The organism is Acinetobacter sp. Ac_3412, from assembly GCF_013072675.1.
Classification (GTDB): domain Bacteria; phylum Pseudomonadota; class Gammaproteobacteria; order Pseudomonadales; family Moraxellaceae; genus Acinetobacter; species Acinetobacter higginsii.
In genome coordinates, this window is record NZ_LXUJ01000007.1 from 173015 (window position 1) to 403700 (window position 230686).

At 40.2% G+C, this 230686-nt stretch carries 230 protein-coding genes, 1 tRNA gene, 1 pseudogene, 1 CRISPR repeat array and 1 riboswitch (2 of these 234 cut by a window edge); of the genes and pseudogenes, 138 read left to right on the forward strand and 94 right to left on the reverse strand.

Annotated features, from left to right (window positions below; translation table 11 throughout):
- Positions 1–305, forward strand: the 3' portion of a protein-coding gene (locus A7P54_RS04220) for an alkane 1-monooxygenase (RefSeq protein WP_004806367.1). It extends 889 nt beyond the left edge of the window; 305 of the gene's 1194 nt are visible here — the last part of the coding sequence; the start codon falls outside the window, past its left edge; the stop codon is at positions 303–305.
- Positions 306–358: 53 nt separating this feature from the next.
- Here the strand turns inward: A7P54_RS04220 and A7P54_RS04225 are convergent, their stop codons facing one another.
- Both A7P54_RS04225 and ahpC read right to left on the reverse strand, forming a co-directional pair.
- Positions 359–568: a KTSC domain-containing protein gene (locus A7P54_RS04225; protein ID WP_003652651.1), complete on the reverse strand. Its 210-nt coding sequence runs from the start codon at positions 566–568 to the stop codon at positions 359–361.
- 253 nt (positions 569–821) lie between these two features.
- Positions 822–1385 (reverse strand): alkyl hydroperoxide reductase subunit C, encoded by a 564-nt coding sequence (ahpC, locus tag A7P54_RS04230; protein ID WP_004654049.1) that lies wholly within the window; start codon positions 1383–1385, stop codon positions 822–824.
- A 480-nt stretch (positions 1386–1865) separates the two neighbouring features.
- Here ahpC and A7P54_RS04235 point away from each other — a divergent pair, with 480 nt between their 5' ends.
- The 3 genes from A7P54_RS04235 (at position 1866) to A7P54_RS04245 (ending at position 7321) form a co-directional block, all read left to right on the forward strand.
- Entirely contained in the window at positions 1866–2177 is a 312-nt protein-coding gene (locus A7P54_RS04235; protein ID WP_171548758.1) for a hypothetical protein, read from the forward strand.
- A 137-nt stretch (positions 2178–2314) separates the two neighbouring features.
- Positions 2315–6169, forward strand: coding sequence for an ATP-dependent RNA helicase HrpA (hrpA, locus tag A7P54_RS04240; protein WP_171548759.1), 3855 nt, complete (start codon positions 2315–2317; stop codon positions 6167–6169).
- A gap of 45 nt (positions 6170–6214) precedes the next feature.
- Positions 6215–7321 carry a beta-ketoacyl-ACP synthase III gene (locus A7P54_RS04245; RefSeq protein ID WP_171548760.1) on the forward strand — a complete coding sequence of 369 codons (1107 nt, stop codon included), beginning with the start codon at positions 6215–6217 and terminating at the stop codon, positions 7319–7321.
- Positions 7322–7377: 56 nt separating this feature from the next.
- Here A7P54_RS04245 and A7P54_RS04250 read toward each other — a convergent pair whose 3' ends face one another.
- Both A7P54_RS04250 and lipA read right to left on the reverse strand, forming a co-directional pair.
- A complete protein-coding gene (locus A7P54_RS04250) occupies positions 7378–9081 on the reverse strand; it encodes a DUF4394 domain-containing protein (RefSeq protein ID WP_171548761.1) in 1704 nt (567 codons plus the stop codon).
- 373 nt (positions 9082–9454) lie between these two features.
- Positions 9455–10468, reverse strand: a complete 1014-nt coding sequence (gene lipA / locus A7P54_RS04255) for a lipoyl synthase (protein WP_016539771.1) — start codon at positions 10466–10468, stop codon at positions 9455–9457.
- Between the two features lie 189 nt (positions 10469–10657).
- On the opposite strand from lipA, the gene sthA reads away from it, so the two are divergent.
- Entirely contained in the window at positions 10658–12073 is a 1416-nt protein-coding gene (gene sthA, locus A7P54_RS04260) for a Si-specific NAD(P)(+) transhydrogenase (RefSeq protein WP_004806376.1), read from the forward strand.
- A gap of 79 nt (positions 12074–12152) precedes the next feature.
- Positions 12153–12620, forward strand: coding sequence for a DUF3465 domain-containing protein (locus tag A7P54_RS04265; protein WP_171548762.1), 468 nt, complete (start codon positions 12153–12155; stop codon positions 12618–12620).
- A gap of 40 nt (positions 12621–12660) precedes the next feature.
- On the opposite strand, the gene A7P54_RS04270 is transcribed toward A7P54_RS04265, so the two are convergent.
- The 8 genes from A7P54_RS04270 to A7P54_RS04305 form a co-directional block, all read right to left on the reverse strand.
- Entirely contained in the window at positions 12661–13113 is a 453-nt protein-coding gene (locus tag A7P54_RS04270) for an Mpo1-like protein (RefSeq protein ID WP_004654035.1), read from the reverse strand.
- Positions 13114–13248: 135 nt separating this feature from the next.
- Positions 13249–13860 carry a septal ring lytic transglycosylase RlpA family protein gene (locus tag A7P54_RS04275; protein WP_004806381.1) on the reverse strand — a complete coding sequence of 204 codons (612 nt, stop codon included), beginning with the start codon at positions 13858–13860 and terminating at the stop codon, positions 13249–13251.
- A gap of 289 nt (positions 13861–14149) precedes the next feature.
- Positions 14150–15151 (reverse strand): lytic murein transglycosylase B, encoded by a 1002-nt coding sequence (mltB, locus tag A7P54_RS04280; RefSeq protein ID WP_005204399.1) that lies wholly within the window; start codon positions 15149–15151, stop codon positions 14150–14152.
- A 19-nt stretch (positions 15152–15170) separates the two neighbouring features.
- A complete protein-coding gene (rodA, locus tag A7P54_RS04285; RefSeq protein ID WP_004806385.1) occupies positions 15171–16313 on the reverse strand; it encodes a rod shape-determining protein RodA in 1143 nt (380 codons plus the stop codon).
- 154 nt (positions 16314–16467) lie between these two features.
- Positions 16468–17127, reverse strand: a complete 660-nt coding sequence (locus A7P54_RS04290) for a hypothetical protein (protein ID WP_005204398.1) — start codon at positions 17125–17127, stop codon at positions 16468–16470.
- 33 nt (positions 17128–17160) lie between these two features.
- The gene (gene queF / locus A7P54_RS04295; RefSeq protein WP_171548763.1) at positions 17161–17976 is read right to left on the reverse strand and encodes an NADPH-dependent 7-cyano-7-deazaguanine reductase QueF; all 816 of its coding nucleotides are present in this window, start codon (positions 17974–17976) and stop codon (positions 17161–17163) included.
- Positions 17973–18746, reverse strand: coding sequence for an ABC transporter permease (locus tag A7P54_RS04300; protein ID WP_171548764.1), 774 nt, complete (start codon positions 18744–18746; stop codon positions 17973–17975). The genes queF and A7P54_RS04300 overlap by 4 nt, the downstream gene beginning before the upstream one ends.
- Complete coding sequence (locus A7P54_RS04305) at positions 18743–19678, reverse strand: ABC transporter ATP-binding protein (RefSeq protein WP_004654024.1); 936 nt, start codon at positions 19676–19678, stop codon at positions 18743–18745. The genes A7P54_RS04300 and A7P54_RS04305 overlap by 4 nt, the downstream gene beginning before the upstream one ends.
- Before the next feature lie 273 nt (positions 19679–19951).
- Between A7P54_RS04305 and A7P54_RS04310 the strand changes: the two genes are divergently transcribed.
- Together A7P54_RS04310 and A7P54_RS04315 are read left to right on the forward strand one after the other, a co-directional pair.
- A tRNA-Arg gene (locus tag A7P54_RS04310) sits at positions 19952–20027 on the forward strand.
- A gap of 173 nt (positions 20028–20200) precedes the next feature.
- Entirely contained in the window at positions 20201–20743 is a 543-nt protein-coding gene (locus A7P54_RS04315) for a hypothetical protein (protein ID WP_171548765.1), read from the forward strand.
- A 30-nt stretch (positions 20744–20773) separates the two neighbouring features.
- On the opposite strand, the gene A7P54_RS04320 is transcribed toward A7P54_RS04315, so the two are convergent.
- Positions 20774–21361, reverse strand: a complete 588-nt coding sequence (locus A7P54_RS04320) for a hypothetical protein (protein WP_171548766.1) — start codon at positions 21359–21361, stop codon at positions 20774–20776.
- Between the two features lie 159 nt (positions 21362–21520).
- Positions 21521–22204: a DUF3820 family protein gene (locus tag A7P54_RS04325; RefSeq protein ID WP_171548767.1), complete on the reverse strand. Its 684-nt coding sequence runs from the start codon at positions 22202–22204 to the stop codon at positions 21521–21523.
- Positions 22205–22446: 242 nt separating this feature from the next.
- On the opposite strand from A7P54_RS04325, the gene A7P54_RS04330 reads away from it, so the two are divergent.
- Positions 22447–23694, forward strand: coding sequence for an alpha/beta fold hydrolase (locus A7P54_RS04330; RefSeq protein WP_171548768.1), 1248 nt, complete (start codon positions 22447–22449; stop codon positions 23692–23694).
- Positions 23695–23745: 51 nt separating this feature from the next.
- Here A7P54_RS04330 and A7P54_RS04335 read toward each other — a convergent pair whose 3' ends face one another.
- Positions 23746–24573, reverse strand: a complete 828-nt coding sequence (locus A7P54_RS04335) for a DUF695 domain-containing protein (RefSeq protein ID WP_171548769.1) — start codon at positions 24571–24573, stop codon at positions 23746–23748.
- Positions 24574–24736: 163 nt separating this feature from the next.
- On the opposite strand from A7P54_RS04335, the gene glyA reads away from it, so the two are divergent.
- The 7 genes from glyA (at position 24737) to A7P54_RS04370 (ending at position 33212) form a co-directional block, all read left to right on the forward strand.
- Positions 24737–25990 (forward strand): serine hydroxymethyltransferase, encoded by a 1254-nt coding sequence (gene glyA, locus A7P54_RS04340; protein WP_005313196.1) that lies wholly within the window; start codon positions 24737–24739, stop codon positions 25988–25990.
- A 38-nt stretch (positions 25991–26028) separates the two neighbouring features.
- Positions 26029–26211 carry a hypothetical protein gene (locus tag A7P54_RS04345; protein ID WP_171548770.1) on the forward strand — a complete coding sequence of 61 codons (183 nt, stop codon included), beginning with the start codon at positions 26029–26031 and terminating at the stop codon, positions 26209–26211.
- A riboswitch (guanidine-I (ykkC/yxkD leader) is annotated at positions 26197–26298 on the forward strand. Its footprint overlaps the gene before it by 15 nt.
- 46 nt (positions 26299–26344) lie before the next feature.
- Positions 26345–27082 (forward strand): urea amidolyase associated protein UAAP1, encoded by a 738-nt coding sequence (locus tag A7P54_RS04350; protein ID WP_171548771.1) that lies wholly within the window; start codon positions 26345–26347, stop codon positions 27080–27082.
- Positions 27083–27098: 16 nt separating this feature from the next.
- Positions 27099–27743, forward strand: coding sequence for an urea amidolyase associated protein UAAP2 (locus A7P54_RS04355; RefSeq protein WP_171548772.1), 645 nt, complete (start codon positions 27099–27101; stop codon positions 27741–27743).
- Positions 27744–27752: 9 nt separating this feature from the next.
- Positions 27753–31358, forward strand: a complete 3606-nt coding sequence (gene uca, locus A7P54_RS04360) for an urea carboxylase (protein WP_171548773.1) — start codon at positions 27753–27755, stop codon at positions 31356–31358.
- A 302-nt stretch (positions 31359–31660) separates the two neighbouring features.
- A complete protein-coding gene (locus A7P54_RS04365; protein ID WP_004654007.1) occupies positions 31661–32098 on the forward strand; it encodes a ribbon-helix-helix protein, CopG family in 438 nt (145 codons plus the stop codon).
- A 79-nt stretch (positions 32099–32177) separates the two neighbouring features.
- On the forward strand, positions 32178–33212 hold the full coding sequence (locus tag A7P54_RS04370; RefSeq protein WP_171549196.1) for an ABC transporter substrate-binding protein: 1035 nt from the start codon (positions 32178–32180) through the stop codon (positions 33210–33212).
- 123 nt (positions 33213–33335) lie between these two features.
- On the opposite strand, the gene A7P54_RS04375 is transcribed toward A7P54_RS04370, so the two are convergent.
- From A7P54_RS04375 to yiaA, 8 genes are all read right to left on the reverse strand, one after another.
- Complete coding sequence (locus A7P54_RS04375) at positions 33336–34211, reverse strand: hypothetical protein (protein WP_171548774.1); 876 nt, start codon at positions 34209–34211, stop codon at positions 33336–33338.
- Positions 34208–35224: an isopenicillin N synthase family oxygenase gene (locus A7P54_RS04380; protein ID WP_171548775.1), complete on the reverse strand. Its 1017-nt coding sequence runs from the start codon at positions 35222–35224 to the stop codon at positions 34208–34210. The genes A7P54_RS04375 and A7P54_RS04380 overlap by 4 nt, the downstream gene beginning before the upstream one ends.
- A gap of 53 nt (positions 35225–35277) precedes the next feature.
- Positions 35278–36156 (reverse strand): ABC transporter ATP-binding protein, encoded by an 879-nt coding sequence (locus tag A7P54_RS04385; RefSeq protein ID WP_171548776.1) that lies wholly within the window; start codon positions 36154–36156, stop codon positions 35278–35280.
- A 2-nt stretch (positions 36157–36158) separates the two neighbouring features.
- On the reverse strand, positions 36159–37094 hold the full coding sequence (locus A7P54_RS04390; RefSeq protein WP_171548777.1) for an ABC transporter permease: 936 nt from the start codon (positions 37092–37094) through the stop codon (positions 36159–36161).
- 170 nt (positions 37095–37264) lie between these two features.
- A complete protein-coding gene (locus A7P54_RS04395; RefSeq protein ID WP_101236426.1) occupies positions 37265–37519 on the reverse strand; it encodes a YfhL family 4Fe-4S dicluster ferredoxin in 255 nt (84 codons plus the stop codon).
- 1 nt (position 37520) lies between these two features.
- Positions 37521–38888, reverse strand: coding sequence for a tRNA 5-hydroxyuridine modification protein YegQ (gene yegQ / locus A7P54_RS04400; protein ID WP_171548778.1), 1368 nt, complete (start codon positions 38886–38888; stop codon positions 37521–37523).
- A gap of 145 nt (positions 38889–39033) precedes the next feature.
- Positions 39034–39462 carry a hypothetical protein gene (locus A7P54_RS04405; RefSeq protein WP_004806422.1) on the reverse strand — a complete coding sequence of 143 codons (429 nt, stop codon included), beginning with the start codon at positions 39460–39462 and terminating at the stop codon, positions 39034–39036.
- 236 nt (positions 39463–39698) lie between these two features.
- Positions 39699–40166, reverse strand: a complete 468-nt coding sequence (gene yiaA, locus A7P54_RS04410; protein WP_171548779.1) for an inner membrane protein YiaA — start codon at positions 40164–40166, stop codon at positions 39699–39701.
- A 238-nt stretch (positions 40167–40404) separates the two neighbouring features.
- On the opposite strand from yiaA, the gene prfA reads away from it, so the two are divergent.
- Positions 40405–41493: a peptide chain release factor 1 gene (gene prfA / locus A7P54_RS04415; protein WP_171548780.1), complete on the forward strand. Its 1089-nt coding sequence runs from the start codon at positions 40405–40407 to the stop codon at positions 41491–41493.
- Complete coding sequence (gene prmC / locus A7P54_RS04420; protein WP_171548781.1) at positions 41493–42308, forward strand: peptide chain release factor N(5)-glutamine methyltransferase; 816 nt, start codon at positions 41493–41495, stop codon at positions 42306–42308. Before prfA ends, prmC begins: the two co-directional genes overlap by 1 nt.
- Here prmC and A7P54_RS04425 read toward each other — a convergent pair.
- The 4 genes from A7P54_RS04425 to A7P54_RS04440 form a co-directional block, all read right to left on the reverse strand.
- Complete coding sequence (locus A7P54_RS04425; RefSeq protein ID WP_171548782.1) at positions 42305–43150, reverse strand: ABC transporter permease; 846 nt, start codon at positions 43148–43150, stop codon at positions 42305–42307. The two genes, prmC and A7P54_RS04425, sit on opposite strands and share 4 nt — an antisense overlap.
- 3 nt (positions 43151–43153) lie before the next feature.
- Positions 43154–44128, reverse strand: a complete 975-nt coding sequence (locus A7P54_RS04430) for an aliphatic sulfonate ABC transporter substrate-binding protein (protein ID WP_171548783.1) — start codon at positions 44126–44128, stop codon at positions 43154–43156.
- Between the two features lie 194 nt (positions 44129–44322).
- Positions 44323–44955: an FMN-binding negative transcriptional regulator gene (locus A7P54_RS04435; RefSeq protein ID WP_171548784.1), complete on the reverse strand. Its 633-nt coding sequence runs from the start codon at positions 44953–44955 to the stop codon at positions 44323–44325.
- A 15-nt stretch (positions 44956–44970) separates the two neighbouring features.
- A complete protein-coding gene (locus A7P54_RS04440; protein ID WP_171548785.1) occupies positions 44971–46029 on the reverse strand; it encodes an AraC family transcriptional regulator in 1059 nt (352 codons plus the stop codon).
- Between the two features lie 143 nt (positions 46030–46172).
- Between A7P54_RS04440 and A7P54_RS04445 the strand changes: the two genes are divergently transcribed.
- Both A7P54_RS04445 and A7P54_RS04450 read left to right on the forward strand, forming a co-directional pair.
- The gene (locus tag A7P54_RS04445) at positions 46173–46943 is read left to right on the forward strand and encodes a 3-hydroxyacyl-CoA dehydrogenase (protein ID WP_004806439.1); all 771 of its coding nucleotides are present in this window, start codon (positions 46173–46175) and stop codon (positions 46941–46943) included.
- Positions 46944–47110: 167 nt separating this feature from the next.
- Positions 47111–47683 carry a hypothetical protein gene (locus A7P54_RS04450; RefSeq protein ID WP_171548786.1) on the forward strand — a complete coding sequence of 191 codons (573 nt, stop codon included), beginning with the start codon at positions 47111–47113 and terminating at the stop codon, positions 47681–47683.
- Between the two features lie 39 nt (positions 47684–47722).
- On the opposite strand, the gene A7P54_RS04455 is transcribed toward A7P54_RS04450, so the two are convergent.
- Positions 47723–48298 (reverse strand): flavin reductase family protein, encoded by a 576-nt coding sequence (locus A7P54_RS04455; RefSeq protein WP_171548787.1) that lies wholly within the window; start codon positions 48296–48298, stop codon positions 47723–47725.
- A gap of 56 nt (positions 48299–48354) precedes the next feature.
- Positions 48355–49374: an AraC family transcriptional regulator gene (locus A7P54_RS04460; RefSeq protein WP_171548788.1), complete on the reverse strand. Its 1020-nt coding sequence runs from the start codon at positions 49372–49374 to the stop codon at positions 48355–48357.
- Between the two features lie 278 nt (positions 49375–49652).
- Here A7P54_RS04460 and A7P54_RS04465 point away from each other — a divergent pair, with 278 nt between their 5' ends.
- From A7P54_RS04465 to A7P54_RS04500, 8 genes are all read left to right on the forward strand, one after another.
- Positions 49653–50669, forward strand: coding sequence for an alpha/beta fold hydrolase (locus A7P54_RS04465; RefSeq protein WP_171548789.1), 1017 nt, complete (start codon positions 49653–49655; stop codon positions 50667–50669).
- An 83-nt stretch (positions 50670–50752) separates the two neighbouring features.
- The gene (locus tag A7P54_RS04470; protein ID WP_171549197.1) at positions 50753–51784 is read left to right on the forward strand and encodes a lipase secretion chaperone; all 1032 of its coding nucleotides are present in this window, start codon (positions 50753–50755) and stop codon (positions 51782–51784) included.
- A gap of 499 nt (positions 51785–52283) precedes the next feature.
- Positions 52284–52851: a CRISPR direct-repeat array (repeat unit 28 nt; unit sequence TTTCTAAATGACGTATGCCGTCATGAAC).
- A gap of 246 nt (positions 52852–53097) precedes the next feature.
- Positions 53098–53871 (forward strand): ThiF family adenylyltransferase, encoded by a 774-nt coding sequence (locus tag A7P54_RS04475; RefSeq protein WP_171549198.1) that lies wholly within the window; start codon positions 53098–53100, stop codon positions 53869–53871.
- A 56-nt stretch (positions 53872–53927) separates the two neighbouring features.
- Positions 53928–55226, forward strand: coding sequence for an AarF/UbiB family protein (locus tag A7P54_RS04480; protein ID WP_004806458.1), 1299 nt, complete (start codon positions 53928–53930; stop codon positions 55224–55226).
- 26 nt (positions 55227–55252) lie between these two features.
- Complete coding sequence (gene folB / locus A7P54_RS04485; RefSeq protein WP_171548790.1) at positions 55253–55633, forward strand: dihydroneopterin aldolase; 381 nt, start codon at positions 55253–55255, stop codon at positions 55631–55633.
- Positions 55590–56024, forward strand: a complete 435-nt coding sequence (locus A7P54_RS04490) for a 2-amino-4-hydroxy-6-hydroxymethyldihydropteridine diphosphokinase (RefSeq protein ID WP_171548791.1) — start codon at positions 55590–55592, stop codon at positions 56022–56024. Before folB ends, A7P54_RS04490 begins: the two co-directional genes overlap by 44 nt.
- Positions 56025–56064: 40 nt before the next feature.
- Positions 56065–56616, forward strand: a complete 552-nt coding sequence (locus A7P54_RS04495; RefSeq protein ID WP_171548792.1) for a DUF2799 domain-containing protein — start codon at positions 56065–56067, stop codon at positions 56614–56616.
- A 143-nt stretch (positions 56617–56759) separates the two neighbouring features.
- The gene (locus tag A7P54_RS04500; RefSeq protein WP_171548793.1) at positions 56760–57224 is read left to right on the forward strand and encodes a hypothetical protein; all 465 of its coding nucleotides are present in this window, start codon (positions 56760–56762) and stop codon (positions 57222–57224) included.
- 59 nt (positions 57225–57283) lie between these two features.
- On the opposite strand, the gene coq7 is transcribed toward A7P54_RS04500, so the two are convergent.
- Together coq7 and A7P54_RS04510 are read right to left on the reverse strand one after the other, a co-directional pair.
- A complete protein-coding gene (gene coq7, locus A7P54_RS04505) occupies positions 57284–57919 on the reverse strand; it encodes a 2-polyprenyl-3-methyl-6-methoxy-1,4-benzoquinone monooxygenase (protein ID WP_159883275.1) in 636 nt (211 codons plus the stop codon).
- 3 nt (positions 57920–57922) lie between these two features.
- Positions 57923–59242, reverse strand: a complete 1320-nt coding sequence (locus tag A7P54_RS04510) for an MFS transporter (protein ID WP_171548794.1) — start codon at positions 59240–59242, stop codon at positions 57923–57925.
- 162 nt (positions 59243–59404) lie between these two features.
- Here A7P54_RS04510 and A7P54_RS04515 point away from each other — a divergent pair, with 162 nt between their 5' ends.
- The 7 genes from A7P54_RS04515 (at position 59405) to A7P54_RS04545 (ending at position 71892) form a co-directional block, all read left to right on the forward strand.
- Positions 59405–62122 (forward strand): autotransporter assembly complex family protein, encoded by a 2718-nt coding sequence (locus A7P54_RS04515; protein ID WP_171548795.1) that lies wholly within the window; start codon positions 59405–59407, stop codon positions 62120–62122.
- A 48-nt stretch (positions 62123–62170) separates the two neighbouring features.
- The gene (locus A7P54_RS04520) at positions 62171–66676 is read left to right on the forward strand and encodes a translocation/assembly module TamB domain-containing protein (RefSeq protein WP_171548796.1); all 4506 of its coding nucleotides are present in this window, start codon (positions 62171–62173) and stop codon (positions 66674–66676) included.
- Positions 66677–66934: 258 nt separating this feature from the next.
- A complete protein-coding gene (locus A7P54_RS04525; RefSeq protein ID WP_171548797.1) occupies positions 66935–67417 on the forward strand; it encodes a DUF4124 domain-containing protein in 483 nt (160 codons plus the stop codon).
- Between the two features lie 102 nt (positions 67418–67519).
- On the forward strand, positions 67520–67879 hold the full coding sequence (locus tag A7P54_RS04530) for a hypothetical protein (protein WP_171549199.1): 360 nt from the start codon (positions 67520–67522) through the stop codon (positions 67877–67879).
- A 259-nt stretch (positions 67880–68138) separates the two neighbouring features.
- Positions 68139–70778 (forward strand): bifunctional aconitate hydratase 2/2-methylisocitrate dehydratase, encoded by a 2640-nt coding sequence (locus A7P54_RS04535; protein ID WP_005187778.1) that lies wholly within the window; start codon positions 68139–68141, stop codon positions 70776–70778.
- 50 nt (positions 70779–70828) lie between these two features.
- Positions 70829–71542 (forward strand): ImmA/IrrE family metallo-endopeptidase, encoded by a 714-nt coding sequence (locus tag A7P54_RS04540; RefSeq protein WP_171548798.1) that lies wholly within the window; start codon positions 70829–70831, stop codon positions 71540–71542.
- A gap of 128 nt (positions 71543–71670) precedes the next feature.
- Positions 71671–71892 carry a hypothetical protein gene (locus tag A7P54_RS04545; protein ID WP_004806481.1) on the forward strand — a complete coding sequence of 74 codons (222 nt, stop codon included), beginning with the start codon at positions 71671–71673 and terminating at the stop codon, positions 71890–71892.
- Between the two features lie 109 nt (positions 71893–72001).
- Here the strand turns inward: A7P54_RS04545 and A7P54_RS04550 are convergent, their stop codons facing one another.
- On the reverse strand, positions 72002–73459 hold the full coding sequence (locus tag A7P54_RS04550) for a DASS family sodium-coupled anion symporter (protein ID WP_171548799.1): 1458 nt from the start codon (positions 73457–73459) through the stop codon (positions 72002–72004).
- A 269-nt stretch (positions 73460–73728) separates the two neighbouring features.
- Between A7P54_RS04550 and A7P54_RS04555 the strand changes: the two genes are divergently transcribed.
- From A7P54_RS04555 to A7P54_RS04580, 6 genes are all read left to right on the forward strand, one after another.
- Positions 73729–74712 carry an ion transporter gene (locus A7P54_RS04555; protein ID WP_004806485.1) on the forward strand — a complete coding sequence of 328 codons (984 nt, stop codon included), beginning with the start codon at positions 73729–73731 and terminating at the stop codon, positions 74710–74712.
- Positions 74713–75004: 292 nt separating this feature from the next.
- Positions 75005–75961 (forward strand): iron chelate uptake ABC transporter family permease subunit, encoded by a 957-nt coding sequence (locus A7P54_RS04560; RefSeq protein WP_171548800.1) that lies wholly within the window; start codon positions 75005–75007, stop codon positions 75959–75961.
- Complete coding sequence (locus A7P54_RS04565; RefSeq protein ID WP_171548801.1) at positions 75951–76907, forward strand: iron chelate uptake ABC transporter family permease subunit; 957 nt, start codon at positions 75951–75953, stop codon at positions 76905–76907. The genes A7P54_RS04560 and A7P54_RS04565 overlap by 11 nt, the downstream gene beginning before the upstream one ends.
- Positions 76898–77662: an ATP-binding cassette domain-containing protein gene (locus tag A7P54_RS04570; RefSeq protein ID WP_171548802.1), complete on the forward strand. Its 765-nt coding sequence runs from the start codon at positions 76898–76900 to the stop codon at positions 77660–77662. Before A7P54_RS04565 ends, A7P54_RS04570 begins: the two co-directional genes overlap by 10 nt.
- 9 nt (positions 77663–77671) lie before the next feature.
- Positions 77672–78625, forward strand: coding sequence for an ABC transporter substrate-binding protein (locus tag A7P54_RS04575; RefSeq protein ID WP_171548803.1), 954 nt, complete (start codon positions 77672–77674; stop codon positions 78623–78625).
- 95 nt (positions 78626–78720) lie between these two features.
- On the forward strand, positions 78721–79326 hold the full coding sequence (locus A7P54_RS04580) for a DUF2238 domain-containing protein (protein WP_171548804.1): 606 nt from the start codon (positions 78721–78723) through the stop codon (positions 79324–79326).
- A 26-nt stretch (positions 79327–79352) separates the two neighbouring features.
- On the opposite strand, the gene A7P54_RS04585 is transcribed toward A7P54_RS04580, so the two are convergent.
- Positions 79353–80573 (reverse strand): MFS transporter, encoded by a 1221-nt coding sequence (locus A7P54_RS04585; protein ID WP_171548805.1) that lies wholly within the window; start codon positions 80571–80573, stop codon positions 79353–79355.
- Positions 80574–80770: 197 nt separating this feature from the next.
- Between A7P54_RS04585 and A7P54_RS04590 the strand changes: the two genes are divergently transcribed.
- The gene (locus A7P54_RS04590; protein ID WP_171548806.1) at positions 80771–81562 is read left to right on the forward strand and encodes a DUF4198 domain-containing protein; all 792 of its coding nucleotides are present in this window, start codon (positions 80771–80773) and stop codon (positions 81560–81562) included.
- A 51-nt stretch (positions 81563–81613) separates the two neighbouring features.
- On the opposite strand, the gene A7P54_RS04595 is transcribed toward A7P54_RS04590, so the two are convergent.
- Positions 81614–82309 carry an epoxyqueuosine reductase QueH gene (locus A7P54_RS04595; protein WP_005204312.1) on the reverse strand — a complete coding sequence of 232 codons (696 nt, stop codon included), beginning with the start codon at positions 82307–82309 and terminating at the stop codon, positions 81614–81616.
- Between the two features lie 242 nt (positions 82310–82551).
- On the opposite strand from A7P54_RS04595, the gene A7P54_RS04600 reads away from it, so the two are divergent.
- Positions 82552–83472 carry a LysR family transcriptional regulator gene (locus tag A7P54_RS04600; RefSeq protein WP_167539922.1) on the forward strand — a complete coding sequence of 307 codons (921 nt, stop codon included), beginning with the start codon at positions 82552–82554 and terminating at the stop codon, positions 83470–83472.
- Between the two features lie 87 nt (positions 83473–83559).
- Here A7P54_RS04600 and A7P54_RS04605 read toward each other — a convergent pair whose 3' ends face one another.
- The gene (locus A7P54_RS04605) at positions 83560–84015 is read right to left on the reverse strand and encodes a DUF441 domain-containing protein (RefSeq protein ID WP_004653942.1); all 456 of its coding nucleotides are present in this window, start codon (positions 84013–84015) and stop codon (positions 83560–83562) included.
- A gap of 182 nt (positions 84016–84197) precedes the next feature.
- A complete protein-coding gene (locus tag A7P54_RS04610; RefSeq protein WP_171548807.1) occupies positions 84198–85052 on the reverse strand; it encodes a hypothetical protein in 855 nt (284 codons plus the stop codon).
- Between the two features lie 449 nt (positions 85053–85501).
- Between A7P54_RS04610 and A7P54_RS04615 the strand changes: the two genes are divergently transcribed.
- Positions 85502–86062, forward strand: coding sequence for a TetR/AcrR family transcriptional regulator (locus A7P54_RS04615; RefSeq protein ID WP_004806520.1), 561 nt, complete (start codon positions 85502–85504; stop codon positions 86060–86062).
- Between the two features lie 44 nt (positions 86063–86106).
- Here the strand turns inward: A7P54_RS04615 and A7P54_RS04620 are convergent, their stop codons facing one another.
- Complete coding sequence (locus A7P54_RS04620) at positions 86107–87030, reverse strand: hypothetical protein (protein ID WP_171548808.1); 924 nt, start codon at positions 87028–87030, stop codon at positions 86107–86109.
- 64 nt (positions 87031–87094) lie between these two features.
- Positions 87095–87874 carry a ferredoxin--NADP reductase gene (locus tag A7P54_RS04625; protein ID WP_004806522.1) on the reverse strand — a complete coding sequence of 260 codons (780 nt, stop codon included), beginning with the start codon at positions 87872–87874 and terminating at the stop codon, positions 87095–87097.
- Positions 87875–87992: 118 nt separating this feature from the next.
- On the opposite strand from A7P54_RS04625, the gene tsaA reads away from it, so the two are divergent.
- The 5 genes from tsaA (at position 87993) to A7P54_RS04650 (ending at position 93086) form a co-directional block, all read left to right on the forward strand.
- Entirely contained in the window at positions 87993–88706 is a 714-nt protein-coding gene (gene tsaA, locus A7P54_RS04630; RefSeq protein ID WP_171549200.1) for a tRNA (N6-threonylcarbamoyladenosine(37)-N6)-methyltransferase TrmO, read from the forward strand.
- Positions 88707–88754: 48 nt separating this feature from the next.
- Entirely contained in the window at positions 88755–90533 is a 1779-nt protein-coding gene (locus A7P54_RS04635; RefSeq protein ID WP_171549201.1) for an ATPase, T2SS/T4P/T4SS family, read from the forward strand.
- Between the two features lie 88 nt (positions 90534–90621).
- Complete coding sequence (locus A7P54_RS04640; RefSeq protein WP_171548809.1) at positions 90622–90987, forward strand: NirD/YgiW/YdeI family stress tolerance protein; 366 nt, start codon at positions 90622–90624, stop codon at positions 90985–90987.
- 100 nt (positions 90988–91087) lie between these two features.
- A complete protein-coding gene (locus tag A7P54_RS04645; RefSeq protein ID WP_005313334.1) occupies positions 91088–91747 on the forward strand; it encodes a response regulator transcription factor in 660 nt (219 codons plus the stop codon).
- Between the two features lie 4 nt (positions 91748–91751).
- Positions 91752–93086, forward strand: a complete 1335-nt coding sequence (locus A7P54_RS04650) for a HAMP domain-containing sensor histidine kinase (protein WP_171548810.1) — start codon at positions 91752–91754, stop codon at positions 93084–93086.
- A 95-nt stretch (positions 93087–93181) separates the two neighbouring features.
- Here A7P54_RS04650 and A7P54_RS04655 read toward each other — a convergent pair whose 3' ends face one another.
- On the reverse strand, positions 93182–93352 hold the full coding sequence (locus tag A7P54_RS04655) for a hemin uptake protein HemP (protein ID WP_004653932.1): 171 nt from the start codon (positions 93350–93352) through the stop codon (positions 93182–93184).
- Between the two features lie 177 nt (positions 93353–93529).
- Between A7P54_RS04655 and A7P54_RS04660 the strand changes: the two genes are divergently transcribed.
- Positions 93530–94441, forward strand: coding sequence for a thiamine phosphate synthase (locus A7P54_RS04660; RefSeq protein WP_171548811.1), 912 nt, complete (start codon positions 93530–93532; stop codon positions 94439–94441).
- 2 nt (positions 94442–94443) lie between these two features.
- On the opposite strand, the gene A7P54_RS04665 is transcribed toward A7P54_RS04660, so the two are convergent.
- Positions 94444–95001: a tetratricopeptide repeat protein gene (locus A7P54_RS04665; protein WP_171548812.1), complete on the reverse strand. Its 558-nt coding sequence runs from the start codon at positions 94999–95001 to the stop codon at positions 94444–94446.
- Between the two features lie 20 nt (positions 95002–95021).
- Positions 95022–97433 carry a penicillin-binding protein 1B gene (gene mrcB, locus A7P54_RS04670; RefSeq protein WP_171548813.1) on the reverse strand — a complete coding sequence of 804 codons (2412 nt, stop codon included), beginning with the start codon at positions 97431–97433 and terminating at the stop codon, positions 95022–95024.
- Between the two features lie 233 nt (positions 97434–97666).
- Here mrcB and A7P54_RS04675 point away from each other — a divergent pair, with 233 nt between their 5' ends.
- From A7P54_RS04675 to A7P54_RS04685, 3 genes are all read left to right on the forward strand, one after another.
- Complete coding sequence (locus tag A7P54_RS04675; protein ID WP_032858932.1) at positions 97667–98575, forward strand: NAD(+) kinase; 909 nt, start codon at positions 97667–97669, stop codon at positions 98573–98575.
- On the forward strand, positions 98572–98844 hold the full coding sequence (locus A7P54_RS04680) for a DUF1315 family protein (RefSeq protein ID WP_005187866.1): 273 nt from the start codon (positions 98572–98574) through the stop codon (positions 98842–98844). The genes A7P54_RS04675 and A7P54_RS04680 overlap by 4 nt, the downstream gene beginning before the upstream one ends.
- 61 nt (positions 98845–98905) lie before the next feature.
- On the forward strand, positions 98906–99313 hold the full coding sequence (locus A7P54_RS04685) for a hypothetical protein (protein WP_171548814.1): 408 nt from the start codon (positions 98906–98908) through the stop codon (positions 99311–99313).
- 39 nt (positions 99314–99352) lie between these two features.
- Here the strand turns inward: A7P54_RS04685 and A7P54_RS04690 are convergent, their stop codons facing one another.
- Positions 99353–100348: a glycosyl transferase family protein gene (locus A7P54_RS04690; RefSeq protein ID WP_171548815.1), complete on the reverse strand. Its 996-nt coding sequence runs from the start codon at positions 100346–100348 to the stop codon at positions 99353–99355.
- Between the two features lie 247 nt (positions 100349–100595).
- On the opposite strand from A7P54_RS04690, the gene A7P54_RS04695 reads away from it, so the two are divergent.
- The gene (locus tag A7P54_RS04695; RefSeq protein WP_171548816.1) at positions 100596–101741 is read left to right on the forward strand and encodes an acyl-CoA dehydrogenase family protein; all 1146 of its coding nucleotides are present in this window, start codon (positions 100596–100598) and stop codon (positions 101739–101741) included.
- 53 nt (positions 101742–101794) lie between these two features.
- On the opposite strand, the gene A7P54_RS04700 is transcribed toward A7P54_RS04695, so the two are convergent.
- Positions 101795–102415, reverse strand: a complete 621-nt coding sequence (locus A7P54_RS04700) for a hypothetical protein (RefSeq protein WP_171548817.1) — start codon at positions 102413–102415, stop codon at positions 101795–101797.
- A gap of 105 nt (positions 102416–102520) precedes the next feature.
- The gene (locus A7P54_RS04705) at positions 102521–103468 is read right to left on the reverse strand and encodes an alpha/beta hydrolase-fold protein (protein ID WP_171548818.1); all 948 of its coding nucleotides are present in this window, start codon (positions 103466–103468) and stop codon (positions 102521–102523) included.
- A 191-nt stretch (positions 103469–103659) separates the two neighbouring features.
- Between A7P54_RS04705 and pheA the strand changes: the two genes are divergently transcribed.
- The 4 genes from pheA to A7P54_RS04725 all read left to right on the forward strand — a co-directional run bounded on the left by pheA (position 103660) and on the right by A7P54_RS04725 (position 109333).
- The gene (gene pheA / locus A7P54_RS04710) at positions 103660–104769 is read left to right on the forward strand and encodes a prephenate dehydratase (RefSeq protein WP_004653917.1); all 1110 of its coding nucleotides are present in this window, start codon (positions 103660–103662) and stop codon (positions 104767–104769) included.
- Between the two features lie 75 nt (positions 104770–104844).
- Entirely contained in the window at positions 104845–107094 is a 2250-nt protein-coding gene (locus A7P54_RS04715; protein ID WP_171548819.1) for a bifunctional prephenate dehydrogenase/3-phosphoshikimate 1-carboxyvinyltransferase, read from the forward strand.
- 291 nt (positions 107095–107385) lie between these two features.
- Positions 107386–107769: a hypothetical protein gene (locus A7P54_RS04720; protein ID WP_004653914.1), complete on the forward strand. Its 384-nt coding sequence runs from the start codon at positions 107386–107388 to the stop codon at positions 107767–107769.
- A 103-nt stretch (positions 107770–107872) separates the two neighbouring features.
- Complete coding sequence (locus A7P54_RS04725; protein WP_171548820.1) at positions 107873–109333, forward strand: aminoacyl-histidine dipeptidase; 1461 nt, start codon at positions 107873–107875, stop codon at positions 109331–109333.
- 18 nt (positions 109334–109351) lie between these two features.
- Here A7P54_RS04725 and rtcA read toward each other — a convergent pair whose 3' ends face one another.
- The 5 genes from rtcA to A7P54_RS04750 all read right to left on the reverse strand — a co-directional run bounded on the left by rtcA (position 109352) and on the right by A7P54_RS04750 (position 114448).
- The gene (gene rtcA, locus A7P54_RS04730) at positions 109352–110413 is read right to left on the reverse strand and encodes an RNA 3'-terminal phosphate cyclase (RefSeq protein ID WP_171548821.1); all 1062 of its coding nucleotides are present in this window, start codon (positions 110411–110413) and stop codon (positions 109352–109354) included.
- 258 nt (positions 110414–110671) lie between these two features.
- A complete protein-coding gene (locus tag A7P54_RS04735; protein ID WP_004639341.1) occupies positions 110672–111130 on the reverse strand; it encodes a DIP1984 family protein in 459 nt (152 codons plus the stop codon).
- 28 nt (positions 111131–111158) lie between these two features.
- Positions 111159–111890, reverse strand: a complete 732-nt coding sequence (locus tag A7P54_RS04740; protein ID WP_252728591.1) for a hypothetical protein — start codon at positions 111888–111890, stop codon at positions 111159–111161.
- A gap of 29 nt (positions 111891–111919) precedes the next feature.
- A complete protein-coding gene (locus A7P54_RS04745; RefSeq protein ID WP_171548823.1) occupies positions 111920–113188 on the reverse strand; it encodes an RtcB family protein in 1269 nt (422 codons plus the stop codon).
- 297 nt (positions 113189–113485) lie between these two features.
- Entirely contained in the window at positions 113486–114448 is a 963-nt protein-coding gene (locus A7P54_RS04750; protein ID WP_171549202.1) for a ribonuclease Z, read from the reverse strand.
- A 67-nt stretch (positions 114449–114515) separates the two neighbouring features.
- Between A7P54_RS04750 and rtcR the strand changes: the two genes are divergently transcribed.
- Entirely contained in the window at positions 114516–116117 is a 1602-nt protein-coding gene (gene rtcR / locus A7P54_RS04755) for an RNA repair transcriptional activator RtcR (RefSeq protein WP_171548824.1), read from the forward strand.
- Here the strand turns inward: rtcR and A7P54_RS04760 are convergent, their stop codons facing one another.
- A complete protein-coding gene (locus tag A7P54_RS04760) occupies positions 116118–117188 on the reverse strand; it encodes a DUF2157 domain-containing protein (protein ID WP_171548825.1) in 1071 nt (356 codons plus the stop codon).
- Between the two features lie 92 nt (positions 117189–117280).
- A complete protein-coding gene (locus tag A7P54_RS04765) occupies positions 117281–117910 on the reverse strand; it encodes a hydrolase (RefSeq protein ID WP_151715239.1) in 630 nt (209 codons plus the stop codon).
- 124 nt (positions 117911–118034) lie between these two features.
- On the opposite strand from A7P54_RS04765, the gene yaaA reads away from it, so the two are divergent.
- Genes yaaA through A7P54_RS04785 form a run of 4 tightly spaced genes read left to right on the forward strand, consistent with a single transcriptional unit; the run spans position 118035 to position 120438 of the window.
- Positions 118035–118817 carry a peroxide stress protein YaaA gene (gene yaaA / locus A7P54_RS04770; RefSeq protein WP_171548826.1) on the forward strand — a complete coding sequence of 261 codons (783 nt, stop codon included), beginning with the start codon at positions 118035–118037 and terminating at the stop codon, positions 118815–118817.
- Positions 118818–118838: 21 nt separating this feature from the next.
- Positions 118839–119102, forward strand: coding sequence for a hypothetical protein (locus A7P54_RS04775; RefSeq protein WP_005313397.1), 264 nt, complete (start codon positions 118839–118841; stop codon positions 119100–119102).
- 9 nt (positions 119103–119111) lie between these two features.
- Positions 119112–119732, forward strand: coding sequence for a metal-dependent hydrolase (locus tag A7P54_RS04780; protein WP_171548827.1), 621 nt, complete (start codon positions 119112–119114; stop codon positions 119730–119732).
- A 13-nt stretch (positions 119733–119745) separates the two neighbouring features.
- Complete coding sequence (locus tag A7P54_RS04785; protein ID WP_171548828.1) at positions 119746–120438, forward strand: hypothetical protein; 693 nt, start codon at positions 119746–119748, stop codon at positions 120436–120438.
- Between the two features lie 63 nt (positions 120439–120501).
- Here A7P54_RS04785 and A7P54_RS04790 read toward each other — a convergent pair whose 3' ends face one another.
- The 5 genes from A7P54_RS04790 to A7P54_RS04810 all read right to left on the reverse strand — a co-directional run bounded on the left by A7P54_RS04790 (position 120502) and on the right by A7P54_RS04810 (position 123231).
- Complete coding sequence (locus A7P54_RS04790) at positions 120502–121287, reverse strand: thiazole synthase (RefSeq protein ID WP_004639328.1); 786 nt, start codon at positions 121285–121287, stop codon at positions 120502–120504.
- Between the two features lie 23 nt (positions 121288–121310).
- Positions 121311–121508 carry a sulfur carrier protein ThiS gene (gene thiS, locus A7P54_RS04795; protein WP_005204241.1) on the reverse strand — a complete coding sequence of 66 codons (198 nt, stop codon included), beginning with the start codon at positions 121506–121508 and terminating at the stop codon, positions 121311–121313.
- A 9-nt stretch (positions 121509–121517) separates the two neighbouring features.
- Positions 121518–121883 carry a DUF423 domain-containing protein gene (locus A7P54_RS04800; RefSeq protein WP_004806592.1) on the reverse strand — a complete coding sequence of 122 codons (366 nt, stop codon included), beginning with the start codon at positions 121881–121883 and terminating at the stop codon, positions 121518–121520.
- Positions 121884–121990: 107 nt separating this feature from the next.
- Positions 121991–122860 (reverse strand): RNA polymerase sigma factor RpoH, encoded by an 870-nt coding sequence (rpoH, locus tag A7P54_RS04805; RefSeq protein ID WP_004653896.1) that lies wholly within the window; start codon positions 122858–122860, stop codon positions 121991–121993.
- 131 nt (positions 122861–122991) lie between these two features.
- On the reverse strand, positions 122992–123231 hold the full coding sequence (locus tag A7P54_RS04810) for a sulfurtransferase TusA family protein (RefSeq protein WP_004806594.1): 240 nt from the start codon (positions 123229–123231) through the stop codon (positions 122992–122994).
- A 357-nt stretch (positions 123232–123588) separates the two neighbouring features.
- Between A7P54_RS04810 and A7P54_RS04815 the strand changes: the two genes are divergently transcribed.
- The 3 genes from A7P54_RS04815 to fba all read left to right on the forward strand — a co-directional run bounded on the left by A7P54_RS04815 (position 123589) and on the right by fba (position 126310).
- Complete coding sequence (locus tag A7P54_RS04815; protein WP_004653893.1) at positions 123589–123801, forward strand: cold-shock protein; 213 nt, start codon at positions 123589–123591, stop codon at positions 123799–123801.
- A gap of 109 nt (positions 123802–123910) precedes the next feature.
- Positions 123911–125062 carry an ATP-dependent RNA helicase RhlB gene (gene rhlB / locus A7P54_RS04820; RefSeq protein ID WP_004806597.1) on the forward strand — a complete coding sequence of 384 codons (1152 nt, stop codon included), beginning with the start codon at positions 123911–123913 and terminating at the stop codon, positions 125060–125062.
- A 210-nt stretch (positions 125063–125272) separates the two neighbouring features.
- Positions 125273–126310 carry a class II fructose-bisphosphate aldolase gene (gene fba / locus A7P54_RS04825; protein ID WP_004653891.1) on the forward strand — a complete coding sequence of 346 codons (1038 nt, stop codon included), beginning with the start codon at positions 125273–125275 and terminating at the stop codon, positions 126308–126310.
- A 104-nt stretch (positions 126311–126414) separates the two neighbouring features.
- On the opposite strand, the gene A7P54_RS04830 is transcribed toward fba, so the two are convergent.
- Together A7P54_RS04830 and lptD are read right to left on the reverse strand one after the other, a co-directional pair.
- Entirely contained in the window at positions 126415–127728 is a 1314-nt protein-coding gene (locus A7P54_RS04830; RefSeq protein WP_171548829.1) for a peptidylprolyl isomerase, read from the reverse strand.
- Positions 127728–130202: an LPS assembly protein LptD gene (gene lptD / locus A7P54_RS04835; RefSeq protein ID WP_033132925.1), complete on the reverse strand. Its 2475-nt coding sequence runs from the start codon at positions 130200–130202 to the stop codon at positions 127728–127730. The genes A7P54_RS04830 and lptD overlap by 1 nt, the downstream gene beginning before the upstream one ends.
- A gap of 118 nt (positions 130203–130320) precedes the next feature.
- Here lptD and A7P54_RS04840 point away from each other — a divergent pair, with 118 nt between their 5' ends.
- The 13 genes from A7P54_RS04840 to A7P54_RS04900 all read left to right on the forward strand — a co-directional run bounded on the left by A7P54_RS04840 (position 130321) and on the right by A7P54_RS04900 (position 141336).
- Positions 130321–131334 carry a phosphotransferase gene (locus A7P54_RS04840; RefSeq protein WP_171548830.1) on the forward strand — a complete coding sequence of 338 codons (1014 nt, stop codon included), beginning with the start codon at positions 130321–130323 and terminating at the stop codon, positions 131332–131334.
- Positions 131334–132023, forward strand: a complete 690-nt coding sequence (gene murU, locus A7P54_RS04845) for an N-acetylmuramate alpha-1-phosphate uridylyltransferase MurU (RefSeq protein WP_005204230.1) — start codon at positions 131334–131336, stop codon at positions 132021–132023. The genes A7P54_RS04840 and murU overlap by 1 nt, the downstream gene beginning before the upstream one ends.
- Positions 132024–132197: 174 nt before the next feature.
- The gene (rsmG, locus tag A7P54_RS04850) at positions 132198–132833 is read left to right on the forward strand and encodes a 16S rRNA (guanine(527)-N(7))-methyltransferase RsmG (RefSeq protein WP_004806608.1); all 636 of its coding nucleotides are present in this window, start codon (positions 132198–132200) and stop codon (positions 132831–132833) included.
- Between the two features lie 18 nt (positions 132834–132851).
- On the forward strand, positions 132852–133634 hold the full coding sequence (locus A7P54_RS04855) for a ParA family protein (RefSeq protein WP_005204229.1): 783 nt from the start codon (positions 132852–132854) through the stop codon (positions 133632–133634).
- Positions 133631–134518, forward strand: coding sequence for a ParB/RepB/Spo0J family partition protein (locus A7P54_RS04860; RefSeq protein ID WP_033132922.1), 888 nt, complete (start codon positions 133631–133633; stop codon positions 134516–134518). Before A7P54_RS04855 ends, A7P54_RS04860 begins: the two co-directional genes overlap by 4 nt.
- Positions 134519–134614: 96 nt before the next feature.
- Entirely contained in the window at positions 134615–135244 is a 630-nt protein-coding gene (locus tag A7P54_RS04865; protein WP_004806614.1) for a MotA/TolQ/ExbB proton channel family protein, read from the forward strand.
- Between the two features lie 14 nt (positions 135245–135258).
- A complete protein-coding gene (locus A7P54_RS04870; RefSeq protein WP_004806616.1) occupies positions 135259–135687 on the forward strand; it encodes a biopolymer transporter ExbD in 429 nt (142 codons plus the stop codon).
- On the forward strand, positions 135684–137411 hold the full coding sequence (gene msbA, locus A7P54_RS04875) for a lipid A export permease/ATP-binding protein MsbA (RefSeq protein ID WP_004806618.1): 1728 nt from the start codon (positions 135684–135686) through the stop codon (positions 137409–137411). Before A7P54_RS04870 ends, msbA begins: the two co-directional genes overlap by 4 nt.
- 2 nt (positions 137412–137413) lie before the next feature.
- Positions 137414–138421, forward strand: a complete 1008-nt coding sequence (lpxK, locus tag A7P54_RS04880; RefSeq protein WP_171548831.1) for a tetraacyldisaccharide 4'-kinase — start codon at positions 137414–137416, stop codon at positions 138419–138421.
- Positions 138422–138430: 9 nt separating this feature from the next.
- Positions 138431–139192, forward strand: a complete 762-nt coding sequence (gene kdsB / locus A7P54_RS04885; RefSeq protein WP_004806621.1) for a 3-deoxy-manno-octulosonate cytidylyltransferase — start codon at positions 138431–138433, stop codon at positions 139190–139192.
- A gap of 2 nt (positions 139193–139194) precedes the next feature.
- On the forward strand, positions 139195–140178 hold the full coding sequence (locus A7P54_RS04890; protein WP_171548832.1) for a DNA polymerase III subunit delta': 984 nt from the start codon (positions 139195–139197) through the stop codon (positions 140176–140178).
- A 184-nt stretch (positions 140179–140362) separates the two neighbouring features.
- Positions 140363–140668, forward strand: a complete 306-nt coding sequence (locus A7P54_RS04895; RefSeq protein WP_171548833.1) for a hypothetical protein — start codon at positions 140363–140365, stop codon at positions 140666–140668.
- A gap of 158 nt (positions 140669–140826) precedes the next feature.
- The gene (locus A7P54_RS04900; protein WP_032811637.1) at positions 140827–141336 is read left to right on the forward strand and encodes a lipoprotein; all 510 of its coding nucleotides are present in this window, start codon (positions 140827–140829) and stop codon (positions 141334–141336) included.
- A gap of 54 nt (positions 141337–141390) precedes the next feature.
- Here A7P54_RS04900 and A7P54_RS04905 read toward each other — a convergent pair whose 3' ends face one another.
- Positions 141391–141894: a hypothetical protein gene (locus A7P54_RS04905; RefSeq protein WP_171548834.1), complete on the reverse strand. Its 504-nt coding sequence runs from the start codon at positions 141892–141894 to the stop codon at positions 141391–141393.
- A gap of 336 nt (positions 141895–142230) precedes the next feature.
- Here A7P54_RS04905 and A7P54_RS04910 point away from each other — a divergent pair, with 336 nt between their 5' ends.
- From A7P54_RS04910 to A7P54_RS04985, 16 genes are all read left to right on the forward strand, one after another.
- Positions 142231–142575 (forward strand): PilZ domain-containing protein, encoded by a 345-nt coding sequence (locus A7P54_RS04910; protein ID WP_004806631.1) that lies wholly within the window; start codon positions 142231–142233, stop codon positions 142573–142575.
- A 24-nt stretch (positions 142576–142599) separates the two neighbouring features.
- Positions 142600–143373 (forward strand): TatD family hydrolase, encoded by a 774-nt coding sequence (locus tag A7P54_RS04915; RefSeq protein ID WP_005204211.1) that lies wholly within the window; start codon positions 142600–142602, stop codon positions 143371–143373.
- 41 nt (positions 143374–143414) lie between these two features.
- The gene (locus A7P54_RS04920; protein WP_017401929.1) at positions 143415–144023 is read left to right on the forward strand and encodes a TetR/AcrR family transcriptional regulator; all 609 of its coding nucleotides are present in this window, start codon (positions 143415–143417) and stop codon (positions 144021–144023) included.
- Positions 144024–144034: 11 nt separating this feature from the next.
- A complete protein-coding gene (locus A7P54_RS04925) occupies positions 144035–144583 on the forward strand; it encodes a type II secretion system protein (RefSeq protein WP_171548835.1) in 549 nt (182 codons plus the stop codon).
- The gene (gene gspI, locus A7P54_RS19020) at positions 144573–145166 is read left to right on the forward strand and encodes a type II secretion system minor pseudopilin GspI (protein ID WP_171548836.1); all 594 of its coding nucleotides are present in this window, start codon (positions 144573–144575) and stop codon (positions 145164–145166) included. The genes A7P54_RS04925 and gspI overlap by 11 nt, the downstream gene beginning before the upstream one ends.
- Positions 145163–145894, forward strand: a complete 732-nt coding sequence (gene gspJ / locus A7P54_RS04935) for a type II secretion system minor pseudopilin GspJ (RefSeq protein WP_171548837.1) — start codon at positions 145163–145165, stop codon at positions 145892–145894. The genes gspI and gspJ overlap by 4 nt, the downstream gene beginning before the upstream one ends.
- Positions 145851–146885, forward strand: a complete 1035-nt coding sequence (gene gspK, locus A7P54_RS04940; RefSeq protein WP_171548838.1) for a type II secretion system minor pseudopilin GspK — start codon at positions 145851–145853, stop codon at positions 146883–146885. Before gspJ ends, gspK begins: the two co-directional genes overlap by 44 nt.
- A gap of 108 nt (positions 146886–146993) precedes the next feature.
- A complete protein-coding gene (locus tag A7P54_RS04945) occupies positions 146994–147590 on the forward strand; it encodes a 6-carboxytetrahydropterin synthase (RefSeq protein WP_005313447.1) in 597 nt (198 codons plus the stop codon).
- A gap of 44 nt (positions 147591–147634) precedes the next feature.
- Positions 147635–148348 (forward strand): uracil-DNA glycosylase, encoded by a 714-nt coding sequence (ung, locus tag A7P54_RS04950; RefSeq protein ID WP_004806648.1) that lies wholly within the window; start codon positions 147635–147637, stop codon positions 148346–148348.
- Complete coding sequence (locus A7P54_RS04955; RefSeq protein ID WP_171061051.1) at positions 148345–149469, forward strand: enoyl-CoA hydratase/isomerase family protein; 1125 nt, start codon at positions 148345–148347, stop codon at positions 149467–149469. The genes ung and A7P54_RS04955 overlap by 4 nt, the downstream gene beginning before the upstream one ends.
- A 5-nt stretch (positions 149470–149474) precedes the next feature.
- Positions 149475–149984: a tRNA adenosine(34) deaminase TadA gene (gene tadA / locus A7P54_RS04960; protein WP_171548839.1), complete on the forward strand. Its 510-nt coding sequence runs from the start codon at positions 149475–149477 to the stop codon at positions 149982–149984.
- Positions 149985–150050: 66 nt separating this feature from the next.
- Complete coding sequence (locus A7P54_RS04965) at positions 150051–150491, forward strand: SRPBCC family protein (protein ID WP_005204193.1); 441 nt, start codon at positions 150051–150053, stop codon at positions 150489–150491.
- Between the two features lie 9 nt (positions 150492–150500).
- Positions 150501–151181, forward strand: a complete 681-nt coding sequence (gene cmk, locus A7P54_RS04970; RefSeq protein WP_171548840.1) for a (d)CMP kinase — start codon at positions 150501–150503, stop codon at positions 151179–151181.
- 114 nt (positions 151182–151295) lie between these two features.
- Positions 151296–152978 carry a 30S ribosomal protein S1 gene (gene rpsA / locus A7P54_RS04975; RefSeq protein ID WP_004806660.1) on the forward strand — a complete coding sequence of 561 codons (1683 nt, stop codon included), beginning with the start codon at positions 151296–151298 and terminating at the stop codon, positions 152976–152978.
- 157 nt (positions 152979–153135) lie between these two features.
- Positions 153136–153438 (forward strand): integration host factor subunit beta, encoded by a 303-nt coding sequence (locus A7P54_RS04980; protein WP_004806663.1) that lies wholly within the window; start codon positions 153136–153138, stop codon positions 153436–153438.
- 14 nt (positions 153439–153452) lie between these two features.
- Positions 153453–153818 (forward strand): lipopolysaccharide assembly protein LapA domain-containing protein, encoded by a 366-nt coding sequence (locus A7P54_RS04985; protein ID WP_171548841.1) that lies wholly within the window; start codon positions 153453–153455, stop codon positions 153816–153818.
- 83 nt (positions 153819–153901) lie between these two features.
- On the opposite strand, the gene A7P54_RS04990 is transcribed toward A7P54_RS04985, so the two are convergent.
- Both A7P54_RS04990 and A7P54_RS04995 read right to left on the reverse strand, forming a co-directional pair.
- Positions 153902–154228: an AzlD domain-containing protein gene (locus A7P54_RS04990; protein WP_005188015.1), complete on the reverse strand. Its 327-nt coding sequence runs from the start codon at positions 154226–154228 to the stop codon at positions 153902–153904.
- Positions 154225–154881: an AzlC family ABC transporter permease gene (locus tag A7P54_RS04995; protein WP_171548842.1), complete on the reverse strand. Its 657-nt coding sequence runs from the start codon at positions 154879–154881 to the stop codon at positions 154225–154227. The genes A7P54_RS04990 and A7P54_RS04995 overlap by 4 nt, the downstream gene beginning before the upstream one ends.
- Before the next feature lie 89 nt (positions 154882–154970).
- Here A7P54_RS04995 and A7P54_RS05000 point away from each other — a divergent pair, with 89 nt between their 5' ends.
- Together A7P54_RS05000 and pyrF are read left to right on the forward strand one after the other, a co-directional pair.
- Positions 154971–155519, forward strand: a complete 549-nt coding sequence (locus A7P54_RS05000; RefSeq protein ID WP_005188020.1) for an XRE family transcriptional regulator — start codon at positions 154971–154973, stop codon at positions 155517–155519.
- A gap of 113 nt (positions 155520–155632) precedes the next feature.
- Positions 155633–156313, forward strand: coding sequence for an orotidine-5'-phosphate decarboxylase (pyrF, locus tag A7P54_RS05005; protein ID WP_005313462.1), 681 nt, complete (start codon positions 155633–155635; stop codon positions 156311–156313).
- 12 nt (positions 156314–156325) lie between these two features.
- Here the strand turns inward: pyrF and A7P54_RS05010 are convergent, their stop codons facing one another.
- A complete protein-coding gene (locus A7P54_RS05010) occupies positions 156326–157243 on the reverse strand; it encodes a lysine exporter LysO family protein (protein ID WP_171548843.1) in 918 nt (305 codons plus the stop codon).
- Between the two features lie 240 nt (positions 157244–157483).
- Between A7P54_RS05010 and A7P54_RS05015 the strand changes: the two genes are divergently transcribed.
- Positions 157484–158053: a TetR/AcrR family transcriptional regulator gene (locus A7P54_RS05015; protein WP_004806677.1), complete on the forward strand. Its 570-nt coding sequence runs from the start codon at positions 157484–157486 to the stop codon at positions 158051–158053.
- 28 nt (positions 158054–158081) lie between these two features.
- Here A7P54_RS05015 and A7P54_RS05020 read toward each other — a convergent pair whose 3' ends face one another.
- Positions 158082–159308 carry a multidrug effflux MFS transporter gene (locus A7P54_RS05020; RefSeq protein ID WP_171548844.1) on the reverse strand — a complete coding sequence of 409 codons (1227 nt, stop codon included), beginning with the start codon at positions 159306–159308 and terminating at the stop codon, positions 158082–158084.
- Positions 159309–159507: 199 nt separating this feature from the next.
- Positions 159508–161022, reverse strand: a complete 1515-nt coding sequence (locus A7P54_RS05025; protein ID WP_171548845.1) for an NAD(P)/FAD-dependent oxidoreductase — start codon at positions 161020–161022, stop codon at positions 159508–159510.
- 155 nt (positions 161023–161177) lie between these two features.
- On the opposite strand from A7P54_RS05025, the gene A7P54_RS05030 reads away from it, so the two are divergent.
- From A7P54_RS05030 to A7P54_RS05050, 5 genes are all read left to right on the forward strand, one after another.
- Entirely contained in the window at positions 161178–162197 is a 1020-nt protein-coding gene (locus A7P54_RS05030) for an AraC family transcriptional regulator (protein ID WP_171548846.1), read from the forward strand.
- A 118-nt stretch (positions 162198–162315) separates the two neighbouring features.
- Positions 162316–163461 carry a cell division protein ZapE gene (gene zapE, locus A7P54_RS05035; RefSeq protein ID WP_171548847.1) on the forward strand — a complete coding sequence of 382 codons (1146 nt, stop codon included), beginning with the start codon at positions 162316–162318 and terminating at the stop codon, positions 163459–163461.
- 288 nt (positions 163462–163749) lie between these two features.
- Positions 163750–165912 (forward strand): malate synthase G, encoded by a 2163-nt coding sequence (locus A7P54_RS05040; RefSeq protein WP_171548848.1) that lies wholly within the window; start codon positions 163750–163752, stop codon positions 165910–165912.
- 184 nt (positions 165913–166096) lie between these two features.
- Entirely contained in the window at positions 166097–166717 is a 621-nt protein-coding gene (locus A7P54_RS05045; protein ID WP_005313478.1) for a 2OG-Fe(II) oxygenase, read from the forward strand.
- Positions 166718–166793: 76 nt separating this feature from the next.
- Positions 166794–167456 carry an SOS response-associated peptidase family protein gene (locus A7P54_RS05050; RefSeq protein ID WP_005188056.1) on the forward strand — a complete coding sequence of 221 codons (663 nt, stop codon included), beginning with the start codon at positions 166794–166796 and terminating at the stop codon, positions 167454–167456.
- A 66-nt stretch (positions 167457–167522) separates the two neighbouring features.
- Here the strand turns inward: A7P54_RS05050 and A7P54_RS05055 are convergent, their stop codons facing one another.
- The gene (locus A7P54_RS05055; protein ID WP_004653790.1) at positions 167523–167987 is read right to left on the reverse strand and encodes a MarR family winged helix-turn-helix transcriptional regulator; all 465 of its coding nucleotides are present in this window, start codon (positions 167985–167987) and stop codon (positions 167523–167525) included.
- Positions 167988–168689: 702 nt separating this feature from the next.
- A complete protein-coding gene (locus tag A7P54_RS05060; RefSeq protein ID WP_171548849.1) occupies positions 168690–169547 on the reverse strand; it encodes an alpha/beta fold hydrolase in 858 nt (285 codons plus the stop codon).
- A 135-nt stretch (positions 169548–169682) separates the two neighbouring features.
- On the opposite strand from A7P54_RS05060, the gene A7P54_RS05065 reads away from it, so the two are divergent.
- The gene (locus A7P54_RS05065) at positions 169683–170138 is read left to right on the forward strand and encodes a hypothetical protein (protein ID WP_171548850.1); all 456 of its coding nucleotides are present in this window, start codon (positions 169683–169685) and stop codon (positions 170136–170138) included.
- Positions 170139–170149: 11 nt separating this feature from the next.
- On the opposite strand, the gene A7P54_RS05070 is transcribed toward A7P54_RS05065, so the two are convergent.
- Positions 170150–170410, reverse strand: coding sequence for a hypothetical protein (locus A7P54_RS05070; protein WP_005204103.1), 261 nt, complete (start codon positions 170408–170410; stop codon positions 170150–170152).
- Between the two features lie 413 nt (positions 170411–170823).
- Positions 170824–172125 carry a branched-chain amino acid transport system II carrier protein gene (brnQ, locus tag A7P54_RS05075; protein WP_005204102.1) on the reverse strand — a complete coding sequence of 434 codons (1302 nt, stop codon included), beginning with the start codon at positions 172123–172125 and terminating at the stop codon, positions 170824–170826.
- Between the two features lie 359 nt (positions 172126–172484).
- On the opposite strand from brnQ, the gene map reads away from it, so the two are divergent.
- Entirely contained in the window at positions 172485–173279 is a 795-nt protein-coding gene (gene map, locus A7P54_RS05080) for a type I methionyl aminopeptidase (protein ID WP_005313487.1), read from the forward strand.
- Positions 173280–173306: 27 nt separating this feature from the next.
- Here map and A7P54_RS05085 read toward each other — a convergent pair whose 3' ends face one another.
- Together A7P54_RS05085 and A7P54_RS05090 are read right to left on the reverse strand one after the other, a co-directional pair.
- Positions 173307–174227 carry a LysR family transcriptional regulator gene (locus tag A7P54_RS05085; RefSeq protein WP_004806707.1) on the reverse strand — a complete coding sequence of 307 codons (921 nt, stop codon included), beginning with the start codon at positions 174225–174227 and terminating at the stop codon, positions 173307–173309.
- A gap of 55 nt (positions 174228–174282) precedes the next feature.
- Complete coding sequence (locus tag A7P54_RS05090; RefSeq protein WP_171548851.1) at positions 174283–174711, reverse strand: guanosine-3',5'-bis(diphosphate) 3'-pyrophosphohydrolase; 429 nt, start codon at positions 174709–174711, stop codon at positions 174283–174285.
- A gap of 79 nt (positions 174712–174790) precedes the next feature.
- On the opposite strand from A7P54_RS05090, the gene A7P54_RS05095 reads away from it, so the two are divergent.
- Positions 174791–175114 carry a hypothetical protein gene (locus tag A7P54_RS05095; RefSeq protein ID WP_005204097.1) on the forward strand — a complete coding sequence of 108 codons (324 nt, stop codon included), beginning with the start codon at positions 174791–174793 and terminating at the stop codon, positions 175112–175114.
- Positions 175115–175165: 51 nt separating this feature from the next.
- On the opposite strand, the gene grxD is transcribed toward A7P54_RS05095, so the two are convergent.
- Positions 175166–175507 (reverse strand): Grx4 family monothiol glutaredoxin, encoded by a 342-nt coding sequence (gene grxD / locus A7P54_RS05100; protein ID WP_004639270.1) that lies wholly within the window; start codon positions 175505–175507, stop codon positions 175166–175168.
- 163 nt (positions 175508–175670) lie between these two features.
- On the opposite strand from grxD, the gene A7P54_RS05105 reads away from it, so the two are divergent.
- Complete coding sequence (locus A7P54_RS05105; RefSeq protein ID WP_159883484.1) at positions 175671–176885, forward strand: aspartate aminotransferase family protein; 1215 nt, start codon at positions 175671–175673, stop codon at positions 176883–176885.
- A 61-nt stretch (positions 176886–176946) separates the two neighbouring features.
- Here A7P54_RS05105 and A7P54_RS05110 read toward each other — a convergent pair whose 3' ends face one another.
- The 3 genes from A7P54_RS05110 to A7P54_RS05120 form a co-directional block, all read right to left on the reverse strand.
- Positions 176947–177378, reverse strand: coding sequence for a CBS domain-containing protein (locus A7P54_RS05110; protein WP_005204092.1), 432 nt, complete (start codon positions 177376–177378; stop codon positions 176947–176949).
- 138 nt (positions 177379–177516) lie between these two features.
- Positions 177517–177894 (reverse strand): DUF2750 domain-containing protein, encoded by a 378-nt coding sequence (locus A7P54_RS05115; RefSeq protein ID WP_004806719.1) that lies wholly within the window; start codon positions 177892–177894, stop codon positions 177517–177519.
- Between the two features lie 309 nt (positions 177895–178203).
- Entirely contained in the window at positions 178204–178437 is a 234-nt protein-coding gene (locus A7P54_RS05120; RefSeq protein WP_004653777.1) for a hypothetical protein, read from the reverse strand.
- Between the two features lie 226 nt (positions 178438–178663).
- On the opposite strand from A7P54_RS05120, the gene A7P54_RS05125 reads away from it, so the two are divergent.
- The 8 genes from A7P54_RS05125 to A7P54_RS05160 all read left to right on the forward strand — a co-directional run bounded on the left by A7P54_RS05125 (position 178664) and on the right by A7P54_RS05160 (position 184447).
- Complete coding sequence (locus tag A7P54_RS05125; protein WP_004806721.1) at positions 178664–179023, forward strand: hypothetical protein; 360 nt, start codon at positions 178664–178666, stop codon at positions 179021–179023.
- Between the two features lie 111 nt (positions 179024–179134).
- Positions 179135–179464 carry a hypothetical protein gene (locus A7P54_RS05130; RefSeq protein WP_004806727.1) on the forward strand — a complete coding sequence of 110 codons (330 nt, stop codon included), beginning with the start codon at positions 179135–179137 and terminating at the stop codon, positions 179462–179464.
- 118 nt (positions 179465–179582) lie between these two features.
- On the forward strand, positions 179583–180701 hold the full coding sequence (gene ftsY, locus A7P54_RS05135; protein WP_171548852.1) for a signal recognition particle-docking protein FtsY: 1119 nt from the start codon (positions 179583–179585) through the stop codon (positions 180699–180701).
- Positions 180702–180883: 182 nt separating this feature from the next.
- Positions 180884–181480: a nitroreductase family protein gene (locus tag A7P54_RS05140; RefSeq protein ID WP_171548853.1), complete on the forward strand. Its 597-nt coding sequence runs from the start codon at positions 180884–180886 to the stop codon at positions 181478–181480.
- Positions 181481–181911: 431 nt separating this feature from the next.
- Positions 181912–182112, forward strand: coding sequence for a hypothetical protein (locus A7P54_RS05145; RefSeq protein ID WP_004806733.1), 201 nt, complete (start codon positions 181912–181914; stop codon positions 182110–182112).
- Positions 182113–182339: 227 nt separating this feature from the next.
- On the forward strand, positions 182340–182801 hold the full coding sequence (locus A7P54_RS05150; protein WP_171548854.1) for a hypothetical protein: 462 nt from the start codon (positions 182340–182342) through the stop codon (positions 182799–182801).
- Positions 182802–183181: 380 nt separating this feature from the next.
- Positions 183182–183865, forward strand: a complete 684-nt coding sequence (locus A7P54_RS05155) for a DUF2057 family protein (protein ID WP_004806736.1) — start codon at positions 183182–183184, stop codon at positions 183863–183865.
- Between the two features lie 63 nt (positions 183866–183928).
- Complete coding sequence (locus tag A7P54_RS05160) at positions 183929–184447, forward strand: GNAT family N-acetyltransferase (RefSeq protein WP_171548855.1); 519 nt, start codon at positions 183929–183931, stop codon at positions 184445–184447.
- 53 nt (positions 184448–184500) lie between these two features.
- Here A7P54_RS05160 and A7P54_RS05165 read toward each other — a convergent pair whose 3' ends face one another.
- Genes A7P54_RS05165 through A7P54_RS05175 form a run of 3 tightly spaced genes read right to left on the reverse strand, consistent with a single transcriptional unit; the run spans position 184501 to position 186709 of the window.
- Positions 184501–186162, reverse strand: coding sequence for a PepSY-associated TM helix domain-containing protein (locus tag A7P54_RS05165; RefSeq protein WP_171548856.1), 1662 nt, complete (start codon positions 186160–186162; stop codon positions 184501–184503).
- Position 186163: 1 nt separating this feature from the next.
- A complete protein-coding gene (locus A7P54_RS05170) occupies positions 186164–186451 on the reverse strand; it encodes a hypothetical protein (protein WP_005212618.1) in 288 nt (95 codons plus the stop codon).
- Positions 186452–186709 (reverse strand): hypothetical protein, encoded by a 258-nt coding sequence (locus tag A7P54_RS05175; RefSeq protein WP_151715200.1) that lies wholly within the window; start codon positions 186707–186709, stop codon positions 186452–186454.
- 170 nt (positions 186710–186879) lie between these two features.
- Here A7P54_RS05175 and A7P54_RS05180 point away from each other — a divergent pair, with 170 nt between their 5' ends.
- Entirely contained in the window at positions 186880–189153 is a 2274-nt protein-coding gene (locus A7P54_RS05180) for a TonB-dependent siderophore receptor (protein ID WP_171548857.1), read from the forward strand.
- Between the two features lie 62 nt (positions 189154–189215).
- On the opposite strand, the gene A7P54_RS05185 is transcribed toward A7P54_RS05180, so the two are convergent.
- From A7P54_RS05185 to A7P54_RS05220, 8 genes are all read right to left on the reverse strand, one after another.
- Positions 189216–189512 (reverse strand): cyd operon YbgE family protein, encoded by a 297-nt coding sequence (locus A7P54_RS05185; RefSeq protein ID WP_171548858.1) that lies wholly within the window; start codon positions 189510–189512, stop codon positions 189216–189218.
- Positions 189513–189516: 4 nt separating this feature from the next.
- Entirely contained in the window at positions 189517–189618 is a 102-nt protein-coding gene (gene cydX, locus A7P54_RS05190; protein WP_004653762.1) for a cytochrome bd-I oxidase subunit CydX, read from the reverse strand.
- 14 nt (positions 189619–189632) lie between these two features.
- Positions 189633–190778, reverse strand: coding sequence for a cytochrome d ubiquinol oxidase subunit II (gene cydB / locus A7P54_RS05195; protein ID WP_004806746.1), 1146 nt, complete (start codon positions 190776–190778; stop codon positions 189633–189635).
- The gene (locus tag A7P54_RS05200; RefSeq protein WP_005188126.1) at positions 190775–192352 is read right to left on the reverse strand and encodes a cytochrome ubiquinol oxidase subunit I; all 1578 of its coding nucleotides are present in this window, start codon (positions 192350–192352) and stop codon (positions 190775–190777) included. The genes cydB and A7P54_RS05200 overlap by 4 nt, the downstream gene beginning before the upstream one ends.
- Positions 192352–192543, reverse strand: a complete 192-nt coding sequence (gene cydP, locus A7P54_RS05205; protein ID WP_004806751.1) for a cytochrome oxidase putative small subunit CydP — start codon at positions 192541–192543, stop codon at positions 192352–192354. Before cydP ends, A7P54_RS05200 begins: the two co-directional genes overlap by 1 nt.
- A 553-nt stretch (positions 192544–193096) precedes the next feature.
- On the reverse strand, positions 193097–193708 hold the full coding sequence (locus tag A7P54_RS05210; protein ID WP_167515391.1) for an OB-fold-containig protein: 612 nt from the start codon (positions 193706–193708) through the stop codon (positions 193097–193099).
- 22 nt (positions 193709–193730) lie between these two features.
- Positions 193731–194036 (reverse strand): Rieske (2Fe-2S) protein, encoded by a 306-nt coding sequence (locus A7P54_RS05215; protein WP_017402009.1) that lies wholly within the window; start codon positions 194034–194036, stop codon positions 193731–193733.
- Between the two features lie 16 nt (positions 194037–194052).
- Entirely contained in the window at positions 194053–195066 is a 1014-nt protein-coding gene (locus A7P54_RS05220) for an adenosine kinase (protein ID WP_171548859.1), read from the reverse strand.
- Between the two features lie 115 nt (positions 195067–195181).
- Here A7P54_RS05220 and A7P54_RS19025 point away from each other — a divergent pair.
- From A7P54_RS19025 to A7P54_RS05240, 4 genes and pseudogenes are all read left to right on the forward strand, one after another.
- A pseudogene (locus A7P54_RS19025) lies at positions 195182–195631 on the forward strand (GNAT family N-acetyltransferase).
- A 132-nt stretch (positions 195632–195763) separates the two neighbouring features.
- Positions 195764–198703: an insulinase family protein gene (locus A7P54_RS05230; protein ID WP_171548860.1), complete on the forward strand. Its 2940-nt coding sequence runs from the start codon at positions 195764–195766 to the stop codon at positions 198701–198703.
- A 23-nt stretch (positions 198704–198726) separates the two neighbouring features.
- Positions 198727–199896, forward strand: coding sequence for a phospholipase A (locus A7P54_RS05235; protein ID WP_005313536.1), 1170 nt, complete (start codon positions 198727–198729; stop codon positions 199894–199896).
- Positions 199897–200424: a cysteine peptidase family C39 domain-containing protein gene (locus A7P54_RS05240; protein ID WP_171548861.1), complete on the forward strand. Its 528-nt coding sequence runs from the start codon at positions 199897–199899 to the stop codon at positions 200422–200424.
- Here the strand turns inward: A7P54_RS05240 and A7P54_RS05245 are convergent.
- The 3 genes from A7P54_RS05245 to ilvA form a co-directional block, all read right to left on the reverse strand.
- Positions 200412–201749 (reverse strand): TrkH family potassium uptake protein, encoded by a 1338-nt coding sequence (locus A7P54_RS05245; protein WP_171548862.1) that lies wholly within the window; start codon positions 201747–201749, stop codon positions 200412–200414. The genes A7P54_RS05240 and A7P54_RS05245 overlap by 13 nt on opposite strands.
- 1 nt (position 201750) lies before the next feature.
- Positions 201751–202401, reverse strand: coding sequence for a TrkA family potassium uptake protein (locus tag A7P54_RS05250; RefSeq protein ID WP_005313544.1), 651 nt, complete (start codon positions 202399–202401; stop codon positions 201751–201753).
- Positions 202402–202557: 156 nt separating this feature from the next.
- Entirely contained in the window at positions 202558–204102 is a 1545-nt protein-coding gene (gene ilvA / locus A7P54_RS05255) for a threonine ammonia-lyase, biosynthetic (RefSeq protein WP_171061068.1), read from the reverse strand.
- A gap of 98 nt (positions 204103–204200) precedes the next feature.
- On the opposite strand from ilvA, the gene rpiA reads away from it, so the two are divergent.
- Positions 204201–204872: a ribose-5-phosphate isomerase RpiA gene (rpiA, locus tag A7P54_RS05260; protein WP_004806773.1), complete on the forward strand. Its 672-nt coding sequence runs from the start codon at positions 204201–204203 to the stop codon at positions 204870–204872.
- Positions 204872–205564, forward strand: coding sequence for a SprT family zinc-dependent metalloprotease (locus tag A7P54_RS05265; protein WP_171548863.1), 693 nt, complete (start codon positions 204872–204874; stop codon positions 205562–205564). Before rpiA ends, A7P54_RS05265 begins: the two co-directional genes overlap by 1 nt.
- Before the next feature lie 18 nt (positions 205565–205582).
- Here A7P54_RS05265 and A7P54_RS05270 read toward each other — a convergent pair whose 3' ends face one another.
- Positions 205583–206194: a CDP-alcohol phosphatidyltransferase family protein gene (locus A7P54_RS05270; protein WP_171548864.1), complete on the reverse strand. Its 612-nt coding sequence runs from the start codon at positions 206192–206194 to the stop codon at positions 205583–205585.
- 168 nt (positions 206195–206362) lie between these two features.
- Positions 206363–207883, reverse strand: coding sequence for a hypothetical protein (locus tag A7P54_RS05275; protein WP_171548865.1), 1521 nt, complete (start codon positions 207881–207883; stop codon positions 206363–206365).
- 274 nt (positions 207884–208157) lie between these two features.
- Here A7P54_RS05275 and argC point away from each other — a divergent pair, with 274 nt between their 5' ends.
- The 7 genes from argC (at position 208158) to A7P54_RS05310 (ending at position 216176) form a co-directional block, all read left to right on the forward strand.
- Entirely contained in the window at positions 208158–209207 is a 1050-nt protein-coding gene (gene argC, locus A7P54_RS05280; protein WP_033132904.1) for an N-acetyl-gamma-glutamyl-phosphate reductase, read from the forward strand.
- A 75-nt stretch (positions 209208–209282) separates the two neighbouring features.
- Positions 209283–210038 carry a DUF6776 family protein gene (locus tag A7P54_RS05285; RefSeq protein ID WP_171061045.1) on the forward strand — a complete coding sequence of 252 codons (756 nt, stop codon included), beginning with the start codon at positions 209283–209285 and terminating at the stop codon, positions 210036–210038.
- A 21-nt stretch (positions 210039–210059) separates the two neighbouring features.
- Positions 210060–210473 (forward strand): ATP-dependent Clp protease adapter ClpS, encoded by a 414-nt coding sequence (gene clpS / locus A7P54_RS05290; protein ID WP_004806784.1) that lies wholly within the window; start codon positions 210060–210062, stop codon positions 210471–210473.
- 500 nt (positions 210474–210973) lie between these two features.
- The gene (locus A7P54_RS05295; protein WP_241305294.1) at positions 210974–211162 is read left to right on the forward strand and encodes a hypothetical protein; all 189 of its coding nucleotides are present in this window, start codon (positions 210974–210976) and stop codon (positions 211160–211162) included.
- Positions 211119–213404: an ATP-dependent Clp protease ATP-binding subunit ClpA gene (gene clpA / locus A7P54_RS05300; RefSeq protein WP_004806787.1), complete on the forward strand. Its 2286-nt coding sequence runs from the start codon at positions 211119–211121 to the stop codon at positions 213402–213404. The genes A7P54_RS05295 and clpA overlap by 44 nt, the downstream gene beginning before the upstream one ends.
- Positions 213404–213766 (forward strand): YnfA family protein, encoded by a 363-nt coding sequence (locus A7P54_RS05305; protein WP_005204046.1) that lies wholly within the window; start codon positions 213404–213406, stop codon positions 213764–213766. The genes clpA and A7P54_RS05305 overlap by 1 nt, the downstream gene beginning before the upstream one ends.
- Positions 213767–214076: 310 nt before the next feature.
- Positions 214077–216176 (forward strand): TonB-dependent siderophore receptor, encoded by a 2100-nt coding sequence (locus A7P54_RS05310; RefSeq protein ID WP_354667333.1) that lies wholly within the window; start codon positions 214077–214079, stop codon positions 216174–216176.
- Positions 216177–216275: 99 nt separating this feature from the next.
- Here the strand turns inward: A7P54_RS05310 and A7P54_RS05315 are convergent, their stop codons facing one another.
- Positions 216276–217850: an ATP-binding cassette domain-containing protein gene (locus tag A7P54_RS05315; protein ID WP_171548867.1), complete on the reverse strand. Its 1575-nt coding sequence runs from the start codon at positions 217848–217850 to the stop codon at positions 216276–216278.
- 617 nt (positions 217851–218467) lie between these two features.
- On the opposite strand from A7P54_RS05315, the gene A7P54_RS05320 reads away from it, so the two are divergent.
- On the forward strand, positions 218468–219511 hold the full coding sequence (locus tag A7P54_RS05320; RefSeq protein ID WP_171548868.1) for a 3-deoxy-7-phosphoheptulonate synthase: 1044 nt from the start codon (positions 218468–218470) through the stop codon (positions 219509–219511).
- A gap of 54 nt (positions 219512–219565) precedes the next feature.
- Here the strand turns inward: A7P54_RS05320 and A7P54_RS05325 are convergent, their stop codons facing one another.
- Together A7P54_RS05325 and A7P54_RS05330 are read right to left on the reverse strand one after the other, a co-directional pair.
- Positions 219566–220486 carry an alpha/beta hydrolase gene (locus tag A7P54_RS05325; protein WP_171548869.1) on the reverse strand — a complete coding sequence of 307 codons (921 nt, stop codon included), beginning with the start codon at positions 220484–220486 and terminating at the stop codon, positions 219566–219568.
- Positions 220486–221046 carry a PadR family transcriptional regulator gene (locus A7P54_RS05330; protein WP_005313568.1) on the reverse strand — a complete coding sequence of 187 codons (561 nt, stop codon included), beginning with the start codon at positions 221044–221046 and terminating at the stop codon, positions 220486–220488. Before A7P54_RS05330 ends, A7P54_RS05325 begins: the two co-directional genes overlap by 1 nt.
- Before the next feature lie 124 nt (positions 221047–221170).
- Here A7P54_RS05330 and A7P54_RS05335 point away from each other — a divergent pair, with 124 nt between their 5' ends.
- The 4 genes from A7P54_RS05335 (at position 221171) to A7P54_RS05350 (ending at position 225538) form a co-directional block, all read left to right on the forward strand.
- Entirely contained in the window at positions 221171–223195 is a 2025-nt protein-coding gene (locus A7P54_RS05335; protein WP_216077032.1) for an NADPH-dependent 2,4-dienoyl-CoA reductase, read from the forward strand.
- 71 nt (positions 223196–223266) lie between these two features.
- Complete coding sequence (locus tag A7P54_RS05340; RefSeq protein WP_004653729.1) at positions 223267–223674, forward strand: nuclear transport factor 2 family protein; 408 nt, start codon at positions 223267–223269, stop codon at positions 223672–223674.
- Positions 223675–223713: 39 nt separating this feature from the next.
- Positions 223714–224433 carry an SGNH/GDSL hydrolase family protein gene (locus tag A7P54_RS05345; RefSeq protein WP_171548871.1) on the forward strand — a complete coding sequence of 240 codons (720 nt, stop codon included), beginning with the start codon at positions 223714–223716 and terminating at the stop codon, positions 224431–224433.
- Between the two features lie 19 nt (positions 224434–224452).
- Positions 224453–225538 (forward strand): alpha/beta fold hydrolase, encoded by a 1086-nt coding sequence (locus tag A7P54_RS05350; RefSeq protein WP_171548872.1) that lies wholly within the window; start codon positions 224453–224455, stop codon positions 225536–225538.
- Positions 225539–225596: 58 nt separating this feature from the next.
- Here the strand turns inward: A7P54_RS05350 and A7P54_RS05355 are convergent, their stop codons facing one another.
- Complete coding sequence (locus A7P54_RS05355) at positions 225597–226064, reverse strand: internalin (RefSeq protein WP_167246880.1); 468 nt, start codon at positions 226062–226064, stop codon at positions 225597–225599.
- Between the two features lie 370 nt (positions 226065–226434).
- Here A7P54_RS05355 and A7P54_RS05360 point away from each other — a divergent pair, with 370 nt between their 5' ends.
- From A7P54_RS05360 to ftsB, 4 genes are all read left to right on the forward strand, one after another.
- Positions 226435–228066: a CTP synthase gene (locus A7P54_RS05360; protein WP_005212573.1), complete on the forward strand. Its 1632-nt coding sequence runs from the start codon at positions 226435–226437 to the stop codon at positions 228064–228066.
- 33 nt (positions 228067–228099) lie between these two features.
- Complete coding sequence (kdsA, locus tag A7P54_RS05365; protein ID WP_005153309.1) at positions 228100–228957, forward strand: 3-deoxy-8-phosphooctulonate synthase; 858 nt, start codon at positions 228100–228102, stop codon at positions 228955–228957.
- Between the two features lie 45 nt (positions 228958–229002).
- On the forward strand, positions 229003–230292 hold the full coding sequence (gene eno / locus A7P54_RS05370) for a phosphopyruvate hydratase (RefSeq protein WP_005212572.1): 1290 nt from the start codon (positions 229003–229005) through the stop codon (positions 230290–230292).
- A 126-nt stretch (positions 230293–230418) separates the two neighbouring features.
- Positions 230419–230686, forward strand: the 5' portion of a protein-coding gene (ftsB, locus tag A7P54_RS05375; RefSeq protein ID WP_004806821.1) for a cell division protein FtsB. Its footprint extends 104 nt past the window's final position; the window shows 268 of its 372 coding nt (coding positions 1–268); it begins with the start codon at positions 230419–230421; its stop codon lies beyond the right edge, outside the window.

Below are 230686 nucleotides of genomic sequence, written 5' to 3' on the forward strand. Positions count from 1 at the left end.
AGCATAGCTGGAACAATAATAATGTCGTGACCAATTTGTTCTTGTATCAATTACAACGTCATTCAGATCATCATGCTAACCCGACCCGAAGCTTCCAAACTTTACGTCACTTTCAAGATGCGCCACAATTACCTGCTGGTTATGGTGCCATGATTCTGCCAGCATTTATTCCATCGTGGTGGTCAAAAATTATGGATGATCGAGTGGTGCAACACTATAAAGGGAACTTGGACAGAATAAATGTCCATCCTGAAGCCAAACAGAAGATGTTAGAGAAATATGCTGAACAGCAAGATGCTGCTTAAAGCTGAAGTGAGATACAACGAAAATCAGCCCAATTGGGCTGATTCTTTTATGACTATGCTGAAATACAGAGGCGTTTAAAATGCAGATCAAACTCAAGATATTTATGCACAAAGGCTGTTTTATCATTGGTGCGAAGTAAATTATTGTAAATAAACTCTGGAACGGGATGATAAAGCTCACCTGAGCCATTGCTATAGAAAATTTTTAAATAGCGTGAAGAAACATCATATTTCCAAGAGGTTACAACAACAGATTTTTCCATATAGCGACTCCTATTTTTGTTTGATCTTTTAGTACATATATAAAAACTCTTTTGTTTCATAATTTGACAGTACTCCAACTGGGGCAGTCTGACAATTCATAAATGAAGCTTGCTATAAATTTATAAGTATAAGAATTGTAAAAAATTAGCTATATATTTTCAGTGTGAAATAGGACTTGGATTAATAAAAATCATCAATAAAAAAACCACCCTAAAAAGGGTGGTTTCAAACCTATTGGTCTAATCTAAAGAATTAGATTTTACCAACTAAGTCGATAGATGGAGCAAGCGTAGCTTCGCCTTCTTTCCATTTAGCTGGGCAAACTTCACCTGGGTGAGCGTGAACATATTGAGCAGCTTTAACTTTACGAAGAAGTTCAGATGCATCACGGCCGATACCACCAGCGTTGATTTCAACGATTTGGATTTTGCCTTCTGGATCGATTACGAAAGTACCACGGTCAGCAAGACCAGCAGCTTCGATTAATACGTCGAAGTTTTTAGAAAGTGTCCAAGTTGGGTCACCGATCAATGGGTATTGGATTTTACCAATAACTTCTGAAGTGTCGTGCCAAGCTTTGTGCGTGAAATGAGTGTCAGTAGACACGCCATAGATTTCAACGCCTAATTTTTGGAATTCAGCATAGTTGTCAGCAAGGTCGCCTAACTCAGTTGGACATACGAATGTGAAGTCAGCTGGGTAGAAGAATACAACAGACCATTTGCCTTTAAGATCTGCTTCAGATACGTCAACAAATTGACCGTTGTGGTACGCAGTCGCTTTAAATGGTTTAACTTCAGTATTAATTAAGCTCATCATTGTCTCCATGATTGAGGTTTTATTGAGAGGCTAACGCCTTACTTGTTTACGAGGTCAAGAATAAATAATTTTTAGTTATTGGGGAAATAGTATTTTTACATGACTAAAATCGGAAAATTGAATAACTCAATAAAAACGACTTTCACCCAAGAATATCTGTCCTATTTGACTGCATCGAGATGAAGCAAACATGACAAAAGATCCAGAACTAATGTGCATAACAACATGAAGTCTACGCCATCAAAATTCAAGGGTAAAATTGAAAAAATCTAAAATTATATAAAAAACGGAGATATACGATTAAATTTTCTACGTGTATCTGTTTCATTTAGAAAGCTATCTGGTCGTGATCCTGAGTTGTTGAGATCGATTTACAAAAGAAAAACTCGAATACGATAAGGAGAATAGTAATTAGTTTGATGAGATTATTGATTTGTTGCTATAAAAATACAGGGTTTATTTGGTAGGAGTGAAGGAATGGAATCATATCATGGTCTAGTCAATGTTACACAAGCAAAAAATTATCTCCCAAAAGAGGGCGCAATATTTATTCCAAATTGTCAGGCAGTTGATTTATTCTCATGTTCGATGATTGTATTGGATGCAAAACAAAGTCAGCACGAAATAAGAGAAGGCGCTATTTTCGTCCCCAAAGTATTAAAAGGAAAAGGCTATCAGCACTGGTTACAGGTTTCGACTTTTCTTAATCTTGTTGTTGATATTGATCCAAACGAAGTCAGTGAATCAAAACTAAGGTCTATTTTTATTGTTTCAGCCTTGGATGAGTAATGATTTAACTTGATTCAAGACCTAAATTTTTAGTGATAAGCCTCTGCGGTGGCTAATGTCTAGAAAAGCTTTCTTTGCATAGCAAGGGTTTAAGGCGTAAAATAGCCGATTATTTAATTTTTCAGGAAAGCTGTTCAGTGCAGAGTCATTTAAATGTAGATCAATTGGTTATGGCTCGTGACCGTCACCGTTTAAATCGACTGCGCAAAGATAAAAAAACAGAAACAGCGGAAATCGAAAAACTCATTCAACAATCGAATCATAAGGTAAAACAACGCTTAGCGCGTGTTCCCAAGATCAAACTGAATCAAGACCTGCCTGTTACCCAATATGCAGACCGTTTAATTGAAGCGATTCAAAAGCATCAGGTGATTATTGTTGCTGGTGAAACGGGTTCTGGTAAAACCACACAGCTTCCACAAATCGCGATGCTGGCAGGTCGTGGACTCACTGGGATGATTGGTCATACTCAGCCACGTCGATTGGCGGCTCGAAGTGTCTCACAACGTATTGCGGAAGAAGTGGGCGAGAAGCTTGGCGAATCAATTGGTTTTAAGATTCGTTTTAATGAGCAAGGCTCGCAAGACTCGATCGTCCGTTTGATGACCGATGGTATTTTGTTGGCTGAATTGACCAATGACCGTTTTTTATCAAAATACGATACGATCATTATTGATGAAGCGCATGAACGCTCACTCAATATTGACTTCATCATGGGCTATCTCAAGCAGCTTTTGCCAAAACGTCCTGATTTAAAAGTCATCGTGACCTCGGCTACGCTAGATGTAAACCGTTTTAGCCAGTATTTTTATGATGCGCCTATTTTTGAAGTAGAAGGTCGCAGCTTTCCTGTCGAGCTACGTTATCGTCCAATCTCTGAGCTGAGTATTGTCGGTAGCGATGACGACGAGTTTGATGATTTTGAAGAAAATTTACCGCGTGCTGTAGTACAAGCAGTAGAAGAGTGTTTTGCTGATGCTGAAGCAAAAGGTCATCCTGAATATGCGGATATTTTAATTTTTGCCAGTACAGAGCAGGAAATCCGTGAATTGCAGGAAACGCTGCAAAAATATGGTCCTCGTCATACTGAGGTATTGCCTTTATATGCGCGTTTGGCTCTAGCAGAACAGCAAAAGATCTTTAGTCCGAGTGGTAAAGGTCGACGCATTATTATTGCGACCAACGTGGCTGAAACTGCATTGACGGTGCCGAATATTCGCTATGTGATTGACAGTGGTTTTGCTCGTATCTCGCGTTATAACTACCGTTCACGGGTGCAGCGCTTACCGATTGAAGCAATCTCACAGGCGGCAGCCAACCAGCGTAAAGGCCGCTGTGGTCGTATTGCTGCGGGTGTATGTATTCGTCTATACAGTGAAGAAGACTTTTTAAGTCGTCCTGAGTTTACTGAACCTGAAATTAAACGGACTAACTTGGCCTCTGTTATTTTGCAAATGCAAAGCTTAGGTTTAGGTAATCTGGAAGATTTTGATTTTATTGAGCCACCAGATTTCCGTTTGGTAAATGACGGACGGAAGCTCTTGGTCGAGTTAGGCGCATTAAACGAACGTAAGAATGATTTAACAAAAGTCGGTCAAATGATGGCGCGTATGCCAATTGACCCACGTTTAGCACGTATGTTGGTTGGCGGGGCTCATTTTGGTGTGCTCAAAGAAACTCTGATTATTGTCAGTGCATTAGCCATTCAAGATCCACGTGAGCGTCCTGCAGACAAGCAAATGCAGGCAGATCAAAAGCATGCACTGTTTAAAGAAGCTGACTCAGACTTTTTATTCTATTTAAAACTTTGGAATACGCTGCAAACCAGTCCCGAAACACAAACTGAAAATAAGCGTCGTCAATTTGCACGCCAGCACTTTTTAAGTTGGTTACGTCTTCGCGAATGGAAACAAACCCATCAGCAACTGGTTGAATTGGCAGAAGGTTTAAAACTCAGTTTTAATGAAAAATCGGCCAATTATGAAAACCTGCATCGTGCCTTACTCACGGGCTTACTTTCATTTATTGCGAATAAAACAGACGAACGAAATACCTTTATGGCGGTGCGCCAACAGAAGGCTAAAGTTTTTCCTGCAAGTACCTTACACAAGACCAATACCGCTTGGGTCATGGCATTTGAGATGGTGGAAACCTCTCAGGTGTATTTAAGGACTTTGGCAAAAATTGATCCTGAATGGATTCTATTGGCTGCGCGTGATTTATTGAAATATCACTATTTTGAACCTCATTGGTCGAAAAAAGCGGGCATTGTAAATGCCTATGCACAAATATCGCTATTCGGTTTAATCATTGAGCCAAAGCGAATGATTAACTTTGAAAAAGTGGATCAAGCTGCGGCACATGAAATCTTTTTACGTGATGCCTTAACGACAGGTCATTTAGGTATTACGCCGCCATTTTTAAAACATAACTTACTCAAACTTGAAGAAGTTGAACGGGTTGAAGATAAATTACGTCGCCGTGATTTGGTGGTGGATGAAGAGACCATTTACCAGTTCTATGCAGCGAAAGTGCCAGAAGAAATTGCCAGTCGCAGCAGTTTTGAAGATTGGCGTGCAACCATTGAGTCAGAGCATCCGCGTTATTTATTTGTAGATGATGATGCGTTATGGATGAATGATCGTCCAACGACGCAACAATTCCCAGATTATTTACATAATGGACAACTGCGACTTGCTGCTAGCTATCGTTTTGACCCGAGCCATGATGAAGATGGTGCAACCGTTAAAATTCCAGTGCAGGCTTTACCGCAAGTGGATGAAAAGCAGTGGTCATGGGGCATTCCAGGGTGGCGTCAGGATTTAATTGAAGCCTTATTAAAAGCATTACCAAAAGACAAGCGTCGCAATTTGGTGCCGATCCCAGATACAGCGAAAAAGCTCATGCAGGGGATTGATGCAGTTCATCTGCGTGAACATTTATTTAGCTATTTGGCGTTTGCTTTGCGCGGTGAGCAGATTACGGAAAAAGATTTTTCTTTTGAGCGTATTGATCAGTATTTGATACCGTTTATTAAAGTGGTAGATGAAAAAGGCAAGTTGATCGCACAAGGGCGTGATCTGGATGAGTTGAAAGCACGTTGTCGCGTTGAAACCCATCGTCCAGTCAAACAGCAACAAGGTGAGTTCCAGATCTTTCCTGAAAATTTTGTATTCGAAGCATCGCAAAAAGTAACAGGTGTTGTAATCAAGCAATACCAAGCGCTGGTACCCACAAAATCATTCGCAGAGCTTGAGGCAAAAGACGAGTCTGGTGTGGTAATTCAAACCTTTAATGATCAAGATGAAGCGATTAAGCAACATCGTGAAGGGTTGATTTGTCTGGTGCATATGCAGTTGGGGGATTTAATCCGTCAATTGAAAAAGCAGATTTCCAAGCCCTTGGCTCTCGCTTATTCACCATTGGGTGATCGAGCAAAACTGGAACAAATGCTGGTCTATGCAACCTTGCAGGTTTCAATTCAAGATCTACCAAAAAATGCGGCTGAGTTTCAGCAGTTACTCACTGAAACTAAAAAGCGATTTTTAGCAAATGGTCAACAGACATTAACTGATTTAACTGAAATATTTACCCAATGGCAGCAGATCCGCCGTGAGTTATTGGTGTTGGATCAAAGCATCTTTGGTCGAAGTGTGGATGATATTGAAGATCAACTTGATTTAATGTCATTAGCAAACTTTGTTTATAGCCGTCCTGCTGAAATTTGGCAGGAATACCCGCGTTATTTAAAAGCGCTGCTATTGCGTTTAGATCGTTTGCCCAATAATCTACAACGAGACCTTGCTGCAATTGATGATGTCGATCCATGGATGGACAAAGTATTTAAATTTAAAAATGATCCTAAAATCAAAGAACTGTATTTGATGTTGGAAGAATTTAGAATTTCTTTGTTTTCTCAGCCGATGAAAACAAAGCTGCCTATTTCACCAACTAGATTACAAAAACTATGGGATCGATTAGCAATCGGTTAAACTGAGAAATATGAAAGTTAGAAGCATTCTTTACAGGAGTTTTACATGGGCATCCGTATAACAGGTACAGGTTTATTCCACCCAACCGAATCTATTTCCAATGAAGAATTGGTTGAAAGTTTAAATGCTTATGTAGAACAGTATAACCAAGATAACGCAGCGCAAATTGAAGCTGGCGAAATTGAAGCACTTCGTGGTTCAAGCCCTGAATTTATCGAGAAAGCATCGGGCATTCAACGCCGTTATGTGGTCGAAAAATCAGGTATTCTTGATCCGACACGTTTGCGTCCACGTTTGCAAGAGCGTAGTAATGATGAACTTTCACTTCAAGCGGAGTGGGGCGTTATTGCTGCTAAGCAAGCGATGGAAAATGCAGGTGTTACCGCAGAAGATATCGATGTTGTAATTTTGGCGTGTTCAAATATGCAACGTGCCTATCCTGCAGTTGCGATTGAAATCCAGTCTGCTTTGGGTATCCAAGGTTATGCTTATGACATGAATGTGGCATGTTCTGCTGCAACATTTGGTTTGAAGCAAGCTTATGACGCCGTGAAATGTGGTGCCCGTCGTGTGTTACTGCTGAATGTGGAAATTACATCGGGTCATTTAGATTATCGTACCCGTGATGCACACTTTATTTTTGGTGATGTTGCGACGGCATCAATTATTGAAGAAACAGAAACCAAATCTGGTTATGAAATCTTAGATATCCATTTGTTTACTCAGTTCTCAAATAATATTCGTAACAACTTTGGTTTCTTGAATCGTAGTGAAGATGCTGTTGTTGACGATAAGCTATTCCGTCAAGACGGTCGTAAAGTCTTTAAAGAAGTATGCCCATTGGTTGCGAAAATCATTACCGCACAATTGGAAAAGCTAGAATTAACTGCTGAGCAAATCAAACGCTTCTGGTTACACCAAGCCAATGCCAATATGAATGAACTGATTCTAAAACTCGTTGTCGGGAAAGATGCTGACTTAGAACGTGCCCCAATTATTTTAGATGAATTTGCCAATACCTCATCTGCAGGGGTCATTATCGCAATGCATCGTACAGGCGAGCAGGTGAATGATGGCGAATATGCTGTGATTTCTTCATTCGGGGCTGGTTATTCGGTCGGTTCGATTATGGTACAAAAGCATATTGCTTAAGCTTTTAAGTTCACAATAAAAAAACACCACAATTGTGGTGTTTTTTTATATTAGGATCATTTAAATAAAATTGCTAAATCAATCACTTGAGCTGTTGAGTCGTTTCCAATTTTCGATGCAGCTAAGTTTGGTGTGCCATCGACATTAATGGCTAATCTTGCACGCGGTGTTGTAATCGTTGTATCGCTATTTAAATCGATACGATAGAGGATGGATGCTCCCGATCCACTTGAAACTGTAGCAAGGGCATAACCATTGTCCCCACCTGCAATATCAAAACCATTATCCATGCCAAGATCAATGCCTAAATTTCCAATGAAATTTAGTGTTCCATTATTTGGAAGGTTTTGTTTCGCGAGAGTTTTGTTGCTTTGATCTAAATCAAAAAGCTCTGTGCTCAGCATAGCTACAGGTGTTTTAAAGCTATTTGTGTACGCTGCCGCTGTTACTTTTACACCCGAAGCTCCATTGATATCACCATCTTTAATCGTATCGCCTGTATCAACATTTATTCGTAAGTTTTGCCCTGTATCGCTAATTACACGGAGACGATCGGCTGTTGGATTGAAATCAACTGCAAAGCTCGTGCCTTGTAACGTTGTAAAACCACTGCCTGCCGCTGGTTTTAAGGTGGTGACTAAGCTTGCTAAACCAGAATCAGTATTAATGGTATACACGTTTGCTTTATTGGTAAGTCCGTACAACTTGCCTGAATTTTCTGTTGATGTTCTTAAACGGTAGTCAATACCAATAAATCTTTCATCAACGAGCAGACCGTTTAAATTTTTTTCAACGACTGAATTTGGGTTGCTTAAAGCGAAACTTAACAACTTATTATTTGCGGTTAAACCAAAGCCTTGAGCTGTTGAGTCGGTGGCTCTTTTTAAAGCAATTCCACGAATTCCCATGCTATTAAAACTTGTATCTAAATCACTCGTTGCAAAAATTGCATCATTGCTCGTACCAATATTAGCAAGGTTAAGTTGGTAGAATTTGTATGTTCCAGATACAAGTTTTAGCGCAGCAAATCCGATATTGTTGACTGGATCTATATCAAAACCACCACCACCGTTGGTATTGATATCTGCGCCAAGTGCTGCTGAACTTCCAAGTGTACCTGCATTGGCATTTTGTAAATAAATTCGATCTGAATTTTGGTCAATGCTGTAAAGCTTGGTGGAGGCTGTTCCTGCAAATGCATTGGTATATGCACCTGCAACAATAGCAGGGCTACTCTCTGCTAAATTAATTGCACCGTCAGTAATTGTTGTGCCTGTATCAACATTAATTCGAAGATTTTGTCCAGTATTGGTCATTACTCTTAAGCGGTCAGCGACTGGATTGAAATTCACCGTGATGAGATTTGCTTCACCTAAAATTTTTGTAAATGGTGTATTCCCATCTATGGTATCTGTTGGATCTGCAATGAGAGCTTTAACAAATGTGGCAACGCCAGTAGCGGGGTTGAGTGTATAAATATTTCCCAGTAAACCAATTGCGTAAAGCTTGCTATCTTTGGGGCGATAATCAATTCCAACAAGTTCATCGCCAGATTGTAAACCTGTAATTTTAATATTTGAGACAATTGTGTTTGGTGCCATGCGGTCTATTGAACTGATCATCCCATTGTTGGTCAAAATTAAAGTATCGCCAGTGTTGGCATTCACTGTCTCGGAGTCATTGTTTGAATCGTTATTACAGCCTAATAATATTAAGCTTCCCAGTATTGTCGCGGTTAGTGTGAATACTTTCTTCTTCATTGTTTTGGATCCTGATTAATATATTTTGGTTATAAGAAGCTTTGTAGATGCGTTCCTTGTTATTTACAAAACGTTGAGCTTCTTGTCATTGAATGGCCTAGTTGGTTGGCCTTAAATAAAAATTTTGGCTTTATTCTTTAAATGTACGATTTAAAAACCTTGTATTCGGTCTAATCAGGATATAGAGGGGTTTGGTTGAAGTAAACTAATGTTTTTATATGATTTTTTGGTAGTTGGGTTTTGAGTTGTAATTATTCACACTTATTTCACGGCCAATAAGAAAGTCTATTTTTATACTTAAGTTTATTGAAACTTGGATTCTGAGATATAAAAAAAGAGAGAATATTAGAATTCTCTCTTTATTTATTGAAGCCTAAGCTTCAATTGCTTGAACGGCAATTTTCTTGGCGGGATCAACTTTACGGCGTACCGCTGGAACAGGTTCACCATGGTATTGGCGATCAGCAAAGTAGCTTGAGCGAACCATTGGCGCAGACCAGATATTTCTAAAACCAAGTTTACGGCCATGTTCAGCATAGCGTTCAAACTCTTCTGGTGTAACAAAGCGGTCAATCGGCGCATGTTGCTTAGATGGCTGTAGATATTGACCAATGGTAATGTAGTCAACATCATGTGCTCTAAGATCATCGAGTAGGGCAATCACTTCTTCTTCAGTTTCACCGATACCGACCATCAAACCACATTTGGTTGGGACATCAGGGCAGTATTCTTTAAACATTTTTAACAGCGTTAAAGAGTGCTGATAATCAGAACCTGGACGCATCGCTTTATATAAACGTGGCACAGTTTCAATGTTGTGGTTGAATACATCTGGCGGACATTCAGTCATGATGCGTAAGGCAATGTCCATACGACCACGGAAGTCAGGCACCAGAATTTCCAATAGGGTTTTTGGGCTTAATGCACGGGCTTCTTTGATACAATCAACGAAGTGTTGCGCACCACCATCCAAAAGGTCGTCACGGTCAACCGAGGTAATCACGGCATATTTGAGGCCAAGATTGGAAATGGTTTCTGCCATGTGGCGTGGTTCATCTGGATCTAAAGCATTTGGACGACCATGTGCAACGTCACAGAATGGACAGCGACGGGTACAGATATCACCCATGATCATGAAAGTTGCTGTACCACCACCGAAACATTCTGGTAGGTTGGGACAAGCCGCTTCTTCACATACGGTATGTAGCTTTTGCGAGCGCAAGGTTGTTTTGATACGCTGAACTTCTTCTGGAGCGGTCATCTTGACTCGAATCCAGTCAGGTTTGCGAGGTACTTCAACCGTAGGGATAACTTTTACAGGAATTCTCGCGACTTTTTCCGCGCCACGAAGTTTTATACCCTGTTCAGGTTTACGGTGTTCAGACATATAATTTCTACAGCCTTTGACTTGAGATATCCTGTTATTATAGTCAAATTTACCGTAATAAAGCATGAAAAGTGGTATTCATTTTGAAAATGTAAATATATAAAAATATATAGTTGTGAAATACATCATCTGGCTGCATATTGGTTATCATATATATAGCAAAACGGTTAAGAGACAAAGGAGCTTTGAATGCCACGTAAGAAAGAGGTCGTTGGTGGGAATATTGTTAAATATGATGCAGTAATTCTCGGTTCTGGCCCAGCTGGCGAAGGCGCGGCAATGAAGCTTGCAAAAGCAGGTAAACGTGTTGCAATCGTTGATGTTCGTGATCAACTCGGTGGTAACTGTGCACACGTAGGCACAATTCCAAGTAAAGCTTTACGTCAAACAGTTTCAAGTATTATTCGTTATCAACGTGACCCAATGTTTCAAAAAGTAGGTGAGTGGAAACAATTCACCATGAAACAGGTACTACGCAATGCGCATAAAGTCATTCAGCAGCAAGTTGATACGCATACACGTTTTTATGATCGCAATAAAATCGAAGTTTTCCACGGTCGCGCGTATATCCAAGATAAAAACACCGTGCTGATTTTTGGTCAGGATGGCATCAAAGATACCATTATTTGCAAGCAAATCGTGATTGCAACAGGTAGCCGTCCATACCAACCGAAAGGTTTAGATTTTAATCATCCGCGCGTATTTGATTCGGACAAGATTCTTGATCTTGATTATTCTATCCAAAAAATCATCATTTATGGTGCGGGCGTAATTGGTTGTGAATACGCTTCTATTTTTATTGGACTTGATCATAAAGTTGATTTGATCAACACTCAGCAAAAGCTTTTAAGCTACCTTGATGATGAAATTGCCGATGCATTGTCATATCACTTACGTGAACAAGGTGTATTGATTCGTCACAATGAGCAAATTGATCGTTTAGAAACTTTTGATGATCATGTGGTCTTACATTTACTCAGCGGTAAGAAGATCAAGGCAGATGCAATCTTATGGTGTAATGGCCGTTCAGGTAATACCGATGGCTTAGGTTTGGAAAATGTAGGTCTAGTACCGAATGGTCGTGGTCAGTTGATGGTGAATGATCAATATCAAACTGAAGCTGAAAATATTTATGCGGCAGGTGATGTGATTGGTTGGCCTTCACTCGCTTCAGCTGCGTATGACCAAGGTCGTTGCGCAGGTGCAAACATGGTGGGCGAAAAGAATGTGAAGCCAATCCGTGATGTACCAACAGGTATTTATACCATTCCAGAGATTTCTTCAATTGGTAAGACTGAGCAAGAACTGACTGAAGAGAAAGTACCTTATGAAGTCGGTCAGGCTTCTTTCCGTCATTTGGCACGTGCACAGATTACTGGTGATACTGTTGGTGAATTAAAGATTCTGTTCAATCGTGATACTTTAGAAGTATTGGGTATTCACTGTTTTGGTAACAATGCCGCAGAGATTATTCACATTGGGCAAGTGGTGATGCACAGCCCAAACAATACCTTGAAGTATTTCGTAGAAACGACATTCAACTATCCAACCATGGCTGAAGCCTATCGTGTTGCGGCTTTGAATGGTATGAATCGACTATTCTAAATGTGATAGACGTTGTATGATCAAAATGCCAATCAATTCGATTGGCATTTTGCTATTTTGCGTCTGATAAAAGGTAAGTATGAAAACTCAAAAAAATAATCTGATCATTATTGCGATCATTGTGTTGATCGCAGCTTATTTCGGCTTTGATTTAAAGCAAAAACAAAATACAAGCAGTCTATCACCGACTACAAATAGCAATGTTTCTGTGGATGATCAGCACAAGATCATGCAAGCCTATCAACAGCAGCGCAGTAATGTGCAAGTTCAAGCACAAGGTGTTGTGAAAGCGATTTTGCCAGATGACAATGAAGGTTCAAGACATCAGAAAATGATTCTTAAACTGGAGAATGGTTTAACCGTATTGATCGCACACAACATTGATTTAGCCCCAAGAGTCGAAGGGTTGAAAAAAGGCGATACAGTTGAGTTTTTTGGTGAATATGAATACAGCCAAAAAGGTGGAGTGATTCATTGGACTCATCATGATCCGCGTGGAAAACACATCGATGGTTGGTTGAAATACCAAGGGAAAATCTATCAATAGCAGTTTCCCTTGGCTGGTTGCTTGCAAGATGTGCACTAAATTAGCTTGTAATCGCTGATTTTTGACGAAGTTTCCATTTAGGTAGGACTTTAGCTAAATAAGCGTCCATGCACCATACAGGGCCAATCAGAAGGAATTGCAAGTCTTTAAAGAATGAAGGCTTCTTACCTTCAACTTTATGCCCGTAAAATTGTCCGATCCACGCAATCACAAAAACACCGATATAGAATCCAACACCTACAGGTAGGATTACAATTAGCCACGCCATGACGGCTAATAAAGCAGCCATTGCAATTGCAAGTACGATGTCCAGGCGTGCATAAAACACCAAAGTTAAAACTAGCAATAGCGCGGTGAGTAAGGTGCTAAAGTGCGCCAGAATCCCAATAATAGAAAATAGAATGGCAGGAACACAGACCCAGTGGATTTTTTTGTTGGTTTGGTTTTGGTGGCTGTCACTATATTCATCAAACCATTCGTCAATCGATTTCACAGCGCGCTCCTTGCAGTATTCATTTTTATTTATTCAATATACCGAAGAATAGGATAGGGCGTAAAGCATTAACAAATGTAATAGATAAAAATAAAAAAGCCGCAATAAGCGGCTTTTCAGTTATGGTCTTAATGATTAAGAATTAGGACCATCAACACGTTCAATGCTCACATTGCCCGTACCTGAACTAGACATACCAAGTTGCTTTGCAGCACCATAAGATAAATCTAATACACGGTTACCATGGAATGGACCACGATCGTTAACTTTTACAACAACACTTTTGCCATTGTCTTTGTTTGTTACACGGATATAACAGTTCAAAGGCAGGCTACGGTGAGCAGCAGTCATAGCATTCATATCGAATGTTTCACCACTTGCTGTTTTGCGACCATGGAATTGACGACCATACCATGATGCAACGCCATTTTGGCTGAATTTACGAACGGTGTTCGAAGCAACAGTATTCAGTTTTTCAATCACTGAAGGCTCTTCTGCTGGGATATCGATCTTAGCAGCGATCGTTTGGCGACGTACTTTGTCACCTGAACTCTCAGTGATTGAAAGACTATTAACGTTTGAAAAACGAGAATTAAAATTTTGAGAATCTTTGCTTAGTACGCGGGCAGCCAAGTTAGAACCTTCCACATCATTGGTTAATGATGAAGACTGTACCATTTCAGCATGTAACGGGCTTAAACTTAAGCCTGCCGTCAGCGCTATAATATATTTTAGCGAAAACTGCATTGTATAAACTCCTAGAGAACATGCTTTTCTATTTCAATAAAAACACCTTGAAATATAGTGCACATGTCTAATTATTCACTTTTGCAATTACTTTATCTTGCGGCGATAATATTCATCACTTACGAAGTGTGTCTAGTCCTTAACGATAAATAGTTACAAAAAGGGCAAAAACTTACAGTTTCTGATTAAGAAATAATCAATATTGTAACAATTTATAAATTTTGCTGATTAAGTGTACTTTTTTAATAAAAAATTTATTGACTTTTCATAATGTTGTAAAAAAGCTAGCCTATCGGCTAGCTACTTCGGTGCCTAATAACCATACAGCAGTTGCATACATGCGACTCTTGTTGTAGGTCGTAATGACTTGGAAATTTGGATAAGTAATATAGTAAATTGGACCAAATTGGTCTTGTAATTGAATAACATTGACTAAATCAAGATCATCAATTTTTACCAAAGGGTCAATTGGTGCGACTCCCAATTTTTTCAATTCACCATAAGGAACTGGCTGGGTCAAATCTTTAGCAATCACGCTATCTGGATTGTTACCTAAGTAGCGAGCAGGGAAGCCAATTGGACGATCTCGCTGCCAACCATGTTGAGCTAAATAGTTGGCAATTGAACCAATTGCATCAGCAGCAGAGTTTCTTAAATCGATATGTCCATTACCATCGTAATCCACACCTAGTTTTTGAATATTGCTTGGCATGAATTGCGGGTAACCAATCGCACCTGCATAGGAGCCCACGATACTGTTGGTTGGATAGCCTTCTTTATATGTCCATGAAATTAATGCAGCCAATTCATCGCTAAAGTAGTCAGCACGACGAGGGTAACCAAAGGCAAGCGTTGCTAAGGCGTCTCTAGTGATGAAAGAGCCTTTATTGGCACCATAGCCCGTTTCTACACCTAAAATGCCGAGAATCACTGATTTAGGCACACCATACTGCTGTTCAGCACGATTCAGTACGTCTTCATATTGGCTTTTAAAACGTGCACCACGTTGAATGGTACCTTCAACTAAAAACATTGAACGATATTGATACCAAGGTTTACTTTCACCAGGGCGAGTCATGATGTTCAAAATATTAGGTAAATTACGCGCACCGCTCATCGCAGCATCGATTTGTTCGCTGCTTAAGCCGTAGGTTGTCATTGCCTTTTGTTTGAAAGCAAAGTAATTGGGGTGATTGTAAAATTCATTTGCTTGTGCCCAATTACTGCTCAAGAATAAACCAGCACTTAAAGTTAAAAATTTAAAAGTTTTATTCAAAGTAGGAAGAAACATAAGTTTATAAAATTCCTCATTATCGATGTGTATGAATAGACATAACCAGTCCAAAAGTTGACATAAGGGTAATAATTGCAGTTCCGCCATAACTCATGAACGGCAAAGGCACACCTACTACAGGTAAAATACCACTGACCATGCCTGCATTTACAAATACATAAACAAAAAATGACAAACCAAAGGCACCAGCAACTAAACGACCATAGTTATGGAAGCTTTGTAAGCCGATCTGGAATGTTCTAAAAATGATTGCACAATAGAGAAGAATCAGCAGGGTGACGCCAATCAAGCCAAATTCTTCTGAATAGGCGGCAATAATAAAGTCAGTATGACCTTCAGGTAAAAAGTGCAAGTGGGATTGAGTTCCTTCTAGGAAACCTTTACCTGAAAAGCCACCAGAACCGATTGCAGTTTTAGATTGAATAATATTCCAACCTGTTCCGAGTGCATCAGCTTCTGGGTTAAATAAAGTCAAAACACGTTGGCGCTGATAGTCGTGTAGTAAAAATTCCCATGCGATCGGAATAATGACACCTGCTACACCTGCTGCACCTGCAATCAATTTCCATGATAAGCCACTGAGGAAAAGCACGAAAATCCCACTGGCAAGTACCAATAAGGAGGTGCCTAAGTCGGGTTGTTCAGCAATGAGTAGAAAAGGCACCACAATCAGTAATAAAGATAGAATGACTTGTGAGAAGCTTGGAGGCAGAGCTTTACGTGACAAGAACCACGCTACCATCATCGGCATGCCAATTTTCATAAACTCACTGGGTTGTACGCTACCAAAGCCGGGGATGTCGATCCAACGTTGTGCACCCATGCGAACTTCACCAAAAATCACCACTGCAAGCAGCGACAGCACCCCAAACACATAAAAGTAGGGAGAAAATGCTTGGTACACTTTTGGTGGGATCTGAGCCAAACTAAACATGACCACGAAACCGATACCAAAGCTCATGGCTTGTTTGCTTACAAGCCCAACGTCTTGTGCAGATGCACTATATAGGACTGTGAGCCCCAGTATGGCATTGAGAATCAGAAATAGACAAAGCCATGGGTCGATATGTAGTTGTTGCCAACGAGAAGGCTGATTGGCAGTACTCAAGCCATCACGAGGTGCTTGACGTAAAAATTTGTATTGCGGGCTTGGAGACATGCGATTCTAAATCAGGTAAATCAACGCTTCGCGAATGCTAACATAAACGCTGATTTAGACAATGCAAATTTAGAAATTGTGACATTTATAAGAGATTAATTTGGCATAAAAAAAGCGACGATTTAGCAATCGTCGCTTTCTCAGCATTCTAGGCTTATTTCTGTACCAAAAGTTGGTCGAAGTGCTTGGTAAAGACTTCAAGTTCCACTTGGCTTAAGCTCGGAATCAGTTTCTTAATCACGATATGAACAGCAGTTTCTACTCCACTGGTCGCAACGCTGGCTACGCCACGTTTCACCATACCCAGACCAAGTGTTTTGTTGAATTCAGTCATAAAGTGATGGATGAGGGCATCAGCAAAAGATTTAAACTGCTTTGTTAAAGCATCACGTTGCTCTTTACCGTTTCCAGCAGCAACTTCTGCAAAGCTCTTTTTCATCTCTGCAACAAGGCTATCTGGTAATACAGTACCGATACGTTGCTTACCTTCATTATCAATGAATAAGCTCTTTTCCATGAATGCTAATGATTCAAGCACTTGTTCATTTGAAGCTTTACCTAATAGCTGCTTCATCAAGGTTTCAACAATGCCGCGAATTTTAATTGCAAGACCTTCAGTCGTATCACGTTTGTCACTTGGTGGAAATTGTTGAACCAAGTGAACCAACATAGTGTCAATTAACTCATCAGTTAGCTGTAGAGAAATTTTGTCACGTAAAGGGTATTGAGGCTCTTTACTGTCACGGTTGGCTTGTGCAAGTTGAATGTCCTGACTCAAACTTGCTGACGGAAGAATCCCGAAATAACTGGTCATTGAAGAACGTCCTCTATATCAAATTTATTCGTTTTATTGTCGTGCCAAGCGAATTGGCTCGGGCATCCATGACAAATCTGATACTCGGCATGGGTTAATATCCAAGCCCCCGCGGCGAGTATAAGTTGCATAGACCATCAGTTTTTCTGGTTTTAGAAGTTGCCAAATATCCGCAAATATTTGCTCAACACATTGTTCATGGAAACCATTATGCTGACGGTACGAGATAATATAAGCTAAAATGCTGCGATAACAAGGTTTTTTACCTTGTAAACGAATAAAAACCGTGCCCCAATCGGGCTGACCAGTTACAGGGCAATTGCTTCTTAATAAATGTGAATACAACTCGATTTCAACTTCATCTTCTACAGATGGATCTAGCTGCAATAAAGTCGAATCAGGATGTTCTGATAAACACTCAGGAATGAGATCATCGATACAAATCCCTTTAGGTTTAGAAATCTCTAAATCATCAACTTGGAACAGTTGTAGTTCAACTTTTGCACCCGCTGCATTGGATAAATCACGCTCAACGGTTTCAACAAAAGCTTGCTGAGACTCAAATTGGGTGAAATTCATGCCATTGAAATAAAGTTTAAGTGACTTTGATTCAATTAAATTGGGTGAGCTGGCTGGTAATGTCAAACGACCAATCGCAACTTGAGGTAGGCCAAGTTGATTCAACCATGAGATTTCAAAAACATGCCACCAGTCTTTACCTTGTGTAATCCCTTCAATATCTAAATACTGTTGACGGGATTCAGCGCGGGCAATTGGAAATAAAACATCTGGCTGATATTGAGTTGGGTATTGGGTATCTTTACCCAATAAAGAATGTTCAACACTCATTCACGCATTCCTGAACCACGAGCTAATAAATGATAGGCAACTGCATAGAGTACAACACAGCACAACGTCACGATACCTAAAGAGAATGATACATTGACATCGCTATGACCTAAGATACCGTAACGGAAGGCATTGACCATATATACAATTGGATTGACTAAAGAGACATTTTGCCAAAATGGGCTGAGTGCACTAATGGCATAGAACACTCCACCTAAATAGGTGAGTGGGGTCAATACGAAAGTCGGGATAATTGAAATATCATCAAACGACTTGGCATAGACCGCATTGATGAAACCGCCCAGTGAAAATAATAATGACGTAATGATGACTGTATATATAGTCACAAATACATTATAAATTTCTAAGTGAGTAAAGAATAGGCTCATTATCGTGACGATTAAACCGACCAATACACCACGGCTAACACCACCGATCACATAACCCCACAGGATTAAGTGTAAGGGTACTGGACTCATGATCAGTTCTTCAATACTTTTCTGGAATTTGGCACTAAAGAAACTTGAGGAAACGTTAGCATAGCTGTTGGTGATCACGGCCATCATAATTAAACCAGGCACAATAAACTGCATATAGCTAAAGCCGCCCATTTCACCTATACGTGAACCCACCAAGTTGCCAAAAATCACGAAGTACAAACTCATGGTAATTGCTGGTGGAAGTAAGGTTTGTGGCCAAATACGCATAAAGCGACGAATTTCTTTAACAACTAAAGTCCAGAGCGCGGTTTGTAATTGACTTAAATTCATTGATCCGCTCCTGCAAGATTTTTCTCGACCATTTTCACGAACAATTCTTCCAAGCGATTCGATTTATTCCGCATACTGCTGACTTGGATATTCTGTGACTGTAATAACAAGAACAGATCATTCATGCTATGCGCTTTGTCCATCGTTACTTCTAAGGTGACGGGGTCAATTAAATTGAATTTAAAACCAATAATATTGAGATCAAATCCATTGATCGGCTCAGCTAAATCAAAAATGAATGATTCTTCATTCAGCTGATTGAGGAAACCTTTCATCGAGGTATCTTCTTTAATCACACCGCGGTCAATGATTGCGATGCGACGGCACAGCATTTCTGCTTCTTCTAAATAGTGTGTTGTGAGAATGATGGATGTGCCATTTTCATTCATTTCGGTGAGGAAGTCCCACATCGAACGACGCAACTCAATATCAACGCCAGCTGTCGGTTCATCGAGGATCAGCAGTTTAGGTTCATGCATCATCGCACGTGCAATCATCAAACGACGTTTCATACCACCAGAGAGCATACGCGATTGAATATTACGTTTTTCCCATAAACCGAGCTTTTCTAAATAGTGTTCAGCACGTTGTTCGGCCAATTTCTTCGGAATGCCGTAATAACCCGCTTGGGTCACTAAAATATCGAAAGTTTTTTCGAATTGACCAAAGTTAAATTCTTGAGGAACAACACCAAGACATTGTTTTGCATGTGAGGGATGGGTATCTAAGTTATGCCCAAAAATCTCAACTGAACCAGATGTTTTTTTGGTTAAAGAGCTGATGATACCAATCGTTGTCGATTTTCCTGCACCATTAGGTCCTAATAATGCATAGAATTCACCTTCAGGTACGGTAAGGTCAATCCCTTTTAACGCCTGAAAACCATTACGATAAGTTTTGGACAAACCGCTCAACACCAAAGCATCAGTCATAAACGTCTCACGTTGTTAAATAGAACGGGTATTTTGAGCGATATGAAAAAATAAACCAAGTAGAAAAATAGGTTTATGGCGTGTTAAAAACAGAACGTTGTCTGTTGAGCTTGATTCAAACTTAAGGAGATCAGTTTTTGTTAAATTAAACTGTTTAAAAGTAATTAGATAATTTTATAAGATCAAAATCGTTGTTTTAATAGACAAGAAACATATTTGTTTGAAGGTATATATTTACCTATATGCTTTTTTTGCCTATGATGTGGCTCGCATGCGCTCATAGCTCAACTGGATAGAGTACAGGTCTCCGAAGCCTGTGGCGTGGGTTCGAGTCCCGCTGAGCGCACCAAGTTTGTTTTTTAAATTTAAAAAATATTGATATTTCTTATAATTATTCAATTGTTTAGCTGTTATTACTTCTCGTTAATTGTATATACCAAGCCTTTTTCTCTCATCGTAATTTTAGAGTCCACAGTCAAATTGTGCTATTGATCACTAAAACATCAGTTAGTCGGATTAAACATGTATAAAAAAATATTGATATTAAGTTTGCTTCTTAGTGCAGGCTGTACTGATTCTTATAAAAAGGTAGAAGATGTTGAAAGATCCGATTATATGGCGATGAGTACTTTTGCTGATAGACTTTCTAAAAAATTAGTTGATTTCGACACTCAGGTTCGCGCTGATAAGAATCTAGTGAGATTTAATAATATAGATGCAAACGCAAGTTATTTTTTCTTACCAGACGAACATTGGCTGGATATTAAACTATCGAAATATCCAAGTGCTGGGAGTTGGAATGAGTTTGTGGTGTCTTCAAAGTACCCAAATGATTACAAGGCATCAAAAGAAGAAGCATTAAAATATTGTAGGAATTTATTGAAACTTGCGAATCCTAATTTTGATGAGGTTTTTGAACGGGTATCAAAAGAGTTTGAGGCATCGTCAAAAGGGCGAGAATATAATAGTCTATTAAAAACGGAAGGGTTATACCTGATTGTATTGGATGGAGTACCTTTTGAAACGGGTGCTCCATTTGTCTGTTCTGTAACTCAAAGCTCTTAAAAGATTAGCAAACTATTTTCTATTTAAGGATCATAAATGCTGCACTGAATAATTGATCAACTTTAAAGTTTGATTCAGTTGAGCAGGTGGAATCCGTGATTCTTGCAGTGAGGTTATCCATTGCATTTGGCAGGCTTTGAGTTGTTGTAAAGAACTAATCGACTGAATTTTCTGTATCAACGGACGCGCCATCAAACCACAATAGGTCGTGAGTGTTTGAATCATGACTTGCTGGATTTCAACAAAAGGTAATTTTTCTAATTCAAGAATTTCAGGTTCGATTTCTGGTTTTAGTTCAACTTCAATCGGTTTTGGTGCGACCGCGATTGTTTCTTGTGCTGTAATGGGCTCTGATGGTGTTTTGAGATCATTAACTTTTAATTCTGACGCTACATTTTCTTTTTGGACAATAGGCGTTGCTTGTTCAGCCAGTAGCCCCATGTCAATCAGTTGTTGAACCAGTTCGGTCGGTGCAATCCTTTCCTTATAGTCTTGATCCAGTTCTTTAAAATCTTCATGATCAATTAAAAGTAGTAGACGACGTTGACGTGCAGTCAATGCAATACTGCGTTCTTGTAGTGCAGTTTGCCCAAGCTCTGTTTTAAAAAAATGTGACATCTCTTAATCTCCCCCAAATCAAGATCTAGACGGAGATTAAGATAAGGTTAAAAAATGACAATAATGTTAACAATTTATTAAATATCATTGTCTTGTTTAAAGTAACTGGCAAAGTAAGATAAAAATTGAGAACTTTATCCTTTATTTCACTCATTTCACTCATTTAGTTTCTAATGCTTTGCGCAAATATGGGTCAAGATCTTCCTGACGCATCAACCACTGAATATAGTCAGCAGGTAGGTCTTGAATGGCAGTGCCTTTATGTTTACCAAAGGCAATGCTTTTAGGAATACGGGCGTCTTCAGATGCAAGATAAAGCTGTTCAATATTTTGAATGTTAAGCTGATGAATAATATGCATCAGAATGTTGGCGGTTAAGATAATGTCTGCATCGGCTCGATGTGCACCTTTCAACATTTCCCGTGCTTTATCACTACCTTTTGAAATCAAATAAATCAGAGCAGAAATATTATGTGCCTCTGCATCTTCCCAAACACGGCGGGCTAAGGCCAAGGTACAAATCGGTTTTAACTTTGAGGTGTCTACGCCACAACGTGCAATTGCGGCAATATCATAATCAACATTGTGGCCAATAATATAAGTGGTCTGAGCAGGAAGTTGAAACTCATTATAAAATGGTTGGTCAATTAGATCTGATTCTAAAATATGGTGTACCGCCATCGCAGCAAATGAAATGGGCTGGCCAACTTGATAAAGCTGATCAAAAATTTGTTTTTTATCGAGACTGAGTTTGCCATTTTCAATTTCAATCGGGGCATAGGCAATTTCAATCGGCAAACCATTCAGTGTATGTGTTTCAGTATCTAAGATGATTGCTTGCATAAAACTAACCTAGCTTGAGTTGAGTGTGCGAATATCTTACAAGAAATTCATAGTCAGCAGTGCTGAATGAAGGGGATGCGATTTAATTTTCTAGTTATCAAAAAGAGTTTGAATAAATAAACAGCAAAATAAAAAAATACTTGAACAATTTGATATTAAGCGCATCCTTATGGAAGTAATTGCCTTAGTAAAAGAAATACTAAGCACTAAAATGAAAACGATAATAATCAGGGAAACATGACATGAACATGAAATTATTAACGGTTACACTGCTGAGCTCAAGTGTGTTGCTTACAGCTTGTAATGATGATGACGACAATATTTCGTTTGTACCTAAGCCAGAAATTCCAGAAAATAATATTAAAAATCCAGTGGTGGGTATTCCTATCGCTTATACCAAAACAGATTTTAGCGCCGTGGCTGCTGAAAGTTCGGTTATGACGTATAAAATGCTAGGACAAAATGGTAAAGAGACCATGGCAACCAGTTTACTGTTTGTCCCTGGTGGACCAACGCCAGCAGGTGGCTGGAAAATTGTTGCTTGGGCGCATGGTACAACAGGGGTTGCAGATCAATGTGCACCGAGTCGTAATGAGACTAATCCTGCTATTAAAGATATGATTAGCCAATTTCTGGCAGCCGGTTATGTGGTGGTTGCACCTGACTATGAGGGTTTAGGAGAGCCAAGTGGTCGCGAACTTCATCCTTTCTTGAATGTTAAGAGTGAGGCATATTCAATTACCGATGCAGTGGTTGCTGCACGCTATTATTTAGCAGGGCAAGGTAAACTGCTTTCACGTCAATGGATGACCGTTGGGCACTCTCAAGGTGGGCAAGCCGCATTAGGTGCAGCACAATATCAAAGTCGTGCTAAGCTTGACTATAAAGGGACAATTGCTGTTGCACCTGCCTCTAATTTAGCTGCGATTTTAGTCAATGGTAATGCGTCAGTTGAGAATGCACCTTTAGCGCAAAAAATTGCGATGTACGCACAGTTAGATACATATACTGCATTGATCACAGCTGGGCTTAGAAATAGTGCGCCTGCTTTAACTTATCGAGATGTATTTAAAGTTCCTACAGATGATGTGGCAAGTAAAGCTGAAAGCTTATGCGCTAGTGGCGACAAAAGTTTAGGGCAGGCTTTTGTCCAAAGTATGGGGATTTATGCTGCAAGCCATAATAATAGTCTAGATGGTTACCCGCGAACTCAAACTAACTTTATGGGTATTCCTGTGATAAAAACATTCTTGGATACAGATTCCCAGCCAGCTCAAGTGAAGCTGAATCAACCTGTCACTATTTATCAGGGCGACAAAGATACAACTGTTCCTAAAGCTGTAACGGATGTGTTGGTCGCAACTGCTCAAAACAAAGGATCAAAAATCCAATATATTACCAATGCAGAGTGGGACCATAGTACTGCCTATGAGGCGAATATTGTGAATATTGTGGATGATGTAAAAACGAAAATGTCTGCCAATAATTAAGAGACGAGATAAGCCCGATTTATTTTTTACAAGGTAAGTTGGGCTGTTTATTTAATTTCTAATGATCTGTGTTTCCCAACCATCATATTTAGCATTAAATTGTTGAGCTAATTTACTTAGTTGTGTAGTACATTCATCAATAGATTGTTGATTCACAGAATCTTTTCTGGAAATTTGTAGTTGATAATGAAAGTTTTCACTTTTTTCAACTTGACCTTGCTGAATAACTTCAAAGCCTAAAGATTGAATTGTTTTTGAAAAAACAGTTCGGTCTGTGTCATTTTGGAAGTAAATCCAGTGATCTACAGGACGTTCAACTTCAAGATTATCTCCATGGTTTAAAAGTTTTTCAATGACAGATCTATTCGAGATGGATTGCATGATTTCTTCAGTCGGATATATAAAATCGAAATAGGTTGACCAATTAGAATCAGCTTTTTGGTCAAAATGATAACTATAGTTTGGATAAGATTGCATAATTTTATGAATAATAGGGTCTACATCTATTCCATCTTGGCAATAAAAGTAAAAATATCTCAAATGATTATGAGTCAAACGGCCAACATAGAGGGTAGGGAGTCTCGTGGTAAGTGCAGGAATGATTTGATCCTCTATTTCGATCAGATGATCAAATTCCTCACTGGAAGATAGACCATCTTCTCTTGAATGGTTCATCTGAATCTCAACCCACAGTAAGGTTGGTCTATCTGATATCGGTGCAATTCTCGTTAAAGCTAGATTGAGAAAATAACTTGCAGGTTGCCCATCTATATCGCACATATAAAAATCCCAATTTTCTGGAACTTCTTGTAATTGATTGGTGGATTCTTTCATTGTTGTATGATTCTTATTCGGCCAAAATTTATCTATTAATTCCATTCAGATATCCTTTTTTATTTGAGTTGTTAGCATAACAAGTAAGATGAGTAAAATTCACGAATAATTAAATAAATATCAATCTCTGAAACCATAAACTTCGTGCTACAATATGTGCCAATCTTTAGCACGGCTTAAAAGCCCTAATATATAGGACCCTCCGCTAATGTTTGCCAATATTTCTATTGCTGAATTTGATCCAGAATTAGCTCAAGCGATTGCTTCTGAAGGCGTACGCCAAGAAGCGCATATTGAGTTAATCGCATCTGAAAACTATTGCTCACCAGCTGTAATGGAAGCACAGGGATCAAAACTTACGAATAAATATGCAGAAGGCTATCCTGGCAAACGCTACTATGGCGGTTGTGAATATGTGGATGTGATTGAACAACTTGCGATTGATCGCGCTAAAGAGTTGTTTGGTGCAGACTATGCAAACGTTCAACCACATGCGGGTTCACAAGCAAACTCTGCGGTTTACCTAGCGCTTCTTAACCCAGGTGATACCGTTCTTGGTATGAGTTTGGCTCACGGTGGTCACTTGACTCACGGTGCTAAAGTAAGCTTCTCTGGTAAAACCTATAATGCTGTTCAGTATGGTTTAAATACTGAAACTGGCGAAATTGATTATGAAGAAGTAGAGCGTCTAGCGTTGGAACATAAGCCACGTATGATCGTTGCGGGTTTCTCTGCATATAGTCAAATCGTTGATTGGCAGCGTTTCCGTGACATCGCAGACAAAGTAGGTGCATACCTTTTTGTTGATATGGCGCATGTTGCAGGTTTAGTGGCTGCTGGTGTTTATCCTAACCCAGTTCAAATTGCAGACGTAACGACAACAACGACGCATAAAACACTTCGTGGTCCACGTTCTGGTTTAATCCTTGCGAAAGCAAACGAAGAAATCGAGAAGAAACTTCAATCAGCTGTATTCCCAGGCAACCAAGGTGGTCCTTTGATGCATGCGATTGCCGCTAAAGCAATCTGCTTCAAAGAAGCAATGTCTGATGAGTTTAAAACTTACCAACAACAAGTTGTGAAAAACGCGCAAGCAATGGCTGAAGTGTTGATTGCACGTGGTTATGATGTTGTTTCTGGTGGCACAGAAAACCATTTATTCTTATTGTCTTTGATCAAACAAGACGTAACGGGTAAAGAAGTTGATGCTTGGTTAGGCTCAGCGCATATCACTGTAAACAAAAATGCGGTTCCAAATGACCCACGTTCTCCATTCGTAACTTCTGGTATCCGCATTGGTACGCCAGCTGTGACGACTCGCGGTTTCGGCGAAGCTGAAGTACGTGAACTTGCAGGTTGGATCGCTGACGTGATCGATAGTAAAGGTGACGAGAAAGTTATCGCTGACGTAAAAGCTAAAGTTGAAGCTGTTTGTGCAAAATTCCCAGTATATGCAAACTAATTTGTATATCTAAAAAAGCGCCGCAAGGCGCTTTTTTTATGGATAAAGAAAACCTAAAAATATCAATCATTCTAATTTCACAGCATCAAATTGGTGCTTTCTTTTTAAAAGTGCACCCAGAACAATCTAAAAATGATCATTTTGGTATTACGAATATGCAAAATCGTATTACTAAACTGGCATGTCTTTTGCTTCATACCAATACAGATAAAGTTGTCTAGGGTTCCGATGTGTCCGCATGGAGGCATGACTGGTCCGAGAGATAACGGTTCGATAGAACTACACGGAGGGATAAAAGCCCGGGAGGACAGGCATATTGCCATAACGAGGTTAAGCATCCGCAAGAGGTTTGTTATGAATCAATCGTTCTATCACGACAATAAAATACTGTGGCAGGAAACACTACCCGGTGGGCATCACTGGTCTGGTCGCATTCAACGTGGTGCAGTTTTGCAGTTTGAGGCACTGGGGCAGCAGGCCAATGTATCTTTGTTCTGTGTCAATGCCGATGACAAGCTGGAGCGTTTTAATATGCCCGATAGTCTGAAAGCCCAGCACACGGCTTTTCTCTCGACAGGGCATGTTTTGTATTCTGATCTGGGCCGTGTGATGGCCTCCATTGTTCAAGATCAACATGGCTGGAATGATGTGTTTTGTGGCCCGAGTACCGCACAGCAAATTGCACAAAATTTTGGCAAAAAAAACTTTCAGGACGCGCGTAATGACATGCATCAAAATGGTCTAGATAGTTTATTGGTGGAATTGACCAAATTTGGTCTAGGCCAAGCGGATTTGAGTGCGACGGTAAATTTATTTTCAAAAGTTCAACCCGATGATCATGGCCGATTAAGCTACGTCACAGATGATAATCAAAATCAAAAGATTGAACTGCGCTTTGAAATGGATTGTCTGGTCTTTCTTTCTGCAGCACCACATCCACTCGATTCATCTGCACCTTATCAACCCGCCGATATCCAACTTCGGCTATTCAAAGCCAATGTCTTAACTGAACAAGATGTTTGTCGGGATTCATGCGCTCAAAATCAGCGTGGTTTTGCCAATAACACACGCTATTACGCATTGTTGAATTAAGGTAGGGAGCGAGAAAATGACAGCATCTGCAAAAATTGAACAGATTGTTTTAGATGAGATTTGCCTTGCAGGCGAAGCGTGGATGGGTGAGGTGAAGCAAGGTCAGTATTTCCGTATTATTGACCTGGAAGGCAACCAAGCCGTTGATACCTTATTTATCAGCGCCAACAATGCCGAAGAGCGTTATAGCGCGACCGATACCTTGGCGCAAAATCAGCAGCTTTATCTGGAAAAAGGCACGACCTTATTTAGTAATTTTGCCCGTCCAATTGCCCGTATTGTTGATGATAATTGCGGCAGACATGACACCTTAGGCGGCGCATGTTCATGTGAAAGCAATACGGTACGTTATGCACATGATAAATATCCGATGCATAGTTGCCGCAATAATTTCATGTATGCCTTGGCACAGCACCCAATTGCCAAAAAGCATCAGCTCAATATCCGTCATATTGGACCCAATATTAACTTTTTTATGAATGTACCAGTAACCGCTGAAGGCCATTTAAAGTTTGAAGATGGAGTTTCGGCGCCGGGTAAATATGTCGAGATCAAAGCCGAAATGGATCTGATTGTTCTGATTTCGAATTGTCCGCAATTGAATAATCCTTGCAATGCCTATAACCCGACCAAAATCCAACTTGTTATACGTGAAGCATGAGGTGGCAAAATGTTTAAAAAAGTACTGATTGCCAATCGGGGGGCGATTGCCTGTCGCGTTATTCGTAGTTTAAAGAAACTTGGGATTCAATCGGTTGCGGTCTATTCCGAAGCAGACAGAGATTCCTTGCATGTTAGTTTAGCCGATGAAGCGATTTTTATCGGTGATTCAGCTGCACAGCAAAGTTATTTAAATATTGAAAAAATCCTAGCCGCAGCACAGCACACTGGGGCCGAAGCGATTCATCCTGGTTATGGTTTTTTATCGGAAAATGCCGCATTTTGTGATTTGTGCGAGCAACAGGGCATTGCCTTCATTGGCCCAACTTCACAACAAATGCGTGATTTTGGTCTAAAACATACCGCACGAGCATTGGCGATCGAGAACAATGTGCCTTTACTCCCAGGCAGTCAGTTGCTCACCGACTTGGATGATGCCGTGTTTCAGGCCGATCAGATTGGCTATCCCGTAATGCTGAAAAGCACCGCAGGTGGTGGCGGTATCGGGATGCGTCTGGTCTGGAATGCACAGGAATTAAAAGAAGCCTATCAAACTGTTTCCTATCTGGCGCAAGCCAATTTTAAAGATGCGGGATTGTATCTGGAAAAGTTTGTCGAAAATGCGCGCCATATTGAGGTACAGATTTTCGGTGATGGTCAGGGCCATGTCATTGCACTGGGTGAGCGTGATTGTTCAGTACAACGCCGTAACCAAAAGGTGATTGAAGAGACGCCTGCACCACATTTGAATGATGAACAGCGCACCTATATTCAACAGATCGCCATTCAATTGATGCAGTCGGTACAGTATCGTTCAGCGGGTACGGTTGAATTTGTGATGGATACCGATACCCAACAGTTTTACTTTCTGGAGGTGAATACACGCTTACAAGTGGAACATGGGGTGACGGAACAGGTTTATGGCGTTGATCTGGTTGAATGGATGGTGACCTTGGCCAGTGGGGATTGGCAAGCACCGCAACAGATTACGCCACCCAAAGGCCATTCGATTCAAGTGCGTTTATATGCCGAAGATCCGATCAAAAACTTTCAACCTAGCGCAGGCTTATTGACCAGTGTTAAATTTGACTCTCAATCACGGGTGGAAACGTGGGTAGAAACAGGTTCGAATGTTTCTTCATTCTATGACCCGATGATTGCAAAAATTATTGTCACGGCGACAGATCGTGAGCAGGCGATTGCTGCCATGCAAAATAGCCTAAGTAATACGGAAATTGCAGGGATTGAAACCAATCTCGAGTACTTACAGGAAATTATCAATGGAGAGGTGTTTCAGCAAGGCACACAGACCACACGTTTCTTGAATCGTTTTGAATGGAAAACCCAAAAAATAGAGGTGTTTCAGGCAGGCATTCAAACTGCAGTGCAAGATGTAACAGGGCGTTTGGGTTATTGGGATGTTGGGGTTCCACCCTCAGGCGCGATGGATGCATTGAGTCTGAATGTTGCCAATCAATTGTTGGGCAATGCATTTAACAGTTCGGGACTAGAATGTACCTTGCTTGGACCGACTTTAAAATTTCATTGTGACAGTCAGATTGCCATCACTGGCGGTGAGATGGAGGCTAGTCTAGATGGGCAGCCTATAGCGATGTGGTCGACCATTAGTGTCCGTAAAGGTCAGGTACTCAAATGCGGTCGTATCAGTACAGGTTGTCGTAGCTATATTGGGATTAAACATGGATTTAATCTGCCTGCGTATTTAGGCAGTTTAGCCACATTTACCTTAGGGCAATTTGGTGGTCATGCAGGGCGTAACTTATTGATTGGTGATATGTTGCCAATCACTGAGGCGGAAACCGAGCAAACAGTTGTATTAAAGCCTGAACAAATCCCTAGTTTTAAAACTGAATGGGAAATTGCGGTCATGTATGGCCCGCATGGTGCACCTGATTTCTTTACGCCAAATGATGTTGCCATGTTTTTTGATCAAGACTGGGAAATTCATTTTAACTCGAGTCGTACTGGGATCCGCTTGATTGGACCTAAACCTGAATGGGCAAGGATTGATGGAGGCGAGGCTGGTCTACATGCATCGAATATCCATGACAATGCCTATGCGATTGGTGCAATTGATTTCACGGGAGATATGCCGATTATTTTAGGGCCAGATGGCCCGAGTTTAGGCGGCTTTGTTTGTCCTGCTGTGGTGATCAACTCAGAATTATGGAAGTTGGGGCAACTCAAAGCAGGCGATAAAGTCAGATTTATTCCTGTTAGCTATGCGCAGGCGCAACAGTTAGAACAACGTTATCAATCGACTTTACAGGATGAAACCACATCACAGATTAACTTTGCCCCTGTATTTAAAGCTGAACCTGTCACCTTAAAAAATGCGGTGTTGGCAACTTTGGATCAGGGCGCTGACAAGCCCAAAGTGAGCTACCGTCCCGCTGGGAACCAATATCTGTTGGTAGAATATGGTGAACTGGTCTTAGATCTCAATTTACGTTTTCGTATTCATGCCTTGATGCAATGGGTACAGCAACAAAATATTCAGGGCATCATTGATCTGACCCCGGGCATTCGTTCATTGCAGATTCATTATGATTCAACGGTTCTAGAGCAACTGGATTTATTGCGCTTGTTACAGGTGGCTGAAAGTGAATTACCCGATATTGAAAATATGCAGGTACCGTCTAGAACTGTGTATTTGCCCTTAGCTTGGGAAGATTCACAAACGCAGCTTGCAACCGAAAAATATACGCAATTGGTTCGTCCAGATGCACCGTGGTGCCCCGATAATATCGAGTTCATTCGCCGTATTAATGGTCTAGCATCTAAGCAAGCAGTAAAAGACGTGGTCTATGATACTGCTTATTTGGTGATGGGCTTAGGCGATGTCTACCTGGGTGCACCCGTTGCCACGCCGTTAGATCCAAGACATCGTTTAGTCACCACCAAATATAATCCTGCACGAACATGGACGCCTGAAAATGCGGTTGGAATTGGCGGGGCTTATATGTGTGTTTATGGCATGGAAGGACCGGGTGGCTATCAGTTTGTAGGACGTACCACACAGGTGTGGAGTCGTTATCGTCAAAATCCGAATTTTGAACTGCATAAGCCATGGTTGCTTAGATTCTTTGACCAGATCCGTTTCTATGAAGTGTCTGAATCTGAACTGTTGGACATGCGGGAAGACTTTAAAGCAGGTCGTTTGCAACTGAGGATCGAAGAAGGGGTACTGAATCTCAAAGACTACAATGCTTTTCTGAAAGACAATGAGAGTAGTATTCAGGCTTTTAAACAGGTTCAACAAAGCAATTTTGAAGACGAGCGCCGTCGATGGCATGAAGCGGGCTTGGCTGAATATGTTTCAGAAAGTCTAGATGCTGTACTGGATGATTCAGAGATCACAGTTCCAAACGGTGGAATGATCGTGGAGTCACATATGCCAGGCTCGGTCTGGAAAATTGAATGTACGGTGGGAGATATTATTGAAGAAGGGGAAACCTTGGCGGTGATTGAAGCAATGAAAATTGAAATCCCAATCCTTGCACCTGCAAAAATGAAAGTCGACAGTATCTTGATTGATAAAGCCCAAACGGTAAAAACAGGACAGGCATTATTCACGCTTGCACCTACTGTATAACGATCAAAACCCATGATGCAGAAAAGGCCCTATGATGAAACATAGGGCTTTTTTTATGTGCATTTATTCAGCAATTCACACGGGTTTCTTTATTACATTCGAATAAAAAACTGGCATAGATACTGCATTAAATATTACGAATTATAAATTTGGTATTACTAAGGCTGAGGTGGTTATGAAAACGCAATCAATCCTAATTCAGTATTTCAAAGTTGCAGCGCGCTGTTTTGCCAATTTACTGAGCGTCCGAGCAGGTCTGTATGTAAAGCAAACCCAACTCCCTAAACAATAGTCTGATCATTATGAATGCGCGTCCTAAACTGACTCGAATCAGTATTACCGTCCCGGAAAAGACGGTTGAAGCCTTAGATCAAACCATTGTCGAAGAGCATTATGAGAGTCGCTCTCAGGCGATTGTTGACATGATTAACAAGCATCTCATTGCTGAACAGGCACAGCAAAATGCAGTCATGGTCGGCACGCTGACATTGCTCTATGACGCCAGTTGTATGCCATTGCGGATGCAACTGTTAGATTTACAGCAGAAATTTTTAGAACAGGTGATTAGTTCATTACATATTCAACTGGATCAACAAAAAATATTGGAAGTCATGCTGTTACAAGGGGGCAGTAATGACCTTAAACAGATTAGTCAGCAATTTACTGCCTTAAAAGGGGTGATAAAAGGGCATCTGGAACTCATGGATGCCGTGATGCCACCCTTACAGCAAAATGAATAGGAAGCGTCGGCATTGGTATTGTCGCAAAACGTGGGATTCACATATTCTCTGGGCAAAATTTCAAAAAAGATATGGGGTGATTATGAAGCAAACAATAGTAACTTTATCCGTTTCTGTACTGTTGGGACTGGGTCTTACAGCGTGTGATAATTCGGTTAAGGTACCAACGGCGGAAAAGGCGACCGAAGCCAAAGATGCGACATCAACGACTCCAATGACGATTGGGTATAGTGATTGGCCGGGTTGGGTGGCTTGGCAAGTGGCGATTGAAAAAGGCTGGTTAAAAGACGCAGGCTTAAATGTCGAATTTAAATGGTTTGATTATTCAGCCTCAATTTCTGCCTTTGCTGCCAATCAACTGGATGCGGTGTTTATTACCAATGGCGATAATTTGGTCAATGCCTCGGGCGGAAGCAAGGGCATGATTATTATGGTGACCGATTATTCTGCGGGTAATGATGTCATTATTGCCAAGAATGGTATCAACAGCATTCAGGATTTGAAAGGAAAATCCATAGCAACGGAAAAGGGCTTGGTCGATCACCTGTTATTATCGACGGCTTTGAACGATGCCAAGATTCCATTCTCAGATATTAAGCTGGTCAACTCAGTAACCAATGAACTTCCTCAAGTGTTTGGCAGTCAGGATGTTGCTGCAATTGCAGTTTGGCAACCCGTGGCTAATCAGGCCTTAAAAGCCGTTGCAGGTTCCAAGATTATTTATAGTTCTAAAGATAAACCAGGCTTGATTTACGATACCTTGGCGGTAAATCCAACTCATTTATCTGCACATAAAGAGGATTGGAAAAAGCTGATCCAAGTGTGGGATAAAACAGTGAAGTATATTCAAGATCCTGCCACACACGCGGATGCGGTAAAAATCATGGCGAATCGTGTTGGTGTTGATCCTCAGCAATATGAGCAATTTATTGAGGGGACGCATCTACTGGATATTGCTGCGAATAAGAAAGTATTCCAAAAGGGAACAGGCTTTGACTCGATTTATGGCTCAACCTATCACGTCAATCAATTTAATGTCAGTAATGGGATTTATAAAACTGAAGTGGATGTAGATGGCTTGATCTATCCAGCTTTGGTGGGTGAGTTGAAATAGAGACTCTCTGGTATAAAAAATCGCTCATTAAGAGCGATTTTTTATTTTCGGATTTTGAAATCTGAAGGACAATCGTTTTAAAGCATTAATTGTCCTTGTCCAGATAATCAGATAGAAAAAGGATTAGTAAGTCCGTGTGGCATTTTTTAATAAATGCTTTTGTTCAGCAGCCAGCCATTGTTGTGTATCTGTGGTGGTTGCGGTTGTGGTATGAAATACAAAATTAGGCTGATAGATATCCAAGTGAAAATAAAGTCGATACAGTTCACCTTCAATCTTTTTTAGTTGAGTCAGGGTGTTGGCATCTTCTATTTCAAAATCATCCAGTGAAATAGATTGCTGCAAACGACTGGTGATTGTACTAAAACCAATAGAAGAACCATTTAAAGCAACTGAGACTTCATAGCTTTCAATGGCTTTGAGATCGTTTTCAGGATGATGAATCGGGCCATTTTTCAATTGATGTTGCAGCTGTGGATGACGTGATTGTGCATAAGCCATGTGTTGATCGCAGATCATCAAGCCCCCATCCATAGGTACAATCTGTTGTGTTGCCACATGTTGCATTTGAAATAGACGTAAACCGAGCAATAAGCCCTGTTGAGCCTGTTGCCGCCAATCTTCTACATAGGCATGGGAAGGTGAGAACTCTAAAATACTATTGCCGATCGGGTAAAGTTTTGCAGGTTCAGGCCATTGGATATGATTCTGATAGTTTTGATGAACCTGCCAAGAGAGTAATTCGCGATCTGAATCCCATAGAGTATCGCCAATCCATCCTTGTCGTTCATATACTGGAGTTTGATTGGCATCGATCAGTCGGAGGTCAATGCTGAAAGATCTGGACTGAAACCAATACACAATGGTCTTTTCGTCCGTCAAGCCATTGAAGAAGCTGATACTTTTACGTCTAAAGCATCCTAGTAAATAGCGTGGTAGGGGCAAGTGATCATCAATTGCTGTTGGCTCAAATTGCGTTAATAAGTTGATTAAATTCATTCACTTGCTCCTTGTTCAATTAAACCAAAAGAGTATAGTGGACGGGCATTTTCAAGTACCAACTCACCCGACTGAATGCGTTGCTTGAGGTACATAAAGGTTTGAGCTGTTTGGTTGAACAGATGTTCACCACCTTTCATTGGCGGATATAACGGCGCTTCATTAGGAATCAGCGGTTGAATCAGATAGTCATAATCACAGGAGAAGAACAGCGGAAAAGAGTAACGCTCTTCCTGTACCCGTCTTACCCGATGCTTGGTTGCCAGATAACGACCGTTGGATAAGATTTCCATCATGTCACCAATATTCATTACCATGGTGTTTTCAATTAAGGGAATATCGATCCATTCACCTTGTTTATTCAGTACCTGTAAACCTTCCGCCGTTGGAAATAAAAGGGTAAAACATTCATAGTCGGTATGTGCCCCAATGCCTGATTGATCTTGTGCTTCGGGATTGTAAGGGTAGTGAATCAGCCTCAATTGGCTTGGCGCATGCTTTGAATGCGGTTCAAAAAAGTCCTCATTCAAATCAAGCGCTAAGGCAAAAGCTTTAAATAGCTGATTTCCGATGGCTTTGATATGTTGATAATAATTTAAGACCGTGTGTTTAAAGTGAGCATCTTCAGGCCATAGTGTTGGGCCGAGTAAAGGACGACGATGCCGTTCACCGAGATAGTCATAATTGATGTCATAAGATTCTTTTAGATCATAGACATTGGCTTTGAATTGTTCTTCGCCGATTGGCACATAACCACTATGATTTTCGGATAGACCAATATAATGTTGCATTTTAGTGGCTTGGTCTTGGCTAAAATAATGCTGCGCGGTTTGTTTTAACTGATCGAACAGTTCGGGTTGAAATTGCTCCCCTTGAATGTATAAGAAGCCAACGTCTTTACAGGCTTGATCAAGTTGCTTCACCACCTGTTTGCGATCTTCTAAACTCGTGCTGTTGAGGAGTGAAATATCAATTAAGGGCAACACATAATCATGGTTCATGAGATTCACCATTGGCTGGTCGTCCAGCAATAAATGAAGCGTATTGGGTCGTCCCAAGCGCTATTTTATTTCTGTGTACTCATTTGGGTCATACGTGGAATTTTAGGTAAATCCTGCAAAGCTGGATCTAAGGCTTCCTCTTGGTGATGTACCAACAGATCAACACGCTGCCTTAGTTGTTTAAATTCAGGCGAATGCATCAGTTCCATAGTTCGTGGACGTGGTAAATGGACTTCGATAATCTCTTTGACTTCACCTGGATTGGCTTTTAAAGCCACAATGCGATCTGCCAGTAAAATGGCTTCATCCATGTCATGCGTGACAAATAAAATAGTAATATCAATGTTTTGCCATAAGTCCATGAGATGCTTTTGCATTTTTTGTCGGGTGTAGGGATCAAGTGCCCCAAAAGGCTCATCCATCAGTAAAATCTTGGGTTCATTGACCAAGGCACGGGCAATCGCGACACGCTGTTTCATCCCACCAGAAAGTTCATGTGGAAACTGATTTTCATATTTTTCTAAGCCAATAATATTGATCCATTCACGCGCCATTTCTTCGGCACGGGTTTGACTGATCCCTTTCATCAAAGGCCCAAACATCACATTTTCTTTGACGGTTTTCCATGGAAATAAGGTATAGCCTTGAAACACCATGCCACGTTCTGAACTTGGGCCTTTAATTCTTTGTCCTTCAACCAGAACCTCACCACTGTGGTAGTCATCTAGACCGGCAACCACACGGCTTAAAGTTGATTTTCCACAGCCCGAAGGACCAATCACACAGACAAACTCACGCTTATGAATACGTAAATCAATCTGGTTCAGTACGGTTCGTTCTGAATCACCATGCTGAAAAATTTGTGTTAGTTGCTTAGTTTCCAACATTACGGGACGCGTATAAATATGCTCAAAATAGGCTTTGGCATCAAAATGATCTGTCATATTTATACTCCTTTTTTCCATTTAAATAGGGAGCTACCCAGTTTCATTAAAATCAAATCACACAACAGTCCAATTACCCCGATAATCAGGATGGCTGCATAAACATTATCGAAATTTTGATAACGCGTTTGTTGAGTAATGAACCAGGTAATTCCTGAGGTCGCACCAATCAGTTCCGACACGATCAAATAGGTCCATGCCCAACCCAGCAACACTCGTTGATCTCGATAAATATCAGGCAGTGCCGCAGGGATTACCACATGGAACAGGCTTTTGAGCTTATTGGTACCTAGGGTATAACCTGCTTCAACCAAGCCGCGATCAACCATTCGAGTGGTATTGGCAATGATCAGAATTTGCTGAAATAAGGTTCCAATTACGATAATGGCAATTTTCGGAGCATCATTAATGCCTAAAATCGCCACCGCCAATGCCCCGAAAGCGGGTGCGGGCAGGTAGCGAAAGAACTCGACAAAGGGTTCAGTTAGCTTGGAAATAGTATTGGAAAAGCCACAGAGGATACCAAGCGGCACACCGATCAATGAAGAGATAAAAAACGCCGTAAACACAATCTTGATACTGTGCCACAGGCTTTGATGTAACCAAGGGGCATCGGCCTGTTGCGGGGGCGTGGTAAACGAAGTGAAAAGTGCTTTCGCCACTTGATGCGGAGCAGGCAAATAAATCGGATTGACCAGAATCCCTGTAGGCGGTGTTTTGCCTTGATTGACGGCATCTTGAGCCTCTGCATAATAAGCCTGCTTATCTATTCGGGTTCCTGCCTGTAGATAAGTGGCTGAGCCTGCATCGGTAATTTGAACTTGTGGATGCCAGATAAATGGTAAGTAACTGACGCAGCTCCAAATTAAGATGGGAATCAGAAAAGATCCCAAACTCAAGTAAAGCTTTTTCCTTTTTGACAATACTGAATGATGCATAGGTGCACACCCGTAGTAATACTAATTGAATAAAACGTAATACTAATTAGCAATTTTGATGCCAGTGCGGATGCTGAATCGCAAAATCAGGATGAAGTGCAGTTAATGAAAAGCGAGATAGGCACTTTGTAATTTGATAGCGATGCTTGTGCCTATCTTTTAGTGAAGCCTTAATGTTTGAATAAATTAAGATTATTAAATTTTATCAGCAGTTGATCAGGAGATTCTAGCCACGCTGGGTCAGGCTGAATACAATCGATGGGACAGACAGCGAGGCAAGTGGGTGCTGTGTAGAAACCGATGCATTCGGTGCAACGTTCTGGGTCGATTTCATAGACTTTTGCACCTTCATTAATCGCTTGATTGGGGCATTCAGGCAAGCACATATCACAATTGATACATGCATTGGTAATGATGAGTGCCATATCAATCTGCCGAATAGGCAAGTGCTGCAGATTGCAACTCGGTTGTGGCGTGCGGCAAATTACGAATCAAAAGTGCATATTCAATATCAATCTCAGCGGAGAGTGGAATTTCGACGATATGACCTGAACCTTTGGCATTTTCAATGGTATTGCCCTTAAGATCACGCATCTGTTCTAATTTGAAGTTGATATTGCCTTTGGGTGTCATTAACTCAAGCGAATCGCCAATCACAAAGCGGTTTTTAACCTCAATGCGAATATAGTCAGCATGACGGCCAATCACTTCACCGCAAAATTGTTGATAGTCAAAATGTGATGAACCATCGGTATAATTTTGATAATCGCTATGTACATGGCGTCGCAAGAAGCCCTCGGTATAACCACGATTGGCCAATCCTTCCAGTTGTGTCATCAAGCTAGGATCAAATTCTTTACTCACTAGTGCATCATCAATGGCTTTGCGGTAAATCTGTGCAGTACGGGCACAATAAAAATAAGATTTGGTACGACCTTCAATCTTTAAAGAAGTGACACCCATTTGAGTTAGACGATCCACATGCTGTACTGCACGTAGGTCTTTGGAGTTCATGAAATAGGTGCCATGCTCATCTTCTTCGGCGGCAAACATGTCTTCATCATTACGCTGCACTAAAACAGTTTGAGCCGTATTAGTGTTGTTTGATGTCTGTGCGCAACATTGCTGTTGGGTATCGACTTGCTGAACAGGAATGACATCACCATTGGCATCTTCTTGCGCTGAGTGGATTTTATAGTCCCAACGACAGGCATTGGTACAGGCGCCCTGATTGGCATCACGTTTATTCATATAGCCCGATAACAAGCAACGACCTGAATAGGCCATACACAGTGCACCATGTACGAACACTTCCAGTTCAATTTCAGGGACATGTTTCTGGATTTCTTCTATTTCTTCGAGCGAAAGTTCTCGTGACAAGATCACGCGACTTAGACCATAGTCTTTCCAGAATTTTACAGTAGCCCAATTGATCGCATTGGCTTGTACCGACAGATGAATCTGCATCTCAGGGAAATGTTCACGTACTAACATAATCAAACCAGGGTCTGACATAATCAGCGCATCTGGTTGCATGGCAATAATAGGTTCGATATCTCGGATAAAGTTTTTGAGCTTACTGTTATGCGGCTGGATATTGACCACCACATAAAATTTTTTGCCTAGGGTGTGGGCTTCATCAATCCCGATTTTTAAATTGTCATGATCAAATTCATTGTTGCGTACGCGTAAGCTATAACGTGGCTGGCCTGCATAGACCGCATCGGCACCATAAGCAAAAGCATAACGCATATTTTTAAGTGAACCAGCAGGAGAGAGTAATTCAGTATTCATGATGCGGAATAAAAGGCATATAAAAAATAAGGAATTATTTTAGAAAGTTCAGCATAAGGATTCAACCTAGCATTTTGCTCAGGATTTTATAGATGTTTAGGGGAAATCTAGGCCATAAAAAAGCACCCGAAGGTGCTTTTTAGAATTAGTGATGACGGTGCTTTCTTTTCTTCTTGTATTTTTTAGACTGGTAATTGTCATAGTCACGGTCTTGACCGACTTTACGGCCTAGAGCAGAACCACCTGCCGCACCAGCAGCAGCACCGATATAACCGCCAGTCGTACCACCGAGGTTTTTACCTACAGTATAACCACCCACGCCGCCTAAACCACCACCAATAGCAGCTTCAGTACGGGTACGTTTGCTACTTGCAGCAGCTGCACCACCAGCACCACCGAGTGCAGAGCCAATCATTGCGCCGCTGTTTCCACCCATTTCTTTACCAATTGCAGTACCTACAACACTACCAAGCGCAGAAGTTGCAGCAACACGGGTTGCATTATCAGCATGAGCAGCAGTAACCAATGATGAGCTCGCAAAAACAGCAGCACATAACCAAGCATTTAATTTCATTTTTGACTCCGTGTCCGAAACATGACGGACCTCTTTTTCATGGCTGCAAATGTAACAAAGTTTGCGTATGAAAGTGTGGAGAAGCTTTTCTGAATTATTACTCTTTGGTGTCTGGATTGTAGTGTTTTGTTGCTGAGAATAGTAAGGAATGAGGGTTAAGTTTGATTAAACAATAAGATAGTTAATCACTGCACAAAAAAATGAAACCTTATTTTAAGGTTCCATTCATTTTTGAATTAATCTAATGAATCATCTTTGCTGCTTTGTTCTTCAATTTTGGGCTGGCGAGGATTCAGTTCAGTTTGCAAGCGTAGATAGTTTAAGTCACGGATATTCTTTTGGGTTGCGACCACGCCAAACAGACTTAATAAGAAGGACATGATGTAAAAGCCTTTTTCACTCATGCTCAGATCCGCATTCCATAAGCTCACCAATAAAAGACCGATACAAAGCGCCATCGAAGCCCAACATAGCCCATAGTAAATCGCAGTAACGGGAATTTCTTCGAGTTGGTCACGGACAGTTTTCTGTAATGATGCAGCAGAGAAAAGTCCATAAAGCAAGATCACCAGATAATAGCCTTTTTCATGCAAGGGCATATTGGCATTCCATAGACCAATCATAAAGCCAACGCCACCTGCGAGTAAGGCCACCCAGCTCGCAGCGATAAAGGCTGAGGTGGGGCGGTTTATAAAATTATTCATAGATTATCCTGTTGTTTTATCTTTCTATTTGTCTTTCATTATTTATATATAAGCCTTGATCAGAGAACAAGCAATGAAAACTAAAACTGAACAATTTGTGATGAAATGGGTGAGGAATAGTAAGTTCCCCTGATTCTCTATGTCTTTTAAGCAGTAGAGTCTGTAAACTATGCGCAATTTTTTGATTTTGCTCGTGCTTCATTGGCACTGAGTCTTTAGATTTTGAGATATTCCGCCCATGAAAGCATCACTCCGTTTAAGACTCGATCAACTTTGTGATCGTCACGAAGAGCTGACTGCATTACTCGCTGATGTAGAAGTAATTTCGGACAATAAACGTTTTCGTAAACTGTCCCGTGAACACAATGATTTAACTGAAATCACCGAGGTTTGGAGCAAATATCGTCAAGCGGAAGAAGATATCGAAACGGCTGAAATGATGAAATCAGATCCTGATTTCAAAGACATGGCCGAGGAAGAAATCAAAGAAAATAAAGCACTTTTGATTGCACTTGAAGAGCAATTAAACGTGTTGATGATTCCAAAAGATCCAAATGATGCCAACGCAGCCTATCTTGAGGTGCGTGCGGGTACAGGTGGTGATGAAGCTGCGATTTTTTCGGGTGATCTATTCCGTATGTATAGCAAATACGCTGAAACACAAGGCTGGCGTATCGAAGTGCTTTCTGAAAACGAAGGTGAGCATGGCGGCTATAAAGAGATCATTTGTCGTATTGATGGCGAAGGCGTCTATGGTCGCTTGAAATTTGAAAGTGGTGCACACCGCGTACAACGTGTTCCTGCGACTGAATCACAAGGCCGTGTCCATACTTCGGCTTGTACGGTTGCGATTCTGCCAGAAATCGATGTAGACACCACCGTTGAAATCAATCCTGCCGATTTGCGTATTGATACTTACCGTGCATCAGGTGCGGGTGGTCAGCACATTAACAAAACCGATTCAGCAGTACGTATTACCCATATTCCATCGGGTGTAGTGGTGGAATGTCAGGAAGAGCGTTCTCAGCATAAGAACAAAGCCAAAGCGATGGCTTTGTTAGTCTCACGTTTAGAAAATGCAAAACGTGCAGCAGCGGATGCAGCAACCTCGGAAATGCGCCGTGATTTGGTCGGTTCTGGTGACCGTTCAGAGCGTATTCGTACCTATAACTACCCGCAAGGTCGTATGACCGATCACCGTATCAACCTGACCTTATATAAGTTGGATGCGATTATGGAAGGTGATTTAACCGAACTATTAGATAGCTTACATCGTGAATATCAAGCAGATCAGTTGGCGATGCTTGCACAGGAAAATGGCGGCTAATGAATATTGCTCAAGCATTAGAGATTAAAGGTGAAATTGATAGCTATGAACGTCAAGAGGCGGCGTGGCTACTCGAACATATTTTGGGGATCAATACCTTAGAACTTAAATTAAGACTTGAGCAAGAACTGACTGAAATGCAGGAGCAAGCTTATTTAGATGGGCTGGCTCGTATCGAACAAGGTGAGCCATTGGCCTATGTCACAGGTTCACAACCGTTTTGGACGCTCGATTTAAAAGTCACCCATGACACTTTGGTGCCGCGTCCCGATACCGAAATCCTTGTGGAAACGGTATTAAAACTGCCTTTAAGTTCACAAGCCAATATTGTTGACCTAGGTACAGGAACAGGTGCGATTGCTTTGTCACTCGCGTGTGAACGTCCACAGTGGCAAGTCACTGCAACTGATATCTATGCACCGACTTTAGAGGTAGCGCAGGACAATGCCGTGCGACATGGTCTCATGCAGGTCAAGTTTGCTTGTGGTGCTTGGTTTGAAGCCTTAGAACAGCAACAGTTTGATCTGATTGTATCGAATCCGCCATATATTGATCCTGATGATGTGCATATGCAAAAGCTCAAGTCTGAACCTGAGCGTGCATTGATTGCAGATAAGCAGGGTATGGCAGATATTGAAATTATCATTACCCAAGGTAAAGACTGGCTTAAACCGAATGGCTGGATTGTGCTTGAACATGGTTATGACCAAGGCCAAGCAGTACGTGATATTTTTGAGCAACACGGTTTTGAGCAAATTCAGACCATCAAGGATTATGGTGGCAATGACCGAGTGACCTTGGCTCGTTGGGTTTAAGCCTGTTTGTGAATGGTATCACGCCAACCTAATAATCTATTTTCCAATTGCTTCATCAAACTATCCGATATTTTTCCAAGCAAAGCCAATAAAATAATCGCAATGATTACAATATCTGGGCGTGAAGTTTCTCGTCCATCACTGAGTAGATAACCAATTCCTTGGGTTGCGGCAATCAGTTCCGCTGCAATCATAAACATCCACGATAAGCTCAAGCTATTGCGTAAACCGGTCAGGATTCCAGAAGAAGCGGCAGGCAACACAATTGAGATAACCCGTTGCAATGCATTGAGGTGATAGACCTTTCCTACTTCAATTAGTTTTCGATCTACATTATGGATGGCAGCGACCGTATTGGTATAGGTCGGAAAAAAAGCACCTATCGCAATCAGTGTGATTTTAGAAGATTCATCAATCCCTAACCAAAGTAATAATAATGGAATCCATGCAAGGCTTGGAATGGATTTGAGTGCGGAAAAAGAGGGTTCTAAATAGGCTTCTACTTCTTTGCTTAAGCCGACCCAAATCGCAAAAATTAAAGCTAAACCACTACCGATTGCAAAACCGATGAGTACCCGCCAAGTACTGATGTAAATGTGCTGTAGTAAATCAGTTTGAGCCAAATCCCAAAAAGATTGCCACAAGCTACTGGGTGCAGGGAGTAAATACGCTTCGATATAGCCATTTCTGACTAAAAGTTCACAGAGTATTAACAGCAGAGTAGGAAGTAGCAATGCTTTTAGCCAACGAATGAGGTTTGCGCTAAAACGCTTTTTATTTATTTGTGCGCTTTGCTGAGCAAGAAAATCCGTTAGCCCAGCCTTGTGACTTGAATTGCGCATGGGTTATTTCACAACTTTTTGAGCAAAACGTGGGTCAAGTAGCTGATCAACCACTTGATTGACATCAGTTCCTTTTCTAACTAAGTCTTCTTCCGTCAGGATTTTTCCTGATCGTTTCAGGGCTTGAGCTTGTGTAGCAGATGGAATGTTTTGTTCAAAGTTGGTACGGCTCAACTGCAATTTTGCAACAGGTAAAGGCAGTTTCGCTTCACTTGCTAACAACGCAGCAACTTTATCTGGATTGGCTTTGGCCCATTTGCGTGCTTGTTCATAAGCTTTAATCACAGCTTCTACCGCTTCTGGACTTTGTTTACTAAACTCTTCTTTGACGCTCAAGACGCTATAACTATTAAACGCAACATTACGATACAGCAATTTAGCCCCAGATTGGATTTGTGCAGACGCCATTAAGGGATCAAGTCCCGCCCATGCATCCACTTGACCGCGTTCTAATGCTGTTTTGCCGTCTGGGTGTTGTAAATGAACCAATTGAACATCACGTTTATTCAGTCCGACTGTATCCAATGCTTGTAGCGTAAACAGGAAAGGATCTGTGCCCTTGGTCGCAGCAATTTTTTTGCCTTTGAGGTCTTTGAGGTTTTTGATTGGAGAATTTGCAGGAACAACCAATGCTGTCCATTCAGGTTGGCTTTGAATATAGACCGTCTTGATTGGGCTGCCGTTGGCGCGACTGAGTACTGCAGCCAAACCCGCGGTTGAAGCGAAATCAATACTATTGCTATTTAGATACTCTAGAGAACGGTTACTACCTTGGCTAAATACCCATTTAATTTCGGTATTGGGAAGGGCCTTTTCTAACAGTTTTTGATCTTTTACCACTAAGCTGGTTGGCGCATAGTAGGCATAGTCAAGTTTAAGTGTGGTGGGAATGGCAGCAAAACTGGAGGATATAAATACCGTAGAGAAGCCTAAAGCGAATAAAGTCTGAGAGAGAGGTAATTTAGAAAAGAAAGACATGAGCTAAATCAGCGCCGTATAATGAAATATCAGCGATCTTTACATGTATCACAGCGCATCCCAACTGAGTTATTTTGATTTAGAAATAATGATAATAGATAAAAATAAAATCGGTCTCAAAACATTGTTTTTATTCACGAACAATGTCGATTATTGCGTTGTGCTGCTATTGAAAATATCGTGATATCTTCAGCTTATTCCTCGATATATTGCTGTACTGCATTGGCTAAACGGCTTTCACCTTGTTGTTGCAGTCCATCCACTACGCCTAAGGCATCTGGTGTTTCCCGATTTTGGCTGAGTTTAAACTTTCCCGTGATCTGTGAGATCGGAATTTCGATCCCGACAATGCCTTGCAGTTCCTGAGCAATATAATCATTTGGTGCATCCGACATTTTCCAAGGCGTTGCTTGTTTGGCTTCATGGGTACGTGTCAGTCTGGCCAAGATGCCGCGTAGTGCTTTTTCATCATATAAGAAATTGATGCTTCCTTTGACATGAACCACCTGATAATTCCACGTGGGTACATGTCGATGGTGTTGCTGCTTACTCGGATACCAATTCGGTGAGATATAACCTTGTTCACCCTGAAAAATAATTAAAACCGCTGCGCCATTTTCAATTTGAGTGTGTAGCGGATTATTCTTGGCTATATGCGCAATCAGTGTCGCTGTTTGGCTGTGCTCATCACGCAATAAATGAAAGGGCAAATGATTGGCTTCTAAGCCTTCCGCACTATGACTTATCAGCGTAGCAAAAGGATAGTCCTGAATTAGTTGGTATAATTTTTCAAGATCTGTTTCTTCAAATATTTCAGGTAAGTACATTGCTTATTCCTTCGATTATTCTAAATGGCCCAAACGTTTCTTTTTATTGGGTGAAGACTTTCTATAGCTGCCTGGACTGACTCCCGTCCATTTTTTAAAGGCACGATGGAATGCACTGGGGTCATGGAAATGTAAATCATCGCTAATGTTCTGGATTGAATCATTGCTTTTACTCAGTCGTTCAATCGCGATATCACAGCGAATATCATTTTTAAGCTGCTGATAACTGACGCCTTCTTGCTTTAAGCGACGTTGAATGGTAGCAGTCGACATATTCAATTGCTGGGCAATCTCTTTCAGTTCATCCCAGTGTGATGGTGGCTGTAACAGCAATTGACGGCGGATCTGCAAGCTTAACGAGTTCTCATTTTTAAAGCGTACAATCAGGTTATAAGGCGTGTGTTTGAGAAAATCCTTGAGCGCTTGTTTATCTTTTTTGATTTTGTGCTTGAGATAGTGGGCGTCAAACTCGATTTGGTTTTGCTCGGCATTAAATTGAATGTTCTCGCAAAACCGTACCCGATAATCTTGTATTTCCACAGGTGGGTGGCATCTGAAACTCATTTTGTGGAATCCGATGCGTTGATCACTCAACCAACACATCAAACTGTGTACCAACATTAAATAGGTTGAATAGGTAAACATCCGTTTCGGGTGCTCACGATCATGCAAGATCAAATAGGCTTTACTGCCTTTTTGAATCAGTTCACCCCGAATATCATCCAGTACCAAACTTAAAAATTTTAAAATTTCTTGGATGGCTTGCTCCAGCGTTTCGGCATTAAAAGCTAATTTCGCTAATAGGCTATAACTGCCTCGGCGCATGGGATGAGTATCCATACCAAGAAATTCATCATTCATACTTTCTGCAACTTCGACCCATAACTGCGCACATTGGGTCACAGGCACTCGCGCCTTGGAGGAAGTCAATAGTTCAGCTGAAATACCTGCGCGATTGGCGATACTGACAATATTTAACCCACGACTTGCAGCAACACTTAATGCTTCACGGATTAAAGCATTTGAAATGGTGTCCTTAGCCGAATTAAGATCGAGGTTGAGGTTTTTGTTCATATATCAATAAAATACAGGAGAAGAATGAAATCGAATGCTCAAAAGCCGCAGCAAATTTGCTACTTTTTGAAATTGTATCGGAAAAAACTTGCCTTTAGGCTTAGTTATAAAAATTTATATCTTTAATTTGATAGGAAACGTAAATGAAAATTCAGGGAAAACATTTTGTTATTACAGGTGGCGGTTCAGGCCTAGGTGCAGCAACAGCAGAATATTTAGTTGAAAAAGGTGCTTCTGTGACACTCGTCGATATGAATATCGAAGCTGGAGAACAACAAGCACAGACCTTGGGCGCAGCAGCAGAATTTGTAAAACTGGATGTGACCGATGAAGCTGCAGCAGAACAATTCTTTAAAGATGTATTGGCGAAACATGGCAGCGTATATGGCCTGATCAACTGTGCCGGTATTGGTCCATCTGCAAAAGTCGTCGGTAAAGAAGGCGTACATGATTTGGCAATGTTCTCTAAAACCTTGCATATCAATGTCACAGGTACATTCAATATGCTACGGTTTGCAGCAGATGCCATGAGTAAAAATACCGTAGCAGAAGGTGATGAAGATCGTGGTGTGATCGTGAATACCGCGTCAGTGGCTGCCTTTGATGGTCAGATTGGACAAGCGGCTTATTCGGCATCAAAAGGTGCTGTGGTGGCGATGACTTTACCAATTGCACGTGAGTTAGCGCGGCATGGTATTCGTGTCATGACCATTGCCCCAGGGATTATGGAAACCCCAATGTTGAAAGGTTTGCCTCAAAATGTGCAAGATGCCTTAGGACAAATGGTGCCTTATCCATCACGTTTAGGTCGTCCAGAAGAGTTTGCGCGCTTAGTGGCACATATTGCTGAAAACTCGTATTTGAATGGTGAGGTGATTCGTTTGGATGGTGCAATCCGTATGGCAGCCAAGTAAATTTTATTTTAATTCGGAGATTAAACTCTGATTTAATTTTAAGCCGTTGTGGATATCACAACGGTTTTTTATTTGGTATTAGATGGTGTTTAGTATTTGATATTGTTTCCGAATCGATTTCGTTTTAAGGTCGAATCAAAATATTAATTTGGATGATAAGAACAACGATGAAAACCAAGATCTTTTTATCTGCTGCAATGACTGTGTCTTTAGCAGGCTGTGTGGGCAATATGAACCCGACAGGTGGCAACTCAAGACCGAATTATCCTTACTATGTGACACAGCAACCGATGTTGGTTAAAAAAATTCATGTTCCAGCAGGAACCACCTTGGTCTATAAGGAACAGTACTTCAAAAAAGGCAAACAAGACCAGATTATGTCAGAAAATAAACTGACTGATATTAGATTGCCCATTGGCCAAAGCATCGATTGGGGTGGTGTACCAGTCACCATGATTTCACAGTTTTTTAATTCAGCTATGCGTGGCTATTCTGTGTATGCCGACTTTAAAAAATTAGATGCAGCTAAGCGAACCAGATTTTCTCAGTTATGGCAGAGTTGTGATGATGATCTAGGCATCAGCATCAAAGATCGAAAGGATTGGTCATTTAATAAAGCCAATATTGCTGATGTTGAAAGCTGTAGTGTTCTTTATCAACGTTACTTTAAAAACAACAAAGAACAGCAGCAGTTCTTGGATATTATGTATAGCGAGTTGATGAAAATCAATGATCAATAAAAGAGGTAAAGCTGGTTTTGCCTTGCCTTATATGAAAGATTATTTGGCCTTAACTTCATCACCAATCAAATAAAATGTACCGCCTGCAATGTAATGCAGACTACGCAACGCTTTACTGGCCTCTTGAAAGTGCCAATGACCATCACGAAATACCCGTGAATCAGCCCAAGCACCCACCACCGAGCCGATAAATAAATCATGCGCTTGTTGATTGTGTGGTTCTGGAATCACTTTACAGATCAGCCAAGCCAGACTACCTGCTACCAGTGGGACAGGAAAATCATCTTGGTAAAATAATTCAGTTTTGCATTCTTCTAACTTGCTTGGATGATCAAACTGGCTAATGCTTCCGAGTTGATGCACCATATCAATTTGCGCATAGCAGGGTACTTGTAAGGCAAAATAACCACTTTGCTCCACCAATTGGCGGGTCTTGGTACTTTTATCCAAGACCACAGTGACCTTTGCAGGTGTTAACTCTAAAGCACAAGCCCAAGCTGCGGCCATGACATTACGTTCTTGCCCATACTGAGCAGAAACCAAAACTGTCGGGCCATGATTGAGCAGGCGATAAGCTTTAGAAAGTTCAACAGCGGTAATTTCTGACTGACTCATATAACATCCACAAGGTTGAGACATCGCTCCATTGTTACATAAACTTCCCTAAAATTTTATTCAATTTCCCAACGTTTATAGGCACGATTAAAACTTGAAAGAGAGGAATACCCCAGCTTTTTAGCAAGCTCATCTTTGGTCATAAATGGATTCAGCATCAGTTTCTTGGCTTTCTCCTTTCGGACTTCATCATACAAAGTTTGAAAGCTGATCATTTTTTCTTGCAACATCCGTTGTAAGGTTCTTTTGGTCAGGTTTAGCTTTTGAGCAACTTGATCAATACTCAGTAAGCCTTCTGTTTTATCATCAATCAGATATTTGACCCGTTGTAAAATATCTTGGGTTGCAAGTAGTTCATCCAGCTCTTTTTGGCACAGTAATTTAAACTTTTCAGCGGTGAGTGGATCGGCCATACTGAGTGGCGCGTCTAGAAAAGTTGCAGCGGCAATTAAGCGGGTATAAGGCTGTTCATAACGTATTTCTGCAAAAGTCGATGCTAAGATCTCATCAAAACGAGAAAAATAATCAGGATATTTACATTGTAGATCAACACTTGGCTTGAAATCTGGAATAAAGAAACGGACTAAATGCACAAAACCGGTCAGAAAGAAAATACAGCTAAATTCGTAGGCTTGTGTATCCGATTCATCATTAAAATTCAGTAAGGAACGATCATAGGCAATGTTGTAATAGGCTAGTTCATTCTCAACTTTAAAATTTAATTCGACAAATGAACATTGCAAGCTGACAAATTGGTTAATGGTTTCAATAGCCTCTAAGGCATTTTTTGAAATGGCAACGGTAAAACCGAGTAAGCCATGCGAACTGATTTTTAACTGCGTACCTGCATAAAAACCGATGCCTTGTTCCTGTGTCAGTTCAATGGTTCGGGCAATCACTTTTTTAAAGGCATTCAGGCTGATCTTATCATTGAGATCAGATAGTTTGTCGATTTCAACACCAGTGCCCCAGAATAATGTTTCAGCTGAAATATTCCATCGTGATACCACCTCACTCAGTAGGTGAGCATAAGAGCTGCTAATAAAATGCTGGTTATGAAGACGGGGAATACTCATAGTGCGAAGTAAACTCCATGTTAAAGCTGATCCAATTCATTCCGAAATTAAAGCAGAGTGATGGATTTGAAAATGTGCATTCATCGGAATTTTTTCAATCCAGCGTAATTTTGGCACGAATTGTTATGATTTTGGCACAGTTTGTTTTAGTCTAAAAATCACACAATATTTCGAAGGAGTATAATTTTTGCCAGTCGTTTGTATGCTCGGAATGATTCCAGATACGAAGAAAAAGACTAAATCGTTGTAATAAAAATGAAAAATGCTAGGAGCAAAACGTGAAGAAAAAATATTTAAATGTCATGGCGCTGATGGCAGGCATGGTGGTGAGCAGCGGATCTGTGGTACATGCAGGTTTGTTCGATTTTTTTGCACCAAAGGCATCATGGCAAAACTGTAATGTGAACTCTTGTTCAGTCGGCGGTAGCACCAGTGTTACATCAAGCTATGCAAAAACCAAGTATCCGATTCTACTTGCGCATGGGATGGCAGGCTTCTCTGCTGTTGGTCCTTTGCAATATTGGAATGGCATTACAGAGGACTTGGTGGGTAATGGTGCGAATGTATTCGTTGCACAGCAAGCTTCTTTTAATTCATCGGAGGTACGCGGCGAGCAATTGTTGCTACAGGCGAAGCAAGTATTGGCAATTACAGGTGCGGAGAAAATTAACTTAATTGGCCATAGTCATGGCTCTCAATCGGTTCGTTATGTCGCCAGTTTGTTGCCGAATAAAGTTGCTTCAGTCACAGCAGTAGGTGGCCCAACCAAAGGTTCAGATGTTGCAGACGTGGTTGACTCAGTGGTTAAGTCACCTGTGGGACCAGCACTTGCACCGATTATTGCAGCAGGCGTAAATGCTTTCTTCTCGTTGGTGGGGATTGGTTCAGGACATTATTATGATCAAGATGCACTGGCGGGCTTAAATTCATTAACCACTAGCGGTTCAGCAAACTTTAACCGACGTTTTCCAGCAGGGGTACCAACCACAGCTTGTGGATCAGGAACAGAATTGGTCAATGGTGTACGTTATTATTCATGGAGTGGAACCAGTCCATTTACCAATGCTTTAGATCCTATGGATTATGCATTAACAGCAACTTCCTTACTGATTTCTGGTGAAAATGATGGCTTGGTACCACGTTGTTCGAGTCATTTGGGCACCGTGATTCGTGACAATTATGCATTTAACCATTTGGATGAAGTGAATCAGATTCTGGGGTTAGTTGGATTCTTACAGAACCCAGTAACACCTTATCGTACTCAAGCAAATCGCTTAAAAAATCAAGGTTTATAATTCATTTACCAAAGGAGCAATCCGTTGCTCCTTTGGTTTTAACGGTTCAAACAAAGAAAGAATGATAAATAGAGCAAGGGATGATGAACGGTAAATTTTTGAATAATAAAACCATCAGTATAGTTTTAATCGCATGTTTATTGCTCTTGTTGGCTTTAATCTATTGGATATTTAAACCAGATCCTCAAAATACCCAGCAAGCACCAAATCAGCAGGTTCAATCACAGGTCTCCGAAAATGGCTTAGAGGTGAGTGCGCAAAATAATTTAAAAGGCAAAATGCCTGAATTGGCATCTTCATTGCGAGGCACCGAAATTGACTGTCCGATTCAGGTTGATGCCAATGGTAAATTGATTTTAACCGTTGGAATTCGCAGTTGTTTTGATTATTTCTTTTCTAGTTTAGGTGAAAAAACTGAAACGGAATTGATTGCCGATATTCGACAGTATCTCACTGCGACGTTACCTGATACAGCTTCAAGTTATGCGAGCTATCTGTTAGATCAATATGTGGCTTATACCCATGCCTTAAAAAATATAAAACCGACGGGCAATTTTAAAACTGGTGATATTGATGGCTATCAAAAAGTGATTGAGCAGATGTACAAAGTACAACAGCAGTTTTTTAATGCTGCTGAGATCAATGCTTTATTTGGCAATGAACGTAATTTGAACCAGTTTAATATCGATCAAATGCGTATTCATGCCAATAAAACCCTGAGCGCTCAGCAAAAGGCGGCTGAGTTGGCGAAATTGATTGATCAACTTCCTGCGACATTGGCTGATGGTGTTCGGGTTTCGATGCAATTTGCCGAATTGCAGCAGCTGACCCAAGAAGTTCGGGAAAAGGGTGGTTCTGCACAAGAGCTGCGCAATATGCGTGAAAGTTTATTAGGGCCAGAAGCGGCGGATCGTTTGGAAAAGGTTGATCAAGAAGAAGCAGGATGGCAAACGCAGGTAAATGGATATTTGGCTGAACGTGACCAAATTTTAAAAAGTGATGCGAGTGATGCCAGTAAACAGCAGTCGATTAATCAATTACGCAATCAATCATTTGGAACTAAAGAAGATTTATTAAGAGCGCAGTCATATGAAATGATGCATGATCGAAAGTAGAGTCAAAGTAATAGATGGAAATATAATCGGTAATCATTTTATTAGGCAAAGTTGAATATGTATGTGGCTGATTATATTGGTTTAGCATTGATCCAAGATATGACAGATAAGTGTTTGCCTCAGTCTGAAGTGATGATTAAGGGGGAAAACACAGGGGTTATGGTTGAGGGTAAAGTGTTAGAAGGTGTGGTTTGTGTATATTCTCACTGCTATCTTCTTTTCCTTAGCCATGATTGTATCTTTGAAGAAACTTTAACTTTGGCCTTAGTCGATCTGGATAAAAATATATTGTTGGAGTCATTATGGATAGGGCTGGCTTATCAGACTGATATCTTTACTGGCCCTAGGATATGTGATGATAAAATCTTATTTGAATTTTTAGCTGAAAAAACATGGGTTCTTCACGTATTACAAACTGCCAGAATTCGATTTCCTATTTCTTTAAACGCTTTGATACATCGTGGTTTTCAGTTTAAATCTTATCTCCAGTTAGAACATTAATTTATGTGACGTATGCCGTCATGAACCGCAGTTGGATTGTCTAAATTCTGAATCTCTTTTTCTAAATGACGTATGCCGTCATGAACCATTATCAATGAGCCAACGCTTGCCATAGACATTTCTAAATGACGTATGCCGTCATGAACATTCATTTGTTATATCAATGAAAACAAAGCATTTTCTAAATGACGTATGCCGTCATGAACGGGGATAGATCATTCATTTAAAAATATTTGTTTTTCTAAATGACGTATGCCGTCATGAACGGTTAAAGTCAATTTCTACGAGCTTGACAAACTTTCTAAATGACGTATGCCGTCATGAACTTATCTTGGTGCGGCTGATCAGTTTAAAGTATTTTCTAAATGACGTATGCCGTCATGAACATGACGCCAAATTCATTGCACAAAACGACCAATTTCTAAATGACGTATGCCGTCATGAACTTAACGTCATTAAGCGCAACCGTTCTGCATTGTTTCTAAATGACGTATGCCGTCATGAACGTGTGGCATAACCAAGATCAATTAATTCTCTCTTTCTAAATGACGTATGCCGTCATGAACTATAAAATAATGAAAATAATATAAGCTAAAACATCAAGTTATATCCAAAAAGGCAGAAATACCCAAAGTTTTTAACTGATATGGTAACTTATTGATTTTATTAAGCTGTTAAAGAGTAAGAAAAATATTGGGGTAAAAATAGCTTTTTGTCAAAAGAAAACAATGTTCGTTCCAATTTATTACTTTCCTCAAATCCTACATCGACTTAAAATCAGCATTACCCTTGATGATAAAGAAGCAAGTCACGTGTCAGACCATTTAGAAAACGAATTTGAGCTAAGCAATGAGGAAATGCATCTCTATAGTCGTCAGATTTTATTAGATGGTTGGGATATCGAAGCACAAGAAAAATTAAAACTCGCCAATGTACTGATTATCGGTGCAGGCGGAATTGGCTGTACCAGTGCCGAGCTATTGGCACGCGCAGGTGTGGGCAAGATTACGATTGTCGATGCTGATACCATTGAAATAAGTAATCTACAAAGACAAATCGCATTTACAGCAAATGATTTAGGTCGGTACAAAGCCGAAATATTGGCCAAACATCTACAAGACATTAATCCGCATATACAGGCCAGCTATCAAAATATACGATTTGATGAAACGAATGCTGATGAACTCGTACAGCATCAAGATGTAGTCTTAGATGGTTGTGATAATTTTACAACCCGTTATCTGGTCAATGCGGTGTGTAAAAAACATCAAGTCCCACTGATCAGTGCGTCAGCCATTGGTTTTGAAGGGCAGATGTTTATGGTGGAATCGGATTCAGCCTGTTATGAATGTTTGTTTCCGAAAGAAGAGCATGCCAATGAAGGGCTACGCTGTGCAGAGTCAGGCGTATTGGCAACCACACCTGTAATGATAGCGTCATTACAAGCACATCACACTTTGCTGTTTTTAGGCTTGGGTTTGACCCCACTTAAGCAAAAATTGTTGCTTTGGAACGGCTTAAATCTATCGCAACGCATTCTTAAATTTGAAAAAGATGTAAATTGTCCAGTTTGTCAGGAAACTTGATCGGTAAATTGAGCAAAATTTGCTAAACTAATGCCATCTGTGAGGCAAGAAAGATTATGAAAAGAAATATTTTATTCGATGGATTACGATCTGTTGCACGTATTGGTGAAACAGTGGTGGTTGCAGCACAAGCAGGTGTGAAATATGCAACTGAAAAACCAAGCAACGCCAAACTTATGCGTGAGACCTTTGAGTCGCTTGGTTCGACTTATATCAAACTGGGACAATTTATTGCCAGTACACCGTCTTTATTCCCGCGCGAATATGTTCAGGAATTCCAAGGCTGTTTAGATCAAACCCCGACCTTACCATTTAGCTATATTCAAAAAGTATTGGCAGAAGAGTTTGAAGGCCGCAATCTCAATGAAATTTTCAGTTTTATTGATGAAAAACCTTTGGCTTCAGCCTCAATTGCACAAGTCCATGCCGCTCGACTAGTCACGGGTGAAGATGTGGTGTTAAAGGTTCAAAAACCGGGTGTCGAAACCATTTTATATACCGACTTAAATGTAGTGCATTGGGCGACAAAACTTTTAGAAAAAGCTGTACCAAAAATCAAGTTTGCATCGCTTTCTGAAATTGTAGATGAGATCAAAACACGTATGGTCCGTGAAGTCGATTTTATTGAAGAGGCTCAGAACCTAGATGACTTCATTCAGTACTTGAATGTGTCAGGTAACCAAGCGGCAACTGCACCAAAAGTTTATCACCAGTTTTCGACTCGCCGTGTGCTCACTATGCAGCGTTTATATGGTGTGTCATTGACTGACTTTGATGTGGTGAAACAATACGCCAAAGACCCGACACAAGTCTTGATTACGGCCATGAATACGTGGTTTGGCAGTTTAATGCTATGTAAGAGTTTCCATGCGGATTTACATGCAGGCAATCTGATGCTGCTTGAAGATGGGCGTATTGGTTTTATTGATTTCGGTATTGTTGGGCAGCTAAACCCTGAGGTGTGGACAGCATGTATGGCATTTATGGATGCTTTACAACATACCAATTACAACGCAATGGCTGAAAATATGCTGAAAATGGGCATGACTCATCAGAAAATTGATACCCAAGTCTTGGCTGATGATTTAGAGCGTTTGTTTAGTGGTGTGTTATTGGCAGATCCGCAAGAAATTCTCAGCTCCAATCCTGCAGATTTGAATGACATCATGATGGATATGGTGGCTGTAGGTGAGCGTCACGGCATCAAATTCCCGCGTGACTTCGCTTTGTTATTCAAGCAAATGCTATATTTTGATCGTTTCATGCGTGTTCTCGCACCATATACCGATATTTATGCTGACCAACGTTTAAAAATGGTTCACAATATTGAACCTGCTTCGTTTTTAAAGCATTAATTTATTTATCGGTTCATTAGGTCATTATGGATGCCATTATAATTGAAGGGTTGAAGGTTGATACTGTGGTTGGCTGTTTCACTTGGGAACGCCAGATTATTCAACCTTTAATGCTAGATCTCACCATTCATAATGATCTATCACACGCTGCCCATTCGGATGAGCTAGAAGATACGCTCAACTATGCGCAGCTTTGTGAGCTTGCAGCCCAAGTCATACAAGAGGCGAAACCGAAACTGATTGAGCACGCCGCACAATTGGTACTTGAATGTCTATTTACGACTTTCCCCTCGATCAACTCGATCAGTATTACCATTCGCAAACCCGCCATCATTGCACAAGCCAATGCAGTAGGAATTCGCCTTGAACGCAACAGAAACAATTTTTGCGCTCGCACTGGCGAGTAATGTCCAGCAGCAACAAAATTTCACTTTTGCCTATGAGCAGCTCTCACGTTTGGGCACAGTGGAATTTTCTCCGATTTATGAAATTCCATGTCGAGACGGGATCGGGGCTGATTATTGGAATTCTGCCTGCCTATTAAAGAGTCGCCTTTGTGTCGATGAAGTGACAGAAATCCTTAAACAATTAGAAATGCAGTCTGGTCGAGTTCGCCCGTCACATCATATTAGTTTGGATATTGATGTGATTGCGTGGGGTGAAACTTTAGATCATATGCAATTTAATCCAAAAAAGTTACCATTGGCTTTGGATGTAAAAATTCCTTTATATGATTTATGGCAGCATGCAGATTTAGCCTATCTTGAAAGTACGCAGTATCCTGTCATTACAATGTAATACTTTAATCAAGTAACACTATAATAATAGGAAGTTTTTTATGAAACTTATTTTAATTTTATCGACTTTAACGGTTTTACTTTCGGGTTGTGCGGCCATGAGTGTCGAGCAATGCAAAACAGCAAATTGGTTTAATGTGGGCGAAAGAGATGGCTCCGATGGGCATGAATCCCGTTTAGACAAATATTATTCTTCCTGTCAAAAAGCCAATATTGTGCCCAATCAAAAGCTCTATGAACAAGGCTATCAAAAAGGTCTAGGCTATTATTGCCGACCAGAAATTATTTTTAGTGAAGCGCTCGAAGGACGAGGTGATATTCGTGTTTGTCCAATCGAAAAACGTAAATCCTTGCGCAGCTACTATCAAGTCGCCTATGAGTATTATCAAGCAGATTCAGAGTTTAATCGCTCTCAAAATGATATGAACCGTTATTTGAAAGAGCTGGAGCGGAAAGACCTTTCAAGCAAAGTTCGGGATGATTATCAAAAACGTTTATATGATCTACGTATCAATAGTAGTTGGGTACAGTCACGTTATCATCAGGCTGTCAGAGATTTAGAACGCTTTAAGGCTGAACATGGTTTGTATTAAGTAGTGATGCTTGAGTGATGATTTAAAAAAAATCCATGGCTAAGCCCATGGATTTTTGTTTGAGATGAAACACATTTGAGTTACATACGCATGTATACAGGGATGTTTAAATAGATAACAAGCGAATAATGAAGGAATTATTTATGCAAGCCAAGTTACTTATTGCCCTGGGGATTGTTCTCTATGGCAGCATGAACTCAGCCTATGCAATTGATGCCAAGTATCGACAACAATTAGAACAATCGGGTTGTACCCAAGTTAGTGAAGCACAGGGCTGTGATATAACGAAAAACAAAGAGGAAAATAGCAAGGCGGGTTTTGTCGAGCAGACGGTAGACGTATCAAGCCCGAGTGCATCAGCAACAACGCAGCAACCACAGTGGATTGCGGAAAGATCAGATGGCACCGCTTTGGCTGTGATTAAAATTGATCAGCAGCAGCGGGTTTGGGTCAATGATACGCGTGTCATTGCAGTAAAGAAGAATGATCAGCTAAGTTTCAGACAGGGTAAAATCGATTACACGATTTTTACCGATTTAGACAAGCAGTCGCAAAGCTTTTGGAGTGACCGTTATTCAACCGATAAAGGCAAAATTGTATTTCGTTAGGCTTGATTAAGTGCTGCAAAGTAAAAGGGAATTACCTCGCAATAATTCCCTTAGATAACTTAAAGATAATAACTGGTTTTAGTCATGAGTTTTGAAATGGCAGTCATGGTAATCCGCACAGGTGCAGGTAAGTCCACACCGCCAGCTTCTAAAGCGGTATCGCGATGATGCAATTCATCTTCATTCATCTGGACTAAAATTTTACGTGAACGTTCATCATGTGCGGGAAGTTGTTGAATGTGTTCCTGTAGGTGCTGGCTAACTTGACGTTCAGTTTCTGCGACAAAACCTAAGCTGTATTTGTCGCCTGCAATCCCTGCAATCGCACCCATACCATAAGATAAACCATACCAAATTGGATTTAACACACTGGTGTGGCTATCCAGTTCTTTTAAGCGATCTTCGCACCAAGCTAAATGGTCTTGCTCTTCAATTGCGGCCTGCTGCATCTCCTCACGAACATGCGGCAATTTTGCAGTGAGTGCCTGACCGTGATAAAGCGCTTGAGCACAGACTTCACCACTGTGATTAACGCGCATCAAGCCTGCAACATGACGGGCATCACTGACACAAAGTTGTGACGGTTCATCACTGGCAGGATTCGTTCGTTGTGCACTGGTTGCACCTGGTACCAAACTACGTAAGGCTTGATCAAACGAATGAATCATTTTATCGAGACCTGTGTAATGACGCATAGATTAATCCTCTAAAGTATTGGGAGCATTTTCCAATAAAGGTTTTAGGCGTTTTAATAACCAAAATGAAAAAATTGCACTTAAAACAGCGGTAATGGTAAATAAGATTTTAATATCAATTTTTAAAATGCTTAAGATTAAAATCGAAAAAACTGCGGAAGAGACCATAAATACAGCATTTAAAATATTATTTGCTGCCACAACTCGTGCTCGGTGTGAGCGTGGTGAATAGGCCTGCATCATGGCATAGAGTGGAACGATATAAAATCCACCGCTAATGCCCAGCAAAGTTACTGCCAACATCACATGATAATAGACTGCACCGAGTGTAAACATATCTTTTAAGCTGAGTAAGTCGCCCGTACGCTCAGGTACAAAAGCAAGGCTTGCTGCCAGATATAGTGCGAAAACGGTTAAACCAATTGCACCATAAGGCACCATCTTGATATTAATGTCTGACCCACCAATTTTTCGGCAAAGTAAAGAACCGACACCAATGCCGACCGAGAAAAAGGTAAGTAATAGGCTCACCACATTTTCTGAAGCATGTAGGTTTTGTTGCGTCAGTTGCGGAATTTGGGTTAGGTAGGTTGCGCCATAGAACCAATACCATGAGTTGCCTAGCAAAATTACAAATACGATGGGGATACTTTTGGCATATTTAATGGTTTGAAAACTGGTGCGAATAAAGTTCCAGTCAATTTTTAAATCGGGTGCGGCGACTTTCTGAGGCAGAATAAATCGACTGCATAAATAGCCTAAGCATGCAATCGCTACAACGGTAACACTGATCCATAACAGATTACCTTCTGAAGATGCAATCACGGCACCACCTAAAATCATCCCGAGTAAAATCGCAATGGAAGTACCAGACTGGAACAAGGCGTTGCCTGACATGAGCTCTTGCGGCTTTAAAATTTCAGGCAAAATCGCATATTTGATTGGCCCAAAACAGGTTGAGTGAGTACCCATTAAAAACAAGGCGAACAACAGTAACCACAAATTCCCAAGCAAGAAGCCAGCAGTACCAATCAACATGATTACGATTTCTAATATTTTAATAAAGCGGATCAGTTGTGAGCGCTCGTATTTATCCGCGATTTGGCCTGCAGTTGCCGAAAAAAAGAAGTAGGGCAAAATAAACAATAAAGCAGCTAAATTATTGAGGGTACTGACAGGGGCGCTTTGTTGTTGAATCCAGCCATAGGTAATAACTAACAGCAACGCTTGCTTATAAACATTATCATTAAGTGCGCCAAAGAACTGAGTGAAAAACATCGGGGCGAACCGACGCGAAGTCATTAAGTGCTCGTCTTGTTTCATCGTGTGTTCACTTCATTGTGATTTATAAAAAAATGTGACGAACTGTAAAAATGTGATGAAATGCATGTATGATACCTAGGTCTGATTGGATGAAAAATCAAAGATTTGAAGTTATTTCACCCATCAAAAACGATAAATTAAAAAACAAATTTAGAGTTTTACATGCCATCTAAAACGAAGTTTAAACAGTCGACACTGGTTCATTCTATGCATTTAATTTTTAAAATGCAGGGTTTTCCTAAACTTATTTGTAGTGGTTTTTTGATTAGTTCTTGTATATCAGTTGCTTATGCGCAAGAACAAAATCCAGCTGTGTCTGAAAATCAGGCAGTTGAACAGACGGAACAACCAGTCGAACTGGCCGTTGCAGCGGCCGCACCGACAACTCCAGCAATCAATCTTGCGGATCAAGGGGTGCTGCCTGGGCAAGACAGTTTGGCTGCGTTAAAAGAACAAGAACAATCCACTCATCAAATTAACGAATTGAAACCGATTCAGTTGGATGACAATTTAGAAAATCTGCCTGTGATCCCAGTGGATCAGGGGATGGCAAATGAGATCTTCCGTGTTGCTGAAGATGCGAAAAACGAAGCGCAAGCCTATCGTGAGCATACTGCAAAGAATCCTGAGCCAATCATCACGGATGCATCTCAGACAGAACTTACGGAAATTAAGCAAGCCCCGCTGAATATTGACCAGTTAATGGGTGAAATCCAAGCCGATAGTAAGATTGTGGTTGAAGCCAATGAAACAGGTAAAACATTGGCTGATTTGCAGCCTAAATCTGATCAACCACAGGAAAAAGTTGGATTTTTTAAGCGCATTGTGAATCGTTTCCGTCCAGATAATTTACTCAATACCGATAAAATTCCACGTATTTCCGCGGATGTAACAGGTGCGCCTGCGATTTTGGCACTGAATATCAAAGCCAAACTATCTAGCTTTACTCAAGAATCCTTTGAAGATTTTAATGTTGCCTTACCGCAATTACGTGCTTTGACCAATCAGGCAGCGCAAGCAGTAGGCTATTACAATGCCACTTATACCTTTGTGAAAGAAAGTGAAAGCAAAGTGAAAGTCATTGTGGTGCCGAATGAACCTGTAAAGATTAAAGAACAAAATATTGAATTTACTGGTGCAGGTGCCAATACGCCGCAATTCCAAGTGATTCGATTAATTCCAGAGCAAGATGTCGGTGATATTTTTAATCATGGTGCTTATGAAGCAACCAAAACCAAAATTACCACGGTGGCATCGGATAACGGTTATTTCGATGCATTTTGGCGATTGCATGATGTCAAAATCACTCAACCAGAGAAAACTGCGGAAATTAATTTAAATTATGAAACGGGCGAGCGCTATAAGTTAAAGCAAGTTGAGTATCGGATGAGTGATCCAAGCAAGCCATTGCCACTCACTCAGAAGGTACTAGACAGTTTGGCGCCTTGGAAAGAAGATGATGATTATGCTTTCTGGCGTGTCAATGTCTTGGCAAATAACTTAACCAACAGCCGTTATTTTAACTATACTTTGGTTGATACGATCAAGCCAGATGCGATTCAACCACCTTTAGATTTACCGCCAGACTTACAGGCTTTAGTTGATCAGCAACGTGTGCAAGAGTCGCAATTGATGAGCAGTCAACAGAAAGCAGATCTTGCGCGTGCAAAAATTACCTCAGCACAAGAAGTGACGCAGGACGTGGTAGATGAATCGCAATTCTCAGGTGCTGAACCTGCGCAACCTTATGCTTTGGCTCGTTCAATGCCAATGCCCCCTGCACATGATGATGACGATGAAGAGCGTCAAAAACTCGAAGAGCAAGCACGGGTAGAACGTAAAATTCCTGTTGTGGTGACGCTGAATGCTGATCGTTTAAATAGTCTTGAAACTGGTATTGGTTATGGGACAGATACGGGTGCACGTATTCGTAGTCAGTATCGTCGTGCTATCGTCAATAAATATGGTCATTCTTTTGATGCTAACGTTGAGGTTTCAGAAATCCGTCAATCGATTGATGGTCGTTATAGTATTCCATATAAGCATCCCTTGAATGATTACTTTAACCTTGTCGGCGGTTATGAGCGTGAAACCCGTGATGACATTGGTCCAGATATAAATTTATTGGTTGAATCTGCGGTACTGGGTGGTGAGCGTGTAATTAAGAATCCATTGGGTGATTGGCAACATACGTTTGGCTTACGTTATCGTTTAGATCGTTTAACCAAAAAAGGTGATGTCAATGTCGATGAGTTACCCGATGCGTTTAAAGTTTCGGGAATTGATTCTGAGCAAGAATCTTTGCTCTTGGGTTATGAGGCATCAAAAACTAATACCAATACCCGTTTAAATCCAACCCGTGGATTTAAACAGACTTATAAAGTGGAATTGGGGACTGAATCTTTACTCTCTGATGCCAATATGGCAATTGTAAGTGCTGGTTGGCGCTTCATCTATTCATTGGGTGAAAACGACAATCATCAATTTGTCGGTCGTGGCGATGCAAGTTATATTTTCACCGATGACTTTAATAAAGTTCCTTATAACTTGCGCTTCTTTACCGGTGGTGATCAGTCTTTGCGTGGTTTCGACTATAAGAGCTTATCACCTGAAGAAAACGGCTATAAGATAGGCGGTCAAGCCTTAGGGGTTGGCTCTATAGAATATAATTATCAATTTAAAGATGGCTGGCGTGCTGCTGTGTTCTCGGACTTCGGTAACGCTTATGACAAACAATTTAGCAACCCAACAGAATATAGTGTGGGTGTAGGTATCCGCTGGAGATCACCAATTGGACCAATTCGATTAGATATCGCATCTGGTATTTCTAATGATAACAATCCAATTCGATTGCATTTCTTTATTGGTCCACAGCTTTAAAACTTTTTAGCCCTGTGTTTGATCAGGGCAAACAATCTCGGGTTGATTATGACGGAAGTAGAACAGCAACTTACCCCTCCAACAAAACCAAGACCACCGCGGCGCATTGCTCGAAATGTTGTGCTGATTGTGCTGATCATTCTTTTATTATTGGTCAGCTCTTTGGTTGTGATGATGTCAACGGATAAGGGGAGCCGTTTTCTATTAGACCGTGTACTTCAAAGCCAGAAAACCATTAAATACGAATATGAAAGCGGTAATCTGCTTTCAGGCATTATCTTAAAAAATGTGTTGGTACGACTGGAAGGAATTGACGTTTCTTTAGACCGTGCCGATGTATCTTTAGGGTGGAGAGCGATTCTTAAGAAAGAAGTACACCTTAGCCATGCCGATGTTCGTAATCTAAAAATTCTTGATAAGAAACCACCATCAGGTAAACCTTTTGGATTTGATCCAATCAAACTTCCTTTTGTATTGCGTGTTGATGAAGCCAGCCTAGACCATTTGCAACTTCAAACCACAACATCTAAAGTCGATTTTAGCGATATCTATCTAAAAGATGCTTTATGGTCAGAAACAAAATTAAAGTTCAAAGACTCTCGCATGAAAATGGAGTATTTGGCCGTCCAAAATGCAACGGGAGAAATGGACTTTAGTGGAAAATATCCAATCAATGCCAAAGCAGATCTGATTATTCCATCACTCAAAAGCCTAGATATTGATGTCATTAAAGTTGCTGCTAGAGGTTCTTTAGATACCTTAAAAGTAGGATTTGCAACACGTACCCCAGACCTGCTCACAGGTTGGGCAGTCGTCCATCCAGTTCGTGATCATGTACCGATGAATGGTGAGTTATTCTTTAAAAACTATCATTTGCCATTACTGAAAGATCAAAAGTTGTTTGCTAAGGATGGTATTGCGAAATTTAATGGGGATATCCAAAAACTGATTTTAACGTTGGATACAGACCTAAAAGGCGAGCAAGTGCCGGAGGGTCAATATACAGCACAGATGGATACTGATTTAACTCACCAATTGAATATCCGTGAGTTTAATGGCCAGTTGATGGGCGGTGTGGTCAGCTTACTGGGTTTTGTAAACTGGCATGATCATGTGTCTTGGGATGTTAAAGGTCGCTTAGAGCGCTTAGACCCGAAAGACAAAACCGTACCGCAAATTGCACAAGATTTCTTGCCACCAAACTTGGATGCGAATTTAAGTTCTACAGGTTCAATGGAAAAAGGCTTGGTGCTGAACGCACAACTTGCATTTGATAAATTTGAAACTTGGGCGGTTAAGCTAGACCAAGCGGAAGAAAAAGATAATAAAGCACAACCGATGTTGTTGGATGTTTCATGGAAAGGGATTGATCGTGCCATGCCATATATTGGCTGGCTCAGCAGTGAAGAAGGTCATACTAACCTGACCTTAAAAGAAGGTCAGCAAGATATCTATCTCACAACAACGATTCGTCCTCATGAGCAAGCTTTGTTACCAACAGGAAAATATGATGCACGTTTAGATGTAAAAGGCGATCTATTAGATGTGGAAAGCTTCCGTTATGAGGCGGAAAAAGGCAGCTTGTCGGGACAGGCCAAAGTTAAGTTGCCTACCGAAAAGCAACAGCTTTCATGGCAAGCTCAGCTTAAAGCTCAGGATTTTAATCCGCAAACAGTTGCCGCTGCTGCACCGATTAACTTATTAAATGGTGAAATAAAAGCAACTGGTTTTGCCAAACCGAATCAACAAATTATTCAGCTTGAACAGATTGATTTAACAGGGCAATTACCACAAGACAATAAAACAGAAACCATTGCCCTAAAAGGGAAAAGTACGGCTGCCTTGATTTTTAATGATGAAAAAGCAGGTGGCGGCTTTAAAAGTTTTGCCGTGGATTATAATGGCTCTTTAAATGCTTTGAATCAGGGTAATGGTGTATTAAAGATTAAGGTTGCAGGTACGCCTGATTACATCAAGATCAATGAACTTAATCATGATGGTGTGGCAGGAAAAATCTTTGCAACGGGTGCAGTCAATCTTAAAGATAAACTAGGTTGGGATATTGATGCCTCGCTAGTACGTTTTAAACCGCAATATTTCGTATCAAGTGTCAAAGGTGAAGTCTCTGGACGAGTTAAAACACTTGGTGTTTGGTCGGATAAACTGAAACGTATTGATATCCGTCAGCTCAATGTTGCAGGTTTCCTGAATAACAAACCAATTCGTGGTCGCGGTAATCTGAGTTTATTGCTTGATTCAAACCAAGAAGGTTTCTTGCCACAACAATTCGAAGCCAATGACTTATTCTTTGCCTATGCACAGAACCAGTTGCAAGCCACAGGCAATGCGCAAAACTTACGTATTAAGTTGAATGCGCCTGCCTTATATGAGCTTTACCCGGGCTTACGTGGTCGTGCATATGGTAGCTTAAATGTACAGTCGCAGCCACGCTTAAAAGCAACGGCAAATATGATGGTTGATAATTTTGCCTTTAATGATCTGGTGACGATTCGATCGTTACGAGTACAGGGTGAATTACCGACCTCAGAGACCACACCAACACAACTGACTGCAACTTTAGATCGTTTGCGTAATGGCAATCGTGAAATTGAACAAGCGACAGTAAACTTGGCCGGAACACGCAAGGCACATGTGTTGAAGGTGGAGAGCAAAAACCGTCAATCGAATTTCTATCTGCAACTTGCGGGTGGTTTTAATCCGAAGAACGACTGGTTAGGCCAATTGCAAAAAGGTAACTTTACTTCGCGTAATATCAGTTTGGTACAAAACCAAAGTGCGCCGATTATCTATACCACGACGCAACAGGAATTGTATGTTGGTCAACATTGCTGGCAGAGTTCGAGCAGTCAGTTATGTCTGGATCAGCCTGCACGTCTTAGCAAAGCCAAAGGCAGCTTCTCCTTCATTACCAAAAATCTGGATTTAAAAGATTTTACTGCATTTATGCCTGAAGGTTTGGCAGTTACAGGTCAACTCAATGGTTATGCCAAAGCGTCTTGGGCACAGGGTAGTCATCCTAAACTAGATGCTCGTTTAGTCACTCGGAAAGGTGAAATCGGATTGGCGGCGGATGATCCACAAGATCCTGCGACAACGGTCACTTATGATGAGTTGAGTCTGATTGCAAAAAGTATCAGCGAAGGTTTGTTATTACGTGTCGATATGAAGACACCAGATATTGGTACAGGTTATGCCAATGTAATTGTTAATCCGTACCAAGCCAATATGCCAATGCGTGGTGAAGTCGCATTTAATGATGTGCAGTTGAAAGTGTTTAAGCCGTTTATTAAAGACGTACGTTCAATGTCAGGGACTTTGGCTTTGGCCGGTAAAATGAATGGGACCTTGACTCAACCTGAGTTTGTCGGTGAGATGCGCTTGAAAAATGGCGCAATTTCGATGATCTCGCTGCCTGTGAATTTAAGCAATATCCAGCTTTATTCCTCAATACGCCAGCAATCTGCCAGTATTGATGGCGCATTTAATAGTGGTCAGGGTGTTGGGCGTTTGAAGGGTAATTTTGATTGGAAGAATGACCCACATTTAAATCTGACCCTGAAAGGCGACAACTTATTGGTACGCCAAGCACCGATGATCACGGCGATTGTAGAACCTGATTTAAGCTTGGATGTTTATCCTTTTGATCAGAGATTAAGCCTGAAAGGGAAAATTGATGTGCCACGTGCACGTATTTCGATGCCAGAAAGTTCTGCAACGGTGGTGAACTTGTCACCTGATGTGCGTGTGGTTCAACAAGGCCAAGACTTGCTGGCGACTTTAAAAGCGGCTAAGCCGTGGGATATCCGTGCCGATATGACCGTAACTCTAGGCAACCAAGTCATTTTCCAAGGTTTTGAAAGTACCATTCCATTGGTTGGTCGTTTGCACTTATCACAACGTGGTTTAGAAACTGCCATGCGTGCCAATGGTGCGATTGGTGTCAGTCAAAAAGTGAAGATTGAAGCCTATGGCCAAAGTCTTGATTTGAATCGAGCGATTGCACGTTTCAATGGACCATTGGCGAATCCGACACTGGATATTGATGCCAATAAACCGGTTCAAGGTAGTATGGTCGGGGTGCGTGTCACAGGTACAGCCACCGTGCCGAATATTCAAATTTATAACGATGCTGGCTTGTCTGAACAAGAAGCCTTGAATGCCTTACTCACAGGTCGTATTAATGAAGGTAACAGTGGTTTAAGCAATACTGAAGGCTTTAAGTCTGATGTAAATAACACCATTGCTGCTGCGGGTATCAGTATGGGCTTAGGCGGTACGCGTGCCTTGACCAACCAGATTGGTCGTACCTTTGGTTTGAGTGGTTTGGCGTTGGATGCACAAGGTACAGGTGATGATACGCAGGTGAGTCTGACAGGCTATATCACGCCAGATCTGTTTATTCGTTATGGTATTGGTGTATTTACCCCAGTGAATAAATTGACCTTGCGTTATCAGATGAACCGTCGTTTATATCTGGAAGCAAGTCAGTCTTTAGAGCGTGCAATTGACGTATTCTATAACTGGCGTTTCTAACCCTGTTTTAAATTGGGTTTAGAGTCAGAAAGAGGAATTATTTCGATGAAATAGTTCCTCTTTTTTTATGGTTGTAACATTACTTGAACCTCCCCAAAAACCATTCACATAAAAATTAATGAGGGCAGATGTGTTAACGGTCTGAGCTAATTTTTAAACAGATTTCATAACGGATGGTTTTAGAAAATAAAAACTGTGATAAAATTAATATAACTTATTGAAAATAAATGATTTTATGACATTTTTTGGAGGAAGTAAATGAAATCTGTCACTTTTGGTCAGCTTTGGGCAGTGCTTGGCTTAGTGCTCCTTAGTTCGACACTCCAAGTCAATGCCAAGGAATACTATAAGTGGGTCGATGCCAAAGGCGTCACCACTTATTCAGCAACGCCCCAACCTGTACAAAGACAAGAACCTCAGCTCGATCCTGTTAAAAAGAATAGCGCTACCACTGTACAACAGCCGACTGCTCAAACTGGAACGGCACCGAAAGAGCCAAAAATCACAACAGTGACTGCAACTACAGCAACAACACCAAACAAGCCAGTAACTGCAACCACGACAGCCACAAGTAATCTTACTGCGACAAGTGACGTACTTATCCCTGTCAAAAACTGCAATGGGGTCAGATGTTGGGATACGAAAGGTAAGTCCTATAATCTCGTCGCAGGAACGACATATCTCTCTGCCAATGGAGGAAAATGTCAAAAGTTAGGCAATAACATGCGTTGTAGCAAATGATTTGTATGTTTTTATTACGGAAAGCATTGTTTTAAAGGCTTCCTTTTGCAAAATAAACAAGTTTCAGTATGATGTGTGCATCAAATTAGCCGCAGTATGATGATGAAAAAAGTTTTGTTTATTGTAATAGGTTTAGTTTTGGCTGGTTGTGCTGAGAAAAAGCCGTTAACCCCTGAAGAACAATGGCATGGCTATTGCGTCAGTGTGGGTAACGCTGCACGTTCGATCACGTTGGATCGTCAAAATGGAATTGAGCAAAAACAAGCAACGGAATATGCGGCAAAGATTGAAGATGAAATGACACGCAAATTTATCTTTAAAATTTTGGACACGGTTTATGCACTTCCTGTTGATCAATTGAAAAAAGATCCAGAAGCATTACGTGAAAATTTAAAGAAACAGTTTATGGAAGAATGCTTGGTTACTCCACATGACAAGCTGCCAAACTATAAACTTTTTTAATGTGTATATAAAAAAGACAACACCGTTTGTCTTTTTTTATGGATGTAATTTATTGTTTTATTAGACTTTAACCTAAGACCAAAGCGGTATTTCCAAGGGATGAACATTTCGCTATAAAATAATGGGCATCACGTAGAAATACGGTAGTTGCATTAACATTTAACGCGAAGTCTAGTAAAATTTTGCTGTCCACATTACTTGTAAAGCTTGTAGCAAGCTGGAACTTACAAGTAATTTTTTAAAAAAGAGGAATAACACTGTGCTAGAAGCTTACCGCCAACACGTTGAAGAACGTGCCGCACTCGGAGTCCCACCGAAGCCGCTTGATGATGCTCAAACTGCTGAACTCGTAGCCTTATTAAAAAATCCACCAGCAGGTGAAGAAGCTTATTTAGTAGATTTACTAGAAAATCGTGTTCCAGCAGGTGTTGACCAAGCTGCATATGTAAAAGCTGCTTTCTTAGCTGCTGTTGCAAAAGGCGAAGCAACCTCTCCACTCGTATCTAAAGAACGTGCAGTTTACTTACTAGGTACAATGCTTGGTGGTTATAACGTAGCACCACTTGTTGAACTTCTAGACAATGCTGAGCTTGCTGAATTAGCTGCTGAAGCGTTAAAGAAAACACTTCTTGTATTTGATGCGTTCCATGACGTAGCTGACAAAGCAAAAGCAGGCAATGCTGCTGCTAAAGCGGTATTACAATCTTGGGCTGATGCAGAATGGTTCACAAGCCGTGCTGACGTTCCAGAAGAAATCAAAATCACTGTGTTCAAAGTAACAGGTGAGACCAATACGGATGACTTGTCTCCAGCTCAAGATGCTTGGAGCCGTCCAGACATCCCATTACACGCAAACGCAATGTTGAAAAACGAGCGTGATGGTATCAACCCTGAAAAACCAGGTGAAGTTGGTCCATTAAACCAAATCAAAGAATTGATCGCGAAAGGCAACCAAGTTGCTTACGTAGGTGACGTTGTTGGTACAGGTTCTTCTCGTAAATCTGCAACGAACTCTGTTCTTTGGTTCTTTGGTGACGAACTTCCACACATTCCAAACAAAAAAGATGGTGGTGTGTGCTTAGGTTCTAAAATCGCGCCAATTTTCTTCAATACAATGGAAGATGCAGGTGCATTACCTGTAGAAATCGACGTTGCCAACATGAACATGGGCGACGAAGTTGTATTGAAAATTGATCACGCTGCTGCAAAAGTAACTGCATTCAAAGACGGTGCACAAATTGCAGAAGCTGAGCTTAAAACGCCTGTACTTTTAGACGAAGTACGTGCTGGTGGTCGTATTAACTTGATCATTGGTCGTGGTTTGACAACTAAAGCACGTGAAGAATTAGGTCTTGCACCTTCTACATTGTTCCGTACACCTGTACAACCTGCTGACACTGGTAAAGGCTTCACACAAGCTCAGAAGATGGTTGGTCGTGCATGTGGTTTAGCAGAAGGCCAAGGTATCCGTCCTGGTACTTACTGTGAACCTAAGATGACCACTGTTGGTTCTCAAGATACAACTGGTCCAATGACACGTGATGAGTTAAAAGACTTGGCGTGCTTAGGCTTCTCAGCTGACTTAGTGATGCAGTCTTTCTGTCACACTGCTGCGTATCCAAAACCAGTTGACGTAACAACTCACCATACATTACCTGACTTCATCATGAACCGTGGTGGTGTATCTTTACGTCCAGGTGACGGTATTATCCACTCTTGGTTAAATCGTATGTTACTTCCAGATACTGTTGGTACTGGTGGTGACTCACATACACGTTTCCCAATCGGTATTTCATTCCCAGCGGGTTCTGGTCTTGTTGCGTTCGCAGCTGCAACTGGTGTTATGCCACTGGATATGCCTGAGTCTGTACTTGTTAAGTTCAAAGGTAAAATGCAACCTGGTATCACTTTACGTGACCTTGTACATGCAATTCCTTACTACGCGATTCAAGCGGGTGACTTAACTGTAGAGAAGAAAGGTAAGAAAAACATCTTCTCTGGTCGTATCCTTGAGATCGATTTATCAGAAATGGAAAATGACTTGACTGTTGAGCAAGCATTCGAACTTTCTGATGCATCTGCTGAGCGTTCTGCTGCTGGTTGTTCAATCACACTTTCTGAAGAGAAAGTTGCTGAATACTTACGTTCTAACATCACCATGTTGAAGTGGATGATTGCAGAAGGTTATGGCGATGCGCGTACTATGGCGCGTCGTGCTGAAAACATGCAGAAGTGGTTAGATAACCCAAGCTTGTTAAAAGCAGATGCTGATGCAGAATACTTAAAAGTTTACGAAATCGATCTTGCTGACATCAAAGAACCAATTCTTTGCTGCCCGAACGATCCAGATGACGCGAAACTTCTTTCTGACGTTCAAGGTGACAAGATTGATGAAGTATTCATCGGTTCTTGTATGACCAACATCGGTCACTTCCGTGCAGCGGGTCAGTTACTTGACAAAGTACCTGGTGGTTCATTGTCTACTCGTTTATGGTTGGCTCCACCAACTCGTATGGACGAGCATCAATTGATGGAAGAAGGCTTGTATAACATCTATGGCCGTGCTGGTGCGCGTACAGAGATGCCAGGCTGTTCATTGTGTATGGGTAACCAAGCACGTGTAGCACCGAACACAACATGTGTATCGACTTCTACACGTAACTTCCCGAACCGTTTAGGTCAAGGTGCAAACGTTTACTTGGCTTCTGCTGAGCTTGCATCTGTAGCTGCGGTTCTTGGTAAATTACCAAGCCCAGAAGAATATCAACAGTACGCGTCGCAAATTGACAGCGCTTCTGCTGACATCTACAAATACTTGAACTTCGACAAGATGAGTGAATATACAAAAGAAGCTGATCAAGTTGATACCAAGAAAATCCAAGCTGCTCAATTGACCTAATCGATTGTTTTTGCTAAAAATAAGGGCTGATTAATCAGCCCTTATTTTTTATGGATATTTTAGGTTTTATACAGCAAGATGACTCTTTGCACACTTATTATCAACATATATTAGGAATATGTCAGAACAAAAACTATAAGTTACTGGTAAGATATAAAGAGAATGGGGATGTATCTAATAAAGGATTTTTTGATTCAAAGTCAGGGGTGATCGGAATTGATGACTCTTTAACTAGTCAGGAAAAAATATCATGTATCGCACATGAATTAGCCCATGTTGAATTATTTTTAGATTCTAATATTGAAAGCTATTTAGAAAGTTTTGAAAATCATCTAGATTCTTTAGAGGATAAAGTTTATTTTGATCTTTTTAACTGTCAATTTAGAAATACTGTGCATCATTGTCTAATAGATACTATTTTGATGAGCCAAAATTTAAGCAACAGTTTGTTTTATCAAGAAATTCAACTTGTAGAAGAAGAATGCGAATTGACTGTAATTCATGATGACTATTTACAGGTAGATAGTGAGGGGTACAATATAGAAATACCTATTCCTGTTAGTAAGTTGAATATAGAATTTAATTTTGAAAGATTTCAAAGAGTCTATAGTAGTTTGATTCAAATTGACAAAAAATTGAATGGTAACAATATGAATATTCGGGTTGAAGGTGGTATATTATATAATCTTTTTAACGATTTTAAAGAAAATAAGATTTCAATTGAAAAGTTGATTGAGGGTACGAAACAAAATTTATTAAACTAATCCATTTAATCAAAACTCAGTTGGTCTGATGGATACTTATTTATACATGTTGTTCGTTCCACTTTACATTCCAACCAGTCCATCGTTTAATCATCGAAAATGAATGATTTAAAAGTTGATTCAAGTAAATGGCGAAACAATCCCGCTTCTTATGTATTGGTGGATTTCTTAACGGTTCTGCGGTGAAAGATCAAGGTGACAGTTTTATCTGTGTTGAAAATGGCAAACAAGTCAGCTACCACAAAAAGGAAATTTTCCATCAAGACTCGTGGCATCAAGATTACTATGTATGCGAAACGACGACGGATCAACAAGCACGAAATTGGGTTTATGACATCAAGCCTGATTAATGACGCTGATATCATTTTATTAGCTGTGTAGGTTTATATTTCTAGTATCCTTTAAATTAGTTACATGAAAAAGCCCCTTCGTAAGGGGCTTTTTTTAAGCTAAATCATCCTACCAATAACCCAACACTTTCCACCAAAGTCCGCCAATCACCACAAAAATGATGATATTGACGACACTCATGACAAAGCCAGCTTTCCACCATTCACCCAGCGTGGTGTAACCTGAACCGAATACCACAGGCGATGTACCCGTTGCATAATGGGTTAAGGTCATCATGATGCTTGACGCTGCTGCCATCATTAAGGCAAATAACATCGGTGGCGCACCTAACGCCAGTCCAGCTGTATAGAAGGCCGCGAACATGGCGGTGATATGTGCCGTGGTACTGGCAAACATATAGTGTGCATAGAGATAAGCCAGCATTAACAATAAACAGGCCGGCATCCAGCTGAGACCTAAATGACCAATCCCAGTTTCTAACACACCTGAGAACCATGTGATTAAACCGAGCTTATTTAAATAAGTCGCCATCATCACCAAGGCAGCAAACCAAGTGATGGTATCCCATGCGCTTTTTTGCGTCAGGATATCTTCCCAAGTCAATACACCCGTAATCAGCAGTAAGCCTAAACCAATAAAGGCTGTTGTGGTGGGGTCAACCGCCCAAGCTGAACCAAAAATCATGGCAGGGATGCCTGCCCATAACAGCAGTAAAATCCCAAATACACCCAGCATAATGATTTCATTTTTGCTGACAGGGCCCATTTCTTTTAACTTGGTTTTGGCAAACTGAGCCGCATTTGGGGTTTCTTTGACTTCAGGTGGATACATCCAGTACATAATCAACGGCATGATGATCAAGGCAATCAAACCCGGTAATAGCATCGCCAGTGCCCAAGTACTCCAACTCAAGGAAATCTGACTGTTGGTTGCTTTCGCTACCAGATCAACCACCAACGGGTTAGGGGCGGTTGCGGTAATAAACATGGCAGACGTAATCGGGTTGGCTTGGTAGTTCACCAAAGCTAAGTATTTCCCCATACGACCTTCGGTGCCTTTGGCAGGGTCAGAGTCATAACTGGTGGAAATTGCACGGACAATCGGGTGAATAATCCCGCCACCACGTGCGGTATTACTTGGAGTAACAGGTGCAAGAATCAGCTCGGAAAGTACCATGCTATAACCGATACCAATGGTTTTCTTGCCCCAAACTGCGATAAATAAATAGCCTAAGCGCGCACCGAGTCCAGTTTTTTGTAAACCTTTAGAAATCATGATTGAAATACCAATCAACCAGATCAGTGGGTTGGCGAAGCTGCTGAGCGCATCTTGAATGGCGCCACTTGGACTATCATTGGTAACACCTGTCACGGCGACCAATGTAATGGCAATAATCGCAATCGCACCAATCGGCATGGCCTTACCAATAATGGCAGCAATCACACCGACAAACATCGCCAGTAAATGCCAAGCATCAGGATCAACGCCAGCGGGTACAGGAATCACGAACCAGATAATTAATGCAATAAATAAAGAGATCAGCGTCGGGAGAGCTTTGAATCCCATGTAAATTCCCCTTGTTGTACGGGTTTAATAAAATTTATAGTTCTTTATGAATGAATCGTTAAAGAAAATAACCACTAAGCTTTTATTATCGTTGAAGCGAGCGCCAAACTGCAAAGAAAGTTTTGTTGAAACCGCGTTATATAGGTCAATGAGTTAGCGAATGATTTTGTTTAATTCGAGAAAAATAGGGCATTCACTTAAAATCTCTTATTAAATATGAAAGCATCATGCTACATTTTCAGCTTGCTTGATCAAACAATAAGTATGGTATGACTCAATTTTCATGGCAGCAATTAAGACGCTTTGTTTATGACAATCTGCATAATGATGACTATAAAAGTACGGTAAGTACCTGCGTAAACTATCTATTGATTGCCTTGATTATTGGCAACGTTGCTGCGGTTTTGTTGGAGTCCGTCAACGAATTTTATCAACTGTACAAGCCTTATTTCGATATCTTTGAAAATCTCTCGATCATGATTTTTAGTGGCGAATACCTGCTTAGGCTCTGGAGTATTGTTGAGGAGGAGCCACAAGAGGCTGCGTGGAAACAACGGATTCGCTGGATGAAAAGTGGTGGGGCAATTATCGATCTATTGGCGATTTTGCCTGCTTATCTCAATTTCATTGTTCCGATTGATTTGCGTTTCTTACGGGTCTTACGTTTGGTTCGCTTACTCAAGCTAACCCGATATTTTGTTTCCCTGCAAATTCTATTGCGCGTGATTCAACGCGAAAAAGGCTCATTCCAAGCGGTCATTTTTATCTTGGTGATTATGATCGTGATGACCGCATCTGCGATTTATGTAGTTGAAAACAAAGCTCAGCCTGAGGCGTTTAGTTCAATACCACAATCGATGTGGTGGGCAGTAGTTACCTTAACCACGGTTGGTTATGGCGATGTAACACCAGTAACTAACTTGGGTCGGATACTTGGTGCATTCATTACCATTCTTGGTGTCGGTATTGCTGCTTTACCTGCGGGTATTTTAGCTTCTGGCCTTGCCAATGAATTAAATATGCGTAATCAGCGACTGGAGCAAGAGTTTAGGGAAGTACTCCAGGCCAAAGGTTTGGACTTGCTGCATGATCAAGTGGAAATTGAACGGATTCGCAAAAAAGTCGGTTTACCCAAAGAGCAGACCCATGAAATTATTATGCAACTGGTCAGAGAAAAGCTGCTTGAAGATCAGGAGCAGGAAAAGAAACTGTGTCGTTACTGCCCACACTGTGGTGAAAAGCTTCCTGAATAATTTGAAATTTATTATAAAAATGTAGCCTAATGCTTCAGTATAAATTGGTAATGCTTAGCCATTTATTCGGATGTGGCGACACTCAATTCGGCTCTAAAGCTCGGTAACACTGAGACTTAGGGCTTTTTTATTAAAAATTAAAAGTTCAGTTCATTAAGTGCTACTTCACACAAAAGTTATTTCATTTAAAAAAGTTAACAATAATCTTTATCATTTGTGATAATTTCTTGTTTAATGTTTTGTAATTTTTAAGCTTATTTTAAGTTTGCGCATCCTATGAAGTTCTCCCAACATGATTAAGCGGCGTTATCTAATTTTACTATTGCTTCCATTGGCATTTATTTCCTTATTTGTCGGTGTGGGTGAGATGAGTCTTGCTGGTTTATGGGCTGGCAATCCTCAAGAATGGCAACTGTTCTGGACCAGTCGTTTACCACGTCTCATGGCAATTATTGTGGCAGGTGCGGGCCTAAGTGTCTGTGGCTTGATTATGCAATCACTCAGCCGCAACCGTTTTGTTTCTCCAACCACCGCAGGTTTATATGACTGTGCCCGTTTAGGTGTACTGGTTTCGATCATCTTGCTACCGAATGCTTCAATTTTTGTAAAAACAGGTTTTGCCATAACTGTGACACTGATCGGGGCAATGGCCTTTATGAGCATTCTGGCAACCCTTAAGCATCGAGATACCGTCTTTGTTCCACTGGTGGGGATGATTTTCGGCAGTATTATCTCAGCCTTTACCACTTTCATTGCCTTGCAAATGGATTTATTGCAGAACTTGGCGGGGTGGTTGCAAGGTGATTTTTCCACCATTTTAAATGGTCAATATGAGCTGATTTATCTCAGTGTTCCTGTTTTGATTCTGATTTATATCTTTGCCAATCGTTTTGTCTTGGCAGGCTTGGGACAGGATTTTGCCACTAATCTTGGACTGAATTATAAACAGACCTTATTTCTGGGCTTGTTATTGGTCTCGGTGATTACAGGTGTAGTGATTGTGACCGTGGGTGCGATTCCTTTTCTTGGGCTGATCGTACCGAATTTGGTCAGCTTATATCTAGGCGACAATATCCGCCGGACCTTATCACATACGGCACTCCTCGGTGCTTTGCTGGTTCTGCTGTGTGATGTATTTGGCAGGGTGGTGATTTACCCCTATGAGGTGTCGGTGAGCCTGATTATGGGCATCGTTGGTAGTGTGATTTTCCTGTGGTTATTGCTCAGGAGATACCGCTATGCCACATAAAACCAAGCTCATTGTTTTAGCCTTTTTAACTATCCTCAGCATTGCCTTGTATTTAGGTTGGGGCCTAGGTGTGACATGGCAATATGCACTCGGTCTGCGTTTAAAAACTATTGCCGCAATCATTGTCGCAGGCGTTGCTGTAGGTGTGTCGACTTTGGTGTTTCATACCATTGTCAATAATCGGGTCGTGACACCGCAGGCACTAGGATTGGATAAGTTATATGAACTATCCAAGACCAAGATTATTTATTTCTTTGGTGCCAGTACCTTGCTGTCATTTAACTTTGTCTTGGATTATTTGATTAGCTTGGTGTTAATGCTGAGCTTTGCCTTATTGTTGTATCGCTTTATTTTCAAGAAAGTTGCACAGCAAAATATTTACTTCCTGCTGTTGGTCGGGCTGATCTGTTCGACTTTATTCGACAACATGACTACCTTCTTTCAAGTTTTACTCGATCCTGATGAATTTCAGATTGCAGCCTATGCCGGTTTTGCCAGTTTTAATGTGGTGAAAATGGAAACCGTTGGACTGTCTTTACTGACCATTGTGCCGATTCTATTTTACAGCCTCAAACACTACCACAAGCTCGATGTGATGGCCTTGGGACGAGATCATGCTCTGAACTTAGGTCTAGATTATGACAAGACCAGTCGTTTGCTTCTCATCCTTGTGGTGCTGGCACTTGCTTCTGCTACAGCCTTGGCAGGTCCGATGATGTTCCTTGGCTTGCTGGTACTTAACATTACTCTTGAGCTGTTCAAGACCCATCAGCATCACATCTTATTAGTCGGCATTATTTTGGTCAGCATCCTGTGTCTGATGATTGGGCAATTCATCGTATTACATCTATTGAATCTTAAAACCACGCTCAGTGTGATCATTAATTTTGTCGGTGGAATTTATTTCTTCTGGATATTACTGAAGGAAAATAAAAAATGGCAATAGAGCTAAAGAATTTAAGCAAAAGCTATCAGCAACAACAGGTGGTACAAGAGCTTTCACTCAGTATTGCCAAGGGGCAGTTTACTGCTTTTATTGGCCCGAATGGTGCGGGAAAAAGTACCGTGCTTTCGATCATGAGCCGTCTAATCGAGGCTGATCAAGGACAAGTTTTGCTGGATGGACAGGATCTACGCCAAATGAAAAGTGCCGAGATTGCAAAAAAACTGGCCATCTTAAAACAGTCTAACCATACCGAGTTAAGACTGAGTATTGAAGATTTGGTGGCATTTGGTCGCTTCCCATATTCACAAGGACGCTTGACCGCAGAAGATCGTGAGGTGATTAACCGCTCCATTGCCTATATGGATTTAGAAGCATTACGCCATCGCCAATTGAGTGAGCTGTCAGGTGGTCAACGTCAGCGCGCTTATATCGCCATGATTCTGGCACAAGACACCGATTATATTTTGCTGGACGAACCTTTGAATAATCTGGATATGAAGCACTCTTCACAGATTATGAAGGTGTTAAAAGATCTGGCTGAAAATCATGGAAAATCCATCATTGTGGTAATTCATGACATTAATTTTGCCTCGGTCTATGCCGATCACATCATTGCCATGAAAGAAGGGCAATTGGTCTACCAAGGTCATCCACAGCAGATGATGGATGAACGCATTCTCAAAGATATTTTTGATTTTCACATCCCGATTCAACAGGTTCAACAGCACAAATTAGGTTTGTATTTTATTAGTTAGGAGTTCGTTATGCTTTTCAAAAAAACATTGCCAGTCATGATGCTGAGTGTGGTCTTGGCTGCATGTAGTAATTCCGAAGCACCTTCTGCAAAACAGGATGTAAATGCTACTGCGACACAGGATAGTTTGAGCTTTAATAGTAAGGCTGGTCAGATCACGATTCCTGCAAACTTGTCTCGTATTGCGGTACTGGATACCAATGCCCTGAATACCATTCATGCCTTGGGTGCGAGTGATAAAGTGGTGGCCTTACCCAAGGGCACGCTCTTACCGAAAGTATTGCAAGATTTTAATGATGGAAAGTATCTGGATATTGGAACAGCCAAAGAACCGAATCTGGAAAAAATTGCAGCCAGTCAGCCTGAACTGATTCTCATGAGTGGCCGTATGGAAAATTTGATGGGTCAGATTAAACAGATTGCGCCAACTTATTTTGTGGATGTGGATTACAACGATCAGTTTAATTCCTTTAAACAGCAAACACTAAATATCGCTGAAATGGTGGGTAAAAAGCCAGAAGCTGAGCAGCAGTTGCAAACTTTAGAAAAAGACATTAACGCATTAAAAGCAAAGACTAAGGGTAAAACAGCCTTAGTGATCTTGGTCAATAACAGCAAAATTGCAGCGTATGGGCCAGGCTCACGTTTCGGTAATATCCATGATCTATATGGTTTTACTCCTGCAGATCCTTCAATCAAAGTCGGCTTGCATGGTATGGCTGTGTCGCATGAATTTATCGCTCAGAAAAATCCAGATTATCTATTCGTGATTGACCGCGGTGCTGCAATTACTGAAAATCAGCAAGGTGCAAAACAAGTGTTGAATAATAAGATTATCAACCAAACCAAAGCCGCGCAAAATGGCAATATCGTATATCTGGATTCAAGTAACTGGTATCTGATGAACAATGGTCTAGATGGCATGAAGGACATGTTGAAAGAAGTGGCAGATGCTGTGAAATAAAAATTCAATTTGCTGATTTTATAACAAAAACCCGAAGGACTTTCTTTGGGTTTTTTATATGATGGGATTTAATAAATCACTACTTTTATAACATCATGCGTATTTCTTTATTGCATTTGGGTACGGCGATTTTAGCCATTTTGCTGCTGATTTCCGGAATTCAGCCTTTTGATCGAACCACGTGGTGGCTTGAGGTGATACCCGTATTGATCGTAGTCCCGTTATTATTTGCCACTTATAAAGCTTTTCCACTCACTCCTCTATTATATGGGCTGATTTTCTTGCATGCCATCGTGCTGATTGTAGGTGGGGCGTATAGCTACGCACGCGTGCCGTTGGGTTTTGAGATGGCACAGTGGTTTGGTTTAGAACGTAACCCTTATGACAAAATTGGACATTTTATGCAGGGCTTTGTACCTGCCATAGCTGCGCGTGAAATCCTGATTCGTAATCATATTTTAAGCAAAGGCAAAATGCTCAGTTTCATTGTGATTTGTGTTGTGTTGGCCATCAGTGCCAGCTATGAATTGATTGAATGGGCGGCAGCATTGTCTTTGGGTCAAGGGGCCGAAGAGTTTTTGGGGGCTCAAGGGGATGAGTGGGATACACAGTCAGATATGTTCTTTGCCCTGATTGGGTCGATCACAGCCTTATTGTTATTCTCTCGAAGGCATGATCGACAAATAGCAGAGTTAATCTAGTCACTGCCAAAGCAATGAATCTGCCATTAAGACACGGCAGATTCATTTTTTTGTGAATATTTGGCGTAGGCTAGCGCAATCAATAGAATCGCCAGACCACCTAAACTTAATACAAAACCCACCCAAATTGGCGCTAACCAACCCATATTATGACTGAGGACCCAGCCTCCTAAGAATGCACCGAGCGCATTGGCCAAGTTGAAAGCCGAGTGATTTAATGACGCAGCCAAAGTTTGTGCATCACCTGCAATATCCATCAAATGGGTTTGTAAAGCACCGCCTAGACCGATCACGGTAAAACCAATCAAGAATAGGGCAGCAATTGCTGTATAAAGATTGGACATCATAAAACTGGCGGCAACAAAGGCGAGTGCAGAACTGATCAGAATGCCAATAATGGTTTTAAATAGATTTTTATCAGCCAACCAGCCAGCAACCAGACCACCAATCACCATACCTACACCCCAAATCGCGAGGGCCACAGGCACCACTCGAATATCGGCATGGGTATATTCGGTTAGAATTGGTGAGACATAACTATACACCGAGAACATGCCACCAAAGCCAATTGCACCAACGGCAAGAGTCAGCCACATATTGATATTTTTTAAACCTGCCAATTCTGCTTTGATACTGGCGGTTTTCTGCAATGGGATATTGGGAACAAATAGGCTGACCCCAATCAGTGTAATAAACGCAATCACCGCAGAAAATTCAAAACCTGATTTCCAGCCAAATCGTTGACCCAACCATGTGGCAATCGGCACGCCAATGACATTAGCAATCGTTAAACCCATCATGACTTGTGCAATCGCTGTGGCACGGCGTTGTTTACCTGCCAGTTCAGCCGCAACCAATGCCGCTACACCAAAGTAAGCACCGTGCGGAAATCCTGCAATAAAGCGAGACAGCAACATGGCTTCAGGTGTAGTGGCAAAAGCGGTTGCTGCGTTGGCCAAGCCATAAAAAAGCATCAAGCTAAGCAATAGCGTCTTACGGGGTACTTTTGCCCCTAAAATCGCAATAATCGGTGCACCCACCATGACACCGAGTGCATAGGCACTAATGAAATAGCCTGCATGTGGCACACTGACATTTAAATCGGTGGCAATTTCTTGAATTAGCCCCATTGCCACAAATTCGGTGGTGCCAATACAGAAACTACCCACTGCAAGGGAGAAAATAACTAGGAATAAGGAATAGTTGGGTGAGGGAGATGAGTGCAAGGGAGAGCTTGACGAGGACATAATATCTCGAGTCTAAAAGTACCGCCGTATTATATTCGACTCGCTTTGGGAAAGGTGAAATAGAACACAATTTTTATCTCAATTGGTTTGGGGGCGGTACTATATAAAAACACAATAATTGAATGATAATTATTTTCATTTATGTATAATGCAAAGCAGACATTTTTAGCTGAATTTTTATAAAGGGTGGGAAAAGAGTGAAAAAATTATTAATTAGTCCATTGTTGCTTGTTTCAGTTTATAGCTTTGCTCATGAGCCCTATGTTGCGCCGCTTGCATATACAACGGAACAAACCCAAGTCGCAATTATCTCGGGTTATGCAGAAGAAGCTTTACAAAGTGAATATGCATTAAAAGATGCGAAGTTTGAGATTACCGCACCGAATAAAACTAAAACCACAATTGAGCCAGATTCTAAGCTCAGTTCGGCAACTGTATTTGATTTGAAATTGCCTGAAGCAGGAACTTATACGGTCAAAACCAGTGCCAGTTATCCATTGAAATATGTACAAGATCAAAAAGAATGGAAAATGTTCTTTGATATGCCAGCAGACAAAGCACCTGCTAAAGCTGAGCGTGATTTTGTCATTCCGTCAGATTTAAAAGCGAAAAAATTTACCCCTGTTGAAATTACCCGTGAATGGACATTTTTGACTTATGTGTCTAAAGAGAAAAATACGCCAGTGCAAGTAAGCACAGCACCGATTCAAGTTGAGTTTTTAACCCATCCTAGTGAGCTAAAGGCTAATCAAACGGTGAAAATTAAAGCATCGAAAGCCAATCAAGCATTGGCCAATGCCAATGTGGTCATTCGTGCTAAAGGTGCAACCGATAAGCAAGGCATTAGTTTGAAGACAGCCGCAGATGGCAGTGCTGATTTAGTCTTTGCTAAAGCAGGCGAGTATCTGATTGAAGTCAGTGAAGCAGTCGATGCCAAGCAAAAGCCAAGCAATCAGTTCTATAGCATTATCAGTGTTGCTGTAAATTAAGAAGCAGAAAGGCTAATTCATCTGAATTAGCCTTTTATTTTGATGTCAATTTTATTGATTTGACTCATCATCCATCGCATTACTATAAAATTTAACGCCCAATTTAATTCGATCTCGACCATTGCTCATACGCCAGCGATTGCTATCTCTGAGTGAATAGACACAGCCACAGTATTCCTGTTGATAGAATTCTTCACGTTTGCTGATCTCCAGCATACGGACTGCGCCGCCATGTTTACGCCAGTTATAATCCCAATATTGGATATCTGGATAATGTGCAGCGGCACGTAAACCACAGTCATTGATTTGCTGCATATTCTTCCAACGTGAAATGCCCAGTGAACTGCTGATTAAACTAAAGCCATGTTCATAGGCATATAGTGCGGTACGTTCAAAGCGCATATCAAAACACATGGTGCAGCGAATGCCTTTCTCAGGCTCATTTTCCATGCCTTTGGCACGGGCAAACCAGTTATCCGTGTCATAGTCACAATCGATAAAAGGAATATTATGCTTTTCGGCAAAGCGAATATTTTCCTCTTTACGGATTAAATATTCTTTCACAGGATGAATATTCGGATTATAGAAAAAAATTGAAAAGTCGATGCCAGACTCAATCAAGGTTTCCATCACTTCACCTGAACATGGTGCACAGCATGAATGCAGCAACAGTTTGTCGTGTCCTTCAGGTAGGCTGAGTGTTTGGCGTTCAAGCGTCTTTTGACTTGGATGAGGCATCGTCGGCATAGTCTGCAAAAGTGAATTGTTTATTGTAAAAGCTTTAAACGACTTTGGAGCTCTAATTCCATGAAATGTTCTCAGCTCAAGCTGAAAATTTTTAAATACCAAAAGCACTGGAGTGTTAATCGCAATTGGTGTGCTGAGTTTTTAAACGCCCGTGAACAGGTAAGTAATGAAATAAAAGTCATGTTGAGACAAACTAATTAATATCATGCTAAGATGAATTAAATTCAATAATGGTAGTGGTCGTGTTAGAACTCCGTCATTTAAAAACGTTAATTGCTTTAAGAGAGCACGGTTCATTAGTATCTGCAGCGACAGATTTATGTCTTACGCCATCGGCAATCTCACATCAATTAAAAGAATTGGATCACTGGTATGGGGTAGAAGTGGTTAACCGTCGTAGCCGCCCTGTGAGTTTTTCCAATGTGGGTGAACGTTTACTGAAACTGGCAGATGATGTACTGCCACAGGTGCAAATTGCACAAACCGATATTACCCGTATTGTGCATGGGCAAACTGGACGAATTATTTTCTCATCGGAATGCCATAGCTGCTTTGATTGGCTCATGCCATTACTCAATCAATATCGCCTGCAATATCCTGATGTGGACCTAGACTTTGCAGCAGGCTTTGAATCGAATCCGCACGAGTTATTGCAAAATGCGGAATTTGATTTATTGATTACGGCTGATCCCATTGCATTAAAAGGGATTGAGTATTTCCCAATCTTTGAATATGAATCTCGTTTAGTGCTTTCTAACACCCATCCCTTGGTGCGTGCTGAACAGGTTTCAGTCGAAGATTTGGCAGAAGAAACTTTAATTACCTATCCCGTCGATAAGCATCGTCTTGATATCATGGCGCATTTGTTTATCCCAGCCAATATTCAACCCAAACATATTCGTACCACAGATTTAACTCAAATGCTGATCCAATTGGTTGCCAGTGGGCGTGGTATTGCAGCATTACCTGATTGGGTGGTGAATGAGTATGAACAAAAGGGTTGGGTGGTAAGCCGTCGCTTGGACTGTGTTTCTCCACAGGGTTTAAGACGGAAGCTTTATGCGGGTTATCGTAGTGAAGATAAGGAAAAGAATTACTTTGAAGGCTTTATTAAGCAGTTGGAGAAGTTTTCCAAATTACGTACAGTATATTATGAACAGTAAGCAGCGATCGTTGGTTAACAGGTAGTGGCAGCGCCACTACCTATTTCTTAACGCAAGATAAGTACCGATTTTATAGTTCTAGTCTAATCAAGATTTACCAATCAGCAAGGACAATATCCCTGCGGCAATCAGTGGACCTACAGGAACACCGCGTAATAGCGCAACGCCTGCCACGGTTCCAATCAGAAGTCCTGCAACTACATCGGGTTGATTACTCATTAGTTTGACCCCGCGTCCACCGAGCCAAGCCACCAATAATCCAACCGCAATCGCAGCCAAAGACTTAATACTAATAAATGATTTTAGAATACTTTCACCGCTGATTTTGCCGCTTGCGATCGGCGCAAGGACACCAATGGTCAGGATAATAATGCCAATATTCAAACCATGATTTTGAATATAGGGGAAAAACTGATTCAGAGGAGTCAGTTTAACCAAGATCAGGCATGCTGCTGCGATTGTGACTGCCGTGTTTTGACTAAAGATACCGCAGCCCAATAAAACAAGCAGAACCAATAAGTTGACATCAAATTGTGAAAACATGCGCGAAACGTTTGCGGGAAAGAAAGTTGAATTATATCGTAAAATGTAGGCTAACTTCGGTTAAATTCATCTTAATAGGAGAGGGGAAGGCTTTCACACTCAGGCTTTTGTAGATTCTCCAAGACATTAAAAAAGCCATCTTTCAACTAAAAGTTGAAGATGGCTTCCTTGAGCAAAAGAGATTAAGCCAGTTTTTTGAATGTTCCATAATAGGCAATTTGTTCATCCCAGAACTGTTCCCATAAATCGCAATATTCAAGGCAAATTTGGCGGATCGATGCATATTCAGATTCAACACAGGCCTGTGCCAATACGAACCATAAATCGTCTTCATGATCATCATCAGCTGCTTCCGCTGAGGCATCATGTGAAACGCCATGAACATAGTAGTAACCGCTATTAACATCAAAGCCGACAGCGTTGGTTGCTTGACGTAATGCAGGGCTAAATAAAATGACTTCCTCTTCCGCGACTGCTAACAGGGCAGAAACGGCTTGATAGCTGTGAAATGAGTTTTCCAGATAATTGCGAACACGTTGTGAAATGCGAGAAGGTTGATAGTCATTCCGTTCTGCTTGACTGAGTTCAAAGTCATTTAACACATCTTCAAACAGTGGGTAGTGGGCATACTCAGGATTGCCTGAATAGTAACCTTCTTCGTCTAAACCAGGACGGAAACCAAATTCATCCAGAATATTAAGATTAAGTAAAAAACGAGGGAACATTTTAGAACCCGATAATAAACGTGGTTCTAACTGTTTGGTTTGAAATTGAGCCATTAATAACGCATCAGTAAATACTTGTACGATGGCATGGCGATATTCTAAATGAATGTGTTTTAAGGTTTCTTTATCAATAACACCGTCATTTAAAAGTTGAATAGCTGGATGGCGTGAAACAGGGTGATTTGAAATTTCTGCACGTAGTTGTTTCAGAAAGTTCAGGTTCTTGTTCCATTGTTCTGCAGAAATACTATTCTTCATTCCTTCAATAGCTTTCTGTCTTGGGTCGTTAAAGTTTTCAAATTTTTTTGGCATAGTCTTGTACTCGATGAATTAATAATATTATTGCTTTTCCAATTATTTAGTTAGATTTTGTTTGGTTGCTTATGAATATAACTATTAGTTCAACCAAAGAACTTTTTATTGGATGATTTAAATATAAAATGAATTTTTTGTGAAATCAATTTATTAAGTCGGCTAAAAAATAGCAAGAAAGTTTATGAATTAACTTAACTGTAAGTAAACAGTGAAGTGTTTCACGGAAAAAACAAATATTTTAAAAATAGAAAGATTTTTTTACAAATGATCTTGTATGTAGACTGATTTTTACATACCCTATAAAAGGAACAATAAAGAAAATACGACTTTTCTATTAATGCTCTTAAAATAACATAAACATACATAGTGGCCAGAATTTTCCAGCATGTAAACTATGTCTAAATAATGCATTAAGTTTTTTGATAGAATTCTACAAGGATAATAAAATGTCAAAAAAAGAAGATATTATTGCAACGGCTCTAGACCTTTTTAACCGTCATAACTACAGCTCTGTGGGTGTGGATCGAATTATTAGTGAGTCGGGTGTTGCTAAGATGACGTTCTACAAATACTTTCCTTCCAAAGAGAACTTGATCGAAGAATGCTTGTCTCGAAGGAATAAAAGTATTCAGGCGGCTATTGAACATGAAATTAGCTTAATCGAAGCAGATGATTATTTGGGGAAAATCAAGGCAGTCTATTTTTGGCATTTATCTTGGTTCAATTCCGATGATTTTCATGGTTGTATGTTTCAAAAAGCTTCTCTGGAAATTCTACAACAATATCCCTCTATTATTGGGCCAATTGTCGAATATCGAGAGTGGTTAATGGCTTTGGTTGAAGATTTATTTGAAAAGGCTAAAGTATTTCAACCTCATGTGCTCACAGCCATGTATATCAATATTTTAGACGGTATGACAGCTTATGCAAAAGTGAATAAGGATCATGCTCAAATCGAAGAGTGTTGGTATTATATTGAGCGTTTGATTCATTTAGAGGCGGCCTAAATGTTCGTGTCATCCTTTATTTATAAAAGGATGACACTGCTTTATCATTGATTGTTGACAACGATAAAAGGTATTTTTCGAAGATTACGCCACCAGCGGAATAATAAAAAATGATTCCATGTTTTTTGGAAAAATAAACTAAATTTTTCGGCTAATATATTTTCTTGTATTTCATTTTTTTCTGATTGAGTTAAATCTAAAATTTGTAACGAAAGTTCAGAACCTTGTATAACAGTCGATAACTCAAGTGTTAGTAGCTCTTTATATTGAGTAAAATACGAAGATGGGCAATCAAGTGTGATGTAAAGTATATTCCCAAGCCCCCAACACCAAATTTTTTCAATTTCAGGATGCCCTAAGCCAAAAGTATAAATGAATCGTCTAAATTGGCGATGATTTAAGTGGCGTGACCAGAGTTCTTCACTTAAATTGGAATCTTGACTTGATAATGCGGTAAATGCTATTTTTCTTAAAATCTCAATATCATCATTAAATAAACTAATAAATGCACTCTCTTGTTGTTCTAAAAAGAACTGTTGATGAATATCATTCGGAAATGAAATAGAGATGACAGTATTTTCATATTTTTGTTGTATCGCTGGGAAAATGTTGAAAAGAATTTTTCCAAGTTCAAGGTTGATAAATTTAAACTCAGCGTTTGAGAGCTGTTCTTGCATTTCAACAGTGGGCTGATAGGCATAAGTCGCGATCACATAGGTTGGATGGGAGATACCCTGATCATCTTTTAGCTCTAAAATATTAATGTGAGGGCTAATCTGGCTTTCGTTGGTACCTTCTATTGGTTGTATGGATAAATAGAGGGGAAATGATAAGACCAATTCAAAATTCTCATAAAACCAAACCAGCGCCTGACTACGTTTTTCAGTGTTCTCATCATTAAAGTCATAAAAAAACTGCATGATATTTTTATAGTCTTCAATATTTATCGTTGAATCTTGAGTTGTCATAAATGGACTTTCCTTTTTTTAATTATAAAAAAAGGTGCTTTAAGCACCTTTTTAATGAAAAAATTTATTTTTCAACAAATGCACGTTCAATCACATAGTCACCCATCACGCCCATACGCGGTGATTCAACCAGACCATGTTCATCAAGCAGTGCTGCAACATCTTTAAGGAAGGCAGGGCTACCACACAACATGGCACGGTCAGTTTCACGATTGAAACGTGGTAAACCAATTTTTTCAAATAGTTCACCAGATTCAATTGCAGTCGTTACACGACCTTGAGTATGGAACGGTTCACGTGTAACAGTTGGGTAATATACCAATTTGTCTTTAATCCCTAATTCTTCAAAGAACTCGTGGTTCGGAAGTTCATTTAAGATTAGATCTTGGTAAGCAAGTTCTGATACATAACGTGTACCGTGGACCATAATTACTTTTTCAAACTTTTCGTAAGTTTCAGGATCACGAAGCAGTGAAAGGAATGGAGCAAGGCCAGTACCAGAAGATAAAAGGTATAAATTTTTACCTGGTAATAAATCGTCGTGTACTAAAGTGCCTGTAGGCTTTTTAGAAATCAGGATCTCGTCGCCCACTTGTACTTTTTGTAAGATAGAAGTTAATGGACCGTCTTGTACTTTAATAGAGAAGAATTCGAGTTCTTCTTCATAATTCGCACTCGCGATCGAATAAGCACGCATTAAAGGCTTACCATTCACTTCAAGGCCGATCATCACAAACTGACCATTTTTAAAACGTAAGCTGGTGTCGCGTGTAGTTTTAAAACTGAAAAGCGTGTCATTCCAGTGGTGAACATGAGTAATGCGTTCAACGTTAAAAGCAGCCATTAAAGGTCTCGATCACAGTTAAAAGAAACAGATGGCTATTCTAATCTAAAATCATTCTCGATAAACTGAATATATTTAATTGTGTTTATAAGAAAAAGTGATGAGCAACTCAGTAGTCATGCCGATCATTGGCCATATGCATTCGCCTTATCGGGAGAAGTTTGGTATTCCGCGACAGCCAAATCTCGTACAAGTCGAGTCCTATATAGAGATGGTGGAACCTTATAACGATATTCTAGCTTTTGAAGGTATCGAAGATTTTAGTCATTTGTGGCTGCTATGGCAGTTCCATGAAAACAAAAATCAAGATAACTCTTTGAATCAAATGTCTAAATTTCGTCCACAAGTGCGGCCGCCACGACTCGGTGGTAATCAAAAAATAGGTGTTTTTGCCACGCGTAGTATGTATCGTCCATCCCCAATGGGGTTGTCTGTGGTACGTTTTTTACGTGTTGAAAAGCAGGGTAAATCAGTTCGTCTGTATGTTATGGGCAGTGATTTACTGCATGGTACACCGATCTTAGACATCAAACCGTATATCCAATATTCGGATGCAATTGTGGATTCAGTCAGTGGTTATGCGCAAGAAGAACCAATCCGAAAAATAGTACTTTGGACGGAAACTGCACAGTCACAACAGCAACAGTTATTAAAGCAGAGGATTTTGGATAAAAAGATATTCGATGAACTGGAACAAGTGTTATCTTTAGATCCAAGACCTGCGTATCAAGATGATGCTGAGCGGGTATATGGCATGCGTTTTTCAGAATTGAATATTCGTTTTACAGTGGATGATCGGAGTGTCACAGTTGTCGCTGTAGAGCAAAGCTAAAAAACTTTAAAAAAATAATTGAGTCATATATTTGGGGAATTGACGGTGATACAAGCGCAGGAAAAATTTGCAAACTTTTCGTTTACGATTGATGTAACGTGGTGCTTAGAGCAACTACTGAAAGATGGTCGTATTACTGAACGGGATAAGTTACTCATCCAAACCACACATCGTCAGAAGGATCAGTTGAAATGGCATCCTTTGCAGTGGATTGCCAATTTTAATTTAAAAGATCAACTCAATGTCGGTTCCACGCTAGCGATGAATCGCTTGTGTCAGTGGTTAGCTGAAAAAGCAGATATTCCTTTATTTGTGATTGATCCACTGAAAGCGGATGTGGCCGCTTTAACCAGTGTGATGTCACAAGAATTTGCGGCCAGAAACCATATTCTGGCGGTTGAAGTACACGCAGATCGGATTTTGATTGGAACCGATCAACCCTTTACCACTGAATGGCTCAATAATTTGGAGCGTAGCTTAGCACCGAAGAAAATTGAGAAAGTGCTGCTCAATCCCGAGCAACTGCAACGTTATCTGGTTGAATACTATCAAGTCAGCCGAGCGGTCAGTTCATCGCAGAACTCTAGTCTTTACGATCGGGAAAATAAAGGTGTTGAGGCTTTATTACAGTTAGGTGATACCCAAAACCCTGATGCCAATGATCAGCACATTGTGAAGTTGGTGGATTGGGTGCTGCAATTCGCCTTCGAGCAAGGCGCCAGTGATATTCATTTGGAGCCAAGGAAAGATAAAGGTAAGGTACGTTTCCGTATAGATGGCGTCTTACACACGATCTATAACATGCCTGCTAATACGCTTACAGCCGTGATTTCACGTATAAAGATTCTTGGTCGTATGAATGTGGCAGAAAAGCGTAAACCGCAAGATGGGCGCTTAAAAACGCGTACGCCGAAAGGGCAAGAAACAGAATTGCGTCTTTCTACCTTGCCGACCGCCTTTGGTGAAAAATTGGTGATGCGTATCTTTGACCCAGAAGTGTTGGTACGTAGTTTCCAACAATTGGGCTTTGAAGGGCATTTATTGCAGAGCTGGCAGCAACTCACTCAGCACAGTCACGGCATTATCTTGGTGACAGGCCCAACAGGTTCAGGTAAAACCACCACGCTGTATTCATCGTTAAAGCAATTGGCAACCGAGCAGGTCAATGTCTGTACTATTGAAGACCCGATTGAAATGCTGGAGCCAAGCTTTAACCAAATGCAGGTCAATCCGAATATTGAATTAGGCTTTGCGGATGGTGTGCGTGCCTTAATGCGTCAAGACCCTGACATTATTATGGTCGGTGAGATTCGTGATCACGATACTGCAAATATGGCGATACAAGCGGCATTAACAGGGCATTTGGTGCTTTCTACTTTACATACCAACGATGCGCCGTCGAGTTTGACTCGTTTACATGATCTTGGAATCCAACCTTTCCTTACTGCAGCAACTATTCTCGGTGTCTTGGCGCAACGTTTGGTGCGTCGTCTTTGTCCGCATTGCAAACAGCAAACCGCCATCAATGAGCAAGAATGGGAACATCTCACTTTTGACTATATGATGGATATGCCGACCACAATGTATAAGGCAGTAGGATGCGAGGCGTGTCGTCAGACTGGCTATAAAGGCCGCGTTGGCATTTATGAGTTCATGCCAGTGAGTTTGGAGTCAAAGTCATTGATCAGTGCAAATTGCACACTCAATGATTTAAGGGCACAAGCCAAAAAAGAAGGGATTGAGCCCTTGCGTATTGCAGGGGCACGTAAAGTCCTTGAAGGGGTAACCACTTTGGAAGAAGTTTTACGCGTGGTGCCTCTGAGTTAAACAGAAAATTTGAATCTTCAGATTCACCTCATCTTCATTTGTTTTAATGCCTACATCGAAATGAAGAAGCCACAATGAGGGTATCAAGATGAACGTTTTTTCTAAAGTTGCAGTGATTGCTGGTTTGGTTGGTGTGACAACTTTTGCAGTTGCAAATACAAATGCAGTAAATCAACAAGCACTGGCACCAACTCAAATCACTACCGTTAAACAAGCATTGACGATGAAAGATGATACGCCAGTGCAATTAAAGGGTTATGTGGTGAAAGCAACAGGTGATGAGAAATATCAGTTTAGCGATCAAACCGGTTCAATCACCGTCGATATTGATGATGACCTATGGCAAGGTAAAGCTGTATCGGCAAAAACGCCTGTAACATTGATTGGTGAAATTGATATTGATTACAAACCAGCCAAGCGTGTTGAGGTTGATGTAGATCAAGTTCAATTCTAAGCAATCGGATTATCCCAAAAGACCACATGACAATCATGTGGTTTTTTGCTTATGCTTTATTCTCAGAAAAATCTTATAGATCAAGAGAGAGGGTTATTTTATGCGAATTTTATTGGCTGAAGATGATGCCTCTCAGGCAGAGAGTATTAAAGACTGGTTAGAGATGGATGGTTATAGCATTGATTGGGTTGAACGTGGTGATCATGCCATCTTGGCGGTCGAACAGCATCAATATGATTGTATCTTACTGGATCGGGGCTTACCACAGGCCACAGGGGATGACATTCTGAAAGCGATTCGCCGTCAGGACAGCAAAACTCCGGTTATTTTTATTACAGCCAAAGATCATATTCATGATCGGGTCGAAGGTTTAGACCTTGGTGCTAATGATTATTTGGTGAAGCCATTTAATTTAGAGGAATTATCGGCACGGGTCCGTTCACAATTACGCCAGCATCAAGCCCAAGCAGGGCTGTATCTAAATTTTTCCGATTTACAGCTAGACCCACAAGCCAAAACACTGAGCAAAGCAGGACAGGCCATTAATCTGACCGCAAAGGAATTTCAGATTTTGCATAAACTCATGCAAAAGCCCGATCATATTTTGACACGGGAACAACTGGAAGAATCCTTATATGCATGGGGGGATGAAATTGAAAGTAATGCCATTGAAGTGTTTATTTATCAGATTCGGAAGAAAATTGGCGGGCAATATATTAAAACCATTCGTGGTTTAGGCTATCGCATGCATCAGGAATAACAGCATGAAAGTGGTGTCTTTACAAAGTAAACTGGTTAAAACCTCTTTAATCAGCTCCGTCGTTGCAGGATGTGTGGCACTGCTTTTATTCGCGGTCATTTCTGCGTACCAAACCATGCAAGTACAAGACGAAATCATGGATGAGATTTCAGATATGTTGCTTATCGCGGATTTAACTAGCCCTTCTGGGCAGCAAATTGATGAACTCAGTGATCAGTTTGATATTCAATATCGTTTGAGCAATCAGCAGCAGGTACTGACCCAGTCAGAAGACTTTCAACTCGACCAACAGTATTACAGCTTGATTGAGGCCGCACATGGCGACTATGGTTTGATTTGGCAGAAAGGTCAACTCTGGCGAAGTTATGCGGGTGAAGATGAAAATTCGCATATGCAAGTGTTGATATTGCAACCTTTAGAGGAACGTTTCCAAGATTTACTGCATAACTTTGTGGGATATGCACTGGTCTTAATGTTGGTGTGGTTAATGCAGTGGATCATGCTGCATTTCTTGATCAAGCGCCAATTTAGCGTGATTCATCAACTATCAAAGCAAATCTCGGCCAAGAATGCAGATGATCTTAGTCCTGTTCAAGCGGGTGATGTGGAGTTAAAAGAACTACAACCGATGTTGAGTCAGCTCAATCGCTTATTACAGCGCTTAGAACAGTCCCTACAGGCTGAACAACGTTTTACTGCGGATGCCTCGCATGAGTTACGTTCACCGTTATCTGCCATTCAAATGCGTTTGCAGTTATTGCAGCGTAAATATCCAGAACGCGCAGTTGACTTTAGCCAAATGCAGCAGGATGTGAGTCGAGGCATTCAAATTTTAGAGAATTTATTGTTATTGGCACGTTTAGACCCAGAGCACACGGATAATTTGCCCAAGACTTATTTTTCGATGCAGGAGAGTGTTGAAGAGGCCATACAGGCACTTCACTTATTTGCCAAGGAAAAGCATATTCAATTGCATTGGCAGGCTGCAGCAGATCTGCAGGGGCAGATTCTTGCCAATCAGCAGTTGATCTTTACCTGTGTTCGAAACCTTGTGGACAATGCCATCCGCTATACGCCAGAACATGGACAAGTCTATATCACTTTACAGCAACAGCCGCAATATTTGGCTTTGATTGTCGAAAATGAAGGACAAGGGATGGATGCTGAAAGTTTGGCGCGTTTGGGTGAACGTTTTTATCGAGCTTTGGGAAGCAAAACACAAGGCTCTGGTTTGGGTTTATCAATTTGCAGCAAAATTGTCGAGTTACATCAAGGCAAAATTCAGTTTGAACAGTCCCAATATGGTGGTCTGAAGGTCAGCATCCTGCTTAAACGTTAAGTTGGGTTGGGGGTGAGATCAAACGCATTAAAAAAGCAGTATGCGCTGACATACTGCTATTCCCACGTTTTTTGTTATGTCCGATTATTATTATATTACTTTGTTAAAATCAGGCGATTATTACGGGTTAAACGTAAGCGATATTCCTCACCAGCATGCATGATGCGGATTTCGCGACCTAAGGCAAAAAGGTTGTTTGAATGCAACATTGGCAATGATTGAGCTGCATCGGTACTACGAGTAAATAGGCTGAATGGTGCGTTCATTTGTTATGCTCCGTGGTGTGTTTTTTAATGTTTTAAATGATAATCATTATCGAATAGGCCTGTCAACGGAAATTTTAAGAATTTACAAAATCATCTATTAATTTTATTTTTTGACATGGGAATGCTGTGTGGAATTCCTTAGAATGAATCTGAAAAGCTGAGAGATTTTAAACGGTTATGACAAAGGCTACAGTTGATGTTGCGATCGCAATTTTATTACACAAAACTAAAGTTTTAGTGGGTTGGCGACAAGCAAACCAACATCAAGGCAATAAACATGAATTTCCTGGCGGAAAAGTTGAGGAGGGTGAAACACCCGAACAGGCTTGTCGTCGAGAAATTTATGAGGAAGTTGGGATTGGTTTAAAAGAGTGGCATGCTTTTGATGTGATTCGACATGAATATGAAGACATCATTGTCAATTTACACTTATTCCATGCTTATGTACCTGATGAGTTACTTAATCTTATTCATCAACCATGGGCTTGGTATAACCGTGATCAATTGATTGATCTCAATTTCCCGAAAGCAAATACCGTAATTCTGCAACGTTTAAGTTGGCCACATCTGATTAAAATTAGCGATCAGATCGACGCTTTGCCGCAACAAGAGGCGCTATTGTATTGGCGTACACAAACGGATGGTATTAAGCAAATTGAGCAGCAGCTTGATGCTTTAAAGGTCGATCAATTGAGAAAACTCATTGTTAATGTTGATCTGTGGCAAAAACTAAGTGTAGAACTGCAAAACAAGATACAAACCATTCATTTAAAGCAATCGCAGCTGATGAGTTTAAGCAAAGGTGGCTTGGTCGTGGGGAAACGCTTTATCGCTGCTTGTCACGATGCTGTGTCGTTACAACACGCACAGCATATTGGCTGTGATGCTGTGTTTTTGAGTCCTGTACATGCCACAGAGACGCATCCAGAAACGAAAGTATTGGGGTGGGATCGTTTTCAGGAATTGGCACAGAATAGTGATATTCCTGTATTTGCTTTAGGTGGGCTTGCACCGGCAGATTTAGAACAAGCCCAAAAACATCATGCTTATGGGCTTGCTGGAATTCGACAGTTTAGTTCAATTGATTAAGCTTAAAGTGTCTGAATGGTTCTACGTGCTTCTTGGGCCTTAATGGTATGACCGCGTGCTTCGCTCGCTTTCAGGATGATAAACCAAAGCTGTTTCTTCATAGCGTTGCTTTGCGCATAACTTAAGCCACGACGTGCCAATGCTTCGGCATTGGCATATTCTTTGCGCTGATCCGCGATCATTGCCAAATACAAATAAGTTTCTGTGGCTTGTGGCGCAATACGTTGTGCTTGTAAGGCATAACGCTCAGCTTCTGCGAGTTGCTGTTGCTTGTACGCCACTTGTGTTTTCTGCATTAAAGTCTTAAATGCAGGTAACTGGCTACCATCATTAAACTTTTGCTGAACCTTTTGTTGTGGAACAACAACGGGCACACTTTGACGTTTAATTTCTTTCTGTTCATAAGGTGTAATTTTTACACCAGAAGAAGATTGGATGACCTTCTTCTTTTGCGAGCTACTCGTTGGTGGCTGATTTGCTGGTTTGGTGGTTTTCTCTGGCGCAGTTGTACAACCCGCGAGTAGCAGCACACCAAGTAGAACCGAGGTTTTATTCATCATGTCCAATCATCCTTGTAAACTTAATTGTCACTGTTACCGTTATAGCTGCCGCTAGAAATAACGCGTGTTGGAGTGTGATTGGATAAATCTGTATCCATTTGAGTTTCACTTTCACGAATATAGTTGCTTATACCGTCATTATGATCATCTGCAGGTGTTGCATCGTTCGGAATATAAGTTGGTTCTACTTCGTAGTGAGATTGACCGCATAGGGTTGCACGACGTGGAACAGTCTGACGCAGTAATGGAATATACATCGCACCATCACAGCCTTGAGCAGATAAATCACCGCTGGCACTATCAATCCATTGCCATTGAACATTATCGGTTTGGCGCAGATTGACAGGTTCTTGACGGAGCTGTTTCATCACATTGATCCACACAGGCAATGCACCTGATGAACCGGTTAAGCCTGTTACTTTATTGTCATCCAGACCTAACCAGACAACTGCAACATGATTGCCAGAATAACCTGCAAACCATGAGTCTCTGGTGTCATTTGTAGTGCCAGATTTACCTGCTAAATTCAGTGATTCTGGTAGGCTGTTATATGCAGAACGACCCGTACCAGAACGCATCACTTGCTGTAAACCATAGTTAATAATGTATGCAGCTGCTGGGTCGATGGTTTGTTGTACATTCAAGCCATAACGTTCCAGTAAATGGCCTTTGGCATCGACTACGGTACGAATTGAACGTGGTGGGTATTTAAAGCCACCTGTCGCAAAATTACCGTAAATACTCAATACCTCCATTGGTGACATATTTACAGCACCAAGGTAAATCGAAGGGTAGGCAGGGATATCAGAACTTACCCCGAACTGTTTGAGCTTATTGCTGAATGCAGATAAACCAAATTCATTTGCTAAGCGTACAGTAGAAAGGTTGTATGAATTTGCTAATGCTTGTTGCATTGGCACAACACCATGTTCACCACCACTGTAGTTCTTTGGTGTCCAACTCTTGTCGCCATCAATTGGAATATTGACTGCACTATCTTCGATTGGGCTTGCCCATGTATAACGCCCAGATTCGATTGCATTTAAATAAATAATTGGTTTGAGTAATGAACCCACTTGACGTTTAGCATCTAAGGCACGGTTAAAGCCTGTAAAGTCTTGAGTGGAACCCACAGCTGCAACCAATTCACCATTTTCAGGATGAGCAACCAATACTGCACCTTGTAAGTTTTTCAAACGGGCAGGGTTGGCTTTGGCTAAACGATCGACAGTGCTCTTAAATGCATTTTGCACTTGGGTCTGTGCAATTGGATCAAGTGTGGTAAAGATTCTTAAGCCTTGATTGGTAATATCACTTTCTTGATATTCAGTGCGGAGTTGACGACGCACAATATCCAAGAAATCTGGGAATTTTGCAGGACCTAAAGTTGGTTTACTCACCACGTTTAATGGACGGGCAATTTCATCTTGGTATTCAGCTTCTGTTAAATAGCCCATCACTTTCATGTTGTTTAACACAACATCACGGCGCTTTTTCGCAGATTCAGGATTACGCCAAGGATTATATAAAGAAGGGCCTTGAACCAGACCAACCAAGTAGGCTTGCTGTGAGATATTCAGCTCACGTAGAGGTAAGCCAAAATAAAACTGTGATGCTAGACCATAGCCATTAATCGAATAGCTACCATTTTGGCCTAAATTCACTTCATTTAAATAGGCTTCAAGAATCTCATCTTTGCTGTAATGTAATTCAATCAATATAGCCATCAATGCTTCATTGACTTTACGTTTCAGCGTTTTCTCTGGTGATAGATAGAAATTCTTGACCAACTGCTGCGTTAAAGTTGAACCACCTTGACGGCGACCACCTGTGGCATTACTGACCAAGGCACGTGCTGTACCACGGATCGAAATACCATGATGATGATAGAAATTACGATCTTCTGTTGAAATTAGTGCTTCAATCAGAGTTTTTGGCACTTTATTTAGTTTGATTAGAACGCGGTCTTCATTGTGCTGTGGATAGATTCCACCAATCAATAAAGGCTCTAAACGAGCGACACCTGTACTCGAAGGCTTGGTTGAACGGATTTCACTCACCTGACCATCAGCGAAAGCAAGTTCTAGTACTTGCTCAGGTTCATTACTATCGCCATAGTCAAAACCGCGGGTATGTACATACATCTGGTTGCCTTGTACTACATAGCTACCAGACTTGTCATAATTCGCTGTGTTTTTGTAACCCAGTAATTTTAACTCTTGGGTAAAATTCTCTTGAGTAATCGGTGCACTAGAATAGATTTCTAATGGGCGAGCAAACACCTTGGCAGGGATGTCCCAACGCTGACCTTCAAACTTGTCACGAATAATATTATCCAAGCGGATCAGATAGATACTAAAAGCAACAAAGACACCTATCACTAACATTGAGAAAATGAGTGCTAGAAAACCAATACCACGTTCAAACTTCATAGATTTGCGTTAAAACCAAAACAATGTCGGTAATGATGCGATAGCTTATTGTCATTTTGCAATCATAAAACTGTGAATAAATAGCAACATGCAATAAAAACTTTAAGAATGCGTTGACATTAAACGTATAAAAAACAACGGATAGACATTTTTATACTTTTTAATCAATCATCAACGCAACATTGGTTGTTAATGATATGATAGTCAGTAATCGCGACGGAGCTAAATTATTCGTGCAAATTTCACATAAATCCTTTCGAAATATTGGTCTAATTGGACGACCAGACAAGTATTCTGTAGTAGAAACGTTATGTTTAATTCATGATCATTTGATCACTTTAGGTTTAAACCCCGTTTTTGATCAGGAAACAGCCAAACTGGTGCCTTATAGTTATGGGCAGACAGTGAGCCGAAATTTACTTGGGGAAGTGGTTGATTTAGTTGTGGTTGTAGGCGGTGATGGTTCACTTTTACATGCTGCACGTGCATTGGTTCGACATAATACGCCTGTAATTGGAATTAACCGCGGTCGACTGGGCTTTTTAACAGATATTAAGCCAGCAGAAGCGATATTTAAGCTTGATCAGGTGCTACAAGGTCAATTTCAGCTGGATCGCCGTTTCTTATTGGAAATGGAAGTTAGAACCAATGGTGAAACGATTTATGATGCAATTGCATTGAATGATGTGGTTTTACACTCTGGGAAATCGGTTCATATGATCGATTTTGAACTGAATATTGATGGACAATATGTCTACCGTCAGCACAGTGATGGCTTGATTGTTTCAACGCCAACAGGTTCAACCGCATATTCACTTTCAGGTGGCGGGCCAATCTTACATCCGAGTATGGATGCAATAGCCTTGGTGCCGATGCATCCACATACGTTGTCGTCACGACCGATCGTGGTGGGTGGTCACAGTGAAGTTAAAATCACCATTCGTGAAAACCGTGTTTTGCCGATGGTCAGTGCCGATGGTCAACATAGTGTTGCATTAAATGTCGGTGACACGGTGCATATTCGCAAACATCCGTTTAAACTAAGCTTATTACATCCACCAGGTTATGATTTCTATATGGCATGTCGTACCAAATTGGGGTGGAATCAAGATTTTGAATCTTTTCAACAGGATGACTCATGAATATTGAACAAATGCTCGCTATTTTAAATCCTGAAATTGTTGAGCGCCTTCGTACTGCTGTTGAAATTGGCAAATGGCCAAATGGGATTGCATTAACCAAAGAACAGCGTGAAATCTGTATGCAAGCGGTGTACGCATGGGAAATGGAACATTTACCAAAAGAGCAGCGTAGCGGTTATATTGATCGCGGTACTAAAGATGAGGGTGAGGAATGTGATGATGATCATCACAAACATGAGCCCGAATTTAAACCGATTCGTTTTGTTTAATTTAAGAAGCTCAGTGATTACTGGGCTTTTTTTATGTTTACAAAATATAATAAAGAATCTTATGAAACATTTAAAATCTGTTTATGCACTATTATCTCTTATATTTTTTAGTGGTGCTGTATTGGCTAAACAACCCATTGAATGTTTACTCAAGGTGAAGGTCGTTGCCAACCAGAAATACACTTCTCCCCAAACCGAATATACAAGTATAAAGAACGATGGTTATCCCATGTTATTGATTGGGATTCAGGTGATGGAGTCGCAATCAATACGAAGCTCCCAAAAGATCAAAGCCCATCAGACATATTGTAAGACACTTATAGGTCAGCAACTAGATGCCTATCTTTCGGGGTCCCACGATCCGAACAAGATTACAATCAAAATAGGTGATCATCTGAAGTTAAGAAATATTCATTCTTCAGGTCAGGAATATCCGTTTTGGCCAGATTTTTATTATATTGAACCTTAAAACCAAGGCTATCCAATATAACCTTGGTCATTCGTATAATTAGAAACGACTCTTCCACAATTCTTTCGCTTTTTCCATTGCATCATCATAGTTATTGACTACACCCATGGTATACAACGCGATTCCCATCGTTTCGACGATTGCCAATTCGCCATATTCATGCGTATGTTCGCCCAACCAAACCGCTTTAAACACAGCTAAATCAAGCTCTTCTTCAATTGGGCTACGATCAGGTGTTAACTTTGGCAATTCATGTTCGTACAACTCACCATTTTGAATCCCACAAATTAACGTTTTGGCATCAGGATTACGTTCAAACTCACCCCCTTCACCTTTAATCACAGCACTGTTTTGATAACCCAAGCGGAACGCTGTCTGTTGATGTGAAGTTCGATAAGCAGGGTGGAAGATCGCTTGTAAGGTCGCTTTGGCATTAAATGGATTAATCAGGCGTGCCAAAGTATGGATTGGGGAGCGTAACCCCATCACATTTCTCAGTGAGATCAATTCACTTAAAATTGGTGAAATGGCTTCAAGTGGTAGATAAGCAAAATTGTGCTGTTCAAGTTGTTCACGGACATCTTGTTGATTTTGACAAATCGAATAGCCTAAGTATTGTAAAACTTGCTCGGTATAGACACGGTTAATGGTGTGACCTGATGCACCATGCATCACAATCTTGTAACCATGATGTGCTAAAGTCAGTGCTGCCAATAAGAACCATGGATAGTGCTTACGCTTGCCTGCATAAGAAGACCAGTCAAGATCGACATCAAGTGGCTGAAAGTTGAGTTGATCACGCGTAGCTTGGACAAATCCTGCTAGTTCATCGACAGATTCTTCTTTAACACGGAGTAGCATTAAGAATGCACCCAACTGCACATCCAAGACTTCATCTTTTAAAATCATGCTAAAGGCTTGATAGGCTTCTTCATAACTGAGCGAACGGGAGCCTGTTTTGCCCTTACCTAAAATACGAACATACTGAGCAAATGGATGTTCTGCGGTTTTATAGATATTACGTTTTGTGTTCATGGTCGTATTGAAGGTTGTCACAAAGAATAAAATGAATATGACATAAAACTGAGCTGTGTAGCATAAAAAAACCAACAAGCTGTTTAATCAATAAGCAACTGTTGTCTAAAGATAGACGATGCAAACAAAATTATTGACCGAATCAGTCTAGTGATTTGATGTAAACGGGACATGACATCCCATCTAAAAGTTATTAGCATGGCTGCGAACAAATTTTTAAAAACAATGAAAGCGAAAGGAAATAATGATGTTAGCTTACGATTCAGATTTGGAACTCTTCCGCGATAACTTTAAACGCTTTATGAGCGAGCAGATTGCACCGCATTATGAGCAATGGGAACGTGAAGGCATCATGCCGCGTTCAGTATGGAACGCATTAGGCGAAAATGGATTCTTGTGTGTCGATGTCCCAGAAGAATACGGTGGTTATGGTGTGCCAACCCATTATTCATTGATGTTGGTTGAAGAGTCTGCACGTGCGGGCTACTGTGCATTATCAACCGCGATTTCATGTCACTCTGAAATTGCAGCACCCTATATCCAGCACATTGCTACAGAAGAACAAAAACAGTATTGGTTACCAAAAATGGTGTCGGGTGAAGTAGTCGGTGCCATTGGTATGACTGAACCGGGTGCAGGTTCTGACTTACAGGCAATGCGTACCAGTGCCATCCTGCAAGATGATCACTATGTATTAAATGGTTCAAAAACCTTTATTTCAAATGGTCAGCATGCAGATCTTGTAGTTCTTGCGGTGAAGACTGATCCACAAGCGCGTGCGAAAGGCGTGTCACTCATGTTAGTGGATACACATTTAGAGGGCTTTAAAAAGGGCACCAACCTCGACAAAATTGGTTTGCATTCACAAGACACCTCGGAATTATTCTTTGATAATGTCAAAGTACCGAAAGATCAACTATTGGGCCAAGCAGGACAAGGCTTTGCTTACTTGATGCAAGAGCTTCCACGTGAACGTACCGCGATTGCTGCGACTGCATTGGGTGCAATTCGTGGTGCGATTGATATTACCACGCAATATGTAAAAGAACGCCAAGCCTTTGGTCAGGCAATTTCACAATTCCAAAATACACGTTTTGTATTGGCGCAAGCGAAGATTGACGAGTTGGCGACAGCAGCTTTTTATAATCAAAACGTGGCTTTATATAATGAAGGCAAATTAGATGTAGAGACTGCTGCGGCATTGAAGAGCTTCAGTAGCGATATGCAAATGAAAGTGGCTGATAACTTGCTGCAATTATTCGGTGGTTATGGTTACATGACTGAATATCCAATTTCACGTTTCTTTGTGGATGCACGTATTCAGCGTATTTACGGTGGTACCAACGAAATCATGAAAGAAATCGTGGCGCGTGGCATTATCGGTAAAGCTTAATTTGCATTTATCTAGTCAAACAGCCTGCTTTCGAGCAGGCTGTTTTGTTTTCACTATTTGCTCGATTGAAGAACAGGATAGTTTTGCTGTTTAGGCAATTGCTGTAAGGCTTGATTGATCTTACGTAGAAACTCATCGGCTTCATCTTGCCGAAAGATATCTTCCGTATATTCACTGCGTTGTTGAAAGCGGCCACAGCCTTGTATTTGCATGTTAGATGGATTAAATGACCAATCATTTGGGTTTTTTAGGTAAATGCTTAAATCACTTTCACAACTTTTCCATAAATTTACGAATGCATTCGATTGTTCTGATTTGAATCCTGTTGCAGGGTAAACCGTAAAGCCCTTCATTGCGGGATTGGCATATTGAGTAAACCGCTCAACGGGCATACCTCCCCAAAAAATTGCAGTATTTTCAGGCAAGGCGATACCGGTTAAGTTTTGTTCTTTTAAGGCATGAGTTTGCTGAAATTCTTGTTTAAAGTGCTGTGATTGATAAGTGAGTTTGCTTTGAGGCGGTACAGCTATTCCCCGAACTTGACCGCCCACTGGGGTGATAAAGTAAGGCGAGCGATCGGTGCCATTGCAACCTGCAATCATGGGGCAACCACCACATGCGCTTAAACCGAGACTAATTAAACTCAATAAACCTAAGCTGAAAATCTTATTCATTGTATTTTACTGTTGTTATGACATCTTCTTGCAGTATAACCAATCTATTCTATTGAAATGTTCAAATTTAAGCGGAGCGAATCGTCCGCTTAAATTCAGCTGTGTTTATTCAGCACTTTGTTGTGTCGATTCATCAAATAGATTTGAGCAACTTTGAGGTTGGCAACCTGCCAACATAATCGCTTTCGGTAAGCTGGCATACATATTAGTCAAATGCTGTTCAGCAGGATGTCGATAATTCCAGAACAAGAAATGCTTTGAACGTTGCTGATTAAAGTTTTGATAGAAGTTATTCTGCTTCTGCAAAGATTCAGCGTCTGGTGTTGGACTTCGACCATGTTCGTGTGTACCCACTGTGGTCATCAGCATGATATCTTGAGTTTTATTTTGATTCTTTAACCAATCTGCCTGCCGATTGAGCAACGCATAATTATCAAACCAGAGTGAAGGGCTGGCCGCAATATAACGTTGAAACATTTGCGGTTGGCTAAAGAAAGTGTGTAAAACAAATAGTCCACCAAAGGAATGTCCAAATAAACTCTGTTGCTGTGGATTAACTTTAATTTTGGTCTGAATCGCAGGCTTTAGTTCTTTTTCTATAAATTGAATGAATTGGTCTGCGCCACCATAAGTGTATTTGGCTTGTTTTTGAAATTCAGTCGATGCTTTTGGGGTGTAGTCTAAAGCACGCTTTTCTACATCAAAACTGTTTTGCTGTGGGTAGCCGATTGCAACAATGGCAACTGGTCTCAAACCTAAACGATTTGCACCACCACCCACTGATTTAGCGATATTGGCAGCGCTATCAAATGCGGCATTGCCATCCAATACATACAGAACTGGAAAACCTTCACTTGGGACTTCACCAGCAGGAACAGAGATCTGAATCAAATAATCATGTTTTGTATATTTGGATGCCAATACAAAGCTTTGTTGAATATTGGTTTGTGATTTAAGAGGTGCTTTATTTGAACTAGAGGTCGTCGGTTGAGCAAAAGCCAATGGTGTTGCCATGAGCAGAGAAAAAGTCAAAATACCAAGTGGTTTAAACATAATTTATTCGCAAGCATTGAAATTTTGCTAGCAATATATAATGAAAATCATTATCAATAAAGTTTGGTAATAAAAAGAGTTAAAACTCAGCGTGTTTAATAGCTTAAAGTGTTGTTATACTAGCTCGGATAATCAATTCACAGATGAATTGTAATCCATTCTTATAGATGATTTTGCTGAGGCTGCATTCAATGGTAAACGATGGACAAAACACATCGAATTCACTTAATTTAGAACAAATTCGTAACGATATTGATAGTGTTGATCAACAAATCCAAGAGTTACTCAACCGCCGTGCGACGCTTGCAGAAGCTGTAGCAAAAGCGAAATTTGCATCTGAAGAGAATCCTCTGTTTTATCGCCCAGAACGTGAAGCACAAGTGCTACGTAAAGTCATGGAACGTAATCAGGGGCCTTTGTCTGATGCAACTATGGCACGTTTGTTCCGTGAAATCATGTCTGCATGTTTGGCACTTGAAGCACCACAAAGCATTGCATTCCTCGGACCAGAAGGGACTTATACCCATTCGGCTGTGCTAAAGCATTTTGGTAAAGATGCTGTTGTACGTCCATTGCCAACCATTGACGAAGTGTTCCGTGAAGTTGAAGCGAGTAGTGCACATTATGGTGTGGTTCCAGTGGAAAACTCATCTGAAGGTATCGTCAACCATACACTGGATTGCTTTAAATCATCGACAGTCAATGTGATTGGTGAGGTTGAACTTCGTATTCATCACCAATTCCTTGTGTCTGAAAACACCCGTAAAGATAGTATTAAGCAGATTTATGCACATCAGCAAACTTTGGCACAATGCCGTAAGTGGTTAGATGCACATTATCCTGGAGTAGAGCGTGTCGCGCTAAACTCAAATGCAGAAGCGGCACGCCGTATTCGTAACGAATGGCATTCAGCTGCGATAGCATCTGATATTGCGGCAAGCATGTACAACCTTGAGATTTTACATAGCAATATTGAAGATAACCCAGAAAATACCACGCGTTTCCTTGTGATTGGTCGTGAGAAGATTCCACAAAGTGGTAATGATAAAACCTCTTTATTGATCTCTGCGCATGATCGTGCGGGTGCTTTATTGGAAATTCTTGCGCCATTTGCCAAGCATCAAATTAGCTTAACCAGTATTGAAACACGTCCTGCATTGCCTGAAAAATGGGCTTATGTGTTCTTTATTGATTTAGAAGGACATATTGGTCAGGAAAATGTTGCAGCGGCATTGGAAGAAATCCGTCCAATGGTGAAAGAGTTACGCGTACTCGGTTCGTATCCAATCGCTGTTTTATAATCCTGTTTTATCGAATGGATAGATGACTTCGGTATCTATCCATATCAATGTCGTCTTATTAGGCAAATATGTTTTATGTCTCAACCATTATTTAAGAAAGTTGCATTTATTGGGCTTGGACTGATTGGGTCGAGTCTTGCCCGTGTGATTGTGGCAGAACAACTTGCATCTCAAATTGTGGCTTCAACACGCTCAAAAAAAACATTAGAAGATGCTAGGGCACTCGGTCTTATTCAACACGGTTATGCAACACCAGAAGATGCAGTTCAGGATGCAGATTTAATTGTTTTAGCGTTACCTGTGCGCGCGACACAAAAAGTGCTGGAACAGATCAAGCCTTATCTTGCAGACAATGTCATTATTACTGATGTCGGTAGTACCAAAGGTAATGTGGTTGAAGCCGCTAAAGCTGTATTTGGTGAAGATTTACCTGTCGGTTTTGTACCAGGCCATCCGATTGCAGGTGCAGAGCATACAGGGGTGCATGCTGGTAAAGTTGATTTATTTGTCAATCATAAAGTGATTTTGACACCACTTCCGACCAGTGCTGATTGGGCGGTTGAAAAATTGATTCAGCTTTGGTCTGCAGCAAAAGCAGAAGTGATTTGCATGGATGTTACTAAACACGATGAAGTGTTGGCACATACCAGTCATTTACCGCATTTGATGGCATTCAATCTGGTCGAGCAACTGGCAAATCGTGAAGATAATTTAGATATTTTCCGCTATGCTGCAGGAGGTTTTCGTGACTTCTCGCGTATTGCTGCCAGTGATCCACAGATGTGGCATGATATTTTCTTTGCCAATAAAACCGCAATTTTAAATGCTGTTGATGGCTTTGAACAGCAATTGTCCGTTTTAAAGAAATTGATTGAACAGGAAGATTCACACGCGTTGATGGGGCTGCTCGGGCATGCTCAAGCAGCACGTCAGCACTTCAACCATATGTTGGCCAAAAAACCTTTGATGGAGAAAAACAAGGTGACACAGCAATTTACCATTTTACCGGGAAAGAAAACATTTACAGGTAAATTCACCGTACCGGGTGACAAATCTGTGTCACATCGCTCAATCATGTTTGGGGCGATTGCAGAAGGCACAACACATGTAACAGGTTTCTTGGAAGGTGAAGATGCACTCGCAACTTTACAGGCTTTCCGTGATATGGGTGTGAGCATCGAAGGACCGAAGAACGGTGAAGTCACTATTCATGGTGTGGGCATGCAAGGTTTAAAAGCGCCAGCAAGCGCTTTGTATATGGGTAACTCTGGCACCAGTATGCGTTTGCTGTCAGGCATGTTGTCTGCGCAAAAATTTGATTCAGTGATGACGGGTGATGCGTCATTGTCTAAACGTCCAATGGAACGTATTGCGAAACCACTTCGTGAAATGGGTGCTCAAATCCAAACCACAGGCGAGAAAGGCACACCTCCAGTCAGCATTACAGGTAGCCAAGCCCTTAAAGGGATTCAATACGATTTACCAATGGCGTCTGCCCAGGTGAAATCAGGCATTTTATTGGCGGGTTTGTGGGCTGCGGGTGTAACTTCAGTGACTGAACCAGAACCAACCCGTGATCATACTGAACGTATGTTGCGTGCTTTTGGTTATGATGTGAAAACCGAAGGCAATAAAATCTCGCTTGTGGGTGGTGGTAAATTAGTCGGTACCGATATTCAAGTGCCTTCTGATATTTCATCTGCTGCGTTCTTTATGGTCGGTGCTGCAATTACTGAGGGTGCAGATGTGGTCCTCGAAGCAGTTGGGATCAATCCAACGCGTACAGGTGTGATCGAAATTCTTAAGCAAATGGGTGCTGATCTAACTGTAGAAAATGAACGTATTGCAGGTGGTGAGCCAATTGCAGATATTCATATCAAAGGTTCTAGAACACTGAAAGGCATTCATATGCCAGAAGACCAAGTGCCATTAGCCATTGATGAATTCCCAGCATTATTCATTGCTGCTGCATGTGCCGAAGGTCAAACGGTTCTGACAGGAGCGGCTGAGCTGCGTGTTAAAGAATCTGACCGTATCCAAGTGATGGCAGATGGTTTAAAAACCATGGGCATTGACTGTACCCCAACCGACGATGGCATCATCATTGAAGGTAAGGGTAAGTCTGGTGACTGGGCAGCCATTTTCACTGGCGGTGAAATTGAATCACATCATGACCATCGTATTGCCATGAGTTTCAGTATGGCTGGTTTACGTACTTCAGGTAACATCACCATTCATGGTACAGAAACTGTGGCAACTAGTTTCCCAACCTTTACCGAACTTGCAAATACAGCAGGTTTGGATTTACAGGTTGTGAATCCATAAGTTGATTTGAAAAGGCAGTGTTTAGCTTGATTAATTAAGTTAAATACTGCTTTTTTTATAAGCATATTCATAAAAACAATTGGCTAAACATAAGGCGAAAACGCTTAAATAATAAAAATGCTGAGTTTGTAGATGTACATATCTAATCGGGTCTAAATTTATCAATTTAGCAATAGAACTAAGACAATCAGCTAATCTATTAAAGACAATTGTATATATAATAATTCTTACCGTTCGCGTCGGATTTACTCTGCGATCCAGAGTTAAAAACATAAAAATAGAGGGAATAGCATGAAAACGTTGCAATTTATAGCAGATTGCCCAAAACATGGGGTGGTTGATCATCCACCGAATGAATGCTATATCACGCAAGAGTACGTGGCTGCATTGCTGTATAAACAATTAGAACAATATGGTTTTGATGCACAACATATTCGTCATGAGCATGAAAAGATTGAAGTGCGCATCGACAATCATCAATTACCGCTTTCAATTCTATGTTCGCAGCAAGATACCGAAGGACATATTCTCTGTGAAATCTCAGCCAATCCACAGCAAGAACAAGCTTGGTTTGAGCGTATTGAGACACAAAGTATTATCCGCCAATTGGCTCAGGCTGTCGAAAATAGCTTAAAAGCGGAACATAGTTTTTCCCAATTTGTCTGGAAAAGCTAAGTCAATTTTGCGCATTAAATCTTAATTGAAGTGATTTAACATCATGACCGTTTGGGTGTATGGTGTATATTTATTTAAACGCTTTATTTGAGAGTATAGGTGCATGATACAGGTCGATTTTTCTAAATTATCACCCCAAGCAGTTTGGCAACATTTTGAGACCTTATGTACGATTCCTCGACCATCCAAGCATGAACAACAACTCAGACAACATTTAAAAGATTGGGCTGAACAGCGCAATTTGGAAACCTATGTCGATGACATTGGTAATTTAATTATTAGAAAAGCTGCTACAGCAGGTAAGGAGCAAGTTGCAGGAGTGATTTTGCAGGGACACTTAGACATGGTGACTCAGGCAAATCGTGGTACGCAACATGACTTTTTTAAAGATCCCATTCAACCTGTATTAAAAGATGGCTGGTTAATTGCTGAAAATACCACACTAGGTGCAGACAATGGTATTGGAGTTGCGCTGGCACTGGCGGTATTAGAATCCAGTGATATCGCACATGGGCCGATTGAAGTTCTGCTAACCATTGATGAAGAAGCAGGAATGAGTGGCGCTCGTTTGCTTGAATCAGGCGTGTTAACTGGACAGTGGTTATTTAATATTGATACCGAAGAATGGGGCGAGCTGTATCTTGGCTGCGCAGGCAGTATTGATCTGGAAGTACAGCAATCACCTGAATATGAACCAGCACCTGCAAATTTGATTTATGTTGATTTGTTAGTATCAGGTTTAAAAGGCGGCCATTCAGGGGTTGATATTCATTTGGGTCGTGGTAATGCTAATGTCATTCTAGCCAATTTCCTCAATGATTATTTGGCACAATCAAATGGTCGACTGTTTGAATTTGTCGGTGGAACGGCACGTAATGCCATCCCGCGTGAGGCTGCCGCAACCATTGCCATTGAAACTGAAAAATTGGCTGGTCTAGAAAAAGCAGTTTCGGCAACACAAGCTGAGTGGCAACAAAAACTACAAGGCATTGATGATCAACTGCAAATCACCGTACAGCAAAATTCCAATCAGATCAGTGAAGTTATTACATTACGGCAGCAACAAGCTTGGTTACTGGCATTGGCGACATGTCCATATGGTATTGCACAGTGGAGTCGTGCTTTAGCTGATGTGGTTGAGACTTCAAATAATATCGGTGTGGTCAAATTGACTAAAGAGGAAGGCAAAACCTTAATTATGGTTCGTTCAATGGTGAACCAAGAGGCGGTAAGCTTTGCTCAGAACATTCAACAGCACTTTGCCAATTTCCAGATTCAATCTGAATTAACACCGTTGGTATCAGGTTGGACACCGAATCCAGATTCGGCTGCATTGAAATGCTTACAACAAGCTTATCAATCTGCATTTAAGATCGAGCCAAACTTGAAAGTGATTCATGCGGGCTTGGAATGCGGCATTATTGCGGAGCATTATCCTGATTTACAGATGGTATCGTTTGGCCCTGATATTCAGGGCGCACATGCACCGGGTGAAAGAGTCAAAGTAGACACCGTAGAGAAATGCTGGAAGTTGTTGGTGACAGCGTTAGAGTCTGTTAAATAAATTTTCAAAAAAAGAAGCTCATGAATGGGCTTCTTTTACTTTAACAGTGACCTGAAATAGCATTTTATCCAACTCGATAAATTCAATCTCACAATCAATAAATTTTTCAATCATAGCTGCCTGTGTACGGGTATGTTCGCTAATACATTGTGCCGTAAATTCACCGCCTTGACCTAATGCCAAAGGCAATAACAACTGATCCGCTAAATATTCATCCACCGTAGCTCGAGAAACAATATATTGCTTCACTTGTTCAGCCAAATGATTGGCAATCTGTTCTGCACTTTTCCGCATTTCACCTAAAGCCGTGAATAGCTGAACGTGATTTTTATGCTCAACTTTGACATACATCGTATTGCCCTGACTGATCCCACTTAAATGGAACTGCTGCTGTGTATCCAGTTTTAGTCTTTTATTTAAAGTTGCCAATTCCCGCTGTGCAATTTGTGCTTCTTCGGAAAGGTTTAATACTGCTGCAAAAGCCTCAGTGCTTTGCAAAGTACCACGATCTAATAAATTTAGCTTGTTTCGATGTTGCCAAGGCTGAATCTTGATTTGAATTTCACCAGCACCAATCGGGAAGAAGCCTGCTTTGTTTAACTTAAACTCGACCTCTATTCCAAGTTTTTCTAATGTTGGTAAAAAGCAATGCTCGATAAAATCTGCCGTTGGTGCAAGTGGATTATGAGTACCCCCAGAAATCGTGAGATCACTGGCTTCATTTTGCAATAACAAAGCAGGTAACAGGGTTTGTAAAACCAGTGTCGTGCTTCCTGCCGAACCAATCTGGAATTGGTATTTTCCACTTTGTACATGCTGTGGTGCGAAGTACAAACGCTGGCTATGGAGCTCAGCACCTTCCACATAGGCTTGGCTGATGTGTTGAGATGCCTGTACACAGACCAAATGCTGACGCATTAAACCTGGTTTTTTCCGCCCAGCACGAATGTTTATTAATTCGAATGCCTGACCGGTAATCATTGAAAGGGCAAGGGCCGTTCTTAAAATTTGCCCACCACCTTCACCTTGTGAACCATCAATCTGGATGGTTGCTGGCATATTTGCCAAAGCTTTATTCACGTCTATTTTCCTTATTTTCTAATTTAATGAACATACTGTCAGTACATGGTAATGCGAAGTAACGCGTGACTTTGCTTTTGGCAAAGGTTTGCTAGGTACATGGTGCTGAGCCTAATCAGTGAAGATTGATGCACGGCTCACATGCTGCCATAGCCGCCTGAATTATTTTCAATCCCTCAGATCGGAGTAACGCAGGATCTTGTACTCGCCCAGTATGTTCAAACTGTAATTGTGAATTAAATTCACAAAATCTATTGTCTATTCGACTAAATCAATCTGCCAATTGGCAGCCTGAATTTTAATATTTAAATCACGTAGTTTCGCGCTGATATCATCGGCTTGTTTTTGCAAACTAGAAACAGGGATAACTTTTTGCCATTTAATCTCACGTGAGCTATAACGATCCGGTTCACGATGGGTGTTGGCAATCGCATCAACGAGAATCTTATGTTGTTCAGCATAACTATCGCGTAAGCTTAATAGGGACAGCAGAATTTTGCCATCCTCCAACTTGGCTTGCGCATTGGTCAAATGAATACGACAAATCAGTTGATTGCTTTCTTGGGTTAAAGCAAATACCTGTTTGATCAGTTCATTTGGATCTTCGCTTGGTTCATCGCCATCTTGTACCAATACATTGGCATTGATCCGTTGTTTTAATGAAGCGAGCTTTTTTTGTTGATCGCTTCGAAGTAAAAGTGCTTCTGCGAGTTTCATTTGAATTTACCTTTATTTTCATTTCTCTTTAATAAAGATGATAAGAGGCGGAATTGATTGTTTCTATTTGCTGTGGAGTTAAACTATTCTGTTCAAGTGCATATAGAAATTGATCTAATATGATATTTTGATGCCCTGAATTTTTAATCCAAACATACATGATTTGTTTTAGCTTATGATCTGCAAAACTATTGTTGTAGATACCATTGTAGAACCAATAATTGAGCATATTTGCTAAATTGATTAATGCTGAATGGTGAGTTAATAAAAGAACCCACTCATCAAGTAATGGTTGAATATCTAAGCCTGCTAGATGAAACATAGTAATGTATTCATCTAAGCTATAATTTTCATCGAAATATATTGCTTTATATTGGAAGAAAGCCAAAGCAAATTTCTGCATAAATTGGATTTCTTTCGTTTTCCAAGCGTTCTCTAAATTAAAATAACATTTGTTTAAAATAATTTCTGTGCTATGACGAAGGTTTTCGCCTTGAATCAGTAATTCCAATATTTTAGGTAGCAAATGTTTAATTTGTTGTGCTAATGCAAATTTATCTATACTTTCAGCAGCATCAAGATATTCATAAATCAATCGGCAATTAAGCTGTGCCACTGGTAGACGTTTTAATAATTCACCATCAGCTGTTTGTAAGCAGCAAGTACCATGACAAACCTCAAATTGATCCCCCATTAAATATGAGGAAAATAGTTGATAAGCCTCTGTAATTAAATTTTTTAAATCAGTTAGAGTAGTCATTTTATTTTCCTCAACCTCATGGATCATATTTAACCCTTAACACATACCACTTGTCTTAATGTATAAACCACTTCAACCAAATCGCTTTGAGCTTTCATGACATCTTCAATCGGTTTATAGGCCGATGGAATTTCATCAATTACAGCAGCATCTTTACGGCATTCGACACCTTCAGTCTGCGCAATCTGATCTTCTACAGTAAAGCGTCGTTTTGCTTCAGCACGGCTCATTACGCGGCCTGCGCCATGCGAACATGAACAGAACGATTCTTGATTTCCAAGCCCACGAACAATAAAGGACTTGGCACCCATTGAACCTGGGATAATTCCATATTCCCCCAAACGTGCACGTACAGCACCTTTACGGGTGACCATCACTTCTTCGCCGTAATGTTCTTCCTTTTCCACGTAATTATGGTGGCAGTTCACGGCTTCTAATCGTGCTTGGAACGGTTTTGGAATAATCGATGCTAACGCTTTAATCGCAGACTGCATCATGATTTCACGATTTTTCATGGCAAAGCGTTGTGCCCAACCTACCGCAAACCAGTAATCATCAAAATGTTCTGTTCCTTCAACTAAATAAGCTAAATCTTTGTTGGGTAAGTTAATAAAGTGTTTTTGCATATCTTTTCGCGCCAGTTCGATAAAATGATTACCGATGGCATTACCGACACCGCGAGAACCTGAGTGCAACATAATCCAAACATGATCATGTTCATCCAAACAGACTTCGACAAAGTGATTTCCTGTACCTAGTGTTCCTAGCTGTTTTCGGTTGTTGGTGTTTTTTAGACGAGGGTGCTTTGCACAGATGAAATCAAAATCAGCAACTAAATCTGCCCAAGCTTGATCTACCATTTCAGGTGGTGTTTCCCAAGAACCTTTATCTCGTCCACGTTTGGTCATTCCATGTGGAATTAAACGTTCAAGTTCAGTACGTAAAGCATATAGATTATCAGGTAAATCTGATGCGGTTAAGCTGGTACGAGTTGCCATCATTCCACATCCGATATCCACACCTACGGCAGCAGGGATAATCGCACCTTTGGTTGGAATCACACTTCCGATCGTTGCGCCTAAACCAAAGTGAACATCTGGCATCACTGCCATCCATTTATAAATAAAGGGCATTTGTGCTGTTTGTAATAATTGCTGTTTTGAGTTGTCATCAACAAGTACGCCATTGGTCCACATTTTTACAGGCATACTTTTTTCATTTTGTAGAACCTGATAAGCACGTTGTTGCTGTTTTTTTTCAAATTGAGCTTGTTGGTTGATTTGTTCAACGACAGACATTTTCATTTTCCTTTCAAAGCCTGCCTGCCAAGCGTTTGCAGGCAGGTGATATTCACAAGATCCCAATGATATTGTGTGCTTATACTATTGCAGTAGCTGTGCCAACTTTTTAAAAATCAACTATAAATTATTTTAAAATATTGATAACTAATAAAAATAAATTTTTAAATATTTTTCTTAAGCATGTATGTAGGTGGGTTTTTTGATATTTGTATATCTAAAAAGATATTTAAATATCTTTTTAGATAAATTATCTATCCTTGGATTTTATTGATAGATCATATATTAGGTGATCTATTAGGATTTATCGATTTTTGAAAGCCGACCTATCTCGTCTAAGCTAAATTGATCAAAATCATGAGCCAAGTAGAAGTTGCCTTGATAGAACTGTCGGACTTCTTCAGCGATGGCTTGCTGTCCAACGCTGTCTTGATGCCGCGGGCTAAAGTGCGTCAAGATCAGGTTGCTTAGACTTTGTTGTTGAGCAAATTCTGCAACCATCTTTGCTGAACTATGCATAGGGCCTAAACCTACTTTATCTAAAATGGCTTGAGTGTAGGTACTTTCATGAATCAAGAGCTGGGCATCTTGGCAAGCTTGTGCCAATAACTCAGGACGATCATTATCTCCACCAACAATCGCATGAACACGTTGCGTTTGGATTTGAGTAAAATCAACCGCTTTTAAGGTTTGCTCATTAAACTGGACGTCTAAGCCTTGCTGTAAATCGCCCCAAACTTTACCTTTTGGTACGCCGAGTTGAATTAAAGCCTGGGTATCTAATTTCTTTTGGGTGTATTGCGCAATAATACTAAACGCAAAACTGGGTGCGCGATGACTGAGTGGATGGGCTTGAATCGAAAGTTCATCTGTTATTTGTTGTATTTGAGTGGCTTCATTCACATCAATAAAATTAAGCGAGTAGGGCAAATGCAGATCGGTTAGCTGTGCTGTGGCTTCAATCCATTGTTGAATTTCTTTTGGAGCAATAATGGTTAAAGGTGCAGTACGCGCATTCATACCGGCACTGGCCAATAAGCCGACCAATCCATAACAATGATCACCATGTACATGGGTAATACAGATGGTAACTAAGCTTTGTAATGAGAGTTTGGCCTGTTGAATGCGATGCTGTGTACCTTCACCTGCATCAACCAATATCCAGTCTTTATTTTTGCTGTTGCGGATTGCTAGGGCAGAAACGTTGCGTGTGAGCGTGGGTACACCTGAAGATGTGCCTAAAAAAGTAAAATGAAGCATATTGTTGGAATTTTTCATTGAATTGCGTATTGTATATGATAGACATATATAAAATATTATAGAAATTATGCTGAATGCAAAGAAAACCGTCGTAATTGGCTTCGTGGGCTCTACTTTAGATCAGGGAAAGCGTCCTGATCGTTGGCAGCGTTGGCGTCCAACCCTCAGTCTTTTGATGCATGAAGATCTGATAGTAGATGAATTGGTACTATTACATGATCGACAACATCATAATCTAGTCAAATTTATTGCTGAAGATGCTCAGGATGTGTCGCCATTGACTACAGTGTCGGGTCAGCGAGTGACTATCCGTGATCCTTGGGATTTTGCTGAGGTTTATGGTGCGCTATATGACTTTGTGAAAAGTTATCCCTTTGATACTGAAAAAAATAACTATCTTTTGCATATCACTACAGGCACACACGTTGCTCAAATCTGCTGGTATTTACTGGTCAATACCAATTATTTACCTGCCAAACTGATTCAAAGTGCGCCAAATCAACAGAAAACGCCAGAAGGTGAATATCGCATTATTGATCTGGATTTATCTCGCTACGATGTTCTCAAGCAGCGTTTTGAAGATGAGCAGCAACAAAACTGGCAACAACTTAAAGCCAATATTTCAACTTATAACCATGAATTTAATCAGCTGATCGCCGAAGTTGAACTAGTTGCTACTCGTTCTAGCGCACCGATTTTGATTATGGGGGCGACAGGTGTAGGTAAATCGCATTTAGCCAAACAAATTTTTCAATTAAAGAAAGACAAGTTTCATCTAAGTGGGCGTTTTATTGATGTGAACTGCGCGACACTCCGTGGTGATAGTGCCATGTCGAGTTTGTTTGGGCATATCAAAGGGGCTTTTACAGGGGCGGCGGCTTCGCGAACCGGTTTATTAAAAAGTGCTGATCAGGGGATTCTGTTTTTGGATGAAATTGGTGAGCTTGGGCTGGATGAGCAAGCGATGTTACTTAAGGCACTTGAAGATAAATCCTTTTTTCCTGTCGGAAGTGACAAAGAGGTTCAGGCCGATTTTCAACTGATTGCAGGGACAAATAAAGATTTAAGAACCGAAGTGCAAGCAGGGCGTTTCCGTGAGGATTTGTGGGCACGATTGAATACATGGACTTTCTTTTTACCCAATCTTAAAGATCGAATCGAAGATATTGCCCCCAATATCGAGTTCGAGTTGCAACGCTTTGCGGCAAATCACCAGCGACAATTACGTTTTCAACGTGATGCACTTGATGTGTATTTGAAATTTGCCAAGTCGAAGGAAGCATCATGGCAGGGAAATTTTCGTGATTTGACTGCTAGTGTGACACGGCTGGCGACATTATCCAGTAGTGAGTTGATCCGTTCAGAAACGGTGGAAAAAGAGATTCAGCGTTTAAAGCAACTGTGGTCGATTCAAACCTCAGAAAACCAATCTAAAGATATCGATATTCTCCTCAAATATTTAGATCAAACCCAGTTGAGCGAGATCGATGAGTTTGATCAGATTCAACTGCGTGGCGTCCTGCAAGTCTGTGAACATGCCAAGTCGATGGCGGATGCTGGACGTCAGCTATTTGCTGCTTCACGCCAGCAACGTAACACCACCAATGACAGCGACCGAGTCAAAAAGTATTTGGCTCGGTTTGGCTTGAGTTGGAGTGACTTTCAGTAATCATTCAGCTGAATGATCTTTCTTTATTTGAGATTGGCTGGGTAGAAACTCTAAGTTCCAGAGTTTTTCAGCATGTCGGCCAATCCACCAGAAAGATGCCGCGAGCAAGATAAAGAAAATGGCTTTGTGCATGCCATTCCAAAAGAACTCAAAATACTTGGTGTAGAGGTTAATAAATAAGAAGGTGATACCAAAACCGCGTGAGGTGGCATCATCGTGTTTTAAACCATAGACAATTGCGATGATGGCAATAAACGCGAATAGCACGCCCCAATGCAACAGCTCATATTGCTTGACGCTATACCAACTCCCTAAGTCACCATAATTGCCAAAGATTGAGAGAATCCATAGGGCAATAAATAGATACAGCAGGCCCATGACATAGGTTGAATGGGCAAATTCCTTAAAATGCACATAGCGTTTAAACAGCAGACTTAAGCCAATCAATACACCGCCAAACAAGACAAAGCGTAGGGGGAAGTTCATCCCCAGATAATAGGCACCCCAACCTGACATATAGCCTGTTTCCGTCCCAAACCATGAACCGAGCGAAAGTAGGGAGAACACCCAAATCAGTTTAGAGGGGAACCAGAAGGCAAGTGCGGTATAAATAATTGTAGACAGCAGGAATAACAAAGAAAAATGCCCACTGCCTGTATCAATCGCTTGGCCAAAATAGGCGACGGATGCTGCGGTAGACAATACGCCTGCAAAAATAATCGCTTCATTGCTAAATTGATGTAAGGGTTTGGTCTTGCGTCGACGATAGGCAAAGCCATAAAAAGCTGCAGCAACTGCAGCAAAAATTAAACAAGGGATGATTTTAGAGTCAATAAAGAGTTTTTCGATCAGTTCCATCAAGAACTTATCTGCAGTAATAGCAGCAACCGCAATCACGGCACAAATCATGGAAATCCAGAATGAATATTTTGCCAGTCGCTCCCAATCAAAAGGTCGAATCGAAAAACTTTGATTTAGCTCATTGGCCACATCAGGCGTAATCGTACCTTGCTGTTGCCATTGCTCAATGGTTTGCTTTAAAAAAAGTCCCTGTTTTTTATTTAATTTCATTATTGAAGAACCTGATGTCTGTACATCTATATTGATATAACAGACATTGGATTCAAAACACGTATATTTTTCTTAGTAATTTGTTGTTAAGTCTATAGTTTTAAAAAGCGAGCAATCACTTGGCGTAACTGTTTTAGATAACCAGTAAAGAAATGATTGGCGCCTGGCAAAATCGTGATCGGATGTTTTTGTGGCTTTGCCCACGCGATCATATCTGAGAGCAGGGTAATATCATCCTGCTCACCATGTACAAATAAGATATCGCCGTCAATTGCAGGAGTTGTGTAGTGGCGTAAATCCACCACCGAACCTGTAGGTAAGCCACATAATACCAATTGCTTAGGACGTAATTCATCGCTGAGTTGTGCTTGGCATTTTGCGAGAACATGAGAACCAAAACTGAAACCGCCTGCATAGAAGGTAAGTCCTGCATGTTTTGCACGGGCATATTCAATCACGGCCATAATATCATCAGTTTCGCCATGCCCTTGGTCGTGAGTACCTTCACTGCCAGCTAAACCACGGAAGCTAGGACGATACACCACGCACCCCATCTCATTAAAAATCTGAGCCAGTAAAACAGGGACTTTATGATGCGGTGTACCACCTTGCAAAGGATGTGGGTGGCAGACGACAGCAAAACCTGTGATTTCACCTTGGGGCTGATCAACAAACATTTCGATTTGACCAACAGGACCTTGGATGAATAATTGCTCAGACATAAGATATGCAATGGATAATGGAAGAATCCACTATTTTACCGATAAAACTGAACGAGAACACGAATTGGCATTAAAAATTATCAACTGTTATAGTTTCACCAAGATAAATTTATTTTGATTGATTATGCTTGCTTTAATTTCTCCTGCTAAAACACTCGATTACACCACAGCACTTCCTACAGATACACATACTCAACCACGTTTGTTGGCGCAATCACAGCAATTGATTGATGTTTGTCGCAAGCTTTCTGCGACAGAAATTGCATCGTTGATGACCGTGAGCGAGAAAATTGCCAATTTAAATGTAGAACGTTTCCATGACTGGAATGCAGATTTTGATTTTTCCAATGCACGTCAGGCCTTATTTGCGTTTAAGGGAGATGTGTATACCGGTTTAGATGCTTATCATCTAAAAGATCAAGATATTGATTTTGCCCAACAGCATTTACGTATGCTGTCTGGTCTTTATGGTTTATTACGTCCATTAGATTTAATGATGCCGTACCGTTTGGAAATGGGCACTAAATTAAAAAATACACGTGGTCATAATCTATATGAATTCTGGGGCAGTATTATCACCGATCAAATTAACCAAGATTTAGCTGAAATTGATGCAAAAGTGTTGGTAAATTTGGCCTCTGACGAATATTATAAATCTGTGAATGAAAAGAAAATTCAGGCAGAAATTATCAAGCCTGTATTCTTGGATCAAAAGAACGGAAAATATAAAGTCATCAGTTTCTATGCGAAAAAAGCGCGTGGTCTGATGGCAAGATACTTGATTGAGAATAAATTAAGCCAAGTAGAACAATTAAAAGCATTTGATAGTGAAGGGTATTACTTTGATGCTGAAAGTTCATCGAATAAAGAATTGGTCTTTAAGCGAGATGAACAGCACGCAGCTTAGGTTTGCCTTAGGCAGGGTGGGATGTTAACCAAAGAACATTTATTAAAACACGCGATATCGTCTGATCAAGTTTGTGTCAAAGGACACCTGACCGAACCTCGAAGTTACGGGGTGTATGCATTGCCGCTTGATCGAGACGGTACTCGACGATTCCGATTTGGTAATCATCCTATGCGCCAACAGGAACTAAAACATGAGTTTGGTTCCTGTACCTTGTATCAGCTTTTTCTAGAGCGTAAAGATGCTGAATCATTGGCAAAGTGGCTGAATAAAGAAATCCAATGAGGATGAGCAATGCCGCAATATTTAACTTCATTAGAAAAATCATGGTTTGAGCTGCATCAGCATTATCATTTTTCTGAACCGCAGAAAGTTTTTAATAAGTTGATTGCTGCCTACAGTGAAAAGCAGCGGGCTTATCATACGCTGCAACATTTGTATGAATGTCTAGTTCTAGTTGACTCGATTCGAGCTGATTTAATTGATGCACATGCAGTTGAGTTAGCACTTTGGTTTCATGATGCGGTTTATGATCCACAAGCAAAAGATAATGAGCTAAAAAGTGCCGAGCTATTCGAGCAGTATTTGGCTCAAGATTTATCAATTGATATTGTTCAGAAGATAAAGCAGTGGGTTATTGCCACGCAAAAGCACGAGTCGACGAATGAGTTGGATTTGCAGTTTTTACTGGATATTGACTTAGCGATTCTAGCGGCTTTGCCAGAGCGTTTTGCGGAGTATGAGCAGCAGATTCAGCAGGAGTATGCTTGGGTAGATCCAAATGTTTATTCGATTAAAAGAAAACAAGTTCTAGCGCATTTTTATCAGACAGAACCGCTGTATCAAACGGAACATTTTCAACAGAGTTTGGAGCCAAGGGCGAAGCAAAATTTAAATCGAATATTAAACATTTAGAATTGAGAGAATCATGGATCAGCTAATTCAAACATTGAAAGAGCTAGCGAAACAGCATCCGTTAGAAAAATATTTTATATGGGAGTTGCCAGAAAGTAATCCATTACCAATCCCTGTACATCTTGCCTCCGTATTTGAGCAAAATATTTATTTAAAACATAATTTCAATTCTTTATTGAATTCAGATGATTTAGCTGGTCGGTACTGGTTGATTCAAGAGTGGGGAGGTATACGTTCTTTTAAGCAAAATCCTAAAAATGACCTGTTATTGCTTAAATTTGAAAGTGAACTTACAAAAGGTGCTTTAACAAGAACTACTTTTTCAGTGATCTCTTCTTTATCAAAAGTCGCATCATTTATGGATGATCAGGCTTATGCAGTTTATGATTCCAGAGTCATTTATTCTTTAAACTGGTTGTTGTTTAAATATTCAACATTAAAGGAATTTTATCCTCAGCCGGTCGGAAGGAATGCTGATATAACTCAATATGAACTTAATACGATTTTTAATTTGTTTGATGGTCCTGTGAACTATAAAACTCATCGCATTGCTTATCATGATTATTGCCAATTAATGAAAAAATTATCGATGGAAGTGTATGCTAAGAGTGAGCCTTATTGGGCTGAAATGCTTTTGTTTATCCTTGCACCAAAATATATTGTGAATGATATAAAAAGCTCATTGCAGATAACATTAAAATGCTAGAAAGAAATGAGTGTTTTGGCGATTAAAAAAGGGAGCAAATAGCTCCCTTTGCTTTTTCTTTTCTTACTTAAAGAAATAACCTGTCTCAGGCGAGCTGGCATTGGCCATACGCTTACGCGGCATACGACCCGCTAAAAATGCTTCACGACCTGCTTCAACCGCTTTTTTCATGGCAGAAGCCATTAAAATTGGATTTTGTGCAGCAGCAATTGCTGTATTCATTAATACGCCGTCACAACCGAGTTCCATTGCAATGGCAGCGTCACTGGCGGTACCCACACCTGCATCCACCAACACAGGAACCTTAGCGTTCTCTTTGATGATTGAAATGGTATGTGGATTCAAAATACCAAGGCCAGAACCAATCAAACTACCCAAAGGCATGATCGCAACACAGCCCATACTTTCAAGTTCTTGAGCAACAATTGGGTCATCCGAGGTATAGACCATGATTTCAAAGCCATCATCAATCAAGGTCTGCGCAGCTTTAAGTGTTGCAGTCACATTTGGGTATAAAGTTTTTTCATCACCGAGCACTTCTAACTTCACCAGATTGTGACCATCAAGCAGTTCTCGTGCCAGCATACAGGTACGAATCGCGCTATCTGCATCAAAACAACCTGCTGTATTCGGCAGAATCGTGTATTTTTCTGGTGGAATCACTGAAAGCAAATTCGGCTGATCGGCATGCTGACCAATGTTTACACGACGAATTGCAACTGTGACAATTTCAGCGCCACTGGCTTGAATGGCTAAATCAGTTTCATTGAGATCTTTATACTTACCCGTTCCGACCAATAAACGAGATTGGAAAGTACGTGAACCAATAATTAAAGGGGAATCTTGCATGGGCTTACTCCATTTTTAGCCGATTAGCCGCCACCAACAGCTTGAATAATTTCAATACGATCTTCAGGAGCAATCGTCGTTTGCTCAAGTCTACTTTTCGGAATAATCTGTTGGTTCTTCTCTACAGCAAAGCGTTTGCCTTCTAAGGCTAAATTCTGAATCAATTGCTGTAGGTTTTCACAAGACGTGTCTGTTGACTCGCCATTTAAATAGATGTGCATGATCAATCCTTATTTCGCATGCTTGATTGCTTGCCATGCGAGTAACAGCCAGCCCGCTATCATAAACGCACCGCCAATCGGTGTAATCGCACCTAAAATGCGAGGTAGGCCGAGCGCCATAATGTACAACGAACCGCAGAAAAAGATGATACCAATTTGGATCAAAATAAAAGGAATTTTTATTGGAAATGTTGCTGTAGTTTTATGCAGGACGCCTAAGATAAGCAATCCAATCGCATGATAGAAAAAGTATTGAGTTGCTGTACCCCACCAAGTAAGTTGTTCTGGGGTTGCAAAAGATTTGAGTCCATGAGCACCAAAAGCACCCAACATAACTGCAAGCGCGAGGTTAAGCGCCGAGATAGCTATCCACATAATGATAATGGAACTGGAAATTTGATGAACAAAGTTAACATATTCGGGTGCTTAAACAAAGCCAGATAAAACAAAAGGGCATTAAAGCCCTTGTGTTTGATTCGATTTTAGCTTGCTGACATGGCGGTTTTGATTTTTTCCATTGCATTCTTTTCAAGCTGGCGAATACGTTCTGCGGAAACATTATATTCTGCAGCCAGTTCATGCAAAGTTGATTTGTCATCATCTAACCAGCGACGTTGTAAAATATTCCGTGAACGATCATCAAGCTGATCCATTGCCTCATGTAAGGCAGTGGTGCTTTGTTCTTCGTAGTCTTCTTCTTCAACTAATCGAGCAGGATCGTAACGATTATCCTCGAGATACAGTGCAGGTGCTGTATGTGGTGTATCGTCATCATCATCGCCTTGAGCTTCAAAAGCAGCATCATAAGCGGTTAAGCGACCTTCCATTTCGAGCACTTGCTCTGGTGTGACATTCAAATCATTGGCAATTGATTTCGCTTCTTCCAAAGTGAGTCGTTTGCTTGATTTTTTAAGACTACGTAAGTTAAAGAATAATTTACGTTGTGCCTTGGTCGTTGCGATTTTGACAATACGCCAGTTACGAATCACATATTCATGGATTTCGGCTTTAATCCAGTGCACTGCAAAAGAAACTAAGCGAACCCCCATATTTGGATCGAAGCGTTTGACCGCTTTCATTAATCCAAGGTTACCTTCTTGAATGAGATCGCCTTGTGGCAATCCGTAACCTGCATAACTACGTGCAATATGGACAACAAAGCGTAGGTGTGACATTACCAATAGTTTGGCAGCATCAAGATCTTGGTCATAATAATAACGCTCAGCAAGTTCTTTTTCCTGCTCGGCCGTTAGAATTGGAATTTGATTGACAGTACTGATATATGCACCAAGGTTTACGCCTGGCGCAGACAATGACAGGGGCATCAATTGATTGCTGCTGTCAGTAGTCATGGAGTCTCCTTATAGGATGGTATTTAAGTCAACAATTTCATCTTAATGCGAATGTTCTTCATCACTAAGGAAATTTGAGTATAAAAATGTAAAGTTATCTAGTTTATCTTTAGCTAGAGTTTAGCAAAGAATCACGTAGATTCAATTAAATAGTGAAATTCACGATCTGAAATTTTCTGAGTTAAACATTGAAGTTGCTGAATTTGGCAATATCGTGTTACATCAATTTCACTATGTGGATCAGAAGATTTCAATAGATATTGTTGTATGCCGTTGGCTTTCTTTAAGGCGCGCTTCAACATCAATAGTGGCATTGGGCAAGGTTGCCCTAAAGCATCAATAATGATGGGTGTGTTGGATGTGTTGGTCATATACGATTAAATCACTTCATTCAAAATTATCTTAACAAATTTTTGCGTAATTTTTGAGAGAAAAATTTCATTAAAAAAACAGCTAAATTATTGAAAAAAACAGATAGAAACATCGGAAATAACTAAAAATAATTCTATTAATTGTGATAAACCCATGATAAGCTCGATGCGTTTTAGAAAGTTGTTTAATGCAAATTAATTGTTTTAAACTCTATAACAAATGGATGTAACCGGAAATTGTTGATAGTTTTACAGAATGATTACAAGCTTTAAAATTATAAATATTTTAAAACCTTGTTGGCTCTGCTGTTTGCAACACCGGAAGGTCCTTATCTTTCAATATCTGAGGATTGACTTATGACAGCTCGTGAACAAGGCGTAGTAAAGTGGTTTAACGACACTAAAGGCTTTGGTTTTATTCAGCGTAATGGTGGTGATGACGTATTTGTTCATTTCCGCGCAATTATGGGTGATGGCCACCGTTCTTTACGTGACGGCCAACGCGTAGAATTCAGTGTTGTTCAAGGACAAAAAGGTTTCCAGGCTGAAAACGTTCAGCCTTTAGACTAATTTGTTGCCTTAACGCAATAAAAAACGCCCCAATCTTATTGGGGCGTTTTTATTTTTTATGGTTTATAATAATGACTTTCTTTTGGTCGTTGATGGTTCGAGAGCATATATGACATCTGGTTTTGAAACCTTAAATTTACATCCGCAGTTGAAGAAAGCGATTGATGCTTTGGGTTTTACACAAATGACCCCAATTCAGCAAAAGGTTTTAAAATATACATTAGCAGGGCATGATGCTATTGGTCGAGCACAAACAGGCACAGGAAAAACAGCTGCCTTTTTGGTTAGTGTGATCAATGATCTACTCAATAATCCAGTTCAAGAGCAACGATTCCGTGGTGAGCCACGTGCGTTAATTTTAGCGCCGACACGCGAGTTAGCATTACAGATTGAAAGTGATGCGCAAGCATTAACCAAGTTTTCAAACCTACATCTAGTAACCTTATTGGGCGGCGTAGATTTTGAAAAACAAAAGAAAATGTTGGATCGCAACTTTGTTGATATCATTGTTGCAACACCAGGCCGTTTGATCGATTTTGTGGAGCAAAAAGAAGTTTGGTTGGATAAAATTGAATTTCTGGTGATTGATGAAGCAGATCGTTTGTTGGATATGGGCTTTATTCCATCGGTTAAACGAATTGTTCGCTTTTCGCCATTTAAAGAACAACGTCAAACTTTGATGTTCTCTGCGACGTTTAGCTATGATGTTTTAAATCTTGCACGTCAATGGTTGTTCGAGCCTGTAACGGTAGAAATTGAACCTGAGCAAAAAACCAATAATGATGTTGAACAACGTGTTTATGTGGTTGCTAAACAAGATAAATACAAGTTATTGCAAGATATTTTGCGTGAAGAGCCAATTGATAAAGTCATGATCTTTGCAAATCGTCGAGATCAGGTACGCCGTTTGTATGACCATTTGAAACGTGATGGTTATAAAGTTGGTATGTTATCTGGTGAAATTGCACAAGATAAGCGTTTAAAGATGCTAGATCAATTCAAACAGGGTAAGAACAATATTATGATTGCAACTGATGTTGCTGGTCGTGGTATTCATGTGGACGGTGTTTCGCATGTGATTAACTTTACTTTGCCTGAACAGTCTGATGATTATGTGCATCGTATTGGACGTACAGGGCGTGCTGGCGCTCAGGGTGTCAGTATCAGTTTCCTGTCGGAGGATGATGCATTCTATTTGCCAGAAATTGAAAAAGCGATTGGTAAAAAATTACCATTAACGCGTTTAGAGGGTTATTGCTAAGTCTTGATCCATTTTATTGGATGTATTTAAGCGCAATATCTTTTAAGAAAAAGGCCAAATCAGACTGTGATTTGGCCTTTTTGATTATTTAGTCAGAATAACAACTCAAATTACACAAAAGATTAAAGATTTTTTTATAATTACTGTGATTATTTGCTGAATTGAAATAGATCAGCATGTAGAATATGGCGCATTACCTGGGAGGATATTATGGCTCTAATTTCAATGCGCCAGCTCTTGGATCACGCTGCAGAACATAACTACGGCGTACCAGCGTTTAACGTAAACAACTTAGAACAAATGCGCGCAATCATGCTCGCTGCAGATGCAACGAATTCACCTGTTATCGTGCAAGCTTCGGCTGGTGCGCGTAAATATGCGGGTGCACCATTCTTACGTCATCTTATTTTAGCTGCGATTGAAGAGTGGCCACATATTCCAGTGGTAATGCATCAAGATCATGGTACAAGTCCTGATGTTTGCCAACGTTCAATCCAATTGGGTTTTAGCTCAGTGATGATGGATGGTTCATTGGGTGCGGACGGTAAAACGCCTACAACCTATGATTACAATGTTGATGTAACTCGTCGTGTTGTAGCGATGGCACATGCTTGTGGCGTTTCAGTTGAAGGTGAGATTGGTTGCTTAGGTAGCCTTGAAACTGGTATGGCGGGTGAAGAAGATGGTGTGGGCGCAGAAGGCGTACTTGACCACTCTCAGCTGTTAACTTCAGTTGAAGAAGCAACTCAGTTTGTTGCGGATACCAATGTTGATGCTTTGGCGATTGCTGTCGGTACTTCGCACGGTGCGTACAAGTTTACACGTCCACCTACAGGCGATATTTTGGCTATTGACCGCATTAAAGAAATTCATGCTGCGTTACCAAATACGCATCTTGTAATGCATGGTTCAAGCTCTGTACCACAAGAGTGGTTAGCTGTGATTAACCAGTATGGTGGCGATATTAAAGAAACTTATGGTGTGCCTGTAGATCAGCTGGTAGAAGCGATTAAGCACGGTGTACGTAAGATTAATATTGATACCGATTTACGTTTGGCTTCTACTGGCGCAATGCGTCGTATGATGGCTGAAAAACCAAGTGAATTTGACCCGCGTAAATTCTTTGGTGAAACAGTTGAAGCAATGAAGCAAATCTGTGTGGATCGTTATAATTCATTTGGTACATCAGGTAATGCAGATAAAATTCGTCCAATTTCTTTAGAGAAAATGGTTGATCGTTACAAATAATCAATTTGTAAGGTAAAAAAATAGCGGCGATTGCCGCTATTTTTTTACCTTTAATTTCGGGAAGAAAAATGCCAGCGAATTGCTGGCATTTTTCTTAAGCTGGTTTATTTCTGTTGTGCTTTAGAATCTAAGTTGGCATCTTTGATTTCAACGTAGGCATTCGCACGAAGTTCACGCATCCAGCTATCAACTTCGGTATCGAATTGACGCTCACCTAAGATTTGACGCGCCATACGTTCTTGTACTTCTTTGGTCATGTCTTGTTCACGTGTATCTGTGACTTGCAAGATATGCCAACCGAACTGGCTTTGGAATGGTTTGCTGATTTGTCCAACAGGTGTCTCTTTCATCACCTTTTCAAACTCAGGAACCATTACACCTGGGCTCACCCAACCTAAGCTACCGCCATCACGAGCAGAACCAGTATCATTAGAATAGGTTGCAGCAAGTGTTGCAAAATCATCACCCGCTTTAGCACGGTTGTATAGGCTATCGATCATTTGCTTAGCGCGATCTATGCTTACAACTTCAGACGGTTGGATCAGGATATGGCGTGTCTGGTATTGAGAGACTAATGCTTTTTGTTCGTTTTGCTTACGTTCAAGTAGCTTTAATACATGCACACCATCACGAACATTGATTAACTCGGTGGTTTGTCCAACTTGAAGTGGGGCAATACGTGCTGAGAGTTCCGTTGGAATTTCTGATAATGAGCGGAAACCCATGTCGGCACCATCGACTTTTACTGAAGCTGTTGATAGCTTAGAGCTAATCGATTTGGTGTCATCACTTGTTGTGAGGGATTGTTTTACCTGTTGCGCGACTTGCTGTACTTCATTGTTATTTTCACCCGAAATGCGCATGTGAATCACATGGACTTGAGTGCCTAGCGCAGCTTGACCTTCTGGGGAGTTTAAAAAGTTTTCAACATCATGATCACTGATTTTAATACGTGACATCACTTGTTGCTGACGTAAACGACCAATGGCTAAGTCTTCTGCGACACGGTTGCGTAAGTTTTCATATGTACCCGGTGCAATTGCATCTAACTTTTGTTGAAATGCTTCAAGAGTATTTGCACCTGATTGATTTGCGACTTTTAGTACGGCAGCATTTAAGCTCTTTTCATCAGGCTTAATGCCATAACGCTTTACTTGCTCTAATTGAGCTTGGCGAATGATGAGTTGATCAAGCACTTGCATTTGTAAATACTGTTGTGGGGGAACAGTTTTGTTTTGTGCTTTCAACTGGTGTTCTGTTTCAGCAATCCCTTGTTCTAAATCACTTTTAAGAATGACACTACTATCTACAATGGCAACAACCTCATCCGTAGGCTGTGCAAAGCTTTGCATTGATGAAGAAATTAGGGCAGCGAGAACAGTTGCTTTAAAGATATGTTGAAAAGGTTTTATCTTCATTAACGTTGTGTCCAAGATTGATTAATTTTGTTGAAACCTAAAACTCTGTTTTCTAGGAGAGAAGCAAGCTTATTGTTTAAAGCGCCGAGACCTTTCAGGGTGAATTCAGCCATAACAGCATTCTTTTTACGAACGCCTGGGGTGTTTGGATCATCCAGATCATTATAATAAGAACGACCATAAACTGAGACAGCCCAACAACATGACTCGTAATTTACACCAAGTAAATATTCACGCATCACATTGTTGTCAATGTCGTATTGAGCATGACCCATAATACGCCAATTGTCTTTTACAGGTTGTATAAAGGATGCAACAACTTGGTCATAAGAATCTTGTCGATCTGGGATATCTTTACGGTAAAAATAGCCTAAGTTGTAAAGATTACCTTTGTCACCCGTATAGTAGGCTTGGAAATCTCGCTGTGCATTTTCACCATTCGACATCCATGCAGAGTTAGATGTGATGGTAAAGTTCTGATTAAGCTGGCTTGATAAACTAACAATAGGGCCTGTACGTGTTTGGGTATCAAACTCATCGAGTTTTTCATTCAGACTGACACGGCGGTCACTAAAGTAATAACTTTGACCAATGCTTGCTTTAATGCGCTCTAGGCCTTCAGTATCTAGCAAGCTATAAGTCACACCGAGCGACAAGAAATTATTGTCATCTAGACGGTCATGCCCATAGAAGCGATATGGGTTGAACAGTTGATCATAGTTGATCGACGCTGTAGTCGAATCAAAGTTTGGATGATCATCTTGGTTCTTATAAGGTGAGTACGCATAAAAAGCACGAGGAGAAATACTTTGTAAGTATTTACCTTCTTTCTCGAACGTTAAGCCTGTGGCAAGCGTGAATTGAGGAACAACAACTGATTTTTCTAAATCATCAGAAGCAGACAGTCCACGGCCTTCTTTTGAGTCTTGATCGTAGAAGGTGTTAATACTACGTACAGAGACTTCTGGAACGACATAGAACCAAGAAGGGGTTAAATAGTTGTAGCGAACTGCAAACTGGTTGTAGATACGCGTACCACTTGATTCTAGCGCAGAACCATCATCTACAGACTTTTTGAAATAAGCGGTATCGTTATTAAACTCGTATTGTAGACCTTGTGGATCACCAGTAACGTAGTTTAATAAGAATTGTGGAAGTCGGGCATAAGGCTTATCGACATCTTTAATGGTTTTATCTAGGGTTTGGAAATCTTCAACCTTCAACTGAGCTTTAAGGCCAGGAATCCCATTTTGGTAATTCAGTTCCCAAGCACGGCGTAAATTTAGATCGGTTCGTGTGTTCGGGTTGTTATTGAAGTCTGCGAAGTAATCTTTATCTGATGCGTAGTTATATTCTAAATTGGTCGACCATTGATCATCGATTTTCCAATTGTGAACAAAATGAAGGTCATCACGTGCTTCGCCGCCATATTGATCATCTTTGGCGATATAGCCTCCCCAAATACGACCAGAACCAAAGTTTTCAGTCATATAGCGGAAGTCAGCATCTAATTTCGGGCCACGTTTGCTCATGTAGCTCGGGGTGAGTGTGAGATCATAGTTTGGCGCAAGATTGAGATAAACAGGGGTGATTAACTGCGCACCACCATCATTGCTATAGCCAAAATTTGGACTCAATAAACCCGTAGTGCGTCGATCATCAATCGGAAAGTTGAAATATGGAACTGCAAGTATAGGTACATCTTTGACATAAAGCTTGGTGCCGCGGGTTACACCGCGACCTGTATCTTGGTTTAGCTCAATTTCTTTGGCCTGAATTTTCCATGCAGGTTTTTGCTCAGGAGGACAAGCGGTATAGCTCGCGTCCTTAAAAATGACTAAATTCTGATTTTCCCGTTTTATTTGACTGGCATGGCCATGCGCATGCTGTTGTTCAGAGATATAGAAACTATTGTTTAAATCACCAGTCTGGGTTTTTAAATTATAGTTAATCGCATCACTTTGGGTGAGTAATCCTGATTGAGCAACCTGAACACGACCTTCGGCATTGGCAAATGTTTGTGTCGAATCGATTGTAACTTGATCAGCACGAATAGTTCGGCCTTCTTGATCGATGACAACATTGCCTTGTAAAACAGAATCACCTGTCGGGTTGTAATGTCCATAATCAGCGGTGAGCACAGAAGTGGTCGTATTTGCATTACCAGCCTTTGTTTCAGGGTTGATTGGGGTGACCCAAGTCCCTTGGCAAAATGAAGAGCTTAAATAACGATTGTCACGTAATTGCGCTTCTGGTGCAGATTTATCTACATAATATTGCTGGAAAAAACTTTCCCCAGGATAACTTTCTTGGTTTTGCTGTTCTTGATTCTGTCGAATGGCAGCTTTGAGCTGTTTATTGTCAAGCGTAGAGACAGCATCAGCTTGCGCCGCGAAACCTGATTGAATCGAGCCGCCGCACAAGAGTGTCAAAATAGCTGTTGCTAAAGGATTAAATTTAAACTGATGTTTCATTGTCTCATTAACCAATACGCTAATTCACAATTAATTATTGTCGCATCATAGAGAAAAAGTTGATAAGTGGCTACACTTAAGCTTTCAAAATCTCAGCTAGTTTTAGATTTTATTGCAAATGAATACACAACGTGAACAATTGATACAAACTTGGCTTCAAGCCACTCTCCAATCTGATCAATTTGAGATCAACTTTTTAGCAGGAGATGCAAGCTTTCGCCGCTATGCGCGAATTACGATACAAAACAAAACATATATGCTCATGGATGCGCCTCCTGAAAAAGAAGATTGTGCACCATTTGTCAGCATTGATGAGTTTTTTGATAAAAATGGTGTGCGAGTTCCACATATCGTTGCGAAAGACTTAACCTTGGGTTTATTACTGCTTGAGGATTTTGGTGATGTTGTTTTATCAACATTACTCAATGATCAAACAGTTGATCAGTACTATGCACAAAGTTTTAAGCAGTTGATTGAATTACAGCAGATCGATGGTCATGCGCAATTGCCAGCTTATTCTTATGAAAAGTTAATGACGGAAATGCGTCTGTTGACAGAGTGGATGTTGCCATCATTAAACATTCAGCCGACAGAGCAGCAGTTGGAAACGATAGAGCAGGCATTTGATTTCCTTGCGATCGAGGCGACTAATCAACCGCAAGTGATTGTACATCGTGACTTTCATAGTCGTAATTTGATGAAAATCGAAGATGAGCACGAGCTTGGTGTAATTGACTTCCAAGATGCAGTGATCGGTGCGGATACCTACGATCTCATCTCGATTACGCGTGATGCTTATGTGCAGTGGAATGCTGGGCGTGTCTATGAATGGTTTGAAGTGTTCTATAACTTATTGCCAGCTGCAGCGAAAGAAAATCGTAGTTTTGAGCAGTTCAAGCGAGATGCAGATCTGATGGCGATCCAACGTCACCTGAAAATCTTGGGTATCTTTGTGCGTCTATTTGAACGTGATGGCAAATCAGGTTATTTAAAAGATTTACCGCGCGTGATGTGGTATTTGCTTGAAGAAAGCCAAGGTTATGATGAACTGAATGACTTTATGCAGTTCATTCGTGACATCGTGATGCCGAAGTTTATTGAAAAATATGGTCACTACGAGGTTGCAGCATAATGAAAGCAATGATTCTTGCTGCAGGCCTTGGTAATCGTATGCGACCATTAACCTTGCATACGCCAAAACCTTTACTGGAAGTCGGTGGGAAGCCACTGATTGTTTGGCATATTGAGAAGTTGCAAAAAATCGGCGTCACCGAGATTGTCATTAATACGGCTTGGTTGGGTGAAAAACTTGCTGCTGCTTTAGGTGATGGCTCTCAATTTGGTGTAACTATTTTATGGTCACACGAAGGTGAAGGCTTGGAAACAGCAGGCGGCATTATTAATGCTTTGCCATTGTTGGGTGATGAACCTTTTATTTTGGTCAATGGTGATGTCTGGACCACAATGGATTTTTCTTCATTGTTGAATGTTCAGTTGGAAGATAAACAAGTACATTTAGTCTTGGTTGAAAATCCACCTCAGCACTTAAAAGGTGACTTTATCCTAGCGAATGATTTAGCTTACACTTTTGAGCAAGAGCAATTGGGTGAAGCCTTAACTTATAGTGGTGTTGCTGTTTTCGCACCACAGATGTTTGCAGGTTTGGAAAATGGCAAACGACCTTTAGCGCCATTATTGAAACAAGCCATGCAGCAGCAGCAAGTTTCGGCTGAAAAGTTGCAAGGAATTTGGGTGGATGTTGGTACACCTGAGCGTTTGGAGCAGCTTGATCAACAAATCAAGCAGGGCGCGTTTGCATAATAAAAAATGCTTTGTCTATCTGTGCTTTGCATAAGAAAAGACAAAAACTTAAAGGATTGTGCAGTTTATCATGCTTGTAAATGATTAACTGCATAATCGTTCAACAAGTCCTGCTGTGCCTTGTATCAGAAATCGGTATACTGCACAGCAAGTTTATCGAGATGTCGCACTGTTATGCATCCTTTTTTTCAAGAATTAAAGCAAGGTAGCCAAGCTTTAGGTCTTAACCTAAGTGAAGAAGCCCTAACACTCTTATTGAAATATCAAGATGCGCTAGTGCTATGGAATAAGGCATACAATTTAACGGCAATTCGCGAGCCGAAAGAAATGCTGGTTAAACATTTATTAGATAGTTTAAGTATCTTAAATGATTTGCCTCAAGGCCGTTTGTTAGATGTGGGTACGGGCGGTGGTATGCCGGGCATGATCATTGCATTATGCCAACCAGAACGTTCTTGTGTACTATTAGATTCGAATGGGAAAAAGATTCGTTTCCTGAAGCAATTTATTGCAGACTTAAAACTGAAAAATGTAATTGCAGTTCAAACACGTGTTGAAAATGAAGACAGCATTGGAGAACTTGGTCAGTTTGATGTCATTACAAGTCGAGCATTTGCTTCATTGACCGATTTTGTAGATGCAGCACAACCATATATGCATGAACAAAGTATCATTGCTGCAATGAAAGGCTTAATCCCAGAGGATGAAGTTGAGCAGATGAAAGATCAGTATTCATGTAAGATCATTGAACTGCGTGTGCCAAGATTGGATGAACAGCGTCATTTACTTTTACTTCAACGTATTCAATAAAAAATATTAAGGGTAGTCATGGCTCAAATTATTGCGATTGCAAACCAAAAAGGTGGTGTGGGAAAAACCACGACAGCAGTCAATCTTGCTGCCTCTTTGGCGATCTTGAAAAAACGTGTCTTGTTGGTCGATATGGACTCACAAGGGAATGCCACCATGGGGTCTGGTATTCAAAAGAATGATTTACTTTATTCAGTCACAGATGTGTTATTGGGTGAAGTGCCGATTGAAACGGCGATTCAAAAAGCTGAAGTGGGTTATAAGGTTTTAGGTGCAAACCGTGAACTTGCGGGTGTTGAACTTGCCATTGCAGAACAGGAAGGGCGAGAGTTCATTCTTAAAAATGCACTGCAAGAAGTCGATTCTGCATTTGATTATATTATTGTCGATTGTGCACCAAGCTTAAGCCTGATCACTGTGAATGCCTTGGCTGCCGTGAATGGGGTAATTATTCCAATGCAATGTGAATACTATGCTTTGGAAGGTTTGGCTGATCTTACACAGACCATTGACCGTATACAAAAAGCCCTTAATCCAAACTTGGAAATCGTTGGGGTATTACGTACCATGTATGATGCTCGTAATGCGTTGACCCGTGATGTGTCTGCTGAGTTAGAGCAATATTTTGGTAAAAAGTTATATGAAACGGTAATTCCTCGAAATATCCGTTTAGCAGAAGCACCAGCCCATGGTTTACCTGTGATTTATTTCGAGAAAAGTTCCAAAGGTGCGATTGCATATTTGAACTTAGCCGCAGAAATGTTGAAGAAAAGTAAAGTGAAAAAAGGAAGTGCTGTATGAGCATCAAAAAACGCGGATTGGCTAAAGGTCGTGGTTTAGATGCGCTATTGGGTTCAATTCAAAAAGAGAAATTGCAACTTGAAGCACAAGCCTTGGATCATGGTCAACTCAAGCAAATTGATGTCAATTTATTGAAACGTGGTGAATATCAACCACGTAGTTTTATCCAAGAACAAGATTTACAAGAGCTTGCAGCATCAATTGAAAAACATGGTGTGATGCAACCGATTGTGATCCGTCCTGTGGATGATGAGCAACATCCTTACGAAATTATTGCGGGTGAACGTCGTTGGCGTGCTGCCCAATTAGCAGGTTTGACTGAAATTCCTGCGATTGTGCGTGACTTAAATGATCAAGTCGCAATTGCATTGGCTCTAATTGAAAACATTCAACGACAAGATCTCAATCCGATCGATCAGGCAGTTGCTTTACAGCGCTTTCATGATGAATTTGGTTTAAGTCATCAAGAAATTGCAGATACGGTGGGTAAGGCGCGTACAACGGTGAGTAATCTGTTGCGCTTGTTGAGCTTAGCTGATCCGATTAAAGACCTAATACAACAAGGTCAGATTGATATGGGACATGCCCGTGCAATTCTGACTTTGAAGCCCAAAGATCAAATTGCAGTTGCGCAAATCGTGATTGAAAAAGGTTTGTCAGTACGTCAGACTGAACAGTTAGTTCGTGAGTGGAGTGAACCAAAGCCTGAAAAGGAAAAGGCCCAAATTTCTCCAGATATTGAACAATTGACTCAGAAACTTTCAGAGCGTTTCGGGGCAAATGTGAAAATTGACCATAACCAAAAAGGTAAAGGGAAAATGGTCATTCATTACCACTCATTGGATGAGTTGGATGGAATCCTCAATATTTGTTTACCTAACTAATATTAAGGGTGGATTTGTTAGTCGCTTTCGAGGTTATTGAGTGATTAATGAATCCGAATCTATCCTTTTATAGTTTAAATATTATTGGGGAATAATATGTGGGAACTTGTGAAAGCGGGTGGTTGGTTAATGCTGCCCCTCATTCTCTCATCAATTTTTACGGTTGCGATTACACTTGAACGATATATTCGTTTAAAACGGTCACAAGTTTTGCCGCAGGCGTTGCTTGTTAATGGTTCGGATGTTGAATCGGTGATTGCTCGTTTACAACAAGATGATGCAGCAAAAAGCCCACTAGGTCGTATTTTAAAAGCGGGTTATGAACATCAAGATCAAGGCGAACAGTTCGCGCGTGCTCAGATGGAAGCAACGGCCTCACAAGAAATCAGTCATCTCGAAAAAAATATCAATTTCTTAGGCACTTTGAGTGCAATTGCACCTTTATTGGGATTGCTTGGAACGGTCCTCGGGATTATTGAATCATTTTTGGTGATTGATGTTGGCTCTGCTGGTAATGCCAGTATGATGATGCCGGGTATTTCTAAAGCCTTGATTACAACCGCTGTCGGGATGTTGATTGCGATTCCTGCAATGATTGCTTATCGCTATTTCCAGCGAGTTGTGCATGAATATATTGCTGAATTAGAGCAACAATCGACTTTGTTTCATGCTGCGCTTTTTTATAAAAAAGCAGCACATGTCCAAGAACACCGTCGTGCAAGCTAAGCCGAGGTGCTCGTATGAAGTTTAAGCGCTCTCAAGTTGAAGATATTCATATCAATTTGACACCAATGATTGACTGTATGTTATTTATTTTGGTGTTTTTATTATTGTCGACGACATTTAGTCAACAAAGTCGTATAAACCTGACATTGCCAGATGCGCAGGGTGTTCCACCTAAACAATTCGATCACAAAATTGAAATCATGGTAGACTCCACAGGGCATTATTCTGTGAATGGTCAAGCGTTATCAAGTAAGGATATTGCGGATTTAAGCACGGCAATTAAGCAGGTTGCACAAGATCGTCGTGATTTTATGTTTATTATTGCGGCTGATGCCAAAGCTGCGCATCAAGACGTAATTCGTGTGATGGATGTTGCAGGTCAACTCGGTTTTGTTAACGTCAATATCAGCACTAAAGTTCCAACGAGAGGTTTTACTGAGTGAATCAGGATTTTAAGGTATATGTCCGTTTAATATCGTATTTAAAATCTTATTGGGGCGTTGCCTTATTAGTCTTGCTTGGCTTTGGAATCAACGCGGCGACGGAGGTTTCTGTCGCAAAGTTGCTGAAATACATTATTGATGCCATCCAAGAAGGTAGTCGTACAAACTTAGATTGGTTTCCAGCGCTGATTGTTTTACTGATGTTTTTCCGTGGTGTTGGTCTATTTCTTGGTGGATATTTTTCCGCTGTTATTTCGCGTAGTTTGGTGTTTAGTATCCGTCAGGAAGTCTATGCAAAATTGTTAAGGCTTCCAGCGCAATACTATCTTGATAACAGTGCGGGTCATATCAGTGCCAAGTTGATGTATAACGTAGAGCAGTTAACAGCTGCTTCTTCTGAATCTTTGCAGACACTGATCAAAGATGGTTTGATTGTTATCGGCCTATTAAGCTATCTCCTTTATACCAACTGGCGTTTAACCCTTTGTATCGTGGTTTTCATGCCATTTATTGGAATATTGGTCAGAATCGCATCGAAGAAAATGCGGAAACTTTCGATCCAAGTCCAAAATACCATGGGTGATGTGAACCATGTGGTTCAAGAAACCATTACCGCTAACTCGGTTGTGAAGAGTTTTACGGGTGAGGCGTTTGAACAAAAACGTTTTTATAAGTCCTCAGAAGAGAACTTACGCCGTGGTTTGAAAATGGTGGTGGTACAAAATATTAACAGCCCAATTATTCAGCTGTTATTATCGATGGCGATGGCAATCATTCTTTGGTTAGCGTTGCGTCCTCAAGTATTTGGAGATACCTCAGCGGGTGAGTTTATTTCATTCATTACCGCAGCGGGCTTGATTTCTAAGCCAGTGAAGAACCTGACTGATATCAATGAAAAACTACAACGTGGGCTGGCAGCAGCACATTCGGTCTTTGAATTATTGGATATGCCTGAAGAAGTCAATAATGGTCAACTTAAGCCTGCATTGAAAGGGAATATTCAATTTGATCATGCCAACCTGCGTTATGATGATGGCACCCATGCGATTAAAGACTTCTCTTTGGATATTAAGGCGGGTCAAACTGTTGCACTGGTTGGGCGTTCGGGGGCTGGGAAAACCTCATTGGTCAACATGCTGCCACGCTTTCAAGAGTTAAGCGAAGGGCAAATCTATTTTGATGGTATTCCTGTTCAAGAGATTGAGTTGGCTTATTTGCGCTCACAAATTGCAACAGTGAATCAGCAAGTGGTGTTATTCAATCGTTCAGTACGCGATAACATTGCTTATGGTCAGTTACAAGACTCAAGTGATGAACAAGTGATTGCCGCTGCTAAAGCTGCTTATGCACATGACTTTATTATGAACTTGCCACAAGGCTATGACACGATTCTAGGTGCCCAAGGTTTAAACCTATCAGGTGGCCAGCGTCAACGTATTGCCATTGCAAGAGCAATTTTAAAAGATTCTCCGATTTTAATTTTAGATGAAGCGACCAGTGCTTTGGATAACGAATCTGAATACTTCATCCAACAAGCATTTGATGAAGCTATGCAAGGTCGTACCACTATCGTGATTGCTCACCGCTTATCTACAGTTGAAAATGCAGATGTCATTGTGGTGATGGATAAAGGTCAGATTATTGAGCAAGGTACCCATGCTGAGCTACTAGCAAAACATGGCATGTATTATCAGCTTCATCAACGCAATTTTGAGGAAAACTAAGTATGTCGATGGCGCAACGAATACAGGATGCTTGGAATGAACAAGCTTCGTGGTTGGTAGTGTTGCGCCCACTGTCTTGGTTATACCGATTTGGTTTTTGTGCCAATCAAGCCTTGTATAAATACGGACTTAAACCCGTTTATACAGCACCCGTACCTGTCATGGTGATTGGTAATATTACTGTTGGTGGGAGTGGTAAAACACCATTGTTGATTCAGCTGGTCAAATATTTACAGCAACAGCAGATTCGGGTGGGTGTGATTAGTCGAGGTTATGGCGGCGAAGGTCCATTTCCGCTTTTGGTGACTCAACAATCTGAGCCCGATGCTGTAGGTGACGAACCTTGCCTTATTGTCCAATCTACCCAAGTACCAATGGCGGTTGGGCCGAATCGACAAGCTTCGATTGAGTTGTTACTCGAAAATGAACAACTGGATCTCATTATTAGTGATGATGGTTTACAACATTGGGCTCTGGCACGTCAGCTTGAATGGATTGTACTCGATCAAAATCGAGGTTTAGGTAATGAAAAATTATTACCAGAAGGTTATCTACGTGAGCCTAAATCACGCTTAAATGGTAGTACTGTCATTGAGCATAGCAAAACCGCACAAGCACAAAGAAGTATGCATTTGGCGGTTGGCCAGCCATACCTTTTAAATACAAATGTTGAAGTGGATTGGTTTGATGCTAATCAGTATTTTAATGCGGTTGTTGGTATTGGCTTTCCACAACGTTTTTATCACACCTTAAATACGATAGGCGTGCAGCAATATCAGGCGCATGAGTTTCCAGATCATCATGATTATGAAATTGATGATTTAAGCTTCGACAACCAAGAAGCTATTATCACCACTGAAAAAGATGCCGTAAAGTTTAAAACCTTATTAAAGCAACATCCTGAATTTAACACGCCGATTTGGGTGGTTCCTGTTGAGGCTGTTTTATCATCCGATTGTTATGACTTGCTGAAACAGCAGTTACAACACGTCGGTATTCAATTTTCTTAGAGAGCGACCATGAAACATATTGTCATTCCAGCTCGTTTTGCCAGTTCTCGTTTACCAGCAAAACCGTTATTACTCATTCATGGCCGTCCAATGATTTTGCGTGTGGTCGACCAAGCCAAAAAAGTTGCTGGTTTTGATGATCTGTGTGTGGCTACGGATGACGAGCGCATCGCAGAGGTATGTCGAGCGGAAGGGATTGATGTGGTGATGACCCGTGCAGAACATCCTTCAGGCACCGACCGTTTAAGCGAAGTTGCACGTCTGAAAGGATGGTCACAAGATGATATTATTGTCAACGTACAAGGCGATGAGCCATTGTTGCCTGCACAATTGGTTCAGCAGGTGAGTCAGCTTTTAGTTGAAAATCCGCAATGTTCAATGTCTACGCTGTGTGAACCAATCCATCAGTTAGAAGAGTTTCAGCGAGATAGTATTGTTAAAGTGGTGATGAGTAAGCGTAATGAGGCGCTGTATTTTAGCCGAGCAACCATTCCGTATGATCGTGATGCTGCGAAACAGGCTGAACCAACATTGCATGATCAAGCTTTTCGTCATTTAGGTCTATATGCCTATCGTGTGAAATTACTACAAGATTATGTCACTTGGGAACAAGGTCATCTCGAAAAGTTGGAAAGTTTAGAGCAACTCCGTGTACTCGAAAATGGTCACCGTATTGCTATTGCTGTGGCTGAAGCCAATTTACCGCCAGGGGTTGATACTCAGGCAGATTTAGACCGTTTAAATACTCTGCCTTTGAGTGCATTTGAATAATTATGGTCGATACTCAAGCTACAGTGATTTATCCTTGGCATGCTCAGACATGGGAGCTATTAACAACTCGGTTCCCTGAACTTGGGCATGGTCTTTTATTTTACGGAAAGAAAGGTTGCGCCAAGAAAGAGTTTGCAGAGCGATTTGTGGCTTGGGTGCTGTGTTTAAATAAGCAAGCACAACGGGCATGTGGTGAGTGTACCAGTTGTCAATGGTTGAAGTCTGATACGCATCCAAACTATGTGCATATCACCACAGATGAAGACAATAAAAAGCAAAATGCAAAGATTAAAATTGAAAAAATTCGGGATCTACTTCCGTTTGTTCAACAAACAGGAGAAGGTTGGCGGGTGGTGGTTATTGAGCCTGCCGAAGCACTGAATACCGCCTCAGCTAATGCACTGCTCAAGACCTTGGAAGAGCCTGGTGAGAAGGTTGTATTGATCTTGCTTGCAGATCATTACTTAAAACTTCCTGCAACCATTCGAAGTCGCTTACAGCACTTCGCTTTAGATCGCTTGACGATTCAGGATGCACAAACATTTGTGCAGCAGCAAATTCCAGAAATCTCGAATGAACAAATATCATTATTGCTGAGTCTTGCTAATGATATGCCTTTGACTGCTATTGAGATTGAAAAGAGTGAGTGGTTACAGAAACGTGCATTATTCTTGAATGATTGGTCTAAATTGGTTGCTGAAAAGAATATGCCTTTAAACTATTCAAATAAATGGTCTAAAGAATTAAATTTCTCTGAATTGATCACCATGTTTGAATATCTTTTAGGGGATCTGATTAGTTTAAAATTGAATCAATCACTAAAGAATAATGATTTGGACTTTAAATCACTAGCCGAGTTCTACAGTTTAGAGGCACTTTTTACTATTTATTCTGACTTACAGCAAAAAAAGTTAATGATTGAACAAAATGTACAAACCCAACTGGTATTGGATGAGTTGTTTATTCAATTGATGAATGTTGCTTAAGTAAATTTTAAAAATATTTTAATTAGATTTATAGGCTTAACCCTCTGGAATAATCAGGAGGGTGGGTTTTTATCATGTTTATGTAAAGTTTGTATATAAATTGTTCGATGCTCTTCAAACCTTATTAAAAGTATATAAAATGTGAGTTACTTCACAATAATATTAAAAAATAAGGAATATAGAGATGAAAATAACATTTATCGCGATTGCTTTATCATTTGCAATGATACCTAATATTGCAATGGCTGAACCGAAATTTGTATCCAATATTAATGGCTCCTCATTTGCGATTAATGCTTCAAATACAGGTTCTCAAGCATATGAATGTGTCTATAGCTATTCTTTCAATCATGCCAAAGGTGTGGTAGCGAGTCAGTTCAGTGGTAAGTTTTATATTGAAGCTGGGGTAAGTAATATTTCCGTGATTTCAAGAAATACAGATCAAATGATTAGCACATTGGATTTTGATTATAAATGTACTGAAAAATAATCATGCATATATTGAATACTCAGTAAAAAACCGCTTAGAAGAGCGGTTTTTTTTATGGGAAAAATTTCCCCTATGCTGAATGTTAAAAATTCACATATACAAATAAATATGTTATTTTTTCACATGGCGCTTTGCTAGGTATGCTAGGGAATTTAGATATGCACATAAAAACACTTTTGGTCGCTTTAAGCTTTTTGTCATTGAGTGCTTGTCAGACATTGGATTCAGCAATGTCTGCAACGGATGGAATTTTAAATAAAACTGGAGATATCCTGAGCGGGGACTTTCGTGGTTTAGGGCCTGCAAAGAAAGCAACACTTTCTGAAATCTGGAGAGATTGGCAACAAAACGAAATTACTGCAAAACGGAAATGGGATGCTCAACGTCTTGAAGTACCCGGAATCATTACTCGGATTACTAAAACAGGTGAAGTGATTTCTCAAAACCAAATCGCGATTATTTTTAAAGATCCAAGTAATAGCAAGTGTAAAGGGCAAGGCCTGACTCGTGACGATTTAAAAGTAAATACAGACAAGATTAGTAATCTGAAAGTTGGCGATCGAATTACCGTGACGGGTGTGCTTGGTACCACCGAATCGAAATGGGCGACACAAGGTGAATGTTGGTTCTCATTTGATAAAGCCGAGATCGTAAAAGCCACAAAGTAATATTTTTGATCGAGATAGTAAGCAAGCCTTACTATCTTTATCGATCTGAAGTATTTATGGGTTTAACGTGTTGTTATCATCTTCACTTTTTGCAGAAATGGGCGTGTGATAAACCAGTTTCAATTGGTTATTGTTGAGGAGGTAGAATTTTTTAGCATAGATATCTTTCCCATTCATTTGAACGGAACCATGGGTGACCAATAATAAGCTATTGGGTTGGATATCAATTAATTTTTCTCCAGTTTCTCCACCGAATACTTCGAGAATTTTTCCTGTTCTCTTGCTGATTAAAGTGAGGCTGAAACACATAGCACCACAACCCCAACCAACCGCGACATATTCTCCAGCATAGTCAGTTTTTTGTTTCAGTCCTTCTGATAATCGTGTTCTAAACAAACGAGCATCAGCATCACTCATGTCTAATTTTGCAGTGGGTCCTGTATAGATTTGCACTGGATAGTCGGTGAATTTGGGTTGTTTGTTCAAAATCTTCGCATAGAGCACGGACGGACTTAATAGATAAGCACTATACAAGATGATTAGACTTATTCTTTTCATTCTAAACTCCGTTGGATCTGCCTTTTTATGTTTTAATCGAGTCGGTTTAGTCAGTTTTGATGAGTTGTCATCTAGTTTTAAACAATCCTTTCTAGAATGCATGGCTTGTCTAAATAAAGTGCAGATTGATTGCTTTGTTCGGGTTTTATTTAAACATTATTTGTTGTTTGTTCGATTGTTTTCTATAATCAAGTCATAAATCGAGTATAGATTTTTTATTAGACGGTCACCAATGAGAATTCTCTAAAATTATGTATGGTTAGTAATATTTTTAGATTTATCAATGGTATAAAATTATTAACGTTTTGATGAATTCGTTTTTGACAGGGGAATGTTATGCAACCACAAATGATGGGCGGAATTATACAGGTCAATATTCCAGATAAAACCACATTGCAATCCAGCTATATGCCTTTTGTTGTGGGTGGTGGCTTGTTCGTACCGACGAAACAAGCCGTTAAAATGGGACAAGAGGTGTTTGTATTGGCAACCTTGCCAGAGCAATCACAAAAGATTCCTTTGACTGGAAAAGTGATCTGGATTTCGCATAAACAGACGCATTTTAAACCGCAAGGCTTTGCGATCCAACTTGTGGGGGAAAAAGGTGTGTATTATAAAAACGAAGCTGAAAAATTATTGGCGGGTATGAAAGGCTTGGATCGTCCAAGCTATACGATGTAGTTGTAAAGAGAATAGGAAGAACGAGTGTTTGTTGATACGCATTGCCATTTAACCATGTTAGATCTCAGTCCTTATCAAGGGGATTTGGATCAAGCACTTGAACAAGCACGACTTGCAGGTGTTTCCAAGTTCATGGGGATTTCAGTTGATCTTGATGATCATGTTAAATTGGCTGAAATTGCTGCTCGCCATCAGGATGTAGGCTATTCAGTGGGTGTGCACCCTTGTGAAGACGAGCATATTATGGCACGTGCAACAACGGATTATCTGGTGCAACTCGCTCAGTCAGACAAAGTCTGGGCCTTAGGAGAAACGGGTTTAGATTATTACCACAGTACTGATTTTGTTGCTGAGCAAAAACGTTGTTTTGCACGTCATATTGAAGCATCGAAAATTGTTAAAAAGCCTGTGGTGGTGCATACCCGAGCAGCGAAACACGATACGGTCGATATCATTCGGTCCGAACAATCTACACATGGCATCTTGCATTGTTTTACTGAAGACTGGGAAACCGCAAAGGCTGTATTAGATTGCGGCTATTATATTTCCTTTTCAGGTATTGTCTCTTTTAAAAATGCGCAAGACTTACGTGATGTTGCGAAGCAGGTACCACTTGATCGTTTGCTTATCGAAACAGATAGCCCTTATTTAGCGCCTGTGCCATATCGTGGTAAAACCAATGAACCGAAATACGTTCCTTTTGTAGCAAAAGCATTAAGTGATGTATATGATAAATCGGTTGAAGAGATTGGCATGATTACAACACAAAATTTTGAGAATCTCTTAAATTTGAAATAAACGGTTTTTGATGTACTAGGAAAGAGAGTTATTACGTGAAAATGGATCGTCAGGCTCAGTTTAGAGCACGAGAAGTATTAATTTTTCAAATCGCGGAGCAACTCCTATTAGAAAATGGCGAAGCTGGTATGACGCTAGATGCCTTGGCAGCTGAGCTGGATCTTGCCAAAGGTACGCTATATAAGCATTTTCAAAGTAAAGATGAATTGTATATGCTGCTCATTATCCGTAATGAGCGTATGTTATTGGAAATGATTCAGGATACGGAAAAGGCTTTTCCTGAACATTTAGCATTCTTTATGCTGCATCATTTACATCACCCAGAACGTACAGCATTATTTCACCAAATTGAAGAACGTCTTTCGACAACGGGTCAGGGCATTCAATTGCTTTTTAGTGAGTTGTATAAAGTACGCCGACAGCGCTTACGTATCATTATTCGTATGACTGAAAGTTATTTATTGGGTATCAATAGCACGATGACCACACGTGATTATCTCGCGTCAATTTGGTCGTTGACTTATGGTGCAGCGGTTATTTTGAATTCGAGTTTCTATCAACGCTATTTAGGTTCTCGAGATACCTTACGTGTTGCCTATATTGAGCAGGCTTTAGCATTACCTAAGCTACTCGAACCTGTTCTCCCATAGTTGAAACAATAATGAGATCACCACTGCATTCGCAAAAAGCCTTTACCCTGATTGAAATCATGGTGGTGATTGTTATTATGACAATCATGGCATCTCTGGTGGTGTTAAATATTGGTGGGGTCGATCAACGCCGAGCCATGCAAGCCAGAGAAATGTTTATTCTTGATCTAAAAAAAATAAATAAAGAAGCAACAGATCAGGCCAAAGTTTTTGCTCTAAATACTCAGAATGCCACAGATGTTGCACCGTTTAGCTATAACTTGTTTGAATACCATGATCAAAGTCGTGAGCAGATTCAGCAGGCAGACCGTACTTGGCAATTGTATAAAGAATTTAAAACTCGCCAATTACCCGATCATGTGTCTTTCAGTATTCAAAGTTTGGATACAGCGACTTATAACAGAGCAAAAAATGAAGACTTGTTGGGGGGGAAAGCTCCTCAATTGATTTGGTTTGGGAACGGTGAAGTGAAACCAGTTCGAATTCAGTTCTACTATGAGCAAAAACCGATTGGCCATGAGTTGCAGTTAGATCACTTGGGTAAAGTTGATGAAAGTTAGATATTGGGGAAATCGCGCTTCAACGTGTACTCGAAGCATAGCTTTCGGTCTTGCAGCAGGGAAACCTCATACCTTAAGCAAAGCTTCTCAGTCTTCTTACGAAGCTGAGCTTCTCAGGGTGAAACGTTGTTTCATTAACCCTGCAACTCGAAGCATAGCTTCTCGCCTTGCGACACGATCGAGCCTTGCTCGATTTAATCGTGTCTCAGGATTTACCCTGCTCGAAGTGATGGTGGCCTTGGCAATCTTTGCTGTAGCTGCAATTGCCTTAACTAAAGTGGCCATGCAATATACTCAGTCGACATCGAATGCGATTTTGCGTACCAAAGCGCAATTTGTGGGGATGAATGAGGTTGCATCGATGGAAATCAATCAGGAGTGGCTAGAGGGAACACAATCCAAGCAAGTGACTTCTCAAGGTGAAACCTGGCAAATTGATAAAAAAGCCCAATCGACGATTAGTCCGAAAATTCAACGTATCGAGTTGCAAGTCAGCTTATTTAACAATGAACAAGGTAAGGTCGAGGCGGGTGTTACCAATCTTGTGTTCTTTAACTATCCTGCAAAGGCGAGAACACAATGAAATATAATGCTGGGCATCGCTTTTCGCCTCACTCAGGCTTTACCTTAGTTGAATTGTTGGTTGCAATTGCGATTTTTGCTGTGCTTTCGATGCTGGGGTGGAAGGTCTTTGATTACCTATTAAAAGTAAAAGATCGAAATGCTGAGCATGAAATGCACCTATTTGCCTTGCAAGATGCATATCAACAAGTATTAAGAGATAGCTTGCAGATTATTCCATTGACAGCAAATGATGGAAGGCAGTTGCAAGCAGCTATTGTATTGAATGATCAAAGTTTTTCATTTAGTAAGGCAGGTGTTTCTGATCCATTGAAGCAGGGACTATCACCTTATGAGCGCATTGAATATCGCTATGATTCTGCACAGAAGAAAGTGTATCGATTGAAATACTCAAATCTCAATATCCCGAATCGTGTGCAACCGATATCAAGTACATTGTTGGAGAATGTAGATCAGTTTAAAGTGCTGGTTTTGAACCCGCAAGAATTGACACAGTGGCCTGAGAATAGTGACCCGAGCAATATTGCTGAACTTAAAAAATTACCGCTAGGCATAAAAATACAGTTAACTGTTGCAGGCATGGACTATGAATGGATCTATAGTTTATTGAATACACAGGCATATTTACAGTCGATAGGAAATTCAAGTGGTATGGGTGGGGGTGCAAATTCACCTGATAATAAAGATGGCTCAAACTCATCTAATCATACTCAACTTCCAACACAATGAGCAAGAGGCATATTCAGTGATTAGAAAAGCTCAAAGTTATGGAGTTGCTCAGCGTGGCATTGCATTATTAACCATTCTGGTCATGGTCGCTTTAGCAACGATTTTGGCAGCGACTATTGCCAAACGCCAGACCAATACCTCTGAAAATACTGGGTATTTGATGCGCCAAGATCAATCTTTATTGTATGCAAAAAGTGCAGAAGCTTTTTTTTCTGAGTTGCTTATTCAAGACAGTGATAATGGTGGCACGATTGATCATTTACAAGAGAATTGGGCCAAACCTATGCCACCATTCCCAGTAGAGGATGGTTCTGTTTCTGGGCGCTTATTGGATGAATCCGGGAAATTTAATCTTAATAATTTGGTTAAAGCGGATGGTAGTCAAGTTGATGATTCGGCTCGACGTTGGTTTGAAAAATTGTTGCAGCGAGTTGGTTTACCCGCTGAACTTAGTCAAGCTGTGATTGACTGGCAAGATGTTAATGATGAGACAACAGGTGCAATGGGCGCTGAGAGTAATTATTATCAAGGTTTAGACCCTGCATATTTAGCGCCGAATACGAAGTTTCATAGTGTAGATGAACTGAAACTGGTGAAGGGATTTGAAGGTAAAAATTACGATTTAATTAGGCCTTATGTCACAGCATTGCCAGAACAGACCAAAGTAAATATGAATACGGCACCAGCATTATTGCTCGCCAGTATTGATCCGAAAGTTGATGTTAAGGCGGTAGAGCAGGAACTGAAAACCAAACAAACCAATTTGACTTATTTCAATAATGTTGAAGATTTATGGAAGTTAAGTGCTTTTTCTGGAATAGATGAGCAAAGCAAAACTGATGCTGCGACTTTCCTTGACAGTAAATCAAGTTATTTCACTGCTCAAATTGAAGTTGTTTTAAGCGAACGGAAAAGGCAGTTTACCAGCTCATTAGCGCGAAAAGACAAGCAAGTATTTGTTTATTCTAGAAGTCTTTCGCCATTTGAGTAGTATTCTTTATTGAGTTATCAAATGGTGACAAGATTTAAAATCAATCCCAATGCTTGTTTTTTTGCTTTATAATAAAATTCGTTTGCAGATAAAAGATTAGCTTGGTGCATGTTAATTCGTAAATTGTTTAAGTTTGAAAATGCTCATATTGTACGTAACTGTACATCGGACCGTTGTAAGCGTTCGATTCATGGGCATAGCTATAAAGTTGAATTATTATTAAAAGCGTCAAAGTTAGATCATGGGCAAATGGTCTATGACTTCGGTCTGTTAAAAGGCGTCATCAAAGAGTTGTATGATAGTTTTGATCATGCAATTTGTTTTTGGCAGAAAGATGATCCTGCTTATATTGATGCATGTAAAACATTTAGCGCGCGTTGGATTGCGTTACCTGTTTCCCCATCGGCTGAACAGTTTTCTCGTATTTTCTTTTATCTTGCTCAGCAGGTATTGAACTCGACTACCACTCAAAATGGTGAGGGTGATGTTGAGGTTTATTCTGTTATTGTGCATGAAACGGATACAGGTTACGCACAGAGTTTTCAAGAAGATATCGACAATGAGCAAATGGGTGTATTAAATTTGGATCAAATTGTATTTTCAGAGCAAGTACAAGCTGAATGGAGTGATGTTCAGATGTATGAAAATCTGAAAAAAGGAATCAAATTCCAAAACCCAAACGTAGAATTACAAGTTAATATTTGAGTGTGTTTTCACTCCAGTGAGTGAATTTATTTCAAGGAATGTGGATGCAATTTACTGAACAGCAACAGGACAAACTAAGTAAAGTTCAGTTGGATGAGTCTTGGAAAATCTCACTTTCAGAGTTTCTATTGAGTCAAAAAATGGATAATTTGAGGGAGTTTTTGCAACAAGAAAAACTTGCAGAAAAAACCATTTATCCACCAAGTAAACAAATTTTTAATGCGCTGAATACGACACCACTTGGTGGCGTCAAAGTGGTGATTTTAGGGCAAGACCCGTATCATGGTCCAAACCAAGCTAATGGTTTGAGCTTTTCGGTACAAAAAGGGATTGCATTACCACCGTCCTTGCGTAATATTTTTCATGAATTACATACGGACTTGGCAGTACCAGTTTCACGACATGGCGACTTAAGTAAATGGGCGGCACAAGGCGTACTTTTACTGAACAGTGTACTCACGGTAGAAGCAGGACAACCGACTTCACATCAAAAACAAGGATGGGAAGAGTTCACGGATAGCGTAATTGATGTATTAAATGAACAACGTGAACATATCGTGTTTATTTTGTGGGGTGCCTACGCACAGCGCAAAGGTCAACGTATTGATCGTAATAAACATCTAGTACTAAGTGCAGCGCATCCATCACCACTAGCAGCGAATCGTGGTGGCTTTTTTGGCTGTAAAGTATTTTCAAAAACAAATCATTACTTGAAACAACATGGCATTGAGCCTATAGACTGGCAATTGGACGCATAATGACTTCTCCTGATTTAAATAGCTATCATCCAGATTTAGTTATTGAACACGCAAAAAATGGTTGGCGAATCATTCGTCTGAATCGACCTAAATCGTTGCACGCTTTAGATGAATCAATCGTAAGTGCGCTGCTTCAAGTGTTTGAAGATTTTCATGTCGATGAGACGGTTAAAGCGATTTGGTTTGACTCAACCACACCAAAAGCATTTTGTGCGGGCGGTGATGTTCGCAAGTTACGTCAATTGGTGATTAATCAGGAAGTGGATGCTGCGAATCAATTCTTCCAGCAGGAATATGCACTTGATTTACTGTTGCATAACTATGCTAAACCAATCGTGGTTTGGGGAGAGGGTTATGTGATGGGTGGTGGGCTTGGTCTATTTATGGCTGCACCATTTCGCTTAGTTACGCCTTATTCACGTTTGGCCATGCCAGAAATCAATATCGGCTTATACCCTGATGTTGGTGCAAGCCGCTTCTTGGCTGATCGTGGGCAAATTGGTTTGTTTACCGGCTTGACGGGTTCAATTATGACGGCAGCGGGTGCATTTAGCATCGGTTGGGCGACGCATATCTGCGAAGCGCAACGTGATAATATGCTTCAAAAAGTACTCAGTGTGGATTGGAATCATTACCCTGCTGGCGCATTTAGAGCGATTGACGATACTTTAAATAGTTTGCATCGCCCTGTGGCGTCTGGGCCACTACAAAACTCGATTGATGTAATTCATAGCGTATGTCGCGGTCAAAGCTTTGAATATGATTATCAGTCGATTATTGGTTTAAGTGATGCAAGTAGTGACTGGTTGCGTCAAGCCAGTGAAAACTTACAGAAAGGCTCGCCAAGCACGGCTGCAATCACATGGTTGTTATGGCAATGGGGTAAGCAAGGGCATGCATGGGATGAAGTGTTTGCATTGGAGGCACAGATTTCTGATTGGAAAATTCGCCATCCAGATTTTGTCGAAGGGGTTCGTGCGCGTTTGGTTGATAAAGACTTATCTCCAGAATGGCAGGCAACTGAGCAACTCAGCTTGAAAGGTATCTTGGGAGATTGTCCTCCTGTGACTAATATCGAAAGCTGGAATGCTTTATTGAAGCAATACGGTGTCATTGCCTGATTGTTATGAGTTCTGAAAATTTTAATGATGAATATTGGATGCAGCTTGCCTATGAGCAGGCTGCATTAGCAGCAGCGCAGGATGAAATACCTGTCGGAGCAATTCTGGTCAGCAAGGGTCAGGTAATCGGTGCTGGATATAATGCGCCAATTAAATTGTCGGATCCAACAGCACATGCTGAAATACAAGCGTTGCGTGCTGCTTGTCAGTCTTTAAATAACTATCGCTTGCCCGACGATACAACACTTTATGTGACGCTTGAACCTTGTACCATGTGTGTGGGTGCATTAATTCATGCACGGATACAGCGTGTGGTTTTTGCTACGACCGAACCAAAAGCAGGTTCATTGGTGAGTGCTAGACAATTGCTTGATAGTGGCTATTACAATCATAAGTTTGTCTTTGAACAAGGTTGCTTACAAGAACAATGTTCATTGCAATTGAGTGATTTTTTTAAACAAAGAAGAAATGAAAAGAAGAAAATCCGTTCGTCAAAAACGTCCTTAAATGATTAAAAATGTCTTATGAGTTGTGGCAAACTAAGCCTCCGATGATTTTGGGTTACATCAAAAGGCGAACTTATGCGTAATGCAATCACCATAGAAAAAGAATTTAATGCACCGATTTCCGAAGTTTTTGACTTACTGTCAAAACATGCCACTTATAACAAGGCATTTGCACCTTTACAGGTTGTTCGTGTAAAGGATTCTGCTGATCCAGAACGTCCTGATGGTGTAGGTTCGATTCGCCGTATGGGTTTTGGAGCGATTAAGCCTTTACAAGAAGAAATCACTTTGTTGGAAGAAAATAAGCGTATTGAGTATAAGTTGATTAATAATCCTTTGGTGAAGCATCACTTGGGGCAAATTGATTTTAAAGAAATTACACCTTTTATAACTTTAGTAACTTATAAGATTGAATTTACAGCAAAAGCACCTTTAGTCAGTAAATTAGTTCTTGCACAACTCAAAGCAGCGATTACACTAGGGTTCTCAAAATTAGCCAAATCAGTTGCTTCATAAGAGATGGGAATGACAGTTCATATTATTACGATAGATGGTCCAAGCGGTTCGGGCAAAGGCACATTGGCTGCTAAAATTGCAGCACATTATCATTTTAATTTATTAGATTCTGGTGCTTTATATCGTTTACTCGGACTGTCATTGTTTCAGCGAGGCTTGCTGGACCAAATTGGTGCGAACTTAGATCAATGCGTTGAGTATGCGACTCATTTGGATATTGAATTTAAAACGACTGAAGTAGCGACACTTGTTTTTTTGGAGGGTGTAGATGTCACTAACACTATTCGAACGGAACAAGTGGGTGAATATGCCTCTAAAGTTGCAACTGTACCTGAATTAAGAAAGGCATTATTCTCGCGCCAACGTGCATTTATTCAAGCACCGGGATTGGTTGCAGATGGTCGTGACATGGCAACTTCTATTTTTCCAGAAGCCCAAGCGAAAATTTATTTAACTGCTTCAGCTGAGTCTCGGGCGGAGCGACGCGTAAAACAGTTGCAGGGCATGGGCCTTGATGCTAAAATAAGCGACATTTTATCTAACATACAAGCTAGAGATAAGCGAGATATGGAGCGCACAGTTGCTCCGCTCAAACCAGCAGATGATGCGTATATCATTGATAGTTCTACAATAGGCATCGATGAAGTGTTTCAGTTAATGGTTGACTATATCAATGGCTGTATAAAATAGATACACAATTTTTTATCAGTTGAAGCATTGCTTGATCAGATTTTTTGGACAATGTAACAACTTAACTAAACCGGCCTTGTCTGATCCAAGACCGCGGACTTTATCAGGTATATCATGACCGAATCTTTTGCAGCCCTCTTTGAAGAAAGTGAATTAAACCTCAACGTTGAAAAGGGTGCAGTCATCCAAGGTACTGTTGTTAGTATCGATTCTGACTGGGTTACTGTTGACACTGGCCTTAAATCTGAAGGCGTAGTTGACCGTGCTGAATTTTTAAATGAACAACGTGAACTTGAAGTTCAAGTTGGCGATACTGTTGACGTAGTTGTTGAAGCGCTTGACAACGGTATGGGTCAAACAGTTTTATCACGTGAAAAAGCGAAACGTGCTGAAACTTGGACTAAACTTGAGAAAATCTTTGAAGACGGCGAAATCGTTACTGGTGTTATCTCTGGTAAGGTTAAAGGCGGTTTCACTGTTGACATCGGTCCTGTACGTGCATTCTTACCAGGTTCTTTAGTTGACACTCGTCCTATCCGTGACACGACTCACCTTGAAGGTAAAGAGTTAGAGTTCAAAGTAATCAAACTTGATGCTAAACGTAACAACGTTGTTGTATCTCGTCGTGCAGTTATGGAAGCTGAATCTTCAGCTGACCGTGAAGCATTACTTGCTCAACTTGAAGAAGGTCAAACAGTTACAGGTACAATCAAGAACCTTACTGATTACGGCGCGTTCGTTGATCTTGGTGGTATTGATGGTCTTCTACATATCACAGATATGGCTTGGAAGCGTATCAAGCACCCTTCAGAAGTTGTTGAAGTTGGTCAAGAAGTTACTGTTAAAGTACTTAAATTTGACCGCGAGCGTAACCGCGTATCTTTAGGCCTTAAGCAATTAGGCGAAGATCCATGGTTAGCGATCATGAGCCGTTACCCTAAAGGTTCTATCGTTAAAGCACGTGTAACTAACTTAACTGACTACGGTTGCTTCGCTGAAATCGCTGAAGGCGTTGAAGGCTTAGTACACGTTTCAGAAATGGACCACACAAACAAAAACATCCACCCATCTAAAGTTGTTCAGATCGGTGACGAAGTTGATGTTATGGTTCTTGAAGTTGACGAAGAACGTCGTCGTATTTCATTGGGTATCAAACAAACTCGTGCTAACCCATGGGAAGAGTTTGCTAAAGCAAATGAAAAAGGCGAAAAAGTTTCTGGTACGATCAAGTCAATCACTGACTTCGGTATCTTCATCGGTTTATCTGGTGGTATCGACGGTTTAGTACATTTATCTGACATTTCTTGGAACGAACAAGGCGAAGAAGCTATCCGTCGTTACAAGAAAGGTGACACAGTTGAAGCAGTTATCTTATCTGTAGACGCTGAAGGTAACCGTATCAGCCTTGGTATCAAGCAATTAAACAGCGATCCATTCAATGATTTCTTAGCTGCAAACGAGCGCGGTGCTTTAGTTAAAGGTACTGTAACTGCTGTTGATGCTAAAGGTGCTACAGTTAAATTAGCTGATGACATCGAAGCAACGCTTAAAGCTTCTGAAATCAACCGTGACCGCGTTGAAGATGCAACTAAGTTCTTAGAAGTTGGCCAAGAAGTTGAAGCGAAGATCATCAACGTTGATCGCAAATCTCGCTCTATCAACTTGTCTATCAAAGCGAAAGACGAAGCTGAAGAGAAAGAAGCTGTAAACAATGCTCGTCAAGCTGCTGCAACTCAAACTGCAGAAAGCAATGGTCCTAAGACTATTGGTGACTTAATTAAAGCTCAAATGAAGTAATTTGTTAAAAAGTACGTTTCTTGTAACTGAGACGTACTTTTTTATACAAAAATACTGCAAACGGTAGCGTAGTAATCATGTACTGCGCTACCGTTTTGTATTTAAACAGGTTATTATTAAAAACATTGAAAAGTAGCAATAATTAAAGAGGTCATCAATGACTACTGAAGCACTTAATAAATCTGATTTAATTGAACGGATTGCACTTAAAAACCCACACTTGGCTGAGCCTTTGGTAGAAGATGCAGTTAAGATTATGATTGATCAAATGATTGAAGCGCTTTCAAGCGGCGATCGTATTGAAATCCGTGGTTTTGGTAGTTTTGCATTGCATCACCGTGAGCCACGTTTAGGTCGTAATCCTAAAACAGGTCGATCTGTAGATGTTGCAGCGAAAGCGGTCCCACACTTTAAACCTGGTAAAGCACTTCGTGATGCAGTAAACGAATCTGCTGAATAAGAATTGAGGTGTTTATGCGTTATGTATTAATTGCATTACTCGTTGCCATTTTTGGTTATTCACTCGCTTTGGTTCTTCAGAACCCAGCTGAGTTACAAGTGGATTTATTATTTACTCAAGTCCCAGCTATGCGTTTAGGTCTTCTCCTTTTATTGACGCTTGCATTGGGTATTGTGGTGGGTTTATTACTAGGCGTTCAAGTTTTCCGAGTCTTCCAGACCAGTTGGGAAATTAAGCGGCTGCGTAAAGATATCGACTATCTTCGAAAAGAGCAGATCCAACTTGCACAACAAGCTGCCGCAGAAGCTGCTGCAAGTGTACGACATGAAAAAACAGTGTTGGATATTAATTCTGAAAGTCAAACGCGTACGCCACTGTAATTAAAAATATTTTGAGGGTTGTAAAATCTGAAGAATTTATAACTCAATTAAATGGCCCTTTATTGGATTTAAAGGGCCATTTTTTATGGAAAGCCTAAATATCTTAAAGTGGCGGTAATGAGCATGGCCACGAGAATAACAACGATGAGTGAATATTTTTTCCACGCAAAAATGATTGCAACGAAAACACCAATGATTTTGCTGATTCCACTAAAATGGGTTTCAGTAAAAAGTGTATTAAATACTGCTAGGGTAAACAGTAGGACACAAGCAGAATCAGCCAGTAGTTGTTTGTGATGCTCTTTAAAGGTCATGCGATTGGCTAGATAAAAACCTGAGTAGCGAATCAAATAGGTACCAAGCGCAAGTACAACAATTCCAACAAAGATATAACTTTCACTATATTTCATTTTGACTTGCCTTTTAATAGTAGACCTAACATGGAAACAAGCACTGGTAAGCCTGTTGGTAGTAAGGGAATTGATGCCAGAGATAATGTACTGCCTAAAAATACACGGTGTCGTGTGGTTTTATTCTTAAGCATAGGCAAGATTAATGCGAAAAGAATGGCAGGAAATGCAGCATCAATACCAAATACGTAGATATCAGGAATATTTTTACTCAACAGATAACCAATAAAAACACCAATTGGCCAGAGAATAGCAATCCCGAATCCACACATCCAATAGGCTTTTTGCTTGGCATGATCTTCTTGTTGGCTTAGTCCAAACATGACGCTTTCATCATTCATGATATGGCAGGCAATAAACCGATAAGCATTCTTTTCAATAAATGTTGCAACGGATAAACCAAATGGCAGATGGCGTAGATTGATCAATATACCGGTCAATGCTGCAAAAATAGGATTGGTGCCAGTTGCAATCATACCAATGAATGTAAATTCTGCAGCGCCTGCGAGGACTGTGAGTGATAACAGCAAAGGAATCCACATCGGTACATCGAAGCTTGCAGCTACTGAGCCCAAGGAAATGCCCACAATTCCTGTTGCAACTGAAATCAGTACGATGGCTTTGATTAGATTAAATTGTTCTTTATCTTGCATCATTGGTTTCTATATCAAACGAACGTACGATATAATAGATTAATTTTATACCGTTCGTCAAAACGAACGTTCGTTTTTTATGGTGTTATATGAGTTTGCCAATTGAAATTGTCGCCAAAGGCTTACAACGAGAAAGACAGAAGTCTGGATTATCTTTAGCAGAAGTGGCTCGCCGAGCAGGGATTGCGAAATCGACATTGTCTCAATTGGAGGCCGCTCAAGGTAATCCAAGTCTGGAGACTTTATGGGCCTTATGTGTTGCTTTAGATATTCCATTTGCGAAATTGATGGAATCAAATATTGCGCAAACTCAAGTGATTCGTTTTGGTGAGGGGCCGTCAGTCAGTTCTGAAATCGCGCATTATCAAGCAATCTTATTGGCCAATTGCCCAACAGGCGCTAGACGGGATGTATATATATTAACGACACAACCCGGTGAGCCACGTTGCAGTCAGCCACACCCGATTGGGAGTGTTGAGCATATTATTATTATGAAAGGACGAGCAAAAGTGGGGTTGGTTGCGGAACCTATTTTGTTGAATGAAGGGGATTATATTTGTTATCCCGCAGATCAAGCGCATATCTTTGAAGCTCTGGAAGTGGATACTAGAGCGATCTTGATATCGGAGCAAAGATAAAGATCATTTCATCATTTTAAAAAAGCTTTTTTGTATTATGATGACTTTCTTGCTTTGTTCATTCTACTAATCACTTTATAATTAGCCGATTTTTATGTGATGGAACTAGATTCGTGAGTATTATTGTTGCCCTAGACGCAAAAAGCCAATATGACGCCTTAACAATTGTAGATCAGCTTGATCCGTCACTTTGTCGTGTCAAAGTAGGCAAAGAGCTTTTTACTCATGAAGGCCCATCAATCGTAAAAAATTTACAAGATAAAGGCTTTGAAGTTTTTCTTGATTTAAAATTTCACGATATTCCGAACACGACTGCTCAAGCGGTGTGTGCTGCCGCGGATCTTGGTGTGTGGATGGTGAATGTGCATGCATCGGGTGGCCGTAAAATGATGGAAACCTGTGTAGAGCGCCTTAAAGCGGGTAATTATTCAACTCAATTGATCGCAGTCACAGTTTTGACTTCAATGGGCCGTGAAGACTTACGTGATCTAGGTTTGGATATAGAACCTGTCGATCATGTAAAGCGTTTAGCAAAACTTACTCAAGACAGCGGATTAGATGGTGTCGTGTGTTCAGCACAAGAAGCCAAGATCCTTCGTGAACTATTAGGACAAGAGTTTGCATTGGTCACACCAGGGATTCGTCCTGAGGGTTCAAATGCAGATGACCAAAAACGTATCGTAACGCCAAAGCAAGCAATGCAAGACGGATCAACGCATTTAGTCATTGGCCGCCCAATTACCAAGGCTGAGAATCCAACTGAGATGTTGAAATCAATCTTGGCTTCAATCTAATAAAGTACGATGTTAAAACTTCATACTTAGAAATAAGCTGATTAAGAGTGGTGCGAGAAGTGACAAGATCAATCCACTCATCATGGCATGTGGAACATAATGTGTGCCACATGATTGTTTGACCATGGCAAGTGTGACATCCATTGACGTTGCACCTGCACTGGAAATCGCAGAGCGTGGAAAACGCCAGCCAAGACAATACATTAATAAAATGGCAAAAATTTCTCTAAACAAGTCCGTTAATAAAGCAATCCCACCCAGTTTGGCTGAGTGTAGTTCAGTGAATAAAATCCCTGACATGGAATACCAGCCATAGCCTTGGGCTAAGGCCATGACTTCGTTAAGACTATATTCATTGGATAAGATGAAATAATTTAACAGGGATGCCAAGCATGAACCAACAAATGCAGCCACGGGAACCAGCAAAATTTTCCAACTCAACCAACTACGATCAAATTGGGTGAAGGCCAGTTCGATCCCGATCAAAAAAATAAAGATCAGTAATAAATACCAACTATTAAAGCTGATCGTTAAACCTGAACTATTGACCATGACGCCGAATAGAATACCAACCCCCAAAGCCAAAAATGCTTTGGCGATATTCTTGAGTGCATTGAGAAATAGGTGTAAGGAAATCTTTCCTTGTACACTTTGGCGATCAATCAGTTTGTAGGTGATCAAGCAAATAAAAAATGAACCAATCGAGGTGGTAAATGCAATCAGTAATGCTGGCGGTAGAATAGCAGTAGGATTTTGAACGTGATTTAAGGCTTGAGTCAGTTCAAATGCGACGCTAATCAGTAAAATATAAGAAAAATAGGGCAGTATTTTAAATACGAATTGTTTAATTGTCTGTGATAAATGTGGCCCGACAAAATAGCCTAAGCTAATGCAAACAAAAATCTGGAAGATTAAAACAAGAGAGGTCATACAATCAGAGCGTTTATAGTGCTGATTTATTATGCAGGGAAATCTGATACTTGAATAGATTTATATATCATTTGATATAGAAAGTTTTGAAGATAAACGGATATCAATAAACTTGGGGGATACTGAGTAGATGATTATGTTGTCATTCAGGTAGATGGCATATAAATACAATCTCTTATTCAGCTATGAATATCCTGTTGGCTGAAATATAATTTTAGCAGTAATAAAGGTGGATGATTTGTGACAGCAGCTAAGATTCAAAAAGTGGCATTAGAACGGTTTGCAAAACAGGGCTTTGCAGCAACATCGCTAAACGAGATTGCGACTGATGTCGGGATAAAAAAACCTTCAATTTATGCACATTTTAAGAATAAGGACGAATTGTATCTCAGTCTGATTCCAATCATGATTGATGAAGAATTGGGACATGCCAAGGTTGTATTGCAAGGCGGAGAAAAAATCCAGCAGCAATTACTGCATTACTTTGAAAGTATCGAACAGCGTTTTGATGCATCATATGGTGTTCAATTTTGGATGAATGCATTAATTAGTCCGCCTGTGCACTTATATGATCAGGTAATTGAACCGATGCATGTCTTTATGGCGGAACTGGAAAATGTATTTTTACAAGCCATTCAACACTCTATTTTAATAGAAAATAAGCATCAACTGGATAGTGTCGCTCTGGCTCGTGTATGCATGAGCTTTGTCGATGCCTTACAAAGTGAATTGATCTATGGTGGGCGAGAGAAGTTTCACCTCAGATTGGATGCGATCTTAAAAGCATTAAATATTCTGATCAGCGCCTAAGTTTAGACACTGATCAAGTGTAATTTCTTTATTCTGTTTCTACTCTAGCAAATGATTCGAGCTGTTCTAGCGCAGCATAAAGACATAAGCCCAGAGCGATAGCACCACAAATAAACAAGCTGCTTGGAAGTAAGCTGACATTGATTTCTATTAAGCTCACAACAAACCCGATCAGTGCCGCGAAAGCATATTGTAGTAAGCCCATTAATGAGGATGCAGCCCCCGTTAAATGTTGTGGGCTTTGCTGCATGGTGAGTGCCGTTAAATTGCCAAAAATGAATCCAGTCGACCAGATGCTTAATCCCAAAAGCGCAATGTATTGCCATAAATTTAAGTCATAAAAATATAGGCAGAGCATCAAAACAAAACTAGAACCGCTGAATAAACACATACCAATGACGAGCAATTGTTGAGCTGACCAACGTTTGAGTAACAGGATTGAGGTTTGTCCTAGAATAATTAAGCCAATCGCATTCGCTGCAAATAAGGTACTAAAACTTTCGTTGTGAATATGGTAGTGCTGAATAAAAATAAAAGGCGATTGGCTGAGGTAAACAAAGAAAGCACCTAAGATAAACCCACCAGCAATCGTATAACTGATAAAGCTTTTATTCAGACAAAGCGTTTGATAGCTATTTTTGATCGCAGTGAATTGTAATGCTTGTCGATATTGAGGTTTCAATGTCTCTGGAATGGCTTGATTTCCCCATAGCCACAGGACCGAACCAAGCACTGCCAATGTATAGAAAATCAAATGCCAAGAGCCGATGCGTAAGATCAAGCTACCCAATAAGGGGGCAAGAATCGGTACAATCATCATGACTTGCATCAAAATAGAAAAATTCTTGGCACTGGTTTTGGCATCGCACACATCAGAAATAATTGCTCTTGGAACCACGAGACCTGCTGATGCACCTATTGCTTGTAAGAAACGTGCAGCCAGTAACCACTCAATCGTTGGTGCAACGGCTGCCAGTATTGATCCTAAGATAAAAACAGCAATTCCGATTAGTAATGGGTTACGGCGACCAAAGCGATCAAGCAATGGACCATAGATACCTTGACCAATAGCGAGTCCAATCAGAAATACTGAGAGCGTGAGTTGTATATGGCCTGGCGTTGTCGCAAAACTTTCTGCAAGCAGTGGAAATGCTGGCAAATAAATATCGATTGCCAATGCATCCAAGGCGGTAAAAAGGGAGAGCAACAGCAACAAAGACCAACTGATCTTTGTGACGGGAGGTGCAGCGTTCATGTTTTGTGTACTCTTTCGAGGGGAACAATATTTATTTTAACTACCTAACGGTAGGTAGTTAAAATATTAACATGAATATTTAGGTCTTGCATAGAGAAGAACAGGGGATTTAAATCAGATCCATAAAGCGTTGCAATAAAAGAGCACCTTTAAGTTTTAAAGGTGCTCTTGATATTTGGAAGAATTTAGCTATTTCTGCTTAAGCAGCATGGTTTTTTGAATTAACCGCTGTGCTGATAAAATTATAATCAGCAACATTCACTTTACGTGTCTCTAGCCAATATCTCCATGTATAGGTTGGCCATAAAGAAAAGTTCTTACCATCTGCTGCTTGGTACCAACTGCTACAGCCACCTGCTTGCCAGACTGTACCTTTGAGCTGATCTTGAACACGTTGATTGAACTGGTCTTGAACTTCGTGCTTGATCTCAACTGCTTGTGTGTCTGTTTTATCAACGGTTTGAATCAATTGTAGAATATAGTTGACCTGAGACTCGATCATGAAAATCACAGAATTATGTCCAAGAATCGTATTTGGTCCAAGTAACTGGAACAAATTTGGGAAGTTCTTGGTGCTCACACCATAATAGCTTTCCGCACCATCTTTCCATGCTTGCTTAAGCTCTATGCCGTTACGGCCAACGCAATTGAAATGCTTTAAGTAAATGCGTGGATCAGTAATAAAGCCAGTACCATAAATCAAGCAATCAATTTGACGTTCTTTACCATCTTTAGTGATGATACCGTTCTCTGTAATTTCCTGAATAGCATCTGTCACCAATTCAACATTTTTACGGTTGAAGGTTGGGAAGTACTTATTTGAAATAAGAATACGTTTACAGCCCATGACAAAATCTGGTGTCAATTTTTTCGCAAGCGCTTTATCTTTCACTTGATAGCGAATAAAGGCTTCAGCAAGTTTTTGACCATATTTCATAATCTGTGGTTGTACGATTGGTACAACACGTGATTCATTGGTCCAATAGAGACGGGTACGGTGAATCTGGCGATAAATATTCGACGCCTTAAATAAGCGCTTACTTAGCTGAGAATATTTACGCTCATCACGTGGAATGACCCAAGCTGCGGTGCGCTGGAACACATAAAGCTGTTTTACTTCTACTGCGATTTCAGGAATATATTGAATCGCGCTACCACCAGTACCGATTGAAACAACTGCTTTGCCGCTTAGATCGTAATTGTGATCCCATTGCGAAGAATGGAACACTTTACCTTTAAATTTCTCAATGCCTTTGATATGGGGAATTTGTGGCACGTGTAAGGGACCAGACGCAAAGATGACAAATTGAGCCTCAAGAGTTGTCTGATCTTTAAAATCTAGCGTCCACACATTGCGGTTTTCGTCAAACTCGGCATTGGTCACTTCGTGATTGAATTTGCAATAATCTCGAAGTCGGTATTGTTCAGTAATATTTTGAATATAATAAAAAATTTCATCTGCCTCAGCATAGCGTTTTGACCAGTCTGTTTTGGGTGCAAATGAAAGGGAATACATATGTGATTGAACGTCACACGCTGCGCCAGGATATTGGTTTTCTCGCCATGTACCGCCAACATCATTGGTTTTTTCTAAAATTACAAAATCATTGATTTGACTTTGTAATAGTCGAATAGCCATCGCTAAGCCACCAAAGCCCGCACCAATAATTGCAACTTTTGTTTTTTGAATCGCATTTTTGGTTACATCACGCATAGTCTACGTCCTACACAGCTAAATTTTGTGCAAGTTTAACGGTTTTGACGAGATTAAATATGATTGTATAGACGTAAAACTTGATCATTTCGGCAATTCATTTGCACAACGTTTTATAGTAAAACATTAAAGTTTTGAGAACTGCATTCGGACTTATGAAGAGATCTATCCTCGGATTGATGTATTTGATTCAGGGCATGCGTCATGTCGGAATTGACGTGGATGCACGTTTAGCCAATATGGGAATACAGGCCGATGCTTTAGATCCTAGTTCAATTATTCCAGATGAGATTGAATGGGATATTTTGCAGCATATTAGTCAGGATATTTCACCCGAACAAGGTTTATTTATCGGACAACATTATGCGTTAGCGGGTTATGGGCCTTTCCTGATGCTATTGGTTACTAGTGATACCTTGCATAAGGCCCTATTAAATGGGGTTCAGTATCAGCAACTGACTCATCTTTTTGGTTCATTGCAGTTAAAGATAGAAGATGGCTTGATTTATTTACTGTATCGACCGATTGATTTAAGTATGCATTTAGGTCAATTGAGAGCGCAATGCGAAATCTCGGGCACTTATAAGTTTTTACAAGATATCTTTAAGATGATGGGACTTGAAGTCCCTCAAATTCAAATTGAACTGCCATTTCATCGGCCCAAAGATTTAACGCTGCTCGCAGCATATCAAGATTACTATGGGCAAGATGTCAAATTTGGATGTGCGCAAGCTGCTTTTATTTTAGAAAATACACAAATTTTAAACACAAAAATTCCGTCTGCCGATATTTTGACGTATCGCATTTATGAAGAAAAATGCCTACAGGATATTCAACATTTAGAAAAAACTGCCAGTCTCAAATTGACTGTGGTTGAGTATGTTGAGGATTATCTGGAAATGCAAAATGGGGTGATTCCAAGTATGGCGGAAACGGCGTGTGCATTGGATATTCCTGAGCGTACTTTGCGGCATCAATTGCAGCAAATGCAGACCAGCTATAAAGAAATTCGTGAAAGATTAATCAAACAGAAGGCAATAAAGTTTATTGAAAATAGTTCATATTCAATCGAACAGGTGGCCGAAATGTTGGGTTATTCTGAGCCTGCAGCATTTAATCATGCCTTTAAAAGATGGTTTGGACTGAGCCCTCGTCAATATAATCGAAATCATTAAATGATTAAAAATGGTACATTATGATGTTTAAACTCTATGATAATTAAGCCTAAAATCTAATGTCATTGAACGGAATGTTCGATATAATTTTCACCAATTAAAATTGCAATAACACCTTATGTCAAATTCTAAACCAGACTCACATAGCACTGCATTTATCCCAACATCACCTGCCGAGCGTTATGCTCAAGCAATTGAGTCAGGACAATTCATGCCAGATGAAGCACAAGCTCAGGCTGTGCAAGAGTTAGATCGAGTATGGAAAGAGTTACACACTCGCTATAAGGCTTCAAAGAAAGCATTTCGACGTTTCCGTCGTCAGACTTATCCTAAAGGCGTTTATATGTGGGGTGGTGTAGGTCGTGGAAAAACGTGGTTAATGGATCAGTTCTATGAATCTGTACCATTCCGCCGTAAAACACGTATGCATTTCCATCATTTTATGCAACATGTACATAAAGAGTTGAATAAACTTTCTGGCCAACGAAACCCTTTAGATTTGGTTGCTGATCAAATTTATAAGAATGCCGTTGTCATTTGTTTTGACGAATTTTTCGTATCGAATGTAACCGATGCCATGATCTTAAGTGATCTGTTCCAAAAGCTGTTTGATCGTGGAATAACATTGGTTGCAACGTCAAACATTGCACCAGATGGTCTATACAAAAATGGAATTCATCGTGATCGTTTTATACCGACGATTGAGCTGGTGAAGAAGAACTGTAGTGTTCTGAATGTTGACGCTGGGGTGGATTATCGTTTGCGTGTATTGAAGCAGGCGCAATTGTTCAAATATCCATTAACCGATGATGCTCAAGCGTGGTTATCTGGTCGTTTTAAAGCTTTGACACAAACCCAGACACAGTCAAATTCACCGATTATGATCAATAATCGTGTGGTAGAAACTTTAGGTCATACAGAAGATGTATTGTGGTGTGAATTTTCAGAGTTATGCTTTAAGCCACGTAGCCCAGCAGACTTTATCGAAATCGCGAATATCTATAATACGGTTTTGGTGAGTAATGTTCCGCATTTGACCGATTTCCTGTCAGAAGGAACTCGCCGCTTTATTTACTTGGTCGATGAGTTCTATGACCGTGGTGTAAAACTGATTCTTACCTCAGAAGATTCGATTATCGATTTGTATGAAGGTGAGAAACTGGCATTTGAAATTGAACGGACGCGTTCACGTTTATTAGAAATGCAATCGGATGATTATCTACATTCGGAGCATCGACAAATTCAGGTCGCACAGACTTCATAAATGAAAAGGCATTCTTCGGAATGCCTTTTTTTATAAACTTACATGGATAAGGCTTTATTCTTGGTCAAATTTTGCTATAACTAGATGAGTTTGAAAAAGGGAGTGTGTCGCATAAGGATAGTAAAAACTCATTATTTGATATTTTGATAAGTATAAAAAATTGTGTTTGTCAATACTTCTAATGGGGAAAATGCTTACTATTTAGGAATGTGATATTACTATTCAGGCTAGTATAAATCAGTATACTAGAATTCTTGTTATAAAAAGTTAGCACCATCAGGAAAGACAATGACTGCACGTATTCAAAAAGGCAAGCTAGCGATTGCTAAAGAACTTTACGATTTCATCGAAAATGAAGCTTTACCAGGCACTGGTTTAGATAGTGAAACTTACTGGAAAAACTTCGAGCAAGTCGTTGTAGACCTTAGCCCAAAGAACAAAGCATTATTGGCTAAGCGTGATGATCTTCAAGCAAAGATTGATGAATGGCACCGCAATAATAAATTTGAATTAAATGCTTATAAAGCATTCTTAACTGAAATTGGCTACTTGGTTCCAGAAGTTGCTGACTTCCAAGTAACAACTGAAAATGTGGATGAAGAAATTGCTTTATTGGCAGGCCCACAATTGGTTGTACCTGTACGTAATGCACGTTATAGCTTAAATGCTGCGAATGCACGTTGGGGTTCTTTATATGACGCGCTGTATGGCACGGACGTTATTTCTGAAGAAGGCGGTGCAGAGAAAGGCAAAGGCTATAACCCAGTTCGTGGCGATAAAGTTATTGCTTTCGCAAAAGATTTCTTAAACCAAACTTTCCCATTGGCTCAAGGTTCGCATGCAGATGCAACTCAATATGCAGTGGTGAATAACAGTTTAGCTGTAACCTTAAAAGATGGTTCAACCACTTCTTTGGCACATGAATCGCAATTTGTTGGTTTCAATGGCGAAGCTGCAAGCCCAACTGAGATTGTTTTATTAAATAATGGTTTGCATGTGATTATCGAAATCGATGCCAACAGCCCAGTGGGCAAGACAGATGCTGCTGGTGTGAAAGATTTAACACTTGAAGCTGCGGTAACAACCATTCAGGATTTGGAAGATTCAGTTGCTGCAGTTGATGCTGAAGAGAAGGTTGAAGGTTATCGTAACTGGTTAGGCCTAATGAAAGGTGACTTACAAGAGTCAATCGAGAAAAATGGTAAGACCATTACTCGTACTTTAAACAAAGACCGTACTGTTCAGAACCTGATTGGTGGCACGACTAAATTACATGGTCGTTCATTGATGTTGCTTCGTAATGTGGGTCACCTTATGACAAACCCAGCCATCCTTGTTGATGGTCAAGAAGTGTTTGAAGGCATCATGGATGCTCTAGTGACTCCATTACTGACAGTTGCGGATATTCGTGGTCAAAACGAAAACCAAAACTCTCGTAAAGGTTCAATGTATATCGTTAAGCCAAAAATGCATGGTCCAGAAGAAGTTGCATTTGCGGTTGAATTATTTGAGCGTGCTGAACAAGCGATTGGTTTGCCTGCAAAATCACTCAAAATCGGTATCATGGATGAAGAGCGTCGTACCTCTGTAAACTTGAAGAACTGTATTGCTGCTGCGAAAGATCGCACCATCTTTATCAACACAGGCTTTATGGATCGTACAGGTGATGAAATCCATACCTCTATGGAAGCTGCACCAGTTGTACGTAAAGAAGCAGTTAAAACACAAAAATGGATTGCTGCTTACGAAAACCGTAACGTGGCAATTGGTTTAGCATGTGGTTTACAAGGTAAAGCGCAAATTGGTAAAGGCATGTGGCCAAAACCAGACAGCATGAAAGATATGTTGGCGACAAAGACTGCACATCCAAATGCAGGTGCATCTTGTGCATGGGTTCCATCTCCAACGGGTGCTGTACTTCATGCATTGCATTATCACCAGATCAATGTAAAAGCACGTCAAGATGAGTTGGCTGCTGAAAACATGTTGTCATTAGATGACTTGTTAACACCACCATTTGCACCAGAAACAAACTGGACTGCAGAAGAGTTAAACAACGAACTTGAAAATAACTGTCAAGGTATCTTGGGTTATGTGGTTCGTTGGGTAGACCTTGGTGTTGGTTGTTCGAAAGTACCAGACATCAATAACGTTGGTTTGATGGAAGACCGTGCTACTTTACGTATTTCATCTCAACACGTTGCAAACTGGTTACGTCACGGTATCGTAACGCGTGCGCAAGTTGAAGAAGTGCTTAAACGTATGGCAGTGATTGTTGATCAGCAAAATGCTAATGATCCATTGTATACACCAATGGCACCAAACTTTGATGGGATTGCATTCCAAGCTGCTTCTGACTTGATCTTCAAAGGTGCAGAGCAACCATCAGGTTATACAGAGCCATTGTTACATGCTGCACGTTTAAAATTAAAAGGTTATACAGGTGATTAAGTTCATCTAAAATAAAAAAGCCTCTTCGGAGGCTTTTTTATTTGGTATGTAGGGTATGAACTTTAACTGTAAAAATATAGGCTCAATTTAAGCGACTCAATTCAGCTAGAACAGGATAAAACATCATCTTAATGAAATTTTTGTTATAATTCTCGCAGTTTGATCATTTAGCCGAATTATAACGATGTCACAAATTTTAAAATTAGATGCTTTAAAACAAGCGCAAGTTTCTACTTCGCCGTACCCTTACTTTGTCGTAGAAAATTCGATCATAGACAGCGAAGTGAAAGCTGTTATTCAGGATTTTCCAAAGATTGAACAGGGTGGTAGCTACAACATTGAAGATGTTGAAATTAAACCTAATTTTGATCGCTTTTTAAAGTCTTTAGATACTAAAGAATTCCGTCAGATTTTAACTGAAAAATTTGATGTGGATGTGATGGAACATCCGATGATGATCACCTTACGTGGTTATTCACGCCAAAAAGATGGTCGCATTCATTCTGACTCGAAAACCAAACTTCTGACTATTCTTATTTATCTAAATGAGTCTTGGGATGCACCTACAGGTCGTCTACGTATCTTGAATGATGAAAAGAACATGGATGACTACGTCGAAGAAATTGATGCGGGTCCCGGTACATTGGTTGCATTTAAAGTGACTGATAATGGTTGGCATGGTTATGTACCTTTTGAAGGACAGCGTCAGTCAATTCAAATTAATTTTTTAACCAGCGATAAAGCCAATGCCAAGCACCGCTTTATCCACGGTTTAAGCGCAAAAATGAAAAAGTTATTTGGCTAATTTATGCAATTAGAAAGAGGAGGCTTGATACCTCCTTTTTTTAACTTTGTTTTTAAGGATAAATACTCAACAAACTATGTGTGCCAACTATAAACCATTAACAGTCGAGCAAGCTCAACAGCTTGGTTTACCTTTGATTCCATTTGAATATGGGGAAGAAGTTTACCCAAGTTATACAACGCCTTTGCTATTTAAATCAGAGCAAGGGCTGGAGTGGCGGGAAGTATTGTTTGGTTTGGTACCAAAATGGTCGGAAGATACCAATATTTCCAAGCATACTTATAATGCTCGACACGAAACCATTTTTCAGAAACCTAGTTTCTTGGAGGCTGCTTCCAAGTGCAAATTTGGTGTTATTCCTGTTTCCGAGTTCTATGAAAGTAAATACATAGATAATAAGCCTCAAAGATGGGGTGTACGCCGTAAAGATGGAAAGGCTTTCTTTATCGCGGCTTTATATGAGATCAGAAAGTTGGGCGATCAGGTGATCCGTTCGGCAACCATGCTTACGATGGATGCCATAGACCATCCGATGATGAAAGACTTTCATGAGCCGGGAGATGTAAAGCGGTCAGTAGTCGTTATTCCACATGAACGTTTAGATGAATGGTTAAGCTTAAAACAGCCACATCAGCTCTATGAATTTATGCAGGGTTTTCCTGTAGAAGAATTTGAGTGTTCCCATGTTCCTAAAGCAAAGATTGTAAAAATAACACCGCAACTGAATATGTTTGATTGAGCTTAATATTTGAGTTGATGAGATTAAAAAAGGCTTCCTATTGGAAGCCTTTTTTGGATCAGTTGCTTAGCGCGCAAGATTTTTAAACATATGGCGCAGAATTTCCATTGTTTTTTCAATTTGCAATGGCGTTAAGCCATCAAATGATTGTTCGAGGATAACTGAGGTAAGATCATTGATTTTGGTAATCATTTCCTGACCTTTGTCTGTTAGATAGACGCGAGTGATACGACCATCTTCCTTGCATGAATACGTATCGATATAGCCTTCATCTTTGAGGCGATAAACAATCTTGGTTGTGGTCGACATTTTGGAAATGACCATGTCGGAAAGCTCCGACACACTGGCATGAGGTTTGACATGCAAGGCAATGAGAATACGGCGACGAGAATTGTCTAAGCCATATTTTTTGAGCACGTTATCGATATTTTGAACGTACTGAGCATTTACTTGAGAAATCCAGTAAAAAGGAAAGTCTTCCAGGTTAAATGAATCGGCTGTAGGTAAAAAACGCGCATATTTTTTTGGCATCACTTATTTCCTATACTTGCACAAGGAGCCACTCCTAGTCGCTCCTAGATTCCATGAAATGTCTATAACTTGCCTGTTAAAAAAATCGATCCTCTGATTTTTTTAGCATTCCATTTTTTAACAAATCTGTTCAAAGATAACGGTGAAATTATCTTTATTCTGAATGAATAAGTCATCATAAAATTCACATAAATCAGCTATTAATGATGTACTATCCAGTCGTCTTTCCTTTAAGGTTGTCCTACAGCCTAGCATTACTGCTTATTTGTAGAATAATCATATTGTAGAAAAAAAATACGATTTTTGACGTGACATTTTTATAATATTTTCTGTCTAAAATGTCATAAATATACGAAATCAATATATTTATAAAATAAATAACGCTTAAAAAAATAGCGAATACAACTATTTGAATTAATCAATTGGTTAAAATATAGCACATAAAAATTTTTAAAAAAGTTGAATAAATACATTCTTTATCACATTTTTTCGATGAAATTTTAAAATTTGCAGCTTTGAATAGATTTTGATGGGTCAATTGAGATATAAATTTGGTGTGTAGAACGAATAGTGAGAAATCAAAAAAAGATATGAAAGGGGTAACAATTGAGCTTCGGAGATTAAATAGATAAAAAGACGCATCTAAACAGGATTACAGGTTTAGATGCGTAAAGTGCAAAATTGTGATGACTGATGTTTTTCTTAAAGCTTAAGTTCACTTTCCATTAGGGGCCATAGCTTTTGATGTGACTTTTTAAACATCGACATATGTCCAATTTGTTTGTAGCCATGTTGTTGTGGATTCAGTTCAATTAATTTGGTTGGTGCATTGGGGTATAAGCGCAATAGATCTTTGACATTGGCTTGGGTGGCAATTTCATCATCAGTTGCCCAAAAAGAAGTAATCGGGCATTGAATCTCTTGATGATAATCTTCGAAGATACTTTTACCAATTGCATTCATGACATAACCAGGTTTACTGCAAAACTCAGCCCATTGTTTTGCAACATTTTTAGGGAGGTTTTCTCCCATCCCAATAAATTGAGTTGCGCCATAACCTTTCAAGAAGCTAGAAACTGGGAAAATAACGTTAAACATAACGGGCGCAAGGATTTTAGTTTTACCTTTCAAGCCTTTGACATAACCTGTAGAGCCAGCGATCGCCAAAACCTTAGCAACCTTGTTATAGTTTGAAGTAATCCCAAGTAATTGCCCACCAGCACTATGCCCAACAATAATCACTTTTTCAGCTTGAGTTCGCTCTAATAAGGTCTCAATTGCGGCTGGAATATCATAAATTCCCCAGTCATTTATACTGGCCGTAGAATTCTTGAGCGGGCCGTGAAGCGATTCACCTATACCGCGAAAATCAAAACTTAAAACGCTATAACCTTGTTGGTTAAGCCATTCTGCGAAAGCATGATAGAAATTTTTGGTAATGCCTGTCGCTGGACAAATCAAGATCGGGTAGGGTTTGGTATGATCTTGTGCAGGATAAAATTGTGCGGCAAGTTGATAGTCATCTTTGCAGCTCATCCAAAAAGATTCATAACTCTTCATTAGAAAGATACTCTTATATGTGCATAGTATTACTTTACACAAGTTCTAAAAAGAAACTCGTTTAAAAAATGACTTAAAAGTCAAATTTTATGTAATATACGCACACAAAAGGAATTTTTTAGTTTCGGGGATTGTATGTTTGTTTTAAATGCTGCAACACAGCTTGCTATTGTATTTAGTGGGATTTTTCTATGGGTGGGGATGCTGACTGGAGTTTGGAAATATTATCAAATTAGACAAACAGCGCAGGCAAGAGCACATTATTATGTCGATATTGCACATCGGAGTAGTCTGCTTTACGCGGCAGCCAGTCTAATTTTAGCAGCATTAAGTTTTTTTACAGTTCTATCTGATTCAATCGCATTATTTTGTGTTGTTGCAAATCTATTCTTCTTTGCGATGTCGATTTTAATCTATATTTTGCATGGATTATTAAGAGATACAACCAATCAATTCAAACAGCCGCATCAAGTGGGGAAATGGACTTTACCAGCATGGTGTATGACGTTGATGATGTTGAGTTTAATTCTTGTAGAGTTGGGTGCAACTGGGATTTTAGTATTGGGAACTATTGCTCAATTTTTACATTAAAAAATGGATGATCACTCATCCATTTTTCCTAAAGAATTTTTTTGGCGCACTGCGCTTAACTGTCGAAACTTTCGATCGACGATCGCCCACATACAAAAGGCCAGAGATACAATCAATGCATATGCAAAATATTCGGGTTTTAAATTACCTTTAATTGTGCCTTGAAATAACAACGTGACCATTAAGGCAAGCGTTGTAGTTGCATATACGATTGAATCATTTGCCTTCAGAGCGTTAATGAAGACTTGCTTGTTGAAATGTATTGATAACATCTCCATCCCTCCTTGTTGTGACGACAAAACCATGTGTTTTTGTCTGAATTGTTTTTTAAGTTGTACTGCTATTTTCTGAGCATTTCAATAGGGATAGTGACTATTTTGAAAATAAATTTCTAAATGTATTGATTTATATAACTTTTAAGTATTTTTTATATTGATTTATACTATTTTTTAGTAAAATATTAGCCATTATTTTTACATTTTGAAAAATTTGCCAATCAACTAATTCAATTGAAATAGTCGTTTTAGATCACGAATAAAGACATTGAGGCATATTTGACAGCGTCAGCTTTAAATTAAGAAAAGAAAGATTTGTCGTAAACAAAAAATGAGCGTTGGATAAAAGAACATTTCTTGTATAGCTAAAATCATGTTTGGGTAAAACATCATTTTAACGACAAATCATTTTAATCTTTAGATGCTGATACGCGATCGACCACAATTGCAAAAACAAGAACGATCAGCGATGGCAGTAACCATGCGAGATTTTGTTCGTTCAATGGTAGGTGCTGAATAAAAGTCGGTAATTGCGCAGTAAAACCAGCCGCTTTAATTGCTTCAAAAATACCAAAGAGGAAAGCAACAGCAGTCACAGATCCAACCACGATGGACGGATTGTTCCAACGTTTCCAGAAGAAGCTGAGCATGATCACAACAATCGCTGGCGGGTAAATTGCACTGAGTACAGGAACTGAGATTGCAATCAGCTTTGTTAGACCTAGATTAGAAATCAACAAAGAAAAGCCAGTCAGGATAAAAACAAGTAACTTATAAGATAAGCCTGTTAATTCGGTAAAATATTCAGCGCAAGCACAAGTAAGGCCAATTGCGGTTACCATACATGCAAGGAAAATTAAGATAGTTAAGAAATACGATCCGTAATCACCAAACGCGTGTTGTACATATGCATGCAGAATGATTGCACCATTGGCTGCATTAGGTGCGACTTCATGACTGCCTAAACCAAGTTTAAACAAGCTGACATACACAAGCGTGAGCCCAACACCCGCAATCAAACTTGCGATAATGGCATATTTGGTAATCAGTTTTGTATCTGTTACACCACGTGATTGGATCGCTTGAATAATTACGATACCAAATACCAGTGCGCCTAAGGTATCCATGGTCAAATAACCACTAACGAAACCTTCAGAAACTGGACTTGCGATATAGTTGTTGACTGGTGCTGAAATCATACCTGTAGGGATCGCAAATGCGGCGATACCTAAGATTGCCAAGGCGATGATTTTCAAAGGTGCCAGTACATGACCAACCGTATCGAGTAGTTTATTTGGATACAGTGAAACTGCAGTCACAAATGCAAAATACACAATACTATAAATAAGAAGGCTGCTACCTGATGTACCAAAATACGGTGCGAAGCCAATCTCATAAGAAACTGTTGCAGTACGTGGTGTTGCAAACAGTGGACCTACAGACAAATAGCAAACAATGGTGAGCAGTAAGCTAAAGAAGCGTCCAAGTGGAGAGCTGATGATTTCGATTGAACCTTTCATGCGAGATAAGGCCATAATCGTAATGACAGGCAAACCAACTGCGGTAATTAAGAAACCGAAGGCCGCAAGCCAGACATGTTCACCAGCCTGCTGAGCAACGATTGGAGGAAAGATAATATTGCCTGCGCCAATAAATAACGCGAAGGTCATAAAACCTAAAGCAATGATATCTCCTGTACGAAGTTGATTCATAAAGAGGGAGGCATAAAATAAAAGTGCGAAGTTTAGAACAAAAATGCGTTCTTTTGAAACTAATTTATGTGAAATTTGGTTGATTTTTGACTAAAAAGAAATGATGAAAATCATATAATTAGTAATGGTAAAGCTAATGTGTTGAAAAGCTTTCCAAAACTCGGAAATGCAGAAGGGTATAGATTCTTTCCTATTGGCCTAACTGAATTTAAATATCAAAAATAAAATGCTCTTTTAGTCTTAAATAGATTGAAGATTTCAATGGGAAGGCGTACAAATATTGAAATACTTTATGCAGTCCCCATATTAATTTTTCTGCATGTGATTTTAATCTGATTGATGAATAAGGAAAATCTCGAATGAGAGCTTCTACTGTGACCATTAAAACTGAACAAGATCTGGAGAAATTACGTATCTCTGGGCGGTTAGCGGCACAAGTGTTAGAAATGATCGGGCCTTATATCAAGCCTGGCGTTTCAACTGAATATTTAGATGATATCTGTAATGATTATATTGTGAATACGTTGCAGGTGATTCCAGCCAATGTGGGCTATCACGGTTTTACCAAAACGACCTGTATTTCTGTCAATGAAGAAGTGTGTCACGCCATTCCTTCCGCGAAAAAGATTTTGCAAGAGGGTGATATTTTAAATATCGATGTTGCTGTGATCAAAGATGGTTATTTTGGCGATACCAGCCGAATGTATTTTGTTGGTGAGCCAAAGCCTGAAGCAAAAAAACTGGTTGAAACCACTTATGAAGCGATGTTAGCGGGTATTCATACAGTGAAACCTGGGGCAACTTTAGGTGATATTGGCTATGCCATCCAATCTGTTGCACAGCGTGAAGGTTATAGCATTGTGCGTGAATACTGCGGACATGGTATCGGCCGTATTTACCATGAACAGCCGAACATCTTGCACTACGGTCAGAAAGGTCAAGGTTTGGTCCTAAAAAAAGGCATGGTGTTTACCATTGAGCCGATGGTGAATGCTGGAAAACGCCATGTCCGAGAGCTGAATGATGGTTGGACTGTGGTGACACAAGATAAATCATTGTCTGCTCAGTGGGAGCACATGGTTGCTGTAACGGATGATGGTTTTGAGCTATTAACGCCATGGCCGAATGGCACAGGACATTATCCAGCCGTTTAAGTTATCCGATAAAAAAAAGCGCGATTTCTAATCGCGCTTTTTTTTAGTTGAGCATTGGGTAAGTTGTTCAACCAAATAATCAATAAAAACACGAACAGCGGGCAATAGACCGCGTCTCGATGGATAAACTGCGTGGAAAATACCGTGTGGTGCCGTCCATTCGGGTAAGACAGTCACAAGTTGCCCTGTTTTTACAAAGTCTTGGGCAATACTGTCGGGAAGCAGGGCGATCCCACAGTTTTGAGTGGCTAATTCCGCCAGCATCAGTAAATTTGAACCCATAATCACGGGGTTTACTTTGATTTTTTTCTGCTGATGGTCAGGGCCTGTCAACAAGAACTGTTGATCGAGATGATCTTCTGCCATGCTGATAATACGATGTTCTGCCAGTTGTTCAGGCGTAGTTAGATTACCAAACTCATTTAAATAGGCTTGGCTGGCAAAAAGACGTTGTTCAATTGCTTCAAATTGACGTAATACTAGGTTCGGATCGTCATCTAATTTAGATCGAACACGCAACGCCAGATCGACACCTTCGTTGATGACATCAATACGGCGGTTGCTGATCATCATTTGCACCCGAACTTCAGGATATTTCTTCAAAAAGGCGGGTAGGATTTTCGCCATCTGATTTTGAGCAATATCGACTGGTACACTGACTTTGATGACACCACGTGGCTGACTACTCAAATGATTGACCACATCATGCGCTGCTTGGGCTGCATTCATCATCACTTGTGCATGTCGGTAAACATCCATTCCAATATCAGTCACGGCAAAATGACGTGAACTACGTTGAATCAGACGCACGCCTAATTGTTCTTCGAGATTGTAAACCCTACGGCTGAGTTTAGATTTAGGAATGTCTGTTGCACGTTCAGCAGCACTAAAGCCACCATGTTCTACAACCAGCGCGAAGCAATAAAAATCATCTAAATCCGTTAGCATTACGCTATAAACTCCAGCTTATTGTGATCAAGTTAAATGAATATAAAAGTGATTATTAAACATTGTGGGCTAATAATATAGCCTGAACCTGCTGATATTGTTCCATTCGCTCAAAATCTTTTGCGGTTGGCGATGGAATTCGAGATAAGTCCATATTGTCAGTGATATCAGCCAATTTCACAACACGTGCCAAAGGGTTTTGTACAGTGCGCTGAGCGGCTTCGATTCGAGACTCACCATCCTGTTTTGTGAGTGCAACGATTGCATCGATAATGTGTGCCTGGAATCCTAAAGCTTGTAAATCTGCAATGCTTGTTTCTGTATCTTCTAAGACATCGTGCAGAACAGCAATGATCTTATGATCCATACTGGGTACATTCAGCATCACTCTGAGTGGATGTAAAATATAAGGGGCATTGGCTTTGTCGACTTGGCCCTCATGTTGTTTTGCGGCAAATGCAATCGCTTGTTCTAATGTCGCCATCAGCTAAATCCTCCGCTTCAAGATAGATTAGCGCGTCATATTCTTTTAAACTGGCTGAAATTTTTTTCGCTTAAGTATTATGTCATATCAACTTATCAATATTGTCGATGCGACTCAAAACATTGTATGTCCTTTTTGTCAGCATGCTGTCCTCGACTGGGATCAGGAGCAGTATATTCAACCTTGTGAACATACGCTATTTATGGCAATGGATTTAGGTTTTGAATTTATTGCTGATCGTTTTGAAGAAGTTTTACCCCAGTCAGTAGATGAAATTCATGAAGATCCAAATATGAATATTTTTGCTAGTGTTACTCAAGCTCACTATGCCGACATGCACATTTATAAAGCAGATTTAGGTGTAGAAGGGTTATTCCGCTATGTTGGATTTAGTCAACATTAAAATCCTTCCAATAAAAAAGCCAATCATTTGATTGGCTTTTTGCTTATCAGCTTATGCTTCAGGCGCTGGGCTGTACTGTTCAACTAATGGTTTTAACTCACCATTTTGGAACATTTCAAGCATGATATCGCTACCACCGATTAACTCGCCATTGATCCATAATTGTGGAAAAGTAGGCCAGTTCGCAATTTGAGGTAAAGTTGCACGAATATCTTGATTTTCCAAGATATTTACATAGGCAAATGGACGACCAATTTGGCTAAGTGCTTCTACTGCACGAGCAGAAAAACCACATTGCGGGAATTGTGGAGTGCCTTTCATGTAAAGTAAAACAGGGTGTTTCGCAATTTGATCACGAATTAACGCTACTGTATCACGCGCTTGTTCCGTCATAGATAGATCCTCAACTAATCTCCTTGCATTATACCTAAAAAAAAGCGTGGCGGAGGATTGCGAAAGATTTTTCTTATATAAATGTGACTTTAGGCTTTCAATCTACGCAAGTTTTTGCTTATATAACTTTTTTCACCACAACTACTGATAGATTGAGTTTGTTATGACTAATATCACTCTTGCTCCTGTGCAACCTGATCAACCATCACATCTTATGGCAACCTATGGTCGCCAAGCGATCAGCTTTGTACGAGGACGAGGGGCGTATCTATATACGGCAGAGGGTACAGAATATTTAGATGCGTTAACGGGGATTGCTGTGTGCGGTTTAGGACATGCACACCCTGTTATTGCAGAAGCGATTGCTGAACAAGCTGCGACTTTGGTGCATACCAGTAACCTATATGAAATTCCTTGGCAAACAGCTGCAGCACAGAAACTGGCAGAAGTTTCAGGGATGGAAGAAATCTTCTTTTCAAATAGTGGTGCTGAATCAAATGAAGGTGCGATCAAAATTGCACGTAAATTTGGTGCTCAACAAGGCATTGCATACCCTAAAATTTTAGTCGCCGAACAATCTTTCCACGGCCGTACACTTGCAACCTTATCCGCAACAGGCAATAAGAAAGTACAGGAAGGCTTTGCGCCCTTGGTTGAAGGTTTTATTCGTGTGCCGTTTGGAGATGTGGAAGCAATTCAAGAAGCAGCCATCAACCATCCAGATATTGTTGCTATCCTGATTGAGCCTATCCAAGGTGAAGGCGGCGTGAATACCGCACCACAAGGGTTTAGTTACTTAGAAGATGTACGTGCGCTATGTAATCAACATAATTGGTTGATGATGCTAGATGAGATTCAAACAGGGAATGGCCGTACAGGTAAATACTTTGCTTATCAACACACCAGCATTATTCCTGATGTCATGACAACGGCTAAAGGTTTAGGGAATGGCTTCCCAATTGGTGCCGTCATGACACAAGGTAAAGCCGTGGGTTTACTGGGTGCAGGTAGCCATGGTTCAACTTATGGTGGAACAGTGTTAGGTTCACGTGTGGTATATACCGTGCTTGATACTCTGGAAAAAGAAAATGCAGTTGAGAATGCTGCTACAGTGGGTGCCTATATTGTTGATCAACTCAGAGCACAATTGGCCGATTATAACGTTCAAGTGCGTGGCTTTGGCATGATGATTGGAATTCAGCTGCCAAAAGACTGTGCTGAACTGGTTGCGATTGCACGTGATGAATATAAGCTGATTATCAATGTAACGGCAGGTTCAGTGGTACGTTTATTACCACCATTAAACATGACACAAGCACAAGCAGATGAATTGTTAAAACGTCTTGTGCCTGCTATTCAAAATTTCCTTAAAGCTTAACGAAACAATATCTATTAAAAAAGGGCAATCAACTTGCCCTTTTTTATGTCTGATTAAATCTTTAACCAGAAATATATTGTTGAAGCTGCTCAATCAGAATACGTTGATCGTCCATCGCAGCTTTAACTAAGTCTCCGATAGAGATAAAGCCAACTAACTTTTCTTGATCAAGCACAGGTAAATGACGTAAATGACGGTCAGTCATCAGGTTAAGGCATTCTTCTACCGTATGGTTTAAACCTACAGAAATTACTTTTGATGTCATAATGTCTGACACAGGCGTATTGTTTGAAGAACGTTCCATTAAAGCAATCTTACGGGTGTAGTCACGTTCAGAGAAAATTCCAACGACTTTCTCATCTTCGGCAACGACTAAAGCACCAACACCTTTTTCTGCCATAATTTTAATTGCTTCAAGTACAGTCGCATTGGGTGAAATGGTGAAAATTGATTGTACTGCTTTATTCTTGATGACTTGAGCAACGATTGTCATTGTTTATCCACCTGTGTTGTATTGTCATTTTCATTTAACTTAACGGTATTTTTTTTAAATGCAAAGCCCTAATTTCATTCCAATGATAACTTTTCTTCATGAGTGTCTAAAAAGTCATCATTGGAATAGAGAGAATAATTAAACCGTCACTGCTGATTGATGTGGCATAAAGAAGAAATGCTGCATTTGCTGAGTTGAAAGTTTAAATTTACGATGTGAAGAGTTAAATAAAGCAGGTTCAACTTGTAAACGGGTTAAAGTTGGAAGCAAGGACTCATGGAAATCTTTCGGCGTAATCTTACGTGGTGTGTAGTTTTTCCAGTGTGCTTTAGCATAGCGATGAGCTTGTACGCCGTTCAGCCAAAAGGGGAATACATGACCATCTTGATCCGATTTGATTGCCCAACCCTGATGGTATAAACCCCAAAGAACGCCACAATACATCATTGTTTTTAGAATTGAAATTTTAAACATCAACTCACGTGAGACTGGTTGGAAATGGCTAAAACGATACATGTTATTAAACTAATATTCTTAAACTTATGTTTTATTATAAGAAAGATAGATGGCAGTTATGTTTAAACAATTGATCTAAATCGTAAGCAAATATTGTAGGTATCTAATCTACGCAACTAAAGCTTTGATGAAGCATAAGTTAGAAATGTGAAAGAACCATGTTAATTCGTTTTATGCAGGTATTAAAAAACGCCACCTGAGCAAGACAAAGCGACTAAAGCTTTGGTACAGCGCAAGTCAAGAATATGAAAGAACTATGTTAATACGTTTTATATAGGTATTAAAAAACGCCACCTAAGTGACGTTTCATTATGCTTGTAAGGTTGCCATCTTCTGCCAATACTGTGCTTTCAAGGAATCACGTTCTACTCGGAAGCCTTGATAATACAACTCTGCTAAAAATAATGCCGCTTTACCGTGACCTGCTTTAGCTACTTCTTCAAGCTCTTTCACTGCATCTTGGAAGTTTTTTTGCGATTGAATTGTATTTACCGCATTTGCATATACATGCTCTAGTTCATGGTGTGTAAATTGTTGAATCATATATAACTCCTTATTTTAATTATGATTACCGCAAATTCTATTCAAAGTTACTCTACTTTGAATTTAAGCTACTTTAACTTAGATTTGTTAAATTATTATGACAAAATTGATTGAATTGTCAAATATATTCGGTGTCATTACGTAAATAAAATCTTACACGATTAAACATTTGTCGCAAATAATTTTAAGTAAAATCAAAGTGAGAATAATAGAAAAGGAGAATAACATGTCCAATGTCATTGATGGCGTAACTGTGGATGTTCCACCATTAGAAAGTCAAATTATTGCGTTAGCTCATCATCATCGTCAATTACTTGATGAAGCCATTTTCCATCAAGAAATTCATTTGGGTGATTACTGCTTAGCACAACGTAAACGCGTGTATGACTTTGCGAGTCATTTAAGTCCTGAACAAAAAGATCAGTTTTATAGGATCTACGATGGAGAGTTGAAAAATATTGCCGATGATGATGACTTGCATCCTGCAGATGCTGAAAGTGGTGTAGGGATGTTTGCCATTTTTATTACCTTAGTCATCATTGCATTTATTTTGTACTTTTCCTTCGTTCGTACATTAGTCAGTTAATCATTGCTAAAGTAGTGTGCGTTCAATAAGTTGTGGAATTGTGACTTATTGAACGTTGTGCTTGTCCTTAGCGAATCAGAGACTTACACTACCTCTAATTCGAGGTAGATTATGTTGTCTATAATTTTTAAACATAAGGTTATGCAATCCAAATTAGGATTTAAGTTGGACCAATTTTACAATGTTTTGGTCGGTATTATTATTTTGTCTATTTTTATACTTGCGTATAACGCATTGCAACGTCCAATTAACACAGCGCAGTACCAAAAAGTTGTTCAGTATGCACAACAAGCCAGCCATCCAAGAACACAGCATTTGGCCGAAGACACTTTGGAGCAGGCTAAAATTCGACGTGTAGATTATCTAAAGCTTTTAAATGCTTATCAATTTGAATCGAATCGTATTAAACAATACCCGGCAATGGCAAAAGAAGATGAGTGAGTTTTAAACGATTCATTTTTATTTATAAATGAATGGTTTGCCGCTGTCGGAAAAAAGAAATCAATTTATGCTAGACTAGCGGTCTTTTTAAAAGCTGCTTTATTCTCAAGGAATCGACATGCAACAGCAATCGAATATGCAAAATAAATTCTTGATAGATGCTGACATTGGTGATGATGATGTCACATTACCGAATTTACCTGCTGTCGATGTTCCCATTATTGATGAGCCAGTTGTAAAAACTACAGTTGAGACGTCAGCACCTGTAACAATTGCAGCAACAGCACCTGTTGTCGAAGAAGAAACCCAAGCTACGGGATTCTTTGGCCGTATGAAAGATGGTTTGACTAAAACACGTCGTAGTTTCACCGATGGTATGGTCAATATCCTGATTGGTGGCAAAGAGATTGATGACGAGTTATTAGAAGAAGTTGAAGAACAAATGTTGGTTGCCGATATTGGTGTAGATGCAACCAAAACCATTATTGCCAATTTGACTGAAAGAACAGCTCGTGGTGATTTGATCTATTCCCATGCGTTGTACAAAGCACTGCAAGAAGAATTAGTCGCTTTACTCGCACCGCGTGTTAAACCACTGCATATCGATCCTAACAAATCACCTTATGTGATTCTCATGGTCGGTGTAAATGGTGTGGGTAAAACCACAACCATCGGTAAATTGGCGAAGCGTTTACAAGGTGAAGGCAAGAAAGTCATGCTTGCTGCAGGTGATACGTTCCGTGCGGCAGCGACTGAACAACTGCAAATTTGGGGAGAGCGTAATGACATCCCTGTGGTTGCTCAAGGTCACGGTGCAGACAGTGCTTCGGTTATTTTTGATGCTTTTGAAAGTGCGCGTGCTAAAGGCATTGATGTCTTGATCGCGGATACTGCAGGACGTTTGCAGAATAAAGCCAACTTGATGGAAGAGCTGAAAAAAGTGAAGCGTGTGATGCAAAAGATTGATGCAACTGCGCCACATGAAATTATGCTCATCGTTGATGCTGGTACGGGGCAAAATGCAATTAACCAAGTTCAGCTGTTTGATGAAGCGGTTGGCTTAACTGGGATTACCATTACCAAGCTTGATGGTACAGCAAAAGGCGGCGTGTTATTTAATATTGCAAGTCGTACCCATGTGCCGATTCGTTATATCGGTGTGGGTGAGAAGATTGATGATTTACGTCCTTTCTCAGCTAAATCATTCGTTGCTGCATTATTTGAAACCGATAAGTAATTAAATTGTGTTAAAAAAGACTCCACGACATGTGGAGTTTTTTATTTCGAATAAAAAATAAGACTGTTTCAAAAATAAAACGATCTGTCATGTTTTTTAGACTATTCCTAAAAAATGCGTCGTTATACACTACATTCAATCCAAGATAACGCCCCAAAGGGCACAAAGGTAGGAATAACAACATGAGCAACTTCTTAAATAGCATTAAATCACGCCGTACCATTTATGCGATTGGTAAAAACCTTACAGTTGACCAAACTAAAATTGAAGAGACCATCCGTGAAGCGGTAAAACACAGCCCATCATCATTCAACTCGCAAACTTCACGTGTTGTGACTTTGTACGGTGAATCTCATGTTAAATTCTGGGAAATCGTACGTGAAACTTTGCGTAAAATGGTACCAGCAGAAGCATTTGCAAATACAAGTACAAAAATTGATAGCTTTGCTGCTGGTTTTGGTACAGCGTTATTCTATGAAGATCAAGATGTTGTAAAAGGCTTACAAGAGCAATTTGCATTATATGCTGATAACTTCCCAGTATGGTCAGAACATTCAAGTGCAATCGCTCAGTTCGCAACATGGACTGCTTTATCTGAAATTGGCGTGGGTGCATCATTACAGCACTACAACCCAATTGTTGATGCCGAAGTTGCAGAAACTTTTGATATTCCAGCAAACTGGAAATTACGTGCTCAGCTTGTATTCGGTTCAATCGAAGCAGCGGCAGGCGAGAAAACATATATGGATGATTCTGCACGTTTCAAAACTTTTAACTAAGTTAAAACGAGTAGCAAAAAAGGGGCACTGTTTAGTGCTCTTTTTTTATTTCTACGAATGGAATTTCAAGTAGTGCTGACGAAATGGGCAGCTTTGTACATACTTTGCGAGAACTGGTAATCCAGAATGTTGAGTTAGAGGATAGTAGAAAAAGAATAACTGATGAGCATGAGTTTGAAATCATTGATTTAAAGAAAAAATTGATCAATTGTTTAAAGATAAGCCTGAATTGGTTGTAATTTAGCAAGCTAAAGTATTAGGTTTAGATAGTACAAAAGGTTTGCACAAAGAGGTGTTGAGAATAAATAATACGATTGGTAGAGTTGTTTCAAAGATTACTTTTAAAAAAGCACTTTAAAGTGCTTTTTTGTTGTCTTGTTATTTTCATAATAGTTTGCTTTTATGGTTGTTCAGATTAATAGGAATTCATCATGAAAGAAGCAATAGAACAATATCGCCAAGAACGAGCAACATTAGAAAATGAGATTTCAGATTTCCTTGAGAAGAAATTTGCAGAATTCAAAGACAAGACTGGTGCTGAAGTCATTCACCTTGAGGTGGAGTTTGATTCAACTGATGATGAAGAAGCGGAATTCTTTATTTCGAGTGTGTTTATTGGAACTGATCTTTAATTGAATCAAGAAATAGAAAGCCTCCTTCGGGAGGTTTTTTATGGGAAATTTATTTCACTTATGAAGTAAAAAATTATAAGAATTACATCATCATGGATCTTTAGTAAAAGGGTTATGATTTTTTATAATAATCATAAGTTTTTGTTTTTAATATTTAATTTGAAATAATAGTGAGTAAATAATAAAATATACACTTGTCTTTATTTATTTTGTGTTGAGTTTTTTTGGTGAAAAAATTAGTAATTCTTCTTATAAGTACGGTAATTTGTGGTTCGGTGTATAGTGCAGATGATATCTTCAGCAAAGATAAATCACTTTTAATTCTAAATAATGATGAGTCTCATAAAGAGGTTAAAAGTAGTGAACAGTTTGATTTCTTTGAGTCGATGAAGCAACAAGAACAAGATCGTGTCAATCAACGTAATTATGAATTAGAGCAAGCGCACGTAGTACAACAGCATACATCTAATATGAGTCCTCATGATAGGTCCCAATATTATCTGGAACATAGACATTTCGATGCTTTGAATGCAGAAGGACATGAGCAACAGTTCAACTCAATTTTGAAGGCGAAGAACAGAGGTTTAATTTCTGAAAAAGACTACCAGCAAAAAATTGCAAAACATACCCCGGTGCCATTGGATCAGAGAAATAATCAACTTAAATTCTCAATCCCAATTGGGGAATAAGTTAGTTAACGGCAAAGCTCATCAAAAGATGGGCTTTTTTGTTGTCAGGAAGCTACATTAATGCAGCGTGTTAGATTTAATATTTTCCTTTCAAATCAACATGGCTTCGAAATAGACCTGATGTCAAATTGGCCAATTCAAACATAAAGCTAACATACAGTTTTGTTTATATTTTGCAGCAAGACAATTCTTAACGATATATTTGTTTTACAAAACAAAATGTTAGATAAAGTCATTTTCTTTTGCCATATATATGCTGTATATATCTTAAATAAGCCGAATTGTTGCAATAGACAGTTTTGGTTTTTGTCATAAAATGGTCATAATCGCGGAGCATAGTGCTTACGATTTCATAAATTGTTTATACTGAGAAGAGTCTAATGTCTTTAAGAGTTGGTGTTGCTGCTTTCGGTTTATTATTAAGTAGTTCAGTTTTTTCTGCAGTCACTATTACTGCCCCTGAAGAAATCGTGATTCTTGCTGTAAATGGTCAAGAAGTAAATAGTGGATTAATTCCATCAAAGAAGAATAACTATCAAGTAGATCCAGGCAATTTAACTGTTAATGTTCGCTATCGTGAATATTTTGAGCATTTAAATGGTGAACATGACATCGTTAAATCAGGCGTTGTAACCATTCAAGTACCAGATTTACAAGACAATCAGTCTTATAGTCTAGGTTTGGTTAATGCACCTAAAAACTTCGATGCTGCAAAGAAATATGCAGATCAACCTACCGTTGCTTTGTATGATCAAAATAAAAAACTGGTGGTGCAGCAAACGGGTGCAAATAATGAGGCACAGCCATGGTTCACTGGCAGTAATTTATTAAGCCGTACTTTGGATTTAACCCAAAAGAATAAGAATAATGCTACGAATCAACCTGCACCTGTTTATGCAGGAACCACAGCACAAGTAGTTGCAACTGCGCCTGTAGCGGTAACAACAGCAGCGGCAGCCGGTACAGCAAAAACCACAGATCAACAATTGGCAGAATTGTGGCAGAAAGCATCTAAAGCTGAGCGCCAAAAATTTATGGCTTGGTTAGCTGGTCAAACAAACTAATCTAAAATTGAATAACAAAGCCGATGTTTTCATCGGCTTTGTTTTGTGTGGAATAAAATAAAAATGTCTTTAAAGATTAGAAAAGCAAAGAATAGTGATTTGGAACAATTGGTTAAGCTGATTAATATCGCTTATAGAGAACAATCAGAACGTAGTTGGACAACTGAAAAAGCGTATGTGCAAGGCGATCGCATTGGTAAAGCTCAATTAGAACAAATATTGCAGCAACTAAATTTCGAATTATTGGTGGGTGAGCTAGGTAATGATGAGATTATTGCCTGCATTGGATTAAGTTTGAATGCTGATTGTATAGAGATAGGTACTTTTGCGATTGATCCAAGCATACAGAATCAAGGCCATGGGCGTGAATTACTCAATTATGCTGAGTTATATATTGCTCAAAATTATCCAAAGATTCGTGATTTAGTCATGCATGTTCTGGATGTTCGTATTGAGCTGTTGGCCTATTATCAGCGCCGTGGTTACCAAATAACGGGACGGAAAAGCGAATATCCAATTGAGGCTGATGTAGGGCAACCCATTGTACCTATTCAACTGATTGAAATGAAAAAATCTCTTTAATGCATAAAAAAGCCATGATGAATTGGAACAATCATGGCGTTAAGAACAGGAGGTTATGCTTGGTTTTCAGTAAGCGATGGTGCTTGGTCAACTTTTTGCGTAGACCAAATTGAACCAACTGGTGCAGCTTGAGCACGCTCTCTGGCTTGTTGATAAAAACGTATAAATATTAAAGCAAATACCAAAGCAACGATATCAATCCAAATCAAATGTGCTGTTGAATACCAAAGTCCTTGAATTGGAAACACATAAGCAAGTAGAGAAGTCGCAGGAATCAGCAATAAAACAAGCGCAATGGCGAAGAACAGTTGGGCTAAAGCCTTTGCTGCACCAATAATAAAACTGTATGAAATACAAGCAATAAATACTAAATAGTAGCTATACATAAATACATGGTTATGACTTTGTAATTGCAATGGTATGACATAGGCCCATCGACCAATCAACATACTGGTAAATATCGCTAACATACAACCTAAGCAAGCACCTATGGTCAGATTGGCAATAAACATGACGTCTTTACGCTGTTGCGGTGCTGGTAGGTTGGGATTTTTCTGTTTACGCAGGCGAGTTTCAATCCACAGAATATTGCCTGAATAGAACAGATAAGCCCCACCTAAGCCAAAGATCAAATAGATCCAGCGAATGGGTTCACCACCATAGTTACCAAAATGTAAGGCAAACATTGAACGAATCAGTGATGCAGCTGAGCTTTCTTCAATTGATAGGGTTTTAGTTGGGTAAGGTGTACTTTGATATGGATTAAATGACATATAGTCAAAGGTATCACCGCGAAGCATACGATCCGGATGATATAAAGCAACAAAGGCAGATGCGCGTTCAGGATTATCCAGTTGGTTAAAACGAATGCCATCAATACGATAATCAGGTGCTGCTTTTTGAATGTTGAGAAAAACTTTTTCTACATCGAGTTGTGGCTTTGGCTCAACAATTTTAACGGCTGGTGGACGTTCAAATAGTGGCTTATCTTTCGAAACCAGCTGAGTGAGCGCACCATAAAAAATATCATGAAAAGCAAAAACCACAACACTTACACTAATGATGATATGAAAGGGCAAGCTGGTGATGCCAATGACGTTATGCGTATCTAACCAAAAGCGTTTCTTGTTTTTACCTTTGCGCACAGCAAAATAATCACTGATCAGCGTGGGGAGTAACACGATTAAACCCGACATTATGGCAAGAAAGTATAAAACTGCCACAACACCCATCACCATTACACCTGCGGTATGGTGTCCCATCATGCCAGGGATACCCGCAGTTTCATGCAGTTGTTCAATCAGCCAACCTAATTTAGATACATTTTCCTCTTTGGCAATCAGTTGTCCATTGTTATCGAGTGTTGCCATCATAGTTGTTTGAGCAATATCAATGCCATGATGATCTTCAGTTTCCTCATGCGCTGCTTCCCATTGGATGGGTGCATTATGTCCTTCTGGCCAGTTAAAGCTTAAAGTGAATGCCTTTTGTGTTTCAGGGAACTTCGCCTGAACTTTATCGACCAATTGGTTGTATTGGTTGGTTTGAATTTTTGCTAACTTTTGCTGAGGAGGCGCTGCCCATTGACTAAGTTGATGTTGAAACATCGTTAGCCCACCAGCAAAAAAACAGATAAATAATAAAATACCTGCGCTTATGCCAACCCACGTATGTAGATTTTTGCCTGTTTTAATAATATCCGCACGAATTTTCATTTTAAGCTCTTATCCAAAATAACAGGGCATAAGCAAGGACATTGGCAATACTGTAGATCACTAAGCTTTGCCAGCCTTTCGGGATGAAATAGACAATAAAAAAGACGCATAGCCAAATCCAAGGAATTGACCACATTCCCAATTGTGGTGCAATCGAAGAATCAGCATTGGATTTACTGAGTAAAAGAATGATTGCTCCCATCGCCATTGCAAAGCTGAGACCGAGAACGGCACCAACAAATGTTTTGGTCCACCAATCAGGTTGTAGTTTTTGTTTAAGCATGTTCATTTAAGTTGGCCTTTTCATGAGCATAATGAAGGGGGAAAATGACCAAACCAGCGTAGCAACTGCCAGCCAGATTAAAATAGCAACCAAAAGGGGTAAGCAATAAATCAAGATGCTTAACCCGACGAATAAGCCAACAAGTCCGAGGTAGAAGAATGGCCGAGACAACTGCTTTTTCAGAAAAATTTGATGGGTGTGGCTGAGATAGACACTCATACAGGCAAGCAGTGAAACCATGATCCCTAAGAGTTTTAAAGTCATGTTAATAATCTGTTAACTATAATGATAATAATTATTATTTAAATTCAATAAAAATTAAAGCTTATATTCAAAAACTTAACTGATTTAATCGGAACATGATGAATTAAATGCTATTGATAATTGTTATCATTTATATACTATGTAAAAAAATATTTCATCTCGGGGGAGCAATGCAGCATTACAACTTATATATAGCGATTATGTTTAGCCTATTTGGGGCTTCTACAACAATGACGTGGGCAGAAGATCAATCAGAAGACTTAAAAAAATCGGATGTTTTACCGATTATTCATCTTAAAGCGGATCATGAAGCTTCTGCATATACCATTAAAAAATCAAAATCGGCAACCAAACTGGAGCTGTCTTTAAAAGAAACGCCACAGTCAGTGAGTGTGATAACCGAACAACAAATGAAAGATCAAAATCTGACAAGCGTATCTGGGGTACTTGATCAGGTTCCTGGTATTTATCGTCAAAGTTATGGTGCCACATCTGCTTGGGGAACGGGTGGTGAATATACTTCGTATTATTCGCGTGGCTCTAAAATTATTAACTTTCAGATTGATGGATTGTTGTCGAGTCCTGCGATAGAAGGTCGTAGTAACACCGCTCTCAGTAATATTGATACCGCTATTTTTGAAAATATTACTGTTGTTAAGGGGGCAACTGGCTTGTTAAATGGTAGTGGTTTGCCAAGCGCCAGTGTTAATTTTAACCGTAAGCATGCAACAGCAAATGCTCAATCATCTGCCAAGCTGAGTTATGCTTCATGGAATACTTGGCGTAGTGAAATTGATGCCTCTCAAGCCTTGAATGAATCAGGGAGTATTCGTGGTCGTGTTGTCGCAGCACATCAACAAGGCGATAGCTGGCAGAAATGGGGTGACGCTGCATCAACCATTTTATATGGTGTAGTGGATGCTGATTTAAGTGATAAAACAGTTTTAAGTATTGGTACATCATTAAGCCGTAATGAAAGTGATGGCCAAAGTATCCACGCTTACGCAAATTTTGATGCGAAGAATATTCTTTCTCCAATGGGACGTAAGGACAACTCAGCCCCACGATGGGCTTATACCCATACCGATAGTCTAAATGCATTTGCGCAGTTGCAGCATGAGTTTGAAAATCGTTGGAAGTTGAATGCAAATTATAATTTTGCGACAACCGATACAGAAAGTATTTATGGTGTGATTGGGTCAAATACATCTGGCGTTTATAAGACGCAAGATGGCAAGCGTGTACAGGTCATTGGCGCTGATGGTAAACCTGTTTATTACACTGATTATGAAAAAAATACATCAACTGTGACTGCTGGTTATCAGCACACTAAACCTGTTGAGCATTCTGTTGATTTGGGTGTGACTGGACCATATCAACTTTTTGGTCGTGAACATGAGCTGATGCTAGGTGCAAACTTTCAGGATGTAGACCAAAATGATCCTTATTACAATCGGGTAATGGGTGAAACTGGCGTAATTAATATCAAAAGCTGGAATGGTTATACTGCACAGCCTGCTGGGTTATATACAGCGGCAAGTGCAGGAAATTCTGTACTGCAATTTAGACAATATGGTGGTTATTTAGCAACTCGTTTAAATCTTCTTGATCATTTGAAAGTCATATTGGGTGGGCGTGTTTCGAGCATTGATTATTATGCCGAGTCTGGTAATAAAAATAGTGGAACAAAAATTAAAATTGATGATCAGTTTACGCCTTATGCAGGGATCGTTTTTGATGTCACACCTGAATGGGCAGTTTATGGTAGTTATACCAGTATCTTCTCACCACAAGCAAATAAAGACTATCAAATGAAATTGCTGGATCCTAAACAAGGTGATAGCTATGAGCTAGGTGTAAAAGGTGAGCTGTTTGCGGGTCGTGTGAACACCAGTTTGGCTTTATTCCAATCGAATATGGATAATGTTGCTGTTGAAGCTGGTAAATATGCAACCAGTGAAGAAGTGCCTGGTGCCGTTGCTGGAACATCTTATTACCGTTCTGCAAAAGGTGCGAAGACAAAAGGCTTTGATGTGGCAGTGTCTGGAGAAGTGCTGCCTAATCTGAATCTAAATGGGGGATATACTTATTCAGAGACCAAAGAAAAAGGCGATCGTATCAATACCGATATTCCAAAAGATCAGTTTAAGCTCTTTGCTACTTATAAGTTTTCGGGTGATTTAGACAAGCTGAGTATTGGCGCTGGCGTGACATGGCAGAGTAAAATTTATAGTAGTTATGATATGGATGGCTTTGCTCGTGATAGCAATGGTCAAAAAGCTTTTACATTGGTTGATGCAATGGCGAAGTATGAACTCAGCCCAGATTTAACAGTGGGTTTAAATCTCAATAATATTACGGATAAAAGCTATCGTTTAAATACGTCAAATCAAACCTTTGGTGCACCGCGTAGTGTAACGGGTTCTGTATCCTTCAAGTTTTAATATCAAGTTGATAAAAAAGAGGAAGCAATATTGCTTCCTCTTTTTTTTAGATTCCTCAGAAATTAATTTCCAATCCAAATGAAATATCCCAACACCATTAATGGCCAAGCGATATAAGGACTAAATAACCATTTCCATAACCAGAATCTTGGTATAAACCCAACCCCATGTACGAAACCGCCAGAAATCCCAATCATCACCAACATCAGCAAGCTATGATTATAATGTCCGTTGGCATCCAACATCAGCGCTGGATGGACCAGTAAAATAGCAGCAAGCGGCAATGCCAACAAAAACGAAATGGTCATTGCAAGTACTTGCGCTTTACGATTCTTCGGTGTTGTCATTGCTTCAGCCATTCTATTATTCCTCATCTAAATCTTGATGATGTTCGATATAAAGTGCACTGAGTACACCTGCGAAACATGCCATCAAGACACCTAGAATCCATGCAAAATACCACATGTCATATCTCCTGATTAATACAAACTATGTGAATTTTCTTCGATATGTTTGTTGGTGATGACACCCCACATTTTGTAATACGACCAAGAGGTATAGATCAAAATGAGAGGAACGAAGATACATGCAGCAACGGTCATTACCCCAAGGGTTTTATGACTAGAAACAGCATCCCACATGGTCAAGCTTGAAGTTGGATCAATGCTTGATGGTAATAAGAATGGGAACAAGGCAAAACCAGCAGTGAGAATTGCACCAACAATCATCAGGCTTGTACCTGTAAAACTCACAGCCGCTTTATGTTTCGCTGCACTGACAATTACCAATAGCGCACCGAGGATCGCAACGATAGGTGCAGCCATGGTGATTGGATACGTTGCATAGTTGTTTAACCAACCATGATTGGCATTGGTTACCACATCTTTCGCAAGCGGATTCAGCGCAGCATTGGTATTAACCGCAGTTGCATAGCTATAACCTGAGATATTGCCAAACAATAACCATGCACCCGCAGCCAAGAAGCACACAAGGAACACGATTGCCATGATTTGTGTTGCTTTGGCAGAGCGGTTATGCAAATTGCCATCAGTACGTAACATCAGCCAAGCACCACCATGCGCACATAGCATTGATAGGCTGACAATACCGCAAATCAGTGCAAACGGATTCAATAGCGCAAAGAAGCTACCAGTATATTGCGAACGTAAAGTGTCATCTAAGCTAAATGGTACACCTAAGAACAAGTTACCGAATGCCACACCAAAAACCAGTGCAGGAACGGCACCACCGATACATAGGCCCCAGTCCCAAGAGGTACGCCATTGGGTATTCTCTAATTTAGAGCGATAATCGAAGCCGACAGGTCGCAGGAACAGGGCAAATAGCACCAGTAGTAAGGCCCAATACATGCCAGAGAAGGCAACTGCATAGACCATTGGCCAAGCAGCAAACAGTGCACCACCTGCTGTAATAAACCAGACTTGGTTCCCATCCCAGTGAGGCGCAATGGTATTGATTGCAGCACGGCGTTCAGAGTCGGTTTTACCTACAAATGGCATCAGTGCCATTGAGCCCATATCGAAACCATCGGTAAGTGCAAAGCCAATCAGTAGTACACCAACGAGCACCCACCAGATAATTTTTAGGAGTTCATATTCGATCATGATTGAGCCTCCCCAGTTTTTGCTTCTAGTTTTTCAAAATGATATTTACCAGTATGCAAAGAACTTGGACCTAAACGAGCAAATTTGATCATTAAGTACATTTCAATAATCAGCAGTACGGTATAGAACGCTGCAAGCGCAATAATCGAGCCCCACACATCACCAGCGCTTACGCTTGATGCAGAGAGGTGTGTTGGTAAGATTTCACCAATCGACCATGGCTGACGACCACCTTCAGCTACATACCAACCTGTTTGAGCTGCAATCCATGGGAGAGGGAGAGCAAACAAAGCAAATTTGAGTAACCAAGGTTTATCTTCGGCATTACGTTTTGCCACAGCCCAAGTCGCGAATAGGAATAACAACAGCATGAGGAAGCCTGAAGCGACCATAGCACGGAAAGAGAAGAACAGTGCCGCGACGTTTGGAATGGTATCTTTAGTTGCAGCTTGGATATGTTCTTCAGTCGCATCAACCACATTTGGAGAATATTTTTTCAAGAGTAGGCCATAACCTAAGTCTTTTTGATTTTTCTCAAATGAAGCTAACAATTCTGGAGAGCGGTCACCTGCACGAAGTTTTTCTAATTCGCTATAGGCCACCATTCCATTACGGATACGCACTTCATGCTCTTTCATGAGGTCACGCAAACCCGTCACTTCTTTATCGGTAGAACGTGTTGCAATAATCCCCATCACATAAGGAATTTTAATTGCATAGTCGGTCCGCATTTCCTGCTGATTTGGGAGGCCAAATAAGGTGAATGCTGCAGGTGCAGGTTCGGTATGCCATTCTGCTTCGATTGCAGCAAGTTTGGTTTTTTGAACATCACCCAACTCATAACCTGATTCATCACCAAGAAGAATCACAGATAAAGTTGACGCTAAACCGAAGATTGCAGCGATGGCGAATGAGCGACGCGCAAAAGGTAAATCACGTTTCTTTAATAAGTAATAGCTTGAGATGGCAAGTACAAAGATTGCACCAGTGACATAACCTGCAGAAACTGTGTGTACAAATTTTACTTGTGCCACAGGGTTAAAGATCAGTGCACCAAAATCCACCAGTTCCATACGCATGGTTTCGTAGTTAAATGCAGCACCGACTGGGTTTTGCATCCAACCATTGGCGATGAGAATCCACAAGGCTGACATATTCGAGCCAATCGCAACCAGCCAAGTCACACCTAAGTGCTGTACTTTAGATAGACGATCCCAGCCAAAGAAGAATAAACCAATAAAGGTGGATTCTAGGAAGAAAGCCATCAAGCCTTCAATTGCAAGCGGTGCCCCGAAAATATCGCCTACATAGTGAGAATAATAAGCCCAGTTGGTACCGAACTGGAATTCCATAGTCAGACCAGTGGTTACGCCTAAGGCAAAGTTAATCCCGAAGAGTTTCCCCCAAAATTTGGTCATATCTTTATAAATTTCTTTACCAGAAATCACATAGGTGGTTTCCATGATGGCAAGAATAAAAGCTAAACCTAAAGTTAGAGGGACGAAAAGAAAGTGATACATTGCGGTCATTGCAAATTGGAACCGCGAAAGATCGACCACGCTTTCAGAAATCATCAACGTGTCTCCTGAGTTTTGGACATGTCACCAGCAATACGCTCGGCAACTTCATTGTTAAAATCTTTTGGAATCGTTGGCGCATCAAACCAGATGTGTTTAATCACCAAGAGAAGTACAACTTTAATAATAAGAATAATCGTGATTTCTCTGATGAGTCGCCGATTTGGATCTTGAGAACTCGTGTTCATAGAACCTCGCCTCATATTTAAAGAAGATGTAAAACATTATTAAATAAAATTTATTGAAAATAAACCTTTAGAATTTTCAAATAATCTAAAATTAAATAATTGTTTTAAATCAATATGATGAGATGTTTTTGTTAAAAAATTTAAAATATTTATTTTAACCAACTAAAATAATATGAATTAATTTTAAAACCTGATCAAAACGGTTGTATTTATATTTTTAAATCTGATTAAAAAGATAAGGTTTATATTGAATTAAATAAATATTAAACCAACTAAAATAGTATGAATATAAAATTAATAATATATACAGTGACTTATCGTTTTAATTACATAATTAAATAATTCTTACAATGAAGTATCTATAAAACCTAGTGTATAGGTAGAGATTATTTTAAAAAATGTGATAGGTATCACTGTTGTGTTTTTTGTGCCAGTGAGATCATGAAAACAACAAGAAGGGAAGAGCTAAATTCAAAACTTTTGCAGGATATATTTGTAATAAAATGTAAAAATTACTGTTTTTCTCTATTCAAGCGCAATTTTGAGACAAAAATCAGTCTGGTGCGAATAAATTATTTGAGAGAGATATTTTTTTCGCGAGATAGTGTGAGTTTGATTTTTGGCTAATTAACAACACTTGGGACTGTAATTCCAATTCACCGTACTCAGGTTCAACTTGTACATAATAGAGTTGTCCGAACTCATCACGTACACGTGCCTGAGCTGAGAAACCAGGGCGTGCGTTTCCAGTTGAGATTGTGGCTAAACGACCAACCAAATTGGTATGTGTATGAGTGACTTTGGGTTTGATCACTTGATCTAGGCAGTGAATCATAAATACGGTAAAGAAAATATCGATGATTAGTGCTGGAACAAATAAATAGTAAGGTGAAATGAAGTAGTGCTGCAAAGCAAAGAACGAAAGTTCTAGAAAATAGCCTGCAAAACTAAAATTAATCAGTAAAAAAACAAAGATCAGGTATTTAGAAAATTTCACGTCAAGTAGAGGTGAATTCAGTAACCAATCTGGGGTGAGCTTTTGAACCAATTGACTCGGTCGTAGGCCAATAACAATCCCGATGGTTTCTGCAATGCTGAGCACAATTAAAGCCACGACACTCATATGAAATGGCATCAGATAGTAATTGAGGAAAAACTCAGTCATCGCAGAATTCATGATCTAGGGCTTAATCAATATAGATACCACCATCTGAGTGGACTTCCAAATTTACTTTCTCAAGGAACTCACCTAAACATGGTCCAGAAATACATTCACCCGTTTCGACTGAAAACAGTGCACCGTGGGTAGAACACTGAATGTATTCTTTATCTTGGTCTAAAAATTGATTTTCTAAATACTCAAGTTCGGTTTGCAAATGCGGACAAACATTTTGATAGGCATAGAAACTACCATCTTTTTGAGTAATGAAAATCGTGGTCCCTTTCATGGTGTCATATGCACGAGACTCACGCTCAGGGACTTCCTCAGTCATGCAAATCTTTTCCATGTTATGCACATTCCTGTTGAGAATTTTTAAACTGTTCAAACAGTTTAGCGTAGTTTTCTACACTTAAACGGGGTCCGAATTGAGCAACCACTTCACTTGAGATCAAAATAGCAAGTTGTGCCGCAGCCTCCAAACTTAAACCAGCATTGATTGCATATAAAAATGCGCCTGAGAATGCATCGCCAGCACCATTGGTATCCACAGCTTCAACAGCACGACCATTGACATGGAAGTGGTGTGCTTGGTCAACAATCACAGCACCTTTTGCACCTTGTGTAATCACAATATGTTGATTTTTTAATTTTAGGCTTTCAATCGCAGCATCAAGATTGTCTGTTTCGGTAAACATAAGCGCTTCTTGCTCATTACAGAATAACAGATCTACACCATCATCTAGGAGTTCGACTAAACCTTGACGTGCATATTGCACCATTGCAGGATCAGAAAGAGAAAGGGCAATTTTAACACCGTGTGCTTTAGCTAGTTCGCGTGCTTGCTTAACTGCAACACGAGCAGTATCGCTGGTTGATAAGTAGCCTTCGATATACAGCCATTTTGCTGTTTTAAGTGGTTCGAGGTCGATTTGTTCAGTTGATAATTCAGCTGTGATACCGAGGTAGGTTTGCATGGTGCGTTCTGAATCAGGGCTGATCAAAACCATACATGTACCGGTTACACCTTCACTAATTGATTGTGTTGTGGTTGTGATGCCTGCTTCGTTCAAGCCGTCTAGGTAAATTGTACCCAGTTCATCATTACCTACGCGGCAGCCATAAAATGCTGTACCACCCAAAGCACTGAAAGCAACAGTTGTATTGGCTGCCGAACCACCACTGGCTTGACCCTTGTAGCTTTGAGTATCTTGTAATTTTTGATATAAATTTGCCTGTGTTTCACCATCGGCCAAATGCATTGTGCCTTTTGGCAATCCCTGTTGCGTTAGAAACTCATTTGAAACCTTAAATTCTTGGTCAATGAGTGCATTACCAATTGCAAAAAGATCAACAGTTGCCATGTTTGTCATCACAGTAAAAATCAAAAAGCAAAGTTTACACGAATGCTACGGATTACAGTAGTTTGTTGAAGAAAATTCAGCAAAGTATAGGCTCACAGTGAATGAAGGAAAGAAGATGAGGCCAGACCACTTTAGAATTGAAAGAAGTCTGGAATTGCCTGCACAAATAGATGTTTTGATCCAATATTCAGAATGTGAGGGCTTCCGCTTCTTAAATAGATAAAAACAAGATTTTCAATCAGGTACCAATTGTTTTGATCGGATCGGAGAAGCACTTTTTGTTGTGTATGATCAACATGATACTTTGATTGCCATAGGTGGAGTGAATCAAGATCCTTTTGCCGAATCGAAGAGAGTTGGGCGTTTACGTCGTTTCTATATCCATCCAGATTATCGTGATAAAAAAATAGGTAGTTATTTATTGATGCATATTGAACAATACGCAAAGACTTATTTTGAGCGGCTTGATTTATTTACTGATACAGCACAAGCGGCTCACTTCTATCAAAGTCGGGGATATCAATCTATCGTGTCAGCACATCACAATTTTTACAAGATTTTATGAAACGCTGTTTTGGATTAGGCGCTGCATTTTTCTACAAAAATAGAGTAATTTACATGGATATCGATACGTATTCTTCGGTAGACTCTCTATAATCAATTGTAATGAATTTAATAGAGATAAATTGGAGATCACATGACTGTAGATGTTACTGAAAGCATTACTCAAACCACACATCCCGCGTTTCAGCTATTACGTCAACACCATGTAGAAGCACTCGATATTCAAGTTTCAGAATATAAGCACAAAGTGACTGGTGCAGTTCACTACCATTTAGCCACAACGCATGACGAAAATGTGTTCTTGGTGGCATTTAGAACGCAGCCGATGGATTCCAAAGGTGCTGCACATATTTTAGAGCATACGGCACTCTGTGGTTCTGAAAAGTTCCCTGTACGTGATCCGTTCTTTTTGATGATCCGCCGTTCATTGAACACATTTATGAATGCATTCACAGCAGCGGATTGGACAGCGTATCCTTTTGCAACACAGAACAAAAAAGACTTTCAAAACTTATTGTCTGTGTATTTAGATGCTGCCTTTGCCGCGAATTTAAATCCTTTGGATTTTGCGCAAGAAGGCATCCGTATTGAGCTGGAAAATGATCAAGCCGTTTATAAAGGTGTGGTATTTAATGAAATGAAAGGAGCGATGAGCTCTCCTTCAGATCAGCTATATCATCAGCTTGCACATCATTTATTCCCAGAAACGACCTATCACTACAACTCTGGTGGAGATCCTAAAGATATTCCAGACCTAAGCTATGAGCAGTTGGTGGATTTCTATAAAATTCACTATCACCCAAGTAATGCCGTGTTCATGACCTTTGGCAATCAAAGTGCGTATGACTTGCAAGAGCAATTTGAGAAATTAGCTCTACATAAGTTTTCTCAAGGGACAACTTTATATTCAAAACCTGAGAAGCGTTTAACTGCACCTGTAGAAGTGACTGAAAGCTATGCGGTTGACAGTGAAGATCTGAAAGACAAAACTTACCATGTCATGTCGTGGTTGTTACCTGAAACCAGTGATACTAAATTACGTCTAGGTATGCGTTTGGTTGAGGGAATTCTATTAGAAAATTCTGCTTCACCTTTACGCCATTACTTAGAAACTTGTGGTTATGCACAATCAACAGGTCCTTTGATGGGTGTTGATGACAGCAACTTTGAAATGACCTTCTATTGTGGAGTTCAAGGCTCTAATGCTGAACATGCAGAAACATTTAAAAATGGCATTCTCGATATTCTAAAAGAGGTTGCTTCCAAGCCAGTAGATACTGATTTTGTAGATGCCATTCTTCATCAAATTGAATTACATCAACGTGAAATCAATGGTGATGGGACACCATATGGCCTCAGTCTGATCCTGAATGGATTAGGTAGTGCGATTCATCATAGCGATCCAGTTCATGTCTGGGATGTAGACTCTGCGATTGAACAAGTGAAAGAAGAGTTAAAAGACCCGATGTGGTTATCAAACTTGATTCAAACCCACTTGTTGGATAATCCGCACCGTGTACAAATGACTTTAGTACCTGATCCAACGAAATCAGTGAAAGAGCAACAGGCTGAACAAGCACGTTTGGCTGAGATTACAGCTCATCTGACGGATGCGCAGAAAGTTGAAATCCAAGAAAAAACGGCTGCATTAAAGCAACGCCAAGACACACCAGATGATCTTGAATTGTTACCAAAAGTTGGTTTAGAAGATGTACCTGCTGAATTGCAAATTGTGCAAGGTCAACTACGTGAAATTATTTGCAATGGCTTAGATACGCCGTTGAATTTATATCATGCAGGAACCAATGGTATTTATTACCAACAAGTATTGATTCAGATTCCTGATGAGATCGTACAATCACCTTACTTTAATTTGCTTTCAATCTTGATGGGCGAAGTAGGTGCGGGTGAGTACGATTATTTGGAATTCCAGCAGATTCAAACCGCAGTAAGTGGTGGTTTAGGTATGGGGGCATCATTGCGCAGTAAGGTCGATGATAAAGACCGTATCAGTGCATGGCTCACGCTGACGACAAAATCACTGACGCAAAAACTGGATGCAATTCAACTATTAAAATTGGCATTTGAGCAACTTCGTTTTGATGAGAAAGACCGTATCATCGAGTTATTGCAACAGCGTAAAACTCGCTGGCAATCACGTTTGTCTGGCTCTGGTCATAGTTATGCAATGCAAGCTGCCTCACGTCAAATGAGCGCACTTGCTCGCCGTGATTATCACAATACGGGTTTAGGCGCATTAAACTGGCTCAGTGACTTGGTTGCGAAAATTGATCAAGATGATAAAGCTTATCAAGCATTGATTACTGAATTACAGTCGATTCATCGTAAGTTGCTGCAAGCACCTAAACAATTCTTGTTGGTATGTGAAGAACATCAATCTGATCGTTTAGTTGAAGAAGTTCAAAACGTTTGGGATAAGTTAGTTGTTGATAAAACACCTGTCACTTTAACGCAAGTAGAACAGCTCAATACTTCAGATGATGAAGCATGGTTAATTCAAGCGAATGTTCAGTTTTGTTCATCTGCTTATCAAGCAGTCGATGTCGCACATCCTGATGCAGCACCTTTGATGGTATTGGCAGCTTATTTACGTAATGGTTTCTTACATAGTGCCATTCGCGAAAAAGGCGGTGCATATGGTGGTGGTGCAAGTTATGATGGCAATGCGTGCTCATTCCGTTTCTATAGCTATCGTGATCCACGTCTAGCGGAAACGTTTAATGATTTTGAAGCCAGTGTGCAATGGTTACTGAATACCGAACAACAACCGCATCAACTCGAAGAAGCAATTCTAGGGTTAGTGGCTGGTATGGATAAACCAGGCTCACCAGCCGGGGAAGCAATTACCGCATGTTATGCCTTATTGCATGCACGTACGCCAAAATTCCGTAAAATCTTACGAGAACGTTTACTCAACGTGGGCTTGGAGGATTTACAGCGTGTTGCGAAGCAATATCTATTGGCTCAAAAACCAGTGAAAGCGGTGGTTGCGCCATTTGCGAAACGTGAAGAATTGCAGAAACTTGGATTTAATATCCAGCAAGTTAATTAATAAAATAAAAATCGGAGAAATCTATGGCGTTCAAATCTTTTGAACGTAGTCATTTGGAGCTGAGTATCCTTGCGATACTTGGCTCTTTAGCGACATCGTTGTCACATGCTGAAGCGACAGCACCGGCAAGTCCTGCAACCGTTGATGCCTGTGTGGCCTTGGCCGCAAATGCTGAGCGTCTGGCTTGTTATGACAGCCTTTTTAAAGCGCCGACCATTATTCCAACACAAGTTCAGACCGATGCCGCACCTATGGTTGCAGCCGCTATGCCTGTGGCTGAATCGAGTGAACCAGCCAAACCAGAGTCGTTGAAAGATAAGGTGGTTCAAAAGGTCAGTGACTTGCATATATTAGGTGCTGCACCAAAATTTGATCCAAATGTTTCATTACTCGATCGCCGTTGGGAATTGTCAGAAGAAAGTAAATTGGGGGTATGGAATATTCGTGCTTATCAACCGGTTTATCTGTTACCAGTGTTCTGGACCAGTGATAAAAATGAATTTCCAAGCAGTCCGAACCCTGAAAATACAGTCAAAGATAAGCAAGAGTTGACCTCGAGTGAAGCAAAGTTCCAGCTTTCGTTTAAGACCAAAGCTTGGGAAAATATCTTTGGTAATAATGGTGATCTCTGGTTGGGTTACACGCAATCTTCACGTTGGCAAGTTTATAACTCAGAGGAATCAAGACCATTCCGTGAGACCAATTATGAGCCTGAAGCAAGTTTGATGTTTAGAACCAATTATGAAATTTTAGGTCTAAATGCACGTTTGCTTGGGGTGACTTTAAACCACCAATCCAATGGTCGTTCAGATCCGTTATCGCGTAGTTGGAACCGTGTGATTTTTAATCTTGGTTTTGAAAAAGACAACTTCGCACTGATGCTGCGTCCTTGGTACCGTGTTGAAGAAGATGCCAAAGATGATAATAACCCTGATATTAAGGATTATATCGGTCGTGGCGATTTAACCGCATTTTACCGTAAGGGCAATAATGATTTTTCTTTGATGTTACGCCATTCATTAAAAGGTGGTGATCGTTCGCATGGTGCGGTTCAGTTTGACTGGGCTTTCCCAATTAAAGATAAATTACGCGGTCATTTTCAAATATTTGATGGCTATGGCGAGAGCTTGATTGATTATAACCACCGAGCGACCTATGTCGGCTTGGGTGTATCTTTAATGAACTGGTACTAAATGAGTTTAAATATTCCAGAGTCCTTATTACAGCTTGAAGCAAATTGTGGTGTCTTTGCACTCTGGTTAATCGTGAAGCAATATCATACCCATATTGATATTGCTGACCTGATTCGCTTGTCTGGCCATGACCGAGAAGATGGAACATTTACCATTGCTTTGGCTGTGGCACTGAAAAAATTAGGGTTTGACGTGTCGTTCTATACGGCACCTGACCCTAATATTGATGAAAGGGAAAAGCAAAGTTATCTCGATGCCCAGCATCTTCAGATTCCCATTCAGGCGGCTTTAACTTATTCAGAGATTCAGCGAGCTTTTGAACAAGGCCACTATGTGATTGTGTTTTATGACACATTAGAAGGTATGGGGAACCAGTCCTTGATTTATTCAATCGATGAACACGAAATTAGTTTTTGTGATCATTTTGACGTGATGTCTAAAACAGTGTTTGAACAACAACGTCAAAGCGATGAAATTTGTCGACAAGTGATTGTGATTCAACAGCCTGTTGATCATTATCCTATCTGAATATTGGCATTGGCGTGTTTTAAGCGGCTCTTCTTTGGAGTCGCAATTAAATAGGCCAGTGTTAAAGGTCCCAATCGTCCCGTAAACATCAGCAAACTCAGCACAAACAAACTACCATCATGCAACTGACCCGTTGCACCTCGTGACAGTCCTACAGTACATGCGGCAGAGACCACTTCAAACATCAGATCGAGCACATCTAATTTTGGTTCAAGCAGGAAAACAATAAAGCACCCTACAAAAACGAGCATGCCTGTAATGGCAGTAACTGCAAGTGCTTTATAAGTTGTTTCTTGTGAAACTGAATGGTTAAAAATCCGAATTTCTTCATTACGGCGTAGAAAGGAAATCACACAGAGCAATAAAATTACAAAAGTACCGACCTTAATACCGCCAGCCGTACTAAGTGAACCACCACCAATAAACATCAATAACATAGTCAATAAAGCCGTACTATGTTCCATTGAACCTGTATCAATGGTGTTAAATCCTGAAGACCGTGGCACAGTTGCTTGAAACCATGCATTCATGGCTTGTTCACCTAAACTCATTGAACCTAGGGTGAGTGGATTGTTGGACTCTAAAAGCCAGATCAGTACAAAAGCGACAAGGTTTAAAATTGCGATGGTACTGAGGATCAATTTGCTGTTCGGGGTCAACTTGCTCCAGCGTTTATTTTGTTTAACATCAATCAGAACCAAGAAGCCAATCCCGCCTAAGGTATATAACATACTGATGGTGAGACAAATCAGATAGTGGCTTTGAAAGTTAATCAGACTGTTATCAAACAGGGAAAAACCTGCATTATTAAAAGCTGAGACACTATAGAAAACAGCATAATAAAGGCCACGATCAAAACCATACATTGGCGCAAAGGAGGCTGTCAGGATAATGACGCCAATCAACTCAAAGAACAGGGTATACAGCACGACGCCTTTGGCAACAAAGGTGACTTTAGAAAGGCTGGTTTGACCTAAACTGTCTTGCGCCATCATTTGTTGTTTTAGCCCCAGTTTTGGAGCAAGACTTAAGGCTGCCAATATAGCGAAGGTCATAAAACCTAAACCACCCGATTGAATCAACAAAAGGATAATAAACTGCCCAAGATGATTGAATGAATCATTTAGGTTTACGACTGATAAACCTGTAATGGTCACAGCCGAAGTTGCTGTAAACAAGGCATCCATCCAACTGACATTGCCTTTATTTGCGATGGGAAGTTTGAGTAATATCGTGCCAATAATAATAAAACTAAGAAACCCAATCGCAAGTAAAGACGGTGGGCTGAGGTTGAAAATTTTCTGGGAGTTTATTTTGAATGCCATATTATGCGAAACATCCTGAAAGTTTTCGGAGATGACTGAGTAAACCTTCTAGAATGAGGACATCACCTGTTTTTAAAGTGAAGTTGCCGTCTGTTTCATAGAGAATTTCTTGATCTCGTTTTAACAATAAAAGTTTGATATGCGGTTCTTGTTTTAAAATGCCAGATAAATTTACGTTGTTGAGCTTTTCATGCACAGGCACTTTGACAATATAATGATCATGATCAAGCGCCATATAACGGCTTACCATTGGGTAATTTAATGCCTGAGCAACTCGAACACCCATATCTTCTTCAGGATGGATAATCTTACTGACATTTAAATGAGAAAGAATGGTGTGATGTGCTTTGGTTTTAGCCTTGACCAGAATTTTCTCAACACCAAGATTCTTGAGATTTAAAACACAGAGAATACTGGCTTCAATATCTTCACCAATGGCAACAACGACAGCATCGCAATTTTGGATATTCAGCTCTTCTAGGACATGCTCGTCGGTGGCATCGGCGATCACGGCATGGGTAATACGATCAGCAAGACTTTCAACATTGCGTTTAAAAGTATCAATACCAATGACATCATGATTCAGTTTAGTTAGCTCTAATGCAACAGTTGCCCCAAAACTACCTAAACCAATGACTGCAAACTGTGCCATAACTGTCCTTAACTAAATGATAAAAATGTCTTTTTATTCATTTTAAGATGGAATAACTTTCTATTTGTAATGATTTTGTTTGCGCTACACATTTATAAGCAAAACATCGAATAAAAATAAAGCCGACATTATGTCGGCTTTATAGTATTGGCAAGCTTATTTAAGAAAACGACGATAGCCCGTATTATCTGTGATTTCGGCATACGGATAAGTGATTTTCTCTAAAGTTTCGACTAAGCCATCTGGATTTTGCTTCGCATCGGTTGCTTGTAGGCCCACCAGTACACGACCTTCCGCAGCGCCATGATTGCGATAATGGAATAAGGTAATGTTATGGGTTGGGCCCAAACGTTCTAAGAAGGTTAACAGGGCGCCTGGACGTTCTGGAAACTCAACACGGAATAAACGCTCATGTTCGATATTGGCATGACCACCAATCAAATAACGAATATGCAGTTTCGCAACCTCATCATCAGACAGGTCATCCACTTCATATTGTTGTTTCAACATCTCATGAATTTCATGACGCTCGGTTTCACCACCTTTGAGGCTGATTCCGACAAAGACTTGAGCGAGATTACTATCACTGGCACGGTAGTTAAACTCAGTGATGTTACGACCTTGTAGAGCACGGCAAAAATGCAGAAATGCACCTTTTTGCTCAGGAATTGTTACCGCGTAGATCGCTTCACGACGTTCACCCAACTCAGTGCGTTCTGCAATATAGCGTAAACGGTCAAAGTTCATGTTAGCACCACAAACAATTGAGACCATATTTTTGCCAGTCAGTTGGTGCTCTGCGACATATTTTTTGATCCCAGCCAAGGCCATTGCACCAGAAGGTTCAACAATACTGCGATTCTCGTCATAAGTGTCTTTGATTGCAGCACAAATTTCATCTGTATCTACAGTGACTATATCTGGTTCTACGATTGGACCTGAATTATCTGATTTACGAAGACGAATAATGTCGAAAGGTAACTCACCGATTTGTGCAACAGCCGTACCATCAGCAAATAGACCAACATGAGGTAAGATCACACGTTCATTGGTTTCAAGTGCAGCTTTTAAGCACGCGGATTCTTCGTATTCAACACCAATGATTCTGACATGTGGTGCAACTTCACCTAAGTAGGCTGCAACCCCAGCGATTAAACCACCACCGCCGACAGCAACAAAAACGTATTCTACATCACGCCATTGACGCAATAACTCATTGGCAATGGTTCCTTGTCCCGCAATCACCAGTTCATCATCATAAGGTGGAATAAAAACCAAGCCTTCATCTTCAGCACGCTGTTTGGCATATTTATTGGCAACATCAAAACTGTCGCCATGTAACACAACTTGGCCACCTAAACGCTTAACTGCCTGAACCTTAATGTCAGGTGTAGTGCTTGGCATGACAATGATGGCATGAATCCCTAATTTTTTTCCTGATAGAGCGACACCCTGAGCATGATTACCTGCAGATGCACAAATAACACCACGATCAAGCTGATCTTTTGGTAATTGGCTAATTCGGTTGTAAGCACCGCGTAGCTTGAAAGAGAATACAGGCTGTAAATCTTCACGTTTAAATCGAATGTTATTATTAATTTTCTGACTAATTCGTGGAGCTGCTTCAAGCGGTGTTTCAATCGCAACATCATAAACCGTTGCTTGTAAAATTTGTCGTACCACACGAGACAGCATGTTCATCTTCCCTATAACAGTTTAAAATAGGCAATCATTGTAGCAAACCCCTGTGCATTTGCGCTGTTTTCTTAAAGCAAATGTCAAAATAGTTGAGTGAAGTCATGAGTCTATATGCAACCCAAGATGAAAAAAAACAAGCTGCGGCCAAAGCAGCCTTGAAACATTTGCCTAAAGGCGGCATTTTGGGCGTAGGAACAGGAAGTACCGTTAATTTTTTAATTGATTTATTGCCTGAATTGCAATTAGAAGCAGCAGTAGCAAGTTCAACTGCAACAGCTGAACGCCTAAAAAAACTAGGCATTGAAGTGGTCGACATGAATTCTGTCGGTGGTTTAGATGCTTATGTGGATGGTGCTGATGAAATTGACCGTCATATGCATATGATCAAAGGTGGTGGTGCGGCATTAACCCGTGAAAAAATTGTTGCCTCAATTGCAAAGAAATTTGTGTGTATTGTAGATGATTCAAAATGGGTAGATCAGTTAGGACGTGATTTCCCACTTCCTGTTGAAGTGATTCCGATGGCGCGTTCTGCCGTAGCCCGTAAGATTGTTGCCTTGGGTGGTGATCCTGTTTATCGCGAAGGTGTTGTAACCGATAATGGAAATGTGATTTTAGACGTATTTAATCTGAATATTCTAAATGCGATTGAGTTGGAAAAAACCATTAATGATATTCCAGGTGTTGTGACCAATGGTATCTTTGCATTAAATGCAGCAACCATTGCTGTTGTTGCAACTGACAGTGGTATCGAAGAGCGCACAGCACAATAATGCCATCAGTTTCATTAGAAACGCTGTTACCTGAAATTAAAGTTGTTCGACATGCAAGGGCAAGAAATTTGCGCTTGCGTGTTGAGCCAACAGGTATTCGCCTCACAGTTCCTTTGTTCTGTAGCAAACGACAGATTCAGCAGTTTCTGCATCAGTCTGAACAATGGTTGATCGAGACTTGGGCTAAACAACAACAGCAATTTAATCAAATTACGATATTTCCTGAATCGTTGATATTGTTTCACCATGTGCAGCCTTTTAAGATCATTCAACAACAGCAACGACATATTTTTAAGTTTGATTTCGAGCAACAACAATTACTGATTCGGCATGAACAGTCTGAACAGGCTTTACAAGCCGCTGTCATGGCTTATGCAAAGCAGTTTTTACCTGAATATTTAGCTCAAGTGAGTCAGCAGATCAGTCTACCGTACCAGCAATGTAGTATCCGAAAACCTAAAACACGCTGGGGCAGTTGTAGCTCCAAACATGACATCATGTTAAATGCCGCATTGGTGCTGATGCCAGAACATATCGTGCGATCAGTCTGTGTACATGAGTTGGTGCATACCAAACACTTTGACCATAGTGCTGCTTTTTGGAATGAGGTGGCAAAACACGATGCCAATTACCTTGACCATCGAAAGCAATTGAAACAGACGCAATTGCCGAGTTGGTACTATAAAAAATAATAGAATATACGTTTTGTCTTAACCATTAAAAAAGCGATTGTTCTGAACAGTTAAACCTTTCCGAATACGTATAGCCTGTTTTAGGCTAGGTACATCATTTTGCCATTGTTTGAGTACCAAAATAATGGCAATGATTTCAGCGCGTGTCAGAAGACCTAGCCAGAAAACAATCCAGAATAAAATTTGACTTTGGCCTGTAAGTGTCACTTGTACCAATAAGGCAAAGAGAAATAAGGTCCAAATTTTTGCACCAAGACTATGGGTGGCCACTTCTTTACGGAACTTAATAAAGCTAACCATATAAATCGCCACTTCAAATAAAATTAGAACTAGAATCGGCCAAATGTATTGTTTAAAAAAAACAGGTTGTTGTAAGTAAATTGATGTGATTGCACAAATAAAGAAGATTTGATCGATATTGGAGTCTAAGCGACGCAATTTCTCATCGGATACGCCTAAATGTCTTGCAATGATGCCATCAAAGATATCACTCATTAGTCCGAGTGTTAAAAATACGACGGTATAAAGAGGATAAAAGCTAGGCCGTAATACTGTTACTACCACAATTAGAAAGCCGAGCAGCAATCTGGAATAAACAAGAAGTGTAGGGATTTGATACTTAAGAGGCATTAAAAATAATATCGATGAGTTTATTAGTGCAGTATATCAGCCGAAGAAGAAAGCTAAGATTGAAATAACAGATTTTAAATAAAACAACAGCTTAATTAAAGCTGTTGTTTTATTGGAGTCGGCAAGATTATTTTGAATTTGGACATCAATGTTTTAATTTAGCTTGAACTATAAGAAATCGCACTGTGATTGAGTGGTTTGTAGCTGATCTGGCGCTTTACGATTATCTAAACCAGCACTAGCACTTAACACTTGATTTTTCTTTACCTTTACTTGAATAAAGCTATATTGCAGCGTGCTATTATTTGGTTCAGTTGAGCTGCTGTTTAATAAGTATTCAGCATTGACTTTATCTACCTGTAATAAATTATCAGTGCTATCGCCATCCAATTTTGAGCTAAAAGTTTGTCCATCTTTAACGAGCTCTAACCAGCCATCGCCACGAATATTGAGTTGGCATTTACCAGTTGAATCTTTGTAGTTACCGATTAAATATTCAATTGAAGGCAAGCCAGCACTAACAATATTGATTCCTGTAATACCTTGTTTACATGGATAAAGAGAACCATTACATGTTTCAGTGGTGTCTGCAAACCCAACAGCACGACGATAGTCACCAGCACCAATGACTCGGAAAGCATTAGCTGTATTATTTATGGGGCTATTTCCAGCATAGGACTTTTGCTGTAATAAGGCGTAACCCTGTGGATTTAAAGAAGCCTGACGATAGTTGTCCGCCAGTTGTAGTACCGCTTGCTTTAAAGAGCCAGAGAAGGTGTCTCTTGCATTCTTTTGATTTTCCGCAATAAATATCAAGTTATTTTTGGCTGAATCAACATTGTCTGGTGTAGGAATCACTAATGAAGTCAGTGTGCTTTGATCACCGCGTAATTTTTTAGCATCGAGATAACCGTCTTTTAAATCAACTGCTAAATTCTTGGTGAATTCAACAAAGGAATTATTGGGGTAAAGATTTGCCCATTGCTGAATAAAACCAAAACTGAGATAAGTGTTGATGTATACATATGATGTTAACGTTGCATCTTGTGGTGAGAAAGCATTTAAAAGATAAGACGGGTTTAAATTTGGGATATCCAATTGATAGAATGCGCTTGTTAATGCTGAGTTCACATCTTCTGTTGCGAGATTTAATTGAGAAGCACTCACTTTTGTCGGGTTTATATTGCTATCCGTCGGCAGTCCGCCAGAGCGGACTAGGGCGCGTTGATAGATTGCTTCTGAACTTGGATTGATATAAATCGTTTGCGTGAGACTACTGGTATTTACTTCGACAAGACTATGTAGAGTCATAGAAATATTTTGGTATTGGCCACTTTGAAAGTCAAAAACCAAAGAATTTGGATTTGTTGATATCTCAATGCGGTATAAGCGTTCTTTATTTAAAACGCGTGGTAGCGTGATATTGACGTCAGAGGTTGTACTTAAATTTTGTTCCAGAACTAATGTATTATCAAAGTTATCGTAGATTCTAAGAACAACATCACGCATTTCAACTGCTGCTTTGACCTTGAAACTCTTCGGTTTTGGTTCTGATACTGTGGGTGTCGTTTCTACTTTCGCTTTACTTTCACCACTTCCACAACCAACTAATGCCGAACTAAGTAGAAGTGTACTAAGCCCTAAGCAAATATGATGATGTAGTCTTTGTTTTGACATCAAAGAAGGCATTCCAGCTCTCCAAAAAATTTTGCATCCATGAAATTTATTATTACCGCAATTTTTTTATTCTATTCGAATAGTGAAATGATTCAATAGTATTTCTTGACCAATGGTAGAATCAATCCAAATATAATGAGTTTATTTGTATTCTCTCATAAACTTTTGACTGTTTAATCAAGATTGACAGTACTTTTATTTTGTTAAAAGTTAGGTACTTGAAGATTGTGTAAAATGGGTCAAACTGCCATACTATTTATCTAAATGAAAGCTTGAGGTGTCACGCGTGATTTCTGTTGGTATTGTTGGTGGAACTGGATACACTGGGGTTGAGCTATTACGTCTTTTATTAAGACATTCACAAGTTCAGGTTCGTATTCTCACTTCTCGTACAGAAGCAGGAAAGCGTGTTGCAGATATGTTCCCAAGTCTACGCGGGCATACAACACTCGAGTTTTCAGATCTGGATTTAGATCAATTAGCACAATGTGATGTTGTATTTTTTGCAACGCCACATGGTGTAGCGATGCAACATGCTGAAAAATTGATTGCTACAGGTACAAAAGTCATTGATCTTGCGGCTGATTTTCGCTTGCAGGATTTGGTTCAGTTTGAAAAATGGTATGGTATGCAACACAGTTGTCCTGCCATCTTAAAAGATTCTGTGTATGGTTTAACTGAGTTAAATCGTGAGAAGATCAAGCAAGCACAAGTGATTGGTAATCCTGGTTGTTATCCAACTACGGTACAATTAGGCTTAGCTCCATTACTTAAAAATCCAGACCAACTGATCCAAACACAAAGTATTATTGTGGATGCAAAGTCAGGGGTGTCTGGGGCGGGGCGTAAAGCAAGCCTAGGTATGATTTACAGTGAAAACGCTGATAATTTTAAAGCCTATGGTGTTGCTGGACATCGTCATCATCCCGAGATTGTTGAAGCGCTGGAAAATATTTCAGGACAAAAAGGGCAGTTTGATCAGCTTATTTTTGTGCCGCATCTTGTACCAATGATTCGTGGCATGTTGAGTACGATTTATGTTGACTTAACCGAACAAGGTCAGCAACTTGACTTACAAGCATTTTACGAAGATTTCTATAAAGATGAACGCTTTGTTGATGTCATGCCTACAAATAGTTCTCCAGAAACACGTAGTGTTCGCGGTGCGAACGAGCTTAGAATTGCACTCTACCGCCCACAAGCCAATAAATTGATTATCTTGGTTGCTCAAGACAACCTAGTCAAAGGCGCTGCAGGTCAGGCGATTCAAAATATGAACTTAATGTTTGGTTTTGATGAGGCTGCAGGCTTGGAAGGTATTGGTTTATTACCATAAAAAACGCTTTTTTACTTCACACACATTTAAATTTCGATTTTAATGTGTGCTTTGATGCAGATCATAACGATAGAGATGATGATGGAAAACGTTGAACCGACTACTTCACCAGACAGTTCCGTTGAAAAAAATAAATTCTTAAAAACGAATTTACCTTTGATTATTGGTGCTACTGTTCTTATCGGTAGTAGTTTTTTGCTTGGCTATACAGTCGGCCACCGTCAAGGTTTAACTGTGGTTGGTTATGATGCAGATGCTGAGCAATTGGTAGATGTGGTTCAGAAACAAAAGACTGCATTGGATTCGGTCAGCAAGAGTTTGAATGCTGCTGTTCAAGAGCGTGATATGGCTGTGGGTAATGCAGATGACTTATTCAAAGCAGTGAATCAAGCCAATGCGGATAAGACCCAATTTGAAGGGATGAATGCGATTTATCGTGATATTTTGAGACAACGTGGTGGTGTAAGCTTAACCATTCAAAATATGGCAATTAAATCTTTACCGGAAAATGCCTTTGAATATCAGATTGATCTTGTTCAAGTAAGCCCAAATAAACGCCGTGCTTCTGGTTCGGTTGAGTTGCGCTTAATTAAAGATACTGAAATCTTAGTTGTGCCTTTAGAAGATAAAAACTTCAATTTCGATGATTTTGAGCGCCTAACGGGGCGTTGGACAATGCCCAAAGGGTTTACGCCTCAATTCATTGAAGTGCGTTTAACCGGAGCTGGCACACCTGTAATTAAACGCTTTAGTTGGCAAAGAGGTAAACCGGTTGATGCAGGTTCTGCTTTCGTGTCGGAAATACCTCAAGCTGAAGCAAATGCTCAATAAATTTTAGATTAAGAACTCAATATGCGAAGATATAAACGTCAAATGAATTTAAGTGAAGTGAAAAATTCTTTTCATCAATCTGGGTTTGTCGATTGGCACTTGAATCCACGTTTAAGTGATTCGCAAGAGGATCATGAGGGTGAGGTGGTTGTACAAACTGCCCCACCAGAGTTAAAACGACCGCCGTTATATGCAGTTGTTTTAATGAACGATGATTACACGCCGATGGATTTTGTCATTGAAGTTCTACAAAGTTATTTTGGGTTGGACTTCGATCAGGCCAGTCAGGTGATGTTAACAGTTCATTATGAAGGTAAAGGCACTGCGGGTATTTATCCACGAGATATTGCTGAAACAAAAGCAAATCAGGTGAATAACTATGCCAGAGCTCAAGGTCATCCTTTGTTATGCCAAATCGAACCTGAGCAGCGTTAAGAAAAGCAACGCTTTTTAGCTGCGCAAGTCGAACAGCTATGCTGTGAGTGAAGGCGTTAAGAAAAGCAACGCTTTTTAGCTGCGCAAGTCGAACAGCTATGCTGTGAGTGAAGGCGTTAAGAAAAGCAACGCTCTTGCGGAATATATTCCTCATGCGCAAGACCTTGCGCCATTGTATGACTCGTACACTATGAGTGAAATGGTGTAGGTATTGCAAAAACATAAAGTAAAGCTTTTTGAATCGATGAATGAATGCATATCTTGTTTTGTGCTAAAAACATGAAACAATATACTGAGTATCAATATATTAAACTTATGAATGATTTGTTAGGCTTTAAGCAAGATCATGCAGTATTACAATTTTTCATAGGTTTAATATTGTTTTATAAATGAATAACAAATTCGCTGTCTTTTTGAACGATTAGATAAGTCTTACTCTCTTTGTAATTGAATTTTTACAACAATACTTTGTTTTGAATCTTGACCAAGATAGTCAACTAATGCTAACAGTAGATTATGAAGCAAAGAGACTTGTAGACGTATATCCAATCACGATTACAGAAGCTCAGCGGATCAAGTCAATAATTCGCTTTTTCATTAAAAGATTTTCTTTTTTTGATAGAGCCCAAGATATAAGGGGGTTACATGCTCAGTCGTCAATTAGAAGTATCGTTACGTTTGGCTGTTAGCATGGCTCGTCAAAAGAGACATGAGTTTCTGACAGTTGAACATTTGTTGCTTGCCTTGCTTGATAACGACTCCGCCGTAAATGCATTAAAAGCATGTGGCGCGGACATTGTTACCTTGCGTAAAGAATTAGAGGAATATGTAGAGCAACATACCCCAAAACTTGGTGATAATAGTGAACAGGCCCCTCATCCAACTGAGAGCTTTGATCGAATTTTGCAACGTGCAATTTTCCATGTTCAATCGAGCGGTGGCGACCGTACGGTTGAAGGTGCAGATGTTTTAGTTGCGATGTATTCAGAACGAGATTCGTTCGCGGTTTATTTACTTAAACGTCATCAAATTAACCGTTTGACTTTGACTCAATACCTATCTCATGGCACACGCAAAGATGAGATTCAGGTTGAAGAAGAAGTGGAAGATATTGAAGGTGAAAGTGCGGCTTCAGCAAATGCTGGACCACTTGAACAATATACGTTGAACTTAAATATCGAAGCACAAAAGGGTAAAACCGATCCTTTAATTGGTCGTGAAAAAGAAATTGAGCGTGCAGCACAAATTTTATGTCGTCGCCGTAAAAATAATCCATTGCTCGTCGGTGATCCGGGTGTAGGTAAAACCTCGATTGCGGAAGGCTTGGCTTGGTTGATTGTCAATGGCAAGGCACCGAAACCACTTGCGAATGCTGAAGTTTATAGCTTAGACATCGGTGCATTAGTTGCAGGGACTAAATATCGTGGTGACTTTGAGAAGCGCTTAAAACAATTGTTGAATGCGTTGAAAAAGAATCCAAATGCAATTTTATTCATTGATGAAATTCATATGATCATTGGTGCAGGCTCAAGCATGGGCAGTACCATGGATGCATCGAATTTAATCAAACCTGCTTTGGCAAATGGCAGCCTACGTTGCATTGGTTCAACAACTTTCCAAGAATATCGTCAGGTATTCGAGAAAGACCATGCTTTATCGCGTCGCTTCCAAAAAATTGACGTTAATGAACCAAGCATCAATGAAACAATTGAAATTTTACGTGGCTTGAAAAACAAGTTCGAAGATTTCCATCATGTTGAATATGATGATAAAGCATTGGTTGCTGCTGTTGAGTTGTCAGCTAAATTTATCAATGATCGTTTCTTGCCAGACAAAGCGATTGATGTGATTGATGAGGCTGGCGCGCAACGCCGCTTGAAAGCAGAAGTGGATGGTACAACGATCTCAGTTGAGAATATCGAAGATATCGTTTCTAAGATTGCACGTATTCCACCGAAAACTGTTTCTAAAGATGACAAGTCTGTACTTGAGAATCTGGAACGTGATCTTAAACGTGTGGTATTCGGTCAGGATGAGGCGATTACAGCGCTTGCATCAGCGATCAAATTATCTCGTGCAGGCTTAAAAGCACCAGATAAACCAGTGGGTAGTTTTGTCTTTGCTGGTCCAACAGGTGTGGGTAAAACCGAGGTCACTAAACAACTGGCTAAATTGCTAGGCGTAGAGTTGGTTCGTTTCGATATGTCTGAGTATATGGAGCGTCATGCGGTTTCTCGCTTGATTGGTGCGCCTCCAGGCTATGTTGGATATGATCAAGGTGGTTTACTAACCGATGCGATCCATAAAAATCCGCATTGTGTCCTGTTGCTAGATGAGATTGAAAAAGCGCATCCAGATGTATTTAACTTGTTATTGCAAGTCATGGATCATGGTGCCTTGACTGACAACAATGGCCGTAAGTCTGATTTTAGAAATGTGATTATTGTGCTCACCACCAATATTGGTGCAGAGAGTATTGTTCGTGCAAGTATTGGTTTCACTGAGCAAGATCACAGCGCAGATAACCAAGATGCAATGAAACGCGCATTCTCACCTGAGTTCCGTAACCGTTTGGATGGTGTGATTCAATTTAAAGCACTTCCGACGACAATCATCGATTCAGTGGTAGACAAATTCTTAACCGAGTTGCAAGCACAGCTCGACGAGAAACAAGTGGTACTTGATGTTGATCAAAGTGCTCGTGACTGGTTATCTGCTAATGGTTATGACCGTCTCATGGGTGCTCGTCCGATGCAACGTCTGATTCAAGAACATTTGAAAAAACCGCTTGCTGAGATGATTTTATTTGGTGAGCTTGCTGAGCACGGTGGCAATGTTGCAGTTTCTGTGAAAACAGAGAATGGCAAAGACGTCGGCCTAAAATTGGAAGTGTTTGAAGATCATATTAACCCGAGTGCTGAACCTGCTTAATGTTTGAATTGTCTTTCTCAATAACCCAAGTACTTAAAGTATTTGGGTTATTTTTCGTTACAGCGATTGCTGAAATTCTAGGTTGTTATTTTCCTTATCTTATTTTGAATCAAGGAAAATCACATTGGTTGTGGATTCCTACCGCATTAAGTTTAGCGGTCTTTGTTTGGTTGCTGACATTGCATCCTGCAGCATCAGGTCGTATTTATGCGGCTTATGGTGGGATCTATATTTTTACTGCTTTATTGTGGCTGCGTTATGTCGATCAAGTGATGCTGACACGTTGGGATATTCTAGGTGGTCTTGTGGTTTTGTGTGGGGCTGGCTTAATCATTTTGCAGCCGCAAGGATTGGTTCGTTAGTTTCATTAAGCATGGTATATACCATGCTTAATTTTTTGAATAAGAAAAGTAAAGCAACATAAAAACACTAGGTTATGTTTATTATTCCGGTTAAATAAGCGAGGCCATGATAAGCCTGAATTTAGGCACAAAGAGGCTACTTTTACGGCCTGTTATGAAAATCAGGCCGACAGAATACTGCTACGATTGATAATGATTTTTATTTTCATTGTTACAATCGAGTGCGTTCATGGAATCCTTAGTTTCCAACAGAAAATTATTTTCTCCCAGAATTTTAGTATCAGCGATTTCCTTGGTAATTGGTTCAGATGTGTGGGCCGACACAGCCAATACATTGCCTACAATAACGGTTAAAGCGGAAAACAATCGTGATCGTTATACTGTTCAATCGAGCCGTAGTTCAGCCAAACTTGATTTAAATTTAAAAGATACTCCACAGAGCTTAACTGTGTTTACTCGACAGCAAATAGAGGATCAAAATTTAACAGATATCAGCAGAGTTTTAGAGGAAACATCTGGGGTAAGTAAAAGTCAGCATGGACAAGAAGGCGCTGGCTTTTCAGATTATTATGCTCGTGGTTTTAAGATTAATAATTTTATGCGAGATGGTATTCCAACCAGTGCGGCATCTTTTGGTGGAACTTATAATATTGGTATGGAAGACACGGCTATTTATGACCGTATCGAAATTCTAAAAGGTGCGTCAGGTTTGCTTGGCGGTTCTGGTAATCCGAGTGCAAGTATTAACTATGTACGCAAACGCGCGACCGAAGATACACAAGGTTCCATTAAAGTTCAGGCGGGTAGCTGGGAACGATATCGTAGTCAGTTTGATGTATCGGGTGGATTGAATGCAGATAAAACGTTGAAAGGGCGATTGATTGCGGCACATTCGTCAGGAGGTAATCAGCAAGATCGTTATCATAAAGATTCAACCTTACTCTATGGTACGGTAGATTATGATCTCAGTGATCAGACGACATTAACAACCGCACTAAGTTTGCAACAAAATAAAATCCATAATGCTGCACAACATGGTTTTCCATTTGTGAGTGGAGATGGTTTGAAGCAGACGACCTTTGGACCAAGAGATAATCCAGCAACTAACAACTCAAATCTTGCGGTAAATAATCTATATGCATTATTGGGTGTAGAGCATCAATTTAATTCAAATCGGAAAGGGGCGATTAACTATAGTTATTCCAAAACGGACAGCGATCAAATTAGAAACATAGCAGGCTATACTTTAAATTATCAAGATGAAAAGGGTATCGTGAATGGTACTGACTGGGAGGGTAAACCGATTATCTTAAAGCCTGGGGAAATGAGTGTTCATGGAAGTAAGTTTATCAATACACCAGAAGTTCATGCAATTGATAGCTTTGTTTCAGGGCAGTTTCAAGCACTTGGCCGCGACCATGAGTTAAGTTTTGGGATCAACGGATACAAAGTAAATGCCAATGACCCTGCATATAAAGTTTGGCAATTTTCATCTAGACCGATCCAAAACTACTATGGTGATGTGGGAGACTATATCAACTTGACGCCTATTGGGCGGACGATAACCGATGAATATCAGATTGGTGGATTTGCCTCGGCCAAACTACAGTTAGCAGATCCAGTAAAACTGATTTTAGGCTCACGTTTGAGTACTTGGGAACGCAAAAATACAGGTACTGAACAAAAACAAAGTAACATCTATACCCCTTATGTGGGTTTGATTTTAGATATGAACGATCAGATCTCTGCCTATGCAAGTTATACCTCTATTTTTAATCCATCTACTCGAAAAAATGTTACAGGCCAATTCTTAGACCCAGAAGAGGGAAATAGTGCAGAAATAGGCTTAAAAGCAGAATTCTTTAATCAACGCTTAAATACCAGCCTTGCTTACTTCGAAACCAAGCAAGATAATTTTGCTGTTCGGGATGGTGAAAAGTTTACGACTGATGGTGATTTTGCTTATATGGCAGTTGATGGCGCTAAGGTAAAGGGTGTGGAGTTATCGATTGCTGGTGAATTGAGTCCTGATTGGCATATTTCTGCTGGATATACTTACACAGATGCAAAAGATCGTGATGGAAAAACCTTAACAACAGCTACAGGAAGTTCACTTCCACGGCAGACTCTGAAATTGTTCACAAATTATCAATGGGATAAATTGACATTAGGGGCTGGGGTGAATTGGCAAAGTGAAATTTTTGATACACGTGCACGCGGCGTAGCAACTCAGTTTAATCGACAAGATGACTATGTTCTATTGAACCTAATGGGAAGATATCAGATCAATCCAGATCTCAGTCTTGCGATCAATGTTGATAATGTTGGAAATACCATTTATAAAAGAACGGCAATCAATACTTGGGGGGAGCTACGTAATTTTATGGCAACTCTGAACTATAAGTTTTGATACGAGTGCTTAAATTATAAAATAATCAGATCGCTTTAGATGAATGTTGGGTTCAGGCATGAACATGGTTTTGCCATGCCTGAATTTGAAAATAAAAAACTATACCAAGATATAAGTTGCTGTCATTCCGCATGCTTCAACAAAAGTTTCGTCATGCGACACCAGTATCACAGCACCGTTAAAAGAATGAATTGCTTGAGCCAGTAATTCACGAGACTCAATATCGAGATGGTTTTCGGGTTCATCTAAAAATAACAGTTCAACTGCTTGTTGCTTTAAGGCAAGCAAAGCCACTTTTAAGCGTTCACCTCCACTTAGGGTAGAGATTGGCATCAGTGCTTTATCTCTTCGAATTTGAAGATTGCCTAATAAGGTTCGCCCTTGCTGTTCTGTTAGTTCAGGATCAATAAGCTGTAGATATTCAAGTGCTGAAATAGTGTCATCAAGTAGCGAAAGCCTCTGATCAAGATAAGTAGAAGTTACTTTGCAATAAACCTCACCTGTAAGTGGTGGAATTAAACCTTGAAGGGTTTTTAATAAGCTTGATTTGCCAGTTCCATTTGCACCACGTAAATGCAATTTTTCCCCAGCCCTAATTGCAAGATCAATGAGATTTGTCTTCGCATAAGCGAGTTGTAATTGGTGACAACGTAAGATTTCTCCTGACTTTCTGGCTATATTTGCAAATTCGAAAGATTGAGTTTTAAGATGTTCCAGTTGGATCTGCTTCTGTTGTAATTCATCTTTTGCATCTGCAAGCTGCTTGCTCTGTTGTTTACGAAGATGCGAGAGAGATTGTTCCGACTGTTCCTTCTTGGCATCGAGTAAAATGGGAGCTTGTGAAGCAGAAGCCCTTAACTTTTCACCTGCTTTTTGACGTTTCTGAGCTTTCATTTGACTTTGATGTTGCTGCTCTTTCAGCTGTTTTAACTCACGTTTTTCTTGCTGTACTGCGTGTGATAATGCGTCGACGTGTAACTGATGTTGCTGCTGATATAGCGCATAATTGCCACCATAATAATATAGTCCCAGCTGACTTAAGGAAAAAATCCCCTGTACATGAGACAGTAGTTGTCGATCGTGGCTAATGATGAGCCCACCTGTAGGATGTTGAGACATTTGCTCAATCAACCATTCTCGTCCCAGTGTATCTAAGTGATTACTCGGTTCATCCAGTAAGAGATAATGATCTTTAAGTAGAAATAAGCGACACAGTGCGAGTTTGGTTTTTTGGCCTTCACTTAAATGCTGAATAGGTGTATCAAGATCTATTGGTAAATCCGCACTTTGCAAAAGCTGTTGCCATTCTGTTGGTAAATGCCACAGATGTTCGACTTGGTCATAATCGGCAAAAGCTGCAGTACCGTGCTGGATACGCTTGAAGCATTGGTATAAATCCTCAATATGCAAGGCTTGAGCGATTGTATCTGCTTGTACGCGCTGAAGCTGAGCCAGATATTGATGCGGACATTGCCATGAGATTTGGCCTGAATAGGGCAGCTTGAATTTTGTCTGTTCATGCAGAAGAGACATCAATAGCGATTTCCCTTGACCATTGCATCCAATCAATCCTGTGAATTGATGTAATGGAAGTTGAAAGCAAAGTGAGTCAAAGTGTATGAGCTGTGCGAGTTCAAGGGATAAGTTGGAAACAATACATGCCTGTTGAGTCATAAGAAGCCTCGTAAACAGGATATGCAAAATAGAGAGATCGAGATAAGTTTTAGAATAAAGCAGCGCTAAACGATAGCTAAGTCTATTTTGCACATCAAAAAGAAAAATGAACTTTGATGATGGAAATAGAACTTACTTCATTGGCGTGATCTCAAATTGGTTTATTTTTACACTATTCTATGGGGGAAGTGGTGAAAGGTCAAATTCTAAGATTTTGAAGAGATGATTAAAAAAACATAAAAAGTGCTTGTCAAATGCTGAAATAGTGCGTAATTTAATAGTTAGACACCGTTTTTTAGATATTTGAAATAAATATGTTAAAGCATACTGTAAACACCAACGCATACTTTTACTTTTGGCAATATTGATCGTTGCCTGATGCGTTTCGGGCAGCAAAAAGGTTGCCCAACCAGTTAATACCTGATCGGCAACACCGATCAGGTTTTTTTATGCTTTAACAATCATGATTTTAGGAGAAATACCATGTATACATTTAATTATTCATATTTTAGCAAGATTTCTTGGTTTTACTTTGCAAAAAAATCAACATCGCTTAGATCACACTTGCTCAAATAAATGATAGGACTGCGAAGAAGGCCAGTCCAAAGGAATTGAAAATGAATGCTTTAAATACTGCTTTGACACAACCACAAACACATACAAAAGAATCAATGCTTAGCTTGCCATCACAACTCAAAGCGCAGTATCCCTTGTCTGCAACTTTAGCGCAGCAAATTTCAAAACATCGTCAAACGATTCAGAATATTTTATCTGGACATGATCATCGCTTAATGGTGATTACCGGTCCTTGCTCGATTCATGATCCTATTGCAGTACTCGAATATGCTGATCGCCTACAACAACTACAAGAACAGGTTAAAGATCAGATTTTCCTTGTTATGCGTGCATACATTGAAAAACCACGTACGACTGTGGGTTGGAAAGGTTTCTTATATGATCCAAATTTAGATGGATCATCAGATTTACAACTCGGTTTAGAAAAATCTCGTCAGCTTTACTTGCAGCTAATCGAGAAAGGTTTGCCAATCGCAAGCGAAATTTTAAGCCCGATGGCGACAGGTTATTTTGATGACTTATTGGCTTGGGGCGCAATTGGTGCGCGTACCAGCGAGTCTCAAATTCATCGTGAAATTTCCAGTCATATGCCATACAGCATTGGTTTCAAAAACGGTACCGATGGTTCGATTCAAATTGCATTGGATGCGATTCAATCAGCACAGCATGGTCATCAATTCTTGGGGATGACTCAGCAAGGTCTACCTGCAATTTTGCATAGTGAAGGTAATCCATTACCGCATTTAATTTTACGTGGTTCAAATCATGGGACTAATTATGATTTGGCTTCGATTCAAGCGATGCATTTCAAACATAAACAATTACCGGCATTGGTGATTGATTGTAGTCATGGTAACAGTGGTAAAGATCCATTATTACAGCCTCAGGTTTTACAGCAAATTATTGCAGAGCGTGCTGAATCGAAAGTGCGTGGTGTGATGATTGAAAGCCATCTGGTTGATGGCAATCAAAAAATATCCTGTGATATGACCTATGGTCAGTCAGTTACGGATGGTTGCCTAGGTTGGGATAAAACAGCACAAGTGTTGTTGGATGTTGCTGAGAAAATGCGACATAAAAAATAAACCAGACATAAAAAAGCCAATCTCAATTGATTGGCTTTTTTCTTTGCAGTCGATTTAAGCTGCTTGGGTCGATTGAGCCGCAAGGAAGTGGCCAATCTCTTGGCTGAATTTTCTAGGTTCAGTAATCAGTGGCGTATGTCCAGAGCGTTCAAAATAAATCGCTGTAGCGTTGCTTAAGCTTTCAGCAATCAATGTTTGGCCAGTTTCTGGGTAAAGTGTAGATTCACGACCAATAAAGAAGGTGGTTGGGCAACTGAGTTGACTGATGGCTTCACGATAGTCTTCATTATGATTAAGATAATTTTCGACATACCACAGTAAATAGTCTAAACGCTGAATTGGCAGTAAGTATTTTTGCAGGAATGGGCGGTTTAGAGCGAGCTTGAAAATTTTAGGACTATAGTTATTGCTGCCTTGCAACTCAATGAAATCACCCCACAAGCTGACCAGCTTATAGCGGATATCATCGGGTAAGTCCTCTAGTTTCTGAGCATGTTTATAATCGAGTAATAGCGTTTGAATCTCAATTAATAGATTTTTAAATTGAGGATGCTTTGGACCAAATAAGCCGTATTGCCAAGAATCATCAACCGCAATTTTAGGCGTTTGATCAATATGCAGATAGGCCTTAAGTTTCTCAGCTAAGCCACCATGCTTCATGCCATGCATGGCTGTGGTTGCACCCATGGAATAACCCATCAGGATGAATTGATCGAGCTTTAATTGTTTAATCAGTGAATCTACATCGTTCCAATGACTTGAGATTGCATCGAGTTCTGGAATTGCACAATTTTTTGAACCGCCGAAACCACGCCAATCGGGAATGATAAATTCATATTGTTTACGATTGGCAAATAAGAAAGGGAGCCATTGCCAGCTTTGCATGCCCAGTCCGGATAAGACGAGCACAGGTTCGCCTTCGCCAACGCGTCGCACAAATAATTTTTCTTGATCGGGCATGCTATAGAACGGCATTATTTTTCTCCACTATTGTTGGCTTCTTCAAACTTTTTCAGTTGAGGAATCATTTGTTCCAACCATTTTATCCATTCATTTTCTTTAATGATACCGAGTTCTAGAATCATCTTATGGATAAACAAAACGCGATTGGTTGGTTGGTTATCTTTAAAATCTTTATCATGAATAGCTTGATAAAGGCTTAATTTTTCCTTATGCAATACTAAGTGACGCTCTAATTCGGGCAAAATATTATTGCCACCGAGTTGAGCTTCAGCTCTTAATCTAACCATGAGATCATCACGGAGTTGAGCAGGTTCACTTTGTTGTTCAATCCATGATGCCAGTTGTATCCTTCCAAGTTGTTCAACTTGATAAGTTTTTTTACGGCTGTTGGCAGCTTGTTCTTCTAATGTAGAAATCCATCCTTTTTTCAGCATCCCGTTGAGTTCACGATAAATCTGCTGATGAGTCGCATTCCAAAAGAAGCCCATTGAACGGTCAAAGCGACGAGCCAAGTCAAAACCTGTACTTGGTTTTTCCAATAAGCTGGTCAGTAAAACATGGGCGAGTGACATGATGTTCCATAATAAAAAATGACTCATCAGAATTATGCAATATGTTGCATAAAAATCAAATCTTGTTTATAACTTTATGCAACAAGTTGCATTAGCTAGCAGAGTGCGAGCCAAAGGAGAAACCATGTCAGCTTATCCACATTTATTAAAGCCACTTGATTTAGGCTTTACCACCTTAAAAAACCGTGTCTTGATGGGGTCTATGCATGTTGGCTTAGAAGAGGCGCATCAAGGTTATGAACGTATGGCTGCATTCTATGCAGAACGTGCCAAAGGTGATGTTGGATTAATCGTCACAGGTGGTATTGCTCCAAACGATGCAGGTCTTACCTTTGCACATGCATCTAAGCTAGATAGCATCGCAGAAGCAGAAAAACATAAAGTGATCACCCAAGCGGTACATGATGCGGGTGGTAAAATCGCGATGCAGATTTTGCATACAGGACGCTATTCTTATCAGCCTGAGATCGTTGCACCTTCTGCGATTCAGGCACCGATTAATCCAATTAAACCTAAAGCATTAAGTTCAGCTGAAGTACAGCAAACCATTGATGACTTTGCTAACTGCGCCAAGCTGGCACAATATGCGGGCTATGATGGTGTCGAAATCATGGGCTCGGAAGGTTATTTAATTAATGAGTTTATTGCGGCACGTACCAATCATCGTGATGATGAATGGGGTGGTAGCTATGAAAATCGTATCCGTTTCCCGATTGAAATTGTAAAGCGTACCCGTGATTTAGTCGGCGAAAACTTTATTATTATTTATCGCTTATCGATGCTGGATTTGGTTGAAGGTGGTTCAAGCTTAGAAGAAGTCATCCAACTGGCGAAAGCAATTGAAAAAGCTGGCGCAACCATTATCAATACAGGGATTGGTTGGCATGAAGCACGTATTCCAACCATTGCAACTAAAGTACCGCGCGCTGCATTTACATGGGTGACTGAAAAACTGAAAGGTCAAGTTTCAATCCCATTAATTACCTCGAACCGTATTAATACCCCTGAAATGGCAGAGCATGTATTGGCTTCTGGTCATGCAGATATGGTGTCTATGGCACGCCCAATGCTGGCCGATCCTGAGTTTGTATTAAAAGCCAGTGAAGGTCGTAGCGATGAAATCAATACTTGTATTGGTTGTAACCAAGCTTGTTTAGACCATATTTTTTCAATGAAAATTGCGACCTGTTTAGTCAATCCACGTGCTTGTTACGAAACTGAGCTTATCTTTAAAGAAGCCAATGCTGTTAAAAATATTGCGGTGATTGGTGCAGGTCCAGCAGGCTTGAGCTTTGCAGTATATGCAGCAAGTCGTGGTCATAAAGTTAAAGTCTTTGATGCGAGTAATCAAATCGGTGGTCAATTCAATATTGCCAAGACCATTCCAGGCAAAGAAGAATTCTACGAAACTTTGCGCTACTTCAAGCGTCAAATTGAACTACAGCCAAATATTGAGCTGGTACTGAACCACACAGCGACTTATGAAGAACTTAGCCAAGCAGACTATGATGATATCGTGGTTGCAACAGGCGTGACGCCGCGTCAATTGCAATTTGAAGGGATCGATCACCCAAAAGTATTGAGCTATATCCAAGTGTTGAAAGAGCGTGTACCTGTAGGCAAGCGTGTTGCCATTATTGGTGCGGGTGGTATTGGCTTTGATACGGCAGAGTATTTAACCCATGAAGGTGATAGTGGCAGCTTAAATCCTGAAAAATTCTATGCAGAATGGGGGATTGATACGGCTTATGAGCATGTAGGTGGCTTAAAACCAGCTGAGTTAGAAAAGTCTGAACGTGAGATTTACTTATTGCAACGTAAGAGCGCGTCAGTTGGTGCAGGTCTGGGTAAAACCACAGGCTGGATTCATCGTACAGGCTTAAAACATCGTGATGTAAAAATGATTGCTGGCGCAAGCTACGACAAGGTAGATGATCAAGGTTTGCATATTACCGTTGATGGTCAAAGTCGCGTACTTGAGGTTGATAACGTGGTGATTTGTGCAGGTCAAGAGTCGTATACCGCAATGTTTGATCAACTTAAAGCGGACGGTAAAAGTGTTCACTTGATTGGTGGCGCCAAAGAAGCAGGTGAGTTGGATGCTAAACGAGCAATTCGCCAAGGTGCTGAGTTAGCAGCAACATTGTAAACATGCTAGGGGGCATTTTCTATTGAGGGCGTGCTCCCAACTTATCCATTAAATCTCAAGGGAGAATAACAATGACATTGGAAACAACAAAACAAGCTTTAGAAAACTGGCATCAGATGATTAAAACAGGTGACCTATCCAACTTAAATGATTTGTTGGCAGACGATGTGGTGTTTCGTTCACCAGTTGCTTATAACCCTTATGAAGGAAAACACGTGGTTTTCTTTATTTTGACCAATGTGATTCAGGTGTTTGAAAACTTTACCTATCATCGTGAATTTTACACTGAAGATGGTGAAAATGTGGTGTTGGAATTTAGCGCCAATGTCAGCGGAAAATCACTTAAAGGCATTGATATGGTTCGCTTTAATGAACAAGGCAAAATCATTGATTTTGAAGTGATGATTCGCCCGATGAGTGGTTTGGCCGCATTGGCAGAAAAAATGGGTGCACGCTTTGCCAAGTATCAACCGAATTAATGTCTACAAAATAGCCTAAGTAATATTAAGAGAATTAAAATGTGGTTAAAGCTTTCAACTTTTGTATTACTGCCTGTATTTGTCATACAGGGTATGAAAGTTCGTAACAATACACCACGTCTTTCTGAAGCAAGTGGTGACCGCCACGGTATCGTGGGTCAGGGTCAGCCACTTTCTTTACTTATTCTTGGCGATTCGGCTGCGGCGGGTGTTGGTGTTGAAACCCAACAACAGGCTTTATCTGGGGCGATTATTGCTGAGTTACAGAGTGAATATCAGTTGCAATGGAAATTGCATGCTAAAACAGGTGATAACACTCAACAGGTTTTTCAAGCAGTACAACAGTTAGATCAGCAGTGCTATGATGTTGTTATCACTTCAATTGGTGTGAATGATGTGACTAAACTGATCTCTGCAAAATCTTGGCTTAAACAACAAAAACAGCTATTCACTTATATACAGCGTCAATTTCAACCTAAACTCATTATTGTATCGGGTGTGCCACCAATGCAGCATTTTCCAGCTTTGCCTAATCCTTTGGCTTGGCTGTTTGGAAAATATGCAGAACAAATGAATCAAGCATTACAACAATGGTTGGCACCACAATTTCAATTTCGATTTATTCAATATGATATTGAAGCTTTTCAAGCAATGGATTTGCCGATGGCAAGCGATGGTTTTCATCCAAGCAAAGAAATCTATGCCATCTGGGGACAACAGGTCGCAACTTTGGTGCGACAAACATTTACTCATGCTTAGATAGAGGCGGTTATTGAATATGGGTATATCTGCTTTAGATAAAATCAAAGTGTTAGGTGCAGAGCTTCTTGATTCAGTGCTCGGTGCTGAGCAACCCAAAATGTACTATGACCCGAAAGGGAAAATTAAAGATGTTTTGGAAAAATTACCGCAGTTAAAGCAAAAATATCGTCCTACGCCTTGGCTGAGTAATACACATCTACATTTATTGTATTTTGATGTGATTCGTAAGAAAACCATTAAACTTGAATATGACCGTGTTGATCGTTTGATCATGCAGGATGGAGGGATTACCGCCGTTGCATGGTATGGATATGACTTGCCAGCAGAAACGCCAACCGTTGTGATCATGCATACTATTACAGGAACACCTGAAAGTATGCGTGAACTGGTCAAAGATTTGCATGAATATAATGGTTGGCGAATTGCACTGTGTTTGCGCCGTGGCCATGCAGGACTGCCAATGCCAGTGCCTCGTATTTCACTGTTTGGTTCAACCAGTGATCTGAAAGAACAACTTGTACATATTCAAAACCTGTTTCCACAATCCGATCTATATGCAGTTGGCTCTTCCGCAGGTACTGGGCTCTTGGTCCGCTATTTAGGCGAGCAAGGGGTAGATACGCCATTCAAAGCTGCTTTTGCAATGTGTCCCGGTTATAACACTGAAATCGGTTTTAAAAATGTGCATCCTTTTTATAGCAAAATGATGACCAAGAAGTTATTTAAATACTTCATTTATCCTTATCAGAATACATGGAATCAAATTGCATCTGTAGAAAAAGTGCTAACGACCACAAGCTTGGAAGAGTTTGAAAAAGAATATTTTGAAATGGCAGGATTTCAGGATTATCAGAGTTATTGCCAAGCAATTAATCCAATCTATGTGTTCGAAAATGTCAAAATTCCATTGATGATTCTCAATGCAGAAGATGACCCTGTTTGCTCAATTAAAAACTTGGAACCCTATAAAGATCAGATCCAGCAAATGGACAACATTGCAGTTGTGACGACTAAAAAGGGAAGTCATTGTGGTTTTTATGAAAGTTTAACAGTGAAGTCTTGGGCCTCCCGTTTGATGGCAGACTTTTTTAAAAATTACTAATCTATAGACATAAAAAAGCCAGTTGAAAGCAACTGGCTTTTTACTATTCACAAATGAATTAGTTATTTAAAGCTGGTGTTGCGGCAGCGATTGCAGCAGCGACAGCATCATCTTCACTTTGAGCAGGTGCTGATGGTTTTGCAGCTTTCACAGGTTGTTCTGCTTTAGGTTGTTCAGTCTTTGCTGGTTTCTGTTCAGCTTTTACAGGTTTTTGCTCTTCTGCGCGTGGAGCTTCAGTTGCCGCAGGTGTTTCTGTTTGAGCTGGATGGGTCTCACGACGAATCTCTGTAGTCGTATTTGGTGTTTCTTCACGCGTTGTTTCTACAACAGGCGCTGGAGCTTCATGTTTATCAACACTTTCTAAAGACTCGAACTCTTGGATTTTTTCAGGCTCAGGCTGGCTTTGAGTCTCAGTTGCTGTCTGCTCTTGCTGCTCTTCGTTTTTTGGTTCTTCTTTTTTCACACAAGCAGTTAATAAAAGACCAGTCGCAAGTGCTGCACAAATTAAAAGTTTTTTATTCGCCATTGCTAAAACAACATATTAAAAAAGGACAGTCGCAATTATAACAGTAAATCTATGTGAAGAAATCACTACGCTTTGTAGAGTTTGTTGATATTTTATAAATGCTTGCAATTAAACAGACGAATAGCAAAGAATTTAAAAGTGAAGAATGCAAGATTTTAGATATCGCTTTAAGTGAATTTTACCTCTTAAACGTAATTTATGGATGAAAAGTCCACAAATCCCTTAAATTTTTATCGAAAATGCTGATAGAATAGCCAGTTGTTTATAGTTCTTTGAATTGATGCGGTTTGACTTTGCTTTATAGGGGCAGAGTACAGTAAAATTGCCCAACATTGTAGGCCGATTTCGGCTCGATTGTACGAGAAACTCAATGACCCATTTTATTTTTGTCACTGGTGGTGTGGTTTCATCACTAGGTAAAGGTATTTCTGCTGCTTCTGTTGCTGCACTTTTGGAAGCTCGTGGCTTAAAAGTCACTATGGTAAAAATGGATCCATACATTAATGTCGATCCAGGTACCATGAGCCCATTTCAGCACGGTGAAGTTTTCGTCACAGAGGATGGTGCTGAAACTGACTTAGATTTGGGATATTACGAACGTTTCTTACGTCGTGCGAAAATGACCAAACTGAATAACTTTACCAGTGGTCGCGTATATCAAGACGTTTTAAATAAAGAACGTCGTGGTGACTACTTAGGTGGTACGGTTCAAGTTATTCCACATATTACAGACAACATTAAAGAACGAGTACTTCGCGCAGGTGAAGGATACGACGTTGCAATCGTTGAAATTGGCGGTACGGTTGGTGATATCGAATCACTTCCATTCATGGAATCAGTACGTCAATTGATGGTAGAGCTAGGTCATAAACGTACCATGCTCATGCATTTAACCTTGTTGCCATATATCAAATCTGCGGCTGAGTTAAAAACCAAGCCAACTCAACACTCAGTGAAAGAACTTCTTTCAATTGGTATTCAGCCAGATATCTTGATCTGCCGTACTGAATATGATGTTGATGTTGATACTAAACGTAAAATTGCATTGTTCACGAATGTGGAAGCGCGTGCCGTTGTAGTATGTAAAGATGCGAAGACGATTTATCAAATTCCGCGTACGTTCTACGAGCAAAACGTTGATGACTTGATCTGTGAGCGTTTTGGCTTTAATGATCTTCCAGAAGCAAATCTTGAAGATTGGGACAATGTTGTTGAAGCATTACTAAACCCTGAATACACAGTTCGTGTTGCAATGGTGGGTAAATATGTAGAACTTCCAGATGCTTATAAATCTGTGAATGAAGCACTTTTACATGCAGGTATCCAGAACCGTGTCAAAGTTCAGATTGATTATGTCAATGCTGAAGAGCTTGAACAGCAAGATATTAGCGTTTTAAGTACTGCTGATGCGATCTTAGTTCCAGGTGGTTTTGGTGAGCGCGGTACTGAAGGCAAAATGAAAGCCATTCAATATGCACGTGAAAACAAGATTCCATTCCTTGGTATTTGTTTAGGCATGCAGTTGGCGGTAATTGAATATGCGCGTAACGTTGCTGCAATGCCTGAAGCGAGTTCAACAGAGTTTAACCGTTCAACGAAATATCCATTGATTGGTTTAATTACTGAATGGTTGGATGAGCGTGGTGAGTTACAACAGCGTAGTTTAGAGTCTGATTTGGGTGGCACAATGCGTTTAGGTGCGCAAAAATCTGAGCTCGTTGAAGGTACAAAGACGCGTGAAGTTTATGGTAAAGCTGAAATTACAGAGCGCCATCGCCATCGTTATGAAATGAACGATCGTTTTATTCCAGCACTTGAAGAAGCTGGTATGAAGATTTCAGGTTATTCATCAGTACAACATTTAGTTGAAACTGTAGAAATCCCTGAACATCCTTGGTTTATTGCTGTACAATTCCACCCAGAATTTACAAGTTCACCACGTGATGGACACCCATTATTTGCTAGTTTTATCGGGGCTGCTAAAAATCAGCACCAAAAGTAAGTACTGAGTTTTAAATAAACTGGGAAAGTTTAAATGTCACAATTAAAACCACAAGAAGTTGTACGTTTAGGCGATATACAAATGGCAAATCATTTGCCATTTGTATTATTTGGCGGAATGAACGTATTAGAGTCAAAAGATTTAGCATTTGAAATTGCTGAAACTTATGTTGATATTTGCAAGCGCTTAGATATTCCTTATGTATTTAAGGCGAGCTTTGATAAAGCAAACCGTTCAAGTCTGAACTCTTACCGTGGACCAGGTTTGGAAAAAGGGATTGAATGGCTTGCTGACATTAAAAAGCATTTTAATGTGCCCATTATCACTGACGTTCATGAGCCTTACCAAGCAGCGCCTGTTGCTGAAGTTGCCGATATTATTCAACTTCCTGCCTTTTTAAGTCGTCAGACTGATCTCGTTGAAGCAATGGCCAAAACTCAAGCCATTATCAATATCAAAAAAGCACAATTCTTAGCACCACATGAAATGCGTCATATCTTGCATAAGTGTTTGGAAGCTGGAAATGACAAACTCATTCTTTGTGAACGTGGTTCAGCATTTGGTTATAACAACTTGGTTGTTGATATGCTTGGCTTCGATACCATGAAAGAAATGAATGTGCCTGTATTCTTTGATGTCACCCATGCATTGCAAACACCAGGCGGACGTGCTGATTCTGCTGGCGGTCGTCGTGCCCAAATCACCACTTTAGCGCGTGCAGGTATGGCAACAGGATTGGCTGGTTTATTCTTGGAAGCACATCCTGAGCCAGAAATCGCAAAATGTGATGGACCATGTGCATTGCGTTTATCTCAGCTTGAGCCATTCTTGGCGCAATTAAAAGAATTGGATACTTTAGTTAAAGGATTCAAAAAGTTAGACACCCACTGATGCAATAACTTGCATCTTGTTTTTCATTCAACAGAGGAATTGTTCATGAGCCAAATCGTTGACATCCGTGCACGTGAAATTTTGGACTCTCGTGGTAACCCAACCATCGAAGCAGACGTTATTTTAGAATCTGGGGTTGTTGGTCGTGCATGTGCACCATCTGGTGCTTCAACTGGTTCTCGTGAAGCTTTAGAACTTCGTGATGGCGATAAAGCACGTTATTTGGGTAAAGGCGTTAAAACTGCGGTTAATAACGTAAATACCATTATCCGTGACGCTTTAGTGGGCAAATCAGTATTTGAACAAAAAGACATCGATAATACGATGATCGAACTTGATGGTACTGAAAACAAAGAAAAATTAGGTGCTAACGCAACTTTAGCTGTTTCATTGGCTGCTGCTCGCGCTGCTGCAGATGAAAAGAAAATTCCTCTTTTCCAATATATCGCAGATCTTCGTGGTCAAACGACTTTGACGATGCCAGTACCAATGATGAACATCATCAATGGTGGTTCGCATGCAGACAATAATGTTGATATTCAAGAGTTCATGATTGAGCCTGTAGGCTTCACTTCTTTTGCTGAAGCATTACGTGCAGGTGCTGAAATCTTCCATTCACTAAAATCAGTTTTAAACAAAAAAGGTTTAAATACTGCTGTGGGTGATGAAGGTGGTTTTGCGCCAAACTTGCGTTCAAACGAAGAAGCAATCACTGTTATCCTTGAAGCGATTGGTCAAACTGGTTACAAAGCTGGTTCTGATATTATGTTGGCACTTGACTGTGCTTCTTCAGAATTCTACAAAAATGGTCAGTACATCCTTGCTGGTGAAGGTAATAAAGCATTCACAAGCAACCAGTTCTCTGACTATTTAGCGGGTCTTGTAAACCAATACCCAATCATTTCGATTGAAGATGGTTTAGATGAATCTGACTGGGAAGGTTGGAGCTACTTAACATCAATCCTTGGTGACAAAATCCAATTGGTTGGCGACGATTTATTCGTAACTAATCCTAAGATTTTACAACGCGGTATTAATGAGAAAGTAGGTAACTCTATTCTGATCAAATATAACCAGATTGGTACATTGACTGAAACTCTCGATGCAATCTACCTTGCAAAAGCAAATGGTTATAGCACTGTAATCTCACACCGTTCAGGTGAGACTGAAGATTCAACAATTGCTGACTTGGCAGTGGGTACAGCAGCTGGTCAAATCAAGACTGGTTCACTATGCCGTTCTGACCGTGTAGCGAAATATAACCAATTGCTTCGTATTGAAGAATTAACGAACGCAGCTTACCGCGGTAAAGCTGAATTCAAAGGTCTAAACTAAGGTCAATTTATCTATGTTGAATACTTCTGATCATCTTTCTTTACAAAAGACAGAAACTCTGCAAATTCATAATCCTATAGAATTTACAGATGATCTTCCTTGTAAGAAGGATGTAGGGAATTTTTCATGATAGAGATGTTTCGATCGACCTCGAGTAAATTGATCCTAGTGCTTGTCATCGCTCTGGTGGCAAGCCTGCAGTATCAATTTTGGCTAGGTGAGGGAGGGTATTTTCCTCACCAAGCTTTAACTCAACAAATTACGCAGCAAGCAGAAATTAATACTGAGCTTAAAGAGCGAAATCGTATTTTAGCTGCAGAGGTTTTTGATTTAAAAAGTGGCAGTGAAGCCATTGAAGAACATGCACGTTTAGATTTAGGTTTGGTCAAGCCGA

Coding starts and splice junctions, on each gene's coding strand:
- A7P54_RS05085 (WP_004806707.1), bottom strand. CDS start 174,227: ATGCTAACGGATTTAGATGATTTTTATTGCTTCGCGCTGGTTGTAGAA.
- A7P54_RS05215 (WP_017402009.1), bottom strand. CDS start 194,036: ATGACTGAGGAAGTCCCTGAGCGTGAGTCTCGTGCATATGACACCATG.
- A7P54_RS05240 (WP_171548861.1), top strand. CDS start 199,897: ATGAGTTTAAATATTCCAGAGTCCTTATTACAGCTTGAAGCAAATTGT.
- ilvA (WP_171061068.1), bottom strand. CDS start 204,102: ATGAACATGCTGTCTCGTGTGGTACGACAAATTTTACAAGCAACGGTT.
- A7P54_RS05020 (WP_171548844.1), bottom strand. CDS start 159,308: ATGAACGCTGCACCTCCCGTCACAAAGATCAGTTGGTCTTTGTTGCTG.
- A7P54_RS04225 (WP_003652651.1), bottom strand. CDS start 568: ATGGAAAAATCTGTTGTTGTAACCTCTTGGAAATATGATGTTTCTTCA.
- A7P54_RS04275 (WP_004806381.1), bottom strand. CDS start 13,860: ATGCAGTTTTCGCTAAAATATATTATAGCGCTGACGGCAGGCTTAAGT.
- A7P54_RS04830 (WP_171548829.1), bottom strand. CDS start 127,728: ATGAAGATAAAACCTTTTCAACATATCTTTAAAGCAACTGTTCTCGCT.
- A7P54_RS04440 (WP_171548785.1), bottom strand. CDS start 46,029: ATGAACAAAAACCTCAACCTCGATCTTAATTCGGCTAAGGACACCATT.
- yiaA (WP_171548779.1), bottom strand. CDS start 40,166: ATGAATAATTTTATAAACCGCCCCACCTCAGCCTTTATCGCTGCGAGC.
- gspK (WP_171548838.1), top strand. CDS start 145,851: ATGGCTCAAACTCATCTAATCATACTCAACTTCCAACACAATGAGCAA.
- A7P54_RS04865 (WP_004806614.1), top strand. CDS start 134,615: ATGTGGGAACTTGTGAAAGCGGGTGGTTGGTTAATGCTGCCCCTCATT.
- pheA (WP_004653917.1), top strand. CDS start 103,660: ATGGTAAACGATGGACAAAACACATCGAATTCACTTAATTTAGAACAA.
- uca (WP_171548773.1), top strand. CDS start 27,753: ATGTTTAAAAAAGTACTGATTGCCAATCGGGGGGCGATTGCCTGTCGC.
- A7P54_RS04995 (WP_171548842.1), bottom strand. CDS start 154,881: ATGCAAGATAAAGAACAATTTAATCTAATCAAAGCCATCGTACTGATT.
- A7P54_RS05055 (WP_004653790.1), bottom strand. CDS start 167,987: ATGCCAAAAAAATATGCGCGTTTTTTACCTACAGCCGATTCATTTAAC.
- A7P54_RS04750 (WP_171549202.1), bottom strand. CDS start 114,448: ATGCTTCATTTTACTTTTTTAGGCACATCTTCAGGTGTACCCACGCTC.
- A7P54_RS05110 (WP_005204092.1), bottom strand. CDS start 177,378: ATGACAATCGTTGCTCAAGTCATCAAGAATAAAGCAGTACAATCAATT.
- rodA (WP_004806385.1), bottom strand. CDS start 16,313: ATGTCTCCAAGCCCGCAATACAAATTTTTACGTCAAGCACCTCGTGAT.
- cydX (WP_004653762.1), bottom strand. CDS start 189,618: ATGTGGTATTTTGCATGGATTCTAGGTGTCTTGATGGCATGTTTCGCA.
- A7P54_RS05000 (WP_005188020.1), top strand. CDS start 154,971: ATGAGTTTGCCAATTGAAATTGTCGCCAAAGGCTTACAACGAGAAAGA.
- A7P54_RS04510 (WP_171548794.1), bottom strand. CDS start 59,242: ATGAAACAAGACGAGCACTTAATGACTTCGCGTCGGTTCGCCCCGATG.
- A7P54_RS05265 (WP_171548863.1), top strand. CDS start 204,872: ATGCCATCAGTTTCATTAGAAACGCTGTTACCTGAAATTAAAGTTGTT.
- A7P54_RS04380 (WP_171548775.1), bottom strand. CDS start 35,224: ATGGTGAATCTCATGAACCATGATTATGTGTTGCCCTTAATTGATATT.
- lpxK (WP_171548831.1), top strand. CDS start 137,414: ATGTCGATGGCGCAACGAATACAGGATGCTTGGAATGAACAAGCTTCG.
- kdsA (WP_005153309.1), top strand. CDS start 228,100: ATGTCACAATTAAAACCACAAGAAGTTGTACGTTTAGGCGATATACAA.
- A7P54_RS04525 (WP_171548797.1), top strand. CDS start 66,935: ATGAAATCTGTCACTTTTGGTCAGCTTTGGGCAGTGCTTGGCTTAGTG.
- A7P54_RS04570 (WP_171548802.1), top strand. CDS start 76,898: ATGGCAATAGAGCTAAAGAATTTAAGCAAAAGCTATCAGCAACAACAG.
- rpiA (WP_004806773.1), top strand. CDS start 204,201: ATGAGTCTATATGCAACCCAAGATGAAAAAAAACAAGCTGCGGCCAAA.
- eno (WP_005212572.1), top strand. CDS start 229,003: ATGAGCCAAATCGTTGACATCCGTGCACGTGAAATTTTGGACTCTCGT.
- lptD (WP_033132925.1), bottom strand. CDS start 130,202: ATGAAACATCAGTTTAAATTTAATCCTTTAGCAACAGCTATTTTGACA.
- A7P54_RS04390 (WP_171548777.1), bottom strand. CDS start 37,094: ATGCATCATTCAGTATTGTCAAAAAGGAAAAAGCTTTACTTGAGTTTG.
- A7P54_RS05010 (WP_171548843.1), bottom strand. CDS start 157,243: ATGACCTCTCTTGTTTTAATCTTCCAGATTTTTGTTTGCATTAGCTTA.
- rhlB (WP_004806597.1), top strand. CDS start 123,911: ATGACATCTGGTTTTGAAACCTTAAATTTACATCCGCAGTTGAAGAAA.
- A7P54_RS05175 (WP_151715200.1), bottom strand. CDS start 186,709: ATGACTTTAAAACTCTTAGGGATCATGGTTTCACTGCTTGCCTGTATG.
- A7P54_RS05185 (WP_171548858.1), bottom strand. CDS start 189,512: ATGGCTGAAGCAATGACAACACCGAAGAATCGTAAAGCGCAAGTACTT.
- A7P54_RS05315 (WP_171548867.1), bottom strand. CDS start 217,850: ATGACTCAACAGGCATGTATTGTTTCCAACTTATCCCTTGAACTCGCA.
- A7P54_RS04900 (WP_032811637.1), top strand. CDS start 140,827: ATGCACATAAAAACACTTTTGGTCGCTTTAAGCTTTTTGTCATTGAGT.
- A7P54_RS05325 (WP_171548869.1), bottom strand. CDS start 220,486: ATGCCGTTCTATAGCATGCCCGATCAAGAAAAATTATTTGTGCGACGC.
- A7P54_RS04300 (WP_171548764.1), bottom strand. CDS start 18,746: ATGAATTTAAGTCAATTACAAACCGCGCTCTGGACTTTAGTTGTTAAA.
- A7P54_RS04455 (WP_171548787.1), bottom strand. CDS start 48,298: ATGAGTCAGTCAGAAATTACCGCTGTTGAACTTTCTAAAGCTTATCGC.
- A7P54_RS04615 (WP_004806520.1), top strand. CDS start 85,502: ATGTCAAAAAAAGAAGATATTATTGCAACGGCTCTAGACCTTTTTAAC.
- A7P54_RS04720 (WP_004653914.1), top strand. CDS start 107,386: ATGAAAACGTTGCAATTTATAGCAGATTGCCCAAAACATGGGGTGGTT.
- A7P54_RS04925 (WP_171548835.1), top strand. CDS start 144,035: ATGAGATCACCACTGCATTCGCAAAAAGCCTTTACCCTGATTGAAATC.
- A7P54_RS05045 (WP_005313478.1), top strand. CDS start 166,097: ATGTCACAAATTTTAAAATTAGATGCTTTAAAACAAGCGCAAGTTTCT.
- A7P54_RS05180 (WP_171548857.1), top strand. CDS start 186,880: ATGCAGCATTACAACTTATATATAGCGATTATGTTTAGCCTATTTGGG.
- A7P54_RS05295 (WP_241305294.1), top strand. CDS start 210,974: ATGCTAACAGTAGATTATGAAGCAAAGAGACTTGTAGACGTATATCCA.
- A7P54_RS04740 (WP_252728591.1), bottom strand. CDS start 111,890: ATGACTACTCTAACTGATTTAAAAAATTTAATTACAGAGGCTTATCAA.
- A7P54_RS04695 (WP_171548816.1), top strand. CDS start 100,596: ATGTTAGCTTACGATTCAGATTTGGAACTCTTCCGCGATAACTTTAAA.
- A7P54_RS05095 (WP_005204097.1), top strand. CDS start 174,791: ATGTCATATCAACTTATCAATATTGTCGATGCGACTCAAAACATTGTA.
- A7P54_RS05245 (WP_171548862.1), bottom strand. CDS start 201,749: ATGGCATTCAAAATAAACTCCCAGAAAATTTTCAACCTCAGCCCACCG.
- A7P54_RS05320 (WP_171548868.1), top strand. CDS start 218,468: ATGAATGCTTTAAATACTGCTTTGACACAACCACAAACACATACAAAA.
- A7P54_RS04715 (WP_171548819.1), top strand. CDS start 104,845: ATGTCTCAACCATTATTTAAGAAAGTTGCATTTATTGGGCTTGGACTG.
- gspJ (WP_171548837.1), top strand. CDS start 145,163: ATGAAATATAATGCTGGGCATCGCTTTTCGCCTCACTCAGGCTTTACC.
- A7P54_RS04680 (WP_005187866.1), top strand. CDS start 98,572: ATGAATATTGAACAAATGCTCGCTATTTTAAATCCTGAAATTGTTGAG.
- A7P54_RS04800 (WP_004806592.1), bottom strand. CDS start 121,883: ATGTGGATAGCTATCTCGGCGCTTAACCTCGCGCTTGCAGTTATGTTG.
- A7P54_RS04905 (WP_171548834.1), bottom strand. CDS start 141,894: ATGAAAAGAATAAGTCTAATCATCTTGTATAGTGCTTATCTATTAAGT.
- A7P54_RS05120 (WP_004653777.1), bottom strand. CDS start 178,437: ATGATTCAACAATTTACACACCATGAACTAGAGCATGTATATGCAAAT.
- A7P54_RS04235 (WP_171548758.1), top strand. CDS start 1,866: ATGGAATCATATCATGGTCTAGTCAATGTTACACAAGCAAAAAATTAT.
- A7P54_RS04745 (WP_171548823.1), bottom strand. CDS start 113,188: ATGTCTGTCGTTGAACAAATCAACCAACAAGCTCAATTTGAAAAAAAA.
- A7P54_RS04685 (WP_171548814.1), top strand. CDS start 98,906: ATGAAACATTTAAAATCTGTTTATGCACTATTATCTCTTATATTTTTT.
- A7P54_RS04810 (WP_004806594.1), bottom strand. CDS start 123,231: ATGACCAACACATCCAACACACCCATCATTATTGATGCTTTAGGGCAA.
- A7P54_RS04545 (WP_004806481.1), top strand. CDS start 71,671: ATGGCGAAACAATCCCGCTTCTTATGTATTGGTGGATTTCTTAACGGT.
- folB (WP_171548790.1), top strand. CDS start 55,253: ATGGATGCCATTATAATTGAAGGGTTGAAGGTTGATACTGTGGTTGGC.
- coq7 (WP_159883275.1), bottom strand. CDS start 57,919: ATGCGTCATTACACAGGTCTCGATAAAATGATTCATTCGTTTGATCAA.
- brnQ (WP_005204102.1), bottom strand. CDS start 172,125: ATGAATCAACTTCGTACAGGAGATATCATTGCTTTAGGTTTTATGACC.
- A7P54_RS04790 (WP_004639328.1), bottom strand. CDS start 121,287: ATGCAAGATTCCCCTTTAATTATTGGTTCACGTACTTTCCAATCTCGT.
- A7P54_RS05170 (WP_005212618.1), bottom strand. CDS start 186,451: ATGAACATGCTTAAACAAAAACTACAACCTGATTGGTGGACCAAAACA.
- A7P54_RS05145 (WP_004806733.1), top strand. CDS start 181,912: ATGAAAGAAGCAATAGAACAATATCGCCAAGAACGAGCAACATTAGAA.
- map (WP_005313487.1), top strand. CDS start 172,485: ATGAGAGCTTCTACTGTGACCATTAAAACTGAACAAGATCTGGAGAAA.
- A7P54_RS05115 (WP_004806719.1), bottom strand. CDS start 177,894: ATGTATCGTTTTAGCCATTTCCAACCAGTCTCACGTGAGTTGATGTTT.
- A7P54_RS05355 (WP_167246880.1), bottom strand. CDS start 226,064: ATGGCGAATAAAAAACTTTTAATTTGTGCAGCACTTGCGACTGGTCTT.
- A7P54_RS04515 (WP_171548795.1), top strand. CDS start 59,405: ATGCCATCTAAAACGAAGTTTAAACAGTCGACACTGGTTCATTCTATG.
- A7P54_RS04595 (WP_005204312.1), bottom strand. CDS start 82,309: ATGCCGACGATGCCTCATCCAAGTCAAAAGACGCTTGAACGCCAAACA.
- A7P54_RS04290 (WP_005204398.1), bottom strand. CDS start 17,127: ATGACCAGTTATTTCGGGATTCTTCCGTCAGCAAGTTTGAGTCAGGAC.
- A7P54_RS05305 (WP_005204046.1), top strand. CDS start 213,404: ATGTTTGAATTGTCTTTCTCAATAACCCAAGTACTTAAAGTATTTGGG.
- A7P54_RS04315 (WP_171548765.1), top strand. CDS start 20,201: ATGTATAAAAAAATATTGATATTAAGTTTGCTTCTTAGTGCAGGCTGT.
- gspI (WP_171548836.1), top strand. CDS start 144,573: ATGAAAGTTAGATATTGGGGAAATCGCGCTTCAACGTGTACTCGAAGC.
- A7P54_RS04425 (WP_171548782.1), bottom strand. CDS start 43,150: ATGCGCAATTCAAGTCACAAGGCTGGGCTAACGGATTTTCTTGCTCAG.
- A7P54_RS04565 (WP_171548801.1), top strand. CDS start 75,951: ATGCCACATAAAACCAAGCTCATTGTTTTAGCCTTTTTAACTATCCTC.
- lipA (WP_016539771.1), bottom strand. CDS start 10,468: ATGTCTGAACACCGTAAACCTGAACAGGGTATAAAACTTCGTGGCGCG.
- A7P54_RS04760 (WP_171548825.1), bottom strand. CDS start 117,188: ATGAAATTAAATAAAAAACAGGGACTTTTTTTAAAGCAAACCATTGAG.
- A7P54_RS04500 (WP_171548793.1), top strand. CDS start 56,760: ATGCAAGCCAAGTTACTTATTGCCCTGGGGATTGTTCTCTATGGCAGC.
- A7P54_RS04305 (WP_004654024.1), bottom strand. CDS start 19,678: ATGACTGATGCTTTGGTGTTGAGCGGTTTGTCCAAAACTTATCGTAAT.
- A7P54_RS04450 (WP_171548786.1), top strand. CDS start 47,111: ATGAAAACCAAGATCTTTTTATCTGCTGCAATGACTGTGTCTTTAGCA.
- A7P54_RS05330 (WP_005313568.1), bottom strand. CDS start 221,046: ATGTCACTCGCCCATGTTTTACTGACCAGCTTATTGGAAAAACCAAGT.
- A7P54_RS04735 (WP_004639341.1), bottom strand. CDS start 111,130: ATGAAACTCGCAGAAGCACTTTTACTTCGAAGCGATCAACAAAAAAAG.
- A7P54_RS04610 (WP_171548807.1), bottom strand. CDS start 85,052: ATGCCAAAAAAATTTGAAAACTTTAACGACCCAAGACAGAAAGCTATT.
- A7P54_RS04580 (WP_171548804.1), top strand. CDS start 78,721: ATGCGTATTTCTTTATTGCATTTGGGTACGGCGATTTTAGCCATTTTG.
- A7P54_RS05165 (WP_171548856.1), bottom strand. CDS start 186,162: ATGAAAATTCGTGCGGATATTATTAAAACAGGCAAAAATCTACATACG.
- tsaA (WP_171549200.1), top strand. CDS start 87,993: ATGCCGATCATTGGCCATATGCATTCGCCTTATCGGGAGAAGTTTGGT.
- A7P54_RS04575 (WP_171548803.1), top strand. CDS start 77,672: ATGCTTTTCAAAAAAACATTGCCAGTCATGATGCTGAGTGTGGTCTTG.
- A7P54_RS05065 (WP_171548850.1), top strand. CDS start 169,683: ATGTTTGTTTTAAATGCTGCAACACAGCTTGCTATTGTATTTAGTGGG.
- rpsA (WP_004806660.1), top strand. CDS start 151,296: ATGACCGAATCTTTTGCAGCCCTCTTTGAAGAAAGTGAATTAAACCTC.
- murU (WP_005204230.1), top strand. CDS start 131,334: ATGAAAGCAATGATTCTTGCTGCAGGCCTTGGTAATCGTATGCGACCA.
- zapE (WP_171548847.1), top strand. CDS start 162,316: ATGTCAAATTCTAAACCAGACTCACATAGCACTGCATTTATCCCAACA.
- A7P54_RS04320 (WP_171548766.1), bottom strand. CDS start 21,361: ATGTCACATTTTTTTAAAACAGAGCTTGGGCAAACTGCACTACAAGAA.
- A7P54_RS04815 (WP_004653893.1), top strand. CDS start 123,589: ATGACAGCTCGTGAACAAGGCGTAGTAAAGTGGTTTAACGACACTAAA.
- rpoH (WP_004653896.1), bottom strand. CDS start 122,860: ATGACTACTGACAGCAGCAATCAATTGATGCCCCTGTCATTGTCTGCG.
- A7P54_RS04660 (WP_171548811.1), top strand. CDS start 93,530: ATGACAAAGGCTACAGTTGATGTTGCGATCGCAATTTTATTACACAAA.
- A7P54_RS04700 (WP_171548817.1), bottom strand. CDS start 102,415: ATGAATAAGATTTTCAGCTTAGGTTTATTGAGTTTAATTAGTCTCGGT.
- A7P54_RS04965 (WP_005204193.1), top strand. CDS start 150,051: ATGCGTAATGCAATCACCATAGAAAAAGAATTTAATGCACCGATTTCC.
- A7P54_RS04345 (WP_171548770.1), top strand. CDS start 26,029: ATGGATAAAGAAAACCTAAAAATATCAATCATTCTAATTTCACAGCAT.
- A7P54_RS04550 (WP_171548799.1), bottom strand. CDS start 73,459: ATGGGATTCAAAGCTCTCCCGACGCTGATCTCTTTATTTATTGCATTA.
- glyA (WP_005313196.1), top strand. CDS start 24,737: ATGTTTGCCAATATTTCTATTGCTGAATTTGATCCAGAATTAGCTCAA.
- A7P54_RS04395 (WP_101236426.1), bottom strand. CDS start 37,519: ATGGCACTCATCATTACCAATGCATGTATCAATTGTGATATGTGCTTG.
- A7P54_RS04840 (WP_171548830.1), top strand. CDS start 130,321: ATGAATACACAACGTGAACAATTGATACAAACTTGGCTTCAAGCCACT.
- A7P54_RS05230 (WP_171548860.1), top strand. CDS start 195,764: ATGACTGTAGATGTTACTGAAAGCATTACTCAAACCACACATCCCGCG.
- A7P54_RS05285 (WP_171061045.1), top strand. CDS start 209,283: ATGATGATGGAAAACGTTGAACCGACTACTTCACCAGACAGTTCCGTT.
- A7P54_RS05105 (WP_159883484.1), top strand. CDS start 175,671: ATGACTAATATCACTCTTGCTCCTGTGCAACCTGATCAACCATCACAT.
- prmC (WP_171548781.1), top strand. CDS start 41,493: ATGAATATTGCTCAAGCATTAGAGATTAAAGGTGAAATTGATAGCTAT.
- A7P54_RS05130 (WP_004806727.1), top strand. CDS start 179,135: ATGTTGTCTATAATTTTTAAACATAAGGTTATGCAATCCAAATTAGGA.
- A7P54_RS04860 (WP_033132922.1), top strand. CDS start 133,631: ATGAGCATCAAAAAACGCGGATTGGCTAAAGGTCGTGGTTTAGATGCG.
- A7P54_RS04725 (WP_171548820.1), top strand. CDS start 107,873: ATGATACAGGTCGATTTTTCTAAATTATCACCCCAAGCAGTTTGGCAA.
- A7P54_RS04780 (WP_171548827.1), top strand. CDS start 119,112: ATGCCGCAATATTTAACTTCATTAGAAAAATCATGGTTTGAGCTGCAT.
- A7P54_RS04405 (WP_004806422.1), bottom strand. CDS start 39,462: ATGAAATTAAATGCTTGGTTATGTGCTGCTGTTTTTGCGAGCTCATCA.
- A7P54_RS04990 (WP_005188015.1), bottom strand. CDS start 154,228: ATGAAATATAGTGAAAGTTATATCTTTGTTGGAATTGTTGTACTTGCG.
- cydP (WP_004806751.1), bottom strand. CDS start 192,543: ATGAACACGAGTTCTCAAGATCCAAATCGGCGACTCATCAGAGAAATC.
- prfA (WP_171548780.1), top strand. CDS start 40,405: ATGAAAGCATCACTCCGTTTAAGACTCGATCAACTTTGTGATCGTCAC.
- yaaA (WP_171548826.1), top strand. CDS start 118,035: ATGCTTGCTTTAATTTCTCCTGCTAAAACACTCGATTACACCACAGCA.
- A7P54_RS05155 (WP_004806736.1), top strand. CDS start 183,182: ATGTCTTTAAGAGTTGGTGTTGCTGCTTTCGGTTTATTATTAAGTAGT.
- ftsY (WP_171548852.1), top strand. CDS start 179,583: ATGCAACAGCAATCGAATATGCAAAATAAATTCTTGATAGATGCTGAC.
- A7P54_RS04775 (WP_005313397.1), top strand. CDS start 118,839: ATGTTAACCAAAGAACATTTATTAAAACACGCGATATCGTCTGATCAA.
- A7P54_RS04460 (WP_171548788.1), bottom strand. CDS start 49,374: ATGAGTATTCCCCGTCTTCATAACCAGCATTTTATTAGCAGCTCTTAT.
- A7P54_RS04650 (WP_171548810.1), top strand. CDS start 91,752: ATGAAAGTGGTGTCTTTACAAAGTAAACTGGTTAAAACCTCTTTAATC.
- A7P54_RS04690 (WP_171548815.1), bottom strand. CDS start 100,348: ATGAACACAAAACGTAATATCTATAAAACCGCAGAACATCCATTTGCT.
- A7P54_RS05335 (WP_216077032.1), top strand. CDS start 221,171: ATGTCAGCTTATCCACATTTATTAAAGCCACTTGATTTAGGCTTTACC.
- sthA (WP_004806376.1), top strand. CDS start 10,658: ATGCCACGTAAGAAAGAGGTCGTTGGTGGGAATATTGTTAAATATGAT.
- A7P54_RS05345 (WP_171548871.1), top strand. CDS start 223,714: ATGTGGTTAAAGCTTTCAACTTTTGTATTACTGCCTGTATTTGTCATA.
- A7P54_RS04910 (WP_004806631.1), top strand. CDS start 142,231: ATGCAACCACAAATGATGGGCGGAATTATACAGGTCAATATTCCAGAT.
- A7P54_RS04870 (WP_004806616.1), top strand. CDS start 135,259: ATGAAGTTTAAGCGCTCTCAAGTTGAAGATATTCATATCAATTTGACA.
- A7P54_RS05125 (WP_004806721.1), top strand. CDS start 178,664: ATGTCCAATGTCATTGATGGCGTAACTGTGGATGTTCCACCATTAGAA.
- A7P54_RS04555 (WP_004806485.1), top strand. CDS start 73,729: ATGACTCAATTTTCATGGCAGCAATTAAGACGCTTTGTTTATGACAAT.
- A7P54_RS05030 (WP_171548846.1), top strand. CDS start 161,178: ATGAAGAGATCTATCCTCGGATTGATGTATTTGATTCAGGGCATGCGT.
- tadA (WP_171548839.1), top strand. CDS start 149,475: ATGAGTTCTGAAAATTTTAATGATGAATATTGGATGCAGCTTGCCTAT.
- A7P54_RS05060 (WP_171548849.1), bottom strand. CDS start 169,547: ATGAAGAGTTATGAATCTTTTTGGATGAGCTGCAAAGATGACTATCAA.
- A7P54_RS05050 (WP_005188056.1), top strand. CDS start 166,794: ATGTGTGCCAACTATAAACCATTAACAGTCGAGCAAGCTCAACAGCTT.
- A7P54_RS04355 (WP_171548772.1), top strand. CDS start 27,099: ATGACAGCATCTGCAAAAATTGAACAGATTGTTTTAGATGAGATTTGC.
- A7P54_RS04365 (WP_004654007.1), top strand. CDS start 31,661: ATGAATGCGCGTCCTAAACTGACTCGAATCAGTATTACCGTCCCGGAA.
- clpS (WP_004806784.1), top strand. CDS start 210,060: ATGCGAAGATATAAACGTCAAATGAATTTAAGTGAAGTGAAAAATTCT.
- A7P54_RS05025 (WP_171548845.1), bottom strand. CDS start 161,022: ATGCGTGATGTAACCAAAAATGCGATTCAAAAAACAAAAGTTGCAATT.
- A7P54_RS05270 (WP_171548864.1), bottom strand. CDS start 206,194: ATGCCTCTTAAGTATCAAATCCCTACACTTCTTGTTTATTCCAGATTG.
- A7P54_RS04625 (WP_004806522.1), bottom strand. CDS start 87,874: ATGGCTGCTTTTAACGTTGAACGCATTACTCATGTTCACCACTGGAAT.
- grxD (WP_004639270.1), bottom strand. CDS start 175,507: ATGACGGAACAAGCGCGTGATACAGTAGCGTTAATTCGTGATCAAATT.
- thiS (WP_005204241.1), bottom strand. CDS start 121,508: ATGCACATCTATTTAAATGGCGAGTCAACAGACACGTCTTGTGAAAAC.
- A7P54_RS04895 (WP_171548833.1), top strand. CDS start 140,363: ATGAAAATAACATTTATCGCGATTGCTTTATCATTTGCAATGATACCT.
- rsmG (WP_004806608.1), top strand. CDS start 132,198: ATGCATCCTTTTTTTCAAGAATTAAAGCAAGGTAGCCAAGCTTTAGGT.
- A7P54_RS05200 (WP_005188126.1), bottom strand. CDS start 192,352: ATGATTTCTGAAAGCGTGGTCGATCTTTCGCGGTTCCAATTTGCAATG.
- A7P54_RS04385 (WP_171548776.1), bottom strand. CDS start 36,156: ATGACAGATCATTTTGATGCCAAAGCCTATTTTGAGCATATTTATACG.
- A7P54_RS05090 (WP_171548851.1), bottom strand. CDS start 174,711: ATGGCGACATTAGAACAAGCGATTGCATTTGCCGCAAAACAACATGAG.
- A7P54_RS05220 (WP_171548859.1), bottom strand. CDS start 195,066: ATGGCAACTGTTGATCTTTTTGCAATTGGTAATGCACTCATTGACCAA.
- ung (WP_004806648.1), top strand. CDS start 147,635: ATGCAATTTACTGAACAGCAACAGGACAAACTAAGTAAAGTTCAGTTG.
- A7P54_RS04375 (WP_171548774.1), bottom strand. CDS start 34,211: ATGAATTTAATCAACTTATTAACGCAATTTGAGCCAACAGCAATTGAT.
- mltB (WP_005204399.1), bottom strand. CDS start 15,151: ATGTTTCTTCCTACTTTGAATAAAACTTTTAAATTTTTAACTTTAAGT.
- A7P54_RS04330 (WP_171548768.1), top strand. CDS start 22,447: ATGAACATGAAATTATTAACGGTTACACTGCTGAGCTCAAGTGTGTTG.
- A7P54_RS04445 (WP_004806439.1), top strand. CDS start 46,173: ATGAAAATTCAGGGAAAACATTTTGTTATTACAGGTGGCGGTTCAGGC.
- A7P54_RS04430 (WP_171548783.1), bottom strand. CDS start 44,128: ATGTCTTTCTTTTCTAAATTACCTCTCTCTCAGACTTTATTCGCTTTA.
- A7P54_RS04335 (WP_171548769.1), bottom strand. CDS start 24,573: ATGGAATTAATAGATAAATTTTGGCCGAATAAGAATCATACAACAATG.
- A7P54_RS04245 (WP_171548760.1), top strand. CDS start 6,215: ATGGGCATCCGTATAACAGGTACAGGTTTATTCCACCCAACCGAATCT.
- cmk (WP_171548840.1), top strand. CDS start 150,501: ATGACAGTTCATATTATTACGATAGATGGTCCAAGCGGTTCGGGCAAA.
- kdsB (WP_004806621.1), top strand. CDS start 138,431: ATGAAACATATTGTCATTCCAGCTCGTTTTGCCAGTTCTCGTTTACCA.
- A7P54_RS04435 (WP_171548784.1), bottom strand. CDS start 44,955: ATGTACTTACCTGAAATATTTGAAGAAACAGATCTTGAAAAATTATAC.
- ahpC (WP_004654049.1), bottom strand. CDS start 1,385: ATGAGCTTAATTAATACTGAAGTTAAACCATTTAAAGCGACTGCGTAC.
- A7P54_RS04480 (WP_004806458.1), top strand. CDS start 53,928: ATGAAAAGAAATATTTTATTCGATGGATTACGATCTGTTGCACGTATT.
- A7P54_RS04540 (WP_171548798.1), top strand. CDS start 70,829: ATGGATATTTTAGGTTTTATACAGCAAGATGACTCTTTGCACACTTAT.
- A7P54_RS04265 (WP_171548762.1), top strand. CDS start 12,153: ATGAAAACTCAAAAAAATAATCTGATCATTATTGCGATCATTGTGTTG.
- A7P54_RS04640 (WP_171548809.1), top strand. CDS start 90,622: ATGAACGTTTTTTCTAAAGTTGCAGTGATTGCTGGTTTGGTTGGTGTG.
- A7P54_RS05210 (WP_167515391.1), bottom strand. CDS start 193,708: ATGACTGAGTTTTTCCTCAATTACTATCTGATGCCATTTCATATGAGT.
- A7P54_RS05140 (WP_171548853.1), top strand. CDS start 180,884: ATGAGCAACTTCTTAAATAGCATTAAATCACGCCGTACCATTTATGCG.
- A7P54_RS04325 (WP_171548767.1), bottom strand. CDS start 22,204: ATGCAAGCAATCATCTTAGATACTGAAACACATACACTGAATGGTTTG.
- A7P54_RS04620 (WP_171548808.1), bottom strand. CDS start 87,030: ATGACAACTCAAGATTCAACGATAAATATTGAAGACTATAAAAATATC.
- A7P54_RS04665 (WP_171548812.1), bottom strand. CDS start 95,001: ATGATGAATAAAACCTCGGTTCTACTTGGTGTGCTGCTACTCGCGGGT.
- queF (WP_171548763.1), bottom strand. CDS start 17,976: ATGAGTGTTGAACATTCTTTATTGGGTAAAGATACCCAATACCCAACT.
- A7P54_RS04585 (WP_171548805.1), bottom strand. CDS start 80,573: ATGTCCTCGTCAAGCTCTCCCTTGCACTCATCTCCCTCACCCAACTAT.
- A7P54_RS04785 (WP_171548828.1), top strand. CDS start 119,746: ATGGATCAGCTAATTCAAACATTGAAAGAGCTAGCGAAACAGCATCCG.
- A7P54_RS04890 (WP_171548832.1), top strand. CDS start 139,195: ATGGTCGATACTCAAGCTACAGTGATTTATCCTTGGCATGCTCAGACA.
- A7P54_RS05250 (WP_005313544.1), bottom strand. CDS start 202,401: ATGGCACAGTTTGCAGTCATTGGTTTAGGTAGTTTTGGGGCAACTGTT.
- A7P54_RS05235 (WP_005313536.1), top strand. CDS start 198,727: ATGGCGTTCAAATCTTTTGAACGTAGTCATTTGGAGCTGAGTATCCTT.
- A7P54_RS05160 (WP_171548855.1), top strand. CDS start 183,929: ATGTCTTTAAAGATTAGAAAAGCAAAGAATAGTGATTTGGAACAATTG.
- rtcR (WP_171548824.1), top strand. CDS start 114,516: ATGCTGAATGCAAAGAAAACCGTCGTAATTGGCTTCGTGGGCTCTACT.
- A7P54_RS04520 (WP_171548796.1), top strand. CDS start 62,171: ATGACGGAAGTAGAACAGCAACTTACCCCTCCAACAAAACCAAGACCA.
- A7P54_RS04980 (WP_004806663.1), top strand. CDS start 153,136: ATGACTACTGAAGCACTTAATAAATCTGATTTAATTGAACGGATTGCA.
- A7P54_RS04470 (WP_171549197.1), top strand. CDS start 50,753: ATGAACGGTAAATTTTTGAATAATAAAACCATCAGTATAGTTTTAATC.
- A7P54_RS04705 (WP_171548818.1), bottom strand. CDS start 103,468: ATGTTTAAACCACTTGGTATTTTGACTTTTTCTCTGCTCATGGCAACA.
- A7P54_RS05360 (WP_005212573.1), top strand. CDS start 226,435: ATGACCCATTTTATTTTTGTCACTGGTGGTGTGGTTTCATCACTAGGT.
- A7P54_RS05340 (WP_004653729.1), top strand. CDS start 223,267: ATGACATTGGAAACAACAAAACAAGCTTTAGAAAACTGGCATCAGATG.
- A7P54_RS04530 (WP_171549199.1), top strand. CDS start 67,520: ATGAAAAAAGTTTTGTTTATTGTAATAGGTTTAGTTTTGGCTGGTTGT.
- A7P54_RS04560 (WP_171548800.1), top strand. CDS start 75,005: ATGATTAAGCGGCGTTATCTAATTTTACTATTGCTTCCATTGGCATTT.
- A7P54_RS04765 (WP_151715239.1), bottom strand. CDS start 117,910: ATGTCTGAGCAATTATTCATCCAAGGTCCTGTTGGTCAAATCGAAATG.
- A7P54_RS04985 (WP_171548841.1), top strand. CDS start 153,453: ATGCGTTATGTATTAATTGCATTACTCGTTGCCATTTTTGGTTATTCA.
- A7P54_RS04495 (WP_171548792.1), top strand. CDS start 56,065: ATGAAACTTATTTTAATTTTATCGACTTTAACGGTTTTACTTTCGGGT.
- mrcB (WP_171548813.1), bottom strand. CDS start 97,433: ATGAAGTTTGAACGTGGTATTGGTTTTCTAGCACTCATTTTCTCAATG.
- fba (WP_004653891.1), top strand. CDS start 125,273: ATGGCTCTAATTTCAATGCGCCAGCTCTTGGATCACGCTGCAGAACAT.
- A7P54_RS04945 (WP_005313447.1), top strand. CDS start 146,994: ATGTTAATTCGTAAATTGTTTAAGTTTGAAAATGCTCATATTGTACGT.
- yegQ (WP_171548778.1), bottom strand. CDS start 38,888: ATGAATACTGAATTACTCTCTCCTGCTGGTTCACTTAAAAATATGCGT.
- A7P54_RS04920 (WP_017401929.1), top strand. CDS start 143,415: ATGGATCGTCAGGCTCAGTTTAGAGCACGAGAAGTATTAATTTTTCAA.
- A7P54_RS05275 (WP_171548865.1), bottom strand. CDS start 207,883: ATGCCTTCTTTGATGTCAAAACAAAGACTACATCATCATATTTGCTTA.
- A7P54_RS04645 (WP_005313334.1), top strand. CDS start 91,088: ATGCGAATTTTATTGGCTGAAGATGATGCCTCTCAGGCAGAGAGTATT.
- A7P54_RS05350 (WP_171548872.1), top strand. CDS start 224,453: ATGGGTATATCTGCTTTAGATAAAATCAAAGTGTTAGGTGCAGAGCTT.
- cydB (WP_004806746.1), bottom strand. CDS start 190,778: ATGATCGAATATGAACTCCTAAAAATTATCTGGTGGGTGCTCGTTGGT.
- A7P54_RS04605 (WP_004653942.1), bottom strand. CDS start 84,015: ATGTTTTCACAATTTGATGTCAACTTATTGGTTCTGCTTGTTTTATTG.
- A7P54_RS04855 (WP_005204229.1), top strand. CDS start 132,852: ATGGCTCAAATTATTGCGATTGCAAACCAAAAAGGTGGTGTGGGAAAA.
- A7P54_RS04250 (WP_171548761.1), bottom strand. CDS start 9,081: ATGAAGAAGAAAGTATTCACACTAACCGCGACAATACTGGGAAGCTTA.
- A7P54_RS04350 (WP_171548771.1), top strand. CDS start 26,345: ATGAATCAATCGTTCTATCACGACAATAAAATACTGTGGCAGGAAACA.
- A7P54_RS05070 (WP_005204103.1), bottom strand. CDS start 170,410: ATGTTATCAATACATTTCAACAAGCAAGTCTTCATTAACGCTCTGAAG.
- clpA (WP_004806787.1), top strand. CDS start 211,119: ATGCTCAGTCGTCAATTAGAAGTATCGTTACGTTTGGCTGTTAGCATG.
- A7P54_RS04655 (WP_004653932.1), bottom strand. CDS start 93,352: ATGAACGCACCATTCAGCCTATTTACTCGTAGTACCGATGCAGCTCAA.
- A7P54_RS05040 (WP_171548848.1), top strand. CDS start 163,750: ATGACTGCACGTATTCAAAAAGGCAAGCTAGCGATTGCTAAAGAACTT.